Source organism: Streptomyces sp. R302 (assembly GCF_012927245.1).
GTDB lineage: Bacteria > Actinomycetota > Actinomycetes > Streptomycetales > Streptomycetaceae > Streptomyces.
In genome coordinates this window covers 55,229-275,462 of sequence record NZ_JABBGE010000003.1, presented here as the reverse complement: position 1 = coordinate 275,462, position 220,234 = coordinate 55,229, and the positions used below count along the sequence as shown (strand labels likewise).

General features: G+C 72.9%; 223 protein-coding genes, 1 tRNA gene, 9 pseudogenes and 1 riboswitch (2 of these 234 cut by a window edge). Of the genes and pseudogenes, 105 read left to right on the top strand and 128 right to left on the bottom strand.

Features of this window, described 5'->3' with window-relative positions; all coding sequences use genetic code 11:
• The 3 genes from HHL19_RS10835 to HHL19_RS10825 all read right to left on the bottom strand — a co-directional run.
• On the bottom strand, positions 1 to 557 hold the start of the coding sequence (locus HHL19_RS10835) for an FG-GAP-like repeat-containing protein (protein WP_169088116.1). The gene continues 658 nt to the left of window position 1, outside the view; the window shows 557 of its 1,215 coding nt (coding positions 1-557); it begins with the start codon at positions 555 to 557; its stop codon lies beyond the left edge, outside the window.
• A 43-nt stretch (positions 558 to 600) separates the two neighbouring features.
• Positions 601 to 1,821, bottom strand: coding sequence for an FG-GAP-like repeat-containing protein (locus tag HHL19_RS10830; protein ID WP_169088114.1), 1,221 nt, complete (start codon positions 1,819 to 1,821; stop codon positions 601 to 603).
• 170 nt (positions 1,822 to 1,991) lie between these two features.
• The gene (locus tag HHL19_RS10825) at positions 1,992 to 2,981 is read right to left on the bottom strand and encodes an alpha/beta hydrolase (RefSeq protein WP_169088112.1); all 990 of its coding nucleotides are present in this window, start codon (positions 2,979 to 2,981) and stop codon (positions 1,992 to 1,994) included.
• 597 nt (positions 2,982 to 3,578) lie between these two features.
• Here HHL19_RS10825 and HHL19_RS10820 point away from each other — a divergent pair.
• Positions 3,579 to 3,842, top strand: a complete 264-nt coding sequence (locus tag HHL19_RS10820; protein ID WP_169088110.1) for a hypothetical protein — start codon at positions 3,579 to 3,581, stop codon at positions 3,840 to 3,842.
• A 322-nt stretch (positions 3,843 to 4,164) separates the two neighbouring features.
• Here HHL19_RS10820 and HHL19_RS10815 read toward each other — a convergent pair whose 3' ends face one another.
• Positions 4,165 to 4,854 carry a metal-dependent transcriptional regulator gene (locus tag HHL19_RS10815; RefSeq protein ID WP_169088108.1) on the bottom strand — a complete coding sequence of 230 codons (690 nt, stop codon included), beginning with the start codon at positions 4,852 to 4,854 and terminating at the stop codon, positions 4,165 to 4,167.
• A 184-nt stretch (positions 4,855 to 5,038) separates the two neighbouring features.
• On the opposite strand from HHL19_RS10815, the gene HHL19_RS10810 reads away from it, so the two are divergent.
• Entirely contained in the window at positions 5,039 to 5,794 is a 756-nt protein-coding gene (locus tag HHL19_RS10810; protein ID WP_169088106.1) for an SIS domain-containing protein, read from the top strand.
• 98 nt (positions 5,795 to 5,892) lie between these two features.
• Here HHL19_RS10810 and HHL19_RS10805 read toward each other — a convergent pair whose 3' ends face one another.
• The 3 genes from HHL19_RS10805 to HHL19_RS10795 all read right to left on the bottom strand — a co-directional run bounded on the left by HHL19_RS10805 (position 5,893) and on the right by HHL19_RS10795 (position 9,264).
• Positions 5,893 to 7,236, bottom strand: coding sequence for a PAS domain-containing protein (locus HHL19_RS10805; RefSeq protein ID WP_169088104.1), 1,344 nt, complete (start codon positions 7,234 to 7,236; stop codon positions 5,893 to 5,895).
• A 116-nt stretch (positions 7,237 to 7,352) separates the two neighbouring features.
• On the bottom strand, positions 7,353 to 8,015 hold the full coding sequence (locus HHL19_RS10800) for a response regulator transcription factor (protein ID WP_169088102.1): 663 nt from the start codon (positions 8,013 to 8,015) through the stop codon (positions 7,353 to 7,355).
• Between the two features lie 31 nt (positions 8,016 to 8,046).
• Complete coding sequence (locus HHL19_RS10795) at positions 8,047 to 9,264, bottom strand: histidine kinase (protein ID WP_169088100.1); 1,218 nt, start codon at positions 9,262 to 9,264, stop codon at positions 8,047 to 8,049.
• Positions 9,265 to 9,370: 106 nt separating this feature from the next.
• Here HHL19_RS10795 and HHL19_RS10790 point away from each other — a divergent pair, with 106 nt between their 5' ends.
• On the top strand, positions 9,371 to 10,309 hold the full coding sequence (locus HHL19_RS10790; RefSeq protein ID WP_169088098.1) for an ATP-binding cassette domain-containing protein: 939 nt from the start codon (positions 9,371 to 9,373) through the stop codon (positions 10,307 to 10,309).
• A 1-nt stretch (position 10,310) separates the two neighbouring features.
• Positions 10,311 to 11,057, top strand: coding sequence for an ABC transporter permease (locus tag HHL19_RS10785; RefSeq protein WP_169088096.1), 747 nt, complete (start codon positions 10,311 to 10,313; stop codon positions 11,055 to 11,057).
• Positions 11,058 to 11,323: 266 nt separating this feature from the next.
• Here the strand turns inward: HHL19_RS10785 and HHL19_RS10780 are convergent, their stop codons facing one another.
• The 3 genes from HHL19_RS10780 to HHL19_RS10770 are packed head-to-tail and all read right to left on the bottom strand — an operon-like array spanning position 11,324 to position 13,977.
• The gene (locus HHL19_RS10780; protein WP_169088094.1) at positions 11,324 to 12,154 is read right to left on the bottom strand and encodes an ABC transporter permease; all 831 of its coding nucleotides are present in this window, start codon (positions 12,152 to 12,154) and stop codon (positions 11,324 to 11,326) included.
• A complete protein-coding gene (locus HHL19_RS10775; RefSeq protein ID WP_169088092.1) occupies positions 12,151 to 13,164 on the bottom strand; it encodes an ABC transporter ATP-binding protein in 1,014 nt (337 codons plus the stop codon). The genes HHL19_RS10780 and HHL19_RS10775 overlap by 4 nt, the downstream gene beginning before the upstream one ends.
• A gap of 3 nt (positions 13,165 to 13,167) precedes the next feature.
• On the bottom strand, positions 13,168 to 13,977 hold the full coding sequence (locus HHL19_RS10770) for an ABC transporter permease (protein WP_169088090.1): 810 nt from the start codon (positions 13,975 to 13,977) through the stop codon (positions 13,168 to 13,170).
• 139 nt (positions 13,978 to 14,116) lie between these two features.
• On the opposite strand from HHL19_RS10770, the gene HHL19_RS10765 reads away from it, so the two are divergent.
• On the top strand, positions 14,117 to 15,019 hold the full coding sequence (locus HHL19_RS10765; protein ID WP_169088088.1) for a winged helix-turn-helix transcriptional regulator: 903 nt from the start codon (positions 14,117 to 14,119) through the stop codon (positions 15,017 to 15,019).
• A 23-nt stretch (positions 15,020 to 15,042) separates the two neighbouring features.
• Here HHL19_RS10765 and pdxH read toward each other — a convergent pair whose 3' ends face one another.
• Positions 15,043 to 15,669 (bottom strand): pyridoxamine 5'-phosphate oxidase, encoded by a 627-nt coding sequence (gene pdxH, locus HHL19_RS10760; protein ID WP_206324802.1) that lies wholly within the window; start codon positions 15,667 to 15,669, stop codon positions 15,043 to 15,045.
• A gap of 224 nt (positions 15,670 to 15,893) precedes the next feature.
• Here pdxH and HHL19_RS10755 point away from each other — a divergent pair, with 224 nt between their 5' ends.
• A complete protein-coding gene (locus HHL19_RS10755) occupies positions 15,894 to 16,994 on the top strand; it encodes a citrate synthase 2 (RefSeq protein WP_169088084.1) in 1,101 nt (366 codons plus the stop codon).
• 2 nt (positions 16,995 to 16,996) lie between these two features.
• Here HHL19_RS10755 and HHL19_RS10750 read toward each other — a convergent pair whose 3' ends face one another.
• Positions 16,997 to 18,067, bottom strand: coding sequence for an isopenicillin N synthase family oxygenase (locus HHL19_RS10750; RefSeq protein WP_169088082.1), 1,071 nt, complete (start codon positions 18,065 to 18,067; stop codon positions 16,997 to 16,999).
• A gap of 1,398 nt (positions 18,068 to 19,465) precedes the next feature.
• Between HHL19_RS10750 and HHL19_RS10745 the strand changes: the two genes are divergently transcribed.
• The gene (locus tag HHL19_RS10745; RefSeq protein WP_277349150.1) at positions 19,466 to 20,512 is read left to right on the top strand and encodes a M4 family metallopeptidase; all 1,047 of its coding nucleotides are present in this window, start codon (positions 19,466 to 19,468) and stop codon (positions 20,510 to 20,512) included.
• Between the two features lie 31 nt (positions 20,513 to 20,543).
• Here the strand turns inward: HHL19_RS10745 and HHL19_RS10740 are convergent, their stop codons facing one another.
• The 4 genes from HHL19_RS10740 to HHL19_RS10725 form a co-directional block, all read right to left on the bottom strand.
• Positions 20,544 to 21,131, bottom strand: coding sequence for a TetR/AcrR family transcriptional regulator (locus HHL19_RS10740; protein WP_169088080.1), 588 nt, complete (start codon positions 21,129 to 21,131; stop codon positions 20,544 to 20,546).
• Positions 21,119 to 21,847: an enoyl-CoA hydratase family protein gene (locus HHL19_RS10735; protein ID WP_169088078.1), complete on the bottom strand. Its 729-nt coding sequence runs from the start codon at positions 21,845 to 21,847 to the stop codon at positions 21,119 to 21,121. The genes HHL19_RS10740 and HHL19_RS10735 overlap by 13 nt, the downstream gene beginning before the upstream one ends.
• Positions 21,844 to 23,439, bottom strand: coding sequence for an AMP-binding protein (locus HHL19_RS10730; RefSeq protein ID WP_169088076.1), 1,596 nt, complete (start codon positions 23,437 to 23,439; stop codon positions 21,844 to 21,846). Before HHL19_RS10730 ends, HHL19_RS10735 begins: the two co-directional genes overlap by 4 nt.
• Positions 23,440 to 23,554: 115 nt before the next feature.
• A complete protein-coding gene (locus HHL19_RS10725; protein ID WP_169088074.1) occupies positions 23,555 to 24,583 on the bottom strand; it encodes an AraC family transcriptional regulator in 1,029 nt (342 codons plus the stop codon).
• Between the two features lie 113 nt (positions 24,584 to 24,696).
• On the opposite strand from HHL19_RS10725, the gene HHL19_RS10720 reads away from it, so the two are divergent.
• The gene (locus HHL19_RS10720; protein ID WP_169088072.1) at positions 24,697 to 25,557 is read left to right on the top strand and encodes an NAD(P)H-binding protein; all 861 of its coding nucleotides are present in this window, start codon (positions 24,697 to 24,699) and stop codon (positions 25,555 to 25,557) included.
• A gap of 42 nt (positions 25,558 to 25,599) precedes the next feature.
• On the opposite strand, the gene HHL19_RS10715 is transcribed toward HHL19_RS10720, so the two are convergent.
• The 6 genes from HHL19_RS10715 to HHL19_RS10690 form a co-directional block, all read right to left on the bottom strand.
• Positions 25,600 to 26,253, bottom strand: coding sequence for an excalibur calcium-binding domain-containing protein (locus HHL19_RS10715; protein ID WP_346768283.1), 654 nt, complete (start codon positions 26,251 to 26,253; stop codon positions 25,600 to 25,602).
• Positions 26,254 to 26,424: 171 nt separating this feature from the next.
• Entirely contained in the window at positions 26,425 to 27,558 is a 1,134-nt protein-coding gene (locus HHL19_RS10710) for an acyl-CoA dehydrogenase (protein WP_169088070.1), read from the bottom strand.
• Positions 27,555 to 29,528, bottom strand: a complete 1,974-nt coding sequence (locus HHL19_RS10705; RefSeq protein WP_169088068.1) for a biotin carboxylase N-terminal domain-containing protein — start codon at positions 29,526 to 29,528, stop codon at positions 27,555 to 27,557. Before HHL19_RS10705 ends, HHL19_RS10710 begins: the two co-directional genes overlap by 4 nt.
• Positions 29,529 to 29,536: 8 nt before the next feature.
• Positions 29,537 to 31,135, bottom strand: coding sequence for a carboxyl transferase domain-containing protein (locus HHL19_RS10700; protein ID WP_169088066.1), 1,599 nt, complete (start codon positions 31,133 to 31,135; stop codon positions 29,537 to 29,539).
• Entirely contained in the window at positions 31,132 to 32,952 is a 1,821-nt protein-coding gene (locus tag HHL19_RS10695; RefSeq protein WP_169088064.1) for an acyclic terpene utilization AtuA family protein, read from the bottom strand. The genes HHL19_RS10700 and HHL19_RS10695 overlap by 4 nt, the downstream gene beginning before the upstream one ends.
• The gene (locus HHL19_RS10690) at positions 32,949 to 33,818 is read right to left on the bottom strand and encodes a TIGR03084 family metal-binding protein (RefSeq protein WP_169088062.1); all 870 of its coding nucleotides are present in this window, start codon (positions 33,816 to 33,818) and stop codon (positions 32,949 to 32,951) included. The genes HHL19_RS10695 and HHL19_RS10690 overlap by 4 nt, the downstream gene beginning before the upstream one ends.
• Before the next feature lie 182 nt (positions 33,819 to 34,000).
• Between HHL19_RS10690 and HHL19_RS10685 the strand changes: the two genes are divergently transcribed.
• A complete protein-coding gene (locus HHL19_RS10685) occupies positions 34,001 to 34,573 on the top strand; it encodes a dihydrofolate reductase family protein (RefSeq protein WP_169088060.1) in 573 nt (190 codons plus the stop codon).
• Here the strand turns inward: HHL19_RS10685 and HHL19_RS10680 are convergent.
• The 3 genes and pseudogenes from HHL19_RS10680 to HHL19_RS10670 form a co-directional block, all read right to left on the bottom strand.
• Positions 34,570 to 34,764, bottom strand: coding sequence for a DUF1272 domain-containing protein (locus HHL19_RS10680; RefSeq protein WP_169088058.1), 195 nt, complete (start codon positions 34,762 to 34,764; stop codon positions 34,570 to 34,572). The two genes, HHL19_RS10685 and HHL19_RS10680, sit on opposite strands and share 4 nt — an antisense overlap.
• 152 nt (positions 34,765 to 34,916) lie before the next feature.
• Positions 34,917 to 35,114: pseudogene (locus HHL19_RS10675) on the bottom strand (ATP-binding cassette domain-containing protein); the annotation flags it as partial.
• A gap of 124 nt (positions 35,115 to 35,238) precedes the next feature.
• The gene (locus tag HHL19_RS10670) at positions 35,239 to 35,910 is read right to left on the bottom strand and encodes a DUF4097 family beta strand repeat-containing protein (RefSeq protein ID WP_169088056.1); all 672 of its coding nucleotides are present in this window, start codon (positions 35,908 to 35,910) and stop codon (positions 35,239 to 35,241) included.
• 284 nt (positions 35,911 to 36,194) lie between these two features.
• Here HHL19_RS10670 and HHL19_RS10665 point away from each other — a divergent pair, with 284 nt between their 5' ends.
• Positions 36,195 to 36,698 (top strand): hypothetical protein, encoded by a 504-nt coding sequence (locus HHL19_RS10665; RefSeq protein ID WP_169088054.1) that lies wholly within the window; start codon positions 36,195 to 36,197, stop codon positions 36,696 to 36,698.
• A gap of 89 nt (positions 36,699 to 36,787) precedes the next feature.
• Here the strand turns inward: HHL19_RS10665 and HHL19_RS10660 are convergent, their stop codons facing one another.
• Positions 36,788 to 37,732, bottom strand: a complete 945-nt coding sequence (locus HHL19_RS10660; RefSeq protein WP_346768301.1) for an EamA family transporter — start codon at positions 37,730 to 37,732, stop codon at positions 36,788 to 36,790.
• A gap of 183 nt (positions 37,733 to 37,915) precedes the next feature.
• Here HHL19_RS10660 and HHL19_RS10655 point away from each other — a divergent pair, with 183 nt between their 5' ends.
• On the top strand, positions 37,916 to 38,815 hold the full coding sequence (locus HHL19_RS10655; protein ID WP_206324740.1) for a LysR family transcriptional regulator: 900 nt from the start codon (positions 37,916 to 37,918) through the stop codon (positions 38,813 to 38,815).
• A gap of 783 nt (positions 38,816 to 39,598) precedes the next feature.
• Here the strand turns inward: HHL19_RS10655 and HHL19_RS10650 are convergent.
• On the bottom strand, positions 39,599 to 40,228 hold the full coding sequence (locus HHL19_RS10650) for a hypothetical protein (RefSeq protein WP_240981528.1): 630 nt from the start codon (positions 40,226 to 40,228) through the stop codon (positions 39,599 to 39,601).
• A gap of 429 nt (positions 40,229 to 40,657) precedes the next feature.
• Here HHL19_RS10650 and HHL19_RS10645 point away from each other — a divergent pair.
• Positions 40,658 to 41,273, top strand: a pseudogene (locus HHL19_RS10645) (transposase).
• 9 nt (positions 41,274 to 41,282) lie between these two features.
• Here the strand turns inward: HHL19_RS10645 and HHL19_RS10640 are convergent.
• The 4 genes from HHL19_RS10640 to HHL19_RS10625 form a co-directional block, all read right to left on the bottom strand.
• Complete coding sequence (locus tag HHL19_RS10640; protein WP_169088052.1) at positions 41,283 to 41,618, bottom strand: hypothetical protein; 336 nt, start codon at positions 41,616 to 41,618, stop codon at positions 41,283 to 41,285.
• A 1,042-nt stretch (positions 41,619 to 42,660) separates the two neighbouring features.
• A complete protein-coding gene (locus tag HHL19_RS10635; protein WP_169088051.1) occupies positions 42,661 to 42,918 on the bottom strand; it encodes a DUF397 domain-containing protein in 258 nt (85 codons plus the stop codon).
• On the bottom strand, positions 42,896 to 43,726 hold the full coding sequence (locus HHL19_RS10630) for a Scr1 family TA system antitoxin-like transcriptional regulator (protein ID WP_169088049.1): 831 nt from the start codon (positions 43,724 to 43,726) through the stop codon (positions 42,896 to 42,898). The genes HHL19_RS10635 and HHL19_RS10630 overlap by 23 nt, the downstream gene beginning before the upstream one ends.
• A gap of 182 nt (positions 43,727 to 43,908) precedes the next feature.
• On the bottom strand, positions 43,909 to 44,235 hold the full coding sequence (locus HHL19_RS10625; RefSeq protein ID WP_169088047.1) for a rhodanese-like domain-containing protein: 327 nt from the start codon (positions 44,233 to 44,235) through the stop codon (positions 43,909 to 43,911).
• A gap of 42 nt (positions 44,236 to 44,277) precedes the next feature.
• Between HHL19_RS10625 and HHL19_RS10620 the strand changes: the two genes are divergently transcribed.
• Positions 44,278 to 44,913 (top strand): TetR/AcrR family transcriptional regulator, encoded by a 636-nt coding sequence (locus HHL19_RS10620; protein WP_206324739.1) that lies wholly within the window; start codon positions 44,278 to 44,280, stop codon positions 44,911 to 44,913.
• A 10-nt stretch (positions 44,914 to 44,923) separates the two neighbouring features.
• Here HHL19_RS10620 and HHL19_RS10615 read toward each other — a convergent pair whose 3' ends face one another.
• A complete protein-coding gene (locus HHL19_RS10615) occupies positions 44,924 to 45,202 on the bottom strand; it encodes a hypothetical protein (RefSeq protein ID WP_240981527.1) in 279 nt (92 codons plus the stop codon).
• A 49-nt stretch (positions 45,203 to 45,251) separates the two neighbouring features.
• Between HHL19_RS10615 and HHL19_RS10610 the strand changes: the two genes are divergently transcribed.
• The gene (locus HHL19_RS10610) at positions 45,252 to 45,992 is read left to right on the top strand and encodes a class I SAM-dependent methyltransferase (RefSeq protein ID WP_169088045.1); all 741 of its coding nucleotides are present in this window, start codon (positions 45,252 to 45,254) and stop codon (positions 45,990 to 45,992) included.
• Positions 45,993 to 46,084: 92 nt separating this feature from the next.
• Here the strand turns inward: HHL19_RS10610 and HHL19_RS10605 are convergent, their stop codons facing one another.
• Together HHL19_RS10605 and HHL19_RS10600 are read right to left on the bottom strand one after the other, a co-directional pair.
• On the bottom strand, positions 46,085 to 46,384 hold the full coding sequence (locus HHL19_RS10605) for a DUF6342 family protein (protein WP_169088043.1): 300 nt from the start codon (positions 46,382 to 46,384) through the stop codon (positions 46,085 to 46,087).
• A gap of 356 nt (positions 46,385 to 46,740) precedes the next feature.
• Complete coding sequence (locus HHL19_RS10600; RefSeq protein WP_169088041.1) at positions 46,741 to 47,136, bottom strand: GNAT family N-acetyltransferase; 396 nt, start codon at positions 47,134 to 47,136, stop codon at positions 46,741 to 46,743.
• Positions 47,137 to 47,495: 359 nt separating this feature from the next.
• Here HHL19_RS10600 and HHL19_RS37185 point away from each other — a divergent pair.
• Positions 47,496 to 47,606: pseudogene (locus HHL19_RS37185) on the top strand (SAM-dependent methyltransferase); the annotation flags it as partial.
• Positions 47,607 to 47,687: 81 nt separating this feature from the next.
• Here the strand turns inward: HHL19_RS37185 and HHL19_RS10590 are convergent.
• Positions 47,688 to 48,878: pseudogene (locus HHL19_RS10590) on the bottom strand (transposase); the annotation flags it as partial.
• A 54-nt stretch (positions 48,879 to 48,932) separates the two neighbouring features.
• On the opposite strand from HHL19_RS10590, the gene tnpA reads away from it, so the two are divergent.
• Positions 48,933 to 49,361, top strand: a complete 429-nt coding sequence (gene tnpA, locus HHL19_RS10585; RefSeq protein WP_169088039.1) for an IS200/IS605 family transposase — start codon at positions 48,933 to 48,935, stop codon at positions 49,359 to 49,361.
• Between the two features lie 97 nt (positions 49,362 to 49,458).
• Positions 49,459 to 49,571 (top strand): annotated as a pseudogene (locus tag HHL19_RS37180) (SAM-dependent methyltransferase); the annotation flags it as partial.
• A 442-nt stretch (positions 49,572 to 50,013) separates the two neighbouring features.
• Here the strand turns inward: HHL19_RS37180 and HHL19_RS10575 are convergent.
• On the bottom strand, positions 50,014 to 52,806 hold the full coding sequence (locus HHL19_RS10575; RefSeq protein ID WP_169088019.1) for an FAD-binding and (Fe-S)-binding domain-containing protein: 2,793 nt from the start codon (positions 52,804 to 52,806) through the stop codon (positions 50,014 to 50,016).
• Between the two features lie 51 nt (positions 52,807 to 52,857).
• On the opposite strand from HHL19_RS10575, the gene serC reads away from it, so the two are divergent.
• The gene (gene serC / locus HHL19_RS10570) at positions 52,858 to 53,976 is read left to right on the top strand and encodes a phosphoserine transaminase (RefSeq protein ID WP_169088018.1); all 1,119 of its coding nucleotides are present in this window, start codon (positions 52,858 to 52,860) and stop codon (positions 53,974 to 53,976) included.
• 96 nt (positions 53,977 to 54,072) lie between these two features.
• On the opposite strand, the gene HHL19_RS10565 is transcribed toward serC, so the two are convergent.
• On the bottom strand, positions 54,073 to 54,441 hold the full coding sequence (locus HHL19_RS10565; protein ID WP_169088017.1) for a hypothetical protein: 369 nt from the start codon (positions 54,439 to 54,441) through the stop codon (positions 54,073 to 54,075).
• A 44-nt stretch (positions 54,442 to 54,485) separates the two neighbouring features.
• Entirely contained in the window at positions 54,486 to 55,499 is a 1,014-nt protein-coding gene (locus HHL19_RS10560; protein WP_169088016.1) for a WD40 repeat domain-containing protein, read from the bottom strand.
• A 72-nt stretch (positions 55,500 to 55,571) separates the two neighbouring features.
• Between HHL19_RS10560 and HHL19_RS10555 the strand changes: the two genes are divergently transcribed.
• Positions 55,572 to 56,417, top strand: coding sequence for an alpha/beta hydrolase (locus HHL19_RS10555; RefSeq protein WP_169088015.1), 846 nt, complete (start codon positions 55,572 to 55,574; stop codon positions 56,415 to 56,417).
• A 112-nt stretch (positions 56,418 to 56,529) separates the two neighbouring features.
• A complete protein-coding gene (locus HHL19_RS10550) occupies positions 56,530 to 57,210 on the top strand; it encodes a GDSL-type esterase/lipase family protein (protein WP_169088014.1) in 681 nt (226 codons plus the stop codon).
• A 22-nt stretch (positions 57,211 to 57,232) separates the two neighbouring features.
• Here HHL19_RS10550 and HHL19_RS10545 read toward each other — a convergent pair whose 3' ends face one another.
• Complete coding sequence (locus tag HHL19_RS10545) at positions 57,233 to 57,667, bottom strand: carboxymuconolactone decarboxylase (protein WP_169088012.1); 435 nt, start codon at positions 57,665 to 57,667, stop codon at positions 57,233 to 57,235.
• A gap of 27 nt (positions 57,668 to 57,694) precedes the next feature.
• On the opposite strand from HHL19_RS10545, the gene HHL19_RS10540 reads away from it, so the two are divergent.
• Positions 57,695 to 58,267, top strand: coding sequence for a MarR family winged helix-turn-helix transcriptional regulator (locus tag HHL19_RS10540; RefSeq protein WP_169088010.1), 573 nt, complete (start codon positions 57,695 to 57,697; stop codon positions 58,265 to 58,267).
• Between the two features lie 6 nt (positions 58,268 to 58,273).
• Here the strand turns inward: HHL19_RS10540 and HHL19_RS10535 are convergent, their stop codons facing one another.
• Together HHL19_RS10535 and thpR are read right to left on the bottom strand one after the other, a co-directional pair.
• Positions 58,274 to 59,263 carry an aldo/keto reductase gene (locus HHL19_RS10535; RefSeq protein ID WP_169088008.1) on the bottom strand — a complete coding sequence of 330 codons (990 nt, stop codon included), beginning with the start codon at positions 59,261 to 59,263 and terminating at the stop codon, positions 58,274 to 58,276.
• A 181-nt stretch (positions 59,264 to 59,444) separates the two neighbouring features.
• Positions 59,445 to 60,038: an RNA 2',3'-cyclic phosphodiesterase gene (gene thpR / locus HHL19_RS10530; RefSeq protein WP_206324738.1), complete on the bottom strand. Its 594-nt coding sequence runs from the start codon at positions 60,036 to 60,038 to the stop codon at positions 59,445 to 59,447.
• A gap of 34 nt (positions 60,039 to 60,072) precedes the next feature.
• Between thpR and HHL19_RS10525 the strand changes: the two genes are divergently transcribed.
• Positions 60,073 to 60,585 carry a GNAT family N-acetyltransferase gene (locus HHL19_RS10525; protein WP_169088006.1) on the top strand — a complete coding sequence of 171 codons (513 nt, stop codon included), beginning with the start codon at positions 60,073 to 60,075 and terminating at the stop codon, positions 60,583 to 60,585.
• Positions 60,586 to 60,642: 57 nt separating this feature from the next.
• On the opposite strand, the gene HHL19_RS10520 is transcribed toward HHL19_RS10525, so the two are convergent.
• Together HHL19_RS10520 and HHL19_RS10515 are read right to left on the bottom strand one after the other, a co-directional pair.
• Complete coding sequence (locus HHL19_RS10520) at positions 60,643 to 61,998, bottom strand: MFS transporter (protein ID WP_169088005.1); 1,356 nt, start codon at positions 61,996 to 61,998, stop codon at positions 60,643 to 60,645.
• Between the two features lie 27 nt (positions 61,999 to 62,025).
• On the bottom strand, positions 62,026 to 62,469 hold the full coding sequence (locus tag HHL19_RS10515; RefSeq protein WP_169088004.1) for a MarR family transcriptional regulator: 444 nt from the start codon (positions 62,467 to 62,469) through the stop codon (positions 62,026 to 62,028).
• 202 nt (positions 62,470 to 62,671) lie between these two features.
• Between HHL19_RS10515 and HHL19_RS10510 the strand changes: the two genes are divergently transcribed.
• A complete protein-coding gene (locus tag HHL19_RS10510) occupies positions 62,672 to 62,923 on the top strand; it encodes a hypothetical protein (RefSeq protein ID WP_169087651.1) in 252 nt (83 codons plus the stop codon).
• Here the strand turns inward: HHL19_RS10510 and HHL19_RS10505 are convergent.
• Positions 62,893 to 64,344 (bottom strand): NCS2 family permease, encoded by a 1,452-nt coding sequence (locus tag HHL19_RS10505; RefSeq protein ID WP_169088003.1) that lies wholly within the window; start codon positions 64,342 to 64,344, stop codon positions 62,893 to 62,895. The two genes, HHL19_RS10510 and HHL19_RS10505, sit on opposite strands and share 31 nt — an antisense overlap.
• A 161-nt stretch (positions 64,345 to 64,505) precedes the next feature.
• Between HHL19_RS10505 and HHL19_RS10500 the strand changes: the two genes are divergently transcribed.
• Together HHL19_RS10500 and HHL19_RS10495 are read left to right on the top strand one after the other, a co-directional pair.
• A complete protein-coding gene (locus tag HHL19_RS10500; protein ID WP_169088002.1) occupies positions 64,506 to 64,790 on the top strand; it encodes a DUF2530 domain-containing protein in 285 nt (94 codons plus the stop codon).
• An 88-nt stretch (positions 64,791 to 64,878) separates the two neighbouring features.
• The gene (locus HHL19_RS10495) at positions 64,879 to 67,299 is read left to right on the top strand and encodes an HAD-IC family P-type ATPase (protein ID WP_169088001.1); all 2,421 of its coding nucleotides are present in this window, start codon (positions 64,879 to 64,881) and stop codon (positions 67,297 to 67,299) included.
• A gap of 10 nt (positions 67,300 to 67,309) precedes the next feature.
• On the opposite strand, the gene HHL19_RS10490 is transcribed toward HHL19_RS10495, so the two are convergent.
• The 3 genes from HHL19_RS10490 to HHL19_RS10480 all read right to left on the bottom strand — a co-directional run bounded on the left by HHL19_RS10490 (position 67,310) and on the right by HHL19_RS10480 (position 69,775).
• Entirely contained in the window at positions 67,310 to 68,215 is a 906-nt protein-coding gene (locus HHL19_RS10490) for a serine hydrolase (RefSeq protein ID WP_346768282.1), read from the bottom strand.
• Positions 68,216 to 68,300: 85 nt separating this feature from the next.
• Positions 68,301 to 69,245: a hypothetical protein gene (locus HHL19_RS38085; protein ID WP_169088000.1), complete on the bottom strand. Its 945-nt coding sequence runs from the start codon at positions 69,243 to 69,245 to the stop codon at positions 68,301 to 68,303.
• Entirely contained in the window at positions 69,242 to 69,775 is a 534-nt protein-coding gene (locus HHL19_RS10480; RefSeq protein ID WP_169087999.1) for a SigE family RNA polymerase sigma factor, read from the bottom strand. The genes HHL19_RS38085 and HHL19_RS10480 overlap by 4 nt, the downstream gene beginning before the upstream one ends.
• A gap of 200 nt (positions 69,776 to 69,975) precedes the next feature.
• Here HHL19_RS10480 and HHL19_RS10475 point away from each other — a divergent pair, with 200 nt between their 5' ends.
• The gene (locus HHL19_RS10475) at positions 69,976 to 70,428 is read left to right on the top strand and encodes an SRPBCC family protein (protein WP_169087998.1); all 453 of its coding nucleotides are present in this window, start codon (positions 69,976 to 69,978) and stop codon (positions 70,426 to 70,428) included.
• Between the two features lie 28 nt (positions 70,429 to 70,456).
• Here the strand turns inward: HHL19_RS10475 and HHL19_RS10470 are convergent, their stop codons facing one another.
• Complete coding sequence (locus tag HHL19_RS10470) at positions 70,457 to 71,353, bottom strand: LysR family transcriptional regulator (RefSeq protein WP_169087997.1); 897 nt, start codon at positions 71,351 to 71,353, stop codon at positions 70,457 to 70,459.
• A gap of 116 nt (positions 71,354 to 71,469) precedes the next feature.
• On the opposite strand from HHL19_RS10470, the gene HHL19_RS10465 reads away from it, so the two are divergent.
• Together HHL19_RS10465 and HHL19_RS10460 are read left to right on the top strand one after the other, a co-directional pair.
• Positions 71,470 to 72,210, top strand: a complete 741-nt coding sequence (locus HHL19_RS10465) for an SDR family oxidoreductase (protein ID WP_346768281.1) — start codon at positions 71,470 to 71,472, stop codon at positions 72,208 to 72,210.
• Positions 72,210 to 72,422, top strand: coding sequence for a 4-oxalocrotonate tautomerase family protein (locus HHL19_RS10460; RefSeq protein ID WP_169087995.1), 213 nt, complete (start codon positions 72,210 to 72,212; stop codon positions 72,420 to 72,422). The genes HHL19_RS10465 and HHL19_RS10460 overlap by 1 nt, the downstream gene beginning before the upstream one ends.
• Before the next feature lie 48 nt (positions 72,423 to 72,470).
• Here HHL19_RS10460 and HHL19_RS10455 read toward each other — a convergent pair whose 3' ends face one another.
• Together HHL19_RS10455 and HHL19_RS10450 are read right to left on the bottom strand one after the other, a co-directional pair.
• Complete coding sequence (locus HHL19_RS10455) at positions 72,471 to 75,605, bottom strand: molecular chaperone Hsp90 (RefSeq protein WP_169087994.1); 3,135 nt, start codon at positions 75,603 to 75,605, stop codon at positions 72,471 to 72,473.
• 1,090 nt (positions 75,606 to 76,695) lie between these two features.
• Positions 76,696 to 77,631: a DUF3027 domain-containing protein gene (locus tag HHL19_RS10450; protein ID WP_169087993.1), complete on the bottom strand. Its 936-nt coding sequence runs from the start codon at positions 77,629 to 77,631 to the stop codon at positions 76,696 to 76,698.
• A gap of 475 nt (positions 77,632 to 78,106) precedes the next feature.
• Between HHL19_RS10450 and HHL19_RS10445 the strand changes: the two genes are divergently transcribed.
• The 4 genes from HHL19_RS10445 (at position 78,107) to HHL19_RS10430 (ending at position 81,766) form a co-directional block, all read left to right on the top strand.
• Positions 78,107 to 79,483 carry an MFS transporter gene (locus HHL19_RS10445; protein ID WP_169087992.1) on the top strand — a complete coding sequence of 459 codons (1,377 nt, stop codon included), beginning with the start codon at positions 78,107 to 78,109 and terminating at the stop codon, positions 79,481 to 79,483.
• Positions 79,484 to 79,687: 204 nt separating this feature from the next.
• Positions 79,688 to 80,167 (top strand): DUF2771 domain-containing protein, encoded by a 480-nt coding sequence (locus tag HHL19_RS10440; protein WP_169087991.1) that lies wholly within the window; start codon positions 79,688 to 79,690, stop codon positions 80,165 to 80,167.
• Positions 80,168 to 80,174: 7 nt separating this feature from the next.
• Positions 80,175 to 80,930: a futalosine hydrolase gene (locus tag HHL19_RS10435; RefSeq protein WP_346768280.1), complete on the top strand. Its 756-nt coding sequence runs from the start codon at positions 80,175 to 80,177 to the stop codon at positions 80,928 to 80,930.
• Complete coding sequence (locus HHL19_RS10430) at positions 80,921 to 81,766, top strand: 1,4-dihydroxy-6-naphthoate synthase (protein WP_346768279.1); 846 nt, start codon at positions 80,921 to 80,923, stop codon at positions 81,764 to 81,766. The genes HHL19_RS10435 and HHL19_RS10430 overlap by 10 nt, the downstream gene beginning before the upstream one ends.
• Before the next feature lie 3 nt (positions 81,767 to 81,769).
• Here the strand turns inward: HHL19_RS10430 and HHL19_RS38080 are convergent, their stop codons facing one another.
• Entirely contained in the window at positions 81,770 to 82,153 is a 384-nt protein-coding gene (locus tag HHL19_RS38080; protein WP_169087990.1) for a cold-shock protein, read from the bottom strand.
• Positions 82,154 to 82,295: 142 nt separating this feature from the next.
• On the opposite strand from HHL19_RS38080, the gene HHL19_RS10420 reads away from it, so the two are divergent.
• Positions 82,296 to 82,574, top strand: coding sequence for a hypothetical protein (locus HHL19_RS10420; protein WP_169087989.1), 279 nt, complete (start codon positions 82,296 to 82,298; stop codon positions 82,572 to 82,574).
• Here the strand turns inward: HHL19_RS10420 and HHL19_RS10415 are convergent.
• On the bottom strand, positions 82,571 to 83,218 hold the full coding sequence (locus tag HHL19_RS10415) for an HAD family hydrolase (protein ID WP_169087988.1): 648 nt from the start codon (positions 83,216 to 83,218) through the stop codon (positions 82,571 to 82,573). The genes HHL19_RS10420 and HHL19_RS10415 overlap by 4 nt on opposite strands.
• Positions 83,219 to 83,298: 80 nt before the next feature.
• On the opposite strand from HHL19_RS10415, the gene HHL19_RS10410 reads away from it, so the two are divergent.
• The 3 genes from HHL19_RS10410 to HHL19_RS10400 all read left to right on the top strand — a co-directional run bounded on the left by HHL19_RS10410 (position 83,299) and on the right by HHL19_RS10400 (position 86,323).
• Positions 83,299 to 84,303, top strand: a complete 1,005-nt coding sequence (locus HHL19_RS10410) for an iron ABC transporter permease (RefSeq protein ID WP_169087987.1) — start codon at positions 83,299 to 83,301, stop codon at positions 84,301 to 84,303.
• Between the two features lie 104 nt (positions 84,304 to 84,407).
• Complete coding sequence (locus HHL19_RS10405; RefSeq protein WP_169088962.1) at positions 84,408 to 85,460, top strand: iron chelate uptake ABC transporter family permease subunit; 1,053 nt, start codon at positions 84,408 to 84,410, stop codon at positions 85,458 to 85,460.
• The gene (locus HHL19_RS10400) at positions 85,457 to 86,323 is read left to right on the top strand and encodes an ABC transporter ATP-binding protein (RefSeq protein ID WP_240981526.1); all 867 of its coding nucleotides are present in this window, start codon (positions 85,457 to 85,459) and stop codon (positions 86,321 to 86,323) included. Before HHL19_RS10405 ends, HHL19_RS10400 begins: the two co-directional genes overlap by 4 nt.
• Positions 86,324 to 86,334: 11 nt before the next feature.
• Here HHL19_RS10400 and HHL19_RS10395 read toward each other — a convergent pair whose 3' ends face one another.
• Positions 86,335 to 87,429: a hypothetical protein gene (locus tag HHL19_RS10395; RefSeq protein ID WP_169087985.1), complete on the bottom strand. Its 1,095-nt coding sequence runs from the start codon at positions 87,427 to 87,429 to the stop codon at positions 86,335 to 86,337.
• Between the two features lie 76 nt (positions 87,430 to 87,505).
• Between HHL19_RS10395 and HHL19_RS10390 the strand changes: the two genes are divergently transcribed.
• The 3 genes from HHL19_RS10390 to HHL19_RS10380 all read left to right on the top strand — a co-directional run bounded on the left by HHL19_RS10390 (position 87,506) and on the right by HHL19_RS10380 (position 92,483).
• Positions 87,506 to 90,160, top strand: a complete 2,655-nt coding sequence (locus HHL19_RS10390) for a helicase C-terminal domain-containing protein (RefSeq protein WP_169087984.1) — start codon at positions 87,506 to 87,508, stop codon at positions 90,158 to 90,160.
• Positions 90,161 to 90,412: 252 nt separating this feature from the next.
• Positions 90,413 to 90,802, top strand: coding sequence for a glyoxalase (locus tag HHL19_RS10385; protein ID WP_169087982.1), 390 nt, complete (start codon positions 90,413 to 90,415; stop codon positions 90,800 to 90,802).
• A gap of 43 nt (positions 90,803 to 90,845) precedes the next feature.
• A complete protein-coding gene (locus HHL19_RS10380; RefSeq protein WP_169087980.1) occupies positions 90,846 to 92,483 on the top strand; it encodes a DNA repair helicase XPB in 1,638 nt (545 codons plus the stop codon).
• A gap of 39 nt (positions 92,484 to 92,522) precedes the next feature.
• On the opposite strand, the gene HHL19_RS10375 is transcribed toward HHL19_RS10380, so the two are convergent.
• Both HHL19_RS10375 and HHL19_RS10370 read right to left on the bottom strand, forming a co-directional pair.
• Positions 92,523 to 92,816: a hypothetical protein gene (locus HHL19_RS10375; protein WP_169087978.1), complete on the bottom strand. Its 294-nt coding sequence runs from the start codon at positions 92,814 to 92,816 to the stop codon at positions 92,523 to 92,525.
• A gap of 70 nt (positions 92,817 to 92,886) precedes the next feature.
• Positions 92,887 to 93,096 carry a hypothetical protein gene (locus tag HHL19_RS10370; protein ID WP_169087976.1) on the bottom strand — a complete coding sequence of 70 codons (210 nt, stop codon included), beginning with the start codon at positions 93,094 to 93,096 and terminating at the stop codon, positions 92,887 to 92,889.
• Positions 93,097 to 93,348: 252 nt separating this feature from the next.
• Here HHL19_RS10370 and HHL19_RS10365 point away from each other — a divergent pair, with 252 nt between their 5' ends.
• Entirely contained in the window at positions 93,349 to 95,388 is a 2,040-nt protein-coding gene (locus HHL19_RS10365; RefSeq protein WP_346768278.1) for a UvrD-helicase domain-containing protein, read from the top strand.
• A gap of 356 nt (positions 95,389 to 95,744) precedes the next feature.
• Here the strand turns inward: HHL19_RS10365 and HHL19_RS10360 are convergent, their stop codons facing one another.
• The 4 genes from HHL19_RS10360 to HHL19_RS10345 all read right to left on the bottom strand — a co-directional run bounded on the left by HHL19_RS10360 (position 95,745) and on the right by HHL19_RS10345 (position 98,861).
• Complete coding sequence (locus HHL19_RS10360; protein ID WP_169087974.1) at positions 95,745 to 96,179, bottom strand: hypothetical protein; 435 nt, start codon at positions 96,177 to 96,179, stop codon at positions 95,745 to 95,747.
• 26 nt (positions 96,180 to 96,205) lie between these two features.
• Positions 96,206 to 97,108: an aminoglycoside phosphotransferase family protein gene (locus HHL19_RS10355; protein WP_169087972.1), complete on the bottom strand. Its 903-nt coding sequence runs from the start codon at positions 97,106 to 97,108 to the stop codon at positions 96,206 to 96,208.
• A 61-nt stretch (positions 97,109 to 97,169) separates the two neighbouring features.
• On the bottom strand, positions 97,170 to 97,862 hold the full coding sequence (locus HHL19_RS10350; RefSeq protein ID WP_169087970.1) for a copper homeostasis protein CutC: 693 nt from the start codon (positions 97,860 to 97,862) through the stop codon (positions 97,170 to 97,172).
• A gap of 51 nt (positions 97,863 to 97,913) precedes the next feature.
• Positions 97,914 to 98,861: a hypothetical protein gene (locus tag HHL19_RS10345; protein ID WP_169087968.1), complete on the bottom strand. Its 948-nt coding sequence runs from the start codon at positions 98,859 to 98,861 to the stop codon at positions 97,914 to 97,916.
• Positions 98,862 to 99,048: 187 nt separating this feature from the next.
• Between HHL19_RS10345 and HHL19_RS10340 the strand changes: the two genes are divergently transcribed.
• From HHL19_RS10340 to HHL19_RS10330, 3 genes are all read left to right on the top strand, one after another.
• A complete protein-coding gene (locus HHL19_RS10340; protein WP_169088956.1) occupies positions 99,049 to 99,333 on the top strand; it encodes a heavy-metal-associated domain-containing protein in 285 nt (94 codons plus the stop codon).
• Positions 99,334 to 99,432: 99 nt separating this feature from the next.
• On the top strand, positions 99,433 to 101,697 hold the full coding sequence (locus tag HHL19_RS10335; RefSeq protein ID WP_169087966.1) for a heavy metal translocating P-type ATPase: 2,265 nt from the start codon (positions 99,433 to 99,435) through the stop codon (positions 101,695 to 101,697).
• Between the two features lie 35 nt (positions 101,698 to 101,732).
• Positions 101,733 to 102,014: a metal-sensitive transcriptional regulator gene (locus tag HHL19_RS10330; RefSeq protein WP_169087964.1), complete on the top strand. Its 282-nt coding sequence runs from the start codon at positions 101,733 to 101,735 to the stop codon at positions 102,012 to 102,014.
• Positions 102,015 to 102,080: 66 nt separating this feature from the next.
• On the opposite strand, the gene HHL19_RS10325 is transcribed toward HHL19_RS10330, so the two are convergent.
• Positions 102,081 to 102,710, bottom strand: coding sequence for a histidine phosphatase family protein (locus tag HHL19_RS10325; protein ID WP_169087962.1), 630 nt, complete (start codon positions 102,708 to 102,710; stop codon positions 102,081 to 102,083).
• A gap of 246 nt (positions 102,711 to 102,956) precedes the next feature.
• Between HHL19_RS10325 and HHL19_RS10320 the strand changes: the two genes are divergently transcribed.
• From HHL19_RS10320 to HHL19_RS38075, 4 genes and pseudogenes are all read left to right on the top strand, one after another.
• Positions 102,957 to 104,171: a serine hydrolase domain-containing protein gene (locus tag HHL19_RS10320; RefSeq protein WP_169087960.1), complete on the top strand. Its 1,215-nt coding sequence runs from the start codon at positions 102,957 to 102,959 to the stop codon at positions 104,169 to 104,171.
• 25 nt (positions 104,172 to 104,196) lie between these two features.
• Entirely contained in the window at positions 104,197 to 104,493 is a 297-nt protein-coding gene (locus HHL19_RS10315; protein WP_169087958.1) for a hypothetical protein, read from the top strand.
• 66 nt (positions 104,494 to 104,559) lie between these two features.
• Complete coding sequence (locus HHL19_RS10310; RefSeq protein ID WP_169087956.1) at positions 104,560 to 105,234, top strand: TetR/AcrR family transcriptional regulator; 675 nt, start codon at positions 104,560 to 104,562, stop codon at positions 105,232 to 105,234.
• Positions 105,235 to 105,338: 104 nt separating this feature from the next.
• Positions 105,339 to 105,490: pseudogene (locus HHL19_RS38075) on the top strand (FAD-dependent oxidoreductase); the annotation flags it as partial.
• Between the two features lie 31 nt (positions 105,491 to 105,521).
• Here HHL19_RS38075 and HHL19_RS10300 read toward each other — a convergent pair.
• The 4 genes from HHL19_RS10300 to HHL19_RS10285 all read right to left on the bottom strand — a co-directional run bounded on the left by HHL19_RS10300 (position 105,522) and on the right by HHL19_RS10285 (position 108,419).
• Positions 105,522 to 106,148, bottom strand: a complete 627-nt coding sequence (locus HHL19_RS10300; protein ID WP_169087954.1) for a LysE family transporter — start codon at positions 106,146 to 106,148, stop codon at positions 105,522 to 105,524.
• Entirely contained in the window at positions 106,145 to 106,456 is a 312-nt protein-coding gene (locus HHL19_RS10295) for a DUF2087 domain-containing protein (RefSeq protein ID WP_169087952.1), read from the bottom strand. The genes HHL19_RS10300 and HHL19_RS10295 overlap by 4 nt, the downstream gene beginning before the upstream one ends.
• An 89-nt stretch (positions 106,457 to 106,545) precedes the next feature.
• Positions 106,546 to 106,824 carry a hypothetical protein gene (locus tag HHL19_RS10290; protein ID WP_169087950.1) on the bottom strand — a complete coding sequence of 93 codons (279 nt, stop codon included), beginning with the start codon at positions 106,822 to 106,824 and terminating at the stop codon, positions 106,546 to 106,548.
• A 155-nt stretch (positions 106,825 to 106,979) separates the two neighbouring features.
• On the bottom strand, positions 106,980 to 108,419 hold the full coding sequence (locus HHL19_RS10285; protein WP_169087948.1) for an MFS transporter: 1,440 nt from the start codon (positions 108,417 to 108,419) through the stop codon (positions 106,980 to 106,982).
• Between the two features lie 214 nt (positions 108,420 to 108,633).
• On the opposite strand from HHL19_RS10285, the gene HHL19_RS10280 reads away from it, so the two are divergent.
• A complete protein-coding gene (locus tag HHL19_RS10280; protein WP_206324736.1) occupies positions 108,634 to 109,311 on the top strand; it encodes a hypothetical protein in 678 nt (225 codons plus the stop codon).
• Positions 109,312 to 109,341: 30 nt separating this feature from the next.
• Here the strand turns inward: HHL19_RS10280 and HHL19_RS10275 are convergent, their stop codons facing one another.
• The 12 genes from HHL19_RS10275 to HHL19_RS10230 form a co-directional block, all read right to left on the bottom strand.
• A complete protein-coding gene (locus tag HHL19_RS10275; RefSeq protein WP_169087946.1) occupies positions 109,342 to 109,818 on the bottom strand; it encodes a GNAT family N-acetyltransferase in 477 nt (158 codons plus the stop codon).
• On the bottom strand, positions 109,815 to 110,699 hold the full coding sequence (locus HHL19_RS10270) for a hypothetical protein (protein ID WP_169087944.1): 885 nt from the start codon (positions 110,697 to 110,699) through the stop codon (positions 109,815 to 109,817). Before HHL19_RS10270 ends, HHL19_RS10275 begins: the two co-directional genes overlap by 4 nt.
• Positions 110,615 to 111,313 (bottom strand): DUF6875 domain-containing protein, encoded by a 699-nt coding sequence (locus HHL19_RS10265; protein WP_169087942.1) that lies wholly within the window; start codon positions 111,311 to 111,313, stop codon positions 110,615 to 110,617. The genes HHL19_RS10270 and HHL19_RS10265 overlap by 85 nt, the downstream gene beginning before the upstream one ends.
• On the bottom strand, positions 111,310 to 111,720 hold the full coding sequence (locus HHL19_RS10260; RefSeq protein WP_240981525.1) for a hypothetical protein: 411 nt from the start codon (positions 111,718 to 111,720) through the stop codon (positions 111,310 to 111,312). The genes HHL19_RS10265 and HHL19_RS10260 overlap by 4 nt, the downstream gene beginning before the upstream one ends.
• A gap of 181 nt (positions 111,721 to 111,901) precedes the next feature.
• Positions 111,902 to 112,117 carry a hypothetical protein gene (locus tag HHL19_RS10255; protein WP_169087940.1) on the bottom strand — a complete coding sequence of 72 codons (216 nt, stop codon included), beginning with the start codon at positions 112,115 to 112,117 and terminating at the stop codon, positions 111,902 to 111,904.
• The gene (locus tag HHL19_RS10250) at positions 112,099 to 112,287 is read right to left on the bottom strand and encodes a hypothetical protein (RefSeq protein ID WP_169087938.1); all 189 of its coding nucleotides are present in this window, start codon (positions 112,285 to 112,287) and stop codon (positions 112,099 to 112,101) included. Before HHL19_RS10250 ends, HHL19_RS10255 begins: the two co-directional genes overlap by 19 nt.
• A gap of 33 nt (positions 112,288 to 112,320) precedes the next feature.
• Positions 112,321 to 113,154, bottom strand: coding sequence for a helix-turn-helix transcriptional regulator (locus tag HHL19_RS10245; protein WP_169087936.1), 834 nt, complete (start codon positions 113,152 to 113,154; stop codon positions 112,321 to 112,323).
• On the bottom strand, positions 113,151 to 113,681 hold the full coding sequence (locus HHL19_RS10240) for a DUF6879 family protein (RefSeq protein WP_346768277.1): 531 nt from the start codon (positions 113,679 to 113,681) through the stop codon (positions 113,151 to 113,153). Before HHL19_RS10240 ends, HHL19_RS10245 begins: the two co-directional genes overlap by 4 nt.
• Complete coding sequence (locus HHL19_RS10235; protein WP_240981592.1) at positions 113,668 to 113,886, bottom strand: hypothetical protein; 219 nt, start codon at positions 113,884 to 113,886, stop codon at positions 113,668 to 113,670. The genes HHL19_RS10240 and HHL19_RS10235 overlap by 14 nt, the downstream gene beginning before the upstream one ends.
• Before the next feature lie 150 nt (positions 113,887 to 114,036).
• The gene (locus HHL19_RS38475; protein WP_346768300.1) at positions 114,037 to 114,258 is read right to left on the bottom strand and encodes a DUF6879 family protein; all 222 of its coding nucleotides are present in this window, start codon (positions 114,256 to 114,258) and stop codon (positions 114,037 to 114,039) included.
• Positions 114,259 to 114,314: 56 nt separating this feature from the next.
• Positions 114,315 to 114,644, bottom strand: a complete 330-nt coding sequence (locus tag HHL19_RS38470; protein WP_346768299.1) for a DUF6879 family protein — start codon at positions 114,642 to 114,644, stop codon at positions 114,315 to 114,317.
• A gap of 16 nt (positions 114,645 to 114,660) precedes the next feature.
• Entirely contained in the window at positions 114,661 to 114,921 is a 261-nt protein-coding gene (locus HHL19_RS10230) for a winged helix-turn-helix domain-containing protein (RefSeq protein WP_169087934.1), read from the bottom strand.
• Between the two features lie 148 nt (positions 114,922 to 115,069).
• Between HHL19_RS10230 and HHL19_RS10225 the strand changes: the two genes are divergently transcribed.
• Positions 115,070 to 115,420: a hypothetical protein gene (locus tag HHL19_RS10225; protein WP_169087932.1), complete on the top strand. Its 351-nt coding sequence runs from the start codon at positions 115,070 to 115,072 to the stop codon at positions 115,418 to 115,420.
• Positions 115,421 to 115,768: 348 nt separating this feature from the next.
• Positions 115,769 to 115,966, top strand: coding sequence for a hypothetical protein (locus tag HHL19_RS10220; RefSeq protein ID WP_169087930.1), 198 nt, complete (start codon positions 115,769 to 115,771; stop codon positions 115,964 to 115,966).
• Positions 115,967 to 116,188: 222 nt separating this feature from the next.
• On the opposite strand, the gene HHL19_RS10215 is transcribed toward HHL19_RS10220, so the two are convergent.
• On the bottom strand, positions 116,189 to 116,461 hold the full coding sequence (locus tag HHL19_RS10215; protein WP_169087928.1) for a DUF4031 domain-containing protein: 273 nt from the start codon (positions 116,459 to 116,461) through the stop codon (positions 116,189 to 116,191).
• Positions 116,462 to 116,510: 49 nt separating this feature from the next.
• Positions 116,511 to 116,867, bottom strand: coding sequence for a hypothetical protein (locus HHL19_RS10210; RefSeq protein WP_031015735.1), 357 nt, complete (start codon positions 116,865 to 116,867; stop codon positions 116,511 to 116,513).
• Between the two features lie 113 nt (positions 116,868 to 116,980).
• Here HHL19_RS10210 and HHL19_RS10205 point away from each other — a divergent pair, with 113 nt between their 5' ends.
• The 3 genes from HHL19_RS10205 to HHL19_RS10195 all read left to right on the top strand — a co-directional run bounded on the left by HHL19_RS10205 (position 116,981) and on the right by HHL19_RS10195 (position 120,570).
• Positions 116,981 to 117,901 carry a MurR/RpiR family transcriptional regulator gene (locus HHL19_RS10205; protein WP_169087926.1) on the top strand — a complete coding sequence of 307 codons (921 nt, stop codon included), beginning with the start codon at positions 116,981 to 116,983 and terminating at the stop codon, positions 117,899 to 117,901.
• A gap of 50 nt (positions 117,902 to 117,951) precedes the next feature.
• A complete protein-coding gene (murQ, locus tag HHL19_RS10200; RefSeq protein ID WP_169087924.1) occupies positions 117,952 to 118,899 on the top strand; it encodes an N-acetylmuramic acid 6-phosphate etherase in 948 nt (315 codons plus the stop codon).
• A gap of 99 nt (positions 118,900 to 118,998) precedes the next feature.
• Positions 118,999 to 120,570, top strand: a complete 1,572-nt coding sequence (locus HHL19_RS10195; RefSeq protein ID WP_169087922.1) for a PTS transporter subunit EIIC — start codon at positions 118,999 to 119,001, stop codon at positions 120,568 to 120,570.
• An 83-nt stretch (positions 120,571 to 120,653) separates the two neighbouring features.
• On the opposite strand, the gene HHL19_RS38465 is transcribed toward HHL19_RS10195, so the two are convergent.
• A complete protein-coding gene (locus HHL19_RS38465; RefSeq protein ID WP_169087921.1) occupies positions 120,654 to 121,673 on the bottom strand; it encodes a LuxR C-terminal-related transcriptional regulator in 1,020 nt (339 codons plus the stop codon).
• Between the two features lie 120 nt (positions 121,674 to 121,793).
• On the opposite strand from HHL19_RS38465, the gene HHL19_RS10185 reads away from it, so the two are divergent.
• Both HHL19_RS10185 and HHL19_RS10180 read left to right on the top strand, forming a co-directional pair.
• The gene (locus HHL19_RS10185) at positions 121,794 to 121,982 is read left to right on the top strand and encodes a hypothetical protein (RefSeq protein WP_169087919.1); all 189 of its coding nucleotides are present in this window, start codon (positions 121,794 to 121,796) and stop codon (positions 121,980 to 121,982) included.
• 100 nt (positions 121,983 to 122,082) lie between these two features.
• Positions 122,083 to 122,808 (top strand): transporter substrate-binding domain-containing protein, encoded by a 726-nt coding sequence (locus HHL19_RS10180; protein WP_169087917.1) that lies wholly within the window; start codon positions 122,083 to 122,085, stop codon positions 122,806 to 122,808.
• A gap of 17 nt (positions 122,809 to 122,825) precedes the next feature.
• Here HHL19_RS10180 and HHL19_RS10175 read toward each other — a convergent pair whose 3' ends face one another.
• The 3 genes from HHL19_RS10175 to HHL19_RS10165 all read right to left on the bottom strand — a co-directional run bounded on the left by HHL19_RS10175 (position 122,826) and on the right by HHL19_RS10165 (position 126,571).
• Positions 122,826 to 123,815: an NAD-dependent epimerase/dehydratase family protein gene (locus tag HHL19_RS10175; RefSeq protein ID WP_169087915.1), complete on the bottom strand. Its 990-nt coding sequence runs from the start codon at positions 123,813 to 123,815 to the stop codon at positions 122,826 to 122,828.
• Between the two features lie 95 nt (positions 123,816 to 123,910).
• Positions 123,911 to 125,290: a FlgD immunoglobulin-like domain containing protein gene (locus HHL19_RS37160; protein WP_169087913.1), complete on the bottom strand. Its 1,380-nt coding sequence runs from the start codon at positions 125,288 to 125,290 to the stop codon at positions 123,911 to 123,913.
• Positions 125,291 to 125,362: 72 nt separating this feature from the next.
• Positions 125,363 to 126,571 (bottom strand): hypothetical protein, encoded by a 1,209-nt coding sequence (locus HHL19_RS10165; protein ID WP_169087911.1) that lies wholly within the window; start codon positions 126,569 to 126,571, stop codon positions 125,363 to 125,365.
• A 403-nt stretch (positions 126,572 to 126,974) separates the two neighbouring features.
• On the opposite strand from HHL19_RS10165, the gene HHL19_RS10160 reads away from it, so the two are divergent.
• Positions 126,975 to 127,721 carry a class I SAM-dependent methyltransferase gene (locus HHL19_RS10160; RefSeq protein WP_169087910.1) on the top strand — a complete coding sequence of 249 codons (747 nt, stop codon included), beginning with the start codon at positions 126,975 to 126,977 and terminating at the stop codon, positions 127,719 to 127,721.
• Between the two features lie 50 nt (positions 127,722 to 127,771).
• On the opposite strand, the gene HHL19_RS10155 is transcribed toward HHL19_RS10160, so the two are convergent.
• On the bottom strand, positions 127,772 to 130,999 hold the full coding sequence (locus tag HHL19_RS10155) for an FG-GAP-like repeat-containing protein (RefSeq protein WP_346768276.1): 3,228 nt from the start codon (positions 130,997 to 130,999) through the stop codon (positions 127,772 to 127,774).
• Between the two features lie 190 nt (positions 131,000 to 131,189).
• Between HHL19_RS10155 and HHL19_RS10150 the strand changes: the two genes are divergently transcribed.
• Positions 131,190 to 131,522, top strand: a complete 333-nt coding sequence (locus HHL19_RS10150; protein WP_169087906.1) for a deoxyxylulose-5-phosphate synthase — start codon at positions 131,190 to 131,192, stop codon at positions 131,520 to 131,522.
• 110 nt (positions 131,523 to 131,632) lie between these two features.
• On the opposite strand, the gene groL is transcribed toward HHL19_RS10150, so the two are convergent.
• The 4 genes from groL to thrC form a co-directional block, all read right to left on the bottom strand.
• Positions 131,633 to 133,255, bottom strand: a complete 1,623-nt coding sequence (groL, locus tag HHL19_RS10145; RefSeq protein WP_169087904.1) for a chaperonin GroEL — start codon at positions 133,253 to 133,255, stop codon at positions 131,633 to 131,635.
• Between the two features lie 364 nt (positions 133,256 to 133,619).
• Positions 133,620 to 133,823 carry a cold-shock protein gene (locus HHL19_RS10140; protein ID WP_030498267.1) on the bottom strand — a complete coding sequence of 68 codons (204 nt, stop codon included), beginning with the start codon at positions 133,821 to 133,823 and terminating at the stop codon, positions 133,620 to 133,622.
• Positions 133,824 to 134,266: 443 nt separating this feature from the next.
• Positions 134,267 to 134,542, bottom strand: a complete 276-nt coding sequence (locus HHL19_RS10135) for a MoaD/ThiS family protein (protein WP_169087902.1) — start codon at positions 134,540 to 134,542, stop codon at positions 134,267 to 134,269.
• A 17-nt stretch (positions 134,543 to 134,559) separates the two neighbouring features.
• The gene (gene thrC, locus HHL19_RS10130) at positions 134,560 to 135,867 is read right to left on the bottom strand and encodes a threonine synthase (protein ID WP_169087900.1); all 1,308 of its coding nucleotides are present in this window, start codon (positions 135,865 to 135,867) and stop codon (positions 134,560 to 134,562) included.
• A 17-nt stretch (positions 135,868 to 135,884) separates the two neighbouring features.
• A riboswitch (SAM riboswitch) is annotated at positions 135,885 to 136,037 on the bottom strand.
• Positions 136,038 to 136,158: 121 nt separating this feature from the next.
• Between thrC and HHL19_RS10125 the strand changes: the two genes are divergently transcribed.
• The 4 genes from HHL19_RS10125 (at position 136,159) to HHL19_RS38070 (ending at position 142,192) form a co-directional block, all read left to right on the top strand.
• Positions 136,159 to 137,127, top strand: coding sequence for a glucosyl-3-phosphoglycerate synthase (locus HHL19_RS10125; protein ID WP_169088947.1), 969 nt, complete (start codon positions 136,159 to 136,161; stop codon positions 137,125 to 137,127).
• 38 nt (positions 137,128 to 137,165) lie between these two features.
• Positions 137,166 to 138,998: a DUF11 domain-containing protein gene (locus HHL19_RS10120; RefSeq protein WP_169087898.1), complete on the top strand. Its 1,833-nt coding sequence runs from the start codon at positions 137,166 to 137,168 to the stop codon at positions 138,996 to 138,998.
• An 82-nt stretch (positions 138,999 to 139,080) separates the two neighbouring features.
• Positions 139,081 to 140,529, top strand: coding sequence for a trehalose-6-phosphate synthase (locus tag HHL19_RS10115; RefSeq protein ID WP_169087896.1), 1,449 nt, complete (start codon positions 139,081 to 139,083; stop codon positions 140,527 to 140,529).
• A 121-nt stretch (positions 140,530 to 140,650) separates the two neighbouring features.
• Entirely contained in the window at positions 140,651 to 142,192 is a 1,542-nt protein-coding gene (locus HHL19_RS38070) for a serine/threonine-protein kinase (protein WP_169087894.1), read from the top strand.
• A 3-nt stretch (positions 142,193 to 142,195) separates the two neighbouring features.
• Here HHL19_RS38070 and HHL19_RS10105 read toward each other — a convergent pair whose 3' ends face one another.
• Complete coding sequence (locus HHL19_RS10105; protein WP_169087892.1) at positions 142,196 to 142,552, bottom strand: helix-turn-helix domain-containing protein; 357 nt, start codon at positions 142,550 to 142,552, stop codon at positions 142,196 to 142,198.
• Between the two features lie 94 nt (positions 142,553 to 142,646).
• Between HHL19_RS10105 and HHL19_RS10100 the strand changes: the two genes are divergently transcribed.
• Positions 142,647 to 143,531: an NAD(P)-binding domain-containing protein gene (locus HHL19_RS10100; protein WP_169087890.1), complete on the top strand. Its 885-nt coding sequence runs from the start codon at positions 142,647 to 142,649 to the stop codon at positions 143,529 to 143,531.
• 15 nt (positions 143,532 to 143,546) lie between these two features.
• Here HHL19_RS10100 and tgmC read toward each other — a convergent pair whose 3' ends face one another.
• The 4 genes from tgmC to HHL19_RS10080 form a co-directional block, all read right to left on the bottom strand.
• On the bottom strand, positions 143,547 to 144,671 hold the full coding sequence (tgmC, locus tag HHL19_RS10095) for an ATP-grasp peptide maturase system methyltransferase (protein WP_169087888.1): 1,125 nt from the start codon (positions 144,669 to 144,671) through the stop codon (positions 143,547 to 143,549).
• Positions 144,668 to 145,618, bottom strand: a complete 951-nt coding sequence (gene tgmB, locus HHL19_RS10090; protein ID WP_169087886.1) for an ATP-grasp ribosomal peptide maturase — start codon at positions 145,616 to 145,618, stop codon at positions 144,668 to 144,670. The genes tgmC and tgmB overlap by 4 nt, the downstream gene beginning before the upstream one ends.
• Complete coding sequence (gene tgmA / locus HHL19_RS10085; protein ID WP_169087884.1) at positions 145,615 to 145,926, bottom strand: putative ATP-grasp-modified RiPP; 312 nt, start codon at positions 145,924 to 145,926, stop codon at positions 145,615 to 145,617. Before tgmA ends, tgmB begins: the two co-directional genes overlap by 4 nt.
• A gap of 86 nt (positions 145,927 to 146,012) precedes the next feature.
• Positions 146,013 to 146,312, bottom strand: a complete 300-nt coding sequence (locus HHL19_RS10080; RefSeq protein ID WP_206324733.1) for a hypothetical protein — start codon at positions 146,310 to 146,312, stop codon at positions 146,013 to 146,015.
• Positions 146,313 to 146,640: 328 nt separating this feature from the next.
• On the opposite strand from HHL19_RS10080, the gene HHL19_RS10075 reads away from it, so the two are divergent.
• The 4 genes from HHL19_RS10075 to tnpB all read left to right on the top strand — a co-directional run bounded on the left by HHL19_RS10075 (position 146,641) and on the right by tnpB (position 150,702).
• Positions 146,641 to 147,900, top strand: a complete 1,260-nt coding sequence (locus HHL19_RS10075) for an XRE family transcriptional regulator (RefSeq protein ID WP_346768275.1) — start codon at positions 146,641 to 146,643, stop codon at positions 147,898 to 147,900.
• The gene (locus HHL19_RS10070; RefSeq protein ID WP_169087882.1) at positions 147,897 to 148,439 is read left to right on the top strand and encodes a GNAT family N-acetyltransferase; all 543 of its coding nucleotides are present in this window, start codon (positions 147,897 to 147,899) and stop codon (positions 148,437 to 148,439) included. Before HHL19_RS10075 ends, HHL19_RS10070 begins: the two co-directional genes overlap by 4 nt.
• Positions 148,440 to 148,675: 236 nt before the next feature.
• Positions 148,676 to 149,251, top strand: a complete 576-nt coding sequence (locus HHL19_RS10065; RefSeq protein WP_169087880.1) for an IS607 family transposase — start codon at positions 148,676 to 148,678, stop codon at positions 149,249 to 149,251.
• The gene (gene tnpB / locus HHL19_RS10060; protein WP_169087878.1) at positions 149,248 to 150,702 is read left to right on the top strand and encodes an IS607 family element RNA-guided endonuclease TnpB; all 1,455 of its coding nucleotides are present in this window, start codon (positions 149,248 to 149,250) and stop codon (positions 150,700 to 150,702) included. Before HHL19_RS10065 ends, tnpB begins: the two co-directional genes overlap by 4 nt.
• Before the next feature lie 275 nt (positions 150,703 to 150,977).
• On the opposite strand, the gene HHL19_RS10055 is transcribed toward tnpB, so the two are convergent.
• Together HHL19_RS10055 and HHL19_RS10050 are read right to left on the bottom strand one after the other, a co-directional pair.
• Positions 150,978 to 151,556: a Uma2 family endonuclease gene (locus HHL19_RS10055; protein WP_346768274.1), complete on the bottom strand. Its 579-nt coding sequence runs from the start codon at positions 151,554 to 151,556 to the stop codon at positions 150,978 to 150,980.
• Between the two features lie 7 nt (positions 151,557 to 151,563).
• A complete protein-coding gene (locus tag HHL19_RS10050; RefSeq protein ID WP_169087876.1) occupies positions 151,564 to 152,145 on the bottom strand; it encodes a hypothetical protein in 582 nt (193 codons plus the stop codon).
• Between the two features lie 258 nt (positions 152,146 to 152,403).
• Here HHL19_RS10050 and HHL19_RS10045 point away from each other — a divergent pair, with 258 nt between their 5' ends.
• Positions 152,404 to 154,710: an immune inhibitor A domain-containing protein gene (locus HHL19_RS10045; RefSeq protein ID WP_346768273.1), complete on the top strand. Its 2,307-nt coding sequence runs from the start codon at positions 152,404 to 152,406 to the stop codon at positions 154,708 to 154,710.
• Positions 154,711 to 154,741: 31 nt separating this feature from the next.
• Here HHL19_RS10045 and otsB read toward each other — a convergent pair whose 3' ends face one another.
• From otsB to HHL19_RS10030, 3 genes are all read right to left on the bottom strand, one after another.
• Complete coding sequence (otsB, locus tag HHL19_RS10040; protein WP_169087874.1) at positions 154,742 to 155,584, bottom strand: trehalose-phosphatase; 843 nt, start codon at positions 155,582 to 155,584, stop codon at positions 154,742 to 154,744.
• 79 nt (positions 155,585 to 155,663) lie between these two features.
• A complete protein-coding gene (locus tag HHL19_RS10035) occupies positions 155,664 to 155,921 on the bottom strand; it encodes a DUF3263 domain-containing protein (protein ID WP_169087864.1) in 258 nt (85 codons plus the stop codon).
• A 42-nt stretch (positions 155,922 to 155,963) separates the two neighbouring features.
• On the bottom strand, positions 155,964 to 157,247 hold the full coding sequence (locus HHL19_RS10030) for an extracellular solute-binding protein (RefSeq protein WP_169087862.1): 1,284 nt from the start codon (positions 157,245 to 157,247) through the stop codon (positions 155,964 to 155,966).
• A 251-nt stretch (positions 157,248 to 157,498) separates the two neighbouring features.
• On the opposite strand from HHL19_RS10030, the gene HHL19_RS10025 reads away from it, so the two are divergent.
• The 3 genes from HHL19_RS10025 (at position 157,499) to HHL19_RS10015 (ending at position 160,729) form a co-directional block, all read left to right on the top strand.
• A complete protein-coding gene (locus HHL19_RS10025) occupies positions 157,499 to 158,470 on the top strand; it encodes an ROK family protein (protein WP_169087860.1) in 972 nt (323 codons plus the stop codon).
• A complete protein-coding gene (nagA, locus tag HHL19_RS10020; RefSeq protein WP_169087858.1) occupies positions 158,470 to 159,648 on the top strand; it encodes an N-acetylglucosamine-6-phosphate deacetylase in 1,179 nt (392 codons plus the stop codon). Before HHL19_RS10025 ends, nagA begins: the two co-directional genes overlap by 1 nt.
• A 154-nt stretch (positions 159,649 to 159,802) precedes the next feature.
• Positions 159,803 to 160,729: a 1-phosphofructokinase family hexose kinase gene (locus HHL19_RS10015; protein ID WP_169087856.1), complete on the top strand. Its 927-nt coding sequence runs from the start codon at positions 159,803 to 159,805 to the stop codon at positions 160,727 to 160,729.
• On the opposite strand, the gene HHL19_RS10010 is transcribed toward HHL19_RS10015, so the two are convergent.
• Entirely contained in the window at positions 160,707 to 161,669 is a 963-nt protein-coding gene (locus tag HHL19_RS10010) for a CBM35 domain-containing protein (protein ID WP_169087854.1), read from the bottom strand. The genes HHL19_RS10015 and HHL19_RS10010 overlap by 23 nt on opposite strands.
• 83 nt (positions 161,670 to 161,752) lie before the next feature.
• Complete coding sequence (gene cdgB / locus HHL19_RS10005) at positions 161,753 to 163,462, bottom strand: diguanylate cyclase CdgB (RefSeq protein ID WP_169087852.1); 1,710 nt, start codon at positions 163,460 to 163,462, stop codon at positions 161,753 to 161,755.
• Between the two features lie 273 nt (positions 163,463 to 163,735).
• Here cdgB and HHL19_RS10000 point away from each other — a divergent pair, with 273 nt between their 5' ends.
• A complete protein-coding gene (locus tag HHL19_RS10000) occupies positions 163,736 to 164,299 on the top strand; it encodes a flavin reductase family protein (protein WP_169087841.1) in 564 nt (187 codons plus the stop codon).
• 32 nt (positions 164,300 to 164,331) lie between these two features.
• Here HHL19_RS10000 and arfB read toward each other — a convergent pair whose 3' ends face one another.
• The gene (gene arfB / locus HHL19_RS09995) at positions 164,332 to 164,769 is read right to left on the bottom strand and encodes an alternative ribosome rescue aminoacyl-tRNA hydrolase ArfB (RefSeq protein WP_169087839.1); all 438 of its coding nucleotides are present in this window, start codon (positions 164,767 to 164,769) and stop codon (positions 164,332 to 164,334) included.
• A gap of 118 nt (positions 164,770 to 164,887) precedes the next feature.
• Here arfB and HHL19_RS09990 point away from each other — a divergent pair, with 118 nt between their 5' ends.
• Both HHL19_RS09990 and HHL19_RS09985 read left to right on the top strand, forming a co-directional pair.
• Positions 164,888 to 165,463: a TerD family protein gene (locus HHL19_RS09990; protein ID WP_169087837.1), complete on the top strand. Its 576-nt coding sequence runs from the start codon at positions 164,888 to 164,890 to the stop codon at positions 165,461 to 165,463.
• A gap of 66 nt (positions 165,464 to 165,529) precedes the next feature.
• The gene (locus tag HHL19_RS09985; RefSeq protein ID WP_169087835.1) at positions 165,530 to 166,051 is read left to right on the top strand and encodes a GNAT family N-acetyltransferase; all 522 of its coding nucleotides are present in this window, start codon (positions 165,530 to 165,532) and stop codon (positions 166,049 to 166,051) included.
• Between the two features lie 4 nt (positions 166,052 to 166,055).
• Here HHL19_RS09985 and HHL19_RS09980 read toward each other — a convergent pair whose 3' ends face one another.
• Complete coding sequence (locus HHL19_RS09980; RefSeq protein WP_346768272.1) at positions 166,056 to 167,486, bottom strand: M1 family metallopeptidase; 1,431 nt, start codon at positions 167,484 to 167,486, stop codon at positions 166,056 to 166,058.
• Positions 167,487 to 167,540: 54 nt separating this feature from the next.
• Entirely contained in the window at positions 167,541 to 168,086 is a 546-nt protein-coding gene (locus HHL19_RS09975; RefSeq protein WP_206324730.1) for a heme-binding protein, read from the bottom strand.
• Positions 168,087 to 168,496: 410 nt separating this feature from the next.
• Between HHL19_RS09975 and HHL19_RS09970 the strand changes: the two genes are divergently transcribed.
• The 4 genes from HHL19_RS09970 to HHL19_RS09955 all read left to right on the top strand — a co-directional run bounded on the left by HHL19_RS09970 (position 168,497) and on the right by HHL19_RS09955 (position 172,084).
• A complete protein-coding gene (locus HHL19_RS09970; protein WP_169088938.1) occupies positions 168,497 to 169,609 on the top strand; it encodes a sensor histidine kinase in 1,113 nt (370 codons plus the stop codon).
• Between the two features lie 14 nt (positions 169,610 to 169,623).
• Positions 169,624 to 170,244 carry a response regulator transcription factor gene (locus HHL19_RS09965; protein ID WP_150230132.1) on the top strand — a complete coding sequence of 207 codons (621 nt, stop codon included), beginning with the start codon at positions 169,624 to 169,626 and terminating at the stop codon, positions 170,242 to 170,244.
• 58 nt (positions 170,245 to 170,302) lie between these two features.
• Positions 170,303 to 171,508: an FAD-dependent monooxygenase gene (locus tag HHL19_RS09960; protein WP_169087828.1), complete on the top strand. Its 1,206-nt coding sequence runs from the start codon at positions 170,303 to 170,305 to the stop codon at positions 171,506 to 171,508.
• A gap of 75 nt (positions 171,509 to 171,583) precedes the next feature.
• Complete coding sequence (locus HHL19_RS09955; protein ID WP_169087826.1) at positions 171,584 to 172,084, top strand: hypothetical protein; 501 nt, start codon at positions 171,584 to 171,586, stop codon at positions 172,082 to 172,084.
• A 17-nt stretch (positions 172,085 to 172,101) separates the two neighbouring features.
• Here the strand turns inward: HHL19_RS09955 and HHL19_RS09950 are convergent, their stop codons facing one another.
• Positions 172,102 to 172,758 carry a pentapeptide repeat-containing protein gene (locus HHL19_RS09950; protein WP_169087825.1) on the bottom strand — a complete coding sequence of 219 codons (657 nt, stop codon included), beginning with the start codon at positions 172,756 to 172,758 and terminating at the stop codon, positions 172,102 to 172,104.
• A gap of 99 nt (positions 172,759 to 172,857) precedes the next feature.
• Between HHL19_RS09950 and HHL19_RS09945 the strand changes: the two genes are divergently transcribed.
• Complete coding sequence (locus HHL19_RS09945) at positions 172,858 to 173,856, top strand: zinc-binding dehydrogenase (RefSeq protein ID WP_169087823.1); 999 nt, start codon at positions 172,858 to 172,860, stop codon at positions 173,854 to 173,856.
• Between the two features lie 23 nt (positions 173,857 to 173,879).
• Here HHL19_RS09945 and HHL19_RS09940 read toward each other — a convergent pair whose 3' ends face one another.
• From HHL19_RS09940 to HHL19_RS37150, 4 genes are read right to left on the bottom strand one after another with little or no spacing between them, the layout of a single operon-like run.
• On the bottom strand, positions 173,880 to 174,242 hold the full coding sequence (locus HHL19_RS09940; RefSeq protein WP_240981524.1) for a hypothetical protein: 363 nt from the start codon (positions 174,240 to 174,242) through the stop codon (positions 173,880 to 173,882).
• A gap of 9 nt (positions 174,243 to 174,251) precedes the next feature.
• Positions 174,252 to 174,734, bottom strand: coding sequence for a GNAT family N-acetyltransferase (locus tag HHL19_RS09935; protein WP_169087821.1), 483 nt, complete (start codon positions 174,732 to 174,734; stop codon positions 174,252 to 174,254).
• A gap of 4 nt (positions 174,735 to 174,738) precedes the next feature.
• Positions 174,739 to 175,626 carry an aminoglycoside phosphotransferase family protein gene (locus HHL19_RS09930; RefSeq protein WP_169087819.1) on the bottom strand — a complete coding sequence of 296 codons (888 nt, stop codon included), beginning with the start codon at positions 175,624 to 175,626 and terminating at the stop codon, positions 174,739 to 174,741.
• A 9-nt stretch (positions 175,627 to 175,635) separates the two neighbouring features.
• Positions 175,636 to 176,016, bottom strand: a complete 381-nt coding sequence (locus tag HHL19_RS37150; protein ID WP_169087817.1) for a thioredoxin domain-containing protein — start codon at positions 176,014 to 176,016, stop codon at positions 175,636 to 175,638.
• Positions 176,017 to 176,192: 176 nt separating this feature from the next.
• Here HHL19_RS37150 and HHL19_RS09920 point away from each other — a divergent pair, with 176 nt between their 5' ends.
• Positions 176,193 to 177,587, top strand: a complete 1,395-nt coding sequence (locus HHL19_RS09920; RefSeq protein WP_169087815.1) for an FAD-binding oxidoreductase — start codon at positions 176,193 to 176,195, stop codon at positions 177,585 to 177,587.
• A gap of 44 nt (positions 177,588 to 177,631) precedes the next feature.
• Here the strand turns inward: HHL19_RS09920 and HHL19_RS09915 are convergent, their stop codons facing one another.
• Positions 177,632 to 179,695: a restriction endonuclease gene (locus tag HHL19_RS09915; protein ID WP_206324729.1), complete on the bottom strand. Its 2,064-nt coding sequence runs from the start codon at positions 179,693 to 179,695 to the stop codon at positions 177,632 to 177,634.
• Positions 179,696 to 179,818: 123 nt separating this feature from the next.
• Positions 179,819 to 179,892, bottom strand: a tRNA-Thr gene (locus tag HHL19_RS09910).
• A 241-nt stretch (positions 179,893 to 180,133) separates the two neighbouring features.
• Here HHL19_RS09910 and ugpC point away from each other — a divergent pair.
• The 3 genes from ugpC (at position 180,134) to HHL19_RS09895 (ending at position 182,646) form a co-directional block, all read left to right on the top strand.
• Entirely contained in the window at positions 180,134 to 181,231 is a 1,098-nt protein-coding gene (ugpC, locus tag HHL19_RS09905) for a sn-glycerol-3-phosphate ABC transporter ATP-binding protein UgpC (RefSeq protein ID WP_169087813.1), read from the top strand.
• A gap of 235 nt (positions 181,232 to 181,466) precedes the next feature.
• On the top strand, positions 181,467 to 181,883 hold the full coding sequence (locus HHL19_RS09900) for a hypothetical protein (protein WP_169087811.1): 417 nt from the start codon (positions 181,467 to 181,469) through the stop codon (positions 181,881 to 181,883).
• A 46-nt stretch (positions 181,884 to 181,929) separates the two neighbouring features.
• The gene (locus tag HHL19_RS09895) at positions 181,930 to 182,646 is read left to right on the top strand and encodes a nucleotidyltransferase family protein (RefSeq protein ID WP_169087809.1); all 717 of its coding nucleotides are present in this window, start codon (positions 181,930 to 181,932) and stop codon (positions 182,644 to 182,646) included.
• Between the two features lie 78 nt (positions 182,647 to 182,724).
• Here the strand turns inward: HHL19_RS09895 and HHL19_RS09890 are convergent, their stop codons facing one another.
• Complete coding sequence (locus HHL19_RS09890) at positions 182,725 to 184,293, bottom strand: DoxX family membrane protein (RefSeq protein WP_169087807.1); 1,569 nt, start codon at positions 184,291 to 184,293, stop codon at positions 182,725 to 182,727.
• A gap of 166 nt (positions 184,294 to 184,459) precedes the next feature.
• Between HHL19_RS09890 and HHL19_RS09885 the strand changes: the two genes are divergently transcribed.
• Positions 184,460 to 186,043 (top strand): hypothetical protein, encoded by a 1,584-nt coding sequence (locus HHL19_RS09885; RefSeq protein ID WP_169087805.1) that lies wholly within the window; start codon positions 184,460 to 184,462, stop codon positions 186,041 to 186,043.
• Positions 186,044 to 186,052: 9 nt separating this feature from the next.
• Positions 186,053 to 186,691, top strand: a complete 639-nt coding sequence (locus HHL19_RS09880; protein ID WP_169087803.1) for an NUDIX hydrolase — start codon at positions 186,053 to 186,055, stop codon at positions 186,689 to 186,691.
• A 38-nt stretch (positions 186,692 to 186,729) separates the two neighbouring features.
• On the opposite strand, the gene rlmB is transcribed toward HHL19_RS09880, so the two are convergent.
• The 5 genes from rlmB to HHL19_RS09855 all read right to left on the bottom strand — a co-directional run bounded on the left by rlmB (position 186,730) and on the right by HHL19_RS09855 (position 191,251).
• Positions 186,730 to 187,686: a 23S rRNA (guanosine(2251)-2'-O)-methyltransferase RlmB gene (rlmB, locus tag HHL19_RS09875; RefSeq protein WP_169087801.1), complete on the bottom strand. Its 957-nt coding sequence runs from the start codon at positions 187,684 to 187,686 to the stop codon at positions 186,730 to 186,732.
• Positions 187,687 to 187,776: 90 nt separating this feature from the next.
• Positions 187,777 to 189,174 carry a cysteine--tRNA ligase gene (gene cysS / locus HHL19_RS09870; protein WP_169087799.1) on the bottom strand — a complete coding sequence of 466 codons (1,398 nt, stop codon included), beginning with the start codon at positions 189,172 to 189,174 and terminating at the stop codon, positions 187,777 to 187,779.
• 73 nt (positions 189,175 to 189,247) lie between these two features.
• Positions 189,248 to 189,754: a 2-C-methyl-D-erythritol 2,4-cyclodiphosphate synthase gene (gene ispF / locus HHL19_RS09865; protein ID WP_169087797.1), complete on the bottom strand. Its 507-nt coding sequence runs from the start codon at positions 189,752 to 189,754 to the stop codon at positions 189,248 to 189,250.
• Complete coding sequence (gene ispD, locus HHL19_RS09860) at positions 189,744 to 190,493, bottom strand: 2-C-methyl-D-erythritol 4-phosphate cytidylyltransferase (protein WP_169087795.1); 750 nt, start codon at positions 190,491 to 190,493, stop codon at positions 189,744 to 189,746. The genes ispF and ispD overlap by 11 nt, the downstream gene beginning before the upstream one ends.
• Before the next feature lie 275 nt (positions 190,494 to 190,768).
• Positions 190,769 to 191,251 carry a CarD family transcriptional regulator gene (locus HHL19_RS09855; RefSeq protein WP_003953493.1) on the bottom strand — a complete coding sequence of 161 codons (483 nt, stop codon included), beginning with the start codon at positions 191,249 to 191,251 and terminating at the stop codon, positions 190,769 to 190,771.
• Between the two features lie 611 nt (positions 191,252 to 191,862).
• Between HHL19_RS09855 and HHL19_RS09845 the strand changes: the two genes are divergently transcribed.
• A complete protein-coding gene (locus HHL19_RS09845; RefSeq protein WP_169087793.1) occupies positions 191,863 to 192,483 on the top strand; it encodes a DUF461 domain-containing protein in 621 nt (206 codons plus the stop codon).
• A gap of 247 nt (positions 192,484 to 192,730) precedes the next feature.
• Here HHL19_RS09845 and HHL19_RS09835 read toward each other — a convergent pair whose 3' ends face one another.
• Positions 192,731 to 193,411 carry a response regulator transcription factor gene (locus HHL19_RS09835; protein WP_043226173.1) on the bottom strand — a complete coding sequence of 227 codons (681 nt, stop codon included), beginning with the start codon at positions 193,409 to 193,411 and terminating at the stop codon, positions 192,731 to 192,733.
• On the bottom strand, positions 193,408 to 194,637 hold the full coding sequence (locus tag HHL19_RS09830) for an ATP-binding protein (protein ID WP_169087791.1): 1,230 nt from the start codon (positions 194,635 to 194,637) through the stop codon (positions 193,408 to 193,410). The genes HHL19_RS09835 and HHL19_RS09830 overlap by 4 nt, the downstream gene beginning before the upstream one ends.
• A gap of 266 nt (positions 194,638 to 194,903) precedes the next feature.
• Here HHL19_RS09830 and phoU point away from each other — a divergent pair, with 266 nt between their 5' ends.
• A complete protein-coding gene (gene phoU / locus HHL19_RS09825) occupies positions 194,904 to 195,584 on the top strand; it encodes a phosphate signaling complex protein PhoU (RefSeq protein WP_031009786.1) in 681 nt (226 codons plus the stop codon).
• 116 nt (positions 195,585 to 195,700) lie between these two features.
• The gene (locus HHL19_RS09820) at positions 195,701 to 195,853 is read left to right on the top strand and encodes a hypothetical protein (RefSeq protein ID WP_169087789.1); all 153 of its coding nucleotides are present in this window, start codon (positions 195,701 to 195,703) and stop codon (positions 195,851 to 195,853) included.
• 73 nt (positions 195,854 to 195,926) lie between these two features.
• Here the strand turns inward: HHL19_RS09820 and HHL19_RS09815 are convergent, their stop codons facing one another.
• A complete protein-coding gene (locus HHL19_RS09815) occupies positions 195,927 to 196,394 on the bottom strand; it encodes a GNAT family N-acetyltransferase (RefSeq protein ID WP_169087787.1) in 468 nt (155 codons plus the stop codon).
• 96 nt (positions 196,395 to 196,490) lie between these two features.
• Here HHL19_RS09815 and HHL19_RS09810 point away from each other — a divergent pair, with 96 nt between their 5' ends.
• The 4 genes from HHL19_RS09810 (at position 196,491) to HHL19_RS09795 (ending at position 200,958) form a co-directional block, all read left to right on the top strand.
• Positions 196,491 to 197,024 carry a hypothetical protein gene (locus HHL19_RS09810; protein WP_169087785.1) on the top strand — a complete coding sequence of 178 codons (534 nt, stop codon included), beginning with the start codon at positions 196,491 to 196,493 and terminating at the stop codon, positions 197,022 to 197,024.
• A gap of 128 nt (positions 197,025 to 197,152) precedes the next feature.
• A complete protein-coding gene (locus HHL19_RS09805; RefSeq protein WP_169087783.1) occupies positions 197,153 to 199,426 on the top strand; it encodes a VCBS repeat-containing protein in 2,274 nt (757 codons plus the stop codon).
• A 261-nt stretch (positions 199,427 to 199,687) separates the two neighbouring features.
• Entirely contained in the window at positions 199,688 to 200,308 is a 621-nt protein-coding gene (locus tag HHL19_RS09800; RefSeq protein WP_169088932.1) for a hypothetical protein, read from the top strand.
• Complete coding sequence (locus tag HHL19_RS09795; RefSeq protein WP_169087781.1) at positions 200,305 to 200,958, top strand: hypothetical protein; 654 nt, start codon at positions 200,305 to 200,307, stop codon at positions 200,956 to 200,958. Before HHL19_RS09800 ends, HHL19_RS09795 begins: the two co-directional genes overlap by 4 nt.
• Before the next feature lie 149 nt (positions 200,959 to 201,107).
• Here HHL19_RS09795 and HHL19_RS09790 read toward each other — a convergent pair whose 3' ends face one another.
• The gene (locus HHL19_RS09790; protein ID WP_169087779.1) at positions 201,108 to 201,626 is read right to left on the bottom strand and encodes a hypothetical protein; all 519 of its coding nucleotides are present in this window, start codon (positions 201,624 to 201,626) and stop codon (positions 201,108 to 201,110) included.
• A gap of 118 nt (positions 201,627 to 201,744) precedes the next feature.
• Between HHL19_RS09790 and HHL19_RS38460 the strand changes: the two genes are divergently transcribed.
• The 4 genes and pseudogenes from HHL19_RS38460 to HHL19_RS09770 all read left to right on the top strand — a co-directional run bounded on the left by HHL19_RS38460 (position 201,745) and on the right by HHL19_RS09770 (position 203,849).
• Positions 201,745 to 202,317, top strand: a complete 573-nt coding sequence (locus tag HHL19_RS38460) for a GGDEF domain-containing protein (RefSeq protein ID WP_346768271.1) — start codon at positions 201,745 to 201,747, stop codon at positions 202,315 to 202,317.
• Positions 202,318 to 202,564: 247 nt separating this feature from the next.
• Positions 202,565 to 203,076: pseudogene (locus HHL19_RS09780) on the top strand (replication initiator); the annotation flags it as partial.
• Between the two features lie 11 nt (positions 203,077 to 203,087).
• Positions 203,088 to 203,537: pseudogene (locus tag HHL19_RS09775) on the top strand (tyrosine-type recombinase/integrase); the annotation flags it as partial.
• 15 nt (positions 203,538 to 203,552) lie between these two features.
• Positions 203,553 to 203,849 (top strand): ribosomal protein L7/L12, encoded by a 297-nt coding sequence (locus HHL19_RS09770; protein WP_169087777.1) that lies wholly within the window; start codon positions 203,553 to 203,555, stop codon positions 203,847 to 203,849.
• 83 nt (positions 203,850 to 203,932) lie between these two features.
• On the opposite strand, the gene HHL19_RS09765 is transcribed toward HHL19_RS09770, so the two are convergent.
• On the bottom strand, positions 203,933 to 204,691 hold the full coding sequence (locus HHL19_RS09765; RefSeq protein ID WP_043226197.1) for a phosphoglyceromutase: 759 nt from the start codon (positions 204,689 to 204,691) through the stop codon (positions 203,933 to 203,935).
• Positions 204,692 to 204,816: 125 nt separating this feature from the next.
• Between HHL19_RS09765 and HHL19_RS09760 the strand changes: the two genes are divergently transcribed.
• Positions 204,817 to 206,127, top strand: a complete 1,311-nt coding sequence (locus tag HHL19_RS09760; RefSeq protein ID WP_169087775.1) for an MFS transporter — start codon at positions 204,817 to 204,819, stop codon at positions 206,125 to 206,127.
• Here HHL19_RS09760 and HHL19_RS09755 read toward each other — a convergent pair.
• Entirely contained in the window at positions 206,045 to 206,680 is a 636-nt protein-coding gene (locus HHL19_RS09755; RefSeq protein ID WP_169087773.1) for a YbjN domain-containing protein, read from the bottom strand. The genes HHL19_RS09760 and HHL19_RS09755 overlap by 83 nt on opposite strands.
• Complete coding sequence (gene mshA, locus HHL19_RS09750) at positions 206,673 to 208,043, bottom strand: D-inositol-3-phosphate glycosyltransferase (protein WP_169087771.1); 1,371 nt, start codon at positions 208,041 to 208,043, stop codon at positions 206,673 to 206,675. Before mshA ends, HHL19_RS09755 begins: the two co-directional genes overlap by 8 nt.
• Positions 208,044 to 208,315: 272 nt before the next feature.
• On the opposite strand from mshA, the gene HHL19_RS09745 reads away from it, so the two are divergent.
• From HHL19_RS09745 to HHL19_RS09735, 3 genes are all read left to right on the top strand, one after another.
• Positions 208,316 to 209,116 (top strand): class I SAM-dependent methyltransferase, encoded by an 801-nt coding sequence (locus tag HHL19_RS09745; RefSeq protein WP_169087769.1) that lies wholly within the window; start codon positions 208,316 to 208,318, stop codon positions 209,114 to 209,116.
• A 228-nt stretch (positions 209,117 to 209,344) separates the two neighbouring features.
• A complete protein-coding gene (locus HHL19_RS09740) occupies positions 209,345 to 210,403 on the top strand; it encodes a C40 family peptidase (protein WP_169087767.1) in 1,059 nt (352 codons plus the stop codon).
• A 268-nt stretch (positions 210,404 to 210,671) separates the two neighbouring features.
• Positions 210,672 to 212,066, top strand: a complete 1,395-nt coding sequence (locus HHL19_RS09735) for a fused response regulator/phosphatase (protein WP_169087766.1) — start codon at positions 210,672 to 210,674, stop codon at positions 212,064 to 212,066.
• A gap of 50 nt (positions 212,067 to 212,116) precedes the next feature.
• On the opposite strand, the gene HHL19_RS09730 is transcribed toward HHL19_RS09735, so the two are convergent.
• The 3 genes from HHL19_RS09730 to HHL19_RS09720 form a co-directional block, all read right to left on the bottom strand.
• On the bottom strand, positions 212,117 to 212,467 hold the full coding sequence (locus HHL19_RS09730; protein WP_169088926.1) for a DUF2516 family protein: 351 nt from the start codon (positions 212,465 to 212,467) through the stop codon (positions 212,117 to 212,119).
• Between the two features lie 97 nt (positions 212,468 to 212,564).
• Complete coding sequence (locus tag HHL19_RS09725) at positions 212,565 to 213,167, bottom strand: hypothetical protein (protein WP_169087764.1); 603 nt, start codon at positions 213,165 to 213,167, stop codon at positions 212,565 to 212,567.
• A 41-nt stretch (positions 213,168 to 213,208) separates the two neighbouring features.
• Positions 213,209 to 213,583 carry a helix-turn-helix transcriptional regulator gene (locus HHL19_RS09720; protein WP_169087762.1) on the bottom strand — a complete coding sequence of 125 codons (375 nt, stop codon included), beginning with the start codon at positions 213,581 to 213,583 and terminating at the stop codon, positions 213,209 to 213,211.
• Positions 213,584 to 213,670: 87 nt separating this feature from the next.
• On the opposite strand from HHL19_RS09720, the gene HHL19_RS09715 reads away from it, so the two are divergent.
• From HHL19_RS09715 to HHL19_RS09700, 4 genes and pseudogenes are all read left to right on the top strand, one after another.
• Positions 213,671 to 214,090 carry a helix-turn-helix transcriptional regulator gene (locus HHL19_RS09715; RefSeq protein ID WP_169088924.1) on the top strand — a complete coding sequence of 140 codons (420 nt, stop codon included), beginning with the start codon at positions 213,671 to 213,673 and terminating at the stop codon, positions 214,088 to 214,090.
• Positions 214,091 to 214,100: 10 nt separating this feature from the next.
• Positions 214,101 to 214,514, top strand: coding sequence for a VOC family protein (locus HHL19_RS09710; RefSeq protein WP_169087760.1), 414 nt, complete (start codon positions 214,101 to 214,103; stop codon positions 214,512 to 214,514).
• A gap of 68 nt (positions 214,515 to 214,582) precedes the next feature.
• Positions 214,583 to 215,068 carry a MarR family winged helix-turn-helix transcriptional regulator gene (locus HHL19_RS09705; RefSeq protein ID WP_169087758.1) on the top strand — a complete coding sequence of 162 codons (486 nt, stop codon included), beginning with the start codon at positions 214,583 to 214,585 and terminating at the stop codon, positions 215,066 to 215,068.
• 6 nt (positions 215,069 to 215,074) lie between these two features.
• Positions 215,075 to 216,220: pseudogene (locus tag HHL19_RS09700) on the top strand (MFS transporter); the annotation flags it as partial.
• A gap of 7 nt (positions 216,221 to 216,227) precedes the next feature.
• Here the strand turns inward: HHL19_RS09700 and HHL19_RS09695 are convergent.
• Positions 216,228 to 217,007, bottom strand: coding sequence for a TetR/AcrR family transcriptional regulator (locus HHL19_RS09695; protein ID WP_169087756.1), 780 nt, complete (start codon positions 217,005 to 217,007; stop codon positions 216,228 to 216,230).
• Between the two features lie 116 nt (positions 217,008 to 217,123).
• Between HHL19_RS09695 and HHL19_RS09690 the strand changes: the two genes are divergently transcribed.
• Both HHL19_RS09690 and HHL19_RS09685 read left to right on the top strand, forming a co-directional pair.
• A complete protein-coding gene (locus HHL19_RS09690) occupies positions 217,124 to 218,080 on the top strand; it encodes an ATP-binding cassette domain-containing protein (protein ID WP_169087755.1) in 957 nt (318 codons plus the stop codon).
• Positions 218,073 to 218,885: an ABC transporter permease gene (locus tag HHL19_RS09685; protein ID WP_169087753.1), complete on the top strand. Its 813-nt coding sequence runs from the start codon at positions 218,073 to 218,075 to the stop codon at positions 218,883 to 218,885. Before HHL19_RS09690 ends, HHL19_RS09685 begins: the two co-directional genes overlap by 8 nt.
• Before the next feature lie 10 nt (positions 218,886 to 218,895).
• Here the strand turns inward: HHL19_RS09685 and HHL19_RS09680 are convergent, their stop codons facing one another.
• Both HHL19_RS09680 and HHL19_RS09675 read right to left on the bottom strand, forming a co-directional pair.
• On the bottom strand, positions 218,896 to 220,140 hold the full coding sequence (locus HHL19_RS09680; protein WP_169087751.1) for a GNAT family N-acetyltransferase: 1,245 nt from the start codon (positions 220,138 to 220,140) through the stop codon (positions 218,896 to 218,898).
• A 52-nt stretch (positions 220,141 to 220,192) separates the two neighbouring features.
• Positions 220,193 to 220,234, bottom strand: partial view of an ABC transporter substrate-binding protein gene (locus HHL19_RS09675; protein WP_206324728.1) — the final stretch only. It continues 585 nt past the right edge of the window; 42 of the gene's 627 nt are visible here — the last part of the coding sequence; the start codon falls outside the window, past its right edge — the gene reads right to left on this strand; the stop codon is at positions 220,193 to 220,195.

Here is a 220,234-nt window from a genome sequence, read left to right as displayed (position 1 = left end):
GCGTTCATGCCGTTCCAGCCACCGGAGCCGACCAGTCGGCCGGTGGAGTCGCCGGGCAGGTACCACAGCCGGCCCACCAGGTCGCGGACGAGGACGTCGGCCTTCCGGTCTCCGTTCAGGTCGCCGAACCCGGCCGCCTTGGGGGACGTCTCCGCGTACCACCGCGGGTAGGCGTCGAGCCAGCACTCGCGTTCCGTACGGACGAACTTCAGCGAGCTGACGCTTCCGTACGGGTCGCTCTCGTAGGCGCCGCCCGTCGTCGGGTCGATCGACCAGTAGGTGCCGAGCTTGTAGTCGGCCAGGTCGTAGGTGCAGACGATCTGGGAGCTGTGGTTGACCTGGGCCCGGAACGTGTTGTTCCAGGAGCCGAGGGTCGGCATGGACTTGTTCGTCTTGAACATCGTCCCGGTGGCGTCCTCGGTCTTCCAGGCACAGAAGTAGCCCTTCGGACAGTCGCTCACGGCCGCCTGCGCGGGGGCGGCCGTCGCGACCGCGAGGCCCCCCAGGAGCGTCATACCGAGCAGGGACGCCAGGCCGCGCTTCATCGTCTTGCGCATGTTTCTCCCCCCATGGGTCATTGCGTGGTGTTCGGACGGTGTGTCAGAACTGGCCGTTCAGGCCGTGCCAGGACTCGCTCTCCGGGGAGCCGGCCTGGAAGCCGTTCGTGGCGCGGCCGCCGTAGATGAGCAGGTTGCCCGCTCCGCGGCCCGTGTTCGACGCGTAGTTGCCGTTGGTGACGGTGGCCAGGTCGGTGTAGCCGTCGCCGGTGTGGTCGCCGACCGCGAGGAAGCCGGCCATGACGTTCCAGCCGCCGCCGATGAGGACGCGGGTGGCGAGGCCGCCGGTCCTGCCCGGGTAGAGCCAGAGCTTGCCGGTGGACGGCTCGCGGGCGAGGAGGTCGGCCTTGCCGTCCTTGGTCATGTCGCCGAAGCCGACGAGGGCGTTCATCGAGTTCCAGCCGCCGGAGCCGATGAGCTTGCGGGGGGCCAGGCCGCTGCCCGTACCGGGGTACAGCCACAGCTTGCCCGTGGACTTCTCGACGGCGAGGAGGTCCGACTTGTCGTCGCCGGTCAGGTCGCCGAAGGCGGTGAGGTGGTTCATGGAGTTCCAGCCGCCCGAACCGATCAGCACGCGCGAGCCCACGTAGCCGGTGCCGGAGCCCCTGTACAGCCACAGCTTGCCGGTGGACGCCTCGCGGGCGATCACGTCCTCCTTGCCGTCGCCGGAGAAGTCGCCGTGCCGCGTCAGGGCGTTCATGGCGTTCCAGCCGCCCGAGCCGACCAGCTTGCCGCTGCCGTCGCCCGGGAGGAACCACAGGCGCCCGACCTTGTCGCGGACCAGGACGTCGGCCGTCTTGTCCCTGTTCAGGTCGCCGAACGCGGGCGCGGTGGCCTGCGGGTTGGCGTACCAGTAGGGGTACGGCTCGTACCCGCCGCACTCGCGCTCGGTGGCGACCAGGCGGACGGAGCTGACGCTCGTGCTGCCGGGGCCGCCCCACTCGGTGCCCGAGGGGTTGGGGGCGACGGAGAAGACGCCGCCGGTGTAGCCGTGGTGCGCCTCCTCGTGGAGGCAGGCGAACTTGCCGGTGCGGTTGGAGACCGAGCGGAACCGGTCGTCCCAGGTGCCGAGCGTGGGCGCGTCCACGTTCGTCTTGTACATGGCGCCGGTGGCGTTGTCCGTCTTCCAGGCACAGAAGTAGCCCTTCGGGCAGTCCGCGGGTGCCGCCTGGGCGGGGGCCGCGCCCGCGCCCAGGACGCCGAGCGTGGTGAGGCCGAGCGCCGTGGCCGCGGTGGCCAGGCGGCGGCGCAGAGATATGCCCATGTGTTCCTCTGGTGTCCCTGTTGGGCCTCGACGGCCCGCGTGGTGGGCGGCGCGGAGACATACCGCTCGACGCGCTGTCGGAGGGACCGTACCGCGTCCGGCGGCGGGGGCGCGAGGGGGCTTCCCCGAGCGCCGGACCGGACGGCGGTGCTCCCCGTCGGCGACGACGGTCAGGTGGTGAGGACGCCGGTCAGGAAGGGGTCCACCGCTTCGGCCCAGGCCTCCGGGTGGGTGTAGTGGAGGAGGTGGCCCGCGTCGGGGATCTCCGCGTACGCCCCGTGGGGGAGGACGCGGACCATCTCCTGGGCCTCGGCGCGGCCGAGTTCGCCGTCGAGGCCGCGGACGACGAGGGTGGGGCAGCGGACCTGGGCGAGGGAGTCCCAGTGGGCGTCGTGGACCCAGGTCTCGCGGGAGGTGAGCATGTGGGCGGGGTCGAAGACCGGGCGCCAGCCGTCGGGGTGTTCGGCCATGACCTCGGCGAAGAACGCACCCCGCGCCGGGTTCGGCGCCTCCACCCACGGGTCGTCCGCGCCGAACCAGCGGTGAACGGCCTCCAGGGACGGGAAAGGCGCCGGCCAACCCTCGAACCAGTCCCGCCAGGCGCGCTGCGAGGCCGCGCCGAGCGCGGAGGCCCGCATGTCGCAGATGACGAGCGCGCGGACCAGCTCGGGCCGCTCGGCGGCCAGTTGCCAGGCGGTGAGCGCGCCCATGGAGTGGCCGACGAGGGTGACCGGGCCGAGCCCGAGCCGCTCGATGACGGCCGCGGCGTCCGCCACGTACGCCTCGCGCGTGAAGGGTCCGGCGGGCGGCTTCCCGCTGGCGCCGTGGCCGCGCTGGTCGAGCGCGATCGTGCGGTGTCCGCCGCCGAGGAGGCCCGCGGCGGGCGCCCAGTGGCCCGCGTGCCCCATCAGGCCGTGGAGCAGTAAGACCGGGGCGCCGGACGGGCGCGGAGGGGCGGCGCGGTCCTCGGGGCCGGTCGGCTGACGGGTGATGCTCATGGCGGTCGTACGTGTGGAAGTAGGCATGGAAGTACGCGTGGACGTACGCGTGGACGTACGGGCCTCGGGCGCGGTCCCGTCCCCGGCCGCGCCCTCCGCCGTAAAGTCCCAGGCCGCCAGCCGGATGCCGTCGGCTCCGGTGACGTCGAGTCGTCGCGCCATGTCTGGCACCCCCTCTTTCCTGTCGAACCCCGCCAGACTATCGAACCCACATTCGAAAATGAGCTTCTGCCACCCAACACCCCTCGTTCGAGTGACAGGCCTCAAGGATTGGCGCGCGCTGCCGAGGGGAGATCTTCAACGGGAGGCGGACCGCTCGGGGAAAACGGTCCGAAGGGACCGACCTTGAGAGCTCGGGGCTCCAGGTCGGAACAGGGGAGGGCAGGCCCCGGCGCCGCGAGGCGCCGGGGCCCTCTGCAGCTCCGGACGCCCCCGCTCCAAACACCCCCACGCCGAACAACCCAACGCCGGACGCCCCCGCCCCGGGCGGCCTCCCCCGGGATCGACCCGCGCCGGACGCACCGTCAGGAGCCGTACCCTGGGCGCACGTCGGTCGGTGTACGGCCCCGATCGTCCCCATGGCCCCACCCTTCCGCGCATCACGCAGCGCACGCAGCTCGTCCCAGCCTGGCACGCCGAGGGCACGCGCGGGGCCATTCCGGCGTAAAACGGGGCGCATGGCGAAGCCGTCGCCCGACCGTGGCCCATTCGTGACCGCCGGCCGCACAACCACTCCCCCGTCCCTCCGGTCGACAGGTCGTGTGCAGTCCCCAAGTCCTCGCCAAGGGCGACCACATCGCGATCCTGAGGGACGGTCACCTCACGATCGAACGGGAGCGGGTCGTCATCACCGTGCCGCTCGCCGCCATCGAGGAGGTGCGGCGGACCGGCGCGACCTCGCTCACGCTCGTCCTCACCGACGGCGTCACCCGCCCGAGGACAGCCCGGCCCGGATCCCCCGGTGGGCGGTACGGCCGGGCGTCGTCGGCTTCCTCGGCGCCTACACGGCGTACGTGTGGCTGACCGGCGCCGCGCACGGCGAGGGGATGGGCGACGGCAGGCGGGCGAGCTACTACAAGTTCACCGACTCGAGCGGCAACGACCTGGCCACCCACTACGGCTCCGGCCGGCCCACGGACGAGATCCACGTCGTGTACGACCCCGAGGCCCTCTCGAAGCGGCACGCCGCCTCCGAGCCGGCCTGCGCGACCGTCGTGAAGCACGCCCTCAGCCTGCTGACCGGCGGGGCGTGCTCGCGCTCGGCGTGTGGGGCGCGCTCGCCCCATACGTGCAACGGGGCTGGGACGCTCCCGCGCTCCCGGCCCCGCGTCTACTGCGGCAAAGCTCAGCGCTTCGCGACGAAGACGTGTGCCGCGACCTCCGCGTCCAGCTCCGCCGCCTCGCCGCTGCTGCCGACGAGGACGCCGCCCGCCGACTCCGACACGGAGACGACCGAGCCGGGCTGCACGCCGGCGCGGCGGAGCGTGTACATGAGCTGGGCGTCCGTCTGGATCGGCTCGCCGATGCGGCGGACGATCACCGTCTTGCCCCCGCTCGCGTCCAGGTCCGCGAGGGACACCATCGAGTCGTCGAGGAAGGACTCGGCCTCGGCCTTCTCGCCCAGCTCCTCCAGGCCCGGGATCGGGTTGCCGTACGGCGACTCCGTCGGGTGCCGCAGCAGCTCCAGGACGCGGCGCTCCACGGCCTCGCTCATCACGTGCTCCCAGCGGCACGCCTCCGCGTGGACCTGCTCCCACTCCAGGCCGATCACGTCGACGAGCAGACACTCGGCCAGGCGGTGCTTGCGCATCACGCGCGTCGCGAGCTTGCGGCCCTCCTCGGTCAGCTCCAGGTGGCGGTCACTCGCCACGGCGACCAGACCGTCCCGCTCCATGCGGGCGACCGTCTGGCTCACCGTGGGGCCGCTCTGGTCGAGCCGCTCCGCGATCCGGGCACGCATCGGGACCACACCTTCCTCTTCCAGCTCCAGGATGGTGCGGAGATACATCTCCGTGGTGTCGATCAGTCCGGACATTCGTGCCCCTCGATGAGTCGTGCGCTGGCCCTGCACCAATTCTTGCGCATCGGGGCGACAACCGGGCGGCCCCCGCCCCGGAGCGGGAGAACTGAGGACACCGGGGCGGCGGAGGCAGTATTGACAGACCAATGGTCCAGACCGCACCGTGATCGGCGACCTCGACGAGAAGGAGCTTCCTCACATGGGCGAGAGCAAGCTGGCCGGACAGTTCTTCGACGCCGCGATCGGTCTGCTGCAGGAGGTGCGCGACGGGGACTCCGCCGAGATCGCCGCCGCGGGCGCGGCGGTCGCCGAGGCCGTCGCGAACGGCAACCGCCTCTTCGCGTTCGGTGCCGGGCACTCCTCGCTGCCCGCCCAGGACGTCGTCTACCGGGCCGGCGGGCTCGCCCTGATGAACCTGCTCGTCGTCCCCGGCGTCGTCGGCGTCGACGTCATGCCGGCGACGCTCGGCTCCGCCCTGGAGCGGGTCGACGGGCTCGCCGGGGCCGTCCTCGACTCCTCCCCCGCCTCCGCCGGAGACGTGCTCTTCATCATCTCCCTCTCCGGCCGCAACGCCCTGCCCGTCGAGATGGCCATGAACGCCCGCGCGCTGGGCCTCACCGTCATCGGCGTCACCTCGGTGGCGTACGCGACGGAGACGAAGTCGCGGCACGTCTCGGGGACGTACCTCAAGGACCACTGCGACATCGTCCTCGACTCCCGGATCGCGGTCGGCGACGCGGAACTCGCCCACGAGGGCATCGAGGCGCCGTTCGCCCCCGCCTCCACCGTCGTCACCAGCGCCCTCATGCAGGCGACGATGGCCGCCGCCGCCGAGGAGCTCGTCCGGCGCGGCATCGAACCGCCCCTGCTGCGCTCCGGGAACGTGGACGGCGGGCACGAGTGGAACGGCCGCGTGATGACCGAGTACGCGGACCGGATCTTCTACCGGCACTGACCCCCCGTACGGAGGTACGGGGGGTACGGGGGTACGGGGGTGTTCCGGCCGTCCGGTCCTCAGCCGAGCGGCGGTACGGGGGCGGGGCAGGGCCGGGATCAGCCGAGCGGCGGTACGTCCAGTGCCGCCGCCACACGGGCCGCGACCGTCTCCGCGTACAGCGCGTCCTGGCGGTCGAAGGCGCCCCGGGCGGCCGTCCGCAGGAAGGTGAGGACGCCGACGGTACGGCCCCGGGAGCGCAGGGCCGTGCACAGCGCGTGCGCGGTGTCCGACGGCCAGTGCCGGGCCGCCGCCCACTCCGCCGCGTCCCGCCCCGCGTCCACCCGCACCGAACCCGCCCGGTCCCACGCCTGGAGCGCCGGGTGATCGGTGCCGTAGCGCTGCGGGAAACCGCCCTCGAAGCCGCTGCCGAGGCCCTCCGCGTCCGGGGCGCCCGCCGGGGACGCCACCGCGCGCGTCAGCCGGCGGTCGCCCGCCACCCGGTCCACGAGGCCGTGGTCGGCGAAGCCGGCCAGCGCGAAGTCGAGGAGGACGGCCACCGCCTCCGCCGGATCCGCGTACTCGGCCGCCGCCACGCCCGCCCGGTGCAGCTGGCTCCACCGGAACCGGGTCCGGTCCGCCTCCCGGGCCGCGAGCCGCTCCGCCGTCACGTCCTGGAACAGCCAGGCCACGCCCAGCGGCGCCGGCTCCTCCGTCATCGGCGACGACAGCCGCACGAAGCCGCTGCGCCAGCAGCGCCGCCGCTCCCCCGCCCCCGCGCCGGACGTCGACGCGAGCGTCACCCACAGGTCCGCCGGGGCCGGCGGGGCGCCCTCCGCGAGAACGTGCTGGAGCGCGCCCTCCAGCTCCTCCACGCCCCGGGCGACGACATCGCCCAGGGGGCGGCCGAGCAGGGTCGTCCGGCCCGTGCCGATGGCGTTCGCCGCGTAGCCGTTGACGACCGCCGGGCGCAGGTCCGCGTCGATCAGGACGACGCCCCAGGGTGCGTCGTCGAAGAGGGCCTCGCTGAGCGCGATCGACCGCTCCAGGTCTATCTGCGCGTGCACCTCGCTGAAGGCGCAGTACACGCCGGCGGGCCGCCCGTCGGCGCCCCGTACCCCGGCGGACTGGCTGCGGACCAGGACCCGGCCGCCGTCCTTGCGGAGCAGCGCCAGCTCGTGCACCTGCCGTCCCGGGGTCCGCATCGCCCCCATGAGGCGGGCGAGCGTCTCCTCCGCGTCGGCGCTGCGCGCCGCCCAGCCGTCGAAGCCGCGCCGCCCGACGGCCTCCGCCGCCGGCCAGCCGAGGATCCGCTCGGCCTCGCGGTTCCAGTGCGTCACCGTCCCGTCCGCGTCCAGCGCGCACAGCGCCGCGTCCATCCCGTCGAGCAGCGCGGCGAGCAGGTCGCCGTCCTCGCTCGGCACGGATGCGGTGTCCCGCGTGGACCCCGTGAAGGCACTCACCTGGCACTCCCCCCGGTAACCCCCTGATGGGGGCCATTCAACTGGAACGTGACCCAGAACACACCCGGTTCGACGAAACGGATTCGGGGAGACAGGTCGGTTCAGGCCAGACCGACTCAGGTCGGGGAGACGAAGCCCGACTCGTAGGCGGCGATCACCGCCTGGGTACGGTCCCTGGCCCCGAGTTTCGCGAGGATGGCGCTCACATGGGACTTGACGGTCTCCGTGCCGACGATCAGCCGGCTCGCGATCTCCGCGTTGGAGAGCCCCCGGGCCATGAGGCGAAGAACGTCCTCCTCCCGGTCCGTCAGATTCGCCCGGACCAGGGCCTCGTGGGCCTCGTTCGCAGGACGTTCCTGGCCGTAGGCGGCGGCCAGTTCGCGGACGGCCGCCGGGAAGAGGAGAGATTCGCCCTCCGCGACCAGGCGGACCGCGTGGACGATCTCCACCGGGCGGGCCCGCTTCAGCAGGAAGCCGTCGGCACCGGCGCGCAGCGCCCCGTACACGTACTCGTCGTTCTCGAAGGTCGTCACCACGAGGATCTTGGGCGGGGAGTCGACCGTCCGCAGGACGGCCTGGGTGGCCTCGATGCCGTCCATCAGCGGCATGCGGACGTCCATCGCGACGATGTCGGGGCGCAGGCTGCGGACGAGGGGGACGACGGCGGCGCCGTCCGCGGCCTCGCCGACCACCTCGATGTCCGGCTGTGCCTCCAGGACGGCCCGCAGGCCGGCCCGCACGAGGGGTTCGTCGTCTACGAGGAGGACCTTGATCGTCATCCGGTCAGCCTAGGGGGTCTCGTGGAGCGGGTCAGCGGAGCGGGAGGACCACGGAGACCCGCCACTCGCCGTCCTTGACACCGGACTTGGCCTCGCCGCCGAGGAGCGCGGCGCGCTCGCGGATGCCGCGCAGACCGCTGCCGGAGCCGGGGACGGCGGGGGGTCTGCCCCCGGGCAGCGGGTTGGTGACCCGGAGGCGGAGGCGGCTGCGCTCCGCCTCCACGCGGACGTCGACGGGGACCTCGCCCGCGTGCCGCAACGCGTTCGTCAGGGCCTCCTGGAGCATGCGGTACGCCTCCCGGGAGACGGGTCCCGGGAGTTCCTCGACGGGCCCGGTGATCTCGGCCTCCACCAGGGCGCCGGACGAGCGGGCCGAGTCGAGGAGGCGGGCGGCCTCGTCGAGCCCGGGGCTGGCGCCGGCCGGGCGGCGGCCGGTCTCGCGGAGCAGCATCAGGACCCGCTCCAGGTCCTCCAGGGCCGCGCGGCCGGTCTCCTCGATGGTCGCGAGGGCCCGGTCGGTGAACTCGGGGTCCTTCGCCGCACGGGCGGCGCCCGCCTGAACCACGGCCAGAGTGAGGGCGTGGCCCAGCGAGTCGTGGAGCTCGCGGGCGATCCTGTTCCGCTCCAGGAGGCGCTCCGTCCGCTCCTCCAGGGCCGTCATGCGCTCCTTCACCGACGGGCCGAGGAGACGGAGGGCGACCCGGGTGTCGAAGCGGCCGCCCGCGACGATCACGGCGAGGAGGGCGAGCAGCGGCAGCGGCGCCAGGGCCACCGAGCCCACGCCCGGCGGCGGGGTCAGGGAACCGATCACCGGCTCCTCCACCGACGTGTCGAGCAGCGTCAGCGCGCACTGGATCAGCCAGATCGTCAACAGCCACGCCAGCAGGCCCGCCTCCATGCGGAAGACCATCCACAGCGCCGTCCTGCCCCGGTCCGCCCAGGAGGCGGACGGGGCCGCCGAGATGCCGGTGACCGCGCCCTCGGCGTGCGCCGTGCTCCGCTCCCTGGCGTGCTTGCCGGGGAAGAGCATCAGGCGTGCCTGCAGCCCCTCGGCGCGGCGGGCCGACGGTATGAGGGCGACGGCCGCGACGAGCGGGATCGGCAGCACGGCGACGGTCAGCCAGTCGCCGAGGGTCGGGGAGGACAGTCCGGGATAGATGAGTCCGGCGGCGAGCGGCACGATCGCGCCGATCACCAGATGCAGCCATCGCGTGTACGTGACCGCCCGGATCAGGGGACGCAGGAACATCCCGCCATCCTCGCAGCGGCGCACCGGCGGCGGCTCCCCCGCACGGGGGAGCCGGTCCCCTCGGGCAGGGGATGGCACGGAGGTGCCGGGCCGCGAGTCTTGAGCCATGACCAGCATCGACATCACGAACCTCACGAAGGAATACGGCGGCCGGCCTGCGGCGCGGGCCGTGGACGGGCTGACGTTCCGTGTCGAGCCCGGGCGCGTCACCGGCTTCCTCGGGCCCAACGGAGCGGGGAAGTCCACCACGATGCGGCTCGTCCTCGGCCTGGACCGGCCGACGTCGGGCACCGCCACCATCGGCGGCCGGCCGTACGCGACGCTCGACGAGCCGCTGCGGACGGTCGGCGCTCTCCTCGACGCGCAGGCCGCGCACCCGGGCAGGACCGGCCGCGACCACCTCCGCTTCCTCGCCGCGAGCAACGGCCTGCCGGCCCGCCGGGTCGACGAGGTACTGGAGGAGACGGGCCTGGCGCCGGCGGCCCGCCGTCGGATACGCGGCTACTCGCTGGGCATGCGGCAGCGGCTCGGGATAGCCGCGGCGCTCCTCGGCGACCCGGGGGTGCTGATGCTGGACGAGCCGGCCAACGGTCTCGACCCGGAGGGCATCGTCTGGATCCGCGAGCTGCTGCGTCGGCTGGCGGACGAGGGCCGCGCGATCCTGGTCTCCAGCCATCTGATGAACGAGACGGCGGCCTTCGCCGACCATCTGGTGGTGCTGGGCCGGGGGCGGCTCCTGGCGGACGTGCCGGTGCGGGAGTTCATCGACGCCCACAGCCACCCGCGGGTGCGGGTGCGGACGGGCGATCCGATACGGCTCCGGGCCACGCTGCTCGCACGGGGGTGGACGGTCGGGGAGACCGCCGACCGGGACGGCCGGTGGACGGTGGAGGGCGCCTCCGCCGAGGAGATCGGCGCGGTCACCGCCCGCGAGGGCATCCCCGTCTTCGAACTCGCCGACGAGCGCGCCTCGCTGGAGGAGGCGTATCTGGCCCTCACCTCGGACGCCGCCGAGTTCACCGCTCTCACCCCGCAGGAGGTCTGACGTGTCCGCGCTCTCCCCCACCGCCGTGCTCCACTCCGAGTGGATCAAGGTCCGGTCGCTGCGGTCGAGCTTCGGCTCGCTGCTCGCCGTCCTCGTCTCCGCGCTGGCCATCGCCCTGGCGGTCTTCCCGGCGATCGGGCAGCCGGAGGCGGAGACCGGTGAGATGGATCCGCTGTTCTGGATCTACTACCCGGTGAACTTCGTGCAGATCGCCGCGATCTCCTTCGGCGCCACCGCCGCCTCTTCCGAGTTCCTCAACGGCGCCGTGCGGAACTCCCTGACGGCCGTACCGCGGCGGCACCTCTTCTACGGGGCGAAGGTGGCGGTCGTGGGGTCGGCCGCGCTGGTCGTCGGTGTGGTGGCCGGGTTCGTCATGTTCTTCACGGCCAACGCGTTCCTCGGGAAGTACGCGATAGCCATCGGCGATCCGGGCGCCCTGCGGTCCTGCTTCGGCGCCGGGCTCTACCTCGCGCTGATCACGCTGTTCTCGATGGGGCTGACGTTCCTGCTGCGCAGCGCGGTGGCGGTGCTGAGCCTGCTGATCCCGTTCATCCTCATCGTGTCCTTCGTCATCGGCGGGGTCTCCGAGGGCGCCGCGACGTGGCTGCCGGACCGGGCCGGGCAGCAGATCCTCTTCCAGGAGCCGCCGGGGACGCTCGGCGCCTGGACGGGGCTGGGGGTGACCGCGCTGTGGACGGCGGCCGCGCTCCTCGCCGGCTGGTGGTCGCTGCGGCGGCGGGACGCCTGAGAACGCAGACGACCCGTGGGCCTCGGTCCCGTCCGCCTAGGTTCGGACGGGAGCCGGCCGGACTGACCGGCGGCCCACGGGTCGGGTGACTGCTGGGGTTTCGGCAGCTGGCCTGCCGAGGTGCACATCGTGCGACGGCAGGCCTTAGCCCGCAGTCACCTCACGAGTCCGAAAAGAAACCATTTTTTCGGATCACCTCCTTTCGCGTGTACCCACAGCCTACGAACGCCCCGGGAGGCTCACAAGCGATTTGTTCGGCTCGTTTCTCAGGCCATCGCGAGGCGGCCGGTGCGCTGGGCCCTGGCCTCGCCGAGCCTGAGCATGAGGGCGGCGGCGAGCAGGAGGACGGCGGAGAGGACGGCCAGGCCCGTGAGGGGCAGGGCCAGGTCGGTGAGGGTGCGGTGTTCCAGGAGGGCGCCGCGCAGGGCGTACAGGCTGCCGGTGAGGGGGAAGACCGCGCCGACGATCTGGACGGTCAGGGGCAGGGCGAAGTCGGGGAGCCGGACGCCGGCGACGAACCAGAGCGGCTCGTCGAGCAGCGTGTACAGGAACGCCGAGTCGCGCGAGAAGACGAGGAGGCTGTTGAGGAAGGCTCCCCAGGCGACGGCCGGGATCAGGAGGGCGAGGAGCACCACCCCGTACATCCACCACGAGGAGACCGCCAGGGCGCCGAAGCCGGTGAGTCCGGCGACGGTGAAGCAGGTGAGGAGCCAAGCGTTCTGGAGGAGCGCGCCGGCGCCGTTGGCGATCATCAGGACGAGGCGGTTGGCCGGGGAGAGGAAGAGCAGTTCGAGGGTTCCGGTGGCGCGTTCGTAGGAGAAGTGCCAGGCGGACTGGACGAGGGAGAAGAAGAAGGCGTAGGCGAGGGTGCCGGTCGCGAGGAAGGCGAGGAGGCGTTCGGGGTCGGCGGCGAGCGGCCAGTTCGCGGCGGCGGGCGAGGCGGTTGCGACGGGCCGCAGGGTGTAGTAGGTGGTGGCCAGCTGGAGCACCGGCCAGACCAGCATCGAGAAGACGACGAGGGGCTGTCCGAAGAGGCGGCGGTGCTGCTTGAGCGCTTCGGCGGCGAAGACCCGCCGCGCGTGCCGGAGTCCGGTCACACCGTCACCGCCTCGGAGGCCGGGGAGGCGGGCGGGGTGGCCGTGCCGTCGGCGAGGCGGAGGATGGCGTCCTCCAGGCTGGCCTCGGTGATCTCCAGGCCGCCGATGGAGCCGCCGGCCTCGACGAGGGCGGCGGCGAGCGGGCCCGCCATGTCGCCGGGGTGGCGCAGGACGATCGCCTCGGCGCCGTTGGGGAGGGGCTCGCGGGTGGCGCCGAAGCGGGTGGCGACGGCGGCGGTGTGGTCGCCGGGGTCGGTGACGGTGACCCGGACGGTGCGGTGGCTGCCGGTGGCGGTCTTCAGCTCGGCCGGGCTGCCCTGGGCGAGGTGCCGGCCGCCGGAGATCACGTACACGTGGCCGCAGAGTTCCTCGACCTCCGCGAGGTAGTGGGAGGTGAGGAGGACGCCGGTGCCGGCGGCGGCGAGTGCGGCGACGACGCGGCGCAGGTCGCGGGCGATGGGGGCGTCGAGGCCGAGGGTGGGTTCGTCGAGGAGGAGGTAGTCGGGGCTGTTGATCAGGCCGCGGGCGATGGCGAGGCGCTGGGTCATGCCGCGGGAGTAGCGCTCGACGGTGGTGTCGGCGGCGTCGGTGAGGCCGACCAGGTCGAGGAGTTCGTCGATGCGGGTGCGCAGTTCGGGGGTGGGGACGTCGTAGAGCCGGCCGAAGTAGCGGAGGTTCTCGCGGCCGGTCATCCGGGTGTAGACCATGCGCTCGCCGCCGGCGATGAGGTTGATCCGGCGGCGGACGGCGCGGGCGTCGGCGACGGTGTCGAGGCCGTCGACGCGGACGGTTCCCGAGGTGGGCCGGAGGAGGGTGGCGAGGATCTTGATGGTGGTGGTCTTGCCGGCGCCGTTGAGGCCGAGGAGGCCGGTGATGCGGCCGGGCGGGATGTCGAGGTCGAGGCCGTCGACGGCCCGCTTGGTGCCGCGGGGACCGAAGAGGCCCTTGTCGCGTACGGGGAAGTCCTTGCGGAGAGCGCGCACCTGGATGCCCGTCGTCGTTGCCGTCATCGTTCAGTAGGTCCTTTCGACGGCGCGGGCCTCGGCCCGCGGCAGGTACAGCAGGCCGAGCAGGAGGTAGGCGGCGGCGACCAGGACGCCGGTGCCGAGCCCGGGGAGGAGTTCGACGAGCGTCCGGCCGCCGGTGGTGGCGCCGTGCAGGACGTCGACGGCGGCGGTGGTGGGGAGGAGTTCGGCGCACCACTGGGCCCATGCGGGCAGGTAGGCGCGGGGGAAGGTGAAGCCGCCGAGGAGGCCGAGGACGGCGAAGACGGTGTTCTGCGAGATGTGGGCCTCGCCCGCGGCGATCATCAGGCCGCCGAGTCCGACGGAGCAGGCGAAGACGGCGGCGATGAGGAGGGCCGCACCGAGGAGCAGGCCGGCCGGGGAGGAGACGGGGATCGCGATCCCGAAGGCGGCGAGCACGAGGCCGAGGACGAGGAACTCGGCGAGGCTGCTGAGCACGGCGAAGGCGGTGAAGCCCGCGAGGTAGGGGAAGCGGCGGGCGGGTGCGATGAGCAGGGAGGCGAGGGTGCCCTCGCGCTGCTCGGTGATGAGCGCCTTGGCCGACCAGAGGATCAGCCGGACGGTGAACTGGAAGGCGATGACGCCGACGGCGAGGTAGGCGAGGTAGGCGGTGGTGCCGGTCCCCTCGGTGAAGTCGTCGGCGACGGTGCCGCCGCCGATGGCGCGGTAGCCGAGGACGCCCAGCGCGAGGGCGAGGGCCGCGGGCAGCACGGTGCCGACGGCGTACGTCCACGGATAGGCGCGGCGGGTCACCTGCCAGGTGCGCCACGCGGTGGCCCGGGCGACGGCCACGGACATCCCCCCAAATATGATCGAAGAACGAGTGAGTCTCTTTCGGGAACTCACTCTTGCCAAGAGAGTTTCTATCGGGAACTGACCATGTGGGGCAAGCCATGACGCAAGATGGGACCGACCGGACCCGAGGGAGACGAGAGAGATGGCGCGAGCCGTACCCGAGCGCGACACCGCCTGCGCCATCGCCCAGGCGGCCGTCGTCATCGGCGACTGGTGGAGCCTGCTGATCGTCCGCGAGACCGCGCGCGGCCGGCACCGCTTCGACGAGCTCCAGCGCGAGCTCGACATCTCCCGCAAGGTCCTCACCGAGCGGCTCGGCCACCTCGTCGACAGCGGAGTCCTAAAAAAAATCCCCTACCAGCAGGGCCCCGTCCGGCACGAGTACCGGCTCAGCGAGGCCGGCCGCGCCCTGCTGCCGGTCCTCGTCTCCATGCAGGACTGGGCCGACCGCTGGGTCCTCGGCGACGGCACCCTCACCGCCACCGCCGACGCGGACGGCGCCGAGGCGCTGCGCGTCCACACCCTGCCGGGCACCGCGCTGCCCCGGCTCACCCTCCCCGCGCACACCCTCCCCGCGCACACCGGCGGCGAGCTCGACCCGGTCGACCCGGACGCCGCCGCCACCGTCCTGTTCTGCTACCCCGCCACCGGACGGCCCAGCCCACTGCCCGAGGGCTGGAACGACATCCCCGGCACCGTCGGCTGCACGCTGGAGAACCGGCTGTTCCGGGAGGCGTACGGGGAGTTCACGGCGGCAGGAGTCGCCGTCCGCGGCGTCTCCACGCAGCGGACCGACGAGCAGCGGGCCTTCGCGGAGGCCGAGGAGATCCCCTTCCCGCTGCTCTCCGACACCGACACCCGGCTCGCCGCGGCGCTGCGGCTGCCGACCTTCCGGGCCGGGCAGCTGCTGCGGCTCAAGCGGCTGGTCCTGGTCGTGGACCGGGAGCGGACCGTACGGCACGTCCAGTTCCCGGTCACCGACATCCCGGCCGCCGTACGGACGGCGCTGGCGCTGGGCCGCGCGCTCGCGGAGACCGGGCGGTAGCGGCGGTCACGCCCGCCGGGCGGTCACGGCGCCAGGCGCTCCACCCGCCAGGAGCCGTCCTCGCGGACGTACCGCAGGCGGTCGTGGAGGCGGTTCTCGTGGCCCTGCCAGAACTCGACGGTCTCCGGGACGACCCGGAAGCCGCCCCACTCCGGCGGGACGGGGACCTGCTCGGAGTCGGGGTAGCGGGCGGCCAGCTCCTCGTACCGGGCGAGGAGCTCCTCGCGGGAGGCGATGACGGAGGACTGCTCGCTCGCCCAGGCGCCCAGCTGGGAGCCGTGCGGGCGGGTGCGGAAGTAGGCGGCGGTCTCGTCGCGGCCGGTGCGGGCGGCGCGGCCGGTGACGATGACCTGGCGGGCCAGCGGGTGCCAGGGGAAGAGCAGCGAGACGTACGGGTTGGCGGTCAGCTCGGCGCCCTTGCGGGAGCCGTAGTTGGTGAAGAAGACGAAGCCGGCGTCGTCGTAGTGCTTGAGCAGGACCGTCCGGGACGAGGGGCGCCCGTCGGGGGTCGCGGTCGAGACGACCATGGCGTTCGGCTCGTGGATCGCCGGGCTGGCGGCGGTCTCCTTGAACCAGGACGCGAACTGCCGGATCGGATCGGGGGCGAGATCGGCCGCGGTCAGTTCCTTGGTGCGGTACTGCTCGCGCATGTCGGCGGGGTCCAGGGCGTCGGTCACGGGGCCATCCTGCCGCAGCGCCCCAGTGTGCCCCGCACGGCGGGGCGTCAATCCTTCGTCGCCGGTTCGGCGCAGTGTGCCGGATGTCACGCTTCCCCGCATCATCGGAACCGTACAGACTCTTCGGCTGGACGACTGTTGAGTTTCTCCAGCCGCCGCCGTTCGGTTGATCGATCATCGATAGAAGGAGCCGCGTGATGTCCGAGTTCGTACCGGGCCTCGAAGGAGTCGTCGCGTTCGAGACCGAGATCGCCGAACCAGACAAGGAAGGCGGCGCGCTGCGCTACCGCGGGGTCGACATCGAGGACCTCGTCGGCCACGTCTCCTTCGGCAACGTGTGGGGCCTCCTCGTCGACGGCGCCTTCAACCCCGGCCTGCCGGCCGCCGAGCCCTTCCCGATCCCGGTCCACTCCGGCGACATCCGGGTCGACGTGCAGTCCGCGCTCGCCATGCTCGCGCCCGTCTGGGGCCTCAAGCCGCTCCTCGACATCTCCGCCGAGCAGGCCCGCGACGACCTCGCCCGCGCCGCCGTCATGGCCCTCTCCTACGTCGCCCAGTCCGCGCGCGGCCAGGGCCTCCCGATGGTCCCGCAGAGCGAGATCGACAAGGCCGAGTCCGTCGTCGAGCGGTTCATGATCCGCTGGCGCGGCGAGCCCGACCCGAAGCACGTCAAGGCCGTCGACGCGTACTGGACCTCGGCCGCCGAGCACGGCATGAACGCCTCCACCTTCACCGCCCGCGTCATCGCCTCCACCGGCGCCGACGTGGCCGCCGCCCTCTCCGGCGCCGTCGGCGCCATGTCCGGCCCGCTGCACGGCGGCGCGCCCTCCCGCGTCCTCGGCATGATCGAGGAGATCGAGCGGACCGGCGACGCGACGGCCTACGTCAAGCAGGCGCTCGACAACGGCGAGCGCCTGATGGGCTTCGGCCACCGCGTCTACCGCGCCGAGGACCCCCGGGCCCGGGTCCTCCGCCGCACCGCGAAGGAGCTGGACGCCCCGCGCTACGAGGTGGCCGCCGCGCTGGAGAAGGCCGCCCTGGAGGAGCTGCACAACCGCCGTCCGGACCGGATCCTCGCGACGAACGTCGAATTCTGGGCCGCGATCGTCCTCGACTTCGCCGAGGTCCCGGCGCACATGTTCACCTCGATGTTCAGCTGCGCCCGTACGGCCGGCTGGTCGGCGCACATCCTGGAGCAGAAGCGCACCGGCCGCCTGGTCCGGCCCTCGGCCCGCTACACGGGCCCGGGCCGCCGGGACCCGCGCGAGATCGAGGGCTACGCGGACATCGTGGGCTGAGGCTAGGCCGGAAGGTCCTGCCGGAGGAGGAGGTCCGCGTGGTGGCGCGCCGCGACCAGCGGGTGCGCGCGGACCTTCCCCTTCAGCTCGTTGCGGCCGTACTCGGCGAACATCGGGTTCGCCGGGTCGACCGTCACGCCCGGCGCGCGGTCCGCGTACGCGAAGTCGAGCGGGGCGATCCGGGCGTCGAGCCGCGGGTTGTAGAAGAACGGCACGGAGAACCGTTCCGTCGCGCCGGGCGGGGAGACGACCCGGTGGTTGGTGGCGATCAGATAGCCGTTCGTCGCGACTTCGAGGAGTTCACCGAGGTTGACGACGAAAGCACCGGGCAGCGGCGGCACGTCGTGGAACCGCCCGTCCTCCCGCTGCACCTGCAGCCCGCCGACCTGGTCCTGGAGCAGCAGGGTCAGGAACCCGTAGTCCTTGTGGGCGCCGACGCCCTGGTCGTCGCCGTCACCGCTGCTGCCCGGGTAGCGCACCAGCTTGAGGTGCGGGTGGGCGCGGGGCCCGAAGATGTCGGCGTAGAAGTCCTCGCGCGCGCCGATCGAGGCGAGCAGCTCGCGCAGCAGCTTCTCGGCGACGCCGCTGAGCCGGTCGATCCAGTGCAGCGCGGCCGTACGCAGCTCGGGCAGGGCCTCGGGCCACTGGTTGGGGCCCTCCAGCCACCAGTACGGCGGCTCCCACGGCGCGGGCGCGCGGGCGGGGCGCTCGGCGCCGATGTCGAGCTGGTCGCGCCAGTCGCGGGCGCCCTGGGTGCGTTCGTCGCCGACGCGGGTGTAGCCGCGGAAGTGCGGCGAGTTCAGGTTGTCGATCGCGCGCCGGTCCGTCTCCGGGAGGGCGAAGAAGGCGTGCATGGCGTCGGTGAGCGCCCGGGTCTCCGCCTCGGTCACGCCGTGCCCGACCAGCTGGAAGAAGCCCACGTCATGGGCGGCGGAGTGCAGCTGGGCGTGGAGCAGCCGGCGGGCGTCGGGGCCGCGGTCGGCGGCGGAGAGGTCGACGATCGGGAGCTGCGAGGCGTACGAGACGCTGGGGGTGGGGGCGGGGGTGGGGGTACGGGTGGCGCTGAGGGTCATGGGTGCGTCCGCGGGTGTACGGGTCCCGGGGCGGCCGCCGGGGTGGGGCGGGGGCCACGGGTGCCGGTCGACAGGGTCGGATGGGGGACCCCGTGGGGCGGGGTCAGGCGGCGCGACAGGCCATGCTCGTGACGCGGACGAAGTCCACGTGGCGACGGCGAACGAGCAACAGCATGCGACCAGCGTACTGCGCGCCTCGCCGTCCCCCTGTGGCCCGCACCACACGCCCCCGCGATGCGGCCGCGCCCCCGCCGTTCCCTTGCGGACCTACATTCCGCCAGGACGGTGCCCACCCACCACCACCGTTCCGTTGCGGACCTACGTTCCGCCAGGGCGGTGCCCACCCGCCGCCGTTCCGTTGTGGGCATACGTTCCGCTAGGGCGGAACGGGTGGGCACAACGGAACGGCACCGTTAGCGGGTGCTTCCGCTTCTGCGCCTGGACCCGCACCGGATGTGCGCCGCATACGGGGTGCGGGTTCAGGCCCGGAAAGCCGAGGCGCGGCAGGGGGCGCCGTCCCTGTGCCCACCCGTCCCGCCCTTGCGGGACGTATGCCCACAGGAACGGCGGGCGCGCAGCCCGCACCGGAGGCGGGTCCCGCGCCGGGTCTGCGGGTGGGCACCGCCCTAGCAGGACGTAGGGACGCCGGGCGCGCAGCCCGCACCAGCGCCAGGCCCCAAGCCGGGCCTGCGGGTGGTGCGGGACCGCCCCAGCGGAACTCATGCCCACAGGGGCGCCGGGCGCGGCCCCGCACCACCACAGGGGCGGCGGGCGCGGGTCGCCCGCAAGGGGGTGCGGCGGACGCACCGCCCGCTCCAGGGCAGGGTCCCGAGCCGGGTCCGGGGGTGGGGGCCGCCCTGGCGGGTGCGCTCTGCCGCCACGGGCGCACCGCCCGTACCGGGGCCGGGTCCCGCGCCGGGGCTGCGGGTGGGCACCGCCCGGGCGAGTGCGTTCTGCCGCGCGGGCGCACCGCCCGCTCCAGGGCCGGGTCCCGAGCCGGGTCTGCGGGTGGGCACCGCCCTGGCGGGTGCGCTCTGCCGCCACGGGCGCACCGCCCGCAACAGCCCTAGGCCCCGAGCCGGGTCCGCGGGTGGGCACCGCCCGGGCGGGTGCGTTCTGCCGCGCGGGCGCATCGCCCGCTCCAGGGCCGGGTCCCGAGCCGGGTCCGCGGGTGGGGGCACCGCCCTGGCGGGTGCGCTCTGTCGCCACGGGGGCGCCGCACGTGCCGAGAGGGGGAGGGCGCTGGGGCCTGGGGGTGGGGGGTGTGGCTTGTGTCACATGTCGAGGTGGGGGGTGGAGGGTGTTCAGGGGGGTGGTGGGTGCGTAAGGATCGGCGCCTGCGTGTCACGCGCATGCCAATCGTCTCGTTGTCGCGCCCGCGCGCAGGAGGATGTCCCGATGTCCATGACCGCCCGCCGTACCCCTCGCCGTACCCCCCGCCGCCTCCTCGCCGCCGCCCTCGCCGTCGGCGCGCTCGCCGCCGCCTCGCCCGGGGCCACCGCCGCGTCCGCGCCGCAGGGGCGGGTCTTCATGGTCAACCCCGTGCAGGCCACCGGCGACCAGGGCCTCACCGACCACAAGGACGCCGTCGGCGACGTCCCCGCCTCCGCCTACGCGCTCGCGACCCTCCGGAACCTCGACGCGAGCGGCGGGCTCTCCGGGAAGTGGGTCAGCGTCCGGTCCGAGACCGGCAAGCCCGCGACGGTCGCGGACGCCGCCTCGTACGACCGCTCCGACGACGGGTTCGAGCAGGTCATGGCGTACTTCTGGATCAACGAGGGCCAGGAGTACCTGCAGAGCCTCGGCTTCGGGACCGAGCTGCCCGGCGCCAACGACCGCGTCCAGCCCGTCCGCCTCAACCAGTGGGGCGCCGACAACTCCTTCTTCACCGACAAGAAGGCCGAGATCCGCTTCGGCAAGGGCGGCGTCGACGACGCCGAGGACGCGGAGGTGATCCTCCACGAGTACGGCCACGCCGTGCACCACGCCCAGGTCCCCGGCTTCGGCACCTCCGCCGAGGCCGGCGCGATCGGCGAGGCCTTCGGCGACTACCTCGCCGTCGCCGTCGGCAACCACGCCGTCCAGAAGTACGGCTGGCCCATGAAGGCCGAGGAGGCCTGCGTCGCCGACTGGGACGCCACCGGCTACTCCGCCGCCCCGCACTGCCTGCGCCGCCTCGACGGCACCAAGACCTACGCCGACCGCGAGGGCGAGGTCCACGCCGACGGCGAGATCTGGTCCCGCGCCCTCTTCGACATCCGCAAGGCCCTCGGCGCCCGCACCGCCGACCGGATCATCGTGAACGCGCAGTTCGGCTTCGCCCCCGACACCTCCTTCGAGGCCGCGGCCCGGACCACCGTCGAGACCGCCCGGCGGATGTACGGCGCCGACGCGGAGGCCGCCGTCCGCGACGCCTTCCGGGCGCGGGAGATCCCCGGCGTCTGACCCCCGGCCGGTCGATACGGACCGGCCCTGCCTAGGGCCGGTCCGCCAGCGCCTCGTCGATCAGCCGGGACCACTGGGCCACCACCCGGTCCCGGCGGGTCGTGTCGTCCGTGAGGAGGGTCGCGAGGCCCAGGCCCCGGGCCATGTCCAGGAGGCCCTGGACGGTCTCGCGGACGCCGGGGCGCGACTCGTCGGCGCCGAGCAGCTCGACGGCGATCCGGTGGGACTCGCGGCCCACCCGCGCCTCCAGTTCGGTGACGCGGGCGCGGAGCTGCTCCTCGTTCGAGGCCGCCACCCACAGGTGGAGGGCGGCCCGGAACAGCGGGCCGGTGTAGAGGCCGACGAGCGCGGCGACGGTCTGCGCCCGGTCGTCCGTCGGCAGCGCCCGCAGCGCCTGCGACCGCTCCTCCGCGACGTACTCGACCGCCGCCGTGAACAGGTCCTCGCGGGTCGGGAAGTGGTGCTGGGCGGCGCCCCGCGACACCCCGGCCCGCTCGGCGACGACCGCCACGGTGGAGCCCGCCCAGCCGCGCTCGGCCAGGCAGGCCACGGCGGCCTCCAGGAGCCGCTGCCGGGTGACGCGGCTCCTGTCCTGCTTGGGTGCGGTCACAGCCGCCATTCGGGGTCCCGTCGTTCGAGGAAGGCCGTCATGCCCTCGCGCGCCTCGGCGGAGGCGAAGAGCGTCGCCGATCGCTGCACCAGCTCCTCCGCGTCGCGCTCGAAGGCCTCCAGGACTCTAGCGGTGACCAGCCGTTTCGACTCCCGCAACCCCTGCGGCGAGCCTGCCCGCAACCCGTCCAGGATCGCCCCGAGCTCCTCCTCCCCGGCCGTGACCAGGCCCATCGCCCGCGCCTCCGGGACGCCGAACCGCTCGCCCGTCAGGTAGTGGCGGGCCGCCGCGCGGGGCTCCAGCCTCGGCAGCAGGGTCAGCGAGATCACCGCCGGCGCCACCCCGATCCGCACCTCCGTGAGCGCGAAGTCCGCCCCCTCCCCCGCCACCACGATGTCGCAGGCGCCGAGCAGCCCGAGGCCGCCCGCGCGGGCCCGGCCGCCGGCCGTGACGTGCCCGACGACCGGCTTCGGCAGCTCCACCACCTGCCGGAGCAGGTCCACGAAGGCGTACGGGCTCGGCGGCGCCTTCAGGTCCGCGCCCGCGCTGAACGTGGAGCCCGTGTGCGTGAGCACCACCGCCCGCACGGCCGGGTCCTTCCCGGCCGCCGCGAGCGCCTCGGCGAGCTCGCTGACGAGCGCGGCCGAGAGGGCGTTGCGGGTGCCCGGGGAGTCGAGGGCGAGAGTGGTGACGCCCCGCTCCTCGGTGACGGCGATCAGGGTCATACGGGGTCCCTCGTCTCTCTCTCGGCTCGCAGTTCGCGGCGCAGGATCTTGCCCGAGGCCGCCCGGGGCACGGCGTCGACGAACTCGACGGCCCTGACCCGCTTGTACGGGGCGACCCGCGCGGCCACGTGCGTCATGACGTCCTCGGCGGTCAGCCCGGCCGCGTCCGGCTGCCGCACCACGAACGCCTTCGGGATCTCCGTCCCCTCCGCGTCCGTCACCCCGATCACGGCCGCGTCGGCGACCCCCTCGTGGGTGAGGAGGAGCGCCTCCAGCTCGGCGGGGGCGACCTGGAAGCCCTTGTACTTGATCAGTTCCTTGACCCGGTCGACGACGTACAGCCAGCCGTCCGCGTCGACCCGCCCGATGTCGCCGGTGTGCACCCAGCCGTCGGCGTCGATCATCTCCGCGGTGGCCTCCGGCCGCCCCAGGTACCCCTTCATCACCTGCGGCCCCCGGATGGCGATCTCGCCCTCCTCCCCCGGCGCCGCGTCCTTCGACGGGTCGCCGAGGGAGAGGATCCGCATCTCGGTCGACGGCAGCAGCCTGCCGACGGTGCCGGGCGGCGGGTGCTCGGCGCTCAGCGGCGTGACGTGCGTGCCCGGAGACAGCTCGGTCATGCCGTACGCCTGCCGCACCGGCGGCAGCCCGAGCCGCGCCGAACACGCCGCCGCGAGCGCCGCGTCGAGCGGGGCGGCGGCGCTGACGATGTACTCCAGGGAGGACAGGTCGTACGCGGCGACCGCCGGGTGCTTGGCGAGCGCGAGGACGATCGGCGGAGCCACGTACAGGCCGTTGATGCGGTGCTTCTGGATCGCGCCGAGGAAGGTGTCGAGCTCGAAGCGCGGCAGCACGACGACGGTGGCGCCCTGCCGCAGCGGCGCGTTCATCAGAGCCGTGAGGCCGTAGATGTGGAAGAAGGGGAGCACCGCGAGGATCCGGTCGCCGGGGCCCATCGGTATGAACGGTTCCAGCTGCGCCAGGTTCGTCGCGATGGAGGCGTGGGTGAGCATCACGCCCTTGGGGACGCCGGTGGTGCCGGAGGAGTACGGGAGGGCGGCGACGTCCACCTCCGGGTCGACGGCGACCTCCGGCTCGGGCGCGGTGGAGGCGAGGAAGGACTGGAGCGACCGCACCCCCTCGCCCTCCGGGGCCGCGTCGCAGACGAAGATCTCCTCGACGCCGCCCGCGAGTCCGGCGGCGGCTCGGGCGGCCGGCAGGAGCGGCGAGACGGTGACGATCCAGCGGGCCGCCGAGTCCCGCAGCTGCTTGGCGAACTCCTCGGGGGTGGCGAGCGGGTGGATCGTGGTGACGGAGGCGCCGGCGCGGGTGGCGGCGTAGAACGCGATCGGGAACAGCACGGTGTTGGGGCTGTGCAGGGCGAGGACGTCGCCCTTCCGCACCCCGGCCTCGGCGAGCCCGGCGGCGACCCGCCGGTGGAAGGCGTCCACCTGCGCGTACGACAGGGTCAGTTCACCGGTCCCGTCGACCAGCGCGGGCGCGTCCCCGTACGCGGCGGCCCGGCCCAGGACGGCGTCGTGGATGGGGAGGGACAGGGCGGGAACGGGCTCGTACTCGCTGTGGAACACCATGCGTGGCCCCCTGGAGAGGTGGGTGGAAGGTGGTCGCCAGGATCGCTGCTACGGGTACCGCTCGGGGAGACCCCGTCGGTACCTGGGGAGACCTTGGCAGCCCCCCGTAGAACAATCAAGCACGCGTGCTTGGTTTATCCGCGGTCGGGGCGCCGCCGGTCGCCGCCCTCAGCTCCACCGGCCGCGTGTCGTGGACCCGCTTCAGCGCCGCGCTCAGCGCGAACGGCGTGCGGTAGCCGACCTGGCGGGCGATGGACGCGACCGTCGCGTCGGTACGGGCGAGGAGGTCGGCCGCCAGCGTCAGCCGCCACTCCGTGAGGTACGCCATCGGCGGCCGGCCCACGAGCGCCGTGAAGCGGCGGGCGAGCGTCGCACGCGAGACCCCGGCCTCCGCCGCCAGCGCGTCCACCGTCCACGCGCGCTCCGGACGCGCGTGGATCAGCCGGAGCGCCCGGCCCGCCACCGGGTCGCCCAGCGCCCGGTACCAGCCCGGCGGACAGGCCTCGGGGCGGGCGAACCACTCACGGAGCGTGGACAGCAGGAGCAGGTCCAGCAGCCGGTCCAGGACGGCCTGTTGGCCCGGGGCGTCCCGGCCGGTCTCGACGGCGGCCAGCTCCAGGACCGGGTCGGGCGCGTCGTGCGGGACGAGGAGCGTACGCGGCAGGCCGCCGAGCAGCCGCTCCGAGACCCGCCCCGTCGCCTGGTAGGAGGCGGTGAGCAGGACGGTGGGCCCGTCCTCGCTGTTGCCGCAGGTGCGCAGGCCCAGGATGACGTCCTCGCCGATGTCGCAGCCGTCGGCCGTCGTGCAGCGGTCCGGGTGGACGACGAAGAGCGGCGGGGTCGCGGCGGCCGGATCGTCCGTGATCGAGAACGGCTCGGGCCCCGTCACCACCGCCACGTCCCCGGGCCCGAGCCGCACCGGCACCGCGCCACCCGCCCCGCCGTACCGGTTCTCCGACCCGTACCGACGCTCCTCCCCGGTCGTGCCCTCCGGCACGATCCAGCCCTCCCCCCGCAGCAGCGTCACCAGGGTCAGCGCCCCCTGGTCGGCGAAGCGCACGGCCCACGGCGGCTCCAGCAGGTTCCGTCCGAACACGGCGCCGCAGGAGCGCACTTCCTGGAGGAGGCTCGTCAGCGGATCCATGCCGTCGAGTCTAGGGAGGGAGCCCGCCGCCACCGCCCCGCGTGAGACGGACGCGTATCCCCCTGCGCTCCTGGGCCATTCCGACGCTCACCCGCCCCGGTTTGACTGGGCCCATGACCAGCAACGACCTCACCGAGCCCGCCACCACCAAGCCCTTTCTGATCCTCGGCGGCACCGGCAAGACCGGCCGCCGCGTCGTCTCCCGCCTCCGCCACCGCGGCCACTCCGTCCGCGTCGCCTCCCGCAAGGGCCCCGCCCGTTTCGACTGGCACGACCGGAACACCTGGGAGCCCGTCCTCGACGGCGTCGGCGCCGCCTATCTCGTCGACTCGATGACGGCCGACGCCGGAGAGCTCATGCGGGAGTTCGCGAAGCTGGCGGCGGACCGGGGCGTCGAACGGCTCGTGCTGCTCTCGCACCGCGAGTGGGTCGTGCCCGACGGCGAGGAGAAGCTGCCGTGCGAGCGGGCCGTGCGCGAGTCCGGGGCCCCCTGGACGCTGCTCAAGCCGGCCTGGTTCGCGCAGAACTTCAGCGAGGACGCCTTCTTCCGCGGCCAGATCCTCGACGGCGAGGTGGCGTGGGCGGCCGGGCACGGCGTCGAACCGTACGTCGACGCGGACGACATCGCCGACGTGGCGGTGGCCGCCCTCACCGAGGACGGCCACGCCGGCGCGGAGTACGCCCTCACCGGCCCGCGCCTCCTCGACCTGGACCAGGTGGCGGAGGAGCTGGCCCGCGCGACCGGCCGGCCGATCGGCTACCGGGCCGTCTCCCCCGACGAGTTCGCGGTCCGCGCCGGCCGGGCGGGCGTGCCGGAGGACTTCACCGCGCTCCTGAACCTGCTCTTCGAGTGGATCGCCGACAGCCGCTTCGGGGAGCTCGCGGACGGCGTCCAGCGGGCGCTCGGCCGCGAGCCCCGGGACTTCGCGGAGTACGTCAGGTCCACGGCCGAGACGGGGGTCTGGACCCCCTGACCACCCCGGTTCGGATCATTCGGATCACTCGGGTCACTCGGGTCACTCGCAGGCGATGCCGTCGCCGTCGCGGTCGAGGTGGCTGCCGTAGCCCGGGTCGCCCCGGCGGATCGGGTCGGCGCCCGCGGCCCGTACGGCGGTGCAGTTCGCGTAGTACGGCTCCGGCTCGGGCTCGGCCGTCTCCGGGGGCTGGGTCACCTGCGTGGGCTTCGGCTTCGGGGCCTGGGTGGTCGGCTTGGGAGCCTGCGTGGTGGGCTTCGGGGCCTGCGTCGTGGGCTCCGGGGTGGGCTCCGGGGCCTCCGTCGTCGGCGCCTCGGTCGTCGGCTCCGGCGTGGGCGTCTCCGTCGTCGGCTCCACCGAAGCCGAATCCGACGGGGTCGGAGTCTGCGTGGGTGTCGGCGTGGGCGTGGGCGTCGGCGTGACGGTCACCGTCACCGTGACCGTCACCGCCGGCTTCGGGTCGTCCGTTCCCTCCTCCTTCGGCGGGTCCATGGTCAGCGCCACGACGAACCACAGGGCGGACGCGATCGTCGACACGATCTTCGCCCTGCTCGTCCACGGCGAGAGCCAGACCAGGGCTATGCCCGCCGGCGGGAAGACGACGAGCAGGGTGATGATCAGCGCCGGGTGCTGCCACCAGCGTCTGGGCGGCTGCCACGCCGGAGCGGGCTGGTACGGATTCTGCTGCGGGTACACGCGCGGCTCCAAGGGCCTGACGGGAACGACGGCACCGAGCGGAGTGCCGTCGGGCCCGGATCGTACACAGGACCTTCACAACCGGGGGGCACTATCCGAAGATCGGCCCCCTGGTCGGAACCACTGACCGGAACCAGTGACCGGAACCGCTGACCGGAACCGCTGACCGGCTCAGTACGACTTGGGCAGCCCCAGCGTGTGGGCGGACACGTAGTTCAGGATCATCTCCCGGCTGACCGGGGCGATCCGCGCCACCCGGGAGGCCGTGACCAGCCGGGCGAGGCCGAACTCCTTGGTGAGGCCGTTGCCGCCGAGGGTGTGCACGGCGGTGTCGACGGCCTTCACGCACGCCTCGGCCGCCGCGTACTTCGCCATGTTGGCGGCCTCGCCCGCGCCGAGGTCGTCGCCCGCGTCGTACAGCCGCGCCGCCTTCTGCATCATCAGGCGGGCGAGTTCGAGCTCGATGTGGGCCTGCGCGAGGGGGTGGGCGATGGCCTGGTGGGCGCCGATCGGCGACTTCCAGACCTTCCGCTCCTTCGCGTAGCCGACGGCCCGTTCGAGGGCGTACCGGCCCATGCCGATCGCGAACGCGGCCGTCATGATCCGCTCCGGGTTGAGCCCGGCGAAGAGCTGGAGCAGCCCCGCGTCCTCGTCGCCCACCAGCGCGTCGGCCGGCAGGTGCACGTCGTCGAGGGTGAGCTCGAACTGCTTCTCGTCCGCGTCGAGTTCCATCTCGATGTGGCGGCGACCGAAGCCGGGCGTGTCGCGCGGCACGATGAAGAGGCACGCCTTGAGGTTGCCGGTGCGGGCGTCCGACGTGCGGCCGACGATCAGGGTCGCGTCGGCTATGTCGACGCCCGACACGAAGACCTTGCGGCCGTTGAGGACCCAGCCGTCCTCGGTGCGGGTCGCGGTGGTCGTGATGCGGTGGGAGTTGGAGCCGGCGTCGGGCTCGGTGATGCCGAAGGCCATCGTCCTCGACCCGTCGGCGAGCCCCGGCAGCCAGGCCTCCTTCTGTCCGTCCGTGCCGAAGCGGGAGATGACCGTGCCGCAGATCGCGGGCGAGACGACCATCATCAGGAGCGGCGCACCGGCCGCGCCCGCCTCCTCCAGGACGATGGACAGCTCGGCCATGCCGCCGCCCCCGCCGCCGTACTCCTCCGGCAGGTTCACGCCCAGGTAGCCGAGCTTCCCGGCCTCCGCCCACAGGGCGGCCCGGTCGAAGCCGGGACCGTGGCGGCGGCCGAGCGCGGAGACGGCGGCGCGGAGCTCGGTGTGCTCCCGGGGCTCGATGTCGGTGCTCATACGGTCTGGTCCTCCTGTGCATCGGTCGGTACGTCTTCGGTCTGTACGACGGCGAGCAGGGCACCGACCTCGACCTGGCGGCCGGGGGCGGCGTGGAGCGCGGTGAGCGTGCCGGAGGCGGGAGCGGTGACGCGGTGCTCCATCTTCATGGCCTCCAGCCAGAGCAGCGGCTGCCCGGCCTCGACCCGGTCGCCGACGGCGAGGCCGTCCGCGAGCCGGACGACGGTGCCGGGCATCGGCGCGAGCAGCGACCCGGGGAGGGTCTGCTCGCGCGGGTCGGTGAAGCGGGGGCGGACGGTGAGCCGGTGGCGCCCGACGTGGACGGTTCCGTCCGCCTCGTACGCGGCCACCTCGAAGTCCCTTACGACGCCCGCCACTTCGAGCCGTACGCGGTCGGGCGCCGCGCTCACGACCCGTACCCCCTCGGGGGCGAGCACCTCGAACCCGCCGCCCCGGACGGCCCGGTACCGGACCTCGATACCGCCCCCGACGCCGCCCTCGTACGTCCGGACCTCGTCCTGCGACCGGACGTTCCGCCAACCCCCGCCGAACCGGCCGGAGTTGCGGGAGGCGGCGGCCAGCGCGGCGGCGACGGCCGCGTACGCCGCCCCGCCCTCGTCGGGACGGGTGAGCGCCTCCAGGTTCCGCTCGTAGAAGCCGGTGCCGAGCCGGCCCTCGTCCTGGAACTCCTCGTGCCGCAGCGAGGCGAGGAGGAGGTCCCGGTTGGTGGCGGGACCGTGGATCACGGCCCGCTCCAGGGCGCCCGCGAGCTTGCGGACGGCCTCGGCGCGGGTCGGCGCGTGGGCGACGACCTTCGCGAGCATGGCGTCGTAATGCACGGGGATCGTGTCCCCGGAGGCGTACCCGGTGTCGGTACGCACGCCACCTCCTCCCGGCATCGCACCCGGCACCGCACCCCCTCCCGGCATCCCACCCCCTCCCGGCACCGCGAACGCGTGCAGCCGCCCCGTCTGCGGCGCCCACCCCGCCGCCGGGTCCTCCGCGTACAGCCGGGCCTCGACGGCGTGGCCCCGGGCGGCGGGCGGCTCGGGCTGCAGCGGGCGGCCCTCGGCGACGGCGAGCTGGAGGGCGACGAGGTCGACGCCGTGGACGGCCTCGGTCACCGGGTGCTCGACCTGGAGGCGGGTGTTCATCTCCAGGAAGTGCGCCCGCCCGCCCGCGACCAGGAACTCCACCGTGCCCGCGCCCGCGTACCCGACGGCCTTGGAGGCCGCCACCGAGGCCGCGTACAGCTCCTCGACGAGCGCGGCGGGCAGGCCGGGCGCCGGGGACTCCTCGATCACCTTCTGGTGGCGTCGCTGCAGCGAGCAGTCGCGGGTGCCGAGCGCCCACACGGTGCCGTGCGCGTCGGCGAGGATCTGCACCTCGACGTGGCGCCCGTCCTCCACGTACGGCTCGACGAACACCTCCCCGTCCCCGAAGGCGCTCTCCGCCTCGGCCGAGGCGGCCTTCAACTCACCCTCCAGTGCGCTCAGTTCGCGAACGACGCGCATGCCGCGCCCGCCGCCGCCCGCCGCCGCCTTCACCAGGACGGGCAGTTCGGCGGCGGTGACGGCCGCCGGGTCGAGCGGCGCGATGCCGAGGAGTTCCTTGGCACGGGTCTTCGACGCCATCGCCTCGATGGCCTCCGGCGGCGGACCGATCCACCGCAGCCCGGCCTCCGTCACGGCCCGGGCGAAGCCGGCGTTCTCGGAGAGGAAGCCGTAGCCGGGGTGGACGGCGTCCGCGCCCGCCGCGAGCGCCGCCGCCACGATCAGGTCGCCGCGCAGATACGTCTCCGAGGGCGCCGCCCCCGGCAGCCGTACCGCCGCGTCCGCCTCCCGCACGTGCAGGGCGTCCGCGTCGGCGTCGGAGTACACGGCGACGGTCGCGATGCCCAGCTCGCGGCAGGTGCGGAAGACGCGGCAGGCGATCTCGCCACGGTTGGCGACCAGGACGGTCGAAATCATCTGGGGCCTCACATTCGGAAGACGCCGAAGCCGCCGCGCGCGCCCTCGACCGGTGCCGTGTGGATCGCGGACAGGCACAGCCCGAGGACCGTGCGGGTGTCGCGGGGGTCGATGACCCCGTCGTCGTAGAGCAGGCCGGAGAGGAAGTGCGGCAGCGACTCGGACTCGATCTGCGCCTCGACCATGGCCCGCAGCCCCGCGTCGGCCTCGTCGTCGTACGCCTGCCCCTTCGCCGCCGCCGACGCCCGCGCCACGATCGACAGCACGCCCGCGAGCTGCTGCGGCCCCATGACGGCGGACTTGGCACTCGGCCAGGCGAACAGGAACCGGGGGTCGTACGCCCGCCCGCACATGCCGTAGTGACCGGCGCCGTAGCTCGCCCCCATGAGGACGGACAGGTGGGGCACGCGGGAGTTCGACACCGCGTTGATCATCATCGCGCCGTGCTTGATGATGCCGCCCTGCTCGTACTCCTTGCCGACCATGTAGCCGGTGGTGTTGTGCAGGAAGAGCAGCGGGATGTCCCGCTGGTTCGCCAGCTGGATGAACTGCGCGGCCTTCTGCGACTCGGCGCTGAACAGCACCCCCTGCGCGTTCGCGAGGATCCCCACCGGATAGCCGTGCAGCCGCGCCCAGCCGGTGGTGAGACTGGCCCCGTACAACGGCTTGAACTCGTCGAAGTCCGAGCCGTCGACGAGCCGGGCGATCACCTCGCGCGGGTCGAACGGCGTCCGCAGGTCACCGGGGACGATCCCGAGCAGCTCCTCCGGGTCGTACTTCGGCGGCTCGGCCGGGCCCGGGTCCGCGTGGTGCTTGCGGTGGTTGAGGCGGGCGACGATCCGGCGGGCCTGCCGGATCGCGTCGGCCTCGTCGACGGCGTAGTGGTCGGCGAGCCCCGAGACGCGGGCGTGCATCGCCGCGCCGCCGAGGGACTCGTCGTCGCTCTCCTCGCCGGTCGCCATCTTCACCAGCGGCGGCCCGCCGAGGAAGACCTTCGACCGCTCCTCGATCATCACCGTGTGGTCGGACATGCCGGGCACGTACGCCCCGCCGGCCGTCGAGTTCCCGAAGACGACCGCGACCGTCGGGATCCCGGCGGCGGAGAGCCGGGTGAGGTCGCGGAAGAGCGCCCCGCCCGGGATGAAGATCTCCTTCTGGGAGGGCAGGTCGGCGCCGCCGGACTCGACGAGCGAGATCACCGGCAGCCGGTTGGCGTACGCGATCTCGTTGGCCCGCAGCGCCTTCTTCAGCGTCCACGGGTTGGAGGCGCCGCCGCGCACGGTCGGGTCGTTGGCGGTGATCAGGCACTCGACGCCCTCCACGACCCCGATGCCGGTGACCAGGGACGCCCCCACGGGATACGAGCTGCCCCAGGCGGCGAGCGGCGACAGCTCCAGGAACGGCGAGTCGGGGTCGACCAGGAGCTCGATCCGCTCCCGGGCGAGCAGCTTGCCGCGCTCGCGGTGCCGGGCGGTGTACTTCTCGCCGCCACCGGCGAGCGCCTTGGCGTGCTCGGCGTCGAGCGCGGCGAGCTTCTCCAGCATCGCGGCGCGGTGGTCGGCGTAGTCGGTTCCGCCGGTGTCGAGGGCGGAGGCGAGGACGGTCACGCGGGTCCCTCCGGAAGGTCGGGGCGATGGGGGCCATCGGTACGGCCGGGGTGGTCGGCGCCATCGGAACGGCCGGCGGCGTCGGTGCCATCGGAACGGCCGGGGTCGTCGGTGCCATCGGTACGGCCGGCGGCCGGCAGGAGCTCCTCCGGTACGTCGACGTGCCGGGAGCGGAGCCATTCACCGAGGGCCTTGGCCTGGGGGTCGAAACGGGCCTGGGAGGCGACGCCCTCGCCGAGGATCCCGGCGACGGTGAAGTTCACCGCCCGCAGGTTGGGCAGCACATGCCGGGTCACGCCCAACTCGGCGGTTTCCGGCAGCAGTTCACGGAACCGCTCCACGGTGAGCGTGTGCGCGAGCCACCGCCACTCCGCCTCCGTCCGCACCCACACCCCCACGTTCGCGTCCCCGCCCTTGTCCCCGCTGCGGGCCCCCGCGATCCGCCCGAGGGGCGCGCGCACCGTCGGCCCCGGCGGCAGCGGCTCGGGCAGGTCCGGCTCCGGTACGGGTTCCAGGGAGCGGGTCGCGGGCGGTACGGGCACGACGACGCGGGTCCCGTCGGGCAGCACCGCCGTGTGCGGCACGTCGGCGGCGGGCACGTACGCCGTCTCGAACACCCCGTAGGGGGCGCCCCTGCCCGGCGGCGCGGTCACGTGGAAGCCCGGGTAGCTGGCGAGGGCCAGCTCGATCGCCGCCCCCGTCAGGGTCCGCCCCACCTTCTCCGGGTCCGGGTCGCGGACGACGAGCCGCAGCAGCGCGCTCGCGGTCTCCTCCGTGCCGGCGTCCTCCCGGTCGGTGCGGGCGAGGTCCCAGCGGACGTCGGCGGGCGGGTCCTGCCCGAGGGCGTCGTGGACCTGCTCCCGGACGAGCGCGGCCTTCGCCGCCACGTCGAGTCCGGTGAGGACGAAGACGACCTCGTTGCGGTGGCCGCCGAGCCGGCAGCGCCCCACCTTGAGCGTCGCGGGCGGCGCCTCGCCCCGCACCCCGTCGATCCGCACCCGGTCCGGCCCGTCCGGCGTCAGCCGCACCGAGTCGAGCCGGGCGGTCACGTCGGGCCCGGCGTACCGGGCGCCGGAGGTCTCGTACAGCAGCTGCGCGGTGACGGTGCCGACGTCGACGACCCCGCCGGTGCCGGGATGCTTGGTGACGACCGCCGACCCGTCCTCGGCCACCTCGGCCAGCGGGAAGCCGGGCCGCAGCAGCAGTTTCGCCTCGTGCTCGCGGAAGAAGGCGTAGTTGCCGCCGGTGGCCTGCGTGCCGCACTCCAGGACGTGCCCGGCGACGACCGCCCCGGCGAGCCGGTCGTACTCCTCAAGGCCCCATCCGAACCACCACTGCGCGGGCCCGGTGACGAGCGCCGCGTCCGTCACCCGCCCGGTGACGACGACGTCCGCGCCGGCCGCCAGACTGGCCGCGATCCCCGCCCCGCCGAGATAGGCGTTGGCGGTCAGCACCCCCGCCTCCCCCGGCAGCCGATCGCCCTCCACGTGCGCGACGCGCGTCGGCAGCCCGAGCCGCCCGGCCAGGCCGCGCAGCGCCTCCGCGAGCCCCGCCGGGTTCAGCCCGCCGGCGTTGACGACGATCCGCGTGCCCCGGTCGTGGGCGAGCCCGAGGCCCTCCTCCATCTGCCGCAGGAAGGTCTTCGCGTACCCGGCGGAAGGATCCTTCAGCAGGTCACGGCCGAGGATCAGCATGGTCAGCTCGGCGAGGTAGTCCCCGGTGAGCACGTCGAGCCGGCCACCGGTCAGCATCTCGCGGACGGCACCGAACCGGTCGCCGTAGAACCCGGACGCGTTCCCGATCCTCAACACGCTCACGACGCCGCCCCCTTCGCACCACGCCCGCCCGTCTCCGCCTCCGGACCGCGCCCGTCCGTCTCCGCCTCCGGACGGCGCCCGTCCGTCTTCGCCTCGCGCCCCGGCCCCGCCGGGCCTGCGAAGGCCTGGGCGATGCCGAGCCAGTGCTCCGCGTCCGCCCCCTCCGCGCGCAGCCCCGTGTCGTCCCGGTGCACCCGCTGCGTGACGAGCAGGCAGAACTCGACCGCGTCCCCGCTCACCCGCTGGGCGGCGCCCTCGGGCCCGTACGCCCACGACTCCCCGCCAGGGCCGGTGAGTTCGACCCGGAACGGCTCGGCGGGCGGCTGCTCGCCGCGCACCAGGTAGGCGTAGTCACGGGCCCGGTGACCGATCCAGGCCACGTGCCGCAGCCGCGCGGTCGGCCGCCGTACGACTCCGAGGGCGTCGGCGACGTCCTGCCCGTGCGCCCAGGTCTCCATGAGCCGGGCCGTGGCCATCGCCGGGGCGCTCATCGGCGGCCCGTACCAGGGGAACCGCCCGCCGGGCGGCACCTCCCGCAGGGCCTCGTCGAGCAGCCGCCGCCCCTCCCGCCACCGCGCGAGCAGCGCGGCGGGCGGCAGCGCGGCGCCCTCCTCGGCCCCGTCGTCGACGAACCGCTCCGGCGCGGCCAGCGCCTTCTCCACCTCCACGGCGAACCCGTCGGCGTCGGTCACCGCGAGCAGCGCGGCCCGGTCGGTCCAGGCGAGATGGGCGATCTGATGGGCGACGCTCCAGCGCGGCGCGGGCGTCGGGCGCCGCCACCGCTCCTCGCTCGACTCACTGACGATCGCGTCGAGTTCATCGCCTTCGGCACGGAGATCGGCGAGAACGTCGGCGGGGTCGGACACGGTGCGCTCCCCTCGGGAGGACGGGCCTGAGGAGTCGGAGCATGGCAGCGATCGCGAAAACAATCAAGCACGCTTGCTTGAAAAAAGGGGGGCGGGAAGACCGATGAGTTCCACGACCGCCCCCGGTCCTAGATCATGAAAACGACAGCAGGCACGGACACTTCACGAACCGAGGCACCGACATGCGCACTCTCATCAGCTCCGCCTTCGTCTCCCTCGACGGCGTCGTCGAGGCCCCCGGCGGCGAGGAGGGATACCGGAACGCGGGCTGGACCTTCAAGGACATCGACTTCGTCCCGGAGGCGTACGAGATCAAGGGCCGCGAGCAGCAGGAGGCGACCGCGATGCTCCTCGGCCGCGCCAGCTACCAGGCCTTCAGCCCCGTCTGGCCCGGCATGGCGGACTTCGCCGACTACAAGGAGATGCCGAAGTACGTCGTCTCCACCACGCTCACCGACGGCGACCTCGTCTCCGACTGGGGCCCGACCACCATCCTGCGCACCCTCGACGAGGTCGCCGCCCTGAAGGAGACGGAGGGCGGCCCGATCATCGTGCACGGCAGCGCGACCCTGAACCGCGCCCTCTCGGACGCGGGCATGATCGACCGCTACCACCTGCTGGTCTTCCCGCTGCTCCTCGGCGCCGGCAAGCGCCTCTTCAGCACCGCCGACAAGGACGCCCAGAAGCTGCGGCTCGTGGAGCACGAGACGTACTCCAACGGCATCCAGAAGCAGGTCTTCGACGTGGTCCGCTAAGCCTGGGCGGCGGCGGCCCGGCGGCGCGGGCGGGGCAGCAGCTCGCCGCCGCAGTTGGGGCAGACGCCGGACATCGCCTCCGTACAGGGCACGCAGAAGGTGCACTCGTACGAACAGATCCGTGCGTCGCCGTCGGGCCGCAGGGTCGTCGTCTCGCAGCGCTCGCAGCGGTCGCGCATCTCCAGGGCCATGGGGCTCCCCCTCGTTCGGTGGGTCGTCGTGCTTCCGACTCCATGATCAAGAGGGCCGGGCGGCCGAAAAACAGCGGACCGGCCAGATCTCGACAGGATCCGGCCGGTCCGCTGCTGCGCTCGCTCGGGGACTACGTGGGGTCCTTGTCGAATCCGGCGACGGCGGCGTGGCCGGAGTCGGCGGTGGCGAGGGTGGAGAGGATCTTCACGGCGGTCGTCTTGCCCGCGCCGTTCGGGCCGAGCAGGGCGAAGATCGTTCCTTCGGGGACGGCCAGGTCGACTCCGTCGAGGACGACCTTGTCGCCGTACGACTTGCGCAGACCGTTCGCCGCGATGGCGGGGATCGTCATGACGGTTCGCTCCTTGGATCTCTGGATCTCTGGATCTCTGGATCTCTGGATCTCTGGATCTCTGGATCTCTGGATCTCTGGATCTCTGGATCTCTGGATCTTTGGATCTGGCGGTCGGTGCGTCTCAGTTGCTGTGGGCGGTGATGTCGCCGAGGGCGGTGGTGGCGCGGATGGCGAGCGCGGCACCGGCACCCTGGGCGTTCCGGAGGCCGTTGCTGACCCGGCCGAGCGCGGTGCCGGCGTCGAGGGTGGCGGAGGTGCCGGGGGCGGCGCCGACGGTGATGGACCCGGCCCGGGTGTCGAGGACGACGGTGCCGCCGACGGCCTCGGCGATCCGCAGGTCGCCGCGGGCGGTGGTGAGTTCGGCGTCGCCTGCGAGGCGGCCGAGGGTGATGTCCCCGTCCTGGAGGCCGATCCGGACGCGGCCGGCCTCGTCGAGCTCGACCGGCCCCTGAGCGGCCTCGAAGGTGACGTCCCCGAGCCGCCCGACACCGCGCAGTTCCACGGCGGCGGCCTTGCCCTCGACGGAGGACCCGGCCGGAAGCTGGACGGTGATCTCGACGGAGCCGGTCGGCCCGAAGAGCTGGTTCCTGCCCTCGGCCCCGGTGACCCGCAGGACCCCGTCGGCGAAGGAGACGGCGGTCTCCTCGGCCGCCTTCACGTCCCGGGACTTCTTGGCGTCGAGGGGCCGGACCTCGACGGTGACGTCGGCCCGCTCGGCGGCGACGAAGCGGAGGCGACCGGCCGGGAGGGCGACGAGAGCGGCGATCGGGGCGGTGGTGGCGAAGGTCTGCATGAGGTGTGTGCTCCTGTGGAGTGGTGTTCCCGTCGGTGTTTCCGACACGAGAAAAGCTACGTTGCTTTCCATTCCTCAGCAACCCTTTCGTTGCACGGGATCGCCATAATCGCAGTTCAGAGCAGATATTTCGTTGCAATGAAATCAGCACTGACGCAACGACATATGCCAGAGCGTTGCAACAACGGGAAGGTGAACGCTATGCGCGGGCCTACGTGGACCTGACTCCCTCATTGCCGACGCACGGCAGTGACTGGAGACCCGGGCCGTGGCACGGTTCGGCCATGAGCAAGGGGGAACTGGCACCTGCGGCAAAGTGGGCGGCCCGGACACTGGTCGTCCTGGCCGGGGCGTGCCTCGTCGCGCTCTTCGCGTGGACGAGCGCAGGGGCCTGGAACGTCGCCGGGATCTCCTTGGGGATCGGCTCGGAGCAGGGACGGTTCGTCGCCACGGACTGCGCGACCGTGCCCGGCGTGCGGACCGGTGACGACACCGCCTGCACCGGGAGATTCACCTCCGACGACGAGCGCACGGTCGCGACGGGCCGCCTGGAGGCGAACGGTACGGACAGCATGGCGGCCGGGGACCGCTTCAAGGTGCGCTGCGACGCCGACGGCACGTGCGTATTCGCCGGGCCGACGGAAGCGCCTGCGGCGGTCGCGAGCGCCCTGATGGTCAGCGCCATCACGGTTTCCCTCCCCCTCGTGACCTTCATCTGGGCACGGTCCGTCGGACGCCGGCGGAAGCACCGCGGACGCCGCCCCGAAGCACGTCGGCCGGTGAGGTGACCCGGAGTACTTCCGGAGCACCTCACCGGCCGACGGACAGGCGGGAGGGGGCGGCGGGCGGGGGCAGGGGCGGGGGCGGGCGAACGGGGTTACGTGGTGGCGGCAGAGGCGGAGGCGGCGACCGCGGCCTTCTGCGTACGCACCGCGCCGATGCTCGCCGCGATGACGAGGGCGATCGCGAGCCCCTCCGTCACGGACAGGGCCTGGTGCAGCACGAGGAAGCCGGCACCGGCGGCGATGGCGGGCTCCAGGCTCATCAGGACGGCGAAGGTGGGGGCGGGCAGGCGGCGCAGGGCGAGGAGTTCGAGGGTGTACGGAAGCACCGAGGAGAGCAGCGCGACGCCGAGGCCCAGCGCGACCGTCGACGGCACGACCAGCGCGCCGCCCGCCTCGGCGATGCCGAGCGGCAGGCTGAGGACCGCGCCGAAGGCCATCGCGAGCGCGAGGCCGTCGGCCTGCGGGAAGCGCCGGCCGGTACGCGCGCTGAAGACGATGTACGCGGCCCACATGGCGCCCGCCGCGAGCGCGAAGCCCGCACCGAGCGGGTCGAGCCCGCCGAGCCCGCCGCCACCGAGCAGGGCGACGCCGCCGAAGGCGAGCCCTGCCCAGAGGAGGTTGACGAGCCGCCGCGAGGCGACGACGGAGAGGACCAGGGGGCCGAGCACCTCCAGGGTGACGGCGGCACCGAGCGGGATCCGGTCGATCGACTGGTAGAAGAGGATGTTCATGCCCGCCATGGCGGCGCCGAAGGCGACGACGGTCCCCCAGTCGGCCCGGCTGTAGCCGCGCACCTTGGGCCGGCAGACCAGCAGCAGGACGAGCGCGGCGAGCGCGAGCCGCAGCGTGACGACCCCGAGCGCCCCGGCGCGCGGCATCAGCAGGACGGCGACGGCGGACCCGAACTGCACGGAGAGCCCTCCGGCGACGACGAGCGCGACGGGGCCGAACCGGCGGGAGGGCGCCCCGGGCGCCGGAACGGTGGCCGGGGCAGGCGCCGGAACGGCGGCCGCTCCCACCACAGGGCCGGAGGCCACACCCGGCACACCCGGCACACCCAGCACCCCCGGCACCTGGCTGTCCGCACTCACCGCCGCCACACCCTCACCCACACCTTCGAAGTCCACTCCACTAAACTCTCAGTCCAGAGTAATGCACTCCTCCATACTCTGACGACTGGATTCCGCTTCCACGCTAGGACCCCGGACCCGCCAGCGGAAATGCCGATCACCCTGCGGTTATGCTCCGGAAACATGACCCTGCGCATCGAGCTGCGCCACCTCCGCTGTTTCCTCGCCATCGCCGAGGAGGAGAACCTCACCCGCGCCGCCGCCCGCCTCCACCTCACCCAACCCGCCGTCTCCCGCACCCTCGCCGCCCTCGAACGGCACCTCGGCACCCGACTCGTCGACCGCTCCACCCACCACCTCGCCCTCACCGCCGAGGGCCGCGCCTTCCGCGAACGGGCCGCCGCCGCACTGGCCGCCTTCGACGCGGCGGTCGACCCGGCGCGGCTCCACCACCGCCCCCTGCGCCTCGGCCACGCCTGGTCGGCCTTCGGCCCGTACACGACCCCGCTGCTGCGCCGCTGGCAGCGCGAACACCCGGAGACCCCCCTCGAACTCCTCCGCATCGACGACCGCACGGCCGGCCTGGCCAGGGGTCAGGTCGACGCGGCCCTCCTGCGCGGCACGGTCGACGCCCCGGGCCTGGTGACGGCCGAGCTCACGAGCGAGCCCCGGGTGGCCGCCCTCCCGGCGGACAGTCCCCTGGCGGACCGCCCGGGCGAGCTCACACTCCTCGACCTCGCTGATGAAACGGTCGTCCTCAACACGGTGTCGGGTGCGACCACCCTCACCCTCTGGCCCCTGCCCGCCCGCCCCACGCGCACCCTCACGGTCGCCAACACGGACGACTGGCTCACCGCCATCGCGGCGGCCCGAGGCGTGGGCGTCTCCTCCGCGTCGACGGCAGCGCTCCACCCCCACCCCGGCGTCACCTACCGCCCCCTGACCGGCGCCCCGCCCCTCCCCGTCCTCCTCGCCTGGCGCGACGCCTTCCCCCACCCGGCAACAGAGGCCCTGGTGCGCATGGCCCGGGAAATCGTCAGCGACACCTGAGGTCCCGGGTTTCCTGGGTGGCCCGGCTTCGTGGGTGTCGGGTGCGGCCGCCCTCTTCTCCGAGAGTCACGCCTTCCGGCGGCGCGTCAAGGGCGCCTACGGCGTCGCTACGCGATGGGCTACGCCCACCCTTGACCCGCCACCTCCAGGCGTGCAGGAAAACTCGGAGGGCGGCCCGGGGGAACGGGCCCACGCCAACGGACCGGTTAACGGCCGGTCCGCGTGGGCGCCTGACGGCCGGTGGGAGGGGGGCCGGGTATCGCTCCCGCCTGATCATGTCCGCACGCCGGTGGGGTGGGGCTCGGCCAGTGGCGCGCGCCGGTGGGACTGTGTCCGTCGGTTCGGGGTGCGCGGCCGTTGAATGGGGTGCCCAATCCCTGCTCAGCGGCATTCCGCCGTCCGACGGCCGGGATTCAAGCCCCGCTGGTCACTGTTGGCGGGGTGGAGCGAACGTAACTCGACGCGGAGAGGCGGGAGGGGACCCAAGGGGGGTGGAATGTCCGGTATCTAGTGATTGTGGGAGGGGGTGGGTATCTCCCGTGCGAGTTACGTGCGTTGTGGTGCTGGGAGGCCGCCCGGCCTGTCACGTCCTGCGTCGGCCCTGCTGGAGCGGGGGCTGATGGGGATCCAGGAGCGCGAGCGCATGAGGTACGGGCCGCTGCGGCGGGCAGGGCTTGAGGTGATCCCGGACGCTGTGCCGGACGGGCTGCAGGCCGGTTCGGGCAGGCCCTGGTGGAGGTCGGCGCGTCGCTCGTAGCGGGTGCGGGCCGTGGCGCACGCCTCCTACGGGCGGGGGGACGGTTCCAGTTCGGCGTGGGTGACGGTGTAGCCGCCCCTGACTACGGGGGCGTACGGGGCCGGGGCCATACAGGTGCCGACCTCGGCGTCCTCACTGTTCGGCAGCAGGTTCACCCCGTTCCACGAGAAGCCCACCCGATCGGCCTTGCCGCCCTTTCCGCCGTCGTACACGCTCAGTCCGACGCGCTTGCCGAGCGAGCCGGTCTCCTCGTGGCTGACCTTCGTGATGAGGGCCGTGACCGTCGCCGTGTTCGGGCCGGTGACCAGGCACTCCACTTGGCCCTCGGAGGTATAGGTGACGTTCCGGTCAGCCGAGTAGTGCGAGATGCGTACCGTCCCCCGCGCGTCGAAGGGCAGCCCCGTGGAAATCCTGGGCCGCGGGATGCTGTACGGGGCGGCCACCGCGTCGAAGCTGAAGGAGCGTACATCGTTGTCGCTCAGGTACGGCAGCACGATGTCCCCACTGCCGACAATCCGCGCCGCGCCCGGCCGGCGGTGGTCCGCGCGCTGCTCGGCGGACGAGGCGATGGACGAGGTGCACAGGGTGAACCCGGCCACCAGGGCAGCGATGGTAGCGGTGGCGGTGCGCCGAGCAGGCAGCGACAGCGAAGTCATGACGATCTCCTTTTCTGCGAAGGGGAGTTGACCGGCGGAACGCGACCCATTCTTCGCTTCGACGGCCGCCCGGTCGTCATCCCAAGGCCGCAAGATCGATGCCGCCCAATCGCCCGCGCGGCTGACCGGACGTCAGCCGGGAGTCGCACAGGGTGGATCACCGCCAGCCGCAGGTGTTCGCGGATCAGTTGTCGCGCTGGCGCCGCCCAGGAAGGACGGGGTCCTGCTGCACGCCGACCGGACCCTGTCCTTTGCCGGGCGGCTGGTGAGCGGCGGGCCACGGTTGGTCCGGCACCCTCTTCACGGTCTCGCCGCCGGGCGGCTGACGGACACCGGAGTCGTCGGTTCGGGGCGCTCCGACTGGTCGCTTCAGGATGAGTTGAGTCGCGGGTCCTGCGCGCGACGATCGTGGTCGGAAGGGCGCCCGGGATGCGTGCCGATCTTGTTCCTGACGACCTGTGGGAGCAGGTGGCCCCGCTGCTGCCGCCTGCTCCCGAACGGCGCCATCGCCACCCCGGGCGGCTGCGCGTTCCCGACCGAGTGGCGCTCGCCGGCGTCATGTACGCTCTGCGGACCGGTGTCGCATGGCGCGATGTCCCCGCAGAGACCGTGGGCTGCTCCGGCGCGACCGCCTGGCACCGGCCCACTGGACCTGGACGACTGCTCCGTAGACGGATCACACGTCCGGGCCCCCAAAGGGGGATCACGTGGGCCCCTCTCCCGTCGACCGTGCCCGTCCCGGCTCCAAGCACCACCTGATCGTCGACCGGCACGACGTCACCCAGCTCATGCCGCTGCTGGACACCATCCCATCGATCCGGGGACGCCCCCGCCGCAAACCCCGGCGCCTGTATGCGGACCGGGGCCATGACTTCGACAAGTACCGCCGCCTGCTGTGGAAGCGCGGCATCAAACCACTGATCGCACGACGCGGCGTCGCCCACGGCTCCGCACCCGCTATGAACGACGCGCCGATCTCCACCAGGGCCTGCTCGAACTGGGCTGCAGCCTCATACGCCTCCGCCGCCTACGAACCTCATTCTGAAACGATCAGTTACTCCGCTCGCGCGGCCCGTCGGCGCCGCCAGGCCAGCGCCGGTGCCGCGACGGCCAGGGCGAAGAGCACGGCCGCAGTGATCAGGTGCGGGACGGTCGTGCCCTGCGCCAGTACGCAGACCCCGCAGGCCGCCCCGCCGGCGACGACGCCGAGGACGGGATGCCGACGGTCGTCGGTCAGGCCGGTGACCACCACGAAGTAGGTGGGCATCGCGGCGAGGAAGAACACCCACCCGTTCCACTCGTAGCCGTCGGCGGCGACGCACCCTCCCCGCGACCCGCGCTCACAGCCGCCCTCGATGAACCCCAAGAGCCCCCACGTCGCAGCAGCCATGGCCACGACGGTCAGCGGAATCCACCACCCCTGCGACCAACGCCCCTGCCCCATTCGCCCCCAAGAGACCCCACCCACAGTGACCAGCGGGGCTTGAATCCCGGCCGTCGGACGGCGGAATGCCGCTGAGCAGGGATTGGGCACCCCATTCAACGGCCGCGCACCCCGAACCGACGGACACAGTCCCACCGGCGCGCGCCACTGGCCGAGCCCCACCCCACCGGCGTGCGGACATGATCAGGCGGGAGCGATACCCGGCCCCCCTCCCACCGGCCGTCAGGCGCCCACGCGGACCGGCCGTTAACCGGTCCGTTGGCGTGGGCCCGTTCCCCCGGGCCGCCCTCCGAGTTTTCCTGCACGCCTGGAGGTGGCGGGTCAAGGGTGGGCGTAGCCCATCGCGTAGCGACGCCGTAGGCGCCCTTGACGCGCCGCCGGAAGGCGTGACTCTCGGAGAAGAGGGCGGCCGCACCCGACACCCACGAAGCCGGGCCACCCGGGAAACCCGAAACGCCTACCGCTCCCGCCGCATCGAGTGCCAGACGTGCCGGGCCCAGGCCTGCTGCCCCGCCTCCTCGTACGAGCAGAACAGCCCGCCGCCGAGCCGTCGGGCTCGACCGCGTACGCCGTCAGCTCGTGCCGCGTCCGCCCCGTGCCCTCCGGCATGAACCAGAACGCGTACCGGACCCCGCCGTCCGCCAGCCACTCCCGGAGCTCCAGCCCCTCCGGCACCTCGGGAACCTCACCCATCAGCGCGGCGAGGAAGTCCTCGGGCGCGCGCCCCTGCTCCGTGTCCTGGAACAGCGTCGCCAAAAACCCGGCCGACCGCTCCACCGACCACCCGTCACCGAGATCCGTCCGGACCGCGACCGGCAGCGGGTGCGGGAAGCGGGCGAGCACGTAGTCCCGGTCCCAGACCTCCCTGATCAGGCGTACGGCCTCCGGCCCGTGCCCCTCCACGAGGTACGGCAGCTCCTCGCCGTCCCTGATCCGCCCCGAGCACCAACTCGGGCTACCGCAGCAGGAACAGGTGGTGAGGGGCCGTTCAGATACGCCCCTGAGCAGCAGCCTCCACGAACACCGCGAACGCGGTGGGAGTGGCCAGGAAGTGCGGGCCGGCGGGGACCTTGGAGTCACGGACGGCTACGTGGGGAGCGAGGTCGGCCACTTCGATGCACTCGCCGCCATTGGAGCCGCTGTGGGAGGACTTGCGCCAGGAGGCGGTGCCGAGGGGGGCGCATTCGATGCACTCGCCGCCGCTCGGGCCGCTGTACGACGACTTACGCCACTGCACCGGGTCCATATCGTTCCTCCATGACGCGCGCGATCAGCTCGGCCGACCCCTTCGGGGAGGCGGCCATCGCCTGGAGGCGAGCGTAACCGACGGAACGTTCCCTGATCACGCAGGAATTCGCGGTCATGTGACCGGAGTCGTAACTCTCGCAGTAGAAGAGGTCGGGGTCCTTATCGAACCGCAGAAGGGTGAAGGAACCCAAGAGGCCCGGGTGCTCGCCCACCTCGTTAGGCAGGACCTGGATCTGCACCCACGGCTCGTGGGCGAAGCTCAGTAGATGTTCCAGCTGTGCACGCATGACCTCCGGGCCACCGATCTCCCGGTGCAGCATGGCCTCGTCGAGCACCACACAAAGCACCGGGGGGTGCTCGCGCCGCAGGATTCGCTGCCGCTCCATGCGCGCAGCGAGCAACTCTTCAAGCCGATCCGTCTGCTCGACGCTCAGCACCGCCCGGGCGTACGCCTCCGTCTGGAGCAGGCCGTAAACCATCTGCGACTGGTACGTCGAGATGTACGCCGCCTGCGCCTCCATCTCCGCGAACTCCTGGAACCAGCTCGGCAGCTGGCTCCGCAGCACCAGCCCCACCAGCCGCGTGAACAGCCCGCCCGTCATCAGCGCCGCGTCGATGCGTTCGGAGAACTCGCGGGTGGGGACCTTGTGCGCGGTCTCGATCTGGCCGACCAGGGATCCCGTACAGAAGACGATCTTGCCGAGCTGTGTCTGGCTCAGGCCGGCTTCTTCTCTGAGGCGCCGGAGTTCGGACCCGTAGTAGTCCAGCGGCGAGGCGGACGGATCAAGGCTGCGGATGTTCACCACGAGAAGGCACCCCCACACGGTCGGCTCGTAGCCGAGGGTAGCCAGAGGATGACCCTGCGCGGACCCGGAATCGGATAACCGCCGCCCGTTCGAGGGAAGTTGGCGCCCGGATGTGTGCGGCCGCCCGGGGGGAGGGCAGGGTTTCTCGAACCCCCTCCCCCTCCCCCTCCCCCCAGGTGGGGTCACGCGGACTCAGTAGGGAGCCCCGCCTCCACCCAGTCCTGGATGCCCTCGCGGTACTTGCGGACATTGGCGTACCCGAGTGCGGTGAGCCGGTCGGCGACCTGTCCGCTGTTGGGGCACGCCGGGTTGGAGCAGTAGGTGACGATCGCGGCGTCGCGGTCGGGGAGCAGGGCGGACGCCCGGGCGTCGACGTCGGCCGGGACCAGTTCGAGCGCACCGGGCAGGTGCTGCTTGGCGTAGTACTCGCCGCCCAGGGTGTCGACGACGGTCACGCCGCCCGCGTCCATGGCTGCCTTGAGTTCGTCTCGCGTGATGAGTGCGGTCATGCCTATACCCCTGCCTTCCAGGAATCGGACTATAGTCCGGTCATGGCTCACGACAGTAACGGACCGCAGTCCGATTCTGCAATGCTGCTGGAACTCCTGCGCACCCCACCGCCCAAGGAGCAGGCGCGCTCGGCACGCAACCGTGCCGCCGTGCTGGAGGCGGCCGCGCGGCTGTTCGCCGAGCACGGGGTGGAAGCGGTCTCCATGGACCAGGTGGCCGAGGCCGCCGGTGTCGGCAAGGGCACCCTGTACCGGCGCTTCGGCGACAAGTCCGGGCTCGCCGCCGCACTCCTCGACGCCCGGGAACGCGTCCTGCAGGAGGCGATCCTGCACGGACCGCCGCCGCTGGGCCCTGGAGCCGCCGCGGAGGAGCGGCTCAGCGCGTTCGTCGACGCCTATCTCGACTACCTGCTGGAGAACCTGGCTCTCGTCCGCACCTCGGAGACCGCCGCGGTCGGCGCCCGGTACCGGATCGGGGCGTACCGGTTCTGGCACCGCCACGCGGCGATCCTGCTGGGCACGGGCGCCACGCCCGACCCCGAACACACCGCGCACGCCCTGCTCGCCGGGCTGGCCGCCGAGCACGTGGCCGCGCTGCTGCCGGAACTCGGCGAAGAACGGATCCGGGCCGGGCTGATCCGCCTCGCCCGCTCAGCGATGCGACCCCCCGGCCCGTAATCCGCACGGCTCAGCCGTCGGCGGGTTCGTCGATCGGCCAGGCGAAGTCGTGCTCGGTGATCCAGTTGGCGACGGCGTCGTACGCGCCGAGGATCTGCGGGAACGCGGTTTCGGGCACGACCATGCCCTCGGGCAGGGCCTCGTTCTCGTCGTCGCACCCTCCGTGGAAGCGGACGAAGGCGGGCCCGGTGAAGGTGAGCGGGCCGCGGCCGGCGACCTCGTACATCTCCGGGTAGGCGGCGCGGAGGAAGGGATGAGCCCGGAGTCGTTCAGGGTGGCCCCTGGTCACGCCGGAAATCGTGTTGACCGCTTCCGGCGGGCGGTGTTGGAGTCCGTACGTGGACAGCATCTCCGCCAACCGGCGGCTCTGGAACCGGATCAGCGGCTCCTACCAGCGGGAGCACGATCCGCAGATCGGTGCCGCGCCCCGGCTGTGGGGCATGCACTCCGTACCCGACGCGCAGCTGGACGCCCTCGGGGACGTCGCCGGGAAGCGCGTCCTCGAACTCGGCTGCGGGGCCGGCCAGTGGTCCAGGGCGCTCGCCGCCGAGGGCGCCCACGTGGTCGGCATGGACCTGTCCGAGTCCCAACTCGCCGCAGCCCGGCACACGATGGGACCATCCCGCTATCCGCTGGTACAGGGCGCGGCCGAGCGGCTCCCCTTCGCCGCCGAGAGCTTCGACCTGGTCTTCTGCGACTTCGGCGGGCTCAGCTGGGCGCCACCGCATGTCGCCGTGCCGCAGGCCGCGCGGGTGCTGCGCCGGGGCGGGCGACTGGTGTTCAACGTGGCCAGCCCGTGGTTCGAGGCCTGCTACGACGAGGCCGCCGAGCGCGTGACCACGACCCTGCAGAAGGACTACTTCGGACTGGACGCCATCGCCGAGGGCGACGGCGCGACCAGCTATCAGCTCACCTACGGCGACTGGATCCGGGTGCTGCGCGGGGCGGGCCTCGTCATCGACGACCTCATCGAGCCCCGCCCCGAGCCCGGCATCCCCAACGGCTACAACGAGACCGACCCACCCGACTGGGCACACCACTGGCCGGCGGAGCTGCTCTGGGTGACCCACAAGCCGTAAGTCCGTACGGGGTACGGCGGCCGGTGACCGCCGCACCCCTCGGGCCGCCTAGGACCCGCCTAGGGCCCGCCTAGGATCCGCCCTAGAGCCGCTTAGTAGCCCAGGTCCTTCTGCTCGGTGATCAGGCGGCCGGCGATGTGCAGGTTCCCGTCGGAGTCGAGCACGGCGATGATCTTCTTCGTGGAGCCGTGGTGGGTCGTGAAGTAGATCTTGTCCGCCTCCTGGGAGGAGGAGTGGTTCGTGTTCACGGACAGCTCGATGCTCACCGGGGAGCTGATGAGCACGTCCTTCTTGGGCGAGGTCGGGTAGACCTGGTTCTGCCGCAGCGTCACGCGGCCGTGGGTGTCCCCCTCGTCCCAGTCGGATGCCACGCCGAGGTCGATGTCAGCCATGCGATTCCCCTCCGTTTGCAGTGGACGAACCCTTCGGCCGGACGGTCACAGGACCCCCCGAACCGAGCCCAGAACCTACGCAGTTCGTTCACACCACGGCACCACATCGCGTGACTATGACTGATTTTCATCCCGCTTCGTCGCGAACCGACACCAAGGCGCCAGACCTACCGAAACGCCCGAAAAAAGTCGTGACAAGTCCCCGGAATCTCCGCGAGGACGCAGGGTGGGCGCATGCTTCCTCGCCGACCGCTGCGGCGCGACCCACGCCCCACCCCCCGGTACACGGGCCGGAGAACATGCGGCCGCAGCCGCTCATGCTGATGGATACGAGCGGACGACGACGCCTGGGCCCGTCAGAGCGCGAGAAGGCCGGCCGCCGTCGGCCTGAATCCGCAGGCCTCGACGTAGAACGACCGCAGGTCGTCCTCGAAGTCCACGTGGAGCCATTCGCATCCGGCCGCCCGCGCCTGCCGGGCGGCCTCCGCGACGAGCTCCGCCCCGATCCCCGACCGGCGACGCTCTCCCGCGACCACGGTGTCGAGGAGGAACGCGTGCCCGCCGCCGTCCCACACGACGTTGACGAAGCCGACGAGGTCACCGCCCTCGCGCGCGCAGACCCAGCCGAGACTGTGGCGCCCCACCCGCGCCCGCCAGTCGACGTCCAGCGCCGGATGCCCGAAGCCCTCCGCGTGCAGCGCGTTGAGCTCGACATCGCCGAACCCGCCCCGCCACTCATAGGTGATCGTCATGGCGCGAGCCTGAGATGTCGTCTCATTTGGTTCTGGATCTCCTTGCCACGAGTAGGGCGAGCTGGCGCAGGCGCTCGTAGTACGGGGTTCCTGCGGGTTCGTTGATCTGAGGGATGACTCCGTCCAGGCCCTCGATGCAGCTTTGCAGGATGCGGGTGCGCTTCGGGGGTCGAGAGCGCCGCCGTTGTTCAGCCATGCAAGAACGCAGCCGGCGGTATCCGCGTCGAGCAACACCATGTCCGTATCCCCGAACTGGACACCCCGCAGGCTGGCAGGGAAGGGCACATGGCAGTGTTCGTGCCAGAGTTGGGCCGCATACTGCACCTGCTCAGATGATTCGCTCACCTGCGCCATGTTGCCGCAGCGTGGGCTTCGACACCTTCGACCTGGTCGAGCAGATGCTCGTCTCCCACCACTTCGCCCTCGACCACGGCCACTACCGCCGCAACAGCTCCCGCCACCGCTACGCCTGACCCACCGAGCTGGACCTCGTGACTCCTCCCCCTCATGAATGAGGGGGCTTCTCGCTTTGCCGGGTCAGCGTCGCGACGGACCAGCCCGGCCCGTAGAACATTGAGTGCCCCAACGTGGTCAGCGTGGGCCTGGTGGCCACAGCTAACGCAGTGGAACTTCTCCTGGGTGCGCCGGCTTTCCTTGGCGACATGCCCGCATTCGGGGCAGGTCCGAGAGGTGTTGCGGGGGTCCACGGCGATCACTGCCCGGCCGGCGCTTTCAGCCTTGCTGGCGAGGATCGTGAGGAACACCCCCCAACCGGCATCCGAGATCGAACGGTTCAGGCCCGTCTTGGCGGCGGCCCCGTTGGGCAGGAAGACGCCCTCGCTTTCCGGGTCGGACTTGGGTGCGACGGTCTTGACCATGTTGCGGATCTTGAGATCCTCGTGCGCTATCAGGTCGTGGTCACGGACCAGACCGAGCGCGGTCTTGTGTGCGTGGTCCCGACGCTGGCGGCGGACCTTGCGGTGCAGGTCGGCAACGCGCTGTACGGCCCGTTGGTGATTGCCGGTCCGCTTGTCCCGGCGGACGCTCCCGAAACGGCTGAGCTGCTGCTGGGCGGCTTCGAGCTTCGCGGCGGCCTTCCGGGCATGGCGCGGGTTGTCCACGTGCTCGCCGCTGGAGGTGGTGAGGAACGAGGCGATGCCCATGTCGATGCCAACCACGCTGCCCGTCGCGGGAAGCGGCTCAGGCCGGCTCTGCTCGGCGGTGAGGATGACGTACCAGCGCCGCCCCTCACGCTTGACCGAGACGGTCTTGACCTTGCCGACCACAGGCCGGTGCTGGTTGACCTTGACATGCCCGACGCCCTGGAATCGGACGCGGGTGACAGGGTCGTGCGGGGTGGAGCCCCAGCGGCAACCGTCGCCGTCCTTGGGGAAGTCGACCGTATCGAACCAGTTGACTCCACGGAAGCGCGGGTAGCCGGGGGTGTCTCCGGCCTTGATCCGGCGGAAGAACGCGCCGAATGCCTTGTCGAGACGGCGAAGTGTGGCCTGCTGTGACGAGAACGACCACCGGCCCTGGCGCTCGGGGTCGAACGCCCGGATCTCCTTGAGCTGCGCGGACTGCATCCCGTATTTGATGCTCGTCTTGCTCGTATGCAGGTAGGCGTCGCGGCGTTCCTGCAAGGCGCCGTTATAGAGAGAGCAGTGGTCGCGCAGCATCTCGCCGAGCGCGGCGGCCTGGCCCACGGTGGGTCGCATGAGGAACTTGTACGCACGGATCATCCGGCCCACCCCCTTCCCACGAAGGTTCGACAATCACCACAATACAGTTGGAGTATGTCACCTCGCTGGGAATCAAACCCTGGTGTACGCACGGGTCGTCACGTCACCTGCAACCTTCACGCCCACTTGGTGTTCGTCACGAAGTACCGGCACGGAGTCTTCGACGACGCCATGCTGAAACGGTGCGAAGAGATCATGCGGGAGGTGTGCGGCAAGTTCGAGACGGAGCTGCGGGAGTTCAACGGCGAGGCTGACCATGTGCACTTGCTCGTCCACTACCCGCCGAAGCTGGCCCTGTCCAAGCTGATCAACTCGCTCAAGGGCGTCTCGTCTCGGTACCTGCGCGCCGAGTACACCGGCCGCATCAACCGGATCGGCATGGGCTCGGTGTTCTGGTCCCGCTCGTACTTCGCGGGCTCGTGCGGCGGCGCACCGCTGACGGTAATCCGTCAGTACATCGAGAGCCAGGCCCGTCCGCTCTGACCGTCACCTCGCAGACGAAGCGAGCTCCGCCGCAGCACGCCTCCGGGCCGAGGATGCATTCCCCGGCTAAAGCCGGGGATACCCTGCAAGATCAGGGATGGCACGCCTCGCCGGCCTGGAACCCGAACGCCGCGTGGCCGACTGGGACGGCACCCCGTTCACCCAGCCCCCCCGAAGCACATCTCCGTCTGGCGCAGGCCGACGAAGTAACTCGCACGGAGTACCTCCAGGGCCGACCAATCACCCGAATTGTCCGCTCTTTCCGGGCCGGATCCCCACTCCGCGCAAGCAACCACCGCCTCACCTACCCACAGTGACCAGCGGGGCATGAATCCCGGCGAACAGACGGCGGGGAGCCGCTGAGCAGGGATTGGGCACCCCATTCAACGACCGCGCACCCCGAGCCCACAGCCACGGCCCACCGGCGCACGCCACAAACCGAGCCCCACCCCACCGGCGTGCCGCACAACTCACAGCCGGAGCGATACCCGGCCCCCCACCCACCGGGCCGTCATCCGGACGCGGACGCGCGCCCATCCCCCGCCCCCCCCGGTGGCCCCGCCCCCGGCCGCCCTCCGAGAGTGTCCCGGCGGAAGGTGCCACTCTCGGAAAGAGGGCGGCCGCACCCGCGCCCGCCCCACCCGGCCCACCCCTAGAGCCCCCCGTCCAGCGCCTCCGCCAAGACCTCCGCCAGGTGCCGTCCCCGCCCCGGCGTCAGGTGTCCGATCTGCGTGCGGCACGAGAAGCCGTCGGCCAGGACCTCCGCCGTGCTCGGAGCCGTACGCAAGGCGGGCAGGAGCTGGTCCTCCGCACAGGCGCGCGACACCTCCTCGTGGCCCGGCTCGAAGCCGAAGTTGCCCGCAAGCCCGCAACAGCCCCCCGCCAACTCCCCCTCCAAACCAGCCCGTTCTCTCAACCTCCGGTCCGCCGCGTCGCCCAGGACGGCGTGCTGGTGGCAGTGGGTCTGCCCCGTGACCGGGCGGTCGATCCTCGGCGGCACCCACTCGGGAGCCAGCTCCTCCAGCGCCTCGGCGAACGTCCGGACCGACGCCGCCAGCCGGGCAGCCCGCACATCGTCCGGCAGCAGTTCCACCAGATCGGTCCTGAGGGTCGCCGCACAGGAAGGCTCCAGCACGACCACGGGACCACCCCCATCCCCCACCCCATCCCCCACCACATCCAGCATCCGCCCCATCACCCTCCTCGCCGCCCCCAGTTGCCCGGTCGACACATACGTCAGCCCGCAGCACACCCGCCCCGCCGGGAGTTCCACCCCGAGCCCCGCGTCCTCCAGGACCCGGACCGCCGCCCGCCCGACCTCCGGGGCCAGGTGGTTCGTGAAGGTGTCCGGCCAGAGGGTGAGCGCGGGCGGGCGGGCCGAGGAGCGGTCGCCGAACCACGACACGAAGGTGCGTTCCGCGACCCTCGGCATGGCCCGCTCCGGGGTGACGCCCGCGAGCCGTGCCGCGTACGGGATCCGCATCGCGACGTTCAGGCCGCGCCCGAAGTGGGCGAGCAAGGACGGCAGGCGGCCCATCGTCCAGTGCGAACGCGGCCGGCGCCACCACCCACCCGCCCCCGCGTAATGGCGGTCCAGGAACTCCGCCTTGTACGCGGCCATGTCGACGCCCACCGGGCAGTCGCTGCGGCAGCCCTTGCAGGACAGGCAGAGGTCCAGCGCCTCCCGCACCTCCTCCGAGCGCCAGCCGTCCGTGATGACCTCGCCGATCGCCATCTCGTGCAGGAGCCGGGCCCGGCCCCGCGTCGAGTGCTTCTCCTCCCCCGTGGCGCGGAAGGACGGACACATCACGGACGACCCCGAGCCCGGCCCCGCGACACGACACTTGGCGACCCCGACACACCGCGCGGCCTGCCTCCCCACCTCCATCCCCACCACTGGCAGCAACCCCTCGAACCGCAGCCCCGAATCAAGCGGCTCGGGCCGGACCAACATCCCCGGATTCATCCCGCCATCCGGATCCCACAGGTCCTTCACCGCCCCGAAGAGCCCGACGAGCTCCTCCCCGTACATCCGCGGCAGCAGCTCCGCCCGCGCCTTCCCGTCCCCGTGCTCGCCGGACAGGGACCCCCCGTGCGCGACCACCAGCTCGGCCACCGCCTCCGAGAAGCGGCGGAAGTCGCGTACCCCCTCCCCCGTCCACAGGTCGAAGTCGATGCGGACGTGGACGCAGCCGTCGCCGAAGTGCCCGTACGGGGTCCCCCGCAGCCCGTGCTCGGCCAGCAGGGCCCGGAAGTCGCGCAGGTACGCGCCCAGCCGCGCCGGCGGCACCGCGCAGTCCTCCCAGCCGGGCCAGGCGTCCCCGCCGCCGGGCATCCGGGTCGCCGTCCCGGCCGCGTCCTCCCGGATCCGCCACAACGCCCGCTGCCCGGCCGGGTCGCGTACCACCGCCGCGTCGACGGCGTCCGCCGCCCGTACCAGCTCCGCGGCCGCCCCCTCCCCGTCCACCTCGCAGAACAGCCACGCGCCGCCCCTCGGCAGCCCGCTCGCGCCCCGCACGAGGTCCGCGGCCATCCCCTCCACCGTCAGCGCTCCGTATCCGGCGAGCCCCGCCGCCGCATCCGCCGCCGCCGTCTCGTCGGCGTAGCCGAGGACGACCAGGACCGGATCCGCCGGCAGCGGCACCAGGCGCACCGTCGCCTCCGTCACCACCCCCAGCGTCCCCTCGCTGCCGACGAAGGAGCGGACGACGTCCGTGCCCCGTTCGGGGAGGAGCGCGTCGAGGGCGTAGCCGGAGATGCGGCGGGGCAGGCCGGGCGGGTAGCCGGTGCGCAGGAGGGCGAGGTTGCGGTCGACGAGGTCCGTCAGGCCGGCCGGGGCGCCCTGTCCGTCCCGACCCAGCGTCAACCTCTCGCCCCGGTAGGTCACCACTTCCAGTGAGTGGACGTTGTCGGCGGTGGTGCCCCAGGCGACCGAGTGCGCGCCGCAGGCGTTGTTGCCGATCATGCCGCCGAGGGTGCAGCGGCTGTGGGTGGACGGGTCGGGGCCGAAGGTGAGGCCGTACGGGCGCACGGCCGCCCGCAGCCGGCCGAGGACGAGGCCGGGGCGGACGACGGCGGTGCGGGCGGCGGGGTCGACGGAGACGAGGCCGTCCATGTGCCGTGTGAGGTCGAGCACGACGCCGGTGCCCGTCGCCTGGCCTCCGATGGAGGTGCCGGCGCCGCGCGGGACGACGGGGACGGTGCCGTGCCGGCGGCAGATCTCCAGGGCGGCGGCGACGTCGTCGGCGTCGCGCGGCGCGACCGTACCGGCAGGTACGCGGCGGTAGTTGGAGGCGTCCATGGTCGCGAGCGCCCGCGCGGAGACGCCGAAGTCGACGTCTCCGGCGAGGGCGGACCGCAGGTCGGCGGCGAGGGCGGCGGAGGGGCCTGCGGCGTGTCTGTCGTCTGTTCCCACAACGCAAGGATGTCTCGTCCTTCGTCTCATCGGGCGGACATCCCGCGACCGGGCCCCGCCCGACCCGATACTCTCCGGCTCGTGGCCGACATCCAGATTCCCGCTGACATCAAGCCCGCAGACGGTCGTTTCGGCGCGGGCCCCTCCAAGGTGCGGACGGAGGCGCTGGACGCCCTGGCCGCCACCGGCACGTCGCTCCTGGGCACGTCCCACCGCCAGGCTCCGGTCAAGAACCTGGTCGGCGAGGTCCGTACCGGGATCCGTGACCTCTTCTCGCTGCCCGAGGGCTACGAGGTGATCCTCGGCAACGGCGGCTCCACCGCCTTCTGGGACATCGCGACCCACGGTCTGATCGAGTCCAAGTCGCAGCACCTCACCTTCGGCGAGTTCTCGTCCAAGTTCGCGAAGGCCGCGAAGCTGGCCCCGTGGCTGGCCGAGCCGACCGTGGTCTCCTCCGACCCGGGCACCCACCCGGAGCCGGTGGCCGAGGCGGGCGTGGACGTCTACGCGTACACGCACAACGAGACCTCGACCGGTGTCGCCGCCCCGCTGAAGCGGGTCGCGGGCGCCGACGAGGGCGCGCTGGTCCTGGTGGACGCGACCTCGGGCGCGGGCGGTCTGCCCGTCGACATCACCGAGACGGACGTCTACTACTTCGCCCCGCAGAAGTCCTTCGCCGCCGAGGGCGGCCTGTGGCTGGCGGCGTTCTCCCCGGCCGCCCTGGAGCGGGCGCAGCGGATCCACGCCTCCGGCCGGCACATCCCGGAGTTCTTCTCGCTGCCGACGGCGATCGACAACTCGCTGAAGAACCAGACGTACAACACCCCGGCGCTGTCGACCCTCTTCCTGCTGAACGAGCAGCTGAAGTGGATCAACGGCCAGGGCGGTCTGGAGTGGGCCGTGGCGCGTACGAAGGAGTCCTCGGACGCCCTGTACACCTGGGCCGAGGAGTCGAAGTACGCGACGCCGTTCGTGACGGACGCGGCGAAGCGCTCGCAGGTCATCGGCACGATCGACTTCGCGGACGAGATCGACGCGGCGGCGGTCGCGAAGGTGCTGCGCGCGAACGGGATCGTGGACACGGAGCCGTACCGCAAGCTGGGCCGCAACCAGCTGCGCATCGCGATGTTCCCGGCGGTCGACCCGGCGGACGTCCGCGCGCTGACGGCCTGCATCGACTACGTGATCGAGAAGCTGTAGGCGTCAGCGGACAGGTCAGTCCCGCGAAGGGCCCGGTGTCGGAACGACCGACGCCGGGCCCTTCGGCGTCCCGGCCCTTCGGCGTCCGCGGGGCCGTCAGCCGGCGGCCTGGGCCTTCACGTGGTCGAGGACGGTCTGGAACTCCTCCGTCGGCGAGAACTCGACGAGGTCGGAGTCCTCCAGCGCCTCCGGGGCGTGGCCCGGGCCCCAGTAGTAGGCCTGTCCGGACTCGTACGTCTCCTCGCCGGAGGCGGTACGCATCCTGATCCGGCCCTGGAACAGGTATCCCCAGTGCGGGCACTGGCACAGGTCGCCCTCCAGGCCCTTGAGCACGGGGGCCAGGTCGGTGCCCTTGGGGAGGTGGACGAAGGCGACGCTCAGGCCGCCGCCCGCCTCCTGCAGCCGGAAGTCGAGCCCGTCGCCCTCCATGGCGACCGGAGTGTCCTCACGCGTGAATGCCGTCATGACGCCTCACCTCTTCGCTCTCCCTCCAGTCTGACCCTGGAAGGTCAGCCGCGCCGCAGGAGCCGCTTGATGCCGAGGACGAGGACGGTGGCGCCGGCGAGGACGAGGAAGCCGGTGGTGGCGCTGCCGCCCTGGGGGGCGTCGGCGGAGGGGCCGGCCGGGGACTTCGGCGCGGCGGCGTCCCCCGAGGAGCCGGACCCGGGTGACCGGTCGGTCTCGGGTGCGGGCCGGGGTGCGTCCTTCCGCTCCACGCGGACGACGCGGCTGCCCTGCCCCTCCGAGCCGAAGAGGTAGGCCGAGCCGTCGGGCGTGTACGTGACCGATTCCGCCTGCCCCTGGAAGGGGGCGCCGGGGGAGGTGCCGTCGCCTTCGATGCGGCCGTCCTTCCAGACGTACTCACGGGCGCTGAAGTAGCTGCGGAGGAGGAGGCGTTCGCCGTCGGGCGAGAAGGCGCCGTCGGTGACCCAGGGGACCTCGCCGACGCGGCGGAAGGTGTTGGTGCCGGAGGTGGAGAGCCTCGCGGGGCCTTCGTAGAGGCCGCCGCCGTCCTCGTTCTTGCTGGCGATGTAGACGCGGCCGGTCTTCGGGTGGACCATCAGCGCCTCGGCGTTGCGGGGGCCGTCGGCGTACTTCACGACGTACTGCTCGGCCCGGACCGTCTGGTCCTTGAGCGTCTTCGGCTCGGGGAAGCGGTAGATCCAGACGTGGTCCCAGGAGCCGTCGAGGTTGTCGCCGATGTCGCCGACGTAGATGGCGCCGTCCGGGCCGACGGAGATGGCCTCCATGTCCCTGGGGGTGCCGACGCCGGACATGGTCAGGGTCGCGACCGTCTCGCCCGTGCGGGAGTCGACGCCGAAGATCCGGGGCTGGTCCTGGTCGTTGTGCGTCCAGTAGATCCCGGGGTGCGCCCGGCTGGCGGCGAGGCCGCTGGACTCGGTGATCCTCGGGTCGGCGAGGGTGAAGTCCCGGTCGGGTTCCCGCCCTTCGGCGTGGGCATGGCCGGCCGGGAGCAGCGCCAGGGTGGCGGCAGCGGCGAAGGCGCACAGTGCAGATCGCATGGGATCAAGCGTGCCATGGCGCCGGGGAAACACGCTTGACCTGCGCGGAAGGCGGCTGTCATGGTCACGGCCATGCCTACCTTCACCGCCCCTGACGGCACCCTCCTCGCCTACCACGAGTCCGGACCGGAGGCCGGTGTACCGCTGGTCTGCCTGCCGGGCGGTCCGATGCGGGACTCCGCCTACCTCGACGACCTGGACGGTCTCACCGGCCGCCGGCTCGTGCGGCTCGACCTGCGCGGCACCGGCGCCTCCGGGACGCCGGACGACCCGGCCTCCTACCGCTGCGACCGGCTCGTCGAGGACGTGGAGGCGCTGCGGGCGCACCTCGGGGCCGACGAGGTCGACGTCCTCGGGCACTCGGCGGGCGGGAACCTCGCCGCGCTGTACGTGACGCGGCACGCGGAGCGGGTGCGGCGGCTGGTGCTCGTGACGCCGGGGGCGGCGGCACCCGGGATCGAGACGGCGCCGGAGGAGCGGCTGGCGGCGGCGCGGCTGCGCGCCGGGGAGACGTGGTTCGCGGAGGCGTACGCGGCGCTGGAGGAGGTGACGGCGGGGCGCGGGACGGACGAGACGTTCGGGAAGGTCATGCCGTTCTTCCACGGCACCTGGGACGAGGCGGCGCGCGAGCGGGAAGCGGCGACGGCGCGGCAGCGGAACGGGGAGGCGGCCGGGGTGTACGGCTCCGAGGGCGCCTACGACCCGGCGGCGACGCGCGCGGCGTTCGCGGCGTTCGGGCGGCCCGTGCTGGTCCTCGCCGGCGAGGGCGACGCGAACACGCCGCCGGAGACGGCCGCCGCGTACGCCGGCCTGTTCCCGCAGGCCCGGCTGGAGGTCCTGAAGGGCGGCGGGCACTTCCCGTGGCACGACGACGCGGAGTGGTTCGCGGGGCACGTGGCGGAGTTCCTGGACGCGTAGGCGTCCCGGCCCGCCTGAACGGGAGGCCCCGCCTTGTCCCGCCCCCGCCCCGCTCCCGCCCGTGTCCCGCGTCACGTCGCAGGTCAGGGGCGGGGTCCGGGATGATGTGACCATGCGTTTTCTGTTCGTCGGCGACAGCATGACCATCGGACGCGCCGGCGACTGGACCTGGCGCTACCGCATGTGGCGGCACCTGGAGAGGGTGCTGCCCGGCGGGTACGAGATCGTCGGGCCCCGGGACGGGCTGTACGTGCCCGAGGGCGAGGCGGAGGACCCGCGGGGTTACGCCGATCCCGCGTTCCCGGCCGCCGCCCGCCGGCACCTCGCCGGGTGGGGCGAGGGGTGGCTGCACATGGCTCCGGTCGTCGGGGAGACCGTCGCCGCGACCCGCGCCGACGTGCTGCTCGTCTCGCTCGGCCTGATCGACCTCGGGTTCTACACGAACAGCGACCAGACCGAGGAGAACGTGCGGGCGTTCGTGGCCGCCGCGCGGACCGCGAACCCGCGGATCCGGGCCGTGCTGCTGCCGGTGATCCCCAACATCCGGGCCACGTACGACGCCGCCTTCGCCGCCGAGTGCGCCCGTTTCAACGAGCTGCTGGCGAAGGCGGTCGCCGATCTCGACACGGCCGCCTCGCCGCTGCTGCTGGCGTCGGTGCCGGAGTCGTACGACCTGCGGGCGGACACGTACGACGGGACGCACCCGGGTCCCAGCGGCGAGCACAAGCTGGCCGGCGCGTTCGCCGACGCGATGCACCAGGCGTGGGGGTACGGCGGGCCGTACGCCGGCTAGGGGCCGTCGGGCCCAGGGGCCGTCAGGCCGCCCGGGTCATGCGGTTGGCGAAGGTGGAGAGGGTGTAGGCGCCGACGCCGAGGACGACCTCCAGGGCGTTCTGGCGGGTGTGGCCTGCGGCCTCGAAGGCGGCCAGCTCGGCGTCCGACACCGCACCCGAGGAGGCAAGGACCTGGAGGGTGAACTCCCGGACCGCGTCGAGGCGTTCGGGCGAGGGGGCGGGGCCGAGCGCGGCGAGCTTCGCCTCGTGCATGTCGACGCAGAGGTGGCACTGGCTGCGGCGGGCGACGGTGAGGACGACGGTCTCGCGGGCGTGCGGGGCGAGGCTGGTGGACTCGAACGCGGCGGAGAGCGCGAGGAAGGCGTCGAGGACCTGCGGGGCCTGGGCCTTGAGGAGCGCGACGGCACCGGCGACGCGTTCGGGGAGGGTGGCGGTGGTGGGCGAGCTGTGCGGCACGAGGGGCCCCCTTCTAGAATGGACAACATGGTTGACCATGCGTCGGAAGAAAACGTAAACCAGGTTGTCGATTCGGACAAGGGGATTCCCGCGCACCTCGGCTCCCCCGCCCTTCCCGGCTCCCCCGGCCTTCCCGATTCCCCCGGTTACGAGCTGCCCCTGCTGCTCTTCGGCGGCTTCCGCACCCTCATCGACCGGCTGCACGCCCGCCTCGCCGACGAGGGGCATCCCGCCATGCGCCCGGCCCACGGCTTCGCCATGCAGGCCATCGGCGGGCGGGGCGCCACCGCCAGCGAGATCGGCCGTCGCCTCGGCGTCTCCAAGCAGGCAGCCGGCAAGACCGTCGACCGGCTCCTCGCCCTCGGATACGCGGAACGCGCCGACGATCCCGCCGACGCGCGCCGCAAACTCGTCCGCCTCACCCCGCGCGGCCGCGACGCCCTGGCCCGCTCCGCCGCCGTCTTCGACGAACTGCGGGCCGAGTGGAGCGCGGCCCTCGGGGCCGACCGCGTCCGCGCTCTGGAGGCGGACCTGCGGAACGTGGTCCCCGCGGAGACCGCGTTCCGCCTCGACGCCACCAGCTGGCTCGGCGGGAACTGACCGCCGCTACCAGGCGAAGGCCTCCGGGGACGGGCCCGGGCCCGGGAAGATGGCGTCGAGCTCGGCGAGGAGCTCGTCGGACAGGTCGAGCTCCAGGGCGCGCAGGGCGCCGGCCAGCTGCTCCGGGGTGCGGGGGCCGACGATCGGGCCGGTGACGCCGGGGCGGGTGAGGAGCCAGGCGAGGCCGACCTCGCCGGGGGCGAGGCCGTGCTTGTCGAGGAGGTCCTCGTAGGCCTGGAACCTGGCCCGGTTGGCCGGGTCCGCGAGGACCTCCGCGGCGCGGCCCTCGGTGCGGCGCCTGCCCTCGGTCTCCTTCTTCAGGACGCCGCCGAGCAGACCGCCGTGCAGCGGCGACCAGGGGATGACCCCGAGGCCGTACTCCTGCGCGGCGGGGATGACCTCCATCTCGGCGCGGCGCTCGTAGAGGTTGTAGAGGCACTGCTCGCTGACGAGGCCGACCATGCCGCGGCGGGCGGCGGCCTCGTTGGCCTGGGCGATCTTGTAGCCGGGGAAGTTGGAGGAGCCGGCGTAGAGGATCTTGCCCTGCCGGATCAGGACGTCGATCGCCTGCCACACCTCGTCGAAGGGGGTGGCGCGGTCGACGTGGTGGAACTGGTAGACGTCGATGTAGTCGGTGCCGAGCCGCTTGAGGCTGGCGTCGACGGCGCGGCGGATGTTGAGGGCGGAGATCCTGTCGTGGTTCGGCCAGGCCTCGCCGTCGGCGGCCATGTTGCCGTACACCTTGGTGGCGAGGACGGTGCGGTCGCGGCGGCCGTCGCCCTTCGCGAACCAGGAGCCGATGATCTCCTCGGTGCGGCCCTTGTTCTCGCCCCAGCCGTAGACGTTGGCCGTGTCGAAGAAGTTCAGGCCGGCGTCGAGCGCCGCGTCCATGATGGCGTGGCCGGTGGCCTCGTCGGTCTGCGGGCCGAAGTTCATCGTGCCGAGGACGAGGCGGCTGACCTTGAGTCCGGTGCGTCCGAGCTGCGTGTACTCCATGGGGCACAAGCCAACTCGTTGGAGCGCGCTCGAAGCAAGGGCGTACCGGAGGGGTGGCGGGGTGACAGGGGGCGCGGGCGCGCTACTGCCCGACCACCGAGGCCACCGCGATGATCGCGAACATCAGTACGAGCACGCCGGCCATGATCTGGTTACGAGTCTTCGGATCCACCCGTCGAGATTAACCCGGCCCCTCCCCTCCTCCGGCCCCGCCCTCCAGCGGCCAGGCGTCCACCGTCTCGTACCGGGGCTGCTCGCCCGGCACCCCGCTCACCGGCAGGTTCGAGCGGACCAGGGCCAGCTCGCCGACCTCCCAGCGGGTGCCCTCGAAGCCGTCGAGGGCGGCGAGGAAGGGGGCCAGCGGGGCGGCCTCGCCGCGGGCGCGGGCGATCGTCAGGTGGGGCTGGTAGCGGCGGTGCTCCTCCATCGGGACGCCGGCCCGGCGGGCCGCGGCGTCGGCGCGCTCGGCGAGCCGCCGCAGGGCGTCCAGGTCGCCGGCGGCGCCGGTCCACAGGGCGCGCGGGCCGAAGTGACCGGCCCCGTGCAGCCGCAGCCCGAAGGGCGCGGTCCGCCGGGCGGCCCGCGCGAGGCGGGCCCTGAGCTCCGGGAGGAGTGCGTCGTCGACCTCCCCCATGAACGCGAGCGTGAAGTGCCACCCGGGCCGGGAGGTCCACCGCAGGGCCTCCGCGCCCGGCAGGGCGTGGAGGCCGTCGACGACGGCCCCGAGCTCGGCGAGCGCCCCCTCGGGCGGCAGAACGGCGGCGAAAACCCTCATGCCCGCCAGTGTGGCAGCCGCTAGCCTCGGCCGGATGAACGACGTGATCACCATCAGGCGGGGCGGCCCGGCGGACCTTCCGGCCGTCCTCGACATCCTCGACAGCGCCGTGGTCTGGCTCAACGGCAGGGGCATCACCGCCCAGTGGGGCACCACCCCCTTCACCTCCCGCCCGAAGACGGTCGAGCACGTCGGACGGGTCATGGGCGAGGGCGACCCGTGGATCGCGGAGGTGGACGGCGTCCCGGCCGGCGCCCTCACCCTGACCCCGCACCCCGGCGCGGACGTACCGCCGGCCGACGAGCCGGAGCGGTACGTCCGCTACCTCGCCACCCACGCCCGCTTCCACGGCCTCGGCGTCGGCGCCGCCCTGCTCGCCCACGCGGCGGACGAGACCCGCCGCGCGGGTGTCTCCCTCCTCCGCGTGGACTGCTTCGCCGGCACCGAGGGCCGCCTCGTCGCCTACTACGAACACCAGGGCTTCACCCGCACCACCCCGTTCACGGTCGGCGACTGGCCGGGCCAGGTCCTGGAGATGCGGGTGTGACGGCGAACGGGGGGTGGGGGCCGCCGCGGCCTCCACCCCCCGTTCGCGTGCGCGCCGTCAGGCCGCCGTCGCCAGGCGCTCCCGGGTCGGGCGGGGGACGAAGCGGACGGTGGGGTGGCCGTGGCGCCAGGCCATGGCGAGGGTGAGGTTGCCGATGCGGGCCAGGACGAGGCCGATGGCCGTGGCGGCGGCGAGGGAGACCAGGCCGCCGGTGGCGAAGCCGACGCGGGCGCCGTACGTGTCGGTGACCCAGCCCAGGAGCGGTGCGCCGATCGGGGTGCCGCCCGCGAAGACCATCATGTAGAGGCTCATCACGCGGCCCCGCATGGCCGGGTCCGTCGCCATCTGGACGGCCGAGTTCGCGGTGATGTTCACCGTGAGGCCGATCATGCCGATGGGGACGAGCAGCAGCGCGAAGAGCCAGAAGGACGGCGAGAAGGCCGCCATGATCTCCAGGACGCCGAAGACGCCCGCGGCGATCACCAGCATCCGGAGCCGGGTGGAGCCGCGGCGGGCCGCGAGCAGGGCGCCCGCGAGGGAGCCGGCCGCCATCAGGGTGTTGAGGAAGCCGTAGGTGCCGGCGCCGACGTGGAAGACCTCGTCGGAGAAGGCGGTCAGCCAGATCGGGAAGTTGAACCCGAAGGTGCCGATGAAGCCGACCAGGACGATCGGCCAGACCAGGTCGGGGCGCCCGGCGACGTACCGCAGGCCCTCGCGGAGCTGGCCCTTGCCGCGCGGGGCGCGCTCGACCTTGTGGAGCTCGGCGGGGCGCATCAGCCACAGGGCGGTGAGCGGCGCGAGGAAGGACAGGCCGTTGATGAGGAAGGCCCAGCCGCTGCCGACCCCGGCGATCAGGACGCCGGCGACGGCGGGGCCGACGAGCCGGGCGGACTGGAAGTTGGCCGAGTTCAGCGAGACCGCGTTGCGGAGCTGGTCGGAGCCGACCATCTCGGAGACGAAGGACTGCCGGGCCGGGTTGTCGACGACCGTCACCATGCCGAGGAGGAAGGCGATCAGGTAGACGTGCCAGACCTGGACGTTGCCGGAGAGCGTGAGGACGGCGAGCGCGAGGCCGCACAGGCCGAGGGCGGCCTGGCTGACGAGGAGCAGGCGCCGCTTCGGGTAGCGGTCGGCGATGACGCCGCCGTACAGGCCGAAGAGGAGCATCGGCAGGAACTGCAGGGCCGTGGTGATGCCGACGGCGGCGGCGGAGCCGGTGAGGCTGAGGACGAGCCAGTCCTGGGTGATCCGGGCCATCCACGTACCGGTGTTGGAGACGATCGCTCCGGTGAAGAACAGCCGGTAGTTCCGGATCGAGAGCGAGGAGAAGGTTCCGCTGCGGGACCCCCCACCCCCTCGGGTAGTGGTGGGTTGATGGACGGGTGCGGAGTCTGCTCCGGGTCCCGTACTCAAAGTGCGTCGCCTCCTTGGCGCTCGGGTTCAGAGATGGGCGAGCTTCTCCAGGACCGGAGCGGCCGCGCGCAGTACGGCCCACTCGTCCTCGTCCAGGCCCTCGGCGAGGGAGGCCAGCCAGGCGTTCCGCCTGCGGCGGGCGTCTTCGAGCATGGCCTCGGCCTGCTCGGTCTGGCTGACCACCTTCTGCCGGCGGTCGTCGGGATGCGGCTCCAGCCGGACCAGTCCCTTGGCTTCGAGCAGTGCGACGATGCGGGTCATCGACGGCGGCTGTACGTGTTCCTTGCGGGCCAGCTCACCGGGGGTGGCGGAGCCGCAGAGGGCCAGGGTGCCGAGCACCGACATCTCGGTCGGGCTCAGCGACTCGTCGACGCGCTGGCGCTTGAGGCGCCGGCTCAGCCGCATCACGGACGAGCGGATCGCGTTCACGGCCGCGGCGTCGTCGGCGGTGCCGTGGGACAGGTCAGGCATGTAGTTAGCCTAACTCATTACTCTGACTAAGGACTAATCGAAAACCGCTCGGCCGCTCGCGTGTCGTGCGCATCACGCGCTCGCGTGGCGTACGAATCACGCCGCCGCAGGTCACGGCGGGGTATCCATGCATCACCCAAATGAGTGAGTGGGATCCGGAAAGTGACGCAAAGAGGCCCCGGCAGCCCCGACGCTGAACGGCATGGGATCGACAGTGCTCAGCCTGCGCATCGACAGTGAGCTGCTCGACCGGCTCAAGGGTCACGCCGCGAAAAGGGGAATGAGCGTCCAGGACTATGTCGTCCGGACGCTCATTCGGGAGGACTTCGACGAGCGGTTCAAGACCGCCGTCGAGGAGACGGAGAAGTTCTACGGGGAGGGGGCGGATCCGGAGCCTCCGGGCGCCGCCCCCGCCCCGCTCGGTCAGGTCAGGCCCAGCGCCGGCATCGCGTAGTAGAAGACGAAGATCGCCGACACGGCGTACATGGCCACCGGGACCTCACGGCCGCGGCCGGCCGCGAGCCGCAGCACGCTGAAGCTGATGAAGCCGATGCCGATGCCGTTCGTGATCGAGTACGTGAACGGCATCATCGTCATGGCCAGGAAGGCCGGCACCGCGATGGTGTAGTCGGCCCAGTCGATGTCCTTGACCGACCCGGCCAGGATCAGGAAGCCCACCGCGAGCAGCGCGGGGGTCGCCGCCTGCGACGGCACCATGGTCGCGAGCGGCGTGAGGAACAGCGCCACCGAGAACAGACCGCCCGTGACGACCGAGGCGAGGCCGGTACGGGCTCCCTCGCCGACGCCCGCCGTGGACTCGACGAAGCAGGTGGTGGCCGACGAGGAGGTCGCGCCGCCGGAGGCCACGGCGAGGCCGTCCACGAGCAGGACCTTGTTGATGCCCGGGAAGTTGCCGTCCTTGTCGGTCAGCTTGGCCTCGTCGCCGACGCCGAGGATCGTGCCCATGGCGTCGAAGAAGCAGGACAGCAGGACGGTGAAGACGAAGAGGGCGCCGGTGAGGTAGCCGACCTTCGCGAAGCCGCCGAACAGGCTGACCTCGCCGACCAGGCCGAAGTCCGGGGGCTCGACCGGGTTGCCGGGCCACTTCGGGGTGGTCAGGCCCCAGGACGGGATGTCCGCGACCGCGTTGATCACCATCGCCACGACCGTCATGGCGACGATCGAGATGAGGATCGCGCCCGGCACCTTGCGGATGATCAGGGCGAGGGTCAGCAGGGTGCCCAGGGCGAAGACGAGGACCGGCCAGCCGAGCAGGTGCCCGCCGGTGCCGAGCTGGAGCGGCACGGTGGTGTGCGCGGCGTCGGGGATGCGGGAGACGAAGCCCGAGTCGACGAGGCCGATCAGCATGATGAAGAGGCCGATGCCGATCGCGATGCCCTTGCGCAGGCCGACCGGGACGGCGTTCATGACGCGCTCGCGCAGACCGGTCGCGACGAGCAGCATCACGACGATGCCGGCGAGGACGACCATGCCCATGGCGTCCGGCCAGGACATCCGGGGCGCGAGCTGGAGGGCGACGACCGTGTTGACGCCGAGGCCGGCGGCGAGCGCGATCGGGACGTTGCCGATGACGCCCATGAGGAGCGTCGAGAACGCCGCGGTCAGGACGGTCGCGGTGACGAGCTGGCCGCTGTCGAGCTGGTGCCCGTACATGTCCTTGGCGCTGCCGAGGATGATCGGGTTCAGCACGATGATGTAGGCCATCGCGAAGAAGGTGGCGAAACCGCCGCGGACCTCACGGGCGACGGTGGAGCCGCGCTCGGAGATCCGGAAGAAGCGGTCGAGACCGGAGGAAGGTTCCTGCGGGACCTGCGGCTCGGGGGCAGGGGCCTTGGCGGCGGCCGTGGTGCTCATGGGGGTGGGTTTCCTCTTCGGGAAAGAAGTCCAGAAGTCCTTTTTTGGCGGTTCGTACGAGAGAAACCCGCCTCAGGCAAACCGTTTCAGTATGAACACATGAACGAGCGGGAGTCCATCTCCGCGCGTAGACCCGAATTCGGCCCACCTAGACTGGCGTCATGGCGAAGTGGACACCCAAGCACGAGGCACCCGCACCCCTGGAGGGACCGGTGGTCGCGACGATCACCGGCGGGACGATCATCTGGTTCGTCCTCTTCCTCGTGCAGCTCCCCTTCTACGGCTGGTTCGCCGACCGCGACCTCACCTCCTGGGTGTGGACCTGCCTGGCCGGCGGCGCCCTCGGCCTGATCGGCATCTGGTACGTGCGCAAGCGCGACGCGGCCATCAAGCGGCACCAGGCGGCGCGCGAGGCCGAGGAGGCGGGCGGGGCGTCCGCCTTGTAGCACCACGGGACGATTCCGCTCCTCCCACGGTCGGATCTTGCCGCTTCCCAGCGGGTGAACGGTCGGTTCCGGTCGTACCGTCGAAACCATGACGCAGCGGGCGAAGATCGACACGGACAGCGGCGACACCCGGGGCATCCCGGTCGAGACCGAACCGCCCGTCGTCCACCGCCCCGCCGGACTGACCTCCGCCGAGGTCGCCGAACGCGTCGCGCGCGGCGAGGTCAACGACGTACCCGTCCGCAGCTCGCGCTCCACCGCCGACATCGTCCGGGCCAACGTCTTCACCCGCTTCAACGCGATCATCGGCGTCCTCTGGGTGATCATGCTGATCGTCGCCCCGATCCAGGACAGCCTCTTCGGCTTCGTGATCGTCGCCAACACCGGCATCGGCATCATCCAGGAGCTCCGCGCCAAGAAGACCCTCGACGGGCTCGCCGTCATCGGCGAGGCGAAACCCACCGTGCGGCGCGACGGCCGCGCCGCCGGCATCTCCACCTCCGAGATCGTCCTCGGCGACCTCATCGAGCTCGGCCCCGGCGACAAGGTCGTCGTCGACGGCGTCGTCGCCGAGGCCGACAGCATGGAGATCGACGAGTCCCTCCTCACCGGCGAGGCCGACCCCGTCGTCAAACGCCCCGGCGACCCCGTCATGTCCGGCTCGTTCGTCGTCGCCGGCGGCGGCGCCTTCACCGCCACCAAGGTCGGCCGGGAGGCGTACGCGGCGCAGCTCGCCGAGGAGGCGTCCCGCTTCACCCTCGTCCACTCCGAGCTGCGCTCGGGCATCTCCACGATCCTCAAGTACGTGACGTGGATGATGGTGCCGACCGCGATCGGCCTGATCATCAGCCAGCTCGTCGTCAAGGACAACGACCTCAAGAACTCCATCGCCCGGACCGTCGGCGGCATCGTCCCGATGATCCCCGAGGGGCTCGTCCTGCTCACCTCGGTGGCCTTCGCGATCGGCGTCATCCGGCTCGGCCGCAAGCAGTGCCTGGTGCAGGAGCTGCCGGCCATCGAGGGCCTGGCCCGGGTCGACGTCGTCTGCCTCGACAAGACGGGCACGCTCACCGAGGGCGGCATGGACGTCACCGAGGTCCGCGTCCTGAACGGCTCCGACGAGGCGTACGTACGCAAGGTCCTCGGCGCCCTCGGCGAGTCCGACCCCCGGCCCAACGCCTCCCTCCAGGCCATCATCGACGCCTACCCGGACGCCGAGGAGTGGCGGTGCACCGAGTCGCTGCCCTTCTCCTCCGCCCGCAAGTACAGCGGCGCGGCGTTCAGCGAGGGCGACGGCGAGGAGTCCACGTGGCTGCTCGGCGCCCCCGACGTCCTCCTCCCGCACGGCGACCCGAACCTGGCGGAGGTCGACCACCTCAACGAGGAGGGCCTGCGGGTCCTTCTCCTCGCCCGTACCGTCCACGAGCTCGACTCCCCGGACGTCGCGAAGGACGCGCGGCCCACCGCCCTCGTCGTCCTCGAACAGCGGCTGCGGCCCGACGCCGCCGACACCCTCGCCTACTTCGCCGACCAGAACGTCGCAGCCAAGGTCATCTCCGGCGACAACGCGGTCTCCGTCGGCGCGGTCGCCGGCAAACTGGGCCTGCCCGGCGCCGACCACACCGTCGACGCCCGCACGCTGCCCGCCGACCGGGAGGAGATGGGAGAGGTCCTCGACGAGAACGCGGTCTTCGGCCGGGTCACCCCGCAGCAGAAGCGGGACATGGTCGCCGCGCTCCAGTCCCACGGGCACACGGTCGCCATGACCGGCGACGGCGTCAACGACGTCCTCGCCCTCAAGGACGCCGACATCGGCGTCTCCATGGGCTCCGGCTCGGAGGCGACCCGGGCCGTCGCCCAGATCGTCCTCCTGAACAACTCCTTCGCGACCCTGCCGTCGGTGGTCGCCGAGGGCCGCCGGGTCATCGGCAACATCACCCGCGTCGCGACCCTCTTCCTCACGAAGACCGTCTACTCGGTGCTCCTGGCGATCCTGGTGGTGGTCAGCCAGATCGAGTACCCGTTCCTCCCCCGGCACCTCACCCTGCTCTCCACCCTCACGATCGGCGTCCCGGCCTTCTTCCTCGCCCTCGCCCCCAACAAGGAACGCGCCAAGCCGCACTTCGTCCGCCGCGTCATGCGGTACGCGATCCCCGGCGGCGCCGTCGCGGCCGCCGCCACCTTCACCACGTACCTCCTGGCCCGCCACCACTACACGGGCGCGGACGCGCTCGGCGCCGAGACCAGCGCCGCCACCCTCACCCTCTTCCTCGTCTCCATGTGGGTCCTCGCGATCATCGCCCGCCCCTACACGTGGTGGCGGATCGCCCTGGTGGCCTCCATGGGCGGCGCCTTCCTCCTCGTCCTCGCCGTCCCGTGGCTCCAGGACTTCTTCGCCCTCAAGCTCGTCGGCACGACGATGCCGTGGGCGGCCGTGGCCATCGCCGCGGCGGGCGCGGCGGTCCTGGAGCTCGCCTGGCGGTGGGTGAACCGCAGGTTCCCGGCGTGACCGGTGCCCCTCAGACGGATCCGACCAGAGCGTGGACGGCGGCGGTCGCGGTCCGCTCGACGAGCGCGATGCCCGCCTCCTCGCTGGTCTGGCCGTCGGTGAGGACCGCCACGAGCAGGGAGTGGCCCGCGTACTCGACGAGGCCGACGCTGTTCACGACCCACAGACCGGTCGACGGGCGAGACAGCCACCCGTTCTTGAAGGCGGGTGCGGAGGCGGGCGAACCGGCGGCGCCGACACCCCAGCCCTGGTCGGCGGTGACGTCGCTCATGAGGGAGCGCGTGTACGCCCGGGAGGCGGCGGACAGCGGCGAGTCGTCCGTGAAGACGGCCTTCAGCAGGGCCATCCGGTCGCGGACCGTGGTCCGGGTGAGCCCCCACGGCCCGCGCTGGCCCGCGTGGGCCGCGCTGAACCCGAGCCGCGCGTTGGCCGCGTCCAGACCCCGGCGCCTGCCTATGCCCACCCACAGCTCCTGCGCCGCCTCGTTGTCGCTGAAGCGGATCATGGCGGAGGCGAGCCGCTTCTGAGCCGCGGTGAGCGGCACTCCGCGGTCCTGCCCCTGGAGCAGCAGCGCGGCCAGGATGTCGACCTTGATGACGCTGGCCGAGACGAAGGTCCCGGTGACCGAGCCGTGGGTGAGCGTGCGCCCCGACGTCAGATCCGCGACGGCGAGCGCGTACCGCCCGTCGAACGGCCCGAGCCGGTCGAGCGCGGCGCGGGCGGCGCGCTCGGGGCTCTGGGTGCGGGTGGGGACCGGTACGGAGGTGGGTGCGGGGACGGAGGCGGGTGCCGGTACGGCTCGCGGCACGGTGCGCGGGAGTGCGGCGTCGGCGGTGTCCGGGTCGGGCAGGAGGGCGTGGGCCGTCACCGTCGCGCCCAGCAGGAGGGGTATGGCCAGGGCTGTCCTTCTGTTCACGGCAGGCTCTCGCTTTCGAGGATCCGGGCATGCGGAAGGCCGCGCGGTGCGCGGTGGGCTGGTGGAGGGCTACTGGGCTACTGGGCTACGCGCCGCAGGATTTGTCGATCTTCCCGTTCTCGTCGATCTCGACGGGGAAGGAGCCGCCGTCGCTGAGGGTGATGGTCCACCCGTGGGTGAGGGTCCCCGCCGTGGGGTCGGTGGCCACCCAGGAGGTGGGGGCGTGCGAGGAGCAGATACCGGCGGTGTCCTTCTGGCCGGCCCGCAGGTCCGGGCTCAGGAACTGCCGGGCGAGCCCGGCCCGTGCCGTGGAGTCGCCCGCCTTGGCGGCCGCCACCAGCCCGCCGTAGAAGCCCGACACGGCGGAATCCGCGCCCTTGCCGCCCGCCGGGGCGGCCGCGCAGGTCACACCGGTCACCTTCCCCGAGGACGGGTCGAACTCCGGCACGGCGGTCCGCGCCAGCCGCTCGGCTCCCCGGTACAGGAAGACGCTGCCCGCCACCAGCGCCCCGTCGGCCTCGGCGCCGCAGGTCACACCGCGCGCGCCGGTTCCCCAGATCCGCTGGTACGCCTTCTCGTCGGCGAACAGGCCCGCCACCTCGGCGAGGTTCACCTGGGCGCGGGTCGCCGGGTCCTGATAGCGCACGGCGGCGAGGAACAGCGCCCCGGCGGTCGCCGCGGGGTCGGACGGCGGCTCCGACGTCACCGGAGGCGGGGAGGCGCTGGCACTGGCGCTGGCACTGGCACTGGTCCGTCCGTCCGACGAGGGCGACGGCGAGGCCGGGACCGACGCCGTGTCGCGGTCGCGGTCGCGCCCCAGCTGCGCCGCGAACCCTGCGCCCAGGGACACCGCCACCACCGTCGCCGCGGCCGCCACCACCGCCCGCAGGCGTCTGCGGCGCCGTCGCACCCTCCGCACGAGCACCGCCGCGTCGTACGTGCCCGGGCGGTGCCGCACCGCGCGGTCGCGCATGGCCGCGGCCAGTTCTTCCTCAAGGTGGAATTCGTGGAATTCCCGGAACTCCTTCATGCCGCCCCTCCAGAGCGCGCGCCGGACGACCGCCGGCCCGCGGCCGAGCGCAGCTTCGCGAGCCCTCGCGCCGCCTGCGACCTCACCGAGCTGGGCGAGACGTCCAGCAGGGCGCCGATCTCCGCGTCGTCGAGATCCTCGAAGTAGCGCAGCACCAGTACGGTCCGCATGCCGGCCGGCAGCGTGTGCAGCGTGCGCATCAGCTCGTCGCGGACGTCGAGTTCCTTGTACGGGTCGACGTACGGGGCGGCGCTCCCGCCCCCGATGCCGTCGTCCAGCGGCACCTCCGACGGTCCGCGCCGCCCGCGCCACCGGTCGTGGGCGAGGTTCACCAGGATCCGGCGCGCGTACGCCTCCGACGAGTCCGCGGCCCGCACCCGGCGCCAGTTCCGGCACACCTTCTCCAGCGTGGACTGCACCAGGTCGTCGGCCAGGTGGCGGTCGCCGGTGAGCAGCAGCGCGGTCCGGAACAGGGCCGCCGAGCGGGCCTCGACGAAAGCCGTGAAGGCGGCGACGTCAGCGTCTCGCATCGGCCGCCTCCGTCCCGTGTGCCCGATCCGCCATCTCCGACTCCCCGTCCGAAGCCCCGTGGCTCCCCATCCGACCTGACGGGACCGGCCCTCCGATCTGCTGCACACGCCCCGGAGCCGTGACCCGACCGTTATCCCGGGCGGCTGGATGGGCGGCCGAGGGGGAGGATGGAGGGACAGGAACTCGCCAAGGGGGCGTCATGTCTCGTATCGAGGAATCCATCGACATTGCCCGCCCGCCCGAGGACGTCTTCTCCTACCTCATGGACCCCGGGCACATACCCGAGTGGCAGGAGAGCGCCGTGGCCGCGCGGCGGCTGGACGCGGGGGAGCTGCGGGTCGGCTCGCAGTTCCGGGTGCAGCGCCGGGTCGGCCGCCGCGAGATGCCGATGACCATGGAGGTCACGGAGCTCACGCCGCCGCGCAGCTGGCACTTCCACGGCGTCGACGGGCCCGTGCGCGGCGACGTACAGGGCACGCTCGAACCGCTCGGCGACGGCAGCGGCTCCCGGCTGACGCTGTCGCTCGACTTCGAGGGCCACGGCGTCGGCAAGGCCCTGGTGCCGCTCGTCGTGCGCCCGCACGCCCGGAAGGAGATGCCGCGCAACGAGGCGCACCTGAAGGAACTGATGGAGGCCGGGCCCGCCCGCTAGCCGCCGGCCACCCGGGGCCCTTCGGCGGTCAGCGCTCCAGCCGGGTGGTCAGCTCCTCGACGAACGCCCGCAGGTGGGGAGGGCGGGGGCCCTGGCGGGTGGCGAGGTACCAGGTGCGGGAGAGGGGGGTGGCGCCGATCTGCACCAGGGCCAGGCCGTGGGAGGCGGTGTACGGCGCGGCGGCCCAGTTGGGGAGGATCGTCGCGCCCTGGCCCCCGGCGACCATCTCGACGACCAGGTCCGTGATCACGGGCATGGTGGTGACGCGGGCGGGGCGGGCGTGCGGTGGCAGGGGGAGGGGGATCGAGGGGATACGGGTCTGGTCGTAGGTGTCGTAGAGGATCAGATGGGCGTCGGTGAAGTCCTCCGCGGTGAGGTGCGGGAGGGCGGCCCAGGGGTGGTCCGCCGGCACCACGGCCACCATCTCGTCGTCGAAGAGCCGGGTCAGGGCGACCCGGTCCATCTCCCGGTCGGGCTTGGTGACCAGCGCGACGTCCACGCGGTCGGCGAGCAGGGCGGGGACCGGCGCGTCGTCGGGGACGGACTCGATGCGGACCTCCGCCTCCGGGTGCCGCTCCCGGAAGGCGCGGATGACCGGGGGAAGCCACTGGAAGGTGGTGCTGCACTGCGCGGTGAAACGCACCCGGCGGTCGCGGCCTTCGCGCAGTTCCCGGAGGTCGAGGGTCGCCGAGCGCAGCTCGTCCAGGATGTGCCGGGCGGCGACCAGCAGGCGGCGGCCGGCGGCGTTCGGGACCAGTCTGCGTCCGGTGCGGTCGAAGAGCGGCATGCCGAGCCGGTCCTCGAGGCGGGTGAGGCGCTGGCTGAGCGCGGGCTGGCTGACGTAGAGGCGTTCGGCGGCGGCGGTGAGCGAGCCGGATTCGGCGGTGGCGGACAGGAGTTCCAGGTCGCGCAGATCCACAGACATAAGCCTGGATTATGGCAGGCTTCAAAGTTCGACGTGGTCTTATGGATCAGGCGCTTCTAGGTTCGTCGGTGCCGGCAGGAACGCCGACGGATCGAACGGACCAAGGAGTGTCAGCAGTGTCGACGACGAACATCACCGCCGTGATCACCGGCGCGTCGAGCGGGATCGGACTCGGGATCGCCGAGGCCTTCCTGGCCCGGGGCGCCAACGTCGTGATCAACGGCCGGGACGCGGACCGGCTCCGGAAGGCCGCGGCCCACCTCGGTCAGAGCGCGCGGGTCGCGCAGGTCGCGGGCGGCATCGGGGACGCGGCGACCGGCGAGGCGCTCGTACGGGCGGCCGTGGAGCGGTTCGGGGGCGTGGACGTCCTCGTGAACAACGCCGGGACCTTCGCGCCGAAGCCCTTCACCGAGGTCACGGAGGAGGAGCTGGACGGGTACCTGGCGGGCAACCTCAAGGGGACCTACCTCACCACCCAGGCGGTGGTGCGCCGGATGCGGGAGCAGGGCCGCGGCGGCAGCATCGTCAACATCGGAACGGTACTGGTCGACCACGCGATCGCCGGCTTCCCCGCCTCGGCACCCGTCGTCAGCAAGGGCGGCGTGCACACCCTGACCACGAGCCTGGCCGCCGAGCTCGCGGCCGACGGGATCCGCGTCAACCTGGTCGCGCCGGGCGTGGTCCGGACCCCGCTCCACGACGCCGCGGACGTGGACTCCTACGGCGGACTCGCCCTCCTCGACCGGGTCGGCGAGGTCGCCGAGATCGCGGAGGCGGTCGTCTACCTCGCGGACGCCGAGTTCGTCACCGGCCACGCCCTGCGCGTGGACGGCGGCCACGTGACGGGACGTGCCTGATGCCGTACGTGAACGTGAAGATCACCCGCGAGGGTGCCACGGCCGAGCAGAAGGCCGAGATCATCGCGGGCGTGACCGAGCTGCTGGTCAGGGTGCTCGACAAGGATCCGGCCACGACCTTCGTGGTCATCGACGAGGTCGGACTGGAGGACTGGGGCGTCGGCGGACTGCCGACCGCGGAGTACCGCAGGAGGCAGCGGCCGAACGGCTGAGACGGTACGGGTCCCGTCCCTCACCGGACGGGACCCGTACGCGGACCGTCAGTCGAACCAGCGGTCGCGGGCCAGCTCGTCCGTGCGGGTCGGGTCCTCCAGGAGGGCGGCCACCTCGAAGCGGCGGGGCCACTGGCGGGTGGCCCAGGCCAGGGCCGCCGCCACGCCCTCCAGGGTGGCGGCGTGCAGGAGGCCGTCGGGGGTGAGGCGCCAGTCCAGCTCGGTGCCGCCCGCGCGGAGCTCCTCGTGCTCCACGTACGTCGCCGGGGTCGACGGGCCGAGGAGGGCGTGGACCGAGGCCGGGACCTCGTGCACCTCGCCCTCCGTGGTGACCTTCGCCTCGACCGCCCTGCTCAGGCGCCGGACCTGGAAGAGCTCCGCGAGGTCGGCCGCCCGCGACGGGGAGACCGGCAGGAGCGGCAGCCCCGCGGCGAGCGGCAGGAGGTCGGGGGCGTCCGCGACCAGCGCCTCGGAGGCGTCCACGACGACCAGCTCGCCGTCCACGACCGCCCGCAACTCGTCCGGGAGGGTGACCTGCTCCGGATCCAGGTCCGCGAGCGCCGTGTACAGGGCGTGCAGCTGGGCGGCGGTGACCTCGCGGGACGGGTCGGCGAGACGGCCGAGGAGCTCCGCCGCGCCGCCCGGCTCGTCGAGGAGGGCCGCCACGGAGGTGCGGACGCCGAGGGCGCGCAGCACCTGCTCGTCCTCGAAGCCGGTCGCGTCGGCGGAGTCGTACAGGCCGGCGAGGAGCGGGTCCGAGCCCTCCGCCCGCAGGCCCGCCGGGCGGCGCCCGTCGAGGACCGGGTGGTCGCGCAGCCACCAGGCCGTGTACGGGCGGACCGTCTTCGTCGTGCCGTCCGGGAGGAGGACCCGTACGGGCTGGATCAGGGCGTCCCGGTACGGCGGCCGGGCGAGGAGCGCGAGCGCGTGCGGCCAGGCGTCGTCGTCGACCAGGTCCAGGTCCCGCACGGCCGCGATCTCCGTCGCCACCGGCGGCACCGCGGTCGGCGGCAGCTGGTCGAGGACGTCCTCGCACCACACGTCGACCGCTTCGAGCAGGCCCGCGTCGTCCGGCTCCGGGTAGTCGCCCACCCGGGGCTCCAGGTCGTCCGGGTCGAGGACCAGGTCGGTGGCGCGGACCAGCGCAAAGTCCGCGAGGACACCGCAGGCGGCGAGCGGGCGGGCGCCCCAGCGGTCGGCCAGCTCGGCGTCGACGTAGGCGAGTTCACCCTCGCGCATGACGGCGGCGAACGGCGAGTGCGGCAGGACGAGTTCACCCGCCGGGGCGAGCTCGCCGTCCTCGTCGGGCAGGGCCAGCGCCCCCAGCCACGGCTCCTCGCCGGGCTCCAGGTCCGCGTCCCGTACGAGACCGAGGACGATCTCCACCAGTTCGTCCGCGTCGAGCTCCGGCGCGTCGAGGTCCCACATGTCGGCCGATTCCAGGGACAGCGCGACCGCCCCCCGCACCTGAGGGGTCGTCAGGACGGCGTGGGGCGTGGCCGGCAGCGCCCCCAGCTTCTCCAGGAGCGGGTGGACGGCCTCCGGGTGCGCCACCTTCAGGCCGAGCTTCGCCAGCTGCGCCGGAGTGCCCTCCTGCGGCAGCAGGACCTGGCGCGGCCCGATCACCGTCCGGCCCGAGTCCAGCGGCACCGGAAGACCCGTCAGCCGGTCCGGATCCACCCCGGCCAGCGAGTCGTACAGCCGCCGCCACCACTCCGGTGCCCGCTCCACGCCCGCGAGCCGGTCCACCGCCTCCGTCAGCGGCACCCGGCCCACACCGAGCGTCCGCAGCTCGGGACGGCGCTCCAGACCCGCCGGAAGCAGCCCCGGGAACACCTCCGCGAGCACCGCGACCGTCTCCGCGCCCGCGCCCTCCACGGCCTCCGCCTCGATCGGGCGCAGCGCCGGAAGGTCCTCCGTCGGCACGGCCGGCGCGAGGAACGCGACCCGCGGCAGCCGGTCCAGGATCGCCTCGCGCAGCGCCCCGTCGAGCGGCCCCTTGCCGAGCGGGCCCGGTACGAGGTCGAGCGCCCCACTTGTCACCGGCCGCCAGTCGGCGAGGAGTTCGGCGTACGCGTCGGCCGCCCGCTGCACCAGGAAGTCCGTCAGCGGCCCCGGCGCCGGGTGGCGGCGGGCCGTGTCCAGCGGCAGCGAGGCGATCAGCAGCGCCGGGATGCCGAGCGGCTCGTCGGTCGGCGTCGGCGCGTGCACGACGGGCGCGGTGCGGGGGTAGCGGGGGGCGCCGGACTCGTCCACGGGCACGGCCCAGGTGACCGACCAGTGCGGGCGGAGCCGCTCCTCGACCGGACGGTCGGCGAGCAGCTCGGGACCGAGCGGCCCGGCGTGCCCGACGGTCCGCCAGCGGTTCGGCGCGTCGGCGGCCGAGTCGTCGATCCGGACGTACCCGTCCGCCTCGGAACGGGTCAGCGTGCGTACTCCTTCCGGGGTCTCCACGACGACCTCGGAGAGACCCGGAAGAGTGAGCAGCAGCGCGTCGTCGACGGACGCGAGGAGCCGCTCGGCGAGGCCGTGCGCGGCGGCGTCGCGCAGCGGGAGGACGACGACCGTGTCGTACCCGTCGGGCGCGGTGCCCTCGGCGGGCAGCGGCAGCCGCAGCAGCGGTACGTGGCCGTCCCTGCGGCGCAGCTCGTCGCCGAGGCCCGGGACGTGGCGGGCCACGTCGGCGGTCATCTCACGGGCCTCCGCGAGGGACCAGCGGACGCCGCCGTGCCGGCCCAGGACGGCGGGCTCGTCGGAGACGGCGAGAACGGCGGCGAAACCGACGCCGAAGCGGCCGACGGCCGCCGTCGTGTCCCGCTCGGTGCGCTTGGCGGAGGCGCGGAGCGTGGACAGCGACTCGACGCCGGTCGCGTCGAGCGGGGCGCCGGTGTTGGCGGCGGCCAGCACGGCCGGGCTGTCGGCGTCCGCCGGATGCAGCGTCAGCCGCAGCCGCCCGGTGCCGCCGCTGCGGGCGGCGGCGTCGGCGGCGTTCTGCGCCAGCTCCACGACGAGGCGGTCGCGGTAGCCCCCCAGGGCGAGGTCCTCCTCGGCGTTCGCGTCCTCGCGGAAGCGCGCCGGGGAGCCGGTCCAGGCGTCCAGCACCCCTCTGCGGAGCCGCGCGGTGCCGAAGGGGTCGCTGCCGTCGGTCGTCGTCCGGACGGTGACGCTCACGTATGACTCCACTCTGCTGTTTCCATCCTTCGGTCCCGCGCCGAAGTTACCGCGCCCCGCCCCCACCACCGACGACCCCTCCCAGAACCCCGAAATCCCGCGCCAAATGGCCCCCGAAACCCCCTGCCCACCCCCCTTCCCACCCCTTGCACCAGGGGCGGAAAGGGGCCCTGGAACCCGGCGGGGGGGCGGGGCACGGGCGGACTCGGAACCGGGGGTGGGGCGGGGCCGGGGCGGGGGTGCGGGCGGGGCCGCGCGGGGCCGCGCGGGCCGGCGGCGGCGGTGCGGGGCGCGGCCCGGCGGCCGCAAGGCGGGCCCGGGTGCTAGCGGTTACCTCGCGGGGCCACCGGCCACGGTGCGAGGCGCGGCCCGGCGGCCGCAAGGCGGGCACGGGTGCTAGCGGGTACCTCGCGGGGCCACCGGCCACGGTAGGAGGCGCGGCCTTACGACCGCCGGGCGAGCCCGGGTACGAGCGGGTACCTCGCGGGGCCACCGGCCACGGCGCGAGGCACGGCCTTACGGCCGCCGGGCGGCGGCGCGGGCCCGGGTCGCGGGCCGGGACCGCAGGCCACGGCCGAGGGCACGCCCGGCCCGCCGGCCGCGGTGCGGGCCGCACCGACAGCCCCGACTGCCCCCGGAAACCGGTCGCGGGCTGCGCCCAGCGGGCCAAGCCACCACGTCCGGGCATGCCCGTCGCGGGCAGCGCCCGGCAACCCCGTCGTGGGCCGCGCCCGCAGGGCCCGTCACGCGCCGTGCCAGGCTCGCGCCCGGCGACCCCGTTGTGGGCCGCGCCCGCAGGGCCCGTCGCGCACCGCGCCGGGCTCACACCAGGTAACCCGGCTGTGGGCCGCGCCCGAGGGGCCGCCGTCGCCACCGCACCGGGCTCGTGCCCAGCGGGGCGTCGCCGCCACCGTGTGGGCAGGTGTTCCGCAGGGCGATGGGGGTCCCCCCTGCTCGGGCGAAGCCGAGGGCTTGGGGGAGGGTGGGCACGCCCACGGTGCGGGTCCGCGTGTGCGGGGCGTTCAGGCGCGGGGACCTGGGCCGGTGCAGGGCACCGGCCCGGTGGGGCCGGGGCGGCCCGCAACTGGGTGGCCCCGTTGCGTCAGGAGTGGCCCAGGTCGGAGGTGGTGGCGTCTTCGGGGAGGGTGCTGCCGGAGTCGGTGGGGGGGCGGAGGGGGAAGGGGTCCACCGCGGTGGAGTCCAGGACGGGTTCCGCGGGGCGCGGAGGCGTCGGCATGATCGCCGCTTCGGAGTGGCCGCCGCAGCCGTACGAGAGGGAGACCACCCGGCCGTCCGCGGGGGACAGCTCGTTGGCGCAGAGGCCGAAGGACTGGCGCAGGGAGCCGGCGAGGGGGATCAGGAAGGCGCAGGTCTGGCACGTCGCCGGCGCCGCCTGGGCCATCGGCGTGCGGGGGCCGAAGGAGTCGTCCCAGCGGTCGGCGGCGAGCCGGAGGCCGTAGCGGGAGAGGACCCGCGCCCGGCCCATGCCGAGTTCGTCCGCGACCGCCGCGATCGCGCCGCGCGTCGGCGCCCGGTCCGTGATCTCGGCGTCCTCGGCGTCGAGGTGGTCCGCGAGTTCGGAGGAGACCGCGGAGTTCGGCGGCGGCGCGTCCTCGCCGGTGTAGCCGGGTTCCAGGCGCGGGTCGTCCTGCTCGGTGGGCAGGAGGTCCCCGGGCCCGAGGTCGCCGGGGCGCAGCCGCTCGCTCCACGGCACCCATTCGGGCGCGAGGAGGGCGTCGGAGCCGGGCAGCAGGACGGTTTCGTCAAGGGTGACGTTCTTGGCACGGGAGGCGCGGGTGACGGTGACGGCCCAGCGCCAGCCGCGGTATCCGGGCTCCTTGCACTCGAAGTAGTGCGTGACGACCCGGTCGCCCTCCGCGACGACACCGGAGTGTTCGCCGACGACGCCGGGTGCGGCGGCCTCCTCGGCGGCCTCCCGCGCGAGGTCTACGGCCTCGGCGCAGAGGCGGTCGGGGGCCGGGGTACGCGTGGCTCGCGGGGTACGCGGGGTACGGTCTCGCGTCGTCGCAGCACTCACAGGTCTCGCTTCTCTCCTACGCCGTCTCACGGGTGCGCCGGCCGAGGTTCGGGAGCGAGGCTCCGGAAGCGGGGCGGGCGGAGCGGACCTGGGGGCCGCATCGACGTCCGCACCCGACCGGTCTCACACGTCTCGGGCACACCTATCGTCATCCATTCTGCGGGATGCCGAAGGGGCGCGCGGCCGAGAGGAACCGCCGGTGGCGCGCTACGCACGCTACCCCGTTCGCGGGCCTGGGCCCACCTGCGTGCCCCAAGTGACCCGGATCGGGACCGCGGGCCCGGCCGTCCGAAGCCCCCCGGAGCCCGCCCCGGAGCCCCCCGGAGCCCGCCCCGGAACCCGCCGGGCCGGGTTCGGGGCCGCCCCCGGCCGGGTCCGTCGCCGCCGCCCGGACCCGTCCCCGTACCGGCGTGTCCCCGACACCCCGGGGTGTCCGCTCGGTTCGGGCGGGCCCGGGTTGGGGCACTATGAGGTGGTGGCAGCCGCACGGTCCTCCGGTCGATCCCACGATCGTCCCGGGCCGCTCCGCCGAGCGGGACGGGCGGTGGGGCGTGCGCTGCACCTGCCGTTCACGGGGACCGCGAAGGGGATCCGGCGGGCCACGCACGCGCACGGCGCGGGCGAGTCGGGGCTCGGGAAGCTGATCGAGCTGCACGCGGTCAACGGCGCCGGGGACGTGATGATCACCGTGGCCCTTGCGTCGACGGTGTTCTTCTCGGTGCCCACCGACGAGGCCCGCGGGCGCGTCGCGCTCTACCTCGCCATCACCATGCTGCCGTTCACGCTCCTCGCGCCGGTCATCGGCCCGCTCCTCGACCGGCTGCCGCACGGGCGGCGGGCGGCGATGGCGGCGGCGATGCTCACCCGGGCCGTGCTCGCCGTGCTGATGTCGGGCGCGGTCGCGACGGGCGGGATCGAGCTGTACCCGGCGGCGCTCGGCGTGCTCGTGGCGTCGAAGGCGTACGGGGTGGTGCGCAGCGCCGTCGTGCCCCGGCTGCTGCCGCCCGGCTTCTCGCTGGTGAAGGCGAATTCCCGGGTGACGCTCGCCGGGCTGCTCGCGACGGGCATCGCCGCGCCGATCGGGGCGGGACTGCAGCTGGTCGGGCCGCGCTGGCCGCTGTTCGGGGCGTGCGCGCTGTTCCTGCTGGGCACGTACTGGGCGGTGCGGATGCCGCACAAGGTGGACTCGGCGAAGGGCGAGCGGCGGGCGCACCTGCTGACGCACGGCGAGAAGAGGCCGAGTCTGCGGACGGTGGGTCCGGCGGTGCTGCACGGGCTCCAGGCGAACGCGGCGCAGCGGATGCTCTCCGGCTTCCTGATCTTCTTCCTGGCGTTCCTGCTGCGCGAGCATCCGCTGTCGGGGCAGTCGGCGGCGGTGTCGCTGGGCATCGTGGGCGTGGCGGCCGGGGTCGGGAACGCGTGCGGGACGGCGGCCGGCGGGCTGCTGCGGGACCGGGGGCACCGGCCGGAGGTGATCATCGCCACGATGATCACGACGGTGCTCGCGGCGGCGATCTGCGCGGCCGTCTTCTTCGGCGGCGTGATGGTCGCGGTCCTCGGCGCGGTCGCGGGCCTGACGCAGGCCCTGTCGAAGCTGTCGCTCGACGCCCTGATCCAGCGGGACGTGCCGGAGCTCGTACGGACCTCGGCGTTCGCCCGCTCCGAGACGGCGCTGCAGATGGCGTGGGTGGTGGGCGGCGGGCTCGGGATCGTGACGCCGCTGAACGGGACGGTGGGGATGGCGGTGGCCGCCGGCTTCCTGGCGATCGGCGCGCTCCTCGCCGTACGCGGTCTGCTGTCGACCCGCGGCCCCGGCACCACGGACCGCCCACAGCCCGCGAAGATGGCCTGAGACGCCCGTACGGAGGCGTACCGGCCCCGGGACGGAGGCATGCCGGCTCCCGGGACGGCGGCATACCGGTCCCCGGGACCGAGGCGTACCGGCCCCAGGAACGGAGCCGTACCCGCCCCCGGAACCGAGGCCTATCCGTCCCCGCAGCGCGGCGCGCCGTACCCCCGCGTGTCGGTGGCGCGACGGCCCGATAGCCTTCGGCTCATGACCGTTGCGTTCTTCTCCGGCTCGCGCCGCCGGGCCGCTGCCGCCCTCGGGGCCGTCTCCGCCGGGCTCCTCGTCCTCACCGCCTGCGAAAAGCCGACTCCGATCGCGACCGTCACGGTCGGGTCCGAATCGATCAACTCCGAGGCGTCCTGCTACAACGACGGCGACCCCATCAAGGAGTCCGACGTCCAGAAGTGCCTCAACAAGAAGGCCGAGAAGTCGATCACCGTCGCCATGGACGACAAGATCCGCTTCGGCGTGGACCCGTCCATCGCCGACAACGGCTGGACCATCTTCCTCGGCGGCCAGCAGGCCGAGCCGGAGCCGTACAAGAAGACGTACCGGACCATCCCGGCCAGCGCCTTCTTCTCCAGCCAGACCGGCGAGGCGCCCGACGAGACCCAGGTGACGATCGTCGAGAACACCGGCAAGACGCTCACCGGCATCTGGCACTTCAAGCTGAAGAAGGAATCCTGATCCTCCGGTGCACCGCCGGATCCTGATCGTGACGGCCGTGGCGGCGGAGGCGGACTCCGTCGCCGGCGGCCTCGCGAACGGCCCCGCCCGCCCGGGCGTGGAGCTTCCCGTGCCGGGCGGCCTCGTGCTGCGCCGGTACGAGGACGCGGACGGCCCGAGGGCCGTGGACGTCCTCGTCGGCGGGGTCGGGCCCGCCGCCGTCGCCGCCGCGACCGGCGCCGCACTGACCAGGGCCGCACTCGCCGGCGAGCCGTACCGGCTCGTCGTCTCCGCCGGGATCGCCGGCGGCTTCCCCGGCCGCGCCCCGCTCGGCTCGCTCGTCGTCTCGGACGCCATCGTCGCCGCCGACCTGGGCGCCGACACGCCCGACGGGTACGTGCCCGTCGACGAGCTCGGCTTCGGCCGCTCCGTCCACCGCGTCCCGGACACCCTCACCGGCCCCGTCGCCGCCACCCTGGCGTCCGCCGGGCTCCCGCACACCACCGGCGCCGTCCTCACGGTCTCCACCGTCACCGGCACCGCCGCCCGCGCCGACGAGCTCGCCGCCCGGCACCCGGGGGCCGCCGCCGAGGCCATGGAGGGCTTCGGGGTCGCCGAGGCCGCCGCCGCGCACGGCACCGCCGTCCTCGAACTGCGGGCCGTGTCGAACGCCGTCGGGCCCCGCGACCGCGCCGCCTGGCGCATCGGCGACGCCCTGGCCGCGCTGCGCCGCGCCGTGTCCGTACTCGAACCCACCCTGTCGGAGGCCCGGCCGTGCAGCTGAAGATCGCCTACTCGCCCTGCCCGAACGACACCTTCGTCTTCGACGCCTGGGCCCACGGCCGCGTCCCCGGCGCCCCGCGCCTCGACGTCACCTTCGCCGACATCGACGTCACCAACGGCTGGGCGGAGGACGGCACCGACGGGCACGACGTCCTGAAGGTCTCGTACGCCGTCCTGCCGTGGATCCTCGACGAGTACGCGCTGCTGCCCTGCGGCGGGGCCCTCGGCCGCGGCTGCGGCCCGCTCGTGCTGACCCGCGAGCCCGGCCTCGACCTGCGGGGGAAGACGGTCGCGGTGCCGAGCGAACGCTCGACCGCCTACCTCCTCTTCCGGCTGTGGGCGGCCGAGACCGTGCCCGGAGGGGTCGGCGAGGTCGTCGTGCTGCCGTTCCACGAGATCATGCCCGCCGTCCGCGACGGCAAGGTCGACGCGGGGCTCGTCATCCACGAGGCCCGCTTCACCTACAAGTCGTACGCCCTCCACTGCCTCGCCGACATGGGCGAGCACTGGGAGTCCACCACCGGCCTGCCGATCCCGCTCGGCGCGATCGTCGCCCGCCGCTCGCTCGGCGCGGACACCCTGCGGCTGCTCGCCGACTCCGCCCGCCGCTCGGTGCGGATGGCCTGGGACGACCCGGCCGCCTCCCGGCCGTACGTCATGGAGCACGCGCAGGAGATGGACCCGAAGGTCGCCGACCAGCACATCGGCCTGTACGTGAACGAGTTCACCGCCGACCTCGGCGAGGACGGCTACGCGGCGGTCCGGGGCCTGCTCACCCGAGCCGCGGCCGAGGGACTCGTACCGCCCCTCGGCCCGGACGCGCTGTCGTTCCCGTAGAGATCAGACGTCGAGCTGGTCCGCGACCGCCCGCAGCAGGCCGGCGATCTTCTTGCCGGCCGCCTTGTCGGGGTACCGGCCGCGCTCCAGCATCGGCGTGATGTTCTCCAGGACCGTCGTCAGGTCCTGCACGATCGACGCCAGCTCGTCGGGCTTGCGGCGCTGCGCCGCCGCCACCGACGGCGTCGGGTCGAGAATCGTCACCGACAGCGCCTGGTCACCCCGCTGACCCGCGACGACACCGAACTCCACCCGCTGGCCCGGCTTCAGTGCGTCGACTCCGTCAGGGAGCACCGACGAGTGCACGAAGACGTCACCGCCGTCGTCGCGGGAGAGAAAGCCGAAGCCCTTCTCGCTGTTGAACCATTTGACCTTGCCGGTAGGCACGTCCGTCCCTCGTCCTCGTTGACTCGTCGGGGTAAAAGAAACAGCGGGTCGACCGGCCCGCCGGCACCAAGGCTAATGCTCCGCGGGCCCGTGACAAGACGCCGCCGAAGTCTTCCTCCGGCCAGGGAACTACCCTGGCCGGATGCGCAGTGAAACCCCTACAGGACCGGTGGACGGCTCGGCCGGCGATTCCGCGCCGGGGGACGGACTCGTCAAGGCGGGTGTCGTCCTCTTCGCGATCGGAGCGGTCGCGACGCTGGTCACGGTGGCTCCGCTCTTCCTCGGGACCGATCCGTTCCCGACCGTCGCCTACCTGGTGTCGATGCTGATGGGCGTCGGTTTCGCGCTCGCCGCCGCCGGGGTGCTGCGGTCGGTCGCGGCCCAGCGGCGGCAGGCCCGGCGGGGCCGGCAGGCCGCCTAGCGGGCAGTCTCGGCCAGGTGCGCCTTCCACCAGGTGCGGAAGTCCGTCAGGTTCTTCAGGACCACGTCGGCGCCCGCCTCGCGGAGCTCCTCGGGGCTGCACGGGCCGGTCGCCACGGCCACCGAGAAGGCACCGGCGGCCTTCGCGCCGCGGACGTCGCCGACGTGGTCGCCGACGTACACCGTGGCGCCGTGCTCGCGCAGCGCCTCCGCCTTGGCCTCGGCGAAGAGGCGGCCGACCACGGCGTCGGGCTCGATGCCGAGGTGGGCGAAGTGGCGGTGGGCGTCGGGGCCGTTCTTGGCGGTGACGACGAGGGTGCGGCCGCCGGCCTCGCGGACCGCGTCGAGGGCGTCGCGGGCGCCCGGCATGGGGACGGTGGGCTCGATCGCGTACTCGGGGTAGAGGGCGCGGTAGCGGGCGGTCATCTCGGTGACCTGCTCCGCGGGCACCCAGTGGGCCATCTCCTGCTCCAGCGGCGGGCCGAGCCGGGTGACGACGAGGTCGGCGTCGACCTCGACGCCGTACTTCTCCGCGAAGGCGAGGAAGGCCGCCTTGATGCCGGGGCGGGTGTCGAGGAGGGTCAGGTCGAGGTCGAAGCCGACCGTGAGCGGGCCTGCGGAAACGTTCGTCGTCATGGGTGACATTGTGCCCGGGCGTTCGAATTCGGCCGCTGCTTAGACTGAGCCAAGCCTTACCGAACCGCTTTCTCGCCCGATGGGTGCCCATGACAGCCGCTTTCCGTTCCAGACGGGTCCTCGCGACCTCGGCGGCCGTCGTCGCCCTGCTGCTCGCCGTCCTTCTCAGCCTCGCCGTCGGCGCCCGGGCCATCGCCCCCGGCACCGTCCTCGACGCGCTCCTGCACGGGGCCACCGGCGACGACGCCGAGGTGGTGCGGCAGCTCCGGGTCCCCCGGACCGTCATCGGCCTGATGGTCGGCGCCGCCCTCGCGCTCGCGGGCACCGCCCTCCAGGGCATCACCCGCAACCCGATCGCCGACCCCGGCATCCTCGGCATCAGCCAGGGCTCCTCCGTCGCCGTCGTCGTCGCCATCGCCTTCCTCGGCGTGCACAGCCTCTCCGGCTACGTGTGGTTCGCCTTCGTGGGCGCCGCGCTCGCCTCCGTCGCCGTGTACGCGATCGCCTCCAGCGGCCGCGGCGGCGCCACGCCCGTGAAGCTGGCCCTCGGCGGCGCCGCGATCAACGCGCTGCTGCTGTCGGTGACGACCGGCGTGCTGACGACGAAGGCGGCGGCGCTCGACGAGTTCCGGTTCTGGCAGACCGGCTCCCTCGACGGGCGGGACGCGGCCACGATCACCCAGATCTGGCCGTTCCTGCTGATCGGCGCCGTGCTCGTGCTCTCCGTGGCGCGCGGCCTGGACGCGCTCGCGCTCGGCGAGGACGTCGCCAAGGGGCTCGGGCAGAAGGTCGCCACCGTCCGGATCGTCGGCGGGCTCGGCGCGACCGTCCTCACCGGCGCGGCGGTCGCCGCCGCCGGACCCATCGCCTTCGTCGGCCTCGCCGTCCCGCACATCGCCCGCGCCGTCGTCGGCTCCGACCACCGGTGGGTGCTGCCGATGGCCGCGCTGATCGGCCCGGTCATGGTCCTCGTCGCGGACGTGGCCGGACGGATCGTCTTCCCGCCGGGCGAGGTGCCGGCCGGGGTCATGACGGCCCTCATCGGCGTGCCGTTCCTCGTGACGCTGGTGCGACGGAAGGCGGTGCCGGCGTGAGCGCCGTCGAGAAGCCGACGGAGACACCCGTCGAGGGGTCCGTCGAGGGGTCCGTCGTGGCGCCTGCGGAGACGCCCGTCGAGAAGGGGCTCGCCGAGCCCACCGTGACGACCCCGGGGACCCGGCCCGCCGGGTACGGGCTCCTCCGTCTCGGGCCCGCCTCCCTCCTGGTCCACCGCCGCTCGGTGCTCGCCGCCGGCGTGCTGCTCCTGCTGCTCGCCGCGGCCTCGGTCGCGTACCTCTGCGTCGGCGAGAAGACCTTCTCCCCCGGCGAGGTCCTCACCGTCCTCACCGGCGGCGACTCCCCCGCCGCGTTCGTCGTCGAGGAGCTGCGCGAGCCGCGGCTCGTCACCGCGCTCGCCGTCGGCGCCGCCTTCGGGATGGCCGGCGCGCTCATCCAGACCGTCGCCCGCAACCCGCTCGCCTCGCCCGACATCATCGGCATCAGCCAGGGCGCGGGCGCGGTCACCGTCGCCGCGATGACCTTCGGCCTCGCCCCGTACACGGTCCTGCCGTACCTGTCGATCGCCGGCGGCCTCCTCGCCGCCGCCCTCGTGTACGCCTTCGCCTGGCGCGGCGGGCTGCACGCCACCCGCTTCGTCCTCATCGGCATCGGCATCGCCATCGCGCTCCGCTCCCTGATCACCCTCTTCATGACCAAGGGCGACTACCTCGTCGCCCAGCAGGCGCAGATCTGGATGACCGGCTCGCTCAACGGGCGCGGCTGGGAGGAGTCGGCGCCGGTCCGCTGGACGCTGCTGCTGATGCTGCCCGCCGTGCTGTGGGCGGCCCGCGCCCAGCGGACCGTCTCCCTCGACGACGCCACGGCGACCGCGCTCGGCGTCCGGCTCGGCCGGGTGCGGCTCGGGCTCGTCGCGGTGGGCGTGGTCCTCGCGTCCGTGGCGACCGGGGTCGCTGGGCCGGTCGACTTCGTGGCGCTGCTCGCCCCGCAGATCGCCCGCCGGGTGACGCGTACGGCGCAGATCCCGCTGCTCTGCTCGGCGCTGCTCGGCGCGGTGGTCGTCGTCGCCGCCGACCTGATCGGGCGGCGGCTGTTCTCCCCGGTGGAACTGCCGGTGGGTGTCCTCACGGCGGCGGTCGGCGCCCCGTATCTGATCTGGCTCATCGTCCGGAGCCGCACGGGAGGGAAGGCATGAGCGCGGATACGAGTACGGGTACGGGGCCGGGTGCGGGTACGGGTGCGGGTACGGGGCCGGGCTCGGCGGTCGGCGGGCGGCTGGCCGCGCGGGGGCTGACCCTCGCCTACGAGAGCCGGACGGTCGTCGAGGATCTGGACCTGGCGATCCCCGACGGCAAGGTGACCGTCATCGTCGGGCCCAACGCCTGCGGCAAGTCGACCACCCTGCGGGCGCTCGGCCGGCTCCTCAAGCCGGTCCGGGGCGCGGTCCTGCTCGACGGGGAGGAGCTGGCGAAGCTGCCGACGAAGCGGATCGCCCGCTCGATCGGCCTGCTGCCGCAGACGCCCGTCGCACCCGAGGCGATCACGGTGGCGGACCTCGTCGCGCGCGGACGCCAGCCCCACCAGGCGTGGTGGAAGCAGTGGTCGGAGGAGGACGAGCGGGCGGTGACGGAGGCGATGGCCCGCACGGACGTCGCCGCGCTCGCCGACCGCTCGGTCGACGAGCTGTCCGGCGGGCAGCGGCAGCGCGTCTGGATCGCGATGGCCCTCGCGCAGGAGACGGACCTGCTGCTCCTTGACGAGCCGACCACCTACCTGGACATCGCGCACCAGGTGGAGGTCCTGGACCTGGTGCGCCGCCTCAACCGGGCGCGCGGCCGGACGGTCGTGCTCGTCCTCCACGACCTGAACCAGGCGGCGCGGTACGCCGACCACCTCATCGCCATGAAGGCGGGCCGGGTGGTGGCCCGGGGCGCCCCGTCCGAGGTCGTCACCGAGGCCATGGTCCACGACGTCTTCGGCCTCCCGTCGGTCGTCGTCCCCGACCCGGTGACGGGGTCTCCGCTGGTGGTGCCGGGGGCGCCTTGGGAGGAGTCGTGAGGGTGCGTACGTCAGGGGCGGCGGGCGCGTAGGAGGAGGTAGGCGGCGGAGGCGAGGGCGGCGGCCCGGAGGGTCCAGGGCCAGGTCTCGGCGACGGCCTGGCTCATGCCGTCGCCGCCGGTGGCGACGGCCTCGCCCCAGCGGCCCTCCACCCGGCCCCAGAGCCAGGCGATGCCGGCCGCCGCGGCCACTCCGGGCAGCACGAAGACGGCCGTCTTCACCTGGGCGGGGCTCAGCCGGCGGGAGCCGTACGCGATGAGCCAGCCGAGGGCCAGCGCGATCAGCCAGCCGAACGCGGCGCCGGCGATCAGCAGCACGGCGGCGAGCAGGAGGAAGGGGTGCGCGAAGCCCCTCGCCCGGACCGGCGCGGCTTCCTCCTCCGGCGGTTCCTGCGCCTGCTTGGAGCGGCCGCTCAGCAGCCATCCGGCGGCTCGGCGCAGCCGGCTCCTGGGTGCGGGCGCCTCCCCGGGGTCCTCGTCCGCGTCCTCCGCCTCGGGCTCCGGCGGCCGGAAGAGCTCCGGGGCCTCGATGCCTCCGAAGAAACCGGGCACGTCCGGGTCCGCCTCCGAGCCGTCAGCCCACCAGCCGGTGGCGTCGTCGTCACCCGGACGGGGGTGCGGTACGGGTGCGGGGGGTGCGGGGGTCTTGGCGGGCGCGGCAGGCTTGCGGGAAGCGGACCACCAGGGCTTCGTGGCCGGGGCCGTATCGGATCCAGTATCCGATGTACTGGATCCAGTCTTGGATGCGCCGGATCCAGTATCCGATGTGCCGGATCCAGTATGGGATGCGCCGGATCCAATATCCGATCTACCGGATCCTGCATCCGACGTACTGGATTTTGTATCCGACCCCGCCGGCCCCTCCCCCCCGACCGACACGACCGACGCCGCCTTCCTGACGACCTCGTCAGGGGTGCCCAGGTCGCCGAGGATCCCCCGGACGGCCCTGGGGGACTCCTCGCCGCGGGTGGCGCGGCGGCGGTCGATCTCGTTGCGGAGGCCGGCGACGAGGGCGGTGCGGTCGCCGGGCGGGAGGTGCCGCTGCTGGGCGAGGTCGCCGACCTCGCTCAGGTAGTCGAAGACCATCCGGTCGCTCTCGATTCCCACGCCGCCCCTCCACCGTCCGGTCGAACGCCGTCCCGGTCCTGACGGTAGCGCCTGTGCAGCGGATAACGTGGGGCGGATGGGGATCGGCGAGCTGGACCGGGAGGCGCACGTGCCCGAGGGACGTCCGAAGGGGACCGCGGCGGGTCCGCGCACGCTGGCCGAGGCGCTGCGGGCGCGCGGCGACGACGGGCTCGCCGCGCTGCTGCGGGCCCGTCCCGACCTGCTGGGTCCGGTGCCGAACGATCTGACGCAGCTGGCGACCCGGGCCGGGACGCGGGCCTCGGTGGTGCGGGCACTGGAGCGGCTCGACCGGTTCTCGCTCCAGGTGGCGGAGGCGCTGGCGGTGGCGCCGGACCCGGCTCCGTACCCGGTGCTGCTCGACCTGTTCACCGGCGGGCACGAGGAGCCGGACATCGAGGCGGCGCTGCCGCGCGCGGTGGCGCTGCTGCGCGAGCAGGCGCTGGTGTGGGGCGAGGACGACCGGCTGCGGCTCGTACGGACCGCGCGCGAGCTGCTCGCCCCGTCGCCGCAGCATCCGTCCCCCACCGGCCTCGGGCCGACGGTCGCGGAGGCGACGGCGGGGATGTCGCCGGGGCGGCTCCAGGAGATCGTGGCGGCGGCCGGGCTGCCGTCGACGCACGACCCGGTGTCGGCGGTCGCCGCGCTGACCGGGCTCTTCACCGACCGGGAGCGGATGGGGGCGCTGCTCGACACGGCGCCGCCGGAGGCGCTGTCGGTCCTCGACCGGCTGGTGTGGGGGCCGCCGTACGGCGAGGTGACGGCGCGGCCGACGGCGCCGGTGGGCTGGCTGCGCGACCGGGGCCTTCTGCTGCCGGTGTCGCCGCGCACGATGGTGCTGCCGCGCGAGGCGGCGCTGCACCTGCGAGGCGGGAGGGCGCACCGGGCGCCGGAGCCGCGCGCGCCGGAGGTGGGGGCGGCCCGCGAGTACCGTCCCCAGGTTGTGGACAGTGCCGCCGCCGGGCAGGCGTACGCGGCGCTCGCGACGGTCGAGGAGCTGCTGAAGTCCTGGGACCACGGCGGCCCGGCGGTGCTGCGGGCCGGCGGGCTCGCGGTGCGGGACCTGAAGCGGACGGCGGCGGCGCTCGACGTGCCGGAGCCGGTGGCGGCGTTCTGGCTGGAGCTGGCGTACGGGGCGGGGCTGCTGGCCTCGGACGGCGAGGCGGACGAGCGGTACGCGCCGACGCCCGCGTACGACGACTGGCTCGACCAGCCGCCGGCCGAACGCTGGGCCCGGCTGGTCGGCGCCTGGCTGGCGGCGACCCGCACCCCGGGGCTCGTCGGCGGCCAGGACGCGAAGGGCCGCACGCTGTCCGCGCTCGGCCCCGACCTGGACCGCGCGGCGGCCCCGGAGGTACGCCACCGGGTCCTCGCCCTCCTGGCGACCCTGCCGCCGGGCGCGGCCGCCGACCCGGAGACGGTGCTGGCCCGCCTCCGCTGGGAACGCCCGACGCGCGGCACGACGACGACGGCCAAGGGCGCGCCTCCCGCCACGGCGGATGCGGCCAAGGATTCCGGTACGGACCCCGGGACGGCGGCCGGGGCATGGGCGTCCGAGGCGGGCGCGGGCCGTGCCTCCGGCGGCCCGACGGCCCCCCGCCCCGCCGCCGACCTGCGCGAACGCCTCGCCCGCTGGGCCCTCGGGGACGCCGAACTCCTCGGCGTCACCGGGCGCGGCGCGCTGTCCACGGCCGCGCGGGCGCTGCTCAACCTGCCGCTCGACGCGCCCGCCGGGCAGGCCGCCGAGGGCGGCGGGGTGGAACCGGAGGTCGCGGCCGAGCGCGCGGCGGAACTCCTCGAACCGCTGCTGCCGCAGGCCGTCGACCACGTGCTCCTCCAGGCCGACCTGACGGCCGTCGCCCCCGGCCCGCTGCTGCGGCCGCTGGCCGACGCGCTCTCCGTCCTGGCGGACGTGGAGTCGAAGGGTGGCGCGACGGTCTACCGGTTCACGCCCGGTTCGGTGCGGCGCGCCCTCGACACCGGCCGCTCCGCCTCCGACCTGCACGCCTTCCTCACCGCGCACGCGCGCACCCCGGTGCCGCAGCCCCTCGCGTACCTCATCGACGACGTGGCGCGGAAGCACGGGCACCTGCGGATCGGCGCGGCCTCGGCGTACGTGCGCTGCGACGACGACGCGCTGCTCGGCGAGATCCTCGCCGACCGCCGCTCGGCCCCCCTGCGCCTGCGCCGCCTCGCGCCGACGGTGCTCGCCGCCCAGACGGACCCGACCTCGCTCCTCGACGGCCTGCGGTCGATGGGGTACGCCCCGGCGGCGGAGTCGGTGGAGGGCGACGTCCTGATCACCCGCGCCGACGCCCACCGCACCCCGCCCCGCACGCCCCCGGCGCCCGTCCCCGACGGCCCGCCGGCCCCCGACGCCACCCTGCTGAAGGCCGCGGTCCGCGCCATCCGGGCCGGCGACCACGCCGCCACGGCCGTACGCAAGGAACCCGCCGTCCCCGTCACCACCGGCGGCCTCCCCCGCACCTCCGCGGCCGAGACCCTGGCGACGGTCCAGGCGGCCGCGATGACCGGCTCGGCCGTCTGGATCGGCTACGTCAACGCCGAGGGCGCCGCCAGCCAGCGCGTCATCGCCCCCGTCCGCGTCGAAGGCGGCTTCGTCACCGGCTACGACCACACGGCCGACGAGGTCCGCACCTATCCCCTCCACCGCATCACGGGCGTCGCGGAACTGGCGGACGAGGAGGTCTGAGGCGGGGACGCGCGTCCGGCGCCGCCGCGGGGTCGGGCCGAGGAACCGCCCCGGCGCGACGACGGCGAGCGGCACCACGAACCCGGCGACGAGGAACGCGGGAAGGGCCGTGAACAGGTCCCCCTCGGCGGCCGCCCCGGACGACACCACCGGCGCGAGCAGCGTCCCCGCCAGCGGCGGCACCCCGGCTCTTGCGGGTCCTCCCTCCCCGCTCTACCTTGATGTCAAGATTCTTGACATCAAGGGGGCCTCATGTCGACGACGCCGAGCTCTACCTCCTACTCCCTGGCCGGGCTGCACCACGTGCAGCTCTCCATCCCGCCGGGCGGTGAGGCCGCCTGCCGGGTGTTCTGGGGGGAGGTCCTCGGGATGGCGGAGGTCGAGAAGCCGCCGGTGCTCGCGGCGCGGGGCGGGTGCTGGTTCCGGGGTGGCGGGGTCGAGGTCCATCTCGGGGTCGAGGAGGACTTCCGGCCGGCGCGGAAGGCCCATCCCGGCATCCGGGTCATCGGGATACGCGCGCTCGCCGACCGGCTGGAGCGCGGGGGTACGGCCGTCACCTGGGACGACAACCTCCCGGGGCACCTCCGCTTCCACGCCTTCGACGCGTTCGGCAACAGGCTGGAGTTCCTGGAGCCGAGGTAGACTTGTACGTTTTCCTCGCCGCGACCCGCCTGCGGAGGTATCTGTGTCCTGCCTGATCGTCCAGAGCGACAAGACGCTGCTCCTGGAGGTCGACCACGAGCTCGCCGATGCGTGCCGTCGGGCGATCGCCCCGTTCGCGGAGCTGGAGCGGGCGCCCGAGCACATCCACACGTACCGGGTGACACCGCTCGGGCTGTGGAACGCGCGGGCCGCCGGGCACGACGCCGAGCAGGTCGTGGACGCGCTCGTCGAGTACTCCCGGTATCCGGTGCCGCACGCCCTGCTCGTCGACATCGCCGAGACCATGGACCGGTACGGGCGGCTCACGCTGACGAAGCATCCCGCGCACGGGCTCGTCCTGACGTCCACCGACCGGCCCGTCCTCGAGGAGATCCTCCGGTCGAAGCGGGTGCAGCCGCTGGTCGGGGCGCGGATCGACCCCGACACGGTGGTCGTCCACCCCTCCGAGCGCGGGCAGATCAAGCAGACGCTGCTGAAGCTGGGCTGGCCCGCCGAGGACCTCGCCGGGTACGTCGACGGCGAGGCCCACCCGATCGAGCTCGCCGAGGACGGCTGGAGCCTGCGGCCGTACCAGCAGCACGCCGTCGAGGGCTTCTGGCACGGCGGCAGCGGCGTCGTCGTCCTGCCCTGCGGCGCGGGCAAGACGCTGGTGGGCGCCGGGGCGATGGCCAAGGCGAAGGCGACGACGCTGATCCTCGTCACCAACACCGTCTCCGCGCGGCAGTGGAAGAACGAGCTGGTGAAGCGGACCTCGCTGACCGAGGACGAGATCGGCGAGTACAGCGGGACGAAGAAGGAGATCCGGCCCGTCACCATCGCCACCTACCAGGTCCTCACCACCAAGCGGAAGGGCGTCTACCCGCACCTGGAGCTCTTCGACTCCCGCGACTGGGGCCTGATCGTCTACGACGAGGTCCACCTGCTGCCCGCCCCCGTCTTCAAGTTCACCGCCGACCTGCAGGCCCGCCGCCGGCTCGGCCTGACCGCGACCCTCGTCCGCGAGGACGGCAAGGAGGCGGACGTCTTCTCGCTGATCGGACCGAAGCGGTTCGACGCGCCGTGGAAGGAGATCGAGGCGCAGGGGTACATCGCGCCCGCCGACTGCGTCGAGGTCCGGGTCAACCTCACCGAGTCGGAGCGGCTCGCGTACGCGACGGCCGAGGCGGAGGAGAAGTACCGCTTCTGCGCGACGACGGCGACGAAGCGGCGGGTGACGGAGGCGCTGGTGAAGAAGTTCGCCGGGCAGCAGATCCTCGTCATCGGCCAGTACATCGACCAGCTCGACGAGCTCGGCGCGCACCTCGACGCGCCCGTCATCAAGGGCGAGACGACGAACAAGGAGCGGGAGCGGCTCTTCGACGCCTTCCGCAACGGCGAGATCAACGTCCTCGTCGTGTCCAAGGTCGCGAACTTCTCCATCGACCTGCCCGAGGCGACCGTCGCCATCCAGGTCTCCGGCACCTTCGGCTCCCGCCAGGAGGAGGCCCAGCGGCTCGGCCGGGTGCTCCGCCCGAAGGCCGACGGCCACCAGGCGCACTTCTACTCGGTCGTCGCCCGCGACACCATCGACCAGGACTTCGCCGCCCACCGCCAGCGCTTCCTCGCCGAGCAGGGGTACGCGTACCGGATCGTCGACGCGGACGAGCTGCTGGCGCCGTAGGAGGCCCGGCCGGTCTCGGTCCGAGCCCCAGGGCCGGTCTCAGTCCATCAGGGCCAGGACCGGGCCCGCGAGGGCCAGGGCGTACTGGGCGGCGACGAGGGCGCGGCGGGGCACGACGAGGGCCGCCACGCCCACCGCGGCGGCGAGTCCCACGGCCCAGAAGCCGGCCGTGATGAAGCCGCCGCCGACGCCGTCGCCGGAGATCCCGTCGGCGACGGTGACCATCATGGTCGCCACCACGCAGGCCGCGACGAGCAGCAGGCCGACGCCCGCGAGGACGCGGAGCGCGGTGGTGCCCGGGGCGTAGGGGTCGGGGGTGTTCGTCGTCGTCATGTCCCGATCACATCACCGCGCCGGGGCCGCCGGCAGGCGTGCGCGTACTCAGCCGGGACCGGGCGGGTACTCAGTCGGGGCCAGGAGCGTACGCGGGCCGGGGGTTCCGCACGCCGGCCTCGGGGTGGTCGTGGCCGCCGAGGAGGGCGACGGTCACGGCCGCGCCGCCGAAGGCGCGGACCGCGCGGAGGGCGGTCGCCACGGCAGCACGGGGGCGGGGACGGGGGTGGGGGCGGAGACGGGGGGCGGTGGTCGCGAGGGTGAAGGTCGTAGCACTCATGACTCCATTCTGGAATCCGGACATACGCGGCACATCGGCCCTGGGGTGGAAGTCGGCTCACCCTTGCGGCGGACCCCCGCCCCTACGGGAAATCGATTCGCCCAGGTCCCCCGTCCGGAGTTAGAATCACCGGCTTCCCCGCCTCCCGTCCGCGTACGGAGAGCGCCGCCGCCCGGTCGGAAACCGGCGGCCACACCGACGTGCCCGTATATCCGTGTGTCCGTGATCCGTGTATCGACCGGAGGCTTCACCGTGTCCGCTGCCGTGCCCACCGACGATCCGCTCGTACGCGAGCGGGCCCACCTCGCCTCCTCCCGTGCCGCCCTGCGCGCGATGCGCGAGGAGGTGGAGGCGCTGGACATCAAGGACGTCACCGCGAACTGGGTCAACTCGATCATCCTGGAGCGGCAGATCGAGGACCGCATCAAGGCGCTCGCCGACCTCTCCCACACCCCGCTCTTCTTCGGCCGGCTCGACTACCTGCCGCCCACCCAGTACGGGCAGCGTTTCTACATCGGCCGCCGGCACGTCCACGACGCGCACGGCGACCCCATGGTCATCGACTGGCGCGCGCCGGTCTCGCAGCCGTACTACCAGGCGTCGAAGAAGGACCCGCAGGACGTCGGGCTGCGCCGCCGCTTCGGCTACACGGCCGGCGAGCTCACCGCGTACGAGGACGAGCACCTCTCCGACCCGGCCGAGCTCGAAAAGACCAGCCGGCTGCTCCAGGCGGAGATCGAGCGCCCGCGCGTCGGCCCCATGCGGGACATCGTGGCGACGATCCAGCCCGAGCAGGACGAGATCGTCCGCTCCGACCTGTCGGGCACGCTGTGCGTGCAGGGAGGCCCGGGGACCGGAAAGACCGCCGTCGGCCTGCACCGCGTCGCGTACCTCCTCTACGCGCACCGGGAGCGACTGGCCCGCACCGGCACCCTCGTCATCGGGCCGAACCGTTCCTTCCTCCAGTACATCGAGCAGGTGCTGCCCGCGCTCGGCGAGCTGGAGGTGAAGCAGGCGACCGTCGACGACCTCGTCGCGCACGTGGAGGTGCGGGGCACGGACGAGGCGGCGACCGCGGTCGTGAAGGGCGACGCCCGGATGGCGGAGGTGCTGCGGCGGGCGGTGTGGTCGCACGTCACCATGCCGACGGAACCGCTGATGGTGGTGCGCGGCTCGCGGCGCTGGCGCATTCCCGCGTACGAACTGGAGGAGATCGTACGGGAGTTGACCGCGCGTGACATCCGTTACGGGGCGGCCAGGGAGGCGCTTCCGCAGCGCGTCGCGCATGCCGTCCTCGTACGGATGGAGCAGGCCGGCGAGGCGCCCGACGACCGGGTGCAGAACGCGGTCGCGCGGAACGCGGCGGTGAAGGCGATGGTGAAGGAGTGCTGGCCGGCGGTCGACCCGGCGAAGCTGGTCCTTCGGCTGCTCGCCGACCCGGAGTTCCTCGCGGAGCACGCGGAGGGGGTGCTGACCGAGGAGGAGCAGAAGCTGCTGCTGTGGGCGAAGCCGGCGCGGAGCGTGAAGACGGCGAAGTGGTCGGCGGCGGACGCGGTGCTGATCGACGAGGCGACGGACCTCGTCGAGCGCACGCACTCGCTCGGGCACGTGGTCCTCGACGAGGCGCAGGACCTGTCGCCGATGCAGTACCGGGCGGTGGGGCGGCGCTGCACGACCGGTTCGGCGACGATCCTCGGCGACCTGGCGCAGGGCACGACGCCGTGGGCGACGCTGAGTTGGGAGTCCGCCCTCGGGCACCTCGGCAAGCCGGGGTCCCGCGTGGAGGAGCTGACGGCGGGCTTCCGCGTCCCCACGGACGTCATCGCGTACGCCTCCCGCCTCCTGCCCCACATGGCGCCGGGGCTCGCGCCGGTGGAGTCGGTACGGGAGAACCCGGGCGACTTCGAGATCCGCGAGGCGGAGGCGCCGTCGGCGGCGGCGGTCGTCGCGGCGTGCGTCGACGCGCTCGCGAACGAGGGCTCGATCGGCCTCATCGCCGCGGACGCGCGGATCGCCCCGCTGGCGGAGTCCCTCATGGAGGCGGGCCTCCCCTACCTCTCCCCCGGCGAGGAGACCACCGCCGAGTCCCGCCTCACCCTCGTGCCGGCGTCCCTCGCGAAGGGCCTGGAGTACGACTACGTGGTCCTCGACGAACCGGCCGCCGTCGTCGACGCCGAACCCGACGAACGCACCGGCCTGCGCCGCCTCTACGTAGCCCTCACCCGCGCCGTCTCAGGCCTGACCATCGTCCACGCGGCCCCTCTGCCGGACCAGTTGAACTCGAAGGCGTAACGCCCGCCGCCCCTGTGGGCACACGTCCCGCCAGGGCGGCGCCCACCCGCTGGCCCGACTCGGGCCTGACCCCGGTGCGGGGCCGCACCCGGCGTCCCTGTGGGCATACGTCCCGCAAGGGCGGGACGGGTGGGCACAGGGACGGCGCCCCCTGCCGGGCCAAGGCTTTCCGGGCCTGGACCCGCACCCGCTGTACGGCTCCGTACCGGTGCGGGTTCAGGCGCATGTGCGGAGGCACCCGCACATGGTGCCGTTCCGTTGTGCCCACCCGTTCCGCCCTAGCGGAACGTATGCCCACAACGGAACGGCGGCGACGGGTGGGGCCCGCCCTGGCGGAACGGCGGTGGGGTGGGGGGTCAGTCTGTGGTGATACCTCGGGTGGCGAAGGTTTCTGCGGCGTCGGGGGCCGCGAGGACACCGTCCTCCACGAAGGTGACCTCGCGGAGGTTGGGCAGCAGGTCGAGGTCGTCGAGGGAGCGGACGTCGAAGAGGTCGTCCTCGCCGTCCCACGCGGGCGCGCAGTGACGGAAGACCTCCGTCCCCGCGTCGAAGCACAGCTCCTCGACGGTCGCGAGCAGCTCCGCCGGGATCTCCAGCGCCTCGAAGTACTCCCGGGACTCCGGCAGCACCTCCTCGTGGAGACCGTTCTCCAGGACGTGGGAGACGGGGTCGGCGATGCCCCGCGCGGCCATCCGCGCGTTCAGGTCGTAGACCGGGAGCAGCGTCCCGGCCTGGTACATGAGCTCCTCGATGACGAGCAGCTTGAGGTTGAAGTCGTGGAACCGGGTCATGGGGACATGGGTACCACGCCGCTCTGTCACCCGAACTCGGCGAGGGCCTCGGTCCAGGCGCGGCGGGCCACGGCGGCGAGGACGGGGTTGGGGGTGGGAGCGGTGCCGGGCCCGCCCAGGTCACCGTAGTAGTGATCGGTGACGATCCCCCAGCACAGCGCCCAGCCCCGGCCCCGCGCCCAGGTGGCGTCGTCGACGGCGGAGGCGGTACGGAAGAGGGGGCGGGTGGCGGGGGTGAGGAGGGTCCAGGCGGGGAGGAGGTCGGCGGCCGGGTCGCCGGTACCGAGGCCGCCGAAGTCGATGACGGCGGTCAGGCGGCCGTCGCGGGTGAGGAGGTTTCCGGGCAGCAGGTCGCCGTGGAGCCAGACCGGGGGCCGGTCCCAGGCGGGCAGGGCCAGTACCTGGTCCCAGGCGGCGAGCGCGGCGCGTTCGCCGAGCAGTCCGGCAGCGGCGAGCGCGGCGGCAGCGGACGGGAACGCGCCCTCCTCCCACTCGGTGACGGCCCCGCCCCGGAAGGACCGGGGCCCGCCGGTCACGTCGACCGTGCGCAGCGCGACGCCGAAGCGGCCCAGCGCCTCCGCCGCGTGGGCCAGGTCCTTCACCGGTGCCGCCCAGGCGTCCGCGCCGTCCAGCCACCTGTAGACGCCCCACGGCCGGCCGAAGTCCTCCCCCGGGACGCCGGTGCCTACGGGGGTGGGGGTCGCCAGGGGGAGGGACGGGGACAGTCGCGGCAGCCAGCGGTGTTCCCTCTCGATCTGGCCCGTCGCCCATTCCGCCTTCGGCAGCCGTACGACGAGGTCGTCGCCCAGCCGGAACATCGCGTTGTCCGTCCCGGCCGACGCCACCTGGCGCACGTCCAGGCCTGCCCAGTGCGGGAATTGGGCCGCGATGAGCCGTCGTACGAGTGGTTCGTCGATTCCGTCCGCCATGGGCGGGAGGCTAGCCGCCCGCGTCGCGGCGGCGCACCGGCTTTTCGGGGCCGCCCGGCGGCTACGGGGTGTCGATCGCCTCGCGCCAGGTGCGGACCGCTTCGGCGGAGACCGGGGCGGTCCAGCCGTGGGGGCGGGCGGCGCCGCCGATGTGGAAGGCGGTGAGGCCGGCGGCGCGCAGGCGGGGGAGGTGGTCGAGGCGGAGGCCGCCGCCGACGAGGATCTGGGGTTCGTAGCCGGGTTCGCCGGTGCGGGCGGCTTCGGCTTCGAGGACGGGAAGGCCGTCGTCGACGCCGCCGGCGGCGCCGGCCGTGAGGTAGGTGTCGAGGCCGGGGAGGTCGGCGAGGCGCTTGCGCAGGCCGTCGCGGTCGGCGGCGCGGTCGATGGCCCGGTGGAAGGTCCAGTGGGCGCCGTCGAGGACGGCGATGAGCCGTTCGACGGCGACCAGGTCCGGGGCGCCGTCGGCGGTGAGGAAGCCGAGGACGAACTCGTCGGCGCCGGCGGCGCGGAGCTCCGTGGCCCGGCCGACCAGGGCGTCGATGTCGCCCGCGGCGAAGCCGTCCGCGAGGCGCAGCATGACGCGCAGCGGGATGTCGACCGCGCGGCGGATGGCCGTGAAGCCGGCCGTCGACGGGGTGAGGCCGTCCGCCGCCATGTCGGTGACGAGTTCGAGGCGGTCGGCGCCCCCGGTCTGGGCGGCGACCGCGTCCTGCTCGTCGAGGGCGATCACCTCCAGGACAGCACGGTTGCTCATTGCGCCCATTCCTCCATGAATGACGGCTACAGGTCTAGTCCAATGACCAGACTAGCCGTGCGCGTGACCTCCCGCATCGCGCTCGGCCGTCTCCGCGGGGGCCGGGGCCTTCCCCGGCGCGCCGGCCCTCACCGTGAAGGCGGCCGTGCGGACCTCGCCCTCGTGCTTGAAGTCGAGGAAGAGGCGGTACGTGCCGGGGGTCGGCGCGGTGGCGGTGAAGGAGACGTCGGGGCCGGGTCCGCCCTCGTTCGGGTGGACGTGGAGGTAGGCGAGGTCGCCCTGGCGGAGGGCGACCAGGTGGCCGTACGCGCCGAGGTAGGGCTGCAGGTCGGTGACCGGCTCGCCGCCCTTGGAGACGGTGAGGCGCAGCTCACCGGGCTTGCCGGGGTCGAGGGTGCCACCGAGGCGGACCTGGTAGCCGTCGACGGTGGCGGTGGGCGCGGCGGCGGGGAGCGGCCGGGGGGCGTAGGCGCCGGGGACGCCGAGGTCGACGCCGAGGGTGACGGCCTTCGCGCCCTTCGCGGCGGGCTTGAAGTCGGCGAAGGCCTTGTAGGCGCCGGCGGCCGGGAGGTCGGCGTCGACGGTCCAGGTGCCGTCGGGGGCCTTCTCGGGGTGGAGGTGGCGGAAGACCGTCAGGTCGCGCGAGGCGACGATGAAGTGCAGCTCCTTCTCGTGCTCGGTGGCGAAGGCGGTGACCTTCTTCCCGGTGGCGTCCTGGATGGAGAACTTCAGGGTGCTGCGGCCGACGGGCGGGGTCGGGGTCTCCAGGGCGAGGGTGTAGCCGCCTTCGGAGATCTGGAGGCCGCCGGGGAGTTCGGTGGCCTGGGCGGCGGCCTGGGCGGGGGCCTCACCGGCGGTCTCCTCGTGGCCCGCGTGACTGCCGCTCTCCGTCTTCCGGGGCTCGTCCACCGGGCCGACGCCCTTGCCGACCGCGTACGCGGTGCCGAAGGTCGCGGCGAGTGCGGCGGCGAAGGCGGTGATCTTCATTCCGGTGTTCATGACTGCTCTCCCCATGGGACTCGCATGCGTGGTCACGCGCGCTCTCTGCACTTCACCATACCCCTAGGGGGTATCAAGTCAAGCCGACTCGACACTTGCGGTGAATACCACTGGGGGGTATACATGGACTCACATCACCGATACCCCCCGAGGGTATCCGCCCACAGGACACACGATGGAGGACGACATGGGTTCCTGCTGCACCCCCGACCACAGCTGCTCCACCGGCGGCACCACCACCGCGGTCGCCGTCGCCGACGCCACCAGCACCGTCTACGCCGTCTCGGGCATGACCTGCGGTCACTGCAAGACCTCGGTCACCACGTCCGTCAGCGCGGTGGAGGGCGTCCTCTCCGTGGACGTCGACGTCGCCACCGGCCTGGTGACCGTCACCACCGACGGCCCCGTCGACGACGCCGTCATCGGCGCCGCGATCGACGACGCCGGCTACGAGCTGACCGGCCGCGCCTGACCGCGGGCCCCACGAGCCGCCGGGGCCCGACCCGGACCGCCGCCCGGGCCCCGGCACCCGACCACCCGCACTCCCCCCATCTGCGCTGAGGAGCAGGAAATGACCACGACCACTCCGGGCACCGCCCAGGTCGAGCTCGCCATCGGCGGCATGACCTGCGCCTCGTGCGCGGCCCGCATCGAGAAGAAGCTCAACCGCATGGACGGGGTCGAGGCCACCGTCAACTACGCGACCGAGAAGGCGAAGGTCACCTTCTCCGCCGACATCCCGGTCGCCGACCTGATCGCCACCGTCGAGGCCACCGGCTACACCGCCGAGGAGCCCGCCCCGCCGAGGAGCGAGACCCCGGGCGCCGACGGCCCCTCCGACGAGGAGAAGGCCGACGCCGAGCTGCGGCCCCTGAAGCAGCGGCTGATCACCGCCGTCGCCCTCGCCGTCCCCGTCATCGCGATGGCGATGGTCCCGGCGCTCCAGATCGAGTACTGGCAGTGGCTGAGCCTCACGCTCGCCGCGCCGGTCGTCACCTACGCCGCCTGGCCCTTCCACCGCGCCGCCTGGACCAACGCCCGGCACGGCGCGGCCACCATGGACACGCTGATCTCGGTGGGCACGACCGCCGCGTTCCTGTGGTCCCTGTGGGCGCTGTTCTTCGGCACGGCCGGTACGCCGGGGATGACGCACCCCTTCGAGTTCACCATCGCCCGCACCGACGGCGCCGGGAACATCTACCTGGAGGCCGCCGCCGGCGTCACCGCCTTCATCCTGGCGGGCCGCTACTTCGAGGCCCGCTCGAAGCGGAAGGCCGGCGCCGCGCTCAAGGCGCTGATGCAGCTGGGCGCGAAGGAGGTCACCGTCATCGAGAACGGGCGCGAGATCACCGTGCCCACCGCCGAACTCCAGGTCGGCGACCGCTTCCTGGTCCGCCCGGGCGAGAAGATCGCCACCGACGGCACCGTCGTCGAGGGTTCGTCCGCCGTGGACGCATCGATGCTGACCGGCGAGTCCGTCCCCGTCGAGGTCGGCGTCGGCGACGCCGTCACCGGCGCCACCCTGAACGCCGGCGGCCGGCTCGTCGTCGAGGCCACCCGCGTCGGCGCCGACACCCAGCTCGCCCGGATGGCGAAGCTCGTCGAGGACGCGCAGAACGGCAAGGCCGCCGCCCAGCGCCTCGCCGACCGGATCTCGGCCGTCTTCGTGCCGGTCGTCATCGCGCTCTCGCTCGGCACCCTCGGCTTCTGGCTCGGCACCGGACAGGGCCTGACCGCCGCGTTCACCGCCGCCGTCGCCGTCCTGATCATCGCCTGCCCCTGCGCCCTGGGCCTCGCCACCCCGACCGCCCTCATGGTCGGCACCGGGCGCGGCGCCCAGCTCGGCATCCTCATCAAGGGGCCCGAGGTCCTGGAGACCACCCGCAAGGTCGACACCATCGTCCTGGACAAGACCGGCACCGTCACCACCGGCCGGATGACCCTCCTCAAGGTCCACACCGCCGCCGGTACGGACGAGACCGACGTCCTGCGCCTCGCCGGCGCCCTGGAGCACTCCTCCGAGCACCCCGTCGCCCAGGCCGTCGCCACCGGCGCCGCCGCCAGGGTCGGCGCCCTGCCCACCCCCGAGGACTTCGCCAACGTCCCCGGCCTCGGCGTCCAGGGCGTCGTCGACGGCCACGCCGTCCTCGTCGGCCGCGAGAAGCTGCTCGAAGAGTGGGCGATGGAGCTGCCCGCGGACCTCAAGTCCGCGAAGGACGCGGCGGAGAAGGCCGGGAAGACGGCCATCGCGGTCGCCTGGGACGGGGAGGCCCGCGCGGTCCTGGAGGTCGCCGACGCGATCAAGGAGACCAGCGCGGAGGCGATCCGCCGGCTCAAGGCCCTCGGGCTCACCCCGATCCTGCTGACCGGCGACAACCAGGCGGTCGCCGAGTCCGTCGCCGCCGAGGTCGGCATCGGCGAGGTCATCGCCGAGGTCATGCCGCAGGACAAGGTCGACGTGGTCAAGCGCCTCCAGGCCGAGGGCCGTTCGGTCGCCATGGTCGGCGACGGCGTCAACGACGCCGCCGCGCTCGCCCAGGCCGACCTGGGGCTCGCCATGGGCACGGGCACGGACGCCGCCATCGAGGCCGGCGACCTGACCCTCGTACGAGGCGACCTGCGGGCCGCGGCGGACGCCATCCGGCTCTCCCGCAAGACCCTCGGCACCATCCGGTCCAACCTCTTCTGGGCCTTCGCCTACAACGTGGCCGCCCTGCCGCTCGCCGCGGCCGGACTGCTCAACCCGATGATCGCCGGTGCCGCGATGGCCTTCTCCTCGGTCTTCGTGGTCGGCAACAGCCTCCGGCTGCGCGGCTTCCAGGCCGCCGACAAGTGACCTCCGGACCCTTGACGACCTGACGGGAGCCCGCCGTGGCCGGTTACGCACAGCAGAAGGAAGACATCATCAGAAGGCTCCGGCGGATCGAGGGACAGGTCCGGGGAGTCCAACGGATGGTCGACGAGGACACCTACTGCATCGACGTCCTGACCCAGGTCTCGGCCATCAACGCCGCCCTCCAGTCCTGCGCCGTCGCCCTCCTGGACGAGCACCTCGCCTGCTGCGTCACGGAGGCGATCGCCGCCGGCGGAGACGAGGCGAAGGAGAAGGTCGGCGAGGCGTCGAAGGCGATCGCCCGGCTGATCCGGACCTGACGGGACCGGGACACTCCACGACCGCCCCCCCCTCGCAGGGGGGGCGGTCGTCGTCGTACGCCGATGTCAGATGTGGAGCGCCGGGGGAAAGCCGGTCCAGCGGAGGTCCTCGGGGAGGTGCCGGGTGTCGTTGAGGACGAGCACGGCCGGCGGGCGGCCGGGGGCGTAACGGATCACCGTCAGCGCCGCGTTCGCCTGATTGACGCCCATCCACCGCCAGGCCGGCGCGTCCAGCGCCGCCCGCACCAGCCAGCCGACGAGGAAGTTGTGGGTGACGAGCAGCTCGTGGCGCGGCTCGTCCCCCTCCACCGGCCCCGTGAAGCGCGCGACCGCCTCCGCCGCCAGCTCCGCGCCCCGCGCCCGCTCCTCCGCCGGGAACTGCTCCAGGAAACCGAGCATCCCGTCGGCCGCCCCGTCCGGCAGCTCCTCCCGGGACGGCTGGTACGGGACGTAGTCCCCGGCCTCCTCGGCAGCGCGGACGGGCACGCCGTCGAGCTGCTCGCCGATCAACCGGGCCGTCTCCGTGGCGCGGGCGAGCGGCCCGTGGTGGACGGCCGCCAGCGGCACGCCCCGCAACCGCTCCCCGAGCAGCACCGCCTGCCGCCGCCCCGCCTCCGTCAGCCCGGACTCGTCGGGCGTGGCCTCGCCGTGCCGGGTGACGTAGAGGAAGCGGTCGGCCGTGCGGGGGCTGCTCATGGATGCGTACCTTCCGTACCGGAGAAACGATCTTGCGGTTTCCCTCCCGGACGCGCTTCCGGCACCCGCCGGTTGCGGGGCGCGCGGCGCCGACCGGGGGCGCGCTGCGCGGATCGGGCGGCGCCGAACGAGTGGACTCGCCCCGCTCCCGTCGGCGGGCGTCGCAACGATCCGGCCGCCGGTGCTGATCTGGCAGCGCGCGTACCCGCTCCTTCTCCCCTCCCGCCCCCCCGGAAGGCGTTCCCCATGCGACGACGTACCCCCCGCCGGCTCCTCGCCACCGCCCTGTTCCTCGCGGCGGCCGCCCTCGCGCCCGCCGCGCTGCCGGCGATCGCGGCGCCCGTCCCCGTACCGCTCCGGCACGGCGACGGCGACGGCGACGACTGCCGGGGCGGGGGCGGGCTGCCGGCCGCCACCGTCGCGCGGCTCGACTCGACCGTCGAGAAGGTGCGGAAGCAGGCCGGGATCCCCGGTCTGGTCGTCGGCGTGTGGATGCCGGGGAAGGGGTGTTACGTCCGGGCCACCGGGGTCGCGGACAAGAAGACCGGCCGGCCGATGTCCACCGACGGGTACATCCGGATCGGCAGCGAGACGAAGACCTTCACCGTCACCGCGCTGCTCCAGCTCGTCGACGAGGGGAAGGTCGGGCTCGACGACCCGATCGACGACTACGTCCGGGGCGTGCCGAACGGCCACCGGATCACGCTGCGGCACCTCGCCGAGATGCGCAGCGGCCTGTTCCCGTACACCTCGGACCCGGACTTCGTCCACGACCTGCTGAGCGAGCCGAAGCGGCCGTACAACCCGTGGGAGGTGGTGTCGTACGGCTACCGGCACGCGAACACCTTCCAGCCGGGCGCCACCTTCCAGTACTCCAACTCCAACCTCGTCCTCCTCGGCCTGGTCGTCGAGAAGGTCACCGGCCGGCCCCTCGCGGAGGTCCTGCACGAGCGGGTGATCCGGCCGGCCGGGCTGCGGCACTCGTTCCTGCCGAAGGGCGCCGAGTTCCCGCAGCCGCACCCGCGCGGCTACACCGACCAGACGCTCGACGGCTCCGTCGCCGACGCCACCGACTGGAACCCGAGCTGGGCGTGGGCGGCCGGCGCGATGATCTCGGACTTCGACGACCTGCACCGCTGGGCGAAGGTCCTCGCCACCGGCGAACTCCTCAGCCCCGCCACCCAGGCGCAACGCCTCAGGACCCTCCCGACCGGCTTCCCCGGCACCTCGTACGGCCTCGGCATCCTGAACACCAACGGCTGGATCGGCCACAACGGCTCCCTCCCCGGCTACGAGACCGTGACCGTCCACCTCCCGTCCCAGAAAGCCACGCTCGTCCTGATGCTCAACACGGACACGTTCAGCGGCGGTCAGGAGCCGTCGACGCTGGTGGCGCGGGCCGTCACGGAGATCGTCACGCCGAAGAACGTGTACGCGGGCTCGGTCACCCCGCGCCGTTGACGGCGGCCTTGTCTACGATCGGGCCATGAGCGCTGACTGTTCACGCTGGTCCATCGGTTCGCGGAACTCGTTCCTGTCCATCGGGTCGGTCGGCTCGACGCTGTCGATCGGCTCGGTGGGCTCCTTCCTGTCCGTCGGCTCGGTCGGCTCGGCGGCCTCCGTCCTGTCGGTCGGCTCCTGGGCGAGCCTCGGCTCGCTGCTGTCGGCGGAGTCCCGGTGGTCGGCCCTGTCCTGGCGTTCCCGGGGCGCGGTGCTGGCCGCGGGGGCGGGGCTCACGGCCGTCGCGCTGACGGCGGCCCTCGCGGCGGCCCGCCGCGACTGAGGGGGCCGAACACCCCTTCATATACTGGTGCGCCCCTCCCGTGCCGCTCACCGCTAGGACGTATCCATGGCCGTCAGCAAGGACGTCCTCGCCGCGTACGGGATCCCCGTCATCCCCGATCCCGCCGACGCGGCCTCCCGCAAGCGGCAGGCGATCATCGACGCCGCGCTGACGGAGTTCCTCGCGGAGGGGTACTCGGCGGCGTCGATGGACGCGATCACCGCCCGGTCCGGGGTGTCGAAGGCGACGATCTACAAGCACTTCGGCAGCAAGGAGCGGCTGTTCCTCGCGGTCGTCGGCGGGATACTCCCGAAGACGTACGCGGACCTGGAGCCGACGAACTCGACCGTCGCCGCCGCCCCCGACCTGCGCGCCGCCCTGGTGCGGCTGACGACGGACTGGGCGCGGATCCTGCTGCGGCCGGACATCATGTCGCTGCGGCGGCTCGTCATCGGCGAGATCGACCGCTTCCCGCAGCTGGGCCAGCTCTGGTACCGCGTCAGCTACGACATGAACAACGGCCCGCTCGTCGAGGCCTTCACCGAGCTGGACGCCCGCGGGGTCCTCGACGTGCCGGACCCGAAGCTGGCGGTGCAGCAGCTCGTCGCGGCGACGGTCGGGGTGCCGCAGCTCGTGCGGACCTTCTCGCCGGAGGCGGAGATCGACGACGCCGAGCTGGAGCGGACGATCGCCTCGGGAGTGGACCTGTTCCTGGCCCGGTACGCGGCCACCGGCGCCTGACACGCACCTTCGCGCCGCACTTCCTGGGGGGCGACACTTCCCCGGAGGCGACACCTCCTGGAGGCGACACCTCCTGGAGGCGACGAGATGGCACCACCCTTGCGCGTCCTCGTCCACGGCGGCGCGCTTGTGGGTGCAGGCGCTGTCCCGCGCGGTCCTCGAGCAGGAGACGGGCACGCCCACGACGCCCGGGGAGGACGAGCTCCTGAAGATCGGTGTCCCGGGCGCCGCGCACGTCCTCGTACAGCCGTACTGAGCCGTGCTGAGCCGTACTGAGCCGTACTGGATCACCCCCGGGCCGCCAGGCCCACCGCCAGGACGGCGATCAGGGCGCTCGACGCCAGGCCCGTGAGGAGCCGGGCGCGGGGGCCCGTGAGGGCGTGGCCGAGGAGGGTGCCGGTGGCGGCGAGCAGCAGCTGCCAGCTCGCCGAGGCGGCGAAGGCCGCGGCGACGAAGACGGCCGCCTGGGCCGGGCCCGTCGTCGCGTGGCCGCCGAGGACGAGGGCCGTGAAGTACAGGACCGTCATCGGGTTCAGGATCGTGATGCCGAGGAAGGTCCAGAAGGCCCGGTGCGGCGCCGTCACCGGCCGGTCCTCCGCCGGGGTCCCGGCGCGGTGGGCGCGGTGGGCGCGGAGCGCGGTACGGGCCGAGGCCGCCGCGAGGGCCAGCAGGACGAGGACGGACGCCCAACGCAGGGGCGTCGCCACCGGCGCGAGGAGCGGCACGAGCGCGGCCCCGCCGGCGACCGCGACCAGGGCGTACACCCCGTCCGCCGCCGCGATGCCGAGCGCCGCGCCCGCCCCCGTACGCCACGGGCCGCGGGCCGCGACCGCCACCAGGTGCGCGCCGACGGCGCCCACCGGGACCGCGATGCCGTAGCCGGCCAGCAGGCCGGCCACCGCCGCGCCGGTCACGCGACGGCGGGGGTCGCACCTCCGGGGAACGGGGCCGTCCGCTGTCGGTGGTAGGCCGCGCCGTCCTTCGTCCGGGCGAGGAACCCGCCGACGACGAGGTAGCGGCGCAGGGCCGGGTAGTCCTCGTGGACGGTCTTGAGCGCCTCGTTGACCTCGGACTCGCGGTAGACGCGGCCGGACTCGAAGAGGGTCTCGGCGAGGTGCGCGAGGAGCGCCTCGCGGCGGGCCGGGCGCCGCGGGATCGCGACGAGCCGCCCGTCGGCGGCGAAGAGGTCCGCGACGGGGCGCGGGGAAGGATGACTGGTCATGGGGGGTAAGGGTGTCGGCCGGTCTCCTTGCCCGCAAAGGGTTTTCGGGCGCCGGTGGGCGCCGGTGGGCTCCGGCCGCGTCAGCCGCGTCAGCGGAGCATGATGTTCACCGCGTCCTGGAAGGTCGGCAGGATCGGCGGGAGGCCCTGCTCCTGGAAGATCGGGCGGGCCTTCGCCGCGAAGGCGAGGAAGTCCTCCTCCGAGTCCCAGAAGTCGACGATCCGCCAGCCTCCGGAGCCGTCCGGACCCGCCGCGTGGGCGAGGAAGCCCTGCGGGGGCCACCACTCGGCCTCCTTGAGGCGGCGGGTGGTGGACTCGTACTGCTCCTGGGTGCCGCCGGGGATCTCGACGGTGACGATGACGGCCATGCTGCTGCTCCCGTACGTGCGGGGGTGGGGTCCCGACCAGCTCACCCCCGTGCCGGAGCCACCGCACCGCGACGGGGACCGAACGGGCGAGCGCCCGCGCGCGCGAGGGGCCGCCCCGAATCGGGCGGCCCCTCGCGCGGGCGGGCGGGCACGGGTCAGACGGCGGCCTTCTCGCCGTCCGGGGCGGCCGACTGCGCCGGCGCGGTGGCCAGGGCCCCGTCGCTCTTCATCACCAGGAGGGTGACGACTCCGCCGACGGCGGCGATGACGGCCGCGCCGATGAAGGCGGCCGAGAAGCCCTCGGTGAGCTGGGGCAGGTTGCCGAGCCGGTCGGCGCCCTGCGACATGGCGACCGCGGTGAGGGCGGCGAGGCCGAGCGCGGAGCCGACGTTGTAGGTGGTGTTGACGATGCCGGAGGCGAGTCCGGCCTGCTCCTGCGGGGCGCCGGACATCGCGGCGACCATCGCCGGGATGTAGGCGAGGGACATGCCGAGCGCGGCGACGAGCGAGGCCGGCAGGACGTCGACGAGGAAGGTGCCGGTGGGCTCGACGGCGGCCAGCCAGACCAGTCCGGCGGCGAGGACCAGCAGACCGCCGCCGATGAGCGGCTTGGCGCCGACCTTCGCCATGAGGCGGGCGGTGACGGCCGTCATGAAGATCATGAGGAGCACGGTCATCGGGAGCAGCGCGGCGCCGGAGGCGAAGGCCCCGTAACCGAGGACCTGCTGGAGGTACAGGTTGAGGAAGTACCACATCGGGATCCACGCGGCGCCGAGCAGCGTCATCGCCAGGTTGGCGAAGCCGAGGCGCGGGACCCGCCAGACGCCGAGCGGCATGAGCGGCTCGCGGACGGACTTCTGGATCACCAGGAACAGGGCCAGGAGGACGGCGGCGCCGATCAGCTGGAGGATCGTGCCGGTGGAGCCCCAGCCGGCCTCGGGGGCGCGGACGACGGCGAAGACGGCGAGCGCGAGGCCGGCGGTGACGGCGGCGGCGCCGAGGACGTCGACGGCGCCGCGGCGGGATCCGACCTCCGGGAGGAGGCGGGTGGCGGCGAGGGTGGCCAGGCCGATCGGGATGTAGATGACGAAGACCCACTGCCAGGAGGCCCACTCGGTGAAGACGCCGCCGAGGAAGACGCCCGCGGTGCCGCCGGCCGGGGCGGCGGCGCCGTAGAGCGCCATCGCCTTGCCGAGCTCCTTCGGGTCGTGCATGAAGAGCATCATCAGGAGGGTCATCGCGGAGGGCGCGATGAGCGCGCCGCCGACGCCCTGCACGGCGCGGCCGGCGATCTCGACCCAGGCGGTCTGCGCGGCGGCGGCGAGGACCGAGCCGGCGATCATCACGGACCAGCCGGTGACGAAGATCCTGCGGGCTCCGACGAGGTCGGAGAGGCGTCCGCCGAGGAGCAGCAGGCCGCCGAAGACGATCACGTAGGCGTTGAACACCCACTGGAGCCCGCCCTGGGAGAAGCCCAGGTCCTTCTGCATCTCGGGGAGCGCGACCCCGATGATCGAGGTGTCCATGATGACCATGAACTGGGCGGTGGCGAGCACGAGGAGTGCCCACCAGCGCCGGGGGTTGACGTTCGACATCGCACTGCCCCTTCACTCGCCATTCACATACCCCCAGGGGGTACCTTCGCGGAGCACCGTAACATACCCATGGGGGGTATGTAAGCCCGAGAGGTGTACGCCCTCCGGCCGGCCTCCCGGAGGGGCTCGGGCCGGGCTTCCGGACGGGCTTCCGGACGGGCTTCCGCCGGGGTTCCGGAGGGGCTCCGGCCGCCCGGACGGGCAGAATGCGCCCATGACCGCAACCGAGGACAGCCCGACCGGCACCGGCGACCTCCTCCGGCGCTGGAACGCCACCCTGCTCGCCGCCCGCGCCGGCCGCGAGGGCCCCGACCCCGCCCCGTACGGCCGCGACCTGCTCGGCCGCTGGGCCGAACCGCAACGCCGCTACCACACCACCGCCCACCTGCGGGCGGTCCTCGACCGGATCGACGAGCTCACCGACCTGGGCGGCGAGGGCGGAGAGCTCGAACTCGTCCGCCTGGCCGCCTGGTTCCACGACGCCGTCTACCGCCCCGACCGCTCCGAGAACGAGGAACGCTCCGCCCACCTCGCCGAACGCGCCCTGACCGAAGCCGGGCTGACCGCCCACGAGGTCGCGGAGGTGGCCCGCCTGGTCCGCCTCACCGTCACCCACGACCCGGCCCCCGGCGACCTCAACGGCGAGACCCTCTGCGACGCCGACCTCGCCATCCTCGCCACCGACCCCGACACCTACCGGGGGTATGCGGCAGCAGTCCGCGAGGAGTACGCCTTCGTCCCCGACGACGCCTTCCGCGAAGGCCGCGCCACCGTCCTCCGCCACCTCCTCGCCCTCCCCCGCCTCTTCCGCACCCCGTACGGCGCGGCGGTCTGGGAGGAACAGGCCCGGGAGAACCTGGAGAAGGAACTCGCGGAGCTGACGGCGGACTGACGGCCCGCACGGAAGCGGACCGCCCGCACCTCACCGGCGTGGTACGACCATGCGGTACCTGCGGTACTCGACCATCCCGCCATACCAACCCGCCCGTGTGAAGCCCGACTTCTCCAGGACCCGGCCGGAGGCGTGGTTGGCCGGGTGGTGCTTGGCGCCGAGGGAGGTGAATCCCCCGGCGCCGAAGGCGAACGAGACGAGGTCCCGGACGGCGCTCGTCGCGTGGCCGCTCCCCCAGCTGTCCTCCCGCAGGACATAGCTCACGCGCCCGTGCCCGCCCGGCCGGCGGCCGAGCTTCGCGACGCCGACGAGGTCGCCGTCGACCTCCACGCCGAGGACGTACTGGACCACCGGATCGGCCGCAGCCCCCTCCCGTGCCCGCGCCACATACTCCACGGCCTCCCGCTCGCCCATCTCGGCCCGTCCGAGAAAGGCCAGGGCGGCCCCGCTGTAGACGCGGCGGACCGCCGGGGCGTCATCGGCGGTCAGTGGGCGCAGCCTGGTCATCGGGTGAGCATTCCGGCGACCGCGGCGGCCGTGGGGCGATCTCCGGGCGCAGGAGCGAGGCACTCAGAGATCACCTCCTCGAACCCAGGGAAGTTCCAGGGCCGGATCTTCGAGAGCGGGACGAGGGCACCTTCGGCGATGGTCGCCAGCTTCACCGCGCGGGCGTCACCCTCCTCGTACGCGACCGGGCGCCGCCCGGTCCAGCACCAGTACAGCGACGCACCGAGCCCCCACACGTCGGCCTCCGGAGTGGCCCGTACGTGGGTGTCCCCCGGGGTCGCAAGGACGGCGGCCGCGATCTCGGGGGCGGTGGTGTGCGTGAGAGCCCCCCGGTAGGGAAGGCGCGGGCCGCCGTCGGGGCCGCAGGCGAGGGCGTAGTCGATGACCTCCGCCCGCCCGTCGGCCGCGACCAGGGTGTTGGTGGGCTGGACGTCCGCGTGAGCCCACCCGACGGCATGCATCCGGGCCAGGCACCCGGCCCACGTCCGGGCGACGTCGAGCAGCCACGGCCGTGCACCTGGCCCTTCCCCGGCCCGCGCGGGGGCGAACGCCTCCCACACCGGCCGGCCGTCGACCCACCGCACCGCGAGCCACCGCCCGCCCTCCCACACGCCCGCGTCCACCCGATACCCGGGGCACAGTGCTCCCGCCTCGGCGAGCCGCGCGAGGTGAACATCCTCCTGCGCCAGTTCCGCGGCCTTCTCCCGCGCCCCGTCGCCGTGAGGGTCGTTCGCCTTCAGCGCGACGGCTCCCCGGGGGCCGTACACCTTCCAGGCCCGCGAGCCACGCCGGTCGCTCAGGAGCCGCGTTCGAAGGGGTTCGCCGAGAAGGCCCTTGAGGCAGTGCACCGCTTCGTCCGGGGGAGGAATCGCTTCGTCCACGTACGGATCTCCTGCCAGTCGTAGGGGATGCCCTCGAAGACATCACGGCCGTCGTCGTCGGCCACGGCAAGTGCGGCGGCCAGATCGGGAGTCGAGCGGAGAAGCCGGGGATCACGCCGCCGGACGGCTGCCCGCACGGGAAGGAACGAGGCCGGAGCAACCGGCAGACGATCGCCTGCCCGCGATGTCTCCTCCTCACCCTCGTGGAACTTGCCGACCATGATCCCGACCGGGCCGTACAGGTTCTTGAGGGCCCAGTGCGGCCATGCCAGCAGGTCGCGGTGCCCCGTCCCGGGCACCTCTCCCAGGAGCACGACGTTCTCGCACCGCAAAGCCCCCTGGGGCTGACGGATCAGGGACCGTAACCGCTCGGCGGCCCCGACCCCGGCGTGGAACAGCTCCGCCTCCACCGCGCCCGCGTCACCGTCGACTCGGTAAACGGTCCACGTGGTCAGCCCTCGATCCACCGAGGGGGCCAGATACGGACAGTGCGCCGTCATCCGCCGCACGTACCCGGAGACGTCCACGGACCACGGCCGGACGGCGCCGGCCTCGACGAGGTGGAGCGCCCCGGCGGTCGGCCGGGACGCTCCGCCGACGCGCGCGAGGGTCACCGGCCGCCGGGCACGGCGTCGTCGCCGTCCCCGGTGGTCGGGGTGCAGTCCCACTCGGCCACGACCCGGCCGGTCTCCCGATAGCGGGCCAGCGCCGCGTCGTCCAGGCGCCCCTCCTCGTCGGTGAACCAGATCTCCGGCAGCGGGCCGTACGCCTCCTCGTACGCCGCCACCCAGCCGATCGGCCCTCCGCCCTTCACCTCCCGGTGCCCGAGGACCGCCCCGGCGTGCCCGGTACAGAAGTCCGCGTACTCCGGGGTGGCGAGCATCCGGTGCCACACGGCGTCCACGGCCCGCGAGAACATCTCGGCGGCCCCCTCTCCGCGCGCGAACCGCCGCCCGGCGACCGCCAGAAACCGGCCGAGTTCGCGGCGCTCGATCATGGTGGGCCTCTTGGTGTCCCTCATGTGGTGCTCCTTCCGACGGGGTTCCGTGGTCTCGTGGGTGCCGCGCAGAGCGAGGGTGTGGGGAGTGGGGCCGTGCCCTCGCTCGACGGGTTGGCGTAGCCGCACCGGGTGCAGGCGTACCGGCCGTTCACCCCGAGGGTCCTGCGTCCGCAGCGGCCGCAGTCGTGTGTGGTGATCGCGCCTACAGACGGGTGGTGAGCGTGTCCGGAGGCGCCTGCCACTCCCTGCCGCCCTTCTCCGGCGCCAGGAACGCCGTGCGACGGATCCGGCGTTCGGAGGGCATGACGGCCGGGTCCTCGTGGTCGGGGATCACGTCCCGGAGGACGCCGACGCGTCCGTACGCGTCCCGGACGAGCCGCCCGACGTCCTCGGGGCCGATCACGACGGCCGCGGGCACGTGGCGCCCGTGTGCTGGTAGGCGACGTTCGTACGGACCCCGGGGTCCGTCCCGGACACGAACTCGCGCCGCACCCGCTCGTCCGGCCGGATCGGCCGCTCGCACCGCCGGCACGTGTGCCCCGACGGGGCGTGGGTGCCGTACTCGTCCGTGATGCTGATGGTTGCCATGCCGTCCAGATTCGTCGCCGGGACGACGTCGATCTAGAGGCTTTCCTGTTGCCGCAAGAGTTCGTCCCGGACACGTTCGACCAGGGCCCGCATGGGGTCGCCGTAGAGGGCGACGGCTGCGAATCGATCGAAGGTCTCCGAGTAGAGCTGCACGTCCTTCGGATCGGTGGTGGTGATCTCCGAGTGGAACGTCTCCACGATGACCAGCCGATCGTCGTGCAGGCTGAAACAGGTCATGGGGAAGTCGGGCATGCGAGCGCCTGCCGGAACAAGTCCCATGGAGACGTTGGGAAGTCGGGACACGGAGACGAGCCGGTCCAGTTGCAACGCCAGGATCGTGGGCTCGCTGATCAGCCACCGCAGGACGTGCTCGCAGATCAGGAAACGAAACGCGCGACCGGGCTCGTGCAGCACGGCCTGTCGCTCGATGCGTGCCGCGACCGTGCGGCCGCGGGTCTCCTCCGGCAGCGCCGGCGGCAGGCTGAACACCGCGTTCATGTACTCCGGGGTCTGGAGCAGTCCCGGGATGAGCTGCCCTTGAAACAGCCGGAGCGTCTCGGTGCTCGCCTCGATGGCTTTGATGGTGTTCTGGTGCTTCCACGGCCCCATACGACGCAGTAGGCGCCATGCCGTGGCCTCGGTGGCCTCCGCACGAGCGGCGGTCAGGAACTCGCTCTTCACCGCGTCGGAGACGCCGAGCGCTGTGAGGATCAGGTCCACGTCCTGGACCGACGGCCGAACCTTCTCGTTCTCGATCTTCGAGAGCTTCCCGGCGGACATGGAAGCCCGACGGGCCACGGCGTCACCGGTGAGACCGGATGACTCCCGCAGTGCCCGTAGGGCTCGTCCGACAGACTGGGGACTCAACGCCGGGTGTGCCGCTCCCAGTAGTCCGCGAACGGGACGGCGGCGGCCAGCGCTCGGTCGCGGTGGCCCTGGTACTCCGGGAGTCGGTCGGCGGGCAGAAGCTCACCGCCTACGAACGCCCCTTCCGGGGTGTAGTGCATCCGGTACACGTCACGGTCGTCGAACAGCCAGAAGTCGTGATCCGGCAGACCATCCGCCGACTGCTCGGCACGGTCGATGATTCCGATGGACTCACCAGCCTTGATGTTGCCCGGGTAGGCGGCGAGCTCGTAGCGCAGGTAATCCGTCCAGGGAGACGTGAGCACGTGCACGCGGGACACTCGCTTGCCCTTGCCGGTCATGGACCGCACCCACGGGTTGTCGTCCCACTCGGGCCCCATGTACTCCCCCGCGAGGAAGCGGGCGATCTCTTCCTGCTCCTCGGCCACGTCATACGTGTCGAGCGTTTCGAGCCGGAACGCGGTGCGTTCGAAGCTGTCGAAGAGCCTGCCGAACTCCTCACCGGTCAGGAGATCAGGCACGGGCACGGAAGTACTCCTCCAGGACGGCGGCGGGGACGCGCACGGCGGATTCCCCCGCTGGCAGGCCGAGTTGTGCCAGTTCGGCCGAATCAGTGATCACATAGCCCTGCACGACATAGTCGCCGGTCTCCGTCCTCGCCCACAGAGTCGGGCACGTCCCGTTCTTGCAGTCCGGGTCACCGGAAAGCTTGACCAGCGGTTCGGCAGTCACGTCTTCCCCCTCTGTTGTCGGGTTGCCCGTTCATGGTTCCGGCCGGTGGTGATCACGGTCAAGCGATCCGGCTTTCCACAACGGGAAAGGCCGCGCGGCGCGACGCTCACGCACCGACGTACTCCAGGAGGCCCCAAGTCCCGAGCCGGTTCACTCGGCGTGCTCGGCCCACCAGTCAGCGAACGGTACGGCGTGCGCCAAGGCCGTGTCCCTGTGCCCGGTGTACGTGGGGCCGTGATCGTCCGCCAGCACCTCGGCGCCGGCGAACCCGCCGTCGTCCGTGTAGCACAGGGGCACAGCCGTCGCGGAGTCGAAGAGCCAGAAGTGCCCCGTGTTCTCCAGGGGGTTGCTCCGATCCGTGACGTCGAGGATGAAGAACTCCTACCCAGCCGTCGCGTTCGCGACGTACCCCCAGCCGAGTTCGAACCTCAGGTACGGGGTGAGGTGGCTTGGTTCACTTCAAGCAGCAGCGTTTGTCTGCCGGTTTGAGCAACAGTTGGCGATCTTGAGGCTCGTGGATGTTCACGAGAAACACCCGTGAACAAAGCCAGGGTGAGAGGGCGGCGGAGGACGTGGACGCGGTAGACCCCGCGCCCCGACCGGGTCCACGCCCCGACCTCGTCGAGCCGGTCGGCGTTGTAGTCGTCCGGCACCGTCTCGCCGTCGAGGAACCGCCGGTAGGCGTCCATGTTGCCGGAGCGGTTGTAGTCGTCCAGCGCCTCCGGCCGGAATGCCTCCCGCCGGATGCCGTCGAACAGGTCCCCAAGGGTGCGGTCAGTCAGCGGCGGACTCGCCGGCCCCGGGCTCGTCGGCCGACGGCAGCGGGTCGGACGCGTACGAGCCCTTATGCGGAAGCGTCTCGATCAGTCCGCGCTCGCGCAGGTCCCGCAGGGCGCGTCCGATGGTCCTGTCCGCGACGCCGTGCGCTTCGGCGAGGCGCACGATGCCGGGCAGGGCGCCGCCGGGTGGGACGCGGCCTGACCGGATCTCTTCCTCGATGGTGCGTGCGATGCGCTGCCACTCGTACTCGGCCATGCCTCCAGCTTCGCGCGGTGTACCGAGTTCCACATCGCCAGCACATGGTGCACCGAAGGCCGCCATGGTCTACCGCGGTACATCACAAAGGTGCCCCCGCGGCCGTTGGAGCGGCCCGGGGGCGCGACCACCAACCCTGTGGAGGTTGATGACGGTGAGCATTATCCATGCCTTGTTGCGCCTGCTGCTGAAGGCGTTCAGGCCGCCCGGTTCCCGACGGCGGGTCTGCGCCCCGCCCAACGCCCCGGCTCCTGTCCAGCAGGCGCTGGTACGGAGCCCGACCGTACGGCCCCGGTCCCCGTACGGGCTCATGGACACGCTCGACGGGGAGGGGACCGCCCTCGTCCGCCCCTACCTGCTCGCTTACGAGCGGCAGGAGCGGCAGGAGGAGCGGGCCGCTCGGCAGCTCTGGCGGCGGGTCAGTCTCGTACTGGCGACGGATTTCGGGGTCGACCTGGATACGCGGGATGTGCACGCGGTGGGGGTGGCGGCGTGGTGAGCGAGGCGTCCGGCCGGAAGCCTGTACGGATGTGCGTGCGGTGTCATCAGGTCACCGACGCGCCCGTGACCGTGGCCGAGGTGCATCAGAGTTCCGGGCCCGGGTGGAACGTGTACGCGTGCCCGGAGTGCGCGCCGCACTTTCCGCCGCTGCCCGACGTACTCGGCCTTCTCCAACGAGGCAAGGGTCACCCGTCGTAGGGCGGGAGCATTCCGCTACGCCTCCGCCGGGCGGCCTTTCGGTCGGCGGAGGCACCGGAACAGCACCGGGACAAGCGCAGCAGCCGCGTGCCAGACTGGATTGCGGAGTCCCATACGCGGGGAGCGCGACGAACGGGAGGGTCGGCCGATGAGCGCAGCGGAGATCGAGTACCCGATCCATCCGGCCCCGCGGCCGAGGGTCTCGGTGGAGGAGCTCCTCGCGGCCAAGAACGTGCAGCCGATCCGGGCCCTGGACGACCTGAAGGCCGACACTTTCGCGTCCAACGAGGAGGTGGAGGAGTTCATCTCCTTCACCTACGCCGAGCGCCACCGCGACCTCGTCTGAGCTGCCGCGATGCAACCCGTCGTCCTCGACACCGATGTCGCTTCCCGTCTCCACAAGGGCACACTCACCGGCCCGCTGGAAACCGGCTGTTCGGCCGCCGCTCGCTGATCCCCTTCGTCACCTACGGCGAACTCACCAGGTGGGCCGAGGTCCGTGACCGGGGCAGGCCGATCTCCCGCTGGCGACCTTGAACCTCAAGGCCTACGCGGCAGCCCCTCGCCCCTACCCCTCCGCCGGGCGCCCCTTCGGACGCCGTAGACCGGCTTTCGTCAGGCGGCGGAGGAGTTCCTTGGAGCCGACCGGGATCGCGCCGGCGGCGAGCGTCTTCTCGTACCAGTCGGAGGGGATGTCGTAGTGGTCGCGGTCGAAGCCTCGGGCGGGGGCGCCGAGGGCTGCGGCGAAGGTGTGGAGTTCCTCGAAGGAGGTGTCGCTGATCAGGTGGGACCACATGCGGCCGTGGCCCGGCCAGGTCGGGGGGTCGATGTAGAGGGTCATGGGCGGAGCCCCGTACCGGCCGGAGCCGTACCCCCGCCCGCGCCGCTCCTCACGTCAGGCCGCCCACCCGGGCCACCACCACGCCCTGCTTGCCGCAGACCCAGTGGGGGTCCGGGCCCAGTTCCGGTTCGACGTCGAGGGCGTGGGGGTCGCCGGAGGAGCAGACGGGGCAGAGGGGCCAGCGGCCGTAGGCCTCCAGGAGGGCGTCCTGGACGTCCTGGGCGACGAGGCCGGCGACGTACTCGACGCCCTCGGGCCACTGCTCGACCCACCACCGGCGGTGCGTCACCGCGTCCTCCACCATCGACACGACCTGGGCGGCGGCCACGTCACGGGCCGCGAGGTCGGCCAGCACCAGTGCGCGAGCGGCGTGCAGCGCCTGCTCCACGGGGTCGATGTCGTCCATGGGGCCATTGTCCCCCGGCCGTCCCCGGAAGGACCAAGGGCCTTCCCGTCCGGGACCCGGAGGGAACGCGCGGGGGGTTGTCCCGCCGCACGGGCTGAAAGTATCTTTCAAGTGTGACCAATGATGTGAAGGAAACTTTCAGCGGTGAGGCGCCTCCCGCCCCCGCCGCCCTCGCCGCCAAGGTGCGGACCCTCTCCCCTTCCATGACCCGCTCCATGCAGCGGGTCGCCGAGGCCGTCGCCGGGGACCCCGCCGGGTGCGCCGCCCTCACGGTCACCGGTCTCGCCGAGCTGACCGGCACCAGCGAGGCCACCGTGGTCCGCACCGCGCGGATCCTCGGCTACCCGGGCTACCGCGACCTGCGGCTCGCGCTCGCCGGGCTCGCCGCCCAGCAGCAGTCGGGGCGGGCCCCCTCCGTCACCGCCGACATCGCCGTCGACGACCCCGTCGCCGACGTCGTCGCCAAGCTCGCCCACGACGAGCGGCAGACCCTCGCCGACACCGCCGCCGCGCTCGACACCGTGCAGCTCGGCGCCGTCGCCGCCGCCTGCGCCACCGCCCGCCGGATCGACGTGTACGGCGTCGGCGCCTCCGGTCTCGTCGCCCAGGACCTCGTACAGAAGCTGCTGCGGATCGGGCTGATCGCCCACGCCCACGGCGACCCGCACCTCGCCGTCACCAACGCCGTGCAGCTCCGCCCCGGCGACGTCGCCCTCGCCATCTCCCACTCCGGCTCCACCGGCGACGTCATAGAACCGCTCCGGGTGGCCTTCGAGCACGGCGCCACCACGGTCGCGATCACCGGCCGCCCCGACGGCCCCGTCAGCCAGTACGCCGACCACGTGCTGACCACCTCCACCGCCCGCGAGAGCGAGCTCCGGCCGGCCGCCATGTCGTCCCGTACCAGTCAACTCCTGGTCGTGGACTGCCTGTTCACCGTCATCACCCAGCGTACGTACGAGACCGCGGCCCCCGCCCTCGCCGCCTCGTACGAAGCCCTCGCCCACCGGCACTCGCCCCGAACCACCCGCTGACACCCAGACCGTGAAGCCGACACCACGACCGTGAAGCCGACACCACGACCATGAAAGAGCAGCCGCCCGTGTCCACCACGTACTCCGAGCTCCGCGCCCAGCTGGCCACCCTCACCACCGAGGCGTTCCGCCCCGAACTGGCCGAGATCGACCGGCTGTCCACCCTGGAGATCGCCCGCACCATGAACGGCGAGGACCGGTCCGTTCCCACCGCCGTCGCCCGCGAGCTCCCCGCCATCGCCGCCGCCATCGACGCGACCGCCGAGCGAATGGCGCGCGGCGGGCGCCTCCTCTACCTGGGCGCCGGCACCGCCGGGCGGCTCGGCGTCCTCGACGCCAGCGAGTGCCCGCCCACCTTCAACACCGACCCCTCCCAGGTCGTCGGCCTGATCGCGGGCGGCCCCACCGCCATGATCCAGGCCGTCGAGGGCGCCGAGGACTCCAAGGAACTGGCCGCCGCCGACCTCGACGCGCTCGGCGTCGGCCCCGACGACACCGTCGTCGGCATCTCCGCCTCCGGCCGCACCCCGTACGCCATCGGCGCCGTCGAGCACGCCCGGAGCCTCGGCGCGCTCACCATCGGGCTCTCCTGCAACCCGGACAGCGCCCTCGCCGCGGCCGCCGAGCACGGCATCGAGGTCGTCCCCGGGCCCGAACTCCTCACCGGCTCCACCCGGTTGAAGGCGGGCACGGCCCAGAAGCTCGTCCTCAACATGATCTCGACGATCACCATGATCCGCCTGGGCAAGACCTACGGGAACCTCATGGTCGACGTCCGCGCCTCCAACGAGAAGCTCCGGGCCCGCTCGCGCCGCATCGTCGCGCTCGCGACCGGCGCCCCCGACGAGCAGATCGAGGCCGCGCTCGCCGCCGCCGAGGGGGAGGTGAAGAACGCCATCCTGATCATCCTCGCCGGCGTCGACGCCGCCACCGCGGCGCAGCGGCTGAAGGACTCCCACGGCCACCTGCGTGCGGCGCTGCACGCGACCACCCCCTGAGCCGCCCCCGCCTCCCCCCGCCCCCGCCTCCGCCCCCGTACCGAAGGCACCACCCCCGTCCCGAAGGCACCACCCCCGCACCGAAGGCACCACCGCACCATGAGCACAGACGACAAGAACCGCGCCATCGCCGCCGCGATCCTCCCCCTCGTCGGCGGCGCCGGGAACATCTCCTCCGTGGCCCACTGCATGACCCGCCTCCGGCTGGGTCTGCGCGACCGCTCGCTCGTCCGGGACGAGGCCCTCAAGGCCCTGCCGGCCGTGATGGGCGTGGTGGAGGACGACACGTACCAGATCGTCCTCGGCCCGGGCACGGTCGCCCGCGTCACCCCCGAGTTCGAGGCCCTGGTGGCCGAGGGAGCCGCGGAGGCCGCCCCCACGCACTCCGCCGAGGAGCTGGCCGACAAGGGCGCCGCCCTCAAGGCGGCCCGGAAGGCGAAGAACGCGACCCCCTTCAAGCTCCTCCTCCGCAGGATCGCGAACATCTTCGTCCCGCTGATCCCCGCCCTCATCGGCTGCGGCATCATCGCCGGCCTCAACGGCCTGCTCGTCAACCTCGGTCGGCTGCCCGGCGTCACCCCGGCGCTCGCCGCCATCGCCAGCGGCTTCATGGCCCTCATCGCGGTCTTCGTCGGCTTCAACACGGCGAAGGAGTTCGGCGGCACGCCGATCCTCGGCGGCGCGGTCGCCGCCGTCATCGTCTTCGCGGGCGTCGCCAAGGTCGAGGTCTTCGGGCAGACGCTCTCGCCCGGCCAGGGCGGCGTCCTCGGCGCGCTCGGCGCGGCCGTCCTCGCCGTGCACGTCGAGAAGTGGTGCCGCAGGTGGGTGCCCGAGTCCCTCGACGTCCTCGTCACCCCCACCCTCACCGTGCTCGTCTCCGGCCTCGTCACCGTCTACGGCCTGATGTTCGTCGCGGGCGAGATCTCGCAGGGCATCGGCGACTTCGCCGACTGGCTCCTCGCGAACGCGGGCGCCGGCGCCGGCTTCCTCCTCGGCGGCCTCTTCCTGCCGCTGGTGATGCTCGGCCTCCACCAGGCCCTCATCCCCATCCACACCACCCTCATCGAGCAGCAGGGCTACACCGTCCTCCTCCCGATCCTGGCGATGGCGGGCGCGGGCCAGGTCGGCGCGGCCATGGCCGTCTACCTGAAGCTGCCCCGCAACGGCTCCATCCGCCGCACCATCAAGTCCGCCCTCCCGGCCGGCTTCCTCGGCGTCGGCGAACCCCTCATCTACGGCGTCTCCCTCCCCCTGGGCCGCCCCTTCGTCACGGCCTGCGTCGGCGGCGCGTTCGGCGGCGGCTTCGTCGGCCTCTTCAACATGCTGGGCGACAAGGTCGGCTCCACCGCGATCGGCCCGTCCGGCTGGGCGCTCTTCCCGCTCCTGGACGGCGACAAGGGCCTCGGCACGACCATCGCGATCTACGCGGGCGGCCTGATCGTCGGCTACGTCGCCGGCTTCGCCGCCACCTACTTCTGGGGCTTCAGCCGCGAGCTGATCGAGGAGTTCGACGTGGACACAGCAGCGGGGACGGAGGCGGGGACGGCCTCAACGCCGGTGGCCGCCGGGACGCACAGCGCCGGCCCCGAGCCCGAGCCTGACTCGGATCCGGACTCGGATCCGGAGCCGGACTCGGATCCGGATCCGGAGCCGGAGCCCGTGAAGGTCTGACGCATCCACGAAACGCTTCTGTACGACTCCGAAGGACAAGGCCCCGCCCCCGCGCACGTCTCGCGGGCGCGGGGCCCCGGGCGTCAGTCCAGCCAGCCCTTCTCGTGCGCGAGGAGCGCCGCCTCCACCCGGTTCGCGGCGCCCAGGCGGCGGGTGACCGCGGCCAGGTGCTTCCGGTAGGTGCGTACGGACATGCCGAGGCGCCGCGCCGCCGTCTCGTCCTTGTCGGCCTCCCGCAGCATCGCCAGGACCGACCGCTCGACGTCCGACGGCGGTTCGGCGGCCTCGCCGGGCAGCTCCTCCGCCGCCTCCCACATCCGTTCGAAGAGCGTGACGAGGGTCGCCACCAGGCCCGGCTCGCGGACCAGGAGGGCGCCCCGTGCGGTGTGGGACGGGTCGATCGGGGTGAGTGCCGCCGAGCGGTCGACGACGATCATCCGCTCGACCGGCTGCCGCGCCACCCGCACCTCCGCGCCGTGCGCGACGAGTTCCCGCATGTACGCGAGCGTGGCCCGGTCCCGGAGCAGTCCCGCGCCCATCAGCGTGCGCAACCGCACCCCGCGGCGCAGCAGCCGCATGTTGATGGGGTGCGAGAAGGCGATGGACTCCTCGGTGAGGACGCCGGTGGGCTCGGTGGTCAGGTCCTCGCCGCGGGCGAAGAACGTCAGCTCGTCGATGGCCTCGCGGACGGCGTCGACTCCGTGCAGGGTGACGATCGTCCCGCCGGCCCCCGCGCCCCCGCTGCCCCCGCTGCCCCCGCTGCCGCCACTGCCGTCGGCCTGCGGCGGTACGGCGGGCCGGGACTCCGCGAAGAGCGTCTCGACGACCGCGTGCCGCGCGGCCTCGGCCTCCAGCTCCTCCCGCACGGCGCGCAGCCGCCGCTCGACGAGGGCGTCGACGGCACGTGCCGGCGGAACGGCCCGTACCGCTCCGTCCGCGCCCTCGGTGGCGAGGCCGAGCACGAGCAGCCGCGCGACCGCCGCCTCGGACGGGCCCGGACCGGACGAATCGGCCGGGCCCGGACCGGAGGCGCGGCGGAGCATCGCCCGGTAGGCCTCCTCCTCTTCCCCGCTCACCCCGAGGAACGCGAGCACCTTCCCCACCCGCTCCCCCTTCCTCGCGGTGCAGCATCCGGAACACCGGCCCGCAGCAAGCTGCGCGCGTGCGGCCCACCGCGGACCCTCGTGTCACGGCAGAGTCTTCCGCATCAGGAAAGGAGCCCCATGTCCCACTCCCCTTCCCCGACCACCCCGACCACCCCGTTGTCCCTTCTCGCTCTCCTCGCCGCCCTCGCCTGCGCCGAGATCGTCCTGGTGACCGGGGACGCTTCCGACGGCGTCCGCTACGGCGGCGGCGCGGTCCTGCTGGCCGCCATCCTCGCCGTCGTGCACCGGATCGCGAAGGCCCGTTAGGCCGCCGCCGTCCGGTCGACGACGAGGACCCGCCGGCCGTCCCGCAGGACCGGAACCAACCGCCCCGACGGAAGCGGACGCCCCCCTAGACTCCGCAACCATGACGACCACGCACCACGACCTCGCCGCGATCGCCGCCGACCTCGCCCCCACCGGCACCCTGCGGGCCTCCGTCAACCTCGGCAACCCGGTCCTCGCCCAGGGCACCCCGGAAGCCCCCGGCGGCATCACGGTCGACCTCGCCACGGAGATCGGCCGACGCCTCGGCCTCCCCGTGGAGACGCTCTGCTTCGACGCGGCGCGCAAGTCGTACGAGGCGATGGCGGACGGCCGCGCCGACCTGTGCTTCCTCGCGATCGACCCCGCGCGAGAGAAGGAGGTCGCCTTCACCTCCCCGTACGTCGTCATCGAGGGCGTGTACGCGGTCCCCCGCGACTCGCCGCTCGTCACCGTCGAGGACGTCGACGCCCCCGGCGTCCGCGTCGGCGTCAAGCAGGGCTCGGCGTACGACCTCCACCTCACCCGCACCCTCGCCCACGCGACCGTCGTCCGCGGCGCGGAGGGCGTCGACGTCTTCCGCACCCTGGACCTGGAGGCCGGCGCCGGCATCCGCCAGCCGACCGCCGCCTATGTCGCCGCCCACCCCGAAGTCCGCCTGATCGACGGCCGCTTCATGGAGATCCGCCAGGCCGTCGGCACCACGACGGCCCGGACCCCCGAGACGATCGCCTACCTCACCGCCCTGGTGGAGGACCTCAAGAAGAACGGCTTCGTCACCGACGCCCTCCACCGCTCGCACCAGGACCCGGCCCTGGTGGCACCGTAGGACCGCGAGAGGTCCGCCTACTCCTCCAGCAACCCCAGCAGTTCGGCCTCCCGCTCCACGCTCAGCCCCGCCCGGCGCTCCCGGTCGAGGCCCTGCTCCCGTTCCCAGGCGAGGGTGTCGGCGATCAGTTCGGCGCGGGGGCGGTGGCGGAGGCCGGCGGCGGACGCGGCGGCGCCCGAGCGGGCCTGGAAGCCGCTCCAGTCCTCCGCCACGATCCACAGGGGCAGCGACTCGGGCCCCATGAACTCCCCGACGCCCTGCTCCAGGAGCCAGGACGACGGGGCCGGTACGACGGGGCCGTGGTGGCCGGCGGCCTGGCGGGAGAGTGCGATCCACTCGCCGAGGGGCACGTTCGGGCCCACCGTGTCGTACGCCCCGGTCAGACCCTTCTCGGCCGCGTCCAGGATCCAGTCGACGAGGTCCCGCACGTCGACGACGCGGGTGGGCAGCCCGGGCTCGTCCGGCACGAGCAGCGGCGCCTCCGGGTCCCGGGCGGCGCGGGCCGCCCAGTAGCCGGTGCGGCAGCTGACGTCGCCGGGCCCGCCGATGAGCCCGGCCCGGGCGACGAGCAGCCGGTCCCCGACGGCGGCGGCGGACACCCGCTCGCAGGCGGCCTTCGCCTCCCCGTACAACTCCCGGTCGACCTCGTCGAGTTCGGTGGGCGTCATGAGGGCGGCCGACTCGTCGGCCCCGATCTCGGCCTGCGAGGCGTACACGTTCCCGGACGACACGTACGTCCAGTGCCGGGCCCGCTCCCCGAGCGCCGCCAGCGCCCCCTTCACGAACCCCGGCTGCCACGACACCTCGACCACGGCGTCCCAGTCCCGCCCGGCCAGCGCGTCGTACGCCCCCGGCTCCCGCCGGTCCGCGACGACCAGCTCGGCCCCCTCGGCCACCTCGCCGCTCTCCCCGCGCGCGAGGCACGTCACCGCGTGCCCCCGCTCCAACGCCCGCCGCGACACCTCACGGCCCACCCAAGCGGTCCCGCCCAGCACCAGAATCTCCATGCGCACAGTCGACCACCGAACGCCCCGCCCCGGGAAAGAAGTTCGCCGTCGGCGCACCGAGTGCGCCGACGGCGAACGAAGAGCGGAAGGACCCGCTAGAACAGGCCCTTGAACGTGTTCCAGCCGCCGGTCCCGATCAGCACCCGGCCGCCGTACGCACCGGTCCCGGTCGAGGAGTACCGGTACAGCTTCCCGTCCGTCGTCCGCACGAGCAGATCCGCCCGCCCGTCCCCGGACACGTCACCGGCCCCGACGAGCGCCGAGTACACACCCCAGCCACCGCCAACCTTCACCCGCGACGAGACACCGCCCGTCCCGGTCCCCCGGTACAGCGACATCGCCCCGGCCGTGTCCATCGCCAGCAGATCACCGAAACCGTCGTCCCCGGCCATGTCCCGCCACACGGCGGCGGCACCGGACACGGCCACGCCGCCGGAGACCGTCAGATCGGCGCCATGCCCGTCGGCGGGCTTCACGGTGAGGCTCCAGGCGTACGCCCCGTTGGCCACGTACTTCCCGGCCCCGTCCTTCCCGTCCCACGAGGGCGCCACGATCCCGCGGGCCTCGCCACCGGTCAGCGTCCGCACGGTCTTCCCGCTCGCCTTGTGCCTGAGCGTGAGCGTCCACGAGGAGCCCGGCTTCGACAGCCACCAACGCGGCTTCCAGGCACCGGACCTGATGTCGGCGGCGGGGGTGTCGGCGTCGATGGCGGTGAGCCGGCTGGTGACACCGCCGAGGCCGGTGACGCGGACCGCCTGCGCCCTGTCGATGAAGGCGATGCCTCCACCGAAGCGGTCCAGCGACCACCACCGGCCGTCGTGGTCCTCCCCGTCGTAGGGCAGGGCGCCGAGCTCGTGCCCCTCCGACTCGCCGGACCGGACGTCCTCCGCGTAGAGCATCGATTCGCCGCCCAGGACCTGGTAGGCCACGAAGCCGTCGCCGAGATGGAGGGGCTCGTACGTGGCCCGGATCCAGACCGACGTGCGTTTCTCCCGGTCGTGGATCACCACGGCCCTGGCGTCGCCCGCGCACCGCGCGGAGATCCACTTGCCGACGACCTCCAGGGCGGTGAACCGGCAGCTGGTGCCGAGATCGGCGGTCGCGACCGTCGCGCCGGTGCGCACGTCGACCCCGGTGACCTTGCCGTCGGTCGCGGACATCGTCCACAACTGGCCGCCCCACAGGGCCTGGTTCTCGTTCGTCGAGTCGCGGAGCACCGCGCCCGTCTCGACGTCGGCGACGGTCGAGCGGACGGCGCCGGCGGCGTACGCGAGGAAGTGGACGTACCGTCCGGAGGCTCCGACGACGCTGAGCGGGTCCATCGCGTACGAGGCGCGGATCGTGGTGCTCCGGGTGACGCCGCCGGTGCCCGGAGTGGTCACGCGGGCCACGACGACGCAGTCCGTACAGGCGGTCTGCGTGTCGGAGGCGGCCCTGTTCACGGCGTCCAGGACGACCAGGCGGCCGTCACCCATGTCCGTCCACGGGCGCCCGTCGGTGCCGGACTTCCGGGTCGGCGGGCAGACCGCGGCGGTCGAGGCGGGGTCTCAGCTCCACGTGGCCGTGGCCGCGTGCGCACCGGTCGTGGCCAGGTCGTAGCCCTGGAGGAGGGTCTTGCCGTCGGGGGCGGCCGTCCTCGCCACCACGCGTCCCTGGGACAGGGTGACGTTCTCGCGCGCGAACGGCGCCCCGGCGGACAGGGCCCGCGTCACGACGGGCGCCCCTCCCGCCCCGGTGGCGACGCGCCGCACCTCCCACGGGCCGCTGCCCACGCGCCCCGTCACGTAGGCGGCACCGCCCGGACCGGGCACGATCCGGTCGCCGGCCCGGACGGTGACGCCGAGGTCGCGGGACTCCCCGCCGGCGAGCGGGACGGCGCGCAGGGAGGCGTACTCGCCGCCGTCGGCGGCCACCGGCAGGGCGGCCTGGACGACGAGCCAGTCGCCGACGAGCGCGAAGTGCGCCGGTGTGGCCGCGACGGCCTGCGGCAGCGTCACCTTCCGGCCGGGAGCCGCGAGGTCCGCGCGGGAGAGCACGACGACCTCGCTCGGCCTGGTCCCGCCGGCCAGGACGACCCGGCCGGCGTCGAGCGCGCCCCAGCGGATCTGGGTGGCGCCGGGCGGTGCGGGCAGGGGCGTGAGGGCGCCGGTCGCGAGGTCGAGGAGGACGGCGGTCTCGGCGCCGTCGGCGAGGTAGCTGAGCAGCACGTCGTCGCCGTCCTGGGCGAGGACCAGCGGCTGCGACGCGGCCCCGGGCAGGAGGGTCCTGAGGTCGGCCGGAGCGTTCTCGCCGTAGCCGAGCAGGACGAGGGTGACGCCGTCCCCGTCCGGCTCCGCCTGGACGAGCCGGCCGCCGGCGACCACGGGCAGCAGGCGGTCGGCGCCGCCCGGGACCCCTCGCACGGCATTGACGCCGGTCGCGAAGTCGTGGACCTGGGCGTAGTCGCCCGCGTCGACGCAGACGGACGTGTCACCGGTGGAGAAGGTGAAGAACGAGTCGCAGAACGGGGCGTTGGCCACGCGGTCGGCACTGAGGCTGCGCCAGCGCGTCTGGGACCCGCCGTAGCGGAACTGGACGCCGGTGCCCACGCCCTCGACGGTGCCGTCGGTCGCCTTCGACGGATCGGTCAGCGGAGGGATCGTCACCGCGTACGGCGCCGTGTCGGCTGCCGCCGCGACCGGTGGCGTGACGGCCGCGAGACCCGTGAGGGCCAGGGTCGCGCTCAGGGCGAGCGCGAAGGTTCTTCGGACGGACAAGAAAAGGGGGGTCTCCCCTCATGCGGAAAGGTCGATGGCGACAGGCTGGGGAGGGGCGCGGGAGGCCGTCGCGCGAGGGGCGCGTACGCCTGGCCGGGGTGCCGGCCCGATGCCCCCACCTGCCGGTGGCCGGATCGTACAGCCGAGCGAATCACCGCCGCCACGGGGGAGTGCCACGGCGCGGAGAACGTGCCCCGGCGGGGCCGCCACACGCCCCCTTCCCGGCCCCGGAAGGGCCCGTGAGGGCCCGCCGCGCGACCTCCGGGGGGACGCGCTCCGGCCCGGCCCCGCACCCCGTCCACGCCCCGCACAAGCCCTCCCCCCGCACCCCCAACCACCCACCTGACCTGGGCATTTACCCTCCCCACCCCTATCCTGGAACTCACGTCGAGAGGAGTTCCACATGGCAGGGACGGACCGCGGGATCCGCACGGTCGAGGACGTCATGGCACTGCTGGACGGGCTGTTCGCGCCCGCCGCCGACCGGTGGACGCGGGGCGGGGCGGACTGGTGGGACGGCTTCTACGCGGACCGGGACCGGCCGGTGCCGTTCTTCGTCCCGAAGCCGGACGAGAACCTGGTGTCGTACCTGGACCGGGGCCTGCTCCCGGCCGGCGGCCGGGCGCTCGACCTCGGCTGCGGACCCGGCCGCAACTCCCTCCACCTCGCCGCGCGCGGCTACGAGGTGGACGCCGTCGACCTCTCCGCGACCGCGATCCGCTGGGCGGCGGAACGGGTCGGGGAGGCGGGCGCGTCCGGGGTCCGCCTCCACCACGGCGACGCCTTCGCCCCCGGCACCGTCGAGGGCCCCTACGACCTCGTGTACGACTCCGGCTGCTTCCACCACCTCCCCCCGCACCGCCGCGTCACCTACCTCGCCCTCCTGGACCGCGTCCTCGCCCCCGGCGGCGCCTTCGCCCTCACCGCCTTCGCGGCCGGCGAGGGCGGCATGGGCTCGGAGCGCCCCGACGCCGACTTCTACCGCGAGGGCGCCCTGGAGGGCGGCCTCGCCTACACGGACACGTCCCTCCGCGCGATCTTCGCCGCCTACGAACCGGTCGGGGTCCGCCGCATGCGCCACCAGCCTCCGGACTCCCCGCACTTCGGCGAGGGCTTCCTCTGGACCGCCCTCTTCCGCCGCGACGCGTGAAAAAGGAGGCCCGGGGCGCGAGCCCCGGGCCTCCTCCTGTCCACACGCGCCTAGAACAACGCCTTGAACGTGTTCCAGCCGCCGGTCCCGATCAGCACCCGGCCGCCGTACGCACCGGTCCCGGTCGAGGAGTACCGGTACAGCTTCCCGTCGGTCGTCCGGGCCACCAGGTCGCTCCGGCCATCACCGGACACGTCGCCGACGCCGACGAGCGCCGAGTACACACCCCAGCCACCGCCAACCTTCACCCGCGGCGCGACCCCACCGGTCGCGGTCCCGAAGTACCGCCACAGCACACCGGCCGCGTCGACCCCGAGCAGGTCGCCCCGCCCGTCACCGTTCAGATCCCCAGCCCCGACAACTCGCTTGTACAGCCTCCAGTCCGCCGCGATCCGCACCCGCGCCTTGAGCGCATGCGTGGCCGTCCCCGCGTAGAAGTACATGTCACCCGTCGACGCCTGCCGCACGACGAGATCGGCGTACCCGTCCCCGTTCACGTCCCCCGAAGACGTCAGCTGGTCGTACTGCGCCCAGCCCAAGCCGATCAGCGTGTACGGCGACGACGCCGTCACGACCTTCCCGCACCCGGGTCGGTACGCCCGCAGCTCGTTCCCGACGCGTGCCAGCACATCGGCGCAGCGGTCTCCGTTCACGTCGCCGAAGGGCACCAGCAGCGACGTGGTGGCGAACTTGTTCCCGACCCCGACGATCCGCGACGAGACACCGCCCGTCCCGGTCCCCCGGTACAGCGACATCGCCCCGGCCGTGTCCATCGCCAGCAGATCACCGAAACCGTCGTCCCCGGCCATGTCCCGCCACACGGCGGCGCCCCCCGAGAGGGCAACGGTCCCGGACGCGGTCAGAGCGGCGCCCTGCCCGTCGGCGGGCTGCGCGGTCAGCGTCCAGGTGTACCCACCGTTGACGACGAGCTTCCCGGACGCGTCCTTGCCGTCCCACACCGTCGTGACCAGGCCGCGGGCCTCGCCTCCGGTCAGCGTCCGCACGGTCTTCCCGGTCGCCTTGTGCTTCAGCGACAGCCTCCAGGAGGCCGCGGGCTTCGACAGCCACCAACGCGGCTTCCACGTAGCCGTCTTGATGTTCACGGCGGGCGTGTCGGCGTCGATGACGGCAAGCCCGGAGGCGGCGACGCCGACCGGGACGATCCGGACCCGCCGGTCCTTCCCTGTGTAGGCGAGGTGGCCGCCGAAGCGGTCGACGGTCCACGCGGAGCGGCGACCGGTCGAGGGGTCGAGCTCGGCGGCGGGGACGACGACCCGCCGGGGCAGGGCGGCCGCACCGCCGGCGGGCAGGCCGCCGCTCAGGTCGACGAGGGTCAGGTCCGCGCCGTAGGCGGGCTGCTGGACCAGGTACTGGTCGCCGAGGAGCACCGGCTCGGTGCCGAGCCTGACGGAACGCTTCGCCTGGCGGTCGTAGAGGCCGCCGCCGCGGTAGTCGGTCACGGAGTCCCGGCACTGCCAGTAGACCCACCGGCCCACGGCCTGGACCTCGGCGGGGACGCAGCCCGCGTCGAAGGACTCGCCGGTCGCGGTCCCCGAGGGCAGACGCAGGGCGCGCACGAGCGTCGACTCGCTGTCGCTGGGGTTCTCCGCGACGCCGACGGCGCTCCACAGGGTGTTGCCCCAGACGGCCGCCGCGGCCGGCGAGCGCTTCTGGAGGACGGCGCCGGTCCCGGTCCCGACGTCGAGGAGGGCCTGCTCGCCGCCCCACGCCTGGTTCACGACCGCGAACCGGCCGGAGAGGTCGACCAGCCGCGGGCTGCCGAGGCCGGAGTCGACCTGCGGCCCCCATGCGGCGGACCCGTTCCGGTTGACCACGGTGAGGTCCTGTTCGGTCCCGGAGACGCGGCTGTGGTGACCGTCGCCGCTCGCGAACAGGGCCGCGCAGAACGCCTCGGTGGACGTGCACCAGTCGTCCTGCCCCCGCAGGAGACCGTCGACGGTCGAGTTCAGCTCCTCCGGGCGGCCGGAGGTCTTCAGCCAGGTGCTCCGGTAGGCACCGTAGTAGCCGGCCGGGTCGTAGTACTGGGAGTCGTCGGCAGTGGTGAGGATGCCGCTGCCGAGCGCGATGCCGTACGGCTTGGCCTCCCGGTCCTCGATGTCCGCGAGACGGGTCCGGGTGACGGTGCCGTCGGCGGCGCGCGTGAAGCGGTAGTACCCCCAGTCGAGGGCGCCGTAGTCGGTGCTCTTCTCCGCACCGGCCACCAGGAGCGAGCCGTCCGGCGTGCGGTGCACCGCCGGGCCGGTGACGGCCAGCAGGACCTGCCGGGTCGTCGCGGCGGCGTCGCGCAGAACGAGCTCGGTGCCCCGGTACCCGCGGTTGATGCGCTCGGCGATCGGCGTCAGGGTGACGTAGTCGTCGCCGAAGCGGCGGACGATGTCGTCGTACTGGGCCAGGTCGCGCGTGTCGACGGTGACGGGCTCGGCGTCCAGGTCGTCGCGGCGGTAGACCTGGGCGCCGCCGTCCGGCGAACCCCCGAGGTGGAGGATGGTGTCCCCGTCGAAGGAGACGCTCTCGCCCCGGGAGGAGAGGGCCTTCACGCTTCCGCTCGCGAGGTCGACGACCCACCACCCCTGGGACATGGTGCTGTCGACCCACTCGATGCCGCGCACGGCGACGGAGCGGGCGTCGCCCTCGCTGATGCCGAGGTGCCACCCCGAGGGCAGCCCCTTCAGCTCCTGGTCCCGCACCTCGCCGTTCTCCGGGCGCAGCAGGTGCAGACTGGTGACGTCGCTTTCGGTGCCGGTGCGGGTGATGACGGTGTCGCCGTACGTGGCGACGTACGTCTGGCCTTCCGGGATCGGTACCGTGACGGTCGCCCCGCCACCGGCCCGCTGCTGGAGCGTCACATGCGGGGTGGGGGTGGCGGAGTGGATCGCGACGGTGTCGGAGCCGTGGCCGAAGTCGGCCGGGTGGGCATCGAAGCGGACCTCGTCCACGTCGTACGAGAGCGGCTCCGGCAGCCGGTGGTCAAGCACGGTCGTCGCACCGGTGGCGTAGTCGATCCAGCGGAGCCGGTCGTCGCCCTCCTGCGCGGTGAGAAAGCCGGTCTCGCCCGCGTTCAGAACGAGGGTGGCCCGGGGCACGAAGCGAGCCCCCGGGCTGACGACGACGGAATCGGCGGAGAGGCCGGGCGTCTCCGCGGCGGCGGTCCCCGCCGAGACTCCGGTCCCGGCGGTCACGGCGAGAGCGACGGTGAGAGCGATGCGGCCGAGCACGCGTCGACGCGGCACGGCCCGCCCGTTGAGCGGATGAAGCACGAAGAAGTCCCTCCCCAGGAAACTCTCCGCAAGGAAGGGGCGGGGGTCCCCCTGCCGCTCGTCCCTGCGGGAACAGGGTGACAGTAGCAGCCGCCGTTCCCCCGGACACAGGTTTTTGAACCCGTTCATCTCCCCCTGCCGGTGCGGCTCCCCCACCCTGTACGAGCCGGGCACGCCCTACCCTGCCCCCATGGGAATCAACAGGACCTCGTACGTCTGCCTGCCGTGCCGGGGCTCGTACAAGCAGGGGTACGACCACGGGCCCGCGCGCGGGTGCCCTCGGTGCGGGGAGCCCATGATCGGGGTCGGTTCCGCGTTCCAGCCGCCCCGGCGGCGGGACACGGAGGCGTGGCGGGTGCTGTCTGTGCTGCTGCACGCGGGGATCCGCTTCCACCAGCGGGGGTGCGACGGAAGCGGCTCCGGCTACCGGCCCCGGACGCTCTCCGAGGTGAAGGCGCGGGTGGCCCACGCGCGCCGGACCGGGGAGCCGCGCGCCGAGGCCCTCGTGCGGCCGGTGCTCTGACGCCCTCCGGGACGGAACGCGCCGAGGGCGGCACCCCCCCTGCTGGGGAGTGCCGCCCTCGGCGTTCGCGTTCGACTCGCGTCAGCGATGAACCACCGATCCGTTCAGGATCAGAAGTCCATGTCACCGCCCGGCATGCCGCCGCCGGCCGGGGCAGCGGCCTTCTCCGGCTTGTCGGCGATGACGGCCTCGGTGGTGAGGAACAGCGCGGCGATCGACGCGGCGTTCTGCAGCGCGGAGCGCGTCACCTTGGCCGGGTCGATGATGCCCTCGGCGACCAGGTCGACGTACTCGCCGGTCGCGGCGTTGAGGCCGTGGCCCGGGGTGAGGTTGCGGACCTTCTCGACCACGACGCCGCCCTCAAGACCGGCGTTGACCGCGATCTGCTTGATCGGGGCCTCCAGGGCGAGCTTGACGATCGCGGCACCGGTGGCCTCGTCGCCGTCCAGCTCCAGCTTCTCGAAGACGCTGGAGGCCTGGAGCAGGGCCACGCCGCCGCCGGCGACGATGCCCTCCTCGACGGCCGCCTTGGCGTTGCGCACGGCGTCCTCGATGCGGTGCTTGCGCTCCTTGAGCTCGACCTCGGTCGCGGCACCGGCCTTGATGACCGCCACGCCGCCGGCGAGCTTCGCGAGGCGCTCCTGGAGCTTCTCGCGGTCGTAGTCGGAGTCGCTGTTCTCGATCTCGGCGCGGATCTGGTTCACGCGGCCCGCGACCTGCTCGCTGTCACCGGCACCGTCGACGATGGTGGTCTCGTCCTTGGTGATGACGACCTTGCGGGCGCGGCCCAGCAGGTCGAGACCGGCCGACTCCAGCTTGAGGCCGACCTCCTCGGAGATGACCGTGCCGCCGGTGAGGATGGCGATGTCCTGGAGCATGGCCTTGCGGCGGTCGCCGAAGCCCGGGGCCTTGACGGCGACGGACTTGAAGGTGCCGCGGATCTTGTTGACGACCAGCGTCGACAGGGCCTCGCCCTCGACGTCCTCGGCGATGATCAGCAGCGGCTTGCCCGACTGCATGACCTTCTCCAGGAGCGGGAGCAGGTCCTTCACCGAGGAGATCTTGGAGTTGACGATGAGGAGGTAGGGGTCCTCCAGGGAGGCCTCCATGCGCTCCATGTCGGTCGCGAAGTACGCCGAGATGTAGCCCTTGTCGAAGCGCATGCCCTCGGTGAGCTCCAGCTCCAGACCGAAGGTCTGGGACTCCTCGACCGTGATGACGCCTTCCTTGCCGACCTTGTCCATCGCCTCGGCGATGAGCTCGCCGATCTGGGTGTCGGCGGCGGAGATGGAGGCGGTGGAGGCGATCTGCTCCTTCGTCTCGACCTCCTTCGCCTGGTCGAGCAGGGCGCCGGAGACGGCCTCGACGGCCTTCTCGATGCCGCGCTTGAGGGCCATCGGGTTGGCACCGGCGGCGACGTTGCGGAGGCCCTCGCGGACGAGCGCCTGGGCGAGGACGGTGGCGGTGGTCGTACCGTCGCCGGCGACGTCGTCCGTCTTCTTGGCGACTTCCTTGACCAGCTCGGCGCCGATCTTCTCGTACGGGTCCTCGAGCTCGATCTCCTTGGCGATGGAGACACCATCGTTGGTGATCGTGGGGGCGCCCCACTTCTTCTCGAGGACGACGTTACGACCCTTGGGGCCGAGGGTGACCTTGACGGCGTCAGCGAGCTGGTTCATGCCGCGCTCGAGACCGCGCCGGGCCTCCTCGTCGAACGCGATGATCTTGGCCATGTGAAGTGGTCCTCCCGGACATGGGGTGGATAACGCTCCAGGACCGCGCCGACGCCCGCGACGGACGGCCTCCGCGCACCGTGTGGTTCCTTGCCCCACCCGGGTCGGCGGCCTCGTCATGCCCAGTCCTCGTAGCACTCTCACCTTCAGAGTGCTAACGCCAATGATTAGCACTCGACCCAGGAGAGTGCAAGCGCCTCGAAGAGGCTCCTATAGGGGTGGTGGTCGGGCGGCGGGCGGGGGCAAGCGGCTCTCGGGGATCGGGCAGCCTCGCGCCACCCCTCCGGGAACGCGTGAGGGGCCCGCATCCCGGGGGATGCGGGCCCCTCGACGACGAGACGTCGGTGGCCGATCGCGCCGCGCCTCAGGCGGTCACCTTGACCATGTCCGCCTGCGGACCCTTCTGACCCTGCGAGATCTCGAACTCGACCCGCTGGCCCTCTTCGAGGCTGCGGTACCCATCCATCTGGATGGCGCTGTAGTGGACGAAAACATCCGCACCACCGTCGACCGCGATGAAGCCGTAGCCCTTCTCCGCGTTGAACCACTTGACGGTGCCCTGAGCCATGCCTAACTCCCCTATTACTTACTGGCCCTTGCGCGGATCCGCACTTCACGGACCCGGGTCAGAACCTGCGCCGGAACGCGTCGACCGCGGCTGAATGTATCTGTCCAACTGCCCTCTGCAACAGGGCAATCCGCTGAGAATTCTGGAAGGCGCGGAAAGGGGAAGCGGGGAGAAATCCATGAATTGCGGGGCAACTCGGGCCGGGCGAAAGCGGCATAAGGGGCAGAGCGCCTACGCTTTTCGGCCGCTTCTTGGCCCGTTCTCGTCAGGTCCGGGACCGTACTCATATGCGCCTGGCATGCGCGGCCGAGGGGGCTTCCCCAACTCTATCGCGCTCAACCATGCAGAATTGCCCCCTCCGCTTTCTCTCGCGGAAGGGGCAATTCTGGAGCGAAAGCTACCAACAGGTAGATGTCAGCAGCCGCCGGCACTGCGCTCGACGGTCAGCCTCCGGCGACGGCCGGGATGATCGAGACGCCCGCGCCGTCCGGCGTGGCGGTCTCCAGGCCCTGCTCGAAGCGGACGTCGTCGTCGTTCACGTAGACGTTCACGAAGCGGCGCAGCTTGCCCTGGTCGTCCAGGACGCGGGCGGCGATGCCCGTGTGGTTCTTCTCCAGGTCGGCGATGACCTCGGCGAGGGTGCCGCCCTCGGCGGGGACCTCGGCCTGGCCGCCGGTGTAGGTGCGGAGGATGGTGGGGATGCGGACGTTCACGGCCATGGTGTGTTCGAACCCTTTCAGTGGGCCAGGCCCGCGTCGCGGAACGCGTCCAGGCTCGGGCGGATGGTGGCGGTCGCCTGAGAACTGTCGGCGACGGCGTCCAGGGTCTTGAGCCCGTCACCGGTGTTGAGGACGACGGTGGTGAGGTTCGGGTCGATGACGCCGGCCTCGACGAGCTTGCGCGCCACGCCGAGGGTCACGCCGCCGGCCGTCTCGGCGAAGATGCCCTCGGTCCGGGCGAGGAGCTTGATCGCGTCCACGACCTGCTCGTCGTTCACGTCCTCCACCGCGCCGCCGGTGCGGCGGGCGATGTCGAGGACGTACGGGCCGTCGGCCGGGTTGCCGATCGCCAGGGACTTGGCGATGGTGTTCGGCTTCTGGGGGCGCACGACGTCGTGGCCGGCCTTGAAGGCCGCCGACACCGGGGAGCAGCCCTCGGCCTGGGCGCCGAAGATCTTGTACGGCTTGTCCTCGACGAGGCCCAGCTTGATGAGCTCCTGGAGCCCCTTGTCGATCTTGGTGAGCTGGGAGCCGGAGGCGATCGGGATGACCAGCTGGTCCGGGATGACCCAGCCGAGCTGCTCGCAGATCTCGTACGCGAGCGTCTTGGAGCCCTCGCCGTAGTACGGGCGGAGGTTGACGTTCACGAAGCCCCAGCCCTCGCCGAGCGGGTCGCCGATGAGCTCCGAGCAGAAGCGGTTGACGTCGTCGTAGTTGCCCTCGATGGCGACGAGGTCCCCGCCGTACACACCGGCCATGACGACCTTGCCCTGCTCCAGGTCGTGCGGGATGAACACGCAGGAGCGGAAGCCGGCGCGGGCGGCGGCGGCGCCGACGGCGCCGGCGAGGTTGCCGGTGGAGGAGCAGGAGAGGGTGGTGAAGCCGAAGGCGCGGGCGGCCTCGATGGCCTGGGCGACGACCCGGTCCTTGAAGGAGTGGGTCGGGTTGCCGGAGTCGTCCTTGACGAAGAGCTTGCCGGGGGCGACGCCGAGCTCGCGGGCGAGGTTGTCGGCCTTGACGAGCGGGGTCCAGCCGGGGTTCAGGTTCGGCTTCTCGGCGACGTCGGCGGGGACGGGCAGCAGGGGCGCGTACCGCCAGATGTTCGCGGGGCCGGCCTCGATCCGCTTCCGCAGCTCCTCCGGGTCGCCGAGCGGCAGCTCGTAGGCGACTTCGAGGGGTCCGAAACAGAGCTCGCAGGCGAAGATCGGGCCGAGGGCGAAGACCTCGCCGCATTCGCGACAGGAAAGCCCGGACGCGGGACCGAGATCGACGGGGGTGCCGGTGGCGTCGGCGGCGGCAGCGGGTGCGGAGGTCTGTACAGCCATGGAGGGGAGGCCCTTTCTCCTCATCTTCCTCATGACGCATTTCGCCATGAGACGGATTTGGCACCTTCCCTAGCCGGGGGCCTCGCTGGCGTAAGACGACGCAAGACAAACCGACTGGAGGGTTGCCGGGGCTTCAACGGGCCGTATCCCTCTGCCCCTCTGGATGAGCGGTATTCGATTGTGAGACGCGGGCGGCACCCCGACATGCATCGGGCCTCCGCGTTGTTCAAGACTGTAACCGAAGGCTTCGAAGGTGGAGACGGTCGTCCGATCCGCGAGATGGAGATCACGTTGCTGGAAGAAGTGGAGCGCTGGCTGACCCGGCGGTCCTGGTCCGTGTCCGACCGCCCCCTGGAGCGGCTGCTCGCCGCCAAGCGGGGGACGACGGTCAGCGTGGTGCTGCCCGCGCTGAACGAGGAGGCGACGGTCGGGGACATCGTCAGCGTGATCCGGCGCGAGCTGATGACCGAGGCCGTGCCGCTCGTCGACGAGCTGGTGGTGATCGACTCGGGCTCCACCGACCGCACCGCCGAGGTCGCGGCGGCGGCCGGCGCGCGGGTCGTCGCCCGCGACGCCATCCTCCCCCGGATCCCGGCGGTCCCGGGCAAGGGCGAGGTCCTGTGGCGCTCGCTCATGGTGACCGGCGGGGACGTCGTCTGCTTCGTCGACGCGGACCTGAAGGACTTCTCGGCGGACTTCGTCACCGGCATCGTCGGCCCGCTCCTCACCGACCCGGACGTCGACTTCGTCAAGGCCATGTACGACCGCCCCTTCGGCACGGAACCCGATGGGCTCGCCTCCGGCAAGACACCTGGTCAGGGCGGTCGCGTGACGGAGCTGGTGGCGCGCCCGCTGCTCAATCTGCACTGGCCGCGCCTCGCCGGCTTCGTCCAGCCGCTGGGCGGCGAGTACGCGGCCCGCCGCTCGCTGCTCGAACGGCTCCCCTTCCCCGTCGGTTACGGAGTGGAGCTGGGCCTCCTCGTCGACGCGCTGCACACGGTGGGCCTGGACGCCCTCGCGCAGGTCGACGTCGGGGTCCGCAAGCACCGCCACCAGGACGGACAGGCGCTGGGCCGGATGGCGGCGGCGATCTACCGCACGGCGCAGCTGCGGCTCTCCCGGGGTCATCTCGTACGCCCCCGGCTCACCCAGTTCGAGCGGGGCGAGCACGGCTTCGAGCCGCACACGTACGCGGTGGACACGGAGGAGCGCCCGCCGATGGTCGAGATCGCGGAGTACGCGCAGCGACGCGTGGCGTAACGTCCGTAGATGATGGGCTTTGCCTACATTGCCCTTTTATGCGCTTCAGATCATCGCACTCGTTCTCCCGGGTGCTCGCGGCGGGACTGCTCGCCGCGAGCCCGCTCTGGGCGGCGGCGGCCCCACCGGCCGCCGCCGACGTCGTCGAACCCTTCGGCGAGCGGTACCAGGCGTCCCTGTACGGGGACTTCGCCACCATCGGCAACACCGTCATGGGCTGCCCGGAGACCCCCGCCGACGTGGCCGCCCGCTGCGCGACCGCCACGAAGGGCGAGGGCCCGGACGACAACGACGCCTTCGTGATGCGACGCCTCGACACCGCCGGCACCGGCGACGCGTACGGCTCCAGCACCGGCCGGATCCGGATCCCCGAGGGCGCCGAGGTGGCGTACGCCCGCCTCTTCTGGGGCGGCAACGACGGCACGTACCGGGTCCCCGGCGGGGCAAGGCTGAAGCGCTGCGACGACTCCGGCACGGACGTGGCGCCCTCCCCCGGCGACCCGGCGACGACGGCCCCGCTGCTCGCGGTCGGCGCGAAGGCGGCGGCACCCGTCTCGATCGACAGCATGGTCGTCGACCCGGCCGACACCGGCGGCCCGCACTACTACACGGGCGAGTCCGACGTGACCGCCGCCTTCGCGGGCGTCTCGGGGACGGACGCGCCGGTGGCGGTCGGTGTGAGCGGCGTCTGGGCGCCGAACGGCCAGGGCTGCGTCGCCGGCTGGTCCCTCACCGTCGTCCACCGCTTCCCGGGCCCCGACCCGGTGAAGGCGCCGGAGCGGCGCTCCGTCCACCTCTACGGCGGACACGTCCTCCAGCGCTCGACCTCCCCCGCGACGGCGGTCACGGTGGACGGCTTCCACCGCTCCCCGGGGAGGGCGCGGGCGAGCGTGACGGCGTACGGGGGCGACGGGAACACCCCCGGCGACACGCTCCTCGTCGACGGGAAGCACGTCACCGAGTCCCGCACAGGCAGCGCGGACGACTTCTTCGTCGGCGAGGACGACGGCGCGGTCTCCCCGGACCTCGTCGACAACCTGTCCCTCGACGCGAAGGAGTTCGACGTCCCCGACGGCGCGATCCCGGTCGGCGCGACCTCCGCCGAACTGACCTTCTCCACCGACGGCGACGCCTACGTGCCCTCCGGCCTCGCCCTCTCGGTGCCGGTACCGGACCTGGAGGTCACCAGAACGGCACACCCGCGCACGGTGGAGCCCGGGGACACCCTCACGTACACGATCACCGCGAAGAACGTCAGCGGGCTCGACCACCCGGACGCCTCCCTCGCCGACGACCTCACCGAGACCCTCGACGACGCCGACTACGCGGGCGACGCGAAGGCGGACCTCGGCGAGGTCGCGTACGAGAAGCCGAGGATCGGCTGGACCGGCGACCTCCCGGCCGGGAAGACGGCCACCGTCACGTACTCGGTGAAGGTGAAGGCCCCGGCGACGGGCGACGGAAGGCTCCGCGACGCGGTCGTGGTGAGCTCGCCGCGCTCCCACTGCGGCGAGGGCGGTGAGGTCGGCGAGGACCCGGCGTGCGCGGTGGCCCCGGAGCCGGAGAAGCCGGACCCGAGCCCGTCCCCGTCGACACCGGAACCGTCGGCATCGGAACCGTCGACACCGGAACCGTCGACACCGGAGCCGTCGGCGTCCGGCCCCACCGGCACGACCACCGCCCCCGGCCCGCCCCCGGCGCCGGCCCCGCCCCCGCCGCCGGCCCCGGCCCCCGGCCCTCCGCACGGCGGCGGCTCCATGGCCGAGACCGGTGCCCGCGGCGAGCGGCTCTGGTTGCTCGGCGCCCTGGCCGTGGTGCTCGCCGGCACGGGCCTGGTGGCGAAGGCGGCGATGCGAGGCCGACGCGACTGACCTGCGGCGACGCAGCGTGGCCGGATCAGCCCGTCTTGTATACGTACGTTTGAGCGTTTACGGGACGGGCTAGGTTCGCCACATGGCTTCCGTACTCGTGGCATCCAACCGAGGCCCCGTCTCGTACGCGCTCGGCGACGACGGCACGCTCTCCTCCCGCAGGGGCGGCGGCGGCCTCGTCTCCGGCCTGAGCGCCGTGGACTCCCAGGACAGCCTGTGGGTGTGCGCGGCGCTCGGCGACGGCGACCGCGAGGCCGTCCGGCGCGGCGTCGCCGAGCCCGGGGTGCGGATGCTGGACATCGACCCGGAGGTGTACGCCGACGCGTACAACGGCATCGCGAACTCGGTGCTGTGGTTCCTCCACCACCACCTGTACGACATCCCCCGCGAGCCCGTCTTCGACGCAGCCTTCCGCCGCCACTGGGCCTCCTACCGCGCCTACAACCGCGCCTTCGCGGAGGCGCTGGCCGCCGAGGCGGCCGAGGGCGCGTCGGTCCTGGTGCAGGACTACCACCTGGCGCTCGTCCCCGGGATGCTGCGCGAGCTCCGCCCCGACCTCAGGATCGGTCACTTCACGCACACGCCGTGGGCGTCGCCGGAGTACCTGCGGATGGTGCCGGACGACATCGTCGAGGAGCTGCTGTGGGGCATGCTCGGCGCCGACGAGCTCGGTTTCCACACCTGGGGATGGGCGTCCTCCTTCATCGGCTGCTTCCAACAGCGCGAGGACGCGACCGGCCACGCCCAGGGGCTGTGGCCCAGCGGCGCCCCCTGGCACGGCGTGGAGTGGCGGCGGCACGACACCGGGAAGGGCAGGACCCGCGTCCGGGTGTACGCGCTCGGCGTCGACGGCGACGAGCTGCGGGCCCTCGCCCACCGCCCCCAGGTCGACGAACGCCTGGCCAGGCTCCGTGAGGAGGTCGGGGACCGGAAGACCATCGTCCGCGTCGACCGCACCGAACTGTCGAAGAACATCCTGCGCGGCCTGCTGGCCTACCGGGAGCTGCTGACGGAGCACCCCGAGTGGCGCGACCGGGTCGTCCACCTGGCCTCCGCCTACCCCTCCCGGCAGGACCTGGAGTCGTACCGCGCGTACACGGAGTCCGTCGTCGCCCTCGCCGAGGAGATCAACGCCGAGTTCGGTACGGACGGCTGGCGGCCGGTCCTGGTCTCCGTCGAGGACGACTTCACCCGCTCCCTCGCCGCGTACCGCCTCGCCGACGTGGCCCTGGTCAACCCGGTCAGGGACGGCATGAACCTGGTGGCGAAGGAGATACCCGTGGTCTCCGACGCGGGCTGCGCCCTGGTCCTGTCGACCGGCGCGGGCGCCCACCGCGAGCTGGGCGAGCACGCCCTCACCGTCGACCCCTTCGACGTCTCGGCCACCGCCGAGGCCCTCCACACGGCGCTCGGCATGCCGGCCGAGGAACGCGCCGCGCGCACCGGCCGCCTCGCCGAGGCCGCCACCGCCCTGCCCCCGCAGCGCTGGTTCCTCGACCAGCTGGACGCCCTGCGGAATCAGCAGGACTGACACCTCAACTCCCCTCCCTTTCACGATCGTTGTGGACCGGCCACACCCCGGCCCCCTAGCCTTCTCCCGGGGCGAGACGTGATCACCACGGAACCGTGATCACCACGGAGGGGGAGGCGCGGTGGCGGAGCAGCGAGGGGGCGGGGTGCGGCCGGGCGACCGGATCGGCCCGTACACCGTCCTCACCGAACTGGCCGGCGGCGGGATGGGCCGGGTGTACGTGGCCCGGTCGCCCGGCGGGCGGACGGTGGCCGTGAAGACCCTGCTCGGCGCCGCCGACGGCGGGACCATCGCCCCCGAGGACCGGCGCCGCTTCGCCCGCGAGGCGGCGCTCGCCCAGCGGGTGCACGGCCCCTTCACCGCCGGGATCGTCGGCGCGGACGCCGACGCCGAGGTCCCGTGGCTGGCCACCGAGTACATCCCGGCCCCGTCGCTGCACGAACTCGTCGCGGGTCAGGGCCCGTTGCCGGCCGAGTCGCTGGCGTGGATCGCCGCCGGCACGGCGGAGGCGCTCACCGACATCCATGCCGCCGGGCTCGTCCACCGGGACGTGAAGCCGTCGAACATCCTGCTGCCCGAGGAGGGGCCCCGGGTGATCGACTTCGGCATCTCGCAGGCCGCCGACCTCACCCGTACCGGCAACGCGCTCGGCACCATCCCCTTCGCCGCCCCCGAGCAGGCGCGCGGCGAGCCGACCACCCCCGCGTCCGACGTCTTCTCGCTCGGCGCCACCTTCTTCTTCCTGCTCACCGGCCGCAGCCCCTACCGGGGCATGGGCCACGGCACGGCGATGGAGCAGCTGGTCAGGGCCGCCGAGGCCGACCTCGACCTGCGCGGACTGCCGTCCGACGCGGCCGAACTCGTCCTGCCGTGCCTCGCCGTGGCCCCCGCCGACCGCCCGTCCCCCGCCGCCCTGCTCGACGTCGTCGAACCGGTCCTCGCCGCCCGGCCGCAGGCGCACGGCGCCGCCGACTGGCTGCCCGACGACTGGGCCCGCGCCATCGAACGCCACCGGGTCCGCCGCACGCAGGAGGCCGGGGCGGCGGGCCGCCGGTACGCCGCCGACGCCGCCACCGACCGAGTCGCGCGCCCGGCCCCGAACCGCACCCGCCGCCTCCCGCGCCCCGCGCCCGCCCGCACCCGCCGCCCCACCCCGGTCACGACCACGCTCGCCGTCGCCCTGGCCGCCGGCGCCGCCGCCACCGTCTACGCCCTGCTCCCCGACGACCCCGGCCTCTCCCCCGTACGGCAGGACCTGCGGCTGGCCCTGGTCGAGGAGACGGCGGCCGGTGAGTGCACGGACGCGATGGCGCCGCCGACCTTCTACGACGAGAAGACGAAGACGTGCTTCCGCGTCTCGACCCGGGACGCGGAACGCATGAGCGTGAAACAGCTCCGCAAGGTGGAGTCCGCGCTGGAACCGTCGCTGGGCGGCGCCCTGGTCAAGGCGACCTTCCAGAACGCCGACGGCAAACGCTTCACGGCCCTCACCGAACTGGCCTCGAAGCGCGACGCCCCCAAGAACCAGATCGCCATCCTCCTGGGCGACCGCCTGATCAGCGCCCCGTCGGTCTCCAGCCCCATCCCCGGCAACGAGATCCAGATCTCCGGCAGCTTCACCAAGAACGAAGCGGACGCCCTGGCGAAGGAACTGGGCGGCTGAGCATCACTCGACGACGTGCTCCCGCCCCTCCCGCCTCTCCCGCCCCCAAGCGGCAAGCGGTTCGAGCGCGTCGTTCAACCGAAGACCGTCTTTCGTGAGCCCGTACTCGACCCGAGGGGGCACCTCGTCGTACGAGACGCGGCGCACGATCCCGTCCGCCTCCATCTCGCGCAGGTGGGAGGCGAGCACCTTCTCGGTGATCCCCGGCACCATCCGCCGCAGCTCCCCGAACCGCCGCTCGGGCCCCTCGCGGAGCGCCCAGAGGATCAGCACCTTCCACTTCCCGCCGATGACCTCCATGGTGGTGTCGATCCCGCACACATGCCCATCGTCATCCGCGGGCCGATTCACCGTCGTCATGCCCACCCTCCTGACCTGCTCGCTCACCTCAGGGTAACCACCCACTCCGAAGTGGGTACTTGAGCAGGTCAGAGCCCTGCCACAGCCTTGAGGCATGACAGCGAACGCAACCGCCAAGACCCCCGTCACCCTCCTCGGCCTCGGCGCCATGGGCACCGCCCTCGCCCGCACCTGGCTCGCCGCAGGGCACCCGCTCACCGTCTGGAACCGCACCGCCGCCCGCACCGAGCCGCTGGTGGCCGAAGGCGCGAAGGCCGCCGCCACCGTCGCGGACGCCGTGGCGGCGAGCGACCTGCTGATCCTCTGCCTCCTGGACGACACCTCGGTGGACGAGGCGCTCAAAGACGCCGACCTGACCGGCAAGGACCTCGTCAACCTCACCACCACGACCCCCGCCCAGGCCCGCGAGCGCGCCGCCTGGGCGACCGCCCGGGGCGCCCGCTACCTGGACGGCGGCATCATGGCCGTCCCGCCGATGATCGGCATCCCGGAAGCCGGCGGATACGTCTTCTACAGCGGCGCGCCGGAGCTCTTCGAGGCCCACCGGCAGACCCTCGCGGTCCCGGCCGGCGCCCGCTTCGTCGGCGCGGACCCCGGCCACGCCGCCCTCCACGACGTGGCCCTGCTCAGCGCCATGTACGGCATGTTCGCGGGCGCGTCCCACGCCTTCGCCCTGATCCGCAAGGAGAACATCGACCCGGCCGGCTTCGCCCCCTTCCTCACCGAATGGCTCACCGCCATGGCCGCCCCCCACATCACCCAGACCGCCGACCAGCTCAAGTCCGGCGACTACACCACCAACGTGGTCAGCAACCTCGGCATGCAGACGGCCGCCATCCCCACCTTCCTCACCACCGCCGAGGAGCAGGGCGTCACCCCCGGCCTCCTCGTCCCCTACTTCAACCTCATGCACCGCCGCCTCGCGGAAGGCTTCCCGTCGGAGGACCTGACGGGCGTGGTGGACCTGCTGCTCCGCTGACAGGGTGGTTGCCGATCAGGTCGCCCAGCTGATGGTCTGCGCGTCCGGGGTGACGGTGATCCGGAAGCGGTCGAGTTCGGGCGCCCCGTCCGCCCGCCAGCGAGCCACCTGCTCTTCGATCCGGTCCCACAAGCGCTCCGAACCGCCCTGCCGGACGGTCCATCGGCCGCCGTCCCGCCGAAGAGCGGCCCATGATCCGGCGTCGACGTCAAGAAACACCTGCCGGGTCTCACCGTCCTCGCGCGGAATCAGGACCCGCTGGGTGCGGGGTGCCGCGATCTGGGCGACGAACCGCGCGGTCCAGTCGTCCAGTACGTCGGCGCCGACGACGGCTTCGCGCTCCTCGCCCCGGTCGAAGTCCGGCAGCAGCCCGAGCGGAGGCGGGGACTGGGGCCGGGCGAGCATGAACGAGATCCGACCGCCCAGGAACCTGCCGTGGGCGACACCGTCGAAAACAGTAAGGCGGGCAAGTTCGGAGGAGTACATCCACCCGCACACGGTGGCGAGGATCCGCCCGCCGGGCCGGGTCTGGGCGAGCCAGGCCGGCGGAACGTCCAGGACTCCGCAGGTGGCCACGATCCGGTCGTACGGGCGACCCTCCGGGCACCCGTCGAGCCCGTCCCCGACGACGAGCCGCGGATGGTGCCCCACGGCGCCCAGGGCGGCACGGGCCCGAGCGGACACGCCCTCGTCGACCTCGACCGACGTCACGAGATCGTCCCCGAGACGATGACACAGGAGCGCGGTCGAATACCCGGTGCCGGTGCCGATCTCCAGAACCCGCATCCCCTCGTCCAAGCGGAGCTCTTCGAGCATCCGGACGACCAGGCTCGGCAGGGTGCTGGAGCTGGTGGGCGCCCGGAAGATCCGGCCGTGGACGTCGGCAGGCACGACGGTTCCGGCGACCTGCGTCACCAGGGACTCGTCGTCGTACGTACCGGCCAGCCACGCCGGATCCCCGGCCATAACGGGCTCCCACCCGGTCGGGCCGTCGCCGTCGACCCGCCGGAAGTATCCGCCCCGAAGGAACTCGTGCCGAGGCGTGTCGAGCACGGCCCGACGCCACTCGGGCGAGCGCAGATGCCCCCCGCCGACGAGCCGGTCGGCCAAGGCCTCGCGCAGGGTCTTGTCGTCGCTCACACGGTCCTCCGTTCGAGGAGGTCGGCCATGGCCGCGACCATGGGCAGTCCGGTCTCCGGTTCCATCCAGGCCCACTGGCCGGACGGGTTGCATTCGAGGAACCACCATGCCCCTGCCCGGTCCACGGCGAAGTCGAATGCGCCGAAGACCAGCCCGAAGTGGTCCAGATACCGATGGAGCGCGCCGCTGACCCCGGACGGGGCCTCGACCACGGTGTAGGTCAGCCGGCCGTAGTCCGTACGCCAGTCGAGCAGGTCCGAGTCGATCCGGACGCTGAACACCTTCCGGCCGATCACCGTCACCCGTACGTCGGCGACCTTGTCGACCCGCCGCTGGAACAGATGGGCGGTACCGGCCACCCGGTCGTCGACCTGGTCCACCGTGACCTCTGCGACCTCGACGGTGCAGGACACTCCGTCTCTCCGGTACAGGGGCGTCGACAGCGGTTTGTAGAGAACGGGGCCATGGGTCTTGATGAACGAGCGGGCAGCGTCGGGGTCGGAGGTGACGAGGGTCTGTGGAACGGGGAAGCCGCATCGGACGGCGACTGCGAGTCCGGAGGGCTTGAACTCGGCGTCCCCGATGCGGTGGGGGTGGTTGACGTACCGGCAGCCGGGGAGGGAGGCGAGGACGCCGCCGAGACCGTAGCGGGCCTGAGTCGTGGCGAAGCGGGCGTCCTGCTCGGCGAGATGCGGGAAGGCGAAGCCGGACGGACGCCGGTAGTACAGCGACCGCACCCGGGTGAGGTCTGCGGTCCGGGTGGGGGTGGTCAGCGTTCCCGCGATGCCCTGAGGCGTGAGGGTGGCCGCGAACGACAAGGTGGCGGGGAAGTCCCCCGAGTCGAGCCGCACGACCGGGACGCCCCGGTTGTGCAGCTCGCTCATCACCAGGTCGGCCGTGGGGTCGTCGATCATGGTGACGACCAGCACCGGACCGACGGCGGTCACTGGTCGGAGTCGTTTCCGGTGTCCTGGTCGCCGCCGCCGGACCCGCCGCCGCTGGAGCCGTCCGAGGGGTTACCGGTGTTGGTGGCCGGGTTGGTTCCGGTACTGGTCCCGTGACCGGGCATCTCCATGAGCTGACCGGCGGCGTCGAAGTAGCGGGCGGTCTGGGTGTCCGGGTCGATCTCGGCCCGCGACCAGGCGGGCGCCATGGCCGGGTAGGGGACCATGCGCCGGACGCCCCACGGCACGGCCGTGTGGTGCCCCCTGGGCAACGGCGTCCCGGTCGGGAGCCGGTCGGAGTGGTGGAACACGCTTCCTCCATCGGTCGGTTCGGCTGATGTACGTTTCCCCGCCCCGCCGTACGAGGAGTTCTGTCCAGCACACGGCAGGTCGGGCGTCAGGAACGGGGCGCGGGCCTCTGTGGCACCGTCCTGGTGGTGCAGTTCACGGCGTGGAGTACGGCCGAGAGAGGCGCGGTGGCGGACACGGGCGCGCTGGACGGCCTGACGTTGCCGAGGGCCGTCGACCACTCCACCCCGGAGACGGAACGGATGTGCGCGACCGCGACCGCGCGCCCGTGGTCGTGCACCTCGTGAGTGACCGCCATGAGCTCGCCCTCACCCCCGGAAGCGACATCCCGCACCCGGTACCCGATCAACTCGTGCCGCTCGTACCCGTCGTGGCCGACGGTGCTCACGTCCCGCCCTCCTCGTCAGCCCCCTCTCCGAAGACGCGGTCGAGAAAACGCGCCCACCCCTCGGCTCCCCGCTCGCGCAATTCCCGGCTCGGAACCCCGAACTCGGCACCCACCGCGCCGAACTCGAATCCGCTTTCCCCTGGCGTGCGGTGAGGAAGTGAACTGTCCATCGTTTGCTCCTGTGGTCGACGTGTGATCAGTCAACGGTCGGAGATCGCCCCGGAACAGGAAAGGTCCCCGGTTGGCGCACGCGGCGGGACCGGAAGACTTTGCCTGCCCTTTGCGACTCCTCTGGCTCGGAGCACGGGCCGGTACTACGTTCTGTGGCGTGGCAGCCAACACCGTGTTGAAGCAGCGGATGGCCGACTTAGGTCTCACCCAGGAGGAGTTGGCGGGTCGGATGAACGCCGCCCTGCTGGAGATCACCGGCAGGCACGGCGATGTGTCGGACCGGACCGTACGGAATCTGCTCAGCGGAGCCACCCGGCGCCCGATCGGCCGTACGCGCAGGGCACTGGAAGCGGTCTTCCACTGCCCGCTGAGAGATCTGGGATTCGATTCCCCCCGCACCGTGGCCCCGCCGGAGGATCCATTGGAACGCCGCCAGTTCATCGCCGCGGGGACTGCGCTGGCACTCACCTCGGCAACCCCGGCCCACGGTGCACCCCGACGCATCGGCGTCAGCGACGTCGAGCGTCTCCACCGCAGGTTCGCGGACATCATCGCCAAGGACCACCGCCATGGCGGCCGTCTCGTCATCGAGCACACGGCCGCGGCTCTCGCGGAAGAAGCCCTCGCCCTGCAAGAGGCCGGCACGGCCAGTCAGCGCATCAGAAAGCAGCTCTACGCCGCGGCTGCCGCGTTCCGGTCCTCCGCGATGTGGGCCGCCATCGACGGGCGGCGGTTCGACGACGCCGCCCGGCACATGCGTGCCGCACAGCAGCTCGCCGAGATGGCCGGAGACCCGTACATCAAGTTCCGCATCTGGTCCCACGCAGGGACGATGTACCGGCACATGGGCCGTCCGGCAGACGCGCTCGCGGCCAACGACGTGGCCCGTAAGCTCGGCATCACCCGCCAGGACCCCATGTTCGCTTCCCTGGGCCTGGCCCGGCAGGGTGCGATCCACGGAGCAGCCGGCGACGGCACGGCCGCCCACCGAGCCTTCCAGCAGTCGCAGGAAGCCCTGCTGCGCGCGGATCCGGGTGCCCCACGGCCCGTGTGGCTGAACGCCTTCTACGACCAGGCCGAACTCGACAGCCTCGCCCTGTCCGCGTACCTCTCCGCCGGCGACTTCGAGCGGGCAGAGGCCCACGGACACCGCTGCCTCGCGGTACTGCGCCCTCACATGCAGCGGTCCAAGGCCATCGCCACCACCCGTGTCGCGCTGGCCCAGCTCGAACAGGGCGATGTGGAAGCGGCTCTGACGAGCGCCATGTCCGTTTCGGCCGACGCCGCGACCCGTCATCCCCGCGTCGTGGGGATGTTGCGCGCCTTCGGCGGCCGTCTGGAGGATGCCGTCCCCGGCACGGCTTTCACGCACACCTGGACCCAGTACACCCGCGAGGCCTGGAGGCAGCCCGCATGATCCCCCGACTCCGCCGCTACACGGGCACTCCCTCGGCCCTCGAAGAGGTCACCGCGCCGCTGATCGCGGTGTACGCGGAGGTGCGCGCGCCCCTGCTCCACCTGCCGAACTACGCGGTGTCGACCTTCGCCGAACGCCTGGCGCGCCACGGAAGGGAGCCGGGGTTCGGGGCGGTGCTGGCGTTCGACGCCGACGACCGGCCGGTCGGCTACGCGTACGGGAACACCGTGGAAAGCGGCGACCGGTGGTGGCAGCGGATGGGCGACGTCGACGCGCGGTTCACCAGCCATCCCGCCCTTGCCCTCAAGGAGATCGGCGTGACGGTGCCCTACCGGGGCACCGGACTGGCGCGCCGCATCCACGACGCGCTCCTCGCCGATCGCACCGAGGCGTACGTCTCCCTCATGGTCAACGCGGCGGCCGGCGACGGAAAGGTCCAGCGGGTCTACGAGTCCTGGGGATACGCGGTGATCGGCACGAGTCGGCCGTCCCCCGACTCCCCCGTACTCGCCGCGATGATCCGGCCGACCGCCGGATAGTCCTCGCTATCGCCGCCGCCGTCGATGACGGTGAGGCCGGAGTACGGGTCGTTGCTGTCGGAAGGCACCCCGCCACGCGGGGGCGCCCCCGCCCACCCTCGCCGCGCGGATCCCTCCGCCGTGGTGGGCCGAGGCCGGTGTCTTCGGGGGAGGCGTGGCTGGAGCCGGTGGGGGGTGGCAACTGCTACAGATTTTCTATTCATTGATAGTCGCCTCTTGTCATATATCTTGATCGGGTGAAGCTTTCGGAGTGGGCGCGTCAGCAGGGCGTGAGCTACCAGACCGCCTGGCGGTGGGTGAAGGACGGCAAGATGCCCGTCCCTGTCCGCCAGGCGCCGTCCGGTACGTGGCTGGTCGACGAGCCCACCCCAGAGACGTCCAGCCGCGTCGTGGCGTACTGCCGCGTGCCGTCCGCCGACCAGAAGACCGACCTTGACCGGCAGGTGGCCCGCGTGGTCCAGGGGGCCAATGGTCTCGGGCTGCCGGTCGCTGAGGTCGTCACCGAGGTCGGATCGGGGCTGAACGGGCGGCGCCGCGAGCTGCACCGGGTGCTGTCCGACCCGCAGGTGGCGGTGATCGTGGTGGAGCACCGTGACCGGCTGGCCCGGTTCGGGGTCGAGCACCTCGAAGCCGTACTGTCCGCGTCCGGGCGGCGCCTGGTCGTCCTCGACCCCACCGAGACCGCCGACGATCTGGTGCGGGACATCACCGAGGTGCTCACGTCGATGTGTGCGCGTCTGTACGGGCGGCGGGCGGCGAAGAACCGGGCCGCCCGTGCGGTGGCCGTGGCGACCGGCGAGGCCGCCGAGTGAAGAAGTTCAGGCCACAGCCGGGTTTCGTGGTGCAGGCGTACCGGTTCGCGCTGGACCCGAACGCCTCCCAGGAGGCTGCGTTGCGTTCGCACTGCGGTGCCGCGCGTGCCGCCTACAACTGGGCCGTCGGCTGGGTGACCGCGTCGTGGTGGCAGCGCCGCGCGGAGGAGTCGTACGGCATTTCCGAGGCGAAGCTGACCCAGTGGCGGCCCTGGTCGCTGCCGGCGCTGAGGAAAGCGTTCAACGAGGCCAAGAAGACTGACCCGAGGTTCGCCGCCTGGTGGGAGGAGAACAGCAAGGAGGCGTACAGCACCGGCCTGACGAACGCGTCGTCCGCGTTCGACAACTACGCGAAGTCGAAGAACGGCAAGCGCAAGGGCCGCAGGACGGGTGCGCCCCGGTTCAAGCCGAAGCGGAAGGCGCGCTTGGCCTGCCGGTTCACCACCGGAACCATCCGCGTCGACACCGACGCCCGGCATGTCACGCTGCCCCGGCTCGGCACACTGCGCACGCATGAGCCCACGGTGAAGCTCCTCACCCGCGTGCAGGCCGGAACGGCACGCATCCTGTCAGCGACCGTCCGCCATGAACGCGGGCGCTGGTTCGCCTCGTTCCAGGTGGAGGTCAAACGCGACCTCGTGAAGGTCGCCCGCCCCGACGCGGCAGTCGGTATCGACCTCGGGGTGAAGACCCTCGCGGTGATGGCCGACAGCATGGGCGAGATCCGTACCGTGCCCAACCCCCGGCACCTCGATGCCGCGCTGAAGCAGTTGCGCCGTACCTCCCGCACCGTCTCCCGCCGCCAGGGCCCCGACCGGCGCACCGGACAGAAGCCATCCCGACGCTGGGAGAAGGCCAATGCCGCCCGCAACCGCGTGCACCACCGCGTTGCGAACCTCCGCGCCGACGCCCTGCACAAACTCACCAGCGCCGTGGCGGCCGAGTACGGCACCGTCGTGGTCGAGGACCTCAACGTCGCCGGCATGCTCCGCAACCCGCGCCTGGCCCGCCATATCGCCGACGCCGGATTCGGGGAGATCCGCCGTCGGCTCACCTACAAGGCCCAGCGCAACGGCTGCCGCATCGTGGCCGCGAACCGCTGGTTCCCCTCCTCCAAGACCTGCTCCGGGTGCGGCGCGGTGAAAGCCAAGCTGCCGCTGCACGTCCGGACCTACGAATGCGGCGCCTGCGGCCTGGTCATCGACCGGGACGACAACGCCGCACTCAACCTCGCCGCGCTCGCGGCAGCCTGCGTGACTGGTACCGGAGTGGCCGGAGACCAGGACACCGCCCCGGCGGTGCCGAAGCCTCGTGGAGCCGACCAGAAGACCCGCGCCACCCGCCCCCGCCGCAAGACGGGGACGGGGCGGGCAGGTGGCGCAACCCTGCCGCACCAGCGGCAGACGGAATCGAGAGACCGTCCTCAAGCCGAAGCCCTCACGCTTTGGTGATGAGACGGACCTTCCGGGCCGAAATGCCAGGAATGCCGAGACCTGACTACGGTCTCGGCAACGGCCACGTGGCGGACGACCGGTCGGCTCTCCCGCCGCCGTGGTCGCTTGTCTTGGGCTGAGGTCGGAGCAGGTTGGGGGCGGTTGCGGCGATCGGTCGCGTACGGACGCGGTCACGGGCGCGCACGCGGGGGCGCCGACCCGTTGCGTACGGGCTGCGCTTCACCCCGTACCGCTCCCGCCGCGCCGCGCAGCAAGACGCGGCTCCCGGCCGGTCAGCGCACCCAGTCCTTGAGGGGTTCGGTGTCGAGGGTGATGCCGACGGGGTCGGGGAGGTGGATGGTGCGGCCGAAGGGGCGGCGGGCGAGGTGGGCGTAGGTGTCCCCGTCGGGCTCGGTGTGGACGACGGTCTCGCGCGTGCCCCGGTCGATGAGCAGGTAGACGGGGATGCCGGTCTGGGCGTACGCGCTCGGCTTCTCTTCGCGGGCGCGCCTGTCGGCGTCGCTGTCGTGGGGGGTGACCTCGACGATCATGACCACCTGGCCCGGGTCCGCCCATTCGCCCTGGCCTGCGAACGTGCCCTTGGGAGCCAGGGTGCCGGCGGGCCTGGCGCGGCCCTTGCGGTGGCGCTCGACGCGCAGGCCGCGTGCCGGGTAGAGCCACAGGTCGGGGCGGTGCCGCATGCAGCGCTTCGTCAGCCAGCGGATGATCTCGTCGTGGTTCCCGTCCGGCTCCGCCTTGGCTCCCGGCCTGCCGTGCATGAACTCCATCCGGACGCCTTCGCGTTCGGCGGCGGCGGCGATGCGCTCGAACTCCTCGGCCGGCATCTGCGGCCTACCCGGCCTGGCGGTCACCACGCACCTACCCCGCGCACCCGTACCGCTCGGCGAGACGGGTGGCGGCCTCGCGTACGACGGTCGCGTTGTCGCGGCGGGCGGTGTCCCGTTCGGCGGGGTTCATCGCCTCCTTCTCCGCCTTGTTCCAGGACCGGGTGAGCGTCACGGTGACGTACGGGGCGGTCGAGCCCATGCGGGCGGCGCAGCCGGGGGGCAGGGTGGCCTCGGCCTCGTCGGGGCGTACCCAGCCCTTGAATCCGGCGCCGAGGGGGACGGAGTTCTTCCTGGAGCCGGAGTCGTGCCGCTCGTCCTGGATGATCAGGCCGAACATCCCGCGGGTCGAGCCGTCGTCCGGGCCGACGCGCCACACGCTGCACGCCTTGAACACCGCGTAGTCGCTGCTCTGGCCCTTGCTCTCCCACTCCTCCGCGCCGGCCTCTCCGCCCTCGCCGTCGTCTATCAGTTCCGCGGTCTGGCGGGTGAGCGCGCCGTGGCACAGGATCTGGGGCGGCGGTGGCTTCTCGGCTTCGGGCCAGACGCTCGCCGTCACGACGGCCGCCCCGGCGGCGCCGAGCACGACGGTCAGGGGCAGCCACTTCTTGTCCATCGGTTCCCTCCGTGGGTCCGCGTCAGGTCGCCTTCCCGATCAACATGATCACGGTACTCGGGTGATTCCCGGGGCCCGGGGCCCGGAGCCAACCGCTTCCGGGCCCGGAGTCCGGAGCCGAGCCGGTTCCGGTATTTCGGTTCCGTTAATCGGTGACGACCCCTCCTCCTGGAGGGGTGCCCCGTGGCACACTCGCGGCGATCGTTCCCCCAGGCGATCCGCATTCCCCCAGAGGCAAGCGGAAGGATCGCAAGACACGTGAAGAAGATTGTCGTGGGCATGACCCTCGGGTCGGCGCTCACCGCACTCCTCGCCGCGGGGCTCACCCCCGCCGCCGCGCAGGAGGCCCGGGACACGGTGCAGGCCGGTGCGAAGGCCCAGCGGGCCGACAACCGGCCCGGGCCGCTCACCAAGCAGCGCACCGAGCTGCGCGAGAAGGCGATCGACCTGGTCGCCAAGGGCAAGGCCAAGGCGAACGCCCGGGGCGTCGTCGAGGTCGCGCCGGGGAAGTTCGCCGAGACCGAGACCACCACCGCCACCCGCCAGGAGAAGATCCTCACGATCCTCTCCGAGTTCGGCGACCAGGGGTCCGGGAAGCTCGGCACCGTCCCCGGGCCGCTGCACAACCAGATAGCCCAGCCGGACCGGGCGACGGACAACTCCAACGCCTGGGCCCCCGACTTCAACAAGGCCTACTACGAGAATCTCTTCAACGGCCCGGGCGAGTCGATGAAGACGTACTACGAGAAGCTGTCGAACGGCGCCTACTCCGTCTCCAACGTCGTCGAGGACTGGGTCAAGGTCCCCGGCAACGCCTCCGCCTACGGCGACAACTCCGTGGAGGACAACGGCGGTTCGTGGGCGTTCATCCAGGACACCGGCGACGCCTGGTGGGACGCGCAGATCGCGGCCGGCAAGACGCCCGCCGAGATCGACGCGTACCTCGCCCAGTTCGACGTCTGGGACCGCAACGACTGGGACCACGACGGGAACTTCGACGAGGCCGACGGCTACATCGACCACTTCCAGGCCGTCCACGCCGGCATGGGCGAGGACGCCGGCGGCGGCGCCCAGGGCGAGGACGCCATCTGGTCCCACCGGTGGTACGTGAACGGCGACGACTACGGGCTGACCGGGCCCGAGGTGGCCGGTACGCAGAACAAGGCCGGCGGCGCCCGCATCGGGCAGTCCAAGTACTGGCTCGGCGACTACACCACCGAGGGCGAGAACGGCGGACTCGGCGTCTTCTGCCACGAGTTCGGCCACGACCTCGGCCTGCCGGACTACTACGACACCGACGGCGGCGAGAACTCCACCGCCTTCTGGACGCTGATGAGCTCCGGCTCCTGGCTCGGCCACGGCGACGCCGCCAACGCGGGCATCGGCACCCACCCGGGTCTGATGGGCGCCGAGGAGAAGCTGTTCCTGGGCTGGCTCGACTACGTCGACGCGCCGCTCGGGTCCGACGGCAGCTACACCCTCAGCCCGGCCGCCCTCCAGGAGGCCGGCAAGGCGCAGGCCGTCCGTGTCGCGCTCCCGGACAAGGCCGCCAGCACCACCTACGCCACCCCGACCTCCGGCGCGAACGCCTGGTGGACCGGCTCGGCGGACGGCCTCAACCAGGCCCTCACCCGCTCCGTCCCGGCCGCCCCGCGCGTCACCGTGAAGGCGAGCGCCTGGTACGAGATCGAGGCGGACTACGACTACCTCTTCGCCGAGTACTCCCTCGACGGCGGGGCGAACTGGCTCCGTGCCGGCGCGGCCGTCGACGGCTCCTCGGCCGGCAGGTGGACGACCCTGCGGTTCTCGTACGACGCCGCCGGTCAGCCGTCCCTCTTCCGCTTCCGCTACCAGACCGACGGCGGCGTGCACCTCGCCGGCGCCTTCCTGGACGACATCTCGCTGTCCAGCGGCGGTACGACCCTGATCGCGGACGACGTCGAGCAGGGTCTCAACGGCTGGACCGCGCAGGGCCGTTGGAAGGTCTCCACCGGCACCGAGTCCGCCACCTACCCGCAGTACTACCTGGTGGAGAACCGCGAGTACGTCGGCGCCGACGCGCTCCTCGCCGAGGGCCCGTACCAGTTCAGCCAGCCGCTGACCGCCCCCGACCGGGTCGAGTACTTCCGCTACCAGAACGGCATGCTCGTCTGGTACGTCGACCGGTCCTTCGACGACAACAACGTCAGCAACCACCCCGGCGGCGGCTCCGCCATGGCCGTCGACGCCCGCCCGACCCCGTTCACCTACCCGAACGGCGCCGCGCCCAGCAACCGCCGCCAGCCCTTCGACGCCACCTTCGGCCTGGAGGCCACCGACGCCACCTGCCTCCACACCGAGGTCCTGGCCGGCAAGGGCAAGCAGCAGACCGTCGAGACCCTCGCCGCCTGCGCGCCGTCGGTCCCGGGCATCCCGGTCTTCGACGACACCGACCCGAACGCCTACTACGACACCTCGGCGCCGCAGGCCAGCGTCAAGGTCGCCGGACACGGCGTGAAGGTCACCGTCACCGGCGACGCCGGCGACGACCTGACGATCACCGTGGCCAACCCGGCCGCGAAGTAGTCACCCCTTGAGAGGGCGGTGCGGGAGGGCCTCAGCCCCTCCGCACCGCCCTCGCCAGTTCCCCGAGGAACGCGACGACGCCCGACGGGCCGTCCACGGACAGGTCCGCGCGGTCGGCGAGCTCCGGGACCTCCGTCGAACCGGAGCAGACGAGGAGACCCGGCAGGCCGTCGCCGCGGAGCTTCTCCACGGCGGCGAAGGCCGGCAGGTCGCCCAGGTCGTCGCCCGCGTACAGGACGGAACCCGCGCCCTTCTCCCGTACGAACTCCGCGAGGGCCACGCCCTTGTCCATGCCGGGGGGCCGCAGCTCCAGGACCAGCCGGCCCGGCTCCAGGACCAGGCCGTGCGCGGCGGCCAGCTCGCCCAGCGGGCCCTTCAGCGACTCGAAGGCGCCTTCCGGGTCCCGGGCGCGGCGGGTGTGGACGGCGACCGCGCGGCCCTTCTCCTCGATCCAGACGCCGGGCCAGGCGCCGTGCCGGTCGAGGAAGCCGGGGAGCTCGGCGCGGACGGTGGCGACGCCGGGGTGCGGGGCGGCGGCCGTGACGGTGCCGGTGGCGGCGTCCCAGCGTTCGGCGCCGTAGTGGCCGAGGACGGTGAGGTGCTCCAGGCCCGGCACCCCGGCGAGGCCGCCGTGCCGGACGGCGACGCCCGCCGGCCGGCCGGTGACGATGACGACGGCGGCCAGGTGCGGGGCGAGGGCGGCGAGTGCGGGCACGGCGCCGGGGTGGGCGCGGGCCTGCTCGGGGTCGGGGACGATCTCGGCGAGCGTCCCGTCGAAGTCGAGGGCGACGACGGCCTCGGAGGGACGCGCGAGAAGCGCGTCCAGGCCGTCGCGGCCGGCGGATGTGGCCGGGTGCGGAAGGCTGCTGACCATAGGGCCGACCCTACCGACGCCTCCGGCCCGCGTCAGCGTGGCCGGACTCACCTCTCCGGACGGGTTTACCCCCGCCGCCTCACCTCCGCCGCTGCTTCTCCTCCCGGACCCGGCGCAGCCGGTTCACCGTGACCGGGTCGTGGGCGAGGGCGCGCGGGTCGTCGAGGAGCGCGTTGAGGAGCTGGTAGTAGCGGGTCGGCGAGAGGCCGAGCCCCTCGCGTACGGCCCGCTCCTTGGCGCCGGGGCCGGGCCAGGAGCGCCGCTCGACGGCGAGCACGGCCCGCTCCCGCTCCCCCAGCTCGGCGGGGTCGGTGTCGGGCACGTGCTCTTCGGTCATAGGACCAACCTATATACGACGGACGACAGAGCGGCGGCCCCGCTACTCCGCCGCCTCCGCCGTCGTCGCCGTGCGGGCGATCGCGCCGAGGACGTCGGCGGGGCGGCCGGCGGGGGTGACGGCCTTGCCGATGTCCTGCTTGATGGTCTCGCTGACCTTGGCCCAGGAGGTCTTGCCGACGGGCGGCAGCTGGGCGGTGGGCAGCGCCTTCAGGAACTCGCGGAGGTTCACGTGCTCGGTCTCGGTCTCCATGCGGGTGGAGGCGCTGACGGTGACGGGCAGCAGGTCGTTGTCGCCGGCGAACTTCAGGACGTTCTCGTCGCTGAAGACGAAGTCGAGGAAGGTGCCGATCTCCTTGCGGTGCCCGTTCTGCTTGAAGCCCATGATCCAGTCGGCGACGCCCATGGAGACCTTGGCGGGGCCGTCGACGCCGGGCAGCGGGACCTGGCCGACCTCGACGCCCTGCTTGGCGGCCTCCTGGAGGAGGGAGGGGTGGCCGTTGAGCATGCCGACCTCGCCCTTCGCGAAGGCGGCGAAGGCGGCCTTGCGGTTGAGCTTGCCGGGGGCGACGGGGCCGGTGAGGCCCGGGCCGACCAGCTCGTCCTTGAGCCAGGTGAAGGTGTCGATGTTGGCCTCGGAGGCGATGGCGTACCGGTCGGAGTCGTCGGTCCAGCCGCCCCCGCCGGCGAACAGCCACATCAGGGACTCGGCCTGCGCCTCCTCGGGACCGAGGGGGAGGGCGAAGGGGGTGCGGACGCCGTCCGCCTTCAGCTTCTTCGCGGCGGCGGCGAGCTCGTCCCAGGTCGTGGGGGGCTTCGCGCCGGCCTTCTCGAAGAGGTCGGCGTTGTAGAAGAGCGGCCGGGTGGAGGCGACGAACGGCAGGCCGTACTGGACGCGGTCGTTCTCTCCGGCCTCGGCGAGCGCCGGGACGAAGTTGGCCTGCACGGGAATGGTGAGGAGGTCGTCGGCCGAGTAGAGCTGCCCGGCGGCCGCGTAGTCGGCGTAGGCGCCGATCTGGGCGACGTCGGGGGCCTGCCCGGCCTTCACCATCTCGGCGACCTTGCGGTCGACGTCGTCCCAGGACTCGACCTGCACCTGGACCTTGATCCCGGGGTGGCCGGCCTGGAAGGCGGCGACGAGGTCGTCCCAGTACTTCTGGGTGGTGTTGCCGCCGGTGAGGTCGTAGTCGGCGGCGACCAGGCGCAGGGTCACGTCGCCGCCGTCACCGCCGAGGGTGCCGCAGCCGGCGACCGTGGCGGTCAGGCCGAGGGCGGCGGCGGCCGCGGTCAGTCCAAGGAATCGTCGCCGCTCCACGGCTTCATCCACCTTTTGCTCGTCATTGAGCAGCAGTGAGCTGCACATTCACAGGGTTGAGGGTCGAAAGTCTCCCCCAGTCTCGAACTAGAGGTCTACACCAGTCGGGTATCACTTCCGCAACTCCCGGGGGACCTTCGCCACAAAGTCCCCACACCGCCGGGCCGCCACCGGCCCGCCACCGGCTCGAATTTGTATCCGAGCGCAACAATCCTCGGCAGTGGACTAGACCTTTAGGGCGGTCTCGCGCGAGACTGTCTCCCGTGAGACACGTCATCGCCCTCGATGTGGGCGGCACCGGCATGAAGGCCGCCCTCGTCGGGGCGGACGGCACCCTGCTCCACGAGGCCCGCCGCGCCACCGGGCGCGACCGCGGCGCGGAAGCCGTCGTCGAGACGATCCTGGCCTTCGCCGAGGACCTCCGCGCCCTCGGCGAGGAGCGGTACGGGGAGCCCGCCGCGGCCGCCGGAGTCGCCGTCCCCGGCATCGTCGACGCCGACCGGGGCATCGCCGTCTACGCCGCCAACCTCGGCTGGCGCGACGTCCCCCTCCGCGCCCTCCTCAGCGAACGCCTAGGCGGCCTCCCCGTCGCCCTCGGCCACGACGTGCGCACCGGCGGCCTCGCCGAGGGCCGCATCGGCGCGGGCAACGGCGCCGACCGCTTCCTCTTCGTGCCCCTCGGCACCGGCATCGCCGGCGCCATCGGCATCGGCGACCGCATCGAGGCCGGTGCCCACGGCTACGCCGGCGAGATCGGCCACATCGTCGTCCGCCCCGGCGGCACCGACTGCGGCTGCGGCCAGCGCGGCTGCCTGGAGCGGTACGCCTCCGCCTCCGCCGTCTCCCTCGCCTGGGCCGCGGCCTCCGGCGACCCCGGGGCGGACGCCGCCGACTGCGCCAAGGCGGTCGAGTCCGGCGACCCCGTCGCCGTACGCGTCTGGCAGGAGGCGGTCGACGCCCTCGCCGACGGACTGGTCACCGCGCTCACCCTGCTGGACCCCCGCACCCTCATCATCGGTGGCGGTCTCGCCGAGGCCGGGGAAACCTTGTTCACACCCCTTCGGGCCGCGGTGGAGGAACGAGTGACCTTCCAGAAACTGCCCGTCATCGTCCCGGCGGCCCTCGGGGACACCGCCGGATGCCTGGGCGCGGGCCTCCTCGCCTGGGACCTGCTCGCCGACCGCACCACCGACCTCGCCGACCAGCGCACCACCGACCCGGAGGTTTCCGCCTGATGTCCGATCAGTCCGATCACAAGGTTCTCGCCGGCGCACGCGTCGTGCTGCCCACCGGGATCGTCGAGAACGGGCGTGTGATCGTCGACGGCGGCCGCATCGCGGGCGCGGCGCCCGAGGACGCCGAGGTCCTCGACCTCAGCGGCCACTGGCTGGTGCCCGGCTTCGTCGACATGCACAACCACGGCGGCGGCGGCGCCTCCTTCACCTCCGGCACCGTCGACGAGGTCCTCAAGGGCGTCCACACCCACCGGCTGCACGGCACCACCACCGTCGTCGCCTCCTTCGTCACCGGCTCCATGGACTTCCTCACCGCCCGCGCCGGACTGCTCTCCGAGCTCGCCGAGCAGGGCGAGATCGCCGGCCTGCACTTCGAGGGCCCGTTCATCTCCCCCTGCCGCAAGGGCGCCCACGACGAGACCCTGCTGCGCGACCCGCACCCGGCCGAGGTCCTCAAGCTGATCGACGCCGCCCGCGGCCAGGCCAGGATGGTCACCCTCGCCACCGAGCTGCCCGGCGGCCTCGACTCCGTACGCCTCCTCGCCGAGCACGGCGTCATCGCGGCCATCGGCCACACCGACGCCAGCTACGAGCAGACCGTCCAGGCGATCGACGCCGGCGCCACCGTCGCCACCCACCTGTACAACGCGATGCCCGGCCTCGGTCACCGCGCGCCCGGCCCGATCGCCGCGCTCCTGGAGGACGAGCGGATCACCGTCGAGCTCATCAACGACGGCACCCACCTCCACCCGGCCGCCCTGGAGCTCGCCTTCCACCACGCGGGCCCCGAGCGCGTCGCCTTCATCACCGACGCCATGGACGCGGCGGGCTTCGGCGACGGGCGCTACATGCTCGGCTCGCTGGAGGTCGAGGTGAAGGACAGCGTGGCCCGCCTCGTCGAGGGCGGTTCCATCGCCGGCTCCACCCTCACCCTGGACCGCGCCTTCAAGCGCGCCGCCACCGTCGACCGGCTCCCCGTCGAGTCCGTCGTGCAGGCCCTCTCCGCCAACCCGGCCCGCCTCCTCGGCGTGTACGACCGGGTCGGCTCCCTGGAGCCCGGCAAGGACGCCGACATGGTCGTCCTCGACGCCGCGTTCGACGTGAAGGGCGTCATGCGCAAGGGCGAGTGGATCGTCGCGCCCCAGGGCATCCCCACCCGGGTGCCGCAGACCGCCTGACGGACACCCGGCAGACGGCCCGGAGGCCCCGACAGACCACCTGATCAGGCCGAAAGGGGACGGTAACCGGCCCAGGGGCTGGGCCGATCGCCGTCCCTTTGGCATGATCGCGGCTGTCTCCACAGGTCTTACCGGAAGTACGGGGGGTGGACAGGTGATCCTCACGGTCACCCTCAACACGGCGCTGGACGTCACCTACCGCGTCCCCGCCCTCGTCCCGCACACCAGCCACCGGGTCGCCGACCACGCCGAACGGCCCGGCGGCAAGGGCGTCAACGTGGCCCGGGTGCTGGCGGCGCTCGGCCACGAGACGGTCGTCACCGGCTTCGCCGGCGGCCCCACCGGGGAACGGCTCCGCGCACTCCTCGCGCCCGTCCCCCGCCTCACCGACGCCCTGGTGACCGTGGCGGCGACGACCCGCCGCACCCTCGCCGTCGTCGACGCCGCCGCCGGGGACACCACCCAGTTCAACGAGGCCGGCGCCGCCGTCACCGCCGAGGAGTGGACCGCCTTCCGGGCCCGGTACGCGGAGCTGCTGCCCGGCGCCGCGGCCGTCGCCCTCTGCGGCAGCCTCCCGCCGGGCGTCCACGTCGGCGCCTACGCCGAACTGATCCGGACGGCCCGCGCGGCGGGCGTCCCGGTCCTCCTCGACACCGGCGGCGAACCGCTCCGCCGGGGCATCGCCGCCCGCCCCGACCTGGTGAAGCCCAACGCCGACGAACTCGCCGGCATCACCGGCTCCCGCGACCCGCGCCGCGCCACCGAGGACGCCCGCCGCAGGGGCGCCCACGCCGTCGTCACCTCGCTCGGCCCCGACGGCCTCCTGGCCGCCACCCCGGACGGCCTCTGGCAGGCGACGCCCCCGGCCCCGGTCCACGGCAACCCGACGGGAGCCGGCGACTCGGTGGTCGCCGCCCTCCTCGCCGGCCTGGTCACCGGCGCCCCCTGGCCCGACCGGCTGACCCACGCGACCGCCCTCGCGGCGGCCACGGTCGCCGCCCCGGTGGCCGGCGAGTACGACCCGGAGGTCTACGCCGACCTGCTGCCGAAGATCCGCGTCACGTCGGCTTCGGCGGGGTGACCTCCAGCCAGTCCAGCAGCACGTCGCACTGGTTTCCGGCCTCGCACGAGATCTTGATCTCGTTCTCGCCCTTCTGGAGCTCCACCTGCGCCCAGGTGGTCTGCCAGTTCTTCTCCAGGTTCGGGTCGGTCGACTTGATGAAGTTCTTCAGACCGATCGGCAGCGTGTTCGGCTTGCCGTTGATCGTCAGCGTGGCGAAGGCGTCGACCGCGGGGATCGCGTACCGCACCTGGAGGGCGTACGTACCGCCGTCCGGCATGTTCGCCTTCCAGGTCACCGAGGAGCCCTGCGCGTTGAAGCCCGCCACGTAGGCGCCGCCGGCGCCCTCCGCTCCCTTGACGTCCGTGGCGAGCGTGGCGCTGCCGCCGAGCTGGAGCGTCGCCGCGTCCTGCTTGGGCAGCTTCGCCTCCTTGGTGGGCTCGGTGGTCGGATCGGTGGAGGAGGGCTCCCCGCTGGGCGTGACCGGGGCCGAGGCGGTCGGGGTGGTGCCCCCCGCCTGCTCCTTCTCGCCGTTCTGGTTGCCGATGATCGCCGCGGTGATGCCGGCGACGACGACCGCGACGACCGCGACCGCGCCGATCAGCAGGCCCTTGGTGTTGGGGCCGCGGCCGCGCTGGGGCGGCACCGGGGCCTGGCGGGTCCGCTCGTTGCCGGGATACGTCTCCGGTGCCGCGTACTGCGGATGCGGCTGGCCGTACGGCGCCTGCTGCTGCGGCGGCACGTAGGGCTGGGCCGGCGGCTGGCCGTACTGGCGCTCGCCGACCGTCCTGACCTGGTTGTACGAGGTGCGCGGCACACCGGGCTGCGCGGGCGCGGGACCCGGGTAGCCGTAGCCGCCGCCCTGGGGGGCGCGGCCCGCCGCCGCCTGTCCGTCGGCGTACAGATAGCCGAACGGATCGTCGTCCTCGGGCTTGTTCGCGCCGTCGTTACCGGCAGCCATCCGGGTCACCTCTCCATGCTCGCCAGCCGTCGCCGACCCGGCGAGCCTACCCCGAACGAATGAAGTCCCCGTGCCGGGAACGATCATCCGGCCCGGCGGTGAACCTTGGCACGGGACCGTTTCTCCACGTACATCCGCTGGTCGGCGGAGTTCAGGACCTCTTCGACGGTCATCCCGCATTCGGCCCAGCCGATGCCGAAACTGGCCCCGACCCGCACGGCCCGGCCGTCCACCCGGATGGGCGGGATGATCGCGTTCCGCAGCCGGACGGCGAGGTCGGCGGCGTCGGCCGCGCCGAGGCCGTCGGCGAGGACGACGAACTCGTCACCGCCCAGACGGGCGACCGTGTCGCCGTCCCTGACGCCGGTGGTGAGCCGGCGCGCCACCTCGATGAGGACGGCGTCGCCGGTGTGGTGCCCGAAGCGGTCGTTGATCGACTTGAAGCCGTCGAGGTCGCAGAAGAGGACGGCGAGCCCCTTGGTGCCGTCGTCGACGTCGCCGCCGGTCGGCGCGACCATGTGCACGTGGTGGTCGTACGCCCCGCCGCCGGCCGGTTCGAAGCCGAAGCCGTGCTCGTGCTCGTGGCCGTACTCGTACCCGCCGTCGCGGCCCCCTTCGTACCCGCCCTCGTACGCCTCGTACCCGCCGCCCTCGTACGCGGCGGGCAGCGGGCCGGTGAGGCCGGGGCCCTGGTAGGCGGCGGCGTGGGCGGGGCGCTCGCAGAGCCGGGCGGAGAGCCGGGAGCGCAGCTCGGCGCTGTTGGGCAGGCCGGTGAGGGCGTCGTGGGAGGCGCGGTGGGCGAGCTGGAGCTCGTGCCGCTTGCGCTCCTCGATGTCCTCGACGTGGGTGAGGAGGAAGCGGGGCCCGTCGGCGGTGTCGGCGACCACCGAGTTCCGCAGCGAGACCCAGACGTAGGTGCCGTCGCGCCGGCCGAGCCGCAGTTCGGCGCGGCCGCCCTCGGCGGAGGTGCGGAGCAGGGTGCCGATGTCCTCGGGGTGGACGAGGTCGGCGAAGGAGTAGCGGCGCATCACGGAGGCGGGGCGGCCGAGGAGCCGGCAGAGCGCGTCGTTGGTGCGCAGGAGCCGGCCGTGCTGGTCGCCGCCGAGCTCGGCGATGGCCATGCCGGAGGGGGCGTACTCGAAGGCCTGCCGGAAGGACTCCTCGCTGGCGCGCAGGGCCTGCTGCTCGCGCTCCAGGCGGATGAGGGCGCGCTGCATGTTGGAGCGGAGCCGGGCGTTGCTGATCGCGATGGCGGACTGGGAGGCGTACATCTGGAGGGCTTCCTGCCCCCAGGGTCCGGGGTGCCGGCCGTTGCGCGGCCGGTCGACGGATATGACGCCGAGCAGTTCCTGGCCGGTGCCCGAGGCGTACATGGGGGCGTAGAGCCGGTCGTGGGGGTGCCACTCGTCCTCGAAGCGGGGTGCGGGGCCGTCGGTGTGCCACTGCGGCACGTCGTCGTCCATCAGGACCCAGCCCTCGGTGTGCGGTATGAACCGCAGGTCGCCCCAGTGGACGGCCATGGTGAGCCGGCGCTCCCAGGCCTCGCGGGAGCCGACGCGGCCGGTGATGAGGGCCTCGGCGGCGGGGTCTCCGGCGAAGGCGGCGACGACCAGGTCACCGTCGGGCCGGACCAGGTTCACGCAGGCCAGCTGGTAGTTGAGGCCGGCGACGACGCCGTCGGCGACGGTCTGCAGGGTGTCCGCGAGGCTGCGGGCGGTGTTCAGGTCCGCCACGACCTGATGCAGCTGCCGCAGGGTCGAGAGACGGACGTAAGGCTCCGACTCGGTCTCCATCGCTCGCTCTCCCCGAGACCTCGACAGCAACTCCAGGGTTCTCATCGGCTTCGTGCTGCACTGTCTCCGCCACTGAATCACAGCGAGCTGCGCACCCGGTACACAGGGTCAGCAAATAGTGGCCTGTGTGACTCAAGTCACAAGCCCTGGAATGCCCTGTTCCCCGCCTGCTCCCCCGCCTGCTCCCCGCCCGGGTCCTAGGACCCTTGCCGGGCGCCGCTCTGGTCCCCCCGCCCGATGCGGGCCGGCGCGGGCCCCGCCTAGCGTTCCGGTGTGCTGCAGAAGACCCCGCCCTCGCCGCCCGTCACCGATCTCGCCATCCCTCATGCTGAGGGGGTGAGCGACGACGAGTTCCGGGCGGCCATGTCCCGCCTCGCGGCCGGAGTGGTCCTGGTGACCGCGCACGACCCCGACGACGGCCCGCGCGGCGAGGACGTCGGCATGACCGCCACCGCCTTCCTCTCCGTCTCGCTCGACCCGCCGCTGGTCCTGGTGAGCCTGCGCAACGGCTCCCGGATGGACGACCTCCTGGAAGAGGTCCCGGTCTGGGCGGTGTCGCTCCTCGCCGAGGAGCAGCGGCAGATCGCCGGCCGCTTCTCGATGAAGGGCCGCGTCTCGGACCGCCTCCTCTTCGCCGACCTGCCGTACACGCGCGGCGCGGAGAGCGGGGCGCCGCTGCTCGACGGGGCGCTCGCCACCCTGGAGTGCCGCACGGAGAGCCGGGTGGTGGCGGGCGACCACACCCTCGTCGTCGGCCGCGTCCTCTCGGTCGGCCTGCCCGCGCCGGACGGCGCGCCCCTCACCTACTTCCGGGGCCGCTACCGCCACCTGGGCTGAACGCCGCCGCGGCGGGTCGGCCCGGTCGCGGATCAGCCCCAGTCGCGGCCCTGCCGGCCGCGCTTCGTCTCGGCGCGCTGCTTCTTCTCCCGCAGCCGGCGCTCGTTGATGCCCCGCGGGATCCTCGTCGCGCGGCGCGGCTTCGGCGGCGGGGCGGTCGCCTCGGCGAGGAGCGCGGCGAGCCGGACGGCGGCCGTCTCGCGGTTGCGCCACTGGGAGCGGTGCTCCGAGGCCCGTACGGTCAGCACGCCGTCCACGAGCCGGGAGGCGAGCCGTTCCAGGGCGCGGGCCTTCCACACCTCGGGCAGCGCCCGGGTCGCGGCGAGGTCGAAGAGCAGCTCGACGCGCGAGTCGGACGTGTTCACGTGCTGGCCGCCGGGACCCGAGGAGCGCGAGAAACGCCACTGGAGCTCGGCCTCGGGCAGCGAGACGGAGCCGCGGATCTGATACGGACCTGACATGCCTTCCATGTTCCCCGGGACGGGCACGGACCGTCATCCTGTTTTCGCCGACGGGAACCACGGGACGCCGTCCCGCGTTTCTCCCGGCGAAGAGAACGTGATGAACCACGATGAAAGGGTCTCCCCCATGGCTGTGAGCCTCACCAAGGGCGGCAACGTCTCCCTCACCAAGGAGGCGCCGGGTCTGACCGCCGTCACCGTGGGCCTCGGCTGGGACGTCCGCACGACGACCGGCACCGACTTCGACCTCGACGCCTCCGCGATCGGCGTCGACGCCGTCGGCAAGGTGGCCTCGGACGCCCACTTCGTCTTCTTCAACAACAAGTCCACCCCGGACCAGACCATCGTCCACACGGGTGACAACCGCACGGGTGAGGGCGGCGGCGACGACGAGCAGATCAACGTCAACCTCGCGGGCCTCCCGGCGACCGTCGACAAGATCGTCTTCCCGGTCTCCATCTACGACGCGGTCTCCCGCTCGCAGAACTTCGGCCAGGTGCGCAACGCGTACATCCGCATCGTCAACCAGGCCGGCGGCGCCGAGATCGCCCGCTACGACCTCTCCGAGGACGCCGCCACCGAGACCGCCATGGTCTTCGGCGAGCTGTACCGCAACGGCGCCGAGTGGAAGTTCCGCGCCGTCGGCCAGGGCTACGCCTCCGGCCTGGAGGGCATCGCCCGCGACTTCGGCGTGAACCTCTGACACACGGCTCCCCGAGCCACCGGGCCCCGGCCGGGTTTCGACCCGCCGGGGCCCTACCCTTGCCCCGTGATCGTCGAGACCCTCGCGCCCAGGGCCCTGGAGGACGGCGCCGCGCTGCCCGGGCCGCTGCTCACCGAACTCACCGCGCTGTACGCCTCGAACCGCGCGTTCCACCAGCTCAGCGGTGACTTCCCGGACCCGGACGCGATCCGCCCCGAGCAGGTCGCGGCCGCCCTCGCCGACGAACTCGCCGAGCCCTCCGCCGAGGTCCTCCTGGCCCGCTCCGAGGGCCGCCTCGTCGCCGTCGCCGTGACGCTCGGCCACCACCCCGACCCGGCCGACCCGGACCCCTGGCTGGGCCTCCTCATGGTCCACGCGGACGAGCGGCGCGCCGGCTTCGGCCGCCGCCTCGCCCGGCACGTCGAGGACGGCTTCCGCGCCAAAGGGCGTACGGGTCTCAAGCTCGCCGTCCTGGAGAACAACCCGAAGGCCCTCGCCTTCTGGACCGCCCTCGGGTACGAGGAGACCGCCCGCCGCCCGGACCTGGCGCACGGCCGCCCGTGCGTGGTCCTCAGAAAGGCCCTCTAGGCGGCTAGGGCTCCGCCGGCCGGCCGCCGCCGCCGTACAGCCAGACGTCCCACACCCCGTCCAGGTCCCGGCCCGCCACGCTCTCCGCGTAGGCCGTGAAGTCCTCCGTGGAGGCGTTGGCGTGCCGGTACTTCGCGGCCCAGCCGCGCAGCAGCTCGTCGAAGACGCGGTCGCCGACGGTCTCCCGGAGCTTGTGGAGGACCATCGCGCCGCGCTGGTAGACGGGCGGGTCGAAGAGGTTCTCGGCGGTGGGCGGATCGGCGGGCGGGAAGGCCCAGTTGGCGTCCTCGGCGAAGGCGGCCGCGAAGCTGTCGGCGGCGGGCACGGAGCCGTACTCCTCCGCGTACAGCCACTCGGCGTAGGTGGCGAAGCCCTCGTTGAGCCAGATGTCCTGCCAGGACTCGGGGGTGACGGAGTTCCCGAACCACTGGTGGGCCAGTTCGTGGACGAGCGTCGTGCGGTCGAAGGAGCCGGCCGGGAAGACGGGCCGGGTCTGGGTCTCCAGGGCGTAGCCGAGGAGTCCGTCGGCGGTGACGACGGCCCCGGCGGCGGAGAAGGGGTAGGGGCCGAAGCGGTCCCGCTGGCGGGCGAGGAGCGTGGGGAGTTCGGCGCGGAGCCCGGCCGTCGCGGAGACGAGCGCGGGCTCGACGGCGGTGACCACGGGGACCTCGCCGAGCGCCGTGCCGGTGGTGGTCTCGTACCGCCCGATCATCACCGTCGCGAGGTAGCTCGCCATCGGCTCCGGCTGGCGCCAGACCGTGCGGGTGCGGCCGCCGGAGGCGGGCCCGGCGGAGACCCGGACGCCGTTGGAGAGCGCCGCGAGCCCGCTCGGGGCGGTCAGCGCGATCTCGTACGACGCCTTGTCGGAGGGGTGGTGGTTGCCGGGGAACCAGGTCATGGAACCGGCCGGTTCGCCGACCGCGACGGCCCCGTCGGCGCTCCGCAGCCAGCCCTCCGTCGACCCGTCGGGATCGGTGAGCGGCTCGGGCACCCCCGCGTACGCGACGGTGACGGTGAACTCCCGTCCGCCCGGCAGCTCGTCGCGCGGACGGAGCGTCAGCTCGGTGCCGGCGCGGTTGACGGCGGCGGGCGCGCCGTCGACGGTCGCGCTCGTCACGGTCAGCCCGGAGAGGTCGAGGTTGAACGCGGAGAGGTCCTGGGTGGCGCGGGCGGTGATCCGCGCGGTGCCGTCGAGCCGGCCGGTGTCCGGGTCGTAGGCGAGGTCGAGGGCGTAGTGGCCGACGTCGTAGCCGCCGTTGCCGAGCTTCGCGAAGTACGGGTCGCGCAGCCCGGCCGCGCCGGGCGTGCCCCGCACCCCGCCGGTCTCCGGCACGCAGCCGGCGAGGCCGGTGAGGAGGCCGGCGAGCACGGCGAGGGCCGCCGCCAGGGAGGCGGCGGCCCGGGGGGACCGTCCGGTCCGACGCGTCTCGATCACGGTACGGATCCTAGACAAGTCGGGCAGAGGGTGCGGGTGAGGGGGGGGCTCCGCTTACTTCGCGAGCTCGGCGACACCCGCGCGGGCGAACTTCTCGTCCAGGTCGCCGGAGGGGGCGCCCGCGACGCCGATGCCGGCGATCGGGCCGCCGTCGGCGGTGACCGGGGCGCCGCCGCCGAGGAAGAGGGTGCCCGGGATGTCCTTCAGGTTCGGGGCCTGCTCCAGGCGCTTGGCGAGCTCGGAGGTCGGGGCGTTCCAGGAGACGGCGGTGTACGCCTTCTTCACGGCCGACTCGTAGGACTGCGGGCCGGCGCCGTCGCCGCGCAGGGTGACGATCGTGTTGCCGTTGCGGTCGACGACGGCGACGGAGACGCGCTGGTTCTCCTTCTTCGCGGCGTCGAGGACGGCCTCGGCGGCGTCGGTGGCGGCCTCGATGGTGAGGTGGTTCGTCCGGAACAGGTTGTCGCCGCCCGCGTCGGCCCGGATGACGGCGGCGGCGGGGGCGGCGGCCGGGGCGGAGGCATTGGCGGAGACGGCGCCGAAGGTGCCGGCGGCGAGGACGGCGGCGACGGCGGTGCCGAGGACGAGCTTCTTCTTCATGGCGGGCTCCCGAGGAGGTCGTGTGGAGGAGGAGGGCGGGCGCTTCGTTCGCTCTGCCTCCATCCTGGGTCCGGCACCGGCCCCGTACGGTCGACGGTCCGGCTGCCCTCGCGGCGCGCACCGGACGATGCCGGGGTCAGCCGATCGGCTGATGCCCGTGTGGTCCCCGCGGGTCAGCATGGATACGTACACCCAGGTCAGCGCGGCCCCGCGAGGGCGCGCCACCGAGGACAGCCCGCGAAGGAGGCGAGACGGTGGACCGGACCGGCCGGCACACACGGCACACCCCAGACCCCCGCCCGCCCCAGGCCCCCGGGCACGGCCGGGCCCCGCGCGACCAGAGCCCGCACGGCGACGCCCCGCGCGGCGGGCAGCCGCACGACCCGGACGCCGGGTGGCTGGCGCGCGTCATGCACGTCGCGTTCTTCCTGCTGCTCGGCGCGTCCCTGGTCCGCTTCCTCATCCGCCACGGGTGGGAGGACCGCAGCCCCTGGATCGTCGCGCTCTCCGTGGCGCTCGCCGCGCTCTACCTCCTCGGCCCGGTCCTCGGCAGCCGCGCCACCCCCGGCCGGATCGCCTGGCTGTGCACGGTCGTCGCCGTCTGGGTGGTCCTCGTCGTCCTCGCGCCCAGCTTCGCCTGGTGCGCGGTCCCGCTCTTCTACACCGGCCTGCGGACCCTCCCGGCGCGCGCCGCCCTCGTCCTCGTCACCCTCCTCACCGCCTTCGTCGTCTTCGCGCAGGTACAGCTCTCGCACGGCGGCTGGGACCCCAACCTGATCGTCGCGCCGCCGGCCGTCGCCGCCCTCGCCACCGGCGTCTTCGTCCACGCCGACCGGCAGGCGGCCCGCCAGCGCGCCCTCATCGACGACCTGATCCGCACCCGCCGCGAACTCGCCGCGATCGAACGGCGCGAGGGCACCCTCGCCGAACGCCAGCGGCTCTCCATGGAGATCCACGACACCCTCGCCCAGGGCCTGTCCAGCCAGCAGATGCTGCTCCAGGCCGCCGACCGCACCTGGGACAGCGACCCGGCGACCGCCCGCCGCCACGTCCGTACCGCCGAGTCGATCGCCGAGCGGAACCTCGCCGAGGCCCGCCGCTTCGTCCACGACCTGGCCCCCGCCGACCTCGCCGAGGGCGGCGGCCTGGAGGAGGCGCTGCGCGGGCTCGCGGAGCGCGAGTCGGCCGCGTTCCGGGTCGACGGCACGCCGGTGCCGCTGCCGGACCGGGCGCAGTCGGCGCTCCTGAGGATCGCGCAGGGCGCGCTCGCCAACATCCGGGAGCACGCGGGCGCGACCTCCGCCGCGATCACCCTCACCTACCTCGACGACCAGGTCGTCCTGGACGTCGCCGACGACGGCAGCGGCTTCGACCCGTCGGCGGCCCGCGACGGCGGCGGCGTCCGCGGCCACGGCCTGCCCGCGATGCGGGTCAGGGCCCAGCAGCTGGGCGGCACGCTTACGGTGGAGTCGACCCCCGGCGAGGGCACGGTGCTCTCCGCCTCGATCCCCCTCACCCTCTGACGGAAGGCGGCTCCGTGACCGTACGCATCCTCCTCTGCGACGACCACGTCGTCGTCCGCGCCGGACTGCTCGCCCTCCTCGGCTCCACCCCCGACATCGAGGTCGTCGGGGAGGCCGGCAGCGGCGAGGAGGCCGTCGCGATGGCCGCGAAGCTGAAGCCGGACGTGGTCCTGATGGACCTCCAGCTCGGCCCCGGCATCGACGGCGTGGAGGCGACCCGGCGGATCGCGCCCACCGGTGTCCACGTCCTCGTCCTCACCACGTACGACACCGACGCCGACATCACCCGCGCCATCGAGGCGGGCGCCACCGGCTACCTCCTGAAGGCCGAGCGGCCCGAGGAGCTGTTCGCCGCGATCCACTCGGCCGCCCAGGGGCGTACGGCCCTCTCCCCGCCGGTCGCCAGCCGGGTCATGGACCGGATGCGGGGCGCCGCGGGGCCGTCCCTCACCGACCGGGAGCGGGACATCCTCGGGCAGCTCGCGCACGGCCTCGGCAACAAGGAGATCGCCCGCGCGCTCTTCATCAGCGAGGCCACCGTCAAGACCCACCTGGGCCGGATCTACGCGAAGCTCGGCGTCGACACGCGGGCCGGCGCCGTGGCGGTCGCGAAGGAGCAGCGTCTGCTCCCCTGAGGCTGCTACTGTGCGCCACTGTTCCAGCGCACAGCGTCATGTCCCCTCGGGAGCGCACGTGAAGATCGCCGTCGTCGGTGGCGGGCCCGCCGGCCTGTACCTCTCGATCCTGCTCAAGCGCCAGGACCCGTCGCACGAGATCGCCGTGTACGAGCGGAACGCGGCCGGCTCCACGTACGGCTGGGGCGTCACCTACTGGGCCGGGCTCCTCGACAAGCTGCGGGCGGGCGACCCGGAGTCCGCGGCGGCCGTCGCCGACGCCTCGGTGACGTGGACCGACGGCCTCGCGATCGTCCGCGACGAGCGGACCGTGCACCGCGGCGACGCCGGCTTCGGCATCGGCCGCCGGCGGATGCTCGGGCTCCTCGCGGACCGGGCCGCCGAGCTCGGCGTGGAGGTCGCGTACGAGCACCCGATCGCGGGACCGGACGCGCCGGAGCTCGCCGGCGCGGACCTGGTCGTCGCGGCCGACGGCATCCACAGCGTCCTGCGCGAGGCCGACCCGGACCCCTACGGCGCCGCCTTCACCACCGGCCGGAACCCGTACATCTGGCTCGGCACCAGCAAGGTCTTCGACTCCTTCAGCTTCGCCTTCAAGGAGACCGAGCACGGCTGGATCTGGTGCTACGCCTACGGCTTCAGCGGCGAACGCTCCACCTGCGTCGTGGAGTGCGCCCCCGGCACGTGGACCGGCCTCGGCCTGGACACCATGAGCGAGGGCGACTGCCTCGCCCTCCTGGAGAAGCTCTTCCACGACCTCCTCGACGGCCACGCCCTCATCGGCCGCGACCGGGGCGCGGACCCCGCCCAGTGGCTCCGCTTCCGCACCCTCACCACGCGCGCCTGGCACCACGGCCGCACCGTCCTCCTCGGCGACGCCGCCCACACCACGCACTACTCGATCGGCGCGGGCACCACGCTGGCCCTGGAGGACGCCCTGGCCCTGTCCGAAGCCCTCCGCGCCCACCCCGCCGACCTCGACACGGCCCTCACCGCCTACGGCCGGCGGCGCCGCGCCGAACTCGTCTCCGCCCAGAGCGCGGCCCGCCTGAGCGCCCAGTGGTACGAGAACCTCCCCCGCTACATGAGCCTGGAGCCGGACCGCATGTTCGCCCTCCTGGGCCAGCGCCACTCCCCCCTCCTCCCCCACATCCCCCCGCAGCTCTACTACCGCCTCGACCGCGCCGCCGGCAGCCTGGAACCCCTGCGCCGCCTCAAGCGCTGGCTCGGCCCCAGACTGGCCCGGGCGACCCACCGCGCCTGACGCGGGCCCCGGGGGCGTGACCGCCGGGCCCCAGGGGCGTGACCGCCGGGTCCCGGGGCGTGACACCATCGACAGGTGCTCGACATCGGCTACTCCCTCTCCCGGCGCTTCCCCGACCCCCCGCAGACCGACTACCGGGGGGCGGACGTCCACGCCCTGCGGCACGACCTCTTCTGCGGCGACGTCTACCTCGCGGACACCAAGGAGGACCGCGAGGTGTCCACAGCCTGGGGATGGGTGCCGGTCCTCGACTTCGCATGGGCGCTCTGCGACATCGTCGAACAGCTCGACCGGGACCCGGCCGGCAGCCGCGCCTCCCGCCCCCAGTACGCCGAACTCGACTTCACCGAGTCCTCGGACCGCATGCTCTTCGAGCGCCGCTTCGGCTGGGTCGACGTCGAAGCGGACTGGATGCCCGGCGACGAACGCCCCCTCACCTTCTCCCACACCGAACTCCGCCGGGAGGCCCGCGACTTCCTCCACGACCTCCTGGCCGACCTCACCGACATGCACGAGGGCCTCGCCGACAACCCGGCCGTCTGGGACCTCCAGGCCCGCTTCCCCCGCCTGAAGTAACCCCCGGGCCCTCCCCCTCAGTCCTCCACCCGCACCCCCAGCCGCGCCGCGAGGACCGGGGCCAGGTCGAGGAGCTGGGGCGAGGAGATCACCGCGCCCGCCAGGGACTCCACACCGCGGGCGATCTCCAGGCGGCGCACGCCGCGCAGGTCCGCGTCGGCCAGCTTCGCGCCGGCGAAGTCCACCCCGACGAGCTCGCAGTCCACGAACGCGACGCGCTCCAGCGTCGCCCCGCCGAAGTCCGGCTCCACCAGGACGCACCCCTCGAAGACGACGTCGCGCAGGGTCGCCGCCCGCAGGTTCGGGTAGTCCCACTTGCCGCCCCGCACGAGGACCCTCTCCCACGAGGACCCGTGCAGCTGCGTCCCCCCGAACCGCACCTCCCGCACCTCCGCGTCCCGCAGCCGCGCCCCCGACAGGTCGGCGCCCACGCCCCGTACCGCCTCCAGGCGCGTGTCCAGGAACCGCGCCCCCGCCAGCCGCGCCCCGTCCAGCGCGCACTCCCGCACCAGGCAGTCCAGGAACCGGGCGCCCTCCCCCGAGGCGCCCGCCAGATCGAGCCCGGCCAGCTCCAGGCCGTCGTAGTCCCCGTCGGGCTCCAGCCCGCCCTCGTACGGCTCCAGCGGCGGCAGCCGCAGCTCCACCCGCCGGGGCGCCCTGGTCTTTCGCGTCATCCCCCCATCGTGACGCACACCACCGACAACCCGCCCTTGACCTCAAGCAAGGTCGAGGTACCAGCCTGGGGGCACAGCAACCGACGAAGGGGAACCGTCATGCACGCCATCCGCCTCCACGCCTTCGGCCCCGCCGAGAACCTCACCCACGAGGAGGTCCCCGACCCCGTCCCCGGCCCCGGCCAGGTCCGGATCGCCGTGGCCGCCGCAGGCGTCCACCTCCTCGACACCGCCCTCCGCGAGGGCGCGCCCGGCCCCTTCCCCGCCCCCACCGCACTCCCCACCGTCCCCGGCCGCGAGGTCGCCGGCACCGTCGACGCCGTCGGCGCGGACACCGACCCCTCCTGGCTCGGCAAACGAGTCGTCGCCCACCTCGGCATGAACCCCGGCGGCTACGCCGAGCTCGCCGTCACCGACGCCGCCCGCCTCCACGAACTCCCCGACCACCTCGGCGAGGCCGAGGCCGTCGCCATGATCGGCACCGGCCGCACCACCCTCGGCATCCTCCAGTTCACCGACCTCGGCCCGGACTCGATCGCGATCGTCCCCGCCGCCGCCGGCGGCATCGGCACCCTCCTCGTCCAGTACGCCAAGAACGCCGGCGCCACCGTCATCGGCCTCGCCGGCGGCCCCGCCAAGGTCGCCCGCGTCCAGGAGAACGGCGCCGACCTCGCCGTCGACTACACCCGCCCCGACTGGCCCGACCAGGTCCGCGCCTTCCTCGGCGACCGCACCGCCACCGTCGTCTTCGACTCCGTCGGCGGCACCACCGGCCGCGCCGCCGTCGACCTCCTCGGCAAGGGCGGACAACACCTCGTCTTCGGCTGGTCCAGCGCGGGCGTCGACAACGGCGCACCCCTCACCTTCACCGAGGAGGAACTGACCGCACGCGGCATCACCTCCGACTCCGTCCTCGGCCCCGTCATGATCCAGAAGGCCGGCGGCGACGTCCGCAACCTCGAACTCGCCGCCCTCGCCGCCGCCTCCGACGGCACCCTCCGCCCCGCCGTCCACCGCTTCCCCCTCGCCGAAGCGACGGAAGCCCACCGCGCCCTGGAGACCCGGGGCACGATGGGCAAGGTGGTACTCATCCCGTAGACGAGGGTTCAGCAGACGGGGGCTCAGACGCCGAGGACGTCCCAGGAGTGCGCCTTGAACTCCTTCCGGAAGTCCTCGTGGTCCTCCCACATCCGGGCGATGGAGCGCAGCGAGTCCCAGTTGTGCTCCAGCGCCTGGTCCACCACCTGGCGCAGCTCCGGCGCCGTCTCCCGCTTCTCCACGAGCCCGGAGACCTGCGAGGCCGCCTGCACGGTGTAGCGCAGCGCCCGCAGGGCGCGGGAGGTGTCGTCCATCCCGAAGCCGTGGTCACTGCCGTTCGCCGGGTCGAAGAGCGGAGTCAGGCGCGCCTCGATGAAGTCGGTGATCCGCTGGAAACGGGCCTCGACGCCCATGTCGTGACCGTGGTCCTTGTCGTCATTGCACATAGGGACTTCCTACACCCCGCCCCGTGCGCCGAGCGCCGCCAGGGCCCCGTCCGTGAGCCGGTAGACCGTCCACTCGTCCTGCGGGCGGGCGCCCAGGGACTCGTAGAAGTCGATCGACGGCTGGTTCCAGTCCAGCACCGACCACTCGAGCCGCTCGTAGCCACGCTCGACGCAGATCCGCGCCAACTCGGTCAGCAGCGCCCTGCCGTGGCCGCCACCGCGCGCCTCCGGACGGACGTACAGGTCCTCCAGGTAGATGCCGTGGACCCCGCGCCAGGTCGAGAAGTTGAGGAACCAGAGCGCGAAGCCGACCGGCTCGCCGTCCTCGCTCTCGGCGATGTGCGCGAAGGCGGCCGGCCGCTCGCCGAAAAGCGCCTCATGAAGCTGCTCGGGCGTGGCACGGACCTCGTCGAGAGCCTTCTCGTACTCCGCGAGGTCACGGACCAGGGCGTGGATGACGGGCACGTCGGCGGGTGTGGCGGTACGAATCATCCCCTCAGCGTGCCAGCAGCGCCCGCGCGACGGCCACTTGGACGGCGCCGAGCTCGTCCTCGCCCCCCTCGACCTCCCACAGCCCGTTCTGCAGCACCCGCCCCAGCGTCCACGCCAGCGCCCGCTCACGGTCGAGCCCCAGCCTCTCGGTGAGCAGGTCGAAGCGCCACCGGATCTCGACCGGGTCCGGGTTCCAGAGGTTGGTCAGCGCCGGCAGCAGCTCGAAACCCGGGTCGCCGGAGAGCGGCTTCGGGTCGATGACCAGCCACGGCTCGCGCTCCGCGCCCAACACGTTGTCGTAGTGCACATCCCAGTGGAGCAGCCGGTCCCCCGGCTCGCCCGCCACCTCCCGCACGGCGGCGGCGCAGTCCGCGAGCAACGCCGCGTCCCGCGCACCGAGCCGGGCCACCGCCCCCGGCACCCGCGCGAGCATCCGCGCCGCGACCGCGTCCAGCCGCCGCAGCCCCCGCGGCGCCGGGACCGCGGACAGCCGGGCCAGCAGCCCCGCCAGGATCCGTACCGCCTCCCCCACGTCCCCGAGCCGGGACAAGTGCCGGGCGGAGTCGGCCCGTTCGAGCAGCATCGTGCCCGTCTCCGGATCGTGCTCCAAGAGCCGTACGACCCCGTCACCGTCCCATGCGCGCAACGCGACCGCCTCGCCCTCGGTCTCCTCGTCGAGGAGCTGGAGCTTGAGCGCGGCAGGCGTGCCGTCGGACCGCCGCACAGGCAGCACCAGGGAGGCCGCACCGTGCAGCGACGGCCCGTCGAGCCGCAGCCCCCACCGGCCGAGGAACTCCTCGGCCCTCCCGGGCAGCGCGGCGACGAACGCCCGGCCCGCCTCGCCGTTGTACCGGACCTGGGACTCGGCGAGTTCAGCCGGTACATGGATCACCCCCCGACCCTACGACCCGAGCGCCCCGTCCAGCAGCCTCCCGAACCGCCCCGCGCCGTACAACCCGACCCCGCCGTCCAGCACTTCCCCGTCCGCCTTCACCGCCGGAGTACCACCGACCCCCGACCCCTCGAAGGCCCGCTCGGACAGCACCGCGCCCCCGCCCGCTTCGAACCTCGCGCAGGAGGGACAGCGGGCATCCGCGTACACCGTCACCATGTACGGCGCGCCCACGTCACCGACGACGATCTTCGTGTCGTCCACGGCCGACGGCAGCGCGCCCGGCACGTCCGCGTACGCAGCCCCGGCCCTCCCGCCCGCGTCCGCCGGGGAACCGCCCGACGGCGAACAGCCCACCCCCGCAAGGACGATGAGCCCCGCGGCGGCCACGCCCGCGAGGGCGTGCCGAGTCCTGCGCACAGACAGGGGGAGTTCCTTCCGGAGCGACGAAATCCGCACCCCCGAACCCAGGCGCGCCCCCACCCGTCACCACCCGCCGAAAGACCCGTTTCCAGAGGACCGACGCCCCCGGTACCCTCCCGCCACGCACCGGGAAGAGGGACTACATGAACACCAGCACGGTCAACGGCGGCATCTCCTTCTGGTTCGCCCAGGAGGGCCTGCCCGAGCCGCAGGAGCCGCTCCCCGGCGACCGGACCGCCGACGTCTGCATCGTCGGCGGCGGCTACACCGGCCTGTGGACGGCGTACTACCTCAAGAAGGCCGTCCCGTTCCTCGACATCGTCGTCCTGGAGGCCCGCTTCTGCGGTTACGGCGCCTCCGGCCGCAACGGCGGCTGGCTCTACAACGGCATCGCCGGCCGCGACCGCTACGCCAAGCTGCACGGCCACGACGCCGCCGTCCGCCTCCAGCAGGCGATGAACGCCACCGTGACCGAGGTCCTCGACGTCCTCGACGCCGAGAAGATCGAGGCCGACCAGCACCGCGGCGGCGTCTTGGAGGTCGCCCTCACCCCCGCCCAGCTGACCCGCCTCAAGGAGTTCCACGCGGTCGAGCACGCCTTCGGCGAGACGGACCGGGAGATCCACGGCGCCCGCGAGACCGCCGCACGCATCCGCGTCGCCGGCGCCGTCGGCTCCTCCTGGACCCCGCACGGCGCCCGCATCCACCCGGTGAAGCTCGTCAACGGCCTGCGCGCCGCCGTCGAGGCCCTCGGCGTGACGATCCACGAGTCGACGCCGGTGACGGAGATCAAGCCCAAGCACGCGCGGACCCCCTACGGCACGGTCCGCGCCCCCTACGTCCTCCGCTGCACCGAGGGCTTCACCGCCTCCCTCGCCGGCCAGCGCCGCACCTGGCTCCCCATGAACTCCTCCATGATCGCCACCGAACCGCTCACCGAAGCCCAGTGGGAGTCCATCGGCTGGAACGGCCTGGAGACCCTCGGCGACATGGCCCACGCCTACATGTACGCCCAGCGCACCGCCGACGGCCGCATCGCGCTCGGCGGCCGGGGCGTCCCCTACCGCTACGGCTCGAAGACCGACAACGACGGCCGCACCCAACCGCAGACGATCGAAGCCCTCCGCGAGATCCTCATCCGCTTCTTCCCCCAGCTCGCCGGCGTCCGCGTCGACCACGCCTGGTCCGGCGTCCTCGGCGTCCCCCGCGACTGGTGCGCCACCGCCGCCCTCGACCGCTCCACCGGCCTCGGCTGGGCCGGCGGCTACGTCGGCTCCGGCGTCGCCACCACCAACCTCGCCGCCCGCACCCTCCGCGACCTCATCCGCCAGGACTCCGGCCAGTCCGGCCCCACCGACCTCACCACCCTCCCCTGGGTGAACCACAAGGTCCGCACCTGGGAACCCGAACCCCTCCGCTGGCTAGGCGTCCAGACCATGTACGCCGCCTTCCGAGCCGCCGACCACCACGAGACCACCACCCACACGGCCACCACGGCCCCCCTCGCGACCTGGGCGAACCGGATCGCGGGCCGCTGACGAACCTCCGGGGGAGGGCGCCCCGGCGCCCTCCCCCGGGCCCCTCACTCCACCTCGATCCCGAAGTCCCCGACCAGCTCCTCAAGGCCACCCCGGTACCCCTTGCCACCCAGGACGAAGTCCCAGTCGCCGCCGGCTCGGCGCCGGAACGATCCGAGGACGAGCGCGGTCTCCCCCGGCCGTCCTTCGGACACCTCCAGACGGTCGAGCTCGACACCCGAGTCGTCCCGCAGCCGGATACCGGCCTCCGTGAACCCGCCCAGGTCCGCGTCGGGGTTCGCCTCGGGGTCCACGGCCGCGACCAGGACCAGTCGGTCCGCCCGGGCGGGCAACGCGTCGAATCCGACCCGCACGGCCGCCCGGTCACCCGGAACGGCGGGCACCATGGCCACCGAACCGTCGGGCGTGGCGGGGTTGTTGAAGAAGACGAACCAGTCGTCCCCGAGGACCCGGTTGCCGGTGCAGACCAGCGCGCACACGTCCAGGGCGGCGGCCCCCGACCACACCATGCCCAGCAGGTTGAAGTCCTCCACCGCCTCGGCCGGAGCGGACACGGGCGCGGGCTCGGGCTCGGGGGTCGGCGAAGCCGTGGTCCCACCGCCCAGCCGGCCCCGCAGACCGTGCTGGTGGAGCAGGTCGACGAGCTCGGTCCCCGCGATCAGTGTCAGCGGCTTGCCGTTGGCGAAGGTGTACGAGCCGGGCCCGAACTTCGAGGTGGTGACAAGGACCCCCTTGTTGGCCCCCGCGCCCTGCACGGTGCCGAAGAGATCCCGGACCGCGGAGGGCGGCACGGTGTTCCGGTACCGCTTCACCTGCACCACGATCGAACCGCCGCTGATCGGATCGGGATCGAGCGCCTCGACGTCGACGCCGCCGTCGTTCGACCGGCGCGTGGTCACGGCCTGCAGCCCCCGCGCGCGGAACAGTTCGGCCACGAGCCCCTCGAAGGCGATCGGGTCCATGGACAGCAGATCGGGCTCCTCGCCGTCCCCCTGCACCACCACATCGGAACCCACCTGTCCGGGCTCCCGCAGCGGCACCACCGGCGTCCGCTCCTCCGGCTTCGCCGCGAGACGGCCCGCGAGCGCCCCCGTCAGGCACTCCACGGCCCCCACCAGTTCCAGGTTCAGCCGCTCGAAGGCCTGCCTCTCCACCACCACGGACGCCACGCACACCCGCGCGTCCAGGCCGGTCGCCGGATCCACCCCGCTCACGTATCCGTTCAGGGCGACGGCGTCCAGCGCCCCGAACCGGTCCGCGGTGAACAACTCCCGCACCGCGAGCAGCACGCTCTGCGCGAGCACGTCCCGGTACAGCGCCCGCCGCTGCGTCACCGGCCGCGGAACCTCCTTCTCCTGGTCGGTGCTCGGCAGGTACTTCACGCCCTTCGCCTCCGGCACGACCTCGTACCCCGGCAGGCCCCAGTCGAGGACCAGGACCCTTCCGGGCCCGTCGTACGCCGCCGACACCTCGCGCGGGAAGCCCTCCGGCCAGGCGGTCGAGGCGAAGAGGACCGCCGAGAAGAACTCCACCGCGGTGTCCGCGTCCCCCGCGCGCAGTGCCGCCGCCGTCCCCTCGATCCCGGCGTTGTGCGCACGGATCTCGGCGAGCCGGGCCGCCGCCCAGGCGTCGTACTCGCGCCGGTAGGCCGTCAGCGTCTCCAACCGCCTCGCCTCCGCCGCCTGCGCCGCGTACCAGTCGCGCTCGAATCGCTCCCGCGCCCCGAACCCGTGGTAGTTCCGCTGCTCCGGCATGGCCACCGGCTGCCCCAACGCACCCGGCGCGAAAGGCTCGACGTCCTCCGCCCGCCGCAGCGACTCCACCCCGAGAACGGGAGCCCGGCACCCCGCCGCGAGCAGCCCCCGCAGAGCCTCGACCCGCTCGTCGAGCTCCCGCGTCCGCCGCAGCGCGTCCTCCTCCCGGTGCTGCCGGTAAGCCGCCTTCTGCTCCCGCTGCACCCGGGCGAGACCCTGCTCGTACACCCGCTGCTGCCGCGCCGCCTCGTGCTGCTGCCGGAGCACCGCCTGGTGCCGGCCCTCCCGCTGCCGCTGCGCCGCGCGCTGCGCCTCCGCCCAGGTCCCGATCAGTCCACCGGAACGCCGCCCCATCCGTCGCACCCCTCCCCGGAGAAACCCACACCACCGGCGCGCCCCAGACCGAGGGCGCGCCGCACTCCCCCGTAACGCACAAGTGTCCCGGACCAGAGTGGTCCGGGACACCTGAATGATCAGAGCCGCCTGTCGGAATCGAACCGACGACCTCAAGATTACAAGTCAAGCGCTCTAGCCAACTGAGCTAAGGCGGCGGGCGCGCGCGTCGGGCACGCGCGCGTGGCCCACTCTACACAGGCTCCCGAAATCGGTCGGGGGTCGGCGGAGATTCCCGGGGGGCTCCTCCGATCATCGGAAAAGTCATCGCCTGCGACTGCTGACAGATCGGACACCGCCAAGGTAGCGTCAAGCGAAGTTCACCCTGGTGGACTAGACCCATCCTTCCTTCCACTCGGATCGTCCGGCACGTTCCTGCCGGTGAAGGGACACATCACCATGGCTTCCGTCACTTTCGACAAGGCGACCCGCATCTACCCGGGTGCCACCAAGCCCTCCGTCAACCAGCTCGACATCGAGATCGCGGACGGCGAGTTCCTCGTCCTCGTCGGTCCCTCGGGCTGTGGCAAGTCCACCTCGCTGCGCATGCTCGCCGGCCTGGAGGACGTGAACGCGGGCGCCATCCGCATCGGTGACCGCGACGTCACGCACCTGCCGCCGAAGGACCGGGACATCGCCATGGTGTTCCAGAACTACGCGCTGTACCCGCACATGACCGTCGCCGACAACATGGGCTTCGCGCTCAAGATCGCCGGCGTCAACAAGGCCGAGATCCGCGCCAAGGTCGAGGAGGCCGCGAAGATCCTCGACCTCACCGAGTACCTCGACCGCAAGCCGAAGGCGCTCTCCGGCGGTCAGCGCCAGCGTGTCGCCATGGGCCGCGCGATCGTCCGCGAGCCGCAGGTCTTCCTCATGGACGAGCCGCTGTCGAACCTCGACGCCAAGCTCCGCGTCTCGACCCGTACGCAGATCGCGGGCCTGCAGCGCCGCCTCGGGATCACGACGGTGTACGTGACCCACGACCAGACCGAGGCGCTCACCATGGGCGACCGCGTCGCCGTCCTCAAGGACGGTCTGCTCCAGCAGGTCGACACCCCGCGCAACATGTACGACCGGCCCGCGAACCTCTTCGTCGCCGGCTTCATCGGCTCCCCCGCCATGAACCTGATCGAGGTCCCGATCACCGAGGGCGGCGTGAAGTTCGGCAACAGCGTCGTCCCGGTCTCCCGTGACGCGCTCGCCACCGCCGCCGCCAACGGCGACACCACCGTCGTCGTCGGCGTCCGCCCGGAGCACTTCGACGTCTCCGGCGCCACCGGCAAGGACGGCGTCGCCGTGACCGTCAACGTCGTCGAGGAGCTCGGCTCCGACGGCTTCGTCTACGGCTCCACCCGTGTCGGCGGCGAGGACAAGGACATCGTCATCCGCGTCGGCGGCCGCGAGATCCCCTCCAAGGGCTCCACGCTGCACGTCGTCCCGCGCGCCGGCGAGCTCCACGTCTTCTCCAAGTCCACGGAGCAGCGCATCAGCGAGTGACCCGACGGGCCGGAAACGGCCTGTGGCGAACGGCCCCGTATCCCTCGCGGATGCGGGGTCGTTCGTTTAAACGGGGTCGCCCCGCAGATAAGCGGGCTTACCCCGGAAAACCCCGGCATTCGGGACCCGCCCCACCGCCTCGCGTCAACACGGGATTCGAAAAGCCGCGTCGAACCATCCCTCGCGAGAGTGACTAAATGTCGCCATATCACTACCGGCCGCTACGCTCGCCTGCGTGACGCACACTGCCCGCCGAATCGGCCGCTCCCTCGCCCTCGTCCTGCCCGTCGTCCTGGTCCTGTCGGGAACGCTCGCGGTGTCCGCCGTCCCGTGGGCCGGCCAGGACGCCGAAGGCCAGATGCTGACCGCCTCCTCGGCGGACGTCTCCACCCGCGCCAAGTCCCGCGCCCCGCAGGACGTCCTGCGCGACCGGCTCCTCGCCGAGCTCCAGGAGAAGGACCCCGGCGTCGCCCTCACCCACCTCCAGCGCGAGGTGGAGAACCGCCCCTCGCTCGCCGAGCACTGCGTGTCGATCGCCCGCGCCCTCGGCCGCGCCGCCGTCGAGCACTACGGCCCGGCCCGCGCCCAGTCCTTCTCCCGCCCGGTCTGCGACACGTCGTACGCGACCGGCGTGATGCGCGCGACGGCCTGAGCGCGCTCCCCGCGTCCGCGCCCGCGGGGCACCTATCGTTCCCCGTATGCACACCACTCCGACGCAGGCCGTGGTCCTGGCGGGCGGCCAGGGCTCGCGGCTGCGCCCCTACACCGACGACCGCCCCAAGCCGATGGTCGAGATCCCGGGTACCGGGACCCCGATCATCGGCCATCAGCTGTCCTGGCTGGCCGCCGAGGGCGTCACCGACGCCGTCGTCTCCTGCGGGCATCTCGCCGAGGTCCTCCAGGAGTGGCTGGAATCGGCCGAACTCCCCCTCAAGGTGACCACGGTCGTCGAGACCGAGCCGCTGGGCCGCGGCGGCGGACTCAAGTACGCCGCCGCGCACCTGCCCGAGCCGGACCGGCCGTGGTACGCCACCAACGGCGACATCTGGACCCGCTTCTCGCTGCGCGAGATGGCCGCCTTCCACGACGAGCGGGACGCCACCGCCACCCTCGCCCTGGCCCGCCCCCGCATCCCGTGGGGCGCCGTCGAGACCGACACCTTCGGGCACATCACCGACTTCGTCGAGGCCCCTCCGTCGCCGTTCCTCATCAACGCCGGCGTGTACGTCTTCTCCCCCGCCTTCACAAGTGAGCTGCCCGATATCGGCGACCACGAGCGGACCGCCTTCCCCCGCCTCGCCCGCGAGCGGCGCCTGGCCGGCTTCCCGCTGCCCCAGGGGGCGTACTGGAGGGCCATCGACACCGCGAAGGACCTGACGGAGGCCGCGAAGGAGCTGGCCGCCCAGGGCCACTGACACGGCGTACGAGAGAGGCGGCGCCGTCCCTCCGGACGGTGCCGCCTCTCGTGTCCCGTACGCGTACGGCCCCGGGGCTCAGCCCAGCAGGCCGCCGATCGGGTTCCGCGGTGCTTCGCCGCCGGTCGTGGCCTCCTCGGTCGGCGGCTGCTCGCTCGTCGAACCGGTGGAGCCGGAGGAGTCGGTCGTCCCGCCCGTGGTGCTCGGGGTGTCGCTGGTGGACGGCGGCGGCGCGGGCTTGGACTGGGTCGGCGAGGAGCTGCCGCTGGTGGCGCCGCCGGTGGTGCGCGGGGCCGTCGGCCGGGTCTCCTGCGTCGGCGCGGAGCTGCCGCTGCCGGTCTCGGTCGGCCGGGTCGTCTCCCGGGTCTCCTCCGCCTCCTCGCGGGCCTCGGTGCTCGTCGACGCCGACGGCTCCGGGCGCTCGCCGCGCGGCGACTCCGACGGGGTGCGGCGCCGCTCCGGCTCGGTGGGGAGCGGCTGGCCCGGCAGGTGGTTGATCGGGTCGTCGTTGGGGCCCGGCACGGTCACCATCTCGGTGGAGCGGACGGCACCGCCGAGGACCGAGCCGATCAGCAGGGTGAGGCCGACGACGACGGAGGCGAAGAGGGTCGAGCGGCGCACCACGCGGCGGCGCAGCTCCCACAGTTCGGCGCGCGGCCCGAGGGTCCGCCAGGCCTCCCCGGTGAGTCGGGCGTCGAGGGAGTAGACGGGGGCGCCGGCGATGATCAGCGGCGACCAGGCGGCCAGGTAGATGATGTCGGGCGCGTCGTAAACGGGCACGGTCCGCCAGCTGACGGTGAGGATGAGCGCGGCCGAGAGCAGCGCGCCGACGACGGCGGCGGCCCGCTGCCAGAGGCCGAGGACGGTGAGGACGCCGACGACGACCTGGAGGAAGGCGACGGTGAGTCCGGCGCCGACCGGGTGCTGGAGTGCGAAGTCCCGCAGCGGCTCGGCGAGCGGCCACGGGTGCAGCTGGGTCAGCCACTTGACCATGGAGCCGCGCTCGCCGCCGTCGAAGTAGACGGGGTCGCAGAGCTTGCCCATGCCGGCGTAGATGGAGATGAAGCCGAGGAAGACGCGGAGCGGGAGGAGCACCACGCCGAGGTTCATCCGGCGGCCCGGGTAGTAGGCGTGCCGGACCGAGTCGGCACCGCCCTGCTGCCGGTGCGGGGCGCGTCCCTCCTCGTACGGCTCCGGCTCCGGCCGCAGTTCGTACACCTCGTCGTAGGCGCCCTCGGCGCGCCGCATGGGCGGCAGCAGGGGGGCGGCGGCCTCGGCGGGCACGACGGGGGTGGGCATCGTGTCGTCGATGCGCGGGATGGTCTGGGTGGCCGGCTCCAGCGTGGAGACCGCGGCGCCGGGGCCGGCCTCGGCCTCGCGCACGGCCTGCAGGAGCCCGGTGGCGCCCGGCGTCGCCTTGCCGGTCCACACGACGGGGCGGCGCCGCGGCGCTGCGGCGCCGCCGGCGCCGGAGAGGCCGGCCAGGCGCGCGTTCGCGGCGGACCTCGGCGGCTGGGCAGGCGCGAGCCGCACCCGGAAGCTGGCGTGGTTCACGATCACCTGGGCGGGATCGGAATCCACCTTGACCATGCTCAACGCCGGCTGATCGTCGAACCCCGGCCGGGGCGTTCTGGTGTCCACACTCATCTAACCGAGTGACGCGGGGTTAGGACACTGCCTTGACAGGCGGGAAATGTCCGAGACCCGTCAAGATCATCGACGCTGTCAACACCCCTGCCGACAACCACTGTTCGTCGTCGGTGCCGGCGTCTAGGTTGGTGCGCCAGTGATGCGAGTCGAGGGGAGCGACAGCATGACCGAACCCGTTCCGCACGAGTCCCATGGCACGGACGAGCCGTCCCAACCGTCCGAGCCGCCGCGCGTGCCGCACCCGCGCCCGCCCGAGCCGCCCCGACAAGCGGCGAACCGTCTCGCCTTCGGCGACCTGGAGCGCTATCCGGTCGTGGCCCAGGCGCTCGACAACCAGTGGCTCCCGGAGGAGCTGGCGGCCGGCCGCCAGTCCCCCGGCGCCCCCTTACGCACCCCGGGAGCGGCGGCCGCCGCTGCCGCCGAGCTGCGCCGCGCGCTCGTCAACAGCGGGACGCTGGTGGTCAACCGGGCGTTCTTCGTCAACAACGAGGCCCTGTACGAGAACTACGTGAGCAGCGCCGAGCCGGCCGCGCGAGGCGCCTTCGTCGAGCTGCTGAACGAGCACGCCATCGTCCCGTACCTCTACACGGAGCGGGACGGCACCGAGGAGTTCCGCTTCCACCACCACGAGCCGGCCGCCCACGCCTGGCGGCGGCTCGTCCGGGAGGAGAGCACCCCGGCCTTCGTCCGCCTCGACTGGGACGACGAGGGGAACCTGGACCACGCCCACCACATGGGCCAGCGCTTCACCCAGCGGCTGGCGGGGCTCAAGTTCCTCAAGGCCAAGCAGCTGGCGCAGGACCTCGGGATCCCGCTGGAGCTCGCCACCGCGATGAAGCAGGGCATCCTGCAGGACATCACGCGGTGGGCCGGCGCCCAGGACGGCGAGGGCACCATCACGCGGAACACGGTCTACCAGGAGTTCCTGAGCCGCCCGGGCACGGAGCCGTACCAGAACCTGCTGCGGGACGGGGACGACATCGTCCCGGCGAAGCAGCTGATCGACCTGCTGTACAACCTGGGGGTGCCCGACGCGAGCGGGCTCGTGGCCCTGACCCCGCCCGGTTCCCCGGCCCGTCGGGCGATCCAGGAGGACGTGTCGCTGCGGGCCCGGACCCAGGACCCGGAGGCCGTCGGCCTGCTGATCCGGAACCTGGTGGCGGACTCGCTGCACCGGTCCGTCGACGGCCCGAACTCGTACGCCGGTCTCTCGCTCCCCGATGTCGTCGCCCTGCGGCGCACCCCGGAGTGGGAGATGTACGTGGACTCCCTGGAGGGCTTCCTCCACGACAGCTTCCGGGACGGGCGCCTTCCCGGCCACGAGGAGTTCGTCGAGCGGACGGAGACGATCGCCCGGGACCACGCCCGGATGCTGCGGACGGCCCGGCTGGCCACCCGGTCCACCCAGGGCTTCGCCCGGGAGATCACCACGGCGCTGGTGCTGGAGTCGGCGGGCATCGCGGTCCAGATCGTGAGCGGCGAGCCGCCGACGCTGACCTCGGGAGCGCTCCAGGCGCTGACCGCCGTGGGCGGGGCGCTCAGCGTCCGGCTGGAGTTCTGGGACGAGGCGGCCCGGAGCCGCCGGTCAGGCCTGGGGCACTCGCTGACATTGCCGACGCTCCGGCTGGGCAACCTGAGGAAGGACTGGGCGGTCATCCAAGCCGCGTCCGGCATGGAGTTCGTCCGCGACGACCGGGAACGGCCGCGCGGCGGTCAGGCCGACCAGCAGGCACCGAACGACGAGTGAGGCAGGCACATGGACGGCGAGCCGGTACGGCGGTACGAGAGGTTGCGGGGGGAGCGGCCGGAGTTGTTCCGCAACGAGCCGGGCGGGATCGAGGTCCTGGTCGACCCGGCGGCGGTGGCGGCGGCCGGCGGGGTCGTCTACGCGGACCCGTACCTGCTCGTCGTCCGTGACGCCGTGCGGTTCCCGGACGGCCGGCCCGGCGCGTACGTGCGGGCGCTGGCGCCGGTCGCCGCGCCGGGGTGCGTGGTGCTGCCGCTGCTCGACGGCGGGGTGGTGCTGATCGAGCACTACCGGCACGCGACCCGCTCGTGGCACTGGGAGGTGCCGCGCGGTTTCGGCACGGCCGGGCTGAGCGCCGCGGAGAACGCGGCGAAGGAGATCGGCGAGGAGATCGGCGCGCGGGTGCGGGAGCTGGTGCCGCTCGGTGAGGTGCACCCGGACACGGGGCTGATCGGGGACCGGGCGCTGCTGTTCGCCGCGTACGTCGACGGGGTCGGGCGGCTCGCGGGCGGCGAGGGCATCCGGGCGGCGCGGACGGTGCCGTTCGCGGAGGCGGAGGCGATGGTCGCCGACGGGCGGATCACGGACGGTTTCACGCTGGCCGTCCTGACCCGGGCCCGGCTCGCGGGACTGGTGGGTACGGCCTGACGGGCGGGGCGCCCGTCAGGCCGTGACCGGCCGGGGCCTCAGGCCATGCGGCGGCGGGCCGCCTCGTACAGGACGACGCCGGCGGCGACGCCGGCGTTGAGGGACTCGGCGCCGCCGGGCATCGGGATACGGACGAGGAAGTCGCAGTTCTCGCCGACGAGGCGGGAGAGGCCCTTGCCCTCGGAGCCGACCACGATGACGACCGGGCCTTCGAGCGCCTGCAGCTCGTGGACCTCGGTGTCGCCGTCCGCGGAGAGGCCGACGACCGTGAGCCCGGCCTTCTGGTACTCCTGCAGGCAGCGGGTGAGGTTGGTGGCGCGGGCGACCGGGGTGCGGGCGGCGGTGCCGGCCGAGGTCTTCCAGGCGCCGGCGGTCATGCCGGCGGCGCGCCGCTCGGGGACGACGACGCCGTGGCCGCCGAAGGCGGAGACGGAGCGGACGACGGCGCCGAGGTTCCGCGGGTCGGTGACGCCGTCGAGGGCGACGATCAGCGGGTCCTCGTGCTCGTCGTAGGCGGCCGCGGCGAGGTCCTCGGGGTGCGCGTACTCGTACGGCGGGACCTGGAGGACGAGGCCCTGGTGGTTCAGGCCGTTGGTCATCCGGTCGAGCTCGGGGCGCGGCGCCTCCATGATGTTGATGTTGCCGCGGCCGGTGGCGAGGTTGAGGGCCTCGCGCACGCGCTCGTCGTTGTCGATGAACTGCTGGACGTAGAGGGTGGTGGCGGGCACGCCGTCGCGCAGCGCCTCGAAGACCGGGTTGCGGCCGACGACCATCTCGGACTGGCCCTTGCCGCCGCGGCGGGCGACGGGCTTGCGCTTGGCGGCGTTCCTGGCCATCGCGTTGGAGACGCGGAACGCCTTGTGGCCCTTGCGGTCCTCGGCCTTGGGCGTCGGGCCCTTGCCCTCCAGTGCGCGGCGTCGCTTGCCACCGCTGCCGACCGTCGCGCCCTTCTTGTTGGACGTGCGACGTCCCCTGCGCTGGCTGTTCCCGGCCATGACTGCTACCTGTTCCTCTGGCGTACGTGCGGAAGTCTTTTAAGTGAAGTGTGCCGCCCGGGGCTCCGGGCGGCACGTCTTCGGGGTGTTCTATCGGTTGGCGGTGGTCCAGCGGGGGCCGTCGGGGCTGTCCTCGATCACCAGGCCGGACCGGGTGAGCTGGTCGCGGATCGCGTCCGCCGTGCCCCAGTCCTTGCGCTCGCGGGCGGCCTCGCGCTGTTGGAGCACGAGCCGGACGAGGGTGTCGACGACGCCGTGGAGCTCCTCGCCGCCGCCGGTCCCGTCGGCCCACTGGGAGTCGAGCGGGTCCAGGCCGAGGACGCCGAGCATGGCGCGGACCTCGGCGAGGCGGGCGATGGCCTCGTCCTTGTCGTCGGCGCCGAGCGCGCTGTTGCCCTGGCGGACGGTGGTGTGGATGATCGCCAGCGCGTGCGGGACGCCCAGGTCGTCGTCCATGGCCTCGGCGAAGGCCGGCGGCACCTCGGCGGCGGGCGGGACGGTCCGGCCGGCCTTCTCGGTGGCACGCTGGACGAAGCCCTCGATGCGGCCGAAGGCGGCCTCGGCCTCGCGCAGGGCCTCCTCGCTGTACTCGATCATCGAGCGGTAGTGCGGGGTGCCCAGGTAGTAGCGCAGGACGATGGGGCGCCAGTTCTTGACCATCTCGGAGACGAGGACGCTGTTGCCCAGCGACTTCGACATCTTCTCGCCGCTCATGGTGACCCAGGCGTTGTGCACCCAGTAGCGGGCGAACTCGTCGCCGAAGGCCTTGGCCTGGGCGATCTCGTTCTCGTGGTGCGGGAAGATCAGGTCGAGGCCGCCGCCGTGGATGTCGAAGGCGGAGCCCAGGTACTTGTGGGCCATGGCGGAGCACTCCAGGTGCCAGCCGGGACGGCCGCGGCCCCACGGGGTCTCCCAGTCGGGCTCGCCGGGCTTGGTCGACTTCCACATGGCGAAGTCGCGGGGGTCGCGCTTGCCGGAGACGCCCTCGTCGGGCTGGCGGAGGTCGTCCAGGTCCTGGTTGGAGAGCTCCAGGTAGCCGGGGAAGGAGCGCACGTCGAAGTAGACGCTGCCGTCGGCCTCGTAGGCGTGGCCGCGCTCGATGAGGCCGCGCATCATCTCGATCATCTCGGGCACGTGGCCGGTGGCGCGGGGCTCGTAGGTGGGCGGCAGGCAGCCGAGGGCCTCGTAGCCGGCGTTGAACGCGCGCTCGTTCTCGTACCCGATCGACCACCAGGGGCGGTTCTGGTCCTTGCCCTTGGCGATGATCTTGTCGTCGATGTCGGTGACGTTGCGGATGAACGTGACGTCGTAGCCGCGGTGGGCGAACCAGCGGCGCATGATGTCGAAGTTCAGCCCCGACCGGATGTGACCGATGTGCGGGGCCGCCTGGACGGTGGCGCCACAGAGGTAGATCGAGACGGAGCCCGGCGTGAGCGGGGTGAAGTCACGGATCTGCCGGGCGCTGGTGTCGTACAGGCGAATAGTCACGGGTCCAGGGTAGTGGGCGTGTGGTAGTGCCCCGCGACCGATTCCCGGTCCCGGGGCACGTTTTTCCCCGGGGCTAGCGCGATACGGGGTACACCAGGGCGGTCGCGAGGGCGGCGAGGCCCTCGGCGCGGCCAGTGAGCCCGAGCCCGTCGGTGGTGGTGCCGGAGACGGAGACGGGGGCGCCGGCGGCCTCGCTCAGCGCCTTCTGGGCCTCGTCGCGGCGCTTGCCGACCTTGGGGCGGACGCCGACGACCTGGACGGCGATGTTGCCGATCTCGTACCCCTCGGCGCGGACGATCCGGGCGGCCTCGGCGAGCAGGGTGGTGCCGGAGGCGCCGGCCCACTCGGGGCGCGAGGTGCCGAAGTGGGCGCCGAGGTCGCCGATGCCGGCGGCGGAGAAGAGGGCGTCGCAGGCGGCGTGGGCGGCGACGTCGCCGTCGGAGTGGCCGGCGAGGCCGTACCGCTCGTCCTCCCAGAGGAGGCCGGCGCACCAGAGCTCGCGGCCCTCCTCGAAGGCGTGCACGTCGGTGCCGATGCCGGTGCGGGGGATGACGGGGGTCGGGGGCGTGTCAGAAGCCATCGTTGGCCCTCCTGCGGGCGAGTACGGCCTCGGCGAGGACGAGGTCGAGGGGGCGGGTCACCTTGAAGGCCTCTTCGTGGCCGGGGACGACGACGACGGGGGCGCCGAGCTTCTCGACCATGCCGGCGTCGTCGGTGGCGCCCTCGCCGGCGAGGGCGACGGTGGCGTGGGCGTCGACGAGGGTGGCGCGGTCGAAGCCCTGGGGGGTCTGGACGGCGCGGAGGCGGGCGCGGACCGGGGTGGCGACGACCTGCTCGGGGGCGCCGGGCTCGCCGGCCGGCTCGACCTCCTTGACGGTGTCGGCGACGGGCAGCGCGGGGACGACGGCGACGGCGCCGTCGCGGACGGCCTCGATGACGGCGTCGACGGTGTCGACGGGGACGAGCGGGCGGGCGGCGTCGTGCACCAGGACGATGCCGAGGTCCTCGGGGACCGCCTTGAGGCCGAGGTGGACGGACTCCTGGCGGGTGTCGCCGCCGGCGACGACGAGGTAGTCCGTGCGCTCGGGGAGGGCGTGGTCGTCGAGGAGGTGCTTGACCTCGGCGACGCCGTCGGCGGGGGCGACCACGACGACGAGGGAGACCGCGCGGGAGGCGGCCATCGCGCGGACGGCGTGGACGAGCATGGGGGTGCCGTTCAGCGCGCGCAGCGCTTTGGGGGCGCCCGGGCCGAGGCGTACGCCCCGTCCGGCGGCCGGGATCACCACGGCGGTACGAGGAGGACGCGCTTCGTCTGACATCGGTTGCACTCCGGCAGGTTTGTTTCCGCGGGCGACGTGGGTATGGCGTCAGCAGGCTGAGATGCGACGCCTCGACCGGGCCCTTTCCGTGACGACGGTCGAGGCGTCGCCATGCTGCAGGCAGGGAGCTCGCTCGGAGCTCAGGGGAGGAAGGAAGAGACGAACATGCCGCAGTGCCCGGCGACGGCACTGTGGAATCCTGGGATTCACAGTGCGTCAGCGGGCACCGCGGCATTGTTGCTGGGATCGCTTCCCGGCATGGCGTGAGCCATGGGTCAGGACGCGAGCACCTCGTCGAGGAGGGCCTCGGCCTTGTCCTCGTTGGTGTTCTCGGCGAGCGCGAGCTCGCTCACCAGGATCTGGCGAGCCTTGGCGAGCATGCGCTTCTCACCTGCGGAGAGACCGCGCTCGCGCTCGCGGCGCCAGAGGTCCCGGACCACTTCGGCGACCTTGATGACATCGCCGGAGGCGAGCTTCTCGAGGTTCGCCTTGTAGCGGCGGGACCAGTTCGTCGGCTCCTCGGCGTACGGCGCGCGCAGCACCTCGAAGACCCGGTCCAGCCCGTCCTGCCCGACAACGTCGCGCACGCCTACGAACTCCGCGTTGTCCGCCGGTACGCGAACCGTCAGGTCACCCTGCGCGACCTTGAGCACCAAGTAGGTCTTGTCCACGCCTTTGATCTGGCGAGTTTCGATGGCCTCGATCAGCGCGGCCCCGTGATGGGGATAGACCACGGTGTCGCCAACCTTGAACGTCATGTGACAGGTACCCCTTCCGTGGCTATCCAGAGTAACACGGAAACGGCTTCTTCTGAATGGCGTTTCCGCAGGTCAGGGCATATCTCAGGGCTTGACAAGTGCCTCGCCCGCATGCTGCGGAGGGCTTCCGGAAGGCGGTATTCGCAGGTCGGAGCCGCTGCGTCGACGGAGAGAAACGCGCACGTTACACACATCCGGGACCTACCCGGTAGGGCGCTATGTCCTAGTTCATCCTGCCAGGAGTGGGCCTCTTCACGTACTCCGTTCGAGGATCGACCACCCGTACGGAGTGATCGCGCCGGGATTCTCGAATTGATCAGCGGGCGACCCGGTCGTGCTTTTCCGTAAGGGAAGGCATGCGGAATGCGACGCCGCCGCCGAATTGATCACGTCGGTTATGTGAACGCCGGGCCAATGGGATGTGTTCCGGCCACGCGCGGACCGTGCGCGGGCGTCTCCCACGCCGCCGCCGGCGGGGCGGTCGTCGCTAAGGGGCGGGTCGGGTGCGGGACGGAGAGTCAGGGTCGGTAACCTAAGCGCGCTGACGCACCTTTAGCCGGTCCTTAGCCGTTTCCGTCCGTAGTCCGTACGTCCTAGGAGTTGCCGCCGCCGTGAGCCGCAGCCTTCGACGCGGCGCTCTCGCCGCCACCGCCATCGTGTTCTCGATCGCCGCGCTGTCCGCCTGCGGTGCCGGCAACGACGCCCAGACGCTCGGCGTCCGGCCGGACAACGCCGCCGTCACGGTGGACGATGTCAAGATCCAGAACGCGCTCGTCATCACCCAGCCGACGCCCGGTGCCAAGGGCCCGGCCGTCGTCTCGGCCACCGTCTTCAACAACGGCCGCGCCCCGCAGACGCTGGAGTCGATCAGCCTGCCCGGCAGCAACGCGGCGGTCGTCCTGAAGTCCGCGAAGGGCTCCGGCCCGGTCGTGGTCCCGGCCGGCGGCTCCGTCGTCATCGGCGGCGAGGGCAACGCCACCGCCACCATCGCCAACGGCAGCGAGGCCGCGAAGAACGGCGACGCGCAGCAGGTCGTCTTCACGCTCAGCGAGACCGGCGACGTCGCCCTGGCGGCCTTCGTCGTCCCGTCGACGAGCTACTTCAAGGACTTCGGCCCGTCCGAGGTCCCCCTCCCGCCCGCCGCCACCCCCACCGCGACCGCCTCGGCCGAGGCCGGCGAGCACGCGGAGTCCGGCGAGCACGGCACCGAGGGCAGCGCCGCCGGCCACTGAGCCTGCGGCAGCCAGACGCCAGGAAGGGGCGCCCCCGAGCGGGGGGCGCCCCTTCCTGCGTACCGACTGCTCTTCACGGCTCGAACCTGTAGCCCAGGCCGCGCACCGTGACCAGGTAGCGCGGGGCACCCGGGTCCGGCTCGAACCCAGCCCCGCGTGCGCCCCTCGCACCGCTCGGCCCCAGGGGCCTCCCGGGCTTCGGGACACTGTGCCGGACCCCGTCCGGCCACGAGGGCGGGCCTGGATCCTACGGCTCGAACTTGTAGCCCAGGCCGCGCACCGTGACCAGGTAGCGGGGGGCGCCCGGGTCCGGCTCGATCTTGGCGCGGAGGCGCTTGACGTGGACGTCGAGGGTCTTGGTGTCGCCCACGTAGTCGGCGCCCCAGACGCGGTCGATGAGCTGCATGCGGGTGAGGACGCGGCCCGCGTTGCGGAGCAGCATCTCCAGGAGGTCGAACTCCTTCAGGGGGAGGTCGATCTTGCCGCCGCCGACCGTCACCACGTGGCGGTCGACGTCCATGCGGACCGGGCCGGCCTCCAGGGCCGCCGGGGTGACCTCCTCCGGCTCGCCGCGCCGGCGCAGCACCGCGCGGATGCGGGCGACCAGCTCGCGCGAGGAGAAGGGCTTCGTCACGTAGTCGTCGGCTCCTATCTCCAGGCCGACGACCTTGTCGATCTCGCTGTCCTTCGCGGTCACCATGATGACCGGGACGTTGGAGCGCCCCCGCAGCTGCCGGCAGACCTCCGTGCCGGGCAGGCCCGGCAGCATCAGGTCGAGGAGGACGAGGTCCGCTCCGTTGCGCTCGAACTCGTCGAGGCCGTCGGGCCCGGTCGCCGCCACGGCGACCTCGAAGCCCTCCTTGCGGAGCATGTACGACAGGGCGTCGCTGAAGGATTCCTCATCCTCGACGACAAGGACTCGGGTCACGGAAGGACCTCCGGTGCGGGAAGCGGTTCGGTCATGAGATCGGGGGTGAGGGAGGCGGCGGTCCGGCGGTCCCGTACGGAGCCCGCCTCGGGCAGCCGCAGGGTGAACGTGGAGCCCTGACCCTCGGTGCTCCACACCGTGACCTCCCCGCCGTGCGAGGCGGCCACGTGCTTGACGATCGCGAGCCCGAGCCCCGTACCGCCGGTGGCACGCGAGCGTGCCGGGTCGACGCGGTAGAAGCGCTCGAAGATCCGCTCGCGGTCCTTCTCCGGGATGCCGAGTCCCTGGTCGGTCACGGCTATCTCGATGAGGTCCCCGCCGGGGGCCGCGACGCGGCGGGCGGCGATGCCCACGCGGGTCCGGGCCGGCGAGTAGTTGACGGCGTTCTCGACGAGGTTGCCGAGGGCCGCGGCGAGCTGGCCGCGGCTGCCCCAGACGAACAGGTCGGCGGCTCCGCCGGAGGCCATGGTGATCTGCTTGGTGGAGGCCGGGTGCCGCGAGCGGTCGATCGCCTCGGCGACCAGCTCGTCCACGGACACCGGCTCGGAGTCCTCCAGCGGGTCGTCGTTCTGCACCCGCGAGAGGTCGATGAGCTCCTGGACCAGGTTGGTCAGCCGGGTCGCCTCGATCTGCATCCGGCCCGCGAAGCGCACGACGGCCTCGGGGTCGTCCGAGGCGTCCATGACGGCCTCGGAGAGCAGCGAGAGCGCCCCGACCGGGGTCTTCAGCTCGTGGCTCACGTTCGCGACGAAGTCGCGCCGTACCGCTTCGATACGACGGGCCTCCGTCAGGTCCTCGACCAGGAGCAGCACGAGCCGCGACCCGAGCGGGGCCACCCGCGCCGAGACCGCGAGGGCCTCGCCGCGTCCGCCGCCGCGCCGGGGCAGGTCCAGCTCGACCTGGCGTATCTCCCCGTCCCTGCGGGTGTCGCGGGCCATGTTGAGCATCGGCTCCACGGCCAGCTTCCCGCCGCGGACGAGCCCGAGGGCGTACGCCGCCGAGCTGGCCTTCACCACGGAGTCGCTCTCGTCGAGCACGACCGCGGAGGAGCGCAGTACGGAGAGCACGGTGTCGACGCCGGGCGGCAGCACGGCGTCGGTGTGCAGGGAGGTACGGGTGGGTCGCGCCTGGTCGCGTTCGCTCCAGCGGAACGCCAGCATGGCGATCACGCCGGTGCACACGCCGGCGATCGCTGCCAATGCGGCGACCGCCGCGTTCACGTCCATGCCATCCAGGTTATGCGTGGTCACGGACACTCTCCCAGCCGTCCGAGTGCCTGCTCGAACACTCGTCGCTCAGAGTTCACCCTGGGGACCGGGCCGGTTCACTTGCCCTGGAAGGGGCGGGGGGCCACGTCGCTCAGAGTTCACCTTCAGGCCAGAGCTGGTTCATACGGGGGGTTGGAGCCGGACGCACAGGGGCCCGAACGTGGGAGCGTGGGGGTCCAGAGCGACCCCCTGAAGACGAGGCACTCCCGGAGAGAGGGACATCCATGCGGGACGCGTACCACGAGGAACTTGATTCGATCGGCGAGGGCCTGGTCGAGATGGCCCGCCTGGTCGGATCGGCGATCGGGCGCGCCACCACGGCGATGCTCGACGCGGACCTGAAGCTCGCGGAGAGCGTGATCGCCGCGGACCAGAAGGTCGACGACCTCCAGCACGACCTGGAGGCGCGGGCGATCGCGCTGCTCGCGCGCCAGCAGCCGGTGGCGACGGACCTGCGGATCGTGGTCACCTCGCTGCGGATGAGCGCCGACCTGGAGCGCTCCGGCGACCTGGCCCAGCACGTGGCCAAGCTGACCCGGCTGCGCTTCCCGGACCGCGCGGTCCCCAACGACCTGCACGCGACCATCCTCCAGATGGGCCAGCTGGCGCAGCGCCTGATGGCGAAGGCCGCCGAGGTCATCATCACCAAGGACGTCGACCTGGCGATGCAGCTGGAGCAGGACGACGACGAGATGGACCTGCTGCACCGGGCGCTCTTCCAGCACCTGATGGACGACCGGTGGAAGCACGGGATCGAGACGGCCGTGGACGTGACGCTGCTCGGCCGCTACTACGAGCGGTTCGCCGACCACGCGGTGTCGGTGGCGAAGCGCGTCGTCTACCTGGTGACGGGCGAGCACGCGGACGAGCTCCAGCCGCAGGACACCCCGGTCGAGGGCGCGTAAGGCGCACGGAGAGGGCGTACGGGCGCACGGGGCTTCCGTGCGCCGTTGATGCGCCGGTCCGGGCGGGCATGGAATGGGGGACGAGGGACGATCCGCGTCCCGTCAGGGAGGGACCCATGGCCGAATCCCCCATCACGACCGAGACCGCGGCACAGGCCCCGCACGAGCGGACGCACCTGCCGGTCCTGGGCGCCTGCGGCTGCGGCTCGGGCTGCGGCTGCGGCTGCCAGTCGGGCGCGCCGTGCCAGTGCGGCGGCTGCTCGGGCTGAGCACGGGGAGAGAGGGTGAGGGGACTCCCAGGAGCCCCTCCCCCCTCTCTCCGTACGGCTCACGGCTCACGGCTCACAGCTCCAGCACGCCGACGACCTGCCCGCCGCTCTCCTCCCCCGTGGTGCGGAACCCGAGCCGGCGGTAGAACGCGCCGGGCCCGTCCTCGCCGGGCTCCCAGGTCACGTACATCCGTCCGGTCCCCCTGCGGCGCAGCTCCTCGGCGACGGCGTCGACGGCGAAGCGTCCGTACCCCTCGCCCTGCGCGTCGGCGGCGACGTTCAGCCGCCACAGTCCGCTGCGCCGGTCGCCGGGGTCCTTCTCCTCGTCCCAGGCGATGTCGAGGAAGGCCATGAGGAAGCCGACGAGCCGGTCGCCGTCGAAGACCAGGCGGGGCCAGGCGGTCTCCCCGTGGACGTACGCCTCGGCCAGCGACGTCACGACGGGCGCGACGTTCTTCTCCTGATGGGGGTGGACCCGCAGGGCGAGGGCGGCGTCCAGGGTGGCGGGGGTGACCGGCTCCAGGCGCGGCGATCGTGTCATGGACAGGACGGTAGCGCCGGTCCGCCCCGGCCCACCTCGAATTACCGCCGGTCACCCCCTGGGCAGGCCGCCCCTCGGCCCGACAGAATTGCGGCCATGCCCTCCGCGCGAGCGACCCTCCTGACGGCGGCAGCGGCCGGTGCCGCCGCCCTGCTGCTCACGGGCTGCACGACGACCCCCGCCGGCCTCGCGGGCGTGTCGGTGGCGGAGGACGGCACCCCGCTCGGCGTCCTCCTGATGTGCCACGACCACGTGGACGGGGCGATGCTCTACCCCGAGGACGCACCGAAGGAGTCCCGGGAGATCACCGGCGACTGGCGCCACGACGGCCCGGTCACCGGCTACACCTCCTGGCCCCTGATGCAGACCGCGGGCGCCCCCGAGGCGGAGCGCTGGACCCCGGAGACCCGGACCGCCCGCCTGGAGAAGGGCCGCAGCTACCGCCTCGCCGGCTGGACCGAGGACGGCTCCTGGTCGGCCACCCCCGTCAGCTTCACCCCGGAGGACCTGGCCCGCCTGAAGCCCGGCCAGGTCCGCTACACCCTCGACGACGAGATCCGCGTCTCCTCCCTCGACGACTTCCGCGACCGCGCCTGCGACGAGGCGGCGGGCGGAGCCCAGGAGCACTGACGCGGGGCGGGTCGGTCGCACGGCCCCTCGTCCCGACCGCCGTACAACCCTTTGGTGCGGACGGATGTCAAAGGAAACGACGCCGGCACCATCGGGCGTCGCTTCGATTTCCCGGGGAGGAACCTTAGATGTACAGATTCACAACCCGAAGGGGCGTCTCCACCGCGATCACCACGGTCCTCGCCGCCACGCTCGGCGCGGGCATCCTGTCCGTCCCGGCCACCGCCGCGCCGCTGCCCGCCGCCGTGACGGCCGAGTCGGGCACGCAGGACGCGGCGCCGGTGCCGTACCCGGCGAACGGCATCCTGACCGCGGCCGGCAAGACCGGCTTCCTGGCCTGGGCCTGGGTGGACGGCACGCGGAAGTACCAGTGGACCCGGTACGCGGACGGTGCGGTCACCACGCTCGACGCGCCGGTGGCGGACTCCAGCGGATCGGACGTGATCATGACCGGCGGAGGGCAGACCCCCGCCCGTTCCCTGGTCCTCCAGCTCCACGACATGGCCGACGGCGGCAGGACCGTCACGATCGACCTCCGCCCGCTGAACGGCGTCTACGTGAAGGCCGTCTCCAAGGACACGGTCCTGGCGCAGGTGACGAAGGCGGACGGCTCCGTGGAGCTGCAGCTCGTCACAGGCACCGGCGGCACGGTGACGCAGCGGAAGGTCGAGGGCATCCCGTCCGGCGCCTCGAACCTCATGTCCGCCCCCGCGCGCAACGGCTCGGCCCTCGTCACCTACTACGTGAAGACCGAGACGAGCTGGCGGCGTGAGTACGCCGTCGTGGACCTCGCCGCCGCCAAGGTGGTCTCCACCCACAAGACCGACGCCGACCTCACCAACAGCAGCGCACTCTCCGCCACGCACCTGGTCTGGGCCGAGGACGGGGGCAAGGTCTACACCGTGGACCGTGCGACCGGCGTGGAGACGGTGACCGACTTCGGCCTCTACGAGGGCGAGAGCATGGCCGTCGGCCTGCTGGGCTCGTGGGAGATGTACGGGACCCCGGGGACCCTGGAGGGCGACGGCACGGGTGACGACCGACCGCTGATCCCGTTCACGGCGAAGTCCCTGACCTCGGGCGAGAAGGTCGAGCTCGTCGACTACGTGACCTGGGTCCAGCCCGGCCCCGACAACACGCTGTACGTGCGCGGCGGCAGCGTCGAGCACGGCGACGGGCTCTACCGGATCTCCCTCGGCGCGGACGGCAGGCCGACCGCCGAGCTGGTCGCCGCCACCGGGGTGCCGGTGCAGCTCCGCTACCTCGGGACACAGATCCCGCCCACCTTCGACCTCGCCTCCCCGATCCCCCTCAAGTGGAAGCTGTCCCGGGAGAACGCCGACGTCGCCCTGAAGATCACCCACCGCGCGACCGGCAAGTCCTTCTCGAAGACGCTGCACCTCTACAGCGAGTCCGCCGGCAGCGAGTACTACTACGGCGACGGTGTCTTCGGCATCACCTGGGCGCAGATCGCGGCCGAGTCCCAGATGGGCAAGGACGCGGAGGTCGGGGCGTACGACTGGTCGTTCACGGCGACTCCGCAGAACGGCGTCGGCCCGGCCGTGGAGGCCTCCGGCAGCTTCACCGCCGCCAAGAACCTCTCCTCCCCGCACGACCTCGACTGGGACGGCGGCCCCGACCTGCTGGCGCGGGACGCCGAGGGCGTGCTGTGGCGGAACGACACCACGTACGACGCCACCAAGAAGACCCTCGTGCAGCAGTACGCGCCCGACCGGGTCGGCGGCGGCTGGCAGGTCTACGACCGGATCGAGGCCGTCGGCGGCATCGGCGGCGGCGCCGCGGACTTCATCGCCCGCGACACGTCCGGCACGCTCTGGCTGTACGACGTGACCGGCAACGGCTACTCGGCGAAGATCGCGCCCCGGAAGTCCCTGGGCGGCGGCTGGAACACCTACGCCCAGATCACCGGCGGCAGCGACCTGACCGGCGACGGCCGCCCCGACCTGGTCGCCGCCGACAAGGCCGGCGTCCTCTGGCTCTACAAGGGCACCGGCAACGTCAGCGCCCCCTTCGCCCGCCGCCAGAAGATCGGCAACGGCGGCTGGGGCGCCTACAACCAGCTCACCGCCACCGGCAACATCGGCGGCGCCGCCCACGGCGACCTCGTCGCCCGCGACAAGGCCGGCGTCCTCTGGCTCTACCTCGGCAAGGGCGACGGCACCTTCACCGCCCGCAGGGAGATCGGCGGCGGCTGGGGCGCCTACACCGACACCGTCGCCATCGGCGACGCCAACCACGACGGCCGCCCCGACCTCTTCGCGTACGGCCCGAACAAGACCAGCTACTTCTACGCCGGCACCGGCGACTACCGGCGGCCCTTCGCCGGCCGGGTCGCCACCCCCCTCCTGACCGGCAACCCCGCCTACAACCACATCTCCTGACCCCCGGCGGCACACAGGAGCCCCCGCCGACAGCCGGTCGACGGGGGCTCCTGCGAGGTCGAGCCACGCAACTCCAGATCGACCTGCCCGCCGGTACTACAGCAGGGGTTCAGCCATTGATCGGAAACCAACCGCTCCGTGGTGCCGACGGGACAGCAGTGCCTCACGCCGCCCGCGGGCAGGAAACGCTCCGAGCCCGATGCCGGCTGAAAGCCCGTGGCGGTGTAGCAGTGGGTCCGGCATCATCCCCATGTGATTGTGATGCAACCCGTTCTGGAGGTCTCCGCAGCCGACGACTTCGCGCTCTGGCCTGTTCGCGAGCACGAGTCATATGGCTACCTCGTGCTGAACGGGGAGCTCACTCCGGCGGAGGTCGGCACGGCGGTTATGCAGATCGCCGACTGCAACGACTTCGAGCCGGAGGAGGAGCACGGGCCGTGCCCGACCGACCCGCTCGGCGCCTTCCTGCACGGCTTGCTCACCATGCCTGACTTGTTCGCCGCCGGCGGCTTCCGGGTGACCGACAACGCCACCGACATCGTCTTCGTCGACCCGGGCTGCTGCAACGGCTTGGAGACCTGGCGCGACTGGCTGGAGGTGCTCAACGGCACCGGCTGCGCCTACTTCGGCCACGATCCGTCCTCGACGGCTGAACGTCTTGGCGACATCGTCCGGCTGACGCTCGACGCCCACGAGACGGACAGCAGCCCGGTGATCGAGCTGTCGGTAGACCAGATGGGCACGCTCGTCACCGGCGCCCAGCAGGATCTGCAGGACTTCCTCAGCCTTGCCGAAACCTGGGCTGAACAACACCTGCCGGCACACGCTGCCGCCGTCACTGCCGCCCTGGCACGGGCACTGGACCTGGTGCCTACGTCATGACCAGCTTCGTGACCCACCGAGCTCGCGTGCACGACGCCCGGCTCCCCCTCCAGCGGCGGCACAGCGCGTTGCGCACTTGCCTCACCGTTTTTGCTCCCTACGGCCTGCGGGCGACATACCACCACCTCACGCTCAGCGCGGCGATCCCTTGTCGGTTGGAGGCGGACCCGGACGCGTTGGCGCGGGCGGTGGAGGAACTGCACGAGGCGCGGGTGCTGTGGCTCGTGCGGGCAGACGAGTACGCAGCGCAGCGCCGGGCTGAGAAGCAGGCTGGGCGGCGGGCTGTACCGAACCCTCGGCCGTGGTGGCTGCAGAGTTGGCGGGAAAGCCCCGACCGGGCCTGGTTCGAAGACCCGTTTCGCCACCCGTCGCTGCGTCTGTCCGAGTACGTCCGGCGGCAGAACGCGATTTTGGACGGTGCCGATCCGCCCGGCTGCCCGGCTTGTGGGGATGAGGGACCACGAGTGCTGAGCTCGACCGGGCACGGTTGGGTCGAGCTGTGCCGTGGGTGCGCGCGGGCGCTGGCGCCATGTCCGTGCGGGCAGCGGCACCGGTTCGTGCCGGAGACCCCGTTCCAGTGGAACGAAATCTGGCGACGGGCGCACATGAGCGATGACGGCACGCCGAACCCACATTGGCCTGCGGGCTAGGCGGTTGGATGCGGCACGGGGGGCTTGAGTGTGGCTGATCAGCTGGGTGGCGCGCTCTTCAGATCGTTGCCCGCCGCGCAGGTGATGGTCGCCCGGCGCTCCTCGTAGCGAGGAGATATCACGGACACTGCTGGGAGGTCGCCAGCTGGTCACCACACGTCGACGGACCAGACGTCGCCCCTCTGATGTCCGTCTGGATCTGGGTCGCCCGACCCGTACGGGTCAGGGTCAGCGACGACGTGGATGCGGGCGGCGGACGCGGATACGCGGTAGCAGTCCATGTCACTCGACGTGTTGTGCTTGTCGAGTTCGATCGTGTGGCCCAGGGCCAGGATGGCGGTCTGCAGTTCCTTGAAGGGGACTCTGGGTGCAAATTCCCCGTACGCCCGCGAGAGCGGGGACGGCACGGTGCTCGGGGACTGGTCGTACAGCAGTCGTTGGATCTTCACGCCGAAGCCGAAGCACGACATCTGCCCTTGCCGCCCTGGCTGGTCCGGCGAGAAGTTGATTTCCACGAGCCCGTAGTCCCGCCGCAGTAGGCCACCACCGGGAACATCGAGGCATGCCGCCCCCAGGGCGGCTTCCCAGGCTTCCGGGTCGGCACCGAGGCCAACTCCCAGGACCTCACCGCAAACGGCGACGTGAGCGTAGAAGTCCAAAGCGGACACCCGCCAACTCCCTCAACCATCCGGACAGGGCACCCCTTGCTGATCTCCGCACAGGACAGGCGGACCAGAGCCCAGTATTCGGTGATCGTACAGAGCAGCCTGTCAGGGCAGTCGCCAGGTGAGTTCGTCGCCGTCGTCGAAGCCGAAGTTCCAGGCGGGATGCGTCTTTCAGGTCAGCTGTGGTCTTCCCGATCCTCCTGGCAGAAACGGGCTTCGCTCACCATGTCCCGTCAGCCGGCCCGGAACCCGCGCGTGGGACCGCCGCAGCCATCAGCTGGCATGCAGGTTCCGGCTTACCAACGTTCAGGATTCCGGGAACCCGCGCGCTTCCGACCTGGACGACTTCAAAGCCATCAACGACACCCACAGCCACGCCGCCGGTGACGCGGTCCTCACCGCCACCGCCCACCGGCTGGGCAACTGGTGCGGCCGGCACGGCCTCGCCGCCCGACTCGGCGGGGACGAGTTCGCCCCCATCGTCACCGACCCCGCCCACACCCCCGGCCTCGCCGAACTCCGGGCCGTGCTGGACTCGCCGGTCACCCACCGTGGGCACGTCCTGCCGGTCTCCACTTCGGTCGGCCACTGCCACCGCGACCAGCTGCCGGTCCCGGTCCTGACCGACGTCCTATCGGCCGCCGACGCGTCGATGTACGCGGTCAAGGCTCACGGCAGGCGCAACACCCGCTAGCGGCCCCCGGGGGCGGTCTCGGTCGCCAAACTTCCGCCGCCCCGGGCGCCTTCACCCCATTCCAGATCCACCGGACCCGAAAGGGAGCACTCATGATGCCCGAGAACACCCCCGCCCGGCGCGTCTGCCGCGACTGCGACGGCTTCCCGTCGTCCACATCACCACCGGCAACGTCACCCCCGACGGCCGGCGCCGCACCCTCGCCGCCGCCTGCCCCGCCTGCAAGGGCACCGGCACCCGCACCAACCGCGCCGGACTCACCGGCGACCCCGACAAAGGCACCCCGGAAACGATCCGGGAACACCCCGGGTCTTCGCCACCCTCACCGCCCCGTCCTTCGGCCCCGTCCACAACCGACCCGTCGACCGCCCCTGCCGCTGCGGGGCCCAGCACGCCGAGGACGCCCCGAAGCTGGGAACCCCGCTCGACCCGTCCTCATACGACTACGCGGGCGCGGTGCTGTGGAACAACCACGCCTCCGAGCTGTGGCGGTACTTCACGATCCACCTTCGCCGTGAGATCGCCGCCCGCGCCGGCCTCACCCAGAAAGCCGCCCGCGAACAGTCCCGCGTTTCCTTCGGCAAGGTCGCCGAGTACCAGAAACGCGGCGCCATCCACTTCCACGCCGTCATCCGCTTCGACGGCCCCGCCCACGGCATCGCCCAGGACCTCACCCTCACCTGGGGCACCCAGCTCGACGTCCAACCCATCGGCGCCTTTGGCGACGGCGAGGAGCTGACCGAACAGGCCGTCGCCGCCTAGGTCGCCAAGTGCCCGAGCCCGTCGCCGATGCGCCCCGCGCGCACCTGGCGAAGTTCCCACCCGTCGACATCACACCGCCGTGGATATCCCAGCGCGGGCAGCACGTGACCAAGCAGCTGATCTTCACCGCTCCCCTGGGCAACCGCGTCTGGCGGAGCATGTTCCACACCGACCAGTGGAAACCCGCCCTCGCCGCGGCCGGCGTCATCCCGGAGCGGGAGAAGGGGCAGCAGAGCTATGCCTCCGCACGTGAGCACGGGATGCACGCGCTTCGGCACCTCTACGCCTCGGTGCTCCTGAACGCCGGAGAGAACGTCAAGGCCCTGGCGGAGTACCTGGGACACTCCGACCCCGGTCTGACGCTGCGGGTGTACGCCCACCTCATGCCGAGCAGCCGGGAGCGCACCCGAAAAGCCGTGGCTGCCGTCTTCGAGGGTGCCTACGCTCCTGGTCGCTGAGGAAGGGAGAGCGAGATGACCGACGACGAGTCCGCCGAGTACTACACGCTGCTCTGCGACGACCCGTCCCACGAGGTGGTACTCGTCGACTGCGGGCTGCGCCAAACGGACGTGATCCTGGCGCTGCGCAAGCTGACCGGACTGAGCTTGTGGCACAGCCGGGTCCTGGCTCGGCAAGCCCCCGTCATCGTCCTCGAAGGGCTGGGCGACTACGAGGCCCAGTCCGCCGTTTCGGTGCTCCGGAGCGCCGGCGCGGAAGCGGAGTGGCGACAGGAGCCGGAGGCCGGAGAGCGCACGGCCCCAACCCCCTGACGGCCCACACACGGCCCCAGCCCACGAAGAAGCCCCCTCCTAGCGGAGAAACCGCAGGTAGGGGGCTCTTTCGTGGGTAAGGGTTACTTCTTGCCCTGGTTCTTGACGGCCTCGATGGCGGCCGCGGCGGCCTCCGGGTCGAGGTAGGTGCCGCCGGGGTTGAGGGGCTTGAAGTTCTCGTCGAGCTCGTACGAGAGGGGGATGCCGGTGGGGATGTTGAGGCCCGCGATGTCGGCGTCGGAGATGCCGTCGAGGTGCTTCACCAGGGCGCGGAGGCTGTTGCCGTGGGCGGCGACCAGGACGGTGCGGCCGGCGAGGAGGTCCGGGACGATGCCGTCGTACCAGTACGGGAGCATGCGCTCGACGACGTCCTTGAGGCACTCGGTCTGCGGGCGCAGCTCCGGCGGGATGGTCGCGTAGCGGGCGTCGCCGGCCTGGGAGTACTCGTTGTCGTCGGCGAGCGGCGGCGGCGGGGTGTCGTACGAGCGGCGCCAGAGCATGAACTGCTCCTCGCCGAACTCGGCCAGGGTCTGGGCCTTGTCCTTGCCCTGGAGGGCGCCGTAGTGACGCTCGTTCAGGCGCCAGGAGCGGTGCACCGGGATCCAGTGGCGGTCCGCGGACTCGAGCGCGAGCTGCGCGGTGCGGATGGCGCGCTTCTGGAGGGAGGTGTGCAGCACGTCGGGGAGCAGGCCGGCGTCCTTGAGCAGCTCGCCGCCGCGCGTCGCCTCCTTCTCGCCCTTCGCGGTGAGGTTCACGTCCACCCATCCGGTGAACAGATTCTTCTCGTTCCACTCGCTCTCGCCGTGGCGGAGGAGGATCAGCTTGTACGGTGCGTCGGCCATGCGTACGAGCCTAATGGACCGCTGACGATTGACGCGCGTCGTCAATTCGCTGGCGTCCGCCAGCCGAGATGCGTAAGTTTCGAGAGCTGTTGGAGGGTCTTACAGCACGCGGGGGAGCACCTCATATGTCCATCGATTCGCTCAGACGGTCGGCCCATGCCACCGTCTCCGGTCTGCCGCAGGGCTTCTGGTGGCTCTGGCTGTCGACCCTGGTCAACAGGACCGGGGCCTTCGTCCTGACCTTCCTCTCCCTCTACCTGACCGAAGAGCTGGGCCACTCCGCCTGGTTCGCCGGTCTCGTCGTCGCCCTCCACGGCCTCGGCGGCGTCGCCGGCTCCCCGCTCGGCGGCATGCTGACCGACCGCTGGGGCCGCCGCCCCACCATGATCACCATGCATCTCGCGGGCGCCTCCTGCGCCGCCGCGCTCGCCTTCGTCACCAGCGCCTGGGGCGTGGCCGCCGTCGTGCTGCTCATGGGCGTCGCCATGCAGGCCGTCCGCCCCTCCATCAACGCGACGATCGCCGACATGGTCCCCGCCGACGACGTGCGCCGCGCCTACGCCCTCAACTACTGGGCCCTCAACCTCGGCTTCGCCGTCGCCTCGATCGCGGGCGGCGCCGCCGCCTTCCTCGGCTACCGCACCCTCTTCCTCGTCGACGCCGTCGCCACCACCCTCTGCGCCGTGATCGTCTTCCTGCGGCTGCCGGAGACCCGGCCCGAGCGGGCCGCGGAGAAGGCCGCCGGGCAGAGCGGGGCGGCGGAGAAGGTGTCGATGCTCGACGTGCTGCGCGACGCGCCCTTCCGGACCCTCGTGCTGCTCAACCTGCTGGTCTGCCTCGTCTTCACCGCGCCCTGGATCGGCCTGCCGCTGACCATGGCCGGGCAGGGCCTGCCCCCGTCCTCGTACGGTCTGGTCATCGCCGTCAACGGCATCGTGATCGTCGCCTTCCAGCTGCTGGTCAACAAGGTGACCGAGCGGCGCTCGCCGGTCGCCCTGCTCACCGTCTCCTCGCTGCTCTTCGCCGTCGGCACCGGCGCCACCGCGCTGGCCGGCTCGTCCGTCGCCTTCGCCGCCACCGTCGTCGTGTGGACGGTCGGCGAGATGGTGCACGTGCCGACGAACGCCGCCGCCACCGCCCGGCTCGCCCCGGAGCACGCCCGCGGCCGCTACCAGGGCGTGATGGGCATGTCGTGGGCGGTCGCCGGTTTCGTCGCGCCGATCCTCGCCGGCGCGATCGTCGGCGGGCCCGGCTCGGACGTCCTGTGGGCCGGCACCTTCGGCGTCGGTCTCCTCGCCGCCGTCGGGTACACGCTGCGGCTGCGGAAGGCGCTGGCCGAGCAGGAGCCCGCTGTCAGTCCTGTTCCGGCGAAGACGGAGCCGGGGACGGGGGCGGAGCCGGGGACGAAGGAGCCGGCTCCCGCGTCAGGTTCCTGAACGCGTCGAGGTTCCGCGTCGACTCTCCCCGGGAGACCCGCCAGGCGTACTCCCGGCGGATGGCCGACGCGAAGCCGAGTTCGAGCAGCGTGTTGAAGTCGCCGTCCGCCGTCTCCAGGACCGAGCCGAGCAGCCGGTCCAGCTCCTCCGGCGTGACGGCGGCCAGCGGCAGCTTGCCGGCGAGGTAGATGTCGCCGAGCGGGTCGATCGCGTACCCCACTCCGTACAGCCTGAGGTTCCGTTCGAGGAGCCAGCGGTGGACGCCGGCCTCGTTCTCGTCCGGGTGGCGGACGACGAAGGCGTTGAGGGAGAGGGAGTGGCGGCCCAGGCGCAGCGACAGCGTGGTGAACAGCTTGCGGGTGCCGGGGAGTTTGACCACGTACGAGCCGGGCGCGGGGCTCTCCCACTCCAGCTCCGCCTCGGTGAGGGTGTCCTCGACGATCCGCCGGGCCTCGGTCTGCCGGGCCTCGGTCTGCCGTGGGGCCTGAGCGGCCCGTGCGTCCTGAGCGGCCCGTGCGTCCTGAGCGACCGGTGTGTCCTGCGCGTCAGCCATGGTGGGAGCGTACGCGACGGTGGTGCGTGCGCTGGCGGTGGTCGTGCATGGCGGCCGTGTACACGTCGGCGGTGCCCGACGCGGCCGTGTCCCAGCCGAAGGACTCGGCGTGCCGCGCCGCCGCCTCGCCCATCCGGACCGTGAGACCCGGGTCGGCGGCGAAACGGTCCAGCACGCGCGCGTACTCCGCCGGGTCGTGGCCCGGCACCAGGAAGCCGGTCCGCTCGTCCCGTACGGCGACGGGCAGGCCGCCCACCGCCGCCGCGACGACCGGGGTGCCGGCCGCCTGCGCCTCGATCGCGACCAGCCCGAAGGACTCGCTGTACGAGGGCATGACGAGGACCGACGCGGCCCGGAACCAGTCCGCGAGCCGCTCCTGGCCCACCGGCGGGTGGAAGCGGACGAGGTCGGCGATGCCGAGGCGGGCGGCGAGCTTCTGGAGCTGCTCCGGCTTGGCGAGGCCGCTGCCGCTGGGGCCGCCGACGACCGGCACCACCATGCGGGAGCGCAGCGAGGGGTCCCGGTCCACCATCAGGGCGGCGGCGCGCAGCAGGATGTCCGGGGCCTTGAGGGGCTGGATCCGGCCGGCGAAGACCGGCACGAAGGCGTCCGCCGGCAGCCCGAGGCGGGCGCGGGCGGCGGCGCGGCCGTCGGCGGGCCGGAAGCGGTCGAGGTTGACCCCGGGGTGGACGACCGCGATCTTGCCGGGGTCCGCCTCGTAGAAGCGGGCCAGCTCGTCGGCCTCCTCGGTGGTGTTGGCGATCAGCCGGTCGGCGGCGGCGACGATCTGGGTCTCGCCGATGACCCGCGCGGCCGGCTCGGGGGTGTCGCCCTCGGCGAGCGCCGCGTTCTTGACCTTGGCCATGGTGTGCATGGCATGGACGAGCGGGACGCCCCACCGCTCGGCGGCGAGCCAGCCGACGTGGCCGGAAAGCCAGTAGTGCGAGTGGACCAGGTCGTAGTGGCCGGGGCGGTGGCCCGCCCACGCCTGCATCACGCCGTGCGTGAAGGCGCAGAGCTGCGCCGGCAGCTCCTCCTTGGCGAGGCCCTCGTACGGGCCGGCGTCGACGTGCCGCACCAGGACGCCGGGCGCCAGCTCGACCACCGGGGGAAGGCCGCCGGTGGTGGCCCGGGTGAAGATCTCGACCTCGATGTCGATGGCGGCGAGCCGCTTGGCGAGCTCGACGATGTAGACGTTCATGCCGCCCGCGTCGCCGGTGCCCGGCTGGTGGAGCGGGGAGGTGTGCACGGAGAGCATGGCCACCCGGCGGGGGGTGCGGGGGCGGCCCGGCAGCCGAAGCCGTGTGGCCGCTGCCGGGTGCCGGTGCCGGGTGCCGGCGAACCGGGACACGTACTGGCTCACGTCGGCGGTCCTTCCGCGAGAGGGGCCTGGCGTGCGGACATGACAGGCGGAGGGCGCGGTCCACGTCCTCCGCCCCGCACAACGCCGGAACCGCCTTCTTCATTTCCGCCCTTTCCGCCACGTCCGGCGTTTTGCCAATTCATTACCCGAAGGACGGCCGGGGTTACGCAGACGGACACGGGCGGTTACGGAGCGGGTGCCGGCGTCGGGTCCGGCGGTCGCACAGGCGGCGCCGGGGCCGCTCCCCCGGCCCCGCTCCGTATCCTCGTCCCATGGCCCCGCGCACCACCCGCCCCGTCGGCACCCCGACCCGCGGGACCACCAACCCCAACCGGCTGCGCCGCATGGACCGCTGGATCGCCGCCGTCCACGGCCCCGCCCTGCGCCGCTCCCCCGAGCCGCCGGTCGCCGTCGACCTCGGATACGGCGCCGCCCCCTGGACCGCCGTGGAGCTCCTGGCGCGGCTGCGCACCGCCGAGCCCCGCACCCTGCTGTACGGGATCGAGATCGAACCGGCCAGGGTCGAGGCCGCGAAGCCGTACGAGGAGCGGCACGAGGGCCTGCGCTTCGTGCACGGCGGCTTCGAGGTGCCGGTGCCGGGGGCGCCCGCGCTGATCCGGGCCGCGAACGTGCTGCGCCAGTACGACGAGGAGCAGGTCGCGGCGGTGTGGGAGCGGCTCTGCGGGCGGCTCGCGCCGGGCGGGCTCCTGGTCGAGGGGACCTGCGACGAGATCGGGCGCCGGCACGTGTGGGTGGCGCTCGACCGGGGCGGCCCGCGCACGGTCACCCTGGCGACCCGGCTCGGCTCGCTCGACCGCCCCTCGGACCTCGCCGAGCGCCTCCCGAAGGCGCTGATCCACCGCAACGTGCCGGGCGAACCGGTCCACGCCTTCCTGCGGGACTTCGACCGGGCCTGGGCAGCGGCGGCCCCGTACGCCTCCCTGGGCGCCCGGCAGCGCTGGATCCGCGCCGTCCGGGACCTGGCGGCGGACTGGCCGGTCACGGACGGCCCGAAGCGGTGGCGCCAGGGCGAGGTCACGGTCCGCTGGGACGCGCTGGCACCTCGCGCCTGACAGCGCGCCCCCGAAAGCACGCTCCTGACAGCACTCTCCTGAAAGCACGTTCCTGAAAACGCGCTCCTGAAAGGTCGGGGGAACGTCCACCGCTCCTCGGGCGTCACTCTGGTGGGGTACCTGTCGTTTTCCGGATTCACGTGGCACTATCGCCAGGACCACACAAGTTACTGACGGTAAATCAGAAAGCGGCCCAGGGGGGACACCCGTGCCGCGAGGGGGAAACCAGTGAACCGACGACGCCGACGTCCGTACGCCGCCGCCGCGGTCACCGTGGCCTGCGCCCTGGCCGTCCTGGCCTCCCCGGCGTTCAGCCTCCAGGCCGCCGCCGCCCCGCTGCCGCCGCCCGCGCCGAAGAAGACCCTCGAAGAGGTCCGTACGGAGATCGAGGCGCTCTACCACCAGGCGGCCGCCGCCACCGACGCGTACAACCTCGCCGAGGAGCGCACCGAGACCCAGTCCGCCGAGATCGTCCGGCTCGCCCGCATGATCGAGGGCGGCCGCGCGCGGATCGACGCCCTCAAGGCCCAGGCCGGCGCCGCCGCCCGCGCCCAGTACCGCAGCGGCGGCATCCCCCGGAGCGCCCAGCTCGCCCTCTCCGGCGACCCGCAGCTCTACCTCGACACGGCCGGCCGGCTCCGCGAGGGCGCCAAGGCCACCAGCGACCTCCTCGGCGAACTCACCCGCGCCCAGGCCGAGCTGGACACCTACGCCTCGGAGGCCGGCGACAACTGGACCAAGCTGGAGGCCGACCGCGTCCGGCAGGCCGCCGCGAAGAAGGAGATCAACGAGAAGATCGCCGCGGCGAAGAAGCTGGAGAGCGATCTCGCCGCCGAGGAGCGCGAGCGGCTGCGCCGCCTGGAGGAGCAGGCCCGGCAGCGGGCCCAGACCAAGTGGCTGGACACCGGCATCCTCGACGAACTCGGCGCCGCGTCCACCGCCGAGGGCGCGAAGGCGGTCGAGGCCGCCCTCGCGCAGGTCGGCAAGCCGTACGTGTGGGGCGCCGAGGGCCCCGACTCCTTCGACTGCTCCGGCCTCACCCAGTCCGCCTGGGCCGCCGCCGGCGAGCGCATCCCGCGCACCTCGCAGGAGCAGTGGCGGCTGCTCCCCCGCGTGCAGCCGAAGGACATGCGCCCTGGCGACCTGATCGTCTACTACAAGGACGCCAGCCACATCGGCATGTACATCGGCGACGGGAAGATGGTCCACGCGCCCCGGCCCGGCCGGAACGTGACCGTGGCCGGCGCCGGCTCGATGGAGATCCTCGGCATCGTCCGCCCGTCCTGAGGCCCCGGCCCGACGATCCTCCGCCCGGCGCGACGCCCGACCTGACACACGACCGGGCCCGAGTGACCTTTCTCATGGGTCCGGGGCCCGGCCGCGCCCGATCGGAGCGCAACTACCTCCCCATCCGCGGCATATGCCAAGGAAGAGCCCGGCACCCGCGGAGTGATCGCCATTCCGTCGGGCGCCGCACTGCCGCTATGGTCCCGGACGGGCGGGCCGCCACCCGGCGCCCGGCGCACCCTCGGGGGAGGGAAGGAAACCCGGACCGATGCCCGTATCCGTACCGCGCCAGAGAATCGTCTCTGCTGCGGGGCCATGCGACACCGCCGCCATGGACGCCACCGCCGCGACCGACGCGGCGACCGGCACAGACACAGGAGCCGGCACAGGCACAGGCACAGGAACCAGCACAGGGACGACCACCGGCTCCGGCATCGGAGCCGGAGCCGGAGCCGACCGCGACCGCGACCGCACCGACCTCACCCTCCTGGTCGTCGAGGACGACCCGGCGGGCGCCCTCGCCGTACCCGAGCTGCTCGACGCCGCCGGCGCCGCGGGCACCCGGATCCGCATCCGTACCGCCCGCAACCTCACCGAGGCCGAGCGGCTCCTCACCGACGACGTCCACTGCGTCCTCGTCGACCTCTCGCTGCCCGTGCCCCGGGGCGCGGCCGACGAGGACCCGCTCGCCCCGCTGCGCCACATCCTGCGCCTCGCGCCCCGGCACGCCGTCCTGGCCCTCGCCCCCTCCGCCGACGCGGGGCTCGCCGCCGAGGCGGTACGCGTCGGGGCCCAGGACCACCTCTTCCGCGAGGAGCTCGACGGCCGGCTCCTGAGCCGCGCCATCCGGTACGCCGTCGAGCGCAAGCGCAACGACGCCGCCAAGGTGAAGCTCGCCGAGTCCCGGCTGCGCGCCCAGGAGAACGCCCGCCTGGAGCGCGGCCTGCTGCCCACCCCGCTCCTGGAGGGCTCCGACCTCCGCTTCGCCGCCAGCTACCGGCCCGGCCGCTCCCGGGCGCTGCTCGGCGGCGACTTCTACGACGTCGTCCGCACCCCGGACGGCACCGTGCACGCCATGATCGGCGACGTCTGCGGCCACGGCCCCGACGAGGCCGCCCTCGGCGTCGAACTGCGGATCGCCTGGCGCGCCCTGACCTTCGCCGGGCTCTGCGGCGACGACCTGCTCTCCACCCTCCAGCAGGTCCTGGAGCACGAGCGCGAGAGCGAGGAGATCTTCGCGACCCTCTGCACGGTCGACATCGCGCCCGACGGCCGCCGCGCCGGGCTCTGCCTGGCCGGCCACCCGGCGCCGCTGGTCGCCCAGCGGGACGGGACGGCGCGCCTGCTGCCGTACGAGGACGGGGGCCCGGCCCTGGGTCTGCTGCCGCGCGCCCGCTGGCCGCGCCGCCAGGTCGAGCTGGGCGGGGCGTGGAGCCTGCTGCTGTACACCGACGGCCTGATCGAGGGCCGGACCGCGGGCCCCGGCTCGCCGCGGCTCGGGCAGGAGGGCATGGTCGACATGATCAACCGGCAGCTGACCGGGGGCCTGCGCGGCGAGGCGCTCCTGGAGGCGGCGATGGCGGAGGCCCGCACGCTCAACGGCGGCGAGCTGACCGACGACGTGGCCCTGCTGGCCCTGGAACGCGGCGGGGCCCGGGGGTAGCTCCCCCGGGCCTCGCGCCCGACACCGTGACGCCCCTGGAACGGCGGCCGCTACCGGCCGCCGTTGTAGGGGCCGTACGGGCCGTCGCTGCTGGAACCGCCGCGCCGGCCCCCGCCGCCTCCGCCGCCCATGACCTGCTTGAGGGCCGGACGGACGTCGACCATGAAGACGATGGCGGCGATCAGGCCCGCGATGAGCAGGAAGAGGAAATGGGGGAGGAAGAGGTTCAGGGCGAGGTTGACCCCGAGGAGGATCAGCCAGAACCTCTTCGTCTGCTTGTCCGCGGCCCGGTACGCGTCCTCCCTGACCATCGCCGCGATGACGAACGAGGCGATGGCGAAGCCGGTGAAGACCAGGAACATCAGCAGGTTGAGGGTGTTGTCGAACCGGTCCATCAGCATGCTGAACACCGCCTAGGGGGTCATGGGGTACGTACGCGCCTCGCGGTCAAGGTACCCGTTCCAACGCTCCGGACCCCAGGAATGGTGCCCGGATCCGCTATTCGGCCGCCACGTCCGCCACGTCCGCCTTGTCGGCGGCAGCCTTCTTGGCGGGGGTCTTGCGGGCGGCGGCCTTGCGGGCGGCCGCGGGCTTGGGCGCGGGCTCGGCCACCGGCTCGGGCTCCGCGACAGGCGCCTCTGCGACGGGCGTCTCCGCCTCCGCCTCCGGCTCGACCACGACCGTGATCTCCGTGACCGGCTCGGCCGTCTCGCCGCGCCAGGCGCGGACGGTCTCCTCGCCCTGGGCGGCGACCTCCTCGTACTTCTCGCGCGCCTTCACCGCGTACTCGGCGGCCACGCCGACGCCCCGCAGGGCGAGGTCCTGCGCCGTCTCGCCCAGCTTCTTGAGGTCGGTCTTCTTGAGGTCGGTGTCGAGACGGCCGACGGCCCCGACGACCTCGGCGACCGTGGCCTGCACCTTCTCCTGGACCTTCTCCTGCACGGCCTTCGGGTCGGTCTTCCGCACGGCCTCGATCCGGCCGGGCGCCTCGGCGGCGAGCTGCTCGATCAGGGCGGGCACCTTGCGGGCCTGGCGGACGGCGAGGTCGGCGGTGCCGGCGGCGAAGTAGAGGGGGGTACGCAGTTCGTCGATGATGGCCATGCTGATGGTCCTCCCGGTGGGGCGTACAAGCGTGTGGCGTACTAGCCGGTGGCTTCGGACTCCGCCGCGTTCTCCTTGCGGAAGGAGTCGTAGATCTGGAGCAGCACCTGCTTCTGCCGCTCGCTGATCGAGGGATCGGCGAGGATGACGGCCCGCGTCTCCAGCTCCTCGCGGTCCTTCTCGTCGAGGATCCCGGCCCGCACGTAGAGCGTCTCGGCCGAGATCCGCAGCGCCTTGGCGACCTGCTGGAGCACCTCGGCGCTGGGTTTGCGCAGTCCGCGCTCGATCTGGCTCAGGTACGGGTTCGACACCCCGGCGGCCTCGGCGAGCTGCCGCAGCGAGAGCTGCGCGGTGCGCCGCTGCTCGCGCAGGTAGTCGCCGAGGCTGCCGAGGTTGCCGACGTTGAGCGATGCCATGGTCCGTACCCTGCCACCGCTTGCTAACTATTGCAAGCACTCTGCTTGCAACAGTGTTCCCGGTACGGTGAGGACGTGGCGACCCGCATCCCCCTCGACGACCTCCGGCGCCTGCGCAGGGCGCGGGACCGGATGGACCGGGAGTACGCGCTGCCCCTGGACGTGGCGGCGCTCGCGCAGACGGCGCTGATGTCGGCCGGGCACTTCGCGCGGAGCTTCCGGGCCGCCTTCGGGGAGACCCCGTACAGCTATCTCATGACCCGGCGGATCGAGCGGGCCAAGGCGCTGCTGCGGCGCGGGGACCTGTCGGTGACGGACGTCTGCATGGAGGTCGGGTGCACGTCACTCGGCTCCTTCAGCTCGCGCTTCACCCAGTTGGTCGGAGAGACGCCGAGCGCGTACCGGGCCCGTGCGCACGGCGGCGACGCCGCCCTGCCCGCCTGCGTCGCCAAGGTGGCCTCGCGACCGGTCAGGAACGGAGAAGCGCCGCTCGACAGCGCTCCCTAGCGTGGAGGGCATGGACATCAACCTCTCCCAGACCTTCATCACCGTCGACGACCACGAGAAGGCGCTCGGCTTCTACCGCGACGCGCTCGGCCTGGAGGTCCGCAAGGACGTCGGCTTCCAGGACATGCGCTGGGTGACCGTGGGCTCGCCCGCGCAGCCCGACGTGTCGGTCGTCCTCGAATCGCCGCTCGCCGACCCGAGCGCCTCCGAGACCGACCGCCAGGCGGTCGTCGACCTCATGCGCAAGGGGCTGCTGCGCGCGGCGATCTTCGGTACGGACGACTGCGACGCGGCCTTCGAGCGGATCGCCGCCTCGGGCGCCGAGGTCCTCCGCGAGCCGGTGGACCAGCCGTACGGCGTCCGCGAGTGCGCCTTCCTCGACCCGGCGGGCAACCAGATCGTCTTCCAGCAGCCGCTCGCCTGAAGCCCCCGGGATCCGATCCTCCGGTTTCCGATAATCCGCGACGGACCGACCTCCCCTATCCTGGCGCCATGACCGCCTTGACGCCCCGCCGCAGCGAGCCCGACCTCTCCTACCTCCTCGACCACACGAGCCACGTCCTGCGGACGCGCATGGCGGCGGAGCTGGCGGAGATCGGGCTCACGGCGCGGATGCACTGCGTCCTCGTCCACGCCCTGGAGGAGGAGCGGACCCAGGCGCAGCTCGCCGAGATCGGCGACATGGACAAGACGACGATGGTCGTCACCGTCGACGCCCTGGAGAAGGCCGGGCTCGCCGAGCGGCGCCCGTCGAGCACGGACCGGCGGGCGCGGATCATCGCCGTCACCGAGGCGGGCGCGCGGCTCGCCGCGGAGAGCCGGCGGATCGTGGACGGCGTGCACGCGGGCGCCCTCGACTCGCTGCCGGAGGGCGAGCGGGAGGTGCTGGTCCGCGCGCTGGGCCGGCTGGCCGAGGGGCACCTGAAGACGCCCGTCGAGGCGCCGGCGACCGCCCGCCGGGCCCGCCAGAAGAACTGACCCCCCACCCCCACCGTCCTGATCGCCGCCCGCTTCCTCCAGGGCGCCGGCAGCGCGATGTCCTCCGCGGTCAGCCTCGGCATCCTCGTCACGCTCTTCACCGAGCCGCGCGAACGGGCCCGCGCCATCGCCGTGTTCAGCTTCACCGGCGCCGCCGGAGCCTCCCTCGGCCAGGTCCTCGGCGGACTCCTCACCGACGCCCTCTCCTGGAACTGGATCTTCTTCGTCAACCTGCCGATCGGCGCCGCCGCGATCGCCCTCGCCGCCCGCGCCCTCCCCGCCGACCGGGGACTCGGCCTGCGGGCCGGCGCCGACGCGCTCGGCGCCTTCCTGGTCACCGCGGGCCTGATGACCGGCATCTACGCGGTCGTACGCATCGAGGAGTACGGCGCCGGCTCGGCCCACACCCTCGGCCTCGGGGCGCTCGCCCTCGCCCTGCTCGCCGGCTTCCTGGTCCGCCAGCGCACCGCCGCCACCCCGCTGATGCCGCTGCGGATCCTCCGCTCCCGGGCCGTCGCCGGCGCCAACCTCGTCCAGCTGCTCATGGTCGCCGCCCTGTTCTCCTTCCAGGTCCTGGTCGCCCTCTACCTCCAGAAGACCCAGGGGTACGGCGCCACCGCCACCGGCCTCGCGATGCTGCCCGCCGCCCTGGCCATCGGCGCCGTCTCGCTCGGCGCGGCCGCCCGGCTCATCACCCGCTTCGGCGAGCGCGCCGTCCTGCTCACCGGCCTCACCCTGCTGACCGGCGTCCTCGGCCTGCTCACCCGGCTCCCGGCGCACGCCTCGTACGCCGTCGACCTGCTCCCCGTGATGCTGCTCGCCGCCGGCTTCGGCCTGGCCCTGCCCGCGCTCACGGCGCTCGGGATGTCCGGCGCCGACGAGGCCGACGCGGGCCTCGCCTCCGGCCTCTTCCACACCACGCAGCAGATCGGCATGGCGCTCGGCGTCGCCGTCCTCACCACCCTGGCCGCCGCCCGCACCGAGGCGCTCGACGCGGCGGGCCGGAGCACCGCCGAGGCCCTGACCGGCGGCTACCGCCTCGCCTTCGCGGTCGGTACGGGCCTCCTGGTCGCCGCCCTCGCGATCGCCGCGGCCGTGCTGCGCACCACCCAGGCGGAGGCCCCGAAGTCCGAGGTGGCCATCGCCGCCTGACGGCGATTCAGGAAGCGCGGCCCTCCACGAGGGCCGTGACGCCGTCCAGGATCCGGGCAAGGCCGAAGCGGAACTCGCCGTCGGGGGCGTCGGGCCGGTCCAGGACCCCCGACTCGACCAGCCGTGCCACCCGCGGGAACGCCTCCGGGTCGACGAGCCGGCGCAGGGTGCGGCTGTACTGGACCATCGCCTCCTCCGGCGCGTACCCGGACGCCTCCACGGCCTCGGCCAGCTCCGCCATCATCAGCGCGTCGTTCTTCACGAAACCGGCCACGAGCAGCGTCACCGAGATCTTGGCGCCCTCGTCGAGGCCGGTCCCGTCCAGCGCGAGCAGCGCCTTCTCCCACCAGGCCACCGCGTGCGGCGTCGCGGGCGGGCCGGAGACCGGGACCCGCAGCAGCCACAGGTTGCGCAGATAGACCTCGCGCATCCCCCAGGCCCAGCGTTCGAGCCGCTCCCGCCAGGGGGCGTCCGGGCCGAACAGCTCGGGCGGGGCGCCCGTCGCCGCCTCCTGCATGAGGACGTACAGCTCCTGCTTGGCGGAGACGTACCGGTAGAGGGACATCGTGGAGACGCCCAGCTCCTTGGCGACCCGCCCCATCGAGACGGCGGCGAGCCCCTCCGCCGAGGCGAGGTCCACGGCCGCGGCGACGATCCGGTCCTGGCTGAGTCCGGGCTTCGGCCCCTTGGTGGGGCGCTCGCGCAGCCCCCAGGCAGCCTCCACGGACGGCAGCAGATACGTACCGCCGCTCTCCCCGGACCCCTTCCGGCCCTCGTCACCCGCCATCCGCGCCGCCTCCTCGCCTCGCTCGCTTGACGCCCATCCTAGTAATGCGTAACCCTTACACAGTAACGCGTAAGGCATACGCAGTACGCCGACGAGCGCAGCAGAAGGGGACACCCATGCCTCCCGCCACCGGAACTCCCGCCATCGAGACCGCCGGCCTCACCAAGACCTACGGCACCGTCCGCGTCCTCGACTCCCTCGACCTCCGCGTCGAGACCGGCACCGTCTTCGCCCTCCTCGGACCCAACGGCGCCGGCAAGACCACCACCGTCCGCCTCCTCACCACCCTCGCCACCCCCGACGCCGGGCACGCGCGCGTGGCCGGCCACGACGTCGTCGCCGAGCGGCGCGCCGTCCGCCGCGCCATCAGCCTCACCGGCCAGTACGCCGCCGTCGACGAGACCCTCACCGGCGCCGAGAACCTCCGCCTCACCGCCCGGCTCTCCGGCCTCTCCCGCAAGGCCGCCGCCCGCCGCGCCGACGAGCTCCTCGAACGCTTCCGGCTCACCGACGCCCGCGACCGGCAGACGAAGACGTACTCCGGAGGCATGCGCCGCCGCCTCGACCTCGCCGCCGGCCTCGTCCGCGACCCCGGCACCACCCGGGTCGTCTTCCTCGACGAGCCCACCACCGGCCTCGACCCCCGCAGCCGCAACGAACTCTGGGACGCCGTCCGCGAGTTGTCGACCCACGGCACCACCGTCTTCCTCACCACCCAGTACCTGGAGGAGGCCGACCGGCTCGCCCACCGCGTCGCCGTCCTCGGCGGCGGCCGCACCCTCGCCGAAGGCACCCCCGAGGAACTCAAGCGGCGGTACGCCGGCCACCGCCTCGACCTCGTCGCCCGCGACCGGGACGCCTACCTCCGGCTCACCCCGCACGCCACCGCCCACACCCCGGAGAGCCTCACCGTCGGCGTCCCCACCGACGGCAGCGCCGCCCACGTCCGCGCCCTGCTCGACGCACTCGACCCGGACCGCACCGACATCGAGCGCTTCACCCTGCACAGCGCGACCCTCGACGACGTCTTCCTCACCCTCACCAGCGCCACGAAGGAGCCGAGCCGTGTCTGACGCGACAGCGACAGCAACCACGACCGCGACCACGACCACGACCACGACCGCGAGCCCGCTCGCCACCGCCACCGCCCTCGTCGGACGCGGCATCCTCCTCAGCCGGCGCAACCTCGACGCCGTCGTCACCGCCCTGGTCATGCCGGTGATGCTGATGCTGGTCTTCGTCTACTTCTTCGGCGGCGCCATCGACACCGGCCACACCCGCTACGTCACCTACGTCGTCCCCGGCGTCATCGTCCTGTGCGCCGGCTTCGGCGCCGCCGCCACCGCCGTCTCCGTCAGCGAGGACATGCGGCGCGGCACCGTCGACCGCCTCCGCACCCTCGACGTCGGCGCCGTCCCCTTCCTCACCGGCCACGTCGTCGCCGCCGTCGCCCGCAACCTCCTGGCCACCGCGCTCGTCCTCGGCGTCGCCTTCCTCATCGGCTTCCGGCCCGACGCCACCCCCGGCGGATGGCTCGCCGCCACCGGCCTGCTGCTCGCCTACATCACCGCCGTGTCCTGGCTGTCCGCCGCCGTCGGCCTCGTCACCAGAACCCCCGAGGCGGCCAACACGGTCACCTTCCTCATGATGTTCCTGCCCTACCCGAGCAGCGCCTTCGTGCCCATCGACACCATGCCCGGCTGGCTGCACGGCTTCGCCGAGCACCAGCCCGTCACCCCGCTCATCGAGTCGATGCGCGGCCTGCTCCTCGACCAGCCGGTCGGCGGCGCGCCGTGGACCGCGCTCGCCTGGTGCGGCGGCCTCCTCGCCCTGGCCGTCGCCGCCTCCGGCGCGCTCTTCCGCCTCCGTACGCGCTGACGGAACGGCGTCAGAAGATGTCCGGCGAGAACGGCCGCAGCGGGGTGCGGAACAGCAGTTCCGCCCTGGCCGCCGCGCCCGGCACCGCCTCCTCGATCCGGCCCAGCAGGGCCAGCCGGACCGGCGACTCGTCGCCGAGGACCAGCCGGGCCAGCTCGGCCACGTCGAGCACGAGATCGGCCGAGGCGGTGGTGGGGGCGCACGACGCGCCCTTCGGCGAGGCGTCCAGTCGATAGCGGCCGCCCGCGAAACCGTCCCCGTCCCGCACGTCGAGGACCAGACCGTCCGTCACCGGGTACGTCCGCTCCTCCAGGACCCGCACCACGTCGAGGACCCGCAGCCACACCATGTCCGTGTGGGACACCGTCCGGGCGGCCCGCGGATCCGGCAGCAGCAGCGGCAGCGGGTCGTCCGGCGGACGGTGGCCCGACCGCACGGTCGCCACCCAGTCCACCGAGCAGACGTACCGCCACAGCGCGTGCTCGGCGGCCGGCGTCGCCGCGATCAGGTCCCGCACGGTCAGCGTGTTCTCCGGCTGCTTGCCGTCGCCCCACTTGTCGTCGCAGCGGTACGACACGTATCCCTCGGGCTCCCCGGCAGCCGAGCGGTAGACCGCGTAGTACGGCTCCGTCCACGGCTCCAGATGTTGCCCGCCGCCGGTGCCCACGTCCCAGTTGCGCGCCGTGCGGCCGGTGACACCGGCCCGGAGACCGGCGAGCCGCCGGTGCAGCCCGGGGCCGATCCGGCGGATCTCCGCCCCGTCGGCGAGATCGATCCGGCCACCGCCCTCCGGGCGTCCGCTGCGCCGCGGATCGAGACCCGCCCGGCGCAGGTCCACGCTCCACTCGGTCGACCAGCTCGCCGGGCCGAAGCCGTACCGGCCGTAGATCGGGTACTCGGCGGCGATCAGCGTCGCGACCGCGTCGCCCCGCTCCCGGGCCGCCGCCAGGTCCCGCGCCATCAGCCGGCTCAGCAGCCCGCGCCGCTTGTGCGTCGGCGCCACCGTCACCTGCGTGACCGCGTCCGCGACGAGCGTGCCGCCGCCGACGGTGCTGAGCTCCTGCCGGAAGGAACGGAAGGTGGCGACCACCCGGCCGCCGTCCACGGCGGCCAGCGTCCGGTCGAGGTCGACATGGGCCAGCCGGTCGGCGACCACCTCGTCGGACACGACCGGCTCGTTCAGGAAACCCGTCCGCAACGCCCTTATCCAGTCGGGGAATTCGGACTCGGTCACCGCGCGCAGTTCGACAGCCATCCCCCGACCCTACGCACGACCGCCCGTTCCGCCACGGGATTTTCTCGCGCCCTCAGGCCAGCAAGTCGTCGACCTGCGCCTCGCCCTCCCGGTA

Bases quoted from the DNA above. Each gene is read 5' to 3' on its own strand.
- HHL19_RS10830 (WP_169088114.1), bottom strand. From the start codon at position 1,821: ATGGGCATATCTCTGCGCCGCCGCCTGGCCACCGCGGCCACGGCGCTC.
- HHL19_RS10825 (WP_169088112.1), bottom strand. From the start codon at position 2,981: ATGGCGCGACGACTCGACGTCACCGGAGCCGACGGCATCCGGCTGGCG.
- HHL19_RS10815 (WP_169088108.1), bottom strand. From the start codon at position 4,854: ATGTCCGGACTGATCGACACCACGGAGATGTATCTCCGCACCATCCTG.
- HHL19_RS10810 (WP_169088106.1), top strand. From the start codon at position 5,039: ATGGGCGAGAGCAAGCTGGCCGGACAGTTCTTCGACGCCGCGATCGGT.
- HHL19_RS10800 (WP_169088102.1), bottom strand. From the start codon at position 8,015: ATGACGATCAAGGTCCTCCTCGTAGACGACGAACCCCTCGTGCGGGCC.
- HHL19_RS10795 (WP_169088100.1), bottom strand. From the start codon at position 9,264: ATGTTCCTGCGTCCCCTGATCCGGGCGGTCACGTACACGCGATGGCTG.
- HHL19_RS10790 (WP_169088098.1), top strand. From the start codon at position 9,371: ATGACCAGCATCGACATCACGAACCTCACGAAGGAATACGGCGGCCGG.
- HHL19_RS10775 (WP_169088092.1), bottom strand. From the start codon at position 13,164: ATGACGGCAACGACGACGGGCATCCAGGTGCGCGCTCTCCGCAAGGAC.
- HHL19_RS10770 (WP_169088090.1), bottom strand. From the start codon at position 13,977: ATGTCCGTGGCCGTCGCCCGGGCCACCGCGTGGCGCACCTGGCAGGTG.
- HHL19_RS10765 (WP_169088088.1), top strand. From the start codon at position 14,117: ATGGCGCGAGCCGTACCCGAGCGCGACACCGCCTGCGCCATCGCCCAG.
- pdxH (WP_206324802.1), bottom strand. From the start codon at position 15,669: ATGCGCGAGCAGTACCGCACCAAGGAACTGACCGCGGCCGATCTCGCC.
- HHL19_RS10755 (WP_169088084.1), top strand. From the start codon at position 15,894: ATGTCCGAGTTCGTACCGGGCCTCGAAGGAGTCGTCGCGTTCGAGACC.
- HHL19_RS10750 (WP_169088082.1), bottom strand. From the start codon at position 18,067: ATGACCCTCAGCGCCACCCGTACCCCCACCCCCGCCCCCACCCCCAGC.
- HHL19_RS10745 (WP_277349150.1), top strand. From the start codon at position 19,466: ATGTCCATGACCGCCCGCCGTACCCCTCGCCGTACCCCCCGCCGCCTC.
- HHL19_RS10740 (WP_169088080.1), bottom strand. From the start codon at position 21,131: ATGGCGGCTGTGACCGCACCCAAGCAGGACAGGAGCCGCGTCACCCGG.
- HHL19_RS10735 (WP_169088078.1), bottom strand. From the start codon at position 21,847: ATGACCCTGATCGCCGTCACCGAGGAGCGGGGCGTCACCACTCTCGCC.
- HHL19_RS10730 (WP_169088076.1), bottom strand. From the start codon at position 23,439: ATGGTGTTCCACAGCGAGTACGAGCCCGTTCCCGCCCTGTCCCTCCCC.
- HHL19_RS10725 (WP_169088074.1), bottom strand. From the start codon at position 24,583: ATGGATCCGCTGACGAGCCTCCTCCAGGAAGTGCGCTCCTGCGGCGCC.
- HHL19_RS10720 (WP_169088072.1), top strand. From the start codon at position 24,697: ATGACCAGCAACGACCTCACCGAGCCCGCCACCACCAAGCCCTTTCTG.
- HHL19_RS10710 (WP_169088070.1), bottom strand. From the start codon at position 27,558: ATGAGCACCGACATCGAGCCCCGGGAGCACACCGAGCTCCGCGCCGCC.
- HHL19_RS10705 (WP_169088068.1), bottom strand. From the start codon at position 29,528: ATGATTTCGACCGTCCTGGTCGCCAACCGTGGCGAGATCGCCTGCCGC.
- HHL19_RS10685 (WP_169088060.1), top strand. From the start codon at position 34,001: ATGCGCACTCTCATCAGCTCCGCCTTCGTCTCCCTCGACGGCGTCGTC.
- HHL19_RS10680 (WP_169088058.1), bottom strand. From the start codon at position 34,764: ATGGCCCTGGAGATGCGCGACCGCTGCGAGCGCTGCGAGACGACGACC.
- HHL19_RS10670 (WP_169088056.1), bottom strand. From the start codon at position 35,910: ATGCAGACCTTCGCCACCACCGCCCCGATCGCCGCTCTCGTCGCCCTC.
- HHL19_RS10665 (WP_169088054.1), top strand. From the start codon at position 36,195: ATGAGCAAGGGGGAACTGGCACCTGCGGCAAAGTGGGCGGCCCGGACA.
- HHL19_RS10655 (WP_206324740.1), top strand. From the start codon at position 37,916: ATGCCGATCACCCTGCGGTTATGCTCCGGAAACATGACCCTGCGCATC.
- HHL19_RS10650 (WP_240981528.1), bottom strand. From the start codon at position 40,228: ATGACTTCGCTGTCGCTGCCTGCTCGGCGCACCGCCACCGCTACCATC.
- HHL19_RS10640 (WP_169088052.1), bottom strand. From the start codon at position 41,618: ATGGCTGCTGCGACGTGGGGGCTCTTGGGGTTCATCGAGGGCGGCTGT.
- HHL19_RS10635 (WP_169088051.1), bottom strand. From the start codon at position 42,918: ATGGACCCGGTGCAGTGGCGTAAGTCGTCGTACAGCGGCCCGAGCGGC.
- HHL19_RS10625 (WP_169088047.1), bottom strand. From the start codon at position 44,235: ATGACCGCACTCATCACGCGAGACGAACTCAAGGCAGCCATGGACGCG.
- HHL19_RS10620 (WP_206324739.1), top strand. From the start codon at position 44,278: ATGGCTCACGACAGTAACGGACCGCAGTCCGATTCTGCAATGCTGCTG.
- HHL19_RS10605 (WP_169088043.1), bottom strand. From the start codon at position 46,384: ATGGCTGACATCGACCTCGGCGTGGCATCCGACTGGGACGAGGGGGAC.
- HHL19_RS10600 (WP_169088041.1), bottom strand. From the start codon at position 47,136: ATGACGATCACCTATGAGTGGCGGGGCGGGTTCGGCGATGTCGAGCTC.
- tnpA (WP_169088039.1), top strand. From the start codon at position 48,933: ATGTCACCTCGCTGGGAATCAAACCCTGGTGTACGCACGGGTCGTCAC.
- HHL19_RS10575 (WP_169088019.1), bottom strand. From the start codon at position 52,806: ATGAGACGAAGGACGAGACATCCTTGCGTTGTGGGAACAGACGACAGA.
- HHL19_RS10565 (WP_169088017.1), bottom strand. From the start codon at position 54,441: ATGACGGCATTCACGCGTGAGGACACTCCGGTCGCCATGGAGGGCGAC.
- HHL19_RS10560 (WP_169088016.1), bottom strand. From the start codon at position 55,499: ATGCGATCTGCACTGTGCGCCTTCGCCGCTGCCGCCACCCTGGCGCTG.
- HHL19_RS10555 (WP_169088015.1), top strand. From the start codon at position 55,572: ATGCCTACCTTCACCGCCCCTGACGGCACCCTCCTCGCCTACCACGAG.
- HHL19_RS10550 (WP_169088014.1), top strand. From the start codon at position 56,530: ATGCGTTTTCTGTTCGTCGGCGACAGCATGACCATCGGACGCGCCGGC.
- HHL19_RS10540 (WP_169088010.1), top strand. From the start codon at position 57,695: ATGGTTGACCATGCGTCGGAAGAAAACGTAAACCAGGTTGTCGATTCG.
- HHL19_RS10535 (WP_169088008.1), bottom strand. From the start codon at position 59,263: ATGGAGTACACGCAGCTCGGACGCACCGGACTCAAGGTCAGCCGCCTC.
- thpR (WP_206324738.1), bottom strand. From the start codon at position 60,038: ATGAGGGTTTTCGCCGCCGTTCTGCCGCCCGAGGGGGCGCTCGCCGAG.
- HHL19_RS10525 (WP_169088006.1), top strand. From the start codon at position 60,073: ATGAACGACGTGATCACCATCAGGCGGGGCGGCCCGGCGGACCTTCCG.
- HHL19_RS10515 (WP_169088004.1), bottom strand. From the start codon at position 62,469: ATGCCTGACCTGTCCCACGGCACCGCCGACGACGCCGCGGCCGTGAAC.
- HHL19_RS10510 (WP_169087651.1), top strand. From the start codon at position 62,672: ATGGGATCGACAGTGCTCAGCCTGCGCATCGACAGTGAGCTGCTCGAC.
- HHL19_RS10505 (WP_169088003.1), bottom strand. From the start codon at position 64,344: ATGAGCACCACGGCCGCCGCCAAGGCCCCTGCCCCCGAGCCGCAGGTC.
- HHL19_RS10500 (WP_169088002.1), top strand. From the start codon at position 64,506: ATGGCGAAGTGGACACCCAAGCACGAGGCACCCGCACCCCTGGAGGGA.
- HHL19_RS10495 (WP_169088001.1), top strand. From the start codon at position 64,879: ATGACGCAGCGGGCGAAGATCGACACGGACAGCGGCGACACCCGGGGC.
- HHL19_RS38085 (WP_169088000.1), bottom strand. From the start codon at position 69,245: ATGAAGGAGTTCCGGGAATTCCACGAATTCCACCTTGAGGAAGAACTG.
- HHL19_RS10480 (WP_169087999.1), bottom strand. From the start codon at position 69,775: ATGCGAGACGCTGACGTCGCCGCCTTCACGGCTTTCGTCGAGGCCCGC.
- HHL19_RS10475 (WP_169087998.1), top strand. From the start codon at position 69,976: ATGTCTCGTATCGAGGAATCCATCGACATTGCCCGCCCGCCCGAGGAC.
- HHL19_RS10470 (WP_169087997.1), bottom strand. From the start codon at position 71,353: ATGTCTGTGGATCTGCGCGACCTGGAACTCCTGTCCGCCACCGCCGAA.
- HHL19_RS10460 (WP_169087995.1), top strand. From the start codon at position 72,210: ATGCCGTACGTGAACGTGAAGATCACCCGCGAGGGTGCCACGGCCGAG.
- HHL19_RS10440 (WP_169087991.1), top strand. From the start codon at position 79,688: ATGACCGTTGCGTTCTTCTCCGGCTCGCGCCGCCGGGCCGCTGCCGCC.
- HHL19_RS10420 (WP_169087989.1), top strand. From the start codon at position 82,296: ATGCGCAGTGAAACCCCTACAGGACCGGTGGACGGCTCGGCCGGCGAT.
- HHL19_RS10415 (WP_169087988.1), bottom strand. From the start codon at position 83,218: ATGTCACCCATGACGACGAACGTTTCCGCAGGCCCGCTCACGGTCGGC.
- HHL19_RS10410 (WP_169087987.1), top strand. From the start codon at position 83,299: ATGACAGCCGCTTTCCGTTCCAGACGGGTCCTCGCGACCTCGGCGGCC.
- HHL19_RS10400 (WP_240981526.1), top strand. From the start codon at position 85,457: ATGAGCGCGGATACGAGTACGGGTACGGGGCCGGGTGCGGGTACGGGT.
- HHL19_RS10390 (WP_169087984.1), top strand. From the start codon at position 87,506: ATGGGGATCGGCGAGCTGGACCGGGAGGCGCACGTGCCCGAGGGACGT.
- HHL19_RS10385 (WP_169087982.1), top strand. From the start codon at position 90,413: ATGTCGACGACGCCGAGCTCTACCTCCTACTCCCTGGCCGGGCTGCAC.
- HHL19_RS10375 (WP_169087978.1), bottom strand. From the start codon at position 92,816: ATGACGACGACGAACACCCCCGACCCCTACGCCCCGGGCACCACCGCG.
- HHL19_RS10370 (WP_169087976.1), bottom strand. From the start codon at position 93,096: ATGAGTGCTACGACCTTCACCCTCGCGACCACCGCCCCCCGTCTCCGC.
- HHL19_RS10360 (WP_169087974.1), bottom strand. From the start codon at position 96,179: ATGACCCGGTTCCACGACTTCAACCTCAAGCTGCTCGTCATCGAGGAG.
- HHL19_RS10355 (WP_169087972.1), bottom strand. From the start codon at position 97,108: ATGGCGGACGGAATCGACGAACCACTCGTACGACGGCTCATCGCGGCC.
- HHL19_RS10350 (WP_169087970.1), bottom strand. From the start codon at position 97,862: ATGAGCAACCGTGCTGTCCTGGAGGTGATCGCCCTCGACGAGCAGGAC.
- HHL19_RS10345 (WP_169087968.1), bottom strand. From the start codon at position 98,861: ATGAACACCGGAATGAAGATCACCGCCTTCGCCGCCGCACTCGCCGCG.
- HHL19_RS10340 (WP_169088956.1), top strand. From the start codon at position 99,049: ATGGGTTCCTGCTGCACCCCCGACCACAGCTGCTCCACCGGCGGCACC.
- HHL19_RS10335 (WP_169087966.1), top strand. From the start codon at position 99,433: ATGACCACGACCACTCCGGGCACCGCCCAGGTCGAGCTCGCCATCGGC.
- HHL19_RS10325 (WP_169087962.1), bottom strand. From the start codon at position 102,710: ATGAGCAGCCCCCGCACGGCCGACCGCTTCCTCTACGTCACCCGGCAC.
- HHL19_RS10320 (WP_169087960.1), top strand. From the start codon at position 102,957: ATGCGACGACGTACCCCCCGCCGGCTCCTCGCCACCGCCCTGTTCCTC.
- HHL19_RS10315 (WP_169087958.1), top strand. From the start codon at position 104,197: ATGAGCGCTGACTGTTCACGCTGGTCCATCGGTTCGCGGAACTCGTTC.
- HHL19_RS10310 (WP_169087956.1), top strand. From the start codon at position 104,560: ATGGCCGTCAGCAAGGACGTCCTCGCCGCGTACGGGATCCCCGTCATC.
- HHL19_RS10295 (WP_169087952.1), bottom strand. From the start codon at position 106,456: ATGACCAGTCATCCTTCCCCGCGCCCCGTCGCGGACCTCTTCGCCGCC.
- HHL19_RS10290 (WP_169087950.1), bottom strand. From the start codon at position 106,824: ATGGCCGTCATCGTCACCGTCGAGATCCCCGGCGGCACCCAGGAGCAG.
- HHL19_RS10285 (WP_169087948.1), bottom strand. From the start codon at position 108,419: ATGTCGAACGTCAACCCCCGGCGCTGGTGGGCACTCCTCGTGCTCGCC.
- HHL19_RS10280 (WP_206324736.1), top strand. From the start codon at position 108,634: ATGACCGCAACCGAGGACAGCCCGACCGGCACCGGCGACCTCCTCCGG.
- HHL19_RS10275 (WP_169087946.1), bottom strand. From the start codon at position 109,818: ATGACCAGGCTGCGCCCACTGACCGCCGATGACGCCCCGGCGGTCCGC.
- HHL19_RS10260 (WP_240981525.1), bottom strand. From the start codon at position 111,720: ATGAGGGACACCAAGAGGCCCACCATGATCGAGCGCCGCGAACTCGGC.
- HHL19_RS10250 (WP_169087938.1), bottom strand. From the start codon at position 112,287: ATGGCAACCATCAGCATCACGGACGAGTACGGCACCCACGCCCCGTCG.
- HHL19_RS10230 (WP_169087934.1), bottom strand. From the start codon at position 114,921: ATGGCCGAGTACGAGTGGCAGCGCATCGCACGCACCATCGAGGAAGAG.
- HHL19_RS10225 (WP_169087932.1), top strand. From the start codon at position 115,070: ATGACGGTGAGCATTATCCATGCCTTGTTGCGCCTGCTGCTGAAGGCG.
- HHL19_RS10220 (WP_169087930.1), top strand. From the start codon at position 115,769: ATGAGCGCAGCGGAGATCGAGTACCCGATCCATCCGGCCCCGCGGCCG.
- HHL19_RS10215 (WP_169087928.1), bottom strand. From the start codon at position 116,461: ATGACCCTCTACATCGACCCCCCGACCTGGCCGGGCCACGGCCGCATG.
- HHL19_RS10210 (WP_031015735.1), bottom strand. From the start codon at position 116,867: ATGGACGACATCGACCCCGTGGAGCAGGCGCTGCACGCCGCTCGCGCA.
- murQ (WP_169087924.1), top strand. From the start codon at position 117,952: ATGAAAGAGCAGCCGCCCGTGTCCACCACGTACTCCGAGCTCCGCGCC.
- HHL19_RS10195 (WP_169087922.1), top strand. From the start codon at position 118,999: ATGAGCACAGACGACAAGAACCGCGCCATCGCCGCCGCGATCCTCCCC.
- HHL19_RS10185 (WP_169087919.1), top strand. From the start codon at position 121,794: ATGTCCCACTCCCCTTCCCCGACCACCCCGACCACCCCGTTGTCCCTT.
- HHL19_RS10180 (WP_169087917.1), top strand. From the start codon at position 122,083: ATGACGACCACGCACCACGACCTCGCCGCGATCGCCGCCGACCTCGCC.
- HHL19_RS10175 (WP_169087915.1), bottom strand. From the start codon at position 123,815: ATGGAGATTCTGGTGCTGGGCGGGACCGCTTGGGTGGGCCGTGAGGTG.
- HHL19_RS37160 (WP_169087913.1), bottom strand. From the start codon at position 125,290: ATGGGTGACGGCCGCCTGGTCGTCCTGGACGCCGTGAACAGGGCCGCC.
- HHL19_RS10160 (WP_169087910.1), top strand. From the start codon at position 126,975: ATGGCAGGGACGGACCGCGGGATCCGCACGGTCGAGGACGTCATGGCA.
- HHL19_RS10150 (WP_169087906.1), top strand. From the start codon at position 131,190: ATGGGAATCAACAGGACCTCGTACGTCTGCCTGCCGTGCCGGGGCTCG.
- groL (WP_169087904.1), bottom strand. From the start codon at position 133,255: ATGGCCAAGATCATCGCGTTCGACGAGGAGGCCCGGCGCGGTCTCGAG.
- HHL19_RS10140 (WP_030498267.1), bottom strand. From the start codon at position 133,823: ATGGCTCAGGGCACCGTCAAGTGGTTCAACGCGGAGAAGGGCTACGGC.
- HHL19_RS10135 (WP_169087902.1), bottom strand. From the start codon at position 134,542: ATGGCCGTGAACGTCCGCATCCCCACCATCCTCCGCACCTACACCGGC.
- thrC (WP_169087900.1), bottom strand. From the start codon at position 135,867: ATGGCTGTACAGACCTCCGCACCCGCTGCCGCCGCCGACGCCACCGGC.
- HHL19_RS10120 (WP_169087898.1), top strand. From the start codon at position 137,166: ATGCGCTTCAGATCATCGCACTCGTTCTCCCGGGTGCTCGCGGCGGGA.
- HHL19_RS10115 (WP_169087896.1), top strand. From the start codon at position 139,081: ATGGCTTCCGTACTCGTGGCATCCAACCGAGGCCCCGTCTCGTACGCG.
- HHL19_RS10105 (WP_169087892.1), bottom strand. From the start codon at position 142,552: ATGACGACGGTGAATCGGCCCGCGGATGACGATGGGCATGTGTGCGGG.
- HHL19_RS10100 (WP_169087890.1), top strand. From the start codon at position 142,647: ATGACAGCGAACGCAACCGCCAAGACCCCCGTCACCCTCCTCGGCCTC.
- HHL19_RS10070 (WP_169087882.1), top strand. From the start codon at position 147,897: ATGATCCCCCGACTCCGCCGCTACACGGGCACTCCCTCGGCCCTCGAA.
- HHL19_RS10050 (WP_169087876.1), bottom strand. From the start codon at position 152,145: ATGGACAAGAAGTGGCTGCCCCTGACCGTCGTGCTCGGCGCCGCCGGG.
- otsB (WP_169087874.1), bottom strand. From the start codon at position 155,584: ATGGTCAGCAGCCTTCCGCACCCGGCCACATCCGCCGGCCGCGACGGC.
- HHL19_RS10035 (WP_169087864.1), bottom strand. From the start codon at position 155,921: ATGACCGAAGAGCACGTGCCCGACACCGACCCCGCCGAGCTGGGGGAG.
- nagA (WP_169087858.1), top strand. From the start codon at position 158,470: ATGTCCGATCAGTCCGATCACAAGGTTCTCGCCGGCGCACGCGTCGTG.
- HHL19_RS10010 (WP_169087854.1), bottom strand. From the start codon at position 161,669: ATGGCTGCCGGTAACGACGGCGCGAACAAGCCCGAGGACGACGATCCG.
- cdgB (WP_169087852.1), bottom strand. From the start codon at position 163,462: ATGGAGACCGAGTCGGAGCCTTACGTCCGTCTCTCGACCCTGCGGCAG.
- arfB (WP_169087839.1), bottom strand. From the start codon at position 164,769: ATGGAAGGCATGTCAGGTCCGTATCAGATCCGCGGCTCCGTCTCGCTG.
- HHL19_RS09990 (WP_169087837.1), top strand. From the start codon at position 164,888: ATGGCTGTGAGCCTCACCAAGGGCGGCAACGTCTCCCTCACCAAGGAG.
- HHL19_RS09975 (WP_206324730.1), bottom strand. From the start codon at position 168,086: ATGAAGAAGAAGCTCGTCCTCGGCACCGCCGTCGCCGCCGTCCTCGCC.
- HHL19_RS09970 (WP_169088938.1), top strand. From the start codon at position 168,497: ATGCACGTCGCGTTCTTCCTGCTGCTCGGCGCGTCCCTGGTCCGCTTC.
- HHL19_RS09950 (WP_169087825.1), bottom strand. From the start codon at position 172,758: ATGACGCGAAAGACCAGGGCGCCCCGGCGGGTGGAGCTGCGGCTGCCG.
- HHL19_RS09945 (WP_169087823.1), top strand. From the start codon at position 172,858: ATGCACGCCATCCGCCTCCACGCCTTCGGCCCCGCCGAGAACCTCACC.
- HHL19_RS09940 (WP_240981524.1), bottom strand. From the start codon at position 174,242: ATGTGCAATGACGACAAGGACCACGGTCACGACATGGGCGTCGAGGCC.
- HHL19_RS09935 (WP_169087821.1), bottom strand. From the start codon at position 174,734: ATGATTCGTACCGCCACACCCGCCGACGTGCCCGTCATCCACGCCCTG.
- HHL19_RS09920 (WP_169087815.1), top strand. From the start codon at position 176,193: ATGAACACCAGCACGGTCAACGGCGGCATCTCCTTCTGGTTCGCCCAG.
- HHL19_RS09915 (WP_206324729.1), bottom strand. From the start codon at position 179,695: ATGGGGCGGCGTTCCGGTGGACTGATCGGGACCTGGGCGGAGGCGCAG.
- ugpC (WP_169087813.1), top strand. From the start codon at position 180,134: ATGGCTTCCGTCACTTTCGACAAGGCGACCCGCATCTACCCGGGTGCC.
- HHL19_RS09895 (WP_169087809.1), top strand. From the start codon at position 181,930: ATGCACACCACTCCGACGCAGGCCGTGGTCCTGGCGGGCGGCCAGGGC.
- HHL19_RS09890 (WP_169087807.1), bottom strand. From the start codon at position 184,293: ATGAGTGTGGACACCAGAACGCCCCGGCCGGGGTTCGACGATCAGCCG.
- HHL19_RS09885 (WP_169087805.1), top strand. From the start codon at position 184,460: ATGACCGAACCCGTTCCGCACGAGTCCCATGGCACGGACGAGCCGTCC.
- HHL19_RS09880 (WP_169087803.1), top strand. From the start codon at position 186,053: ATGGACGGCGAGCCGGTACGGCGGTACGAGAGGTTGCGGGGGGAGCGG.
- rlmB (WP_169087801.1), bottom strand. From the start codon at position 187,686: ATGGCCGGGAACAGCCAGCGCAGGGGACGTCGCACGTCCAACAAGAAG.
- ispF (WP_169087797.1), bottom strand. From the start codon at position 189,754: ATGGCTTCTGACACGCCCCCGACCCCCGTCATCCCCCGCACCGGCATC.
- ispD (WP_169087795.1), bottom strand. From the start codon at position 190,493: ATGTCAGACGAAGCGCGTCCTCCTCGTACCGCCGTGGTGATCCCGGCC.
- HHL19_RS09855 (WP_003953493.1), bottom strand. From the start codon at position 191,251: ATGACGTTCAAGGTTGGCGACACCGTGGTCTATCCCCATCACGGGGCC.
- HHL19_RS09830 (WP_169087791.1), bottom strand. From the start codon at position 194,637: ATGGACGTGAACGCGGCGGTCGCCGCATTGGCAGCGATCGCCGGCGTG.
- phoU (WP_031009786.1), top strand. From the start codon at position 194,904: ATGCGGGACGCGTACCACGAGGAACTTGATTCGATCGGCGAGGGCCTG.
- HHL19_RS09820 (WP_169087789.1), top strand. From the start codon at position 195,701: ATGGCCGAATCCCCCATCACGACCGAGACCGCGGCACAGGCCCCGCAC.
- HHL19_RS09815 (WP_169087787.1), bottom strand. From the start codon at position 196,394: ATGACACGATCGCCGCGCCTGGAGCCGGTCACCCCCGCCACCCTGGAC.
- HHL19_RS09810 (WP_169087785.1), top strand. From the start codon at position 196,491: ATGCCCTCCGCGCGAGCGACCCTCCTGACGGCGGCAGCGGCCGGTGCC.
- HHL19_RS09805 (WP_169087783.1), top strand. From the start codon at position 197,153: ATGTACAGATTCACAACCCGAAGGGGCGTCTCCACCGCGATCACCACG.
- HHL19_RS09800 (WP_169088932.1), top strand. From the start codon at position 199,688: ATGCAACCCGTTCTGGAGGTCTCCGCAGCCGACGACTTCGCGCTCTGG.
- HHL19_RS09795 (WP_169087781.1), top strand. From the start codon at position 200,305: ATGACCAGCTTCGTGACCCACCGAGCTCGCGTGCACGACGCCCGGCTC.
- HHL19_RS09770 (WP_169087777.1), top strand. From the start codon at position 203,553: ATGACCGACGACGAGTCCGCCGAGTACTACACGCTGCTCTGCGACGAC.
- HHL19_RS09765 (WP_043226197.1), bottom strand. From the start codon at position 204,691: ATGGCCGACGCACCGTACAAGCTGATCCTCCTCCGCCACGGCGAGAGC.
- HHL19_RS09760 (WP_169087775.1), top strand. From the start codon at position 204,817: ATGTCCATCGATTCGCTCAGACGGTCGGCCCATGCCACCGTCTCCGGT.
- HHL19_RS09755 (WP_169087773.1), bottom strand. From the start codon at position 206,680: ATGGCTGACGCGCAGGACACACCGGTCGCTCAGGACGCACGGGCCGCT.
- HHL19_RS09745 (WP_169087769.1), top strand. From the start codon at position 208,316: ATGGCCCCGCGCACCACCCGCCCCGTCGGCACCCCGACCCGCGGGACC.
- HHL19_RS09735 (WP_169087766.1), top strand. From the start codon at position 210,672: ATGCCCGTATCCGTACCGCGCCAGAGAATCGTCTCTGCTGCGGGGCCA.
- HHL19_RS09730 (WP_169088926.1), bottom strand. From the start codon at position 212,467: ATGCTGATGGACCGGTTCGACAACACCCTCAACCTGCTGATGTTCCTG.
- HHL19_RS09725 (WP_169087764.1), bottom strand. From the start codon at position 213,167: ATGGCCATCATCGACGAACTGCGTACCCCCCTCTACTTCGCCGCCGGC.
- HHL19_RS09720 (WP_169087762.1), bottom strand. From the start codon at position 213,583: ATGGCATCGCTCAACGTCGGCAACCTCGGCAGCCTCGGCGACTACCTG.
- HHL19_RS09710 (WP_169087760.1), top strand. From the start codon at position 214,101: ATGGACATCAACCTCTCCCAGACCTTCATCACCGTCGACGACCACGAG.
- HHL19_RS09705 (WP_169087758.1), top strand. From the start codon at position 214,583: ATGACCGCCTTGACGCCCCGCCGCAGCGAGCCCGACCTCTCCTACCTC.
- HHL19_RS09695 (WP_169087756.1), bottom strand. From the start codon at position 217,007: ATGGCGGGTGACGAGGGCCGGAAGGGGTCCGGGGAGAGCGGCGGTACG.
- HHL19_RS09690 (WP_169087755.1), top strand. From the start codon at position 217,124: ATGCCTCCCGCCACCGGAACTCCCGCCATCGAGACCGCCGGCCTCACC.
- HHL19_RS09680 (WP_169087751.1), bottom strand. From the start codon at position 220,140: ATGGCTGTCGAACTGCGCGCGGTGACCGAGTCCGAATTCCCCGACTGG.